204 protein-coding genes, 6 tRNA genes, 1 other RNA gene and 10 pseudogenes (2 of these 221 cut by a window edge) are annotated in these 230,686 nt (G+C 34.1%); 80 read left to right on the top strand and 141 right to left on the bottom strand.

What is annotated here, in order from left to right; all coding sequences use genetic code 11:
* From KGI96_RS03210 to KGI96_RS03190, 5 genes are all read right to left on the bottom strand, one after another.
* Window positions 1-316 carry the start of a DNA alkylation repair protein gene (locus tag KGI96_RS03210; RefSeq protein ID WP_211598978.1) on the bottom strand. 344 nt of this gene lie to the left of the window's left edge, so the window shows 316 of its 660 coding nt (coding positions 1-316); the start codon lies at window positions 314-316; its stop codon lies off the left edge, out of view.
* A 90-nt stretch (window positions 317-406) separates the two neighbouring features.
* On the bottom strand, window positions 407-1,738 hold the full coding sequence (gene mukF / locus KGI96_RS03205) for a chromosome partition protein MukF (protein ID WP_211598976.1): 1,332 nt from the start codon (window positions 1,736-1,738) through the stop codon (window positions 407-409).
* Between the two features lie 126 nt (window positions 1,739-1,864).
* Window positions 1,865-2,971: an ISAs1 family transposase gene (locus KGI96_RS03200; RefSeq protein ID WP_213156547.1), complete on the bottom strand. Its 1,107-nt coding sequence runs from the start codon at window positions 2,969-2,971 to the stop codon at window positions 1,865-1,867.
* A gap of 266 nt (window positions 2,972-3,237) precedes the next feature.
* Entirely contained in the window at window positions 3,238-3,636 is a 399-nt protein-coding gene (locus KGI96_RS03195) for a ClpXP protease specificity-enhancing factor (protein WP_211597531.1), read from the bottom strand.
* The gene (locus KGI96_RS03190) at window positions 3,636-4,277 is read right to left on the bottom strand and encodes a glutathione S-transferase N-terminal domain-containing protein (protein WP_211597530.1); all 642 of its coding nucleotides are present in this window, start codon (window positions 4,275-4,277) and stop codon (window positions 3,636-3,638) included. Before KGI96_RS03190 ends, KGI96_RS03195 begins: the two co-directional genes overlap by 1 nt.
* A gap of 640 nt (window positions 4,278-4,917) precedes the next feature.
* Between KGI96_RS03190 and KGI96_RS03185 the strand changes: the two genes are divergently transcribed.
* The 3 genes from KGI96_RS03185 to KGI96_RS03175 are packed head-to-tail and all read left to right on the top strand — an operon-like array spanning window position 4,918 to window position 6,765.
* Window positions 4,918-5,592: an energy-coupling factor ABC transporter ATP-binding protein gene (locus KGI96_RS03185; RefSeq protein WP_211597529.1), complete on the top strand. Its 675-nt coding sequence runs from the start codon at window positions 4,918-4,920 to the stop codon at window positions 5,590-5,592.
* Entirely contained in the window at window positions 5,589-6,185 is a 597-nt protein-coding gene (locus tag KGI96_RS03180) for an energy-coupling factor transporter transmembrane component T family protein (protein ID WP_211597528.1), read from the top strand. Before KGI96_RS03185 ends, KGI96_RS03180 begins: the two co-directional genes overlap by 4 nt.
* A gap of 34 nt (window positions 6,186-6,219) precedes the next feature.
* Window positions 6,220-6,765, top strand: coding sequence for a biotin transporter BioY (locus KGI96_RS03175; RefSeq protein ID WP_211597527.1), 546 nt, complete (start codon window positions 6,220-6,222; stop codon window positions 6,763-6,765).
* A 64-nt stretch (window positions 6,766-6,829) separates the two neighbouring features.
* Here the strand turns inward: KGI96_RS03175 and galU are convergent, their stop codons facing one another.
* The 4 genes from galU to KGI96_RS03155 all read right to left on the bottom strand — a co-directional run bounded on the left by galU (window position 6,830) and on the right by KGI96_RS03155 (window position 11,256).
* Window positions 6,830-7,717: a UTP--glucose-1-phosphate uridylyltransferase GalU gene (gene galU / locus KGI96_RS03170; RefSeq protein WP_211597526.1), complete on the bottom strand. Its 888-nt coding sequence runs from the start codon at window positions 7,715-7,717 to the stop codon at window positions 6,830-6,832.
* 63 nt (window positions 7,718-7,780) lie between these two features.
* Window positions 7,781-7,975, bottom strand: coding sequence for a carbon storage regulator CsrA (gene csrA / locus KGI96_RS03165; RefSeq protein ID WP_211597525.1), 195 nt, complete (start codon window positions 7,973-7,975; stop codon window positions 7,781-7,783).
* Window positions 7,976-8,024: 49 nt separating this feature from the next.
* Window positions 8,025-10,655 (bottom strand): alanine--tRNA ligase, encoded by a 2,631-nt coding sequence (alaS, locus tag KGI96_RS03160; protein ID WP_211597524.1) that lies wholly within the window; start codon window positions 10,653-10,655, stop codon window positions 8,025-8,027.
* Window positions 10,656-10,830: 175 nt separating this feature from the next.
* Window positions 10,831-11,256 carry a universal stress protein gene (locus KGI96_RS03155; RefSeq protein WP_211597523.1) on the bottom strand — a complete coding sequence of 142 codons (426 nt, stop codon included), beginning with the start codon at window positions 11,254-11,256 and terminating at the stop codon, window positions 10,831-10,833.
* Window positions 11,257-11,475: 219 nt separating this feature from the next.
* Here KGI96_RS03155 and KGI96_RS03150 point away from each other — a divergent pair, with 219 nt between their 5' ends.
* The gene (locus KGI96_RS03150) at window positions 11,476-12,144 is read left to right on the top strand and encodes a winged helix-turn-helix domain-containing protein (RefSeq protein ID WP_211597522.1); all 669 of its coding nucleotides are present in this window, start codon (window positions 11,476-11,478) and stop codon (window positions 12,142-12,144) included.
* Between the two features lie 18 nt (window positions 12,145-12,162).
* Here the strand turns inward: KGI96_RS03150 and trmJ are convergent, their stop codons facing one another.
* From trmJ to KGI96_RS03125, 5 genes and pseudogenes are all read right to left on the bottom strand, one after another.
* Complete coding sequence (trmJ, locus tag KGI96_RS03145; protein ID WP_211597521.1) at window positions 12,163-12,885, bottom strand: tRNA (cytosine(32)/uridine(32)-2'-O)-methyltransferase TrmJ; 723 nt, start codon at window positions 12,883-12,885, stop codon at window positions 12,163-12,165.
* 72 nt (window positions 12,886-12,957) lie between these two features.
* The gene (locus KGI96_RS03140) at window positions 12,958-13,467 is read right to left on the bottom strand and encodes a sigma-E factor negative regulatory protein (RefSeq protein ID WP_211597520.1); all 510 of its coding nucleotides are present in this window, start codon (window positions 13,465-13,467) and stop codon (window positions 12,958-12,960) included.
* Window positions 13,468-13,488: 21 nt separating this feature from the next.
* Window positions 13,489-14,061: an RNA polymerase sigma factor RpoE gene (gene rpoE / locus KGI96_RS03135; RefSeq protein ID WP_211597519.1), complete on the bottom strand. Its 573-nt coding sequence runs from the start codon at window positions 14,059-14,061 to the stop codon at window positions 13,489-13,491.
* A 617-nt stretch (window positions 14,062-14,678) separates the two neighbouring features.
* The gene (gene fadD, locus KGI96_RS03130; RefSeq protein ID WP_211597518.1) at window positions 14,679-16,361 is read right to left on the bottom strand and encodes a long-chain-fatty-acid--CoA ligase FadD; all 1,683 of its coding nucleotides are present in this window, start codon (window positions 16,359-16,361) and stop codon (window positions 14,679-14,681) included.
* 76 nt (window positions 16,362-16,437) lie between these two features.
* Window positions 16,438-17,507: pseudogene (locus tag KGI96_RS03125) on the bottom strand (lytic murein transglycosylase).
* Window positions 17,508-17,738: 231 nt separating this feature from the next.
* On the opposite strand from KGI96_RS03125, the gene KGI96_RS03120 reads away from it, so the two are divergent.
* Window positions 17,739-17,924 (top strand): hypothetical protein, encoded by a 186-nt coding sequence (locus tag KGI96_RS03120; RefSeq protein ID WP_211597516.1) that lies wholly within the window; start codon window positions 17,739-17,741, stop codon window positions 17,922-17,924.
* A 66-nt stretch (window positions 17,925-17,990) separates the two neighbouring features.
* Here the strand turns inward: KGI96_RS03120 and KGI96_RS03115 are convergent, their stop codons facing one another.
* Window positions 17,991-18,884, bottom strand: coding sequence for a transcriptional regulator GcvA (locus tag KGI96_RS03115; RefSeq protein ID WP_211597515.1), 894 nt, complete (start codon window positions 18,882-18,884; stop codon window positions 17,991-17,993).
* A gap of 397 nt (window positions 18,885-19,281) precedes the next feature.
* On the opposite strand from KGI96_RS03115, the gene KGI96_RS03110 reads away from it, so the two are divergent.
* Complete coding sequence (locus tag KGI96_RS03110; RefSeq protein WP_249111406.1) at window positions 19,282-20,298, top strand: branched-chain amino acid aminotransferase; 1,017 nt, start codon at window positions 19,282-19,284, stop codon at window positions 20,296-20,298.
* A gap of 205 nt (window positions 20,299-20,503) precedes the next feature.
* Here the strand turns inward: KGI96_RS03110 and KGI96_RS03105 are convergent, their stop codons facing one another.
* The 5 genes from KGI96_RS03105 to KGI96_RS03085 all read right to left on the bottom strand — a co-directional run bounded on the left by KGI96_RS03105 (window position 20,504) and on the right by KGI96_RS03085 (window position 26,122).
* Window positions 20,504-21,343, bottom strand: coding sequence for an undecaprenyl-diphosphate phosphatase (locus KGI96_RS03105; protein WP_211597514.1), 840 nt, complete (start codon window positions 21,341-21,343; stop codon window positions 20,504-20,506).
* A gap of 72 nt (window positions 21,344-21,415) precedes the next feature.
* Window positions 21,416-22,234: a pyridoxal phosphatase gene (locus KGI96_RS03100; RefSeq protein WP_211597513.1), complete on the bottom strand. Its 819-nt coding sequence runs from the start codon at window positions 22,232-22,234 to the stop codon at window positions 21,416-21,418.
* Between the two features lie 19 nt (window positions 22,235-22,253).
* Complete coding sequence (gene recJ, locus KGI96_RS03095) at window positions 22,254-23,972, bottom strand: single-stranded-DNA-specific exonuclease RecJ (RefSeq protein ID WP_211597512.1); 1,719 nt, start codon at window positions 23,970-23,972, stop codon at window positions 22,254-22,256.
* 81 nt (window positions 23,973-24,053) lie between these two features.
* On the bottom strand, window positions 24,054-24,737 hold the full coding sequence (gene dsbC / locus KGI96_RS03090; protein WP_211597511.1) for a bifunctional protein-disulfide isomerase/oxidoreductase DsbC: 684 nt from the start codon (window positions 24,735-24,737) through the stop codon (window positions 24,054-24,056).
* A 17-nt stretch (window positions 24,738-24,754) separates the two neighbouring features.
* A complete protein-coding gene (locus tag KGI96_RS03085) occupies window positions 24,755-26,122 on the bottom strand; it encodes a peptidoglycan DD-metalloendopeptidase family protein (RefSeq protein WP_213156546.1) in 1,368 nt (455 codons plus the stop codon).
* A gap of 179 nt (window positions 26,123-26,301) precedes the next feature.
* Between KGI96_RS03085 and znuC the strand changes: the two genes are divergently transcribed.
* The 5 genes and pseudogenes from znuC to pepD all read left to right on the top strand — a co-directional run bounded on the left by znuC (window position 26,302) and on the right by pepD (window position 30,739).
* A complete protein-coding gene (gene znuC, locus KGI96_RS03080) occupies window positions 26,302-27,063 on the top strand; it encodes a zinc ABC transporter ATP-binding protein ZnuC (RefSeq protein ID WP_211597509.1) in 762 nt (253 codons plus the stop codon).
* Window positions 27,064-27,072: 9 nt separating this feature from the next.
* Window positions 27,073-27,855 carry a zinc ABC transporter permease subunit ZnuB gene (gene znuB / locus KGI96_RS03075; protein ID WP_211597508.1) on the top strand — a complete coding sequence of 261 codons (783 nt, stop codon included), beginning with the start codon at window positions 27,073-27,075 and terminating at the stop codon, window positions 27,853-27,855.
* Between the two features lie 32 nt (window positions 27,856-27,887).
* Window positions 27,888-28,655: a tRNA cyclic N6-threonylcarbamoyladenosine(37) synthase TcdA gene (gene tcdA / locus KGI96_RS03070; protein WP_213156545.1), complete on the top strand. Its 768-nt coding sequence runs from the start codon at window positions 27,888-27,890 to the stop codon at window positions 28,653-28,655.
* Window positions 28,656-28,722: 67 nt separating this feature from the next.
* Window positions 28,723-29,367 (top strand): adenylate kinase, encoded by a 645-nt coding sequence (gene adk, locus KGI96_RS03065; RefSeq protein ID WP_211597506.1) that lies wholly within the window; start codon window positions 28,723-28,725, stop codon window positions 29,365-29,367.
* Between the two features lie 80 nt (window positions 29,368-29,447).
* Window positions 29,448-30,739: pseudogene (gene pepD, locus KGI96_RS03060) on the top strand (beta-Ala-His dipeptidase).
* Window positions 30,740-30,803: 64 nt separating this feature from the next.
* On the opposite strand, the gene KGI96_RS03055 reads toward pepD, so the two are convergent.
* Window positions 30,804-32,486, bottom strand: a complete 1,683-nt coding sequence (locus KGI96_RS03055) for a ribonucleoside-diphosphate reductase subunit alpha (RefSeq protein WP_211597505.1) — start codon at window positions 32,484-32,486, stop codon at window positions 30,804-30,806.
* Window positions 32,473-33,450 (bottom strand): ribonucleotide-diphosphate reductase subunit beta, encoded by a 978-nt coding sequence (locus KGI96_RS03050; RefSeq protein WP_211597504.1) that lies wholly within the window; start codon window positions 33,448-33,450, stop codon window positions 32,473-32,475. The genes KGI96_RS03055 and KGI96_RS03050 overlap by 14 nt, the downstream gene beginning before the upstream one ends.
* A 127-nt stretch (window positions 33,451-33,577) precedes the next feature.
* Between KGI96_RS03050 and rnhB the strand changes: the two genes are divergently transcribed.
* Window positions 33,578-34,177, top strand: a complete 600-nt coding sequence (gene rnhB / locus KGI96_RS03045) for a ribonuclease HII (RefSeq protein WP_211597503.1) — start codon at window positions 33,578-33,580, stop codon at window positions 34,175-34,177.
* 68 nt (window positions 34,178-34,245) lie between these two features.
* On the opposite strand, the gene aroA is transcribed toward rnhB, so the two are convergent.
* A complete protein-coding gene (gene aroA, locus KGI96_RS03040) occupies window positions 34,246-35,538 on the bottom strand; it encodes a 3-phosphoshikimate 1-carboxyvinyltransferase (RefSeq protein ID WP_211597502.1) in 1,293 nt (430 codons plus the stop codon).
* A 314-nt stretch (window positions 35,539-35,852) separates the two neighbouring features.
* On the opposite strand from aroA, the gene KGI96_RS03035 reads away from it, so the two are divergent.
* Genes KGI96_RS03035 through KGI96_RS03025 form a run of 3 tightly spaced genes read left to right on the top strand, consistent with a single transcriptional unit; the run spans window position 35,853 to window position 39,990 of the window.
* The gene (locus tag KGI96_RS03035) at window positions 35,853-37,628 is read left to right on the top strand and encodes an ABC transporter ATP-binding protein (protein WP_211597501.1); all 1,776 of its coding nucleotides are present in this window, start codon (window positions 35,853-35,855) and stop codon (window positions 37,626-37,628) included.
* Window positions 37,625-39,349: an ABC transporter ATP-binding protein gene (locus tag KGI96_RS03030; protein ID WP_211597500.1), complete on the top strand. Its 1,725-nt coding sequence runs from the start codon at window positions 37,625-37,627 to the stop codon at window positions 39,347-39,349. The genes KGI96_RS03035 and KGI96_RS03030 overlap by 4 nt, the downstream gene beginning before the upstream one ends.
* A gap of 14 nt (window positions 39,350-39,363) precedes the next feature.
* On the top strand, window positions 39,364-39,990 hold the full coding sequence (locus KGI96_RS03025; RefSeq protein WP_211597499.1) for a class I SAM-dependent methyltransferase: 627 nt from the start codon (window positions 39,364-39,366) through the stop codon (window positions 39,988-39,990).
* Window positions 39,991-40,155: 165 nt separating this feature from the next.
* Here KGI96_RS03025 and tsaB read toward each other — a convergent pair whose 3' ends face one another.
* The 11 genes from tsaB to pdxR all read right to left on the bottom strand — a co-directional run bounded on the left by tsaB (window position 40,156) and on the right by pdxR (window position 51,825).
* Entirely contained in the window at window positions 40,156-40,854 is a 699-nt protein-coding gene (gene tsaB, locus KGI96_RS03020; protein WP_211597498.1) for a tRNA (adenosine(37)-N6)-threonylcarbamoyltransferase complex dimerization subunit type 1 TsaB, read from the bottom strand.
* A 19-nt stretch (window positions 40,855-40,873) separates the two neighbouring features.
* Window positions 40,874-41,947 carry a 3-deoxy-7-phosphoheptulonate synthase AroG gene (aroG, locus tag KGI96_RS03015; RefSeq protein ID WP_211597497.1) on the bottom strand — a complete coding sequence of 358 codons (1,074 nt, stop codon included), beginning with the start codon at window positions 41,945-41,947 and terminating at the stop codon, window positions 40,874-40,876.
* 14 nt (window positions 41,948-41,961) lie between these two features.
* Window positions 41,962-42,900: a tRNA pseudouridine(55) synthase TruB gene (gene truB, locus KGI96_RS03010; protein WP_211597496.1), complete on the bottom strand. Its 939-nt coding sequence runs from the start codon at window positions 42,898-42,900 to the stop codon at window positions 41,962-41,964.
* Between the two features lie 2 nt (window positions 42,901-42,902).
* Window positions 42,903-43,286, bottom strand: coding sequence for a 30S ribosome-binding factor RbfA (rbfA, locus tag KGI96_RS03005; protein ID WP_211597495.1), 384 nt, complete (start codon window positions 43,284-43,286; stop codon window positions 42,903-42,905).
* Window positions 43,287-43,420: 134 nt separating this feature from the next.
* Window positions 43,421-45,934: a translation initiation factor IF-2 gene (infB, locus tag KGI96_RS03000; RefSeq protein WP_211597494.1), complete on the bottom strand. Its 2,514-nt coding sequence runs from the start codon at window positions 45,932-45,934 to the stop codon at window positions 43,421-43,423.
* A gap of 20 nt (window positions 45,935-45,954) precedes the next feature.
* On the bottom strand, window positions 45,955-47,436 hold the full coding sequence (gene nusA, locus KGI96_RS02995; RefSeq protein WP_211597493.1) for a transcription termination factor NusA: 1,482 nt from the start codon (window positions 47,434-47,436) through the stop codon (window positions 45,955-45,957).
* Window positions 47,437-47,448: 12 nt separating this feature from the next.
* Window positions 47,449-47,910 (bottom strand): ribosome maturation factor RimP, encoded by a 462-nt coding sequence (rimP, locus tag KGI96_RS02990; protein ID WP_211597492.1) that lies wholly within the window; start codon window positions 47,908-47,910, stop codon window positions 47,449-47,451.
* A 200-nt stretch (window positions 47,911-48,110) separates the two neighbouring features.
* A tRNA-Met gene (locus tag KGI96_RS02985) sits at window positions 48,111-48,187 on the bottom strand.
* A gap of 84 nt (window positions 48,188-48,271) precedes the next feature.
* Entirely contained in the window at window positions 48,272-49,111 is an 840-nt protein-coding gene (locus KGI96_RS02980) for a putative RNA methyltransferase (protein ID WP_211597491.1), read from the bottom strand.
* Between the two features lie 150 nt (window positions 49,112-49,261).
* On the bottom strand, window positions 49,262-50,074 hold the full coding sequence (gene dapB / locus KGI96_RS02975) for a 4-hydroxy-tetrahydrodipicolinate reductase (RefSeq protein ID WP_211597490.1): 813 nt from the start codon (window positions 50,072-50,074) through the stop codon (window positions 49,262-49,264).
* 332 nt (window positions 50,075-50,406) lie between these two features.
* Window positions 50,407-51,825, bottom strand: coding sequence for a MocR-like pyridoxine biosynthesis transcription factor PdxR (gene pdxR / locus KGI96_RS02970; protein WP_211597489.1), 1,419 nt, complete (start codon window positions 51,823-51,825; stop codon window positions 50,407-50,409).
* A 127-nt stretch (window positions 51,826-51,952) separates the two neighbouring features.
* Between pdxR and pdxS the strand changes: the two genes are divergently transcribed.
* Complete coding sequence (gene pdxS, locus KGI96_RS02965; RefSeq protein ID WP_211597488.1) at window positions 51,953-52,843, top strand: pyridoxal 5'-phosphate synthase lyase subunit PdxS; 891 nt, start codon at window positions 51,953-51,955, stop codon at window positions 52,841-52,843.
* Between the two features lie 16 nt (window positions 52,844-52,859).
* The gene (pdxT, locus tag KGI96_RS02960) at window positions 52,860-53,435 is read left to right on the top strand and encodes a pyridoxal 5'-phosphate synthase glutaminase subunit PdxT (protein WP_211597487.1); all 576 of its coding nucleotides are present in this window, start codon (window positions 52,860-52,862) and stop codon (window positions 53,433-53,435) included.
* A 34-nt stretch (window positions 53,436-53,469) separates the two neighbouring features.
* Here the strand turns inward: pdxT and KGI96_RS02955 are convergent, their stop codons facing one another.
* Window positions 53,470-54,357 (bottom strand): LysR family transcriptional regulator, encoded by an 888-nt coding sequence (locus tag KGI96_RS02955; RefSeq protein ID WP_211597486.1) that lies wholly within the window; start codon window positions 54,355-54,357, stop codon window positions 53,470-53,472.
* A 94-nt stretch (window positions 54,358-54,451) separates the two neighbouring features.
* Here KGI96_RS02955 and KGI96_RS02950 point away from each other — a divergent pair, with 94 nt between their 5' ends.
* The gene (locus tag KGI96_RS02950) at window positions 54,452-54,676 is read left to right on the top strand and encodes a DUF2798 domain-containing protein (protein WP_211597485.1); all 225 of its coding nucleotides are present in this window, start codon (window positions 54,452-54,454) and stop codon (window positions 54,674-54,676) included.
* A gap of 184 nt (window positions 54,677-54,860) precedes the next feature.
* Here KGI96_RS02950 and KGI96_RS02945 read toward each other — a convergent pair whose 3' ends face one another.
* The 3 genes from KGI96_RS02945 to yciH all read right to left on the bottom strand — a co-directional run bounded on the left by KGI96_RS02945 (window position 54,861) and on the right by yciH (window position 58,513).
* Window positions 54,861-57,554, bottom strand: a complete 2,694-nt coding sequence (locus tag KGI96_RS02945) for a DNA translocase FtsK (protein ID WP_211597484.1) — start codon at window positions 57,552-57,554, stop codon at window positions 54,861-54,863.
* A 104-nt stretch (window positions 57,555-57,658) separates the two neighbouring features.
* The gene (hpt, locus tag KGI96_RS02940) at window positions 57,659-58,198 is read right to left on the bottom strand and encodes a hypoxanthine phosphoribosyltransferase (RefSeq protein ID WP_211597483.1); all 540 of its coding nucleotides are present in this window, start codon (window positions 58,196-58,198) and stop codon (window positions 57,659-57,661) included.
* 3 nt (window positions 58,199-58,201) lie between these two features.
* A complete protein-coding gene (gene yciH / locus KGI96_RS02935; RefSeq protein ID WP_211597482.1) occupies window positions 58,202-58,513 on the bottom strand; it encodes a stress response translation initiation inhibitor YciH in 312 nt (103 codons plus the stop codon).
* A gap of 245 nt (window positions 58,514-58,758) precedes the next feature.
* Here yciH and KGI96_RS02930 point away from each other — a divergent pair, with 245 nt between their 5' ends.
* Both KGI96_RS02930 and cuyB read left to right on the top strand, forming a co-directional pair.
* Window positions 58,759-60,048, top strand: a complete 1,290-nt coding sequence (locus KGI96_RS02930) for a dicarboxylate/amino acid:cation symporter (protein WP_213156544.1) — start codon at window positions 58,759-58,761, stop codon at window positions 60,046-60,048.
* Window positions 60,036-60,746: a cysteate racemase gene (gene cuyB, locus KGI96_RS02925; protein WP_211597480.1), complete on the top strand. Its 711-nt coding sequence runs from the start codon at window positions 60,036-60,038 to the stop codon at window positions 60,744-60,746. The genes KGI96_RS02930 and cuyB overlap by 13 nt, the downstream gene beginning before the upstream one ends.
* 31 nt (window positions 60,747-60,777) lie before the next feature.
* Here the strand turns inward: cuyB and lapB are convergent, their stop codons facing one another.
* The 13 genes from lapB to KGI96_RS02860 form a co-directional block, all read right to left on the bottom strand.
* The gene (gene lapB / locus KGI96_RS02920; RefSeq protein WP_211597479.1) at window positions 60,778-61,962 is read right to left on the bottom strand and encodes a lipopolysaccharide assembly protein LapB; all 1,185 of its coding nucleotides are present in this window, start codon (window positions 61,960-61,962) and stop codon (window positions 60,778-60,780) included.
* Between the two features lie 7 nt (window positions 61,963-61,969).
* On the bottom strand, window positions 61,970-62,251 hold the full coding sequence (locus KGI96_RS02915; protein ID WP_211597478.1) for a LapA family protein: 282 nt from the start codon (window positions 62,249-62,251) through the stop codon (window positions 61,970-61,972).
* Between the two features lie 43 nt (window positions 62,252-62,294).
* A complete protein-coding gene (locus KGI96_RS02910; RefSeq protein ID WP_211597477.1) occupies window positions 62,295-62,576 on the bottom strand; it encodes an integration host factor subunit beta in 282 nt (93 codons plus the stop codon).
* A 62-nt stretch (window positions 62,577-62,638) separates the two neighbouring features.
* On the bottom strand, window positions 62,639-64,309 hold the full coding sequence (gene rpsA, locus KGI96_RS02905; RefSeq protein ID WP_211597476.1) for a 30S ribosomal protein S1: 1,671 nt from the start codon (window positions 64,307-64,309) through the stop codon (window positions 62,639-62,641).
* Window positions 64,310-64,436: 127 nt separating this feature from the next.
* The gene (gene cmk / locus KGI96_RS02900; protein ID WP_211597475.1) at window positions 64,437-65,111 is read right to left on the bottom strand and encodes a (d)CMP kinase; all 675 of its coding nucleotides are present in this window, start codon (window positions 65,109-65,111) and stop codon (window positions 64,437-64,439) included.
* A 44-nt stretch (window positions 65,112-65,155) separates the two neighbouring features.
* A complete protein-coding gene (degS, locus tag KGI96_RS02895) occupies window positions 65,156-66,190 on the bottom strand; it encodes an outer membrane-stress sensor serine endopeptidase DegS (RefSeq protein ID WP_211597474.1) in 1,035 nt (344 codons plus the stop codon).
* A gap of 59 nt (window positions 66,191-66,249) precedes the next feature.
* Window positions 66,250-67,002, bottom strand: a complete 753-nt coding sequence (gene mtgA / locus KGI96_RS02890) for a monofunctional biosynthetic peptidoglycan transglycosylase (RefSeq protein WP_211597534.1) — start codon at window positions 67,000-67,002, stop codon at window positions 66,250-66,252.
* Complete coding sequence (gene trpR / locus KGI96_RS02885; RefSeq protein ID WP_211597473.1) at window positions 66,992-67,300, bottom strand: trp operon repressor; 309 nt, start codon at window positions 67,298-67,300, stop codon at window positions 66,992-66,994. The genes mtgA and trpR overlap by 11 nt, the downstream gene beginning before the upstream one ends.
* 75 nt (window positions 67,301-67,375) lie before the next feature.
* Window positions 67,376-68,002, bottom strand: coding sequence for an outer membrane lipoprotein periplasmic chaperone LolA (lolA, locus tag KGI96_RS02880; RefSeq protein ID WP_211597472.1), 627 nt, complete (start codon window positions 68,000-68,002; stop codon window positions 67,376-67,378).
* A gap of 69 nt (window positions 68,003-68,071) precedes the next feature.
* Window positions 68,072-69,100, bottom strand: a complete 1,029-nt coding sequence (locus KGI96_RS02875) for an oligopeptide/dipeptide ABC transporter ATP-binding protein (RefSeq protein ID WP_211597471.1) — start codon at window positions 69,098-69,100, stop codon at window positions 68,072-68,074.
* A 19-nt stretch (window positions 69,101-69,119) separates the two neighbouring features.
* On the bottom strand, window positions 69,120-70,007 hold the full coding sequence (locus tag KGI96_RS02870; protein WP_211597470.1) for an ABC transporter permease subunit: 888 nt from the start codon (window positions 70,005-70,007) through the stop codon (window positions 69,120-69,122).
* The gene (locus tag KGI96_RS02865) at window positions 69,997-70,959 is read right to left on the bottom strand and encodes an ABC transporter permease (RefSeq protein ID WP_211597469.1); all 963 of its coding nucleotides are present in this window, start codon (window positions 70,957-70,959) and stop codon (window positions 69,997-69,999) included. The genes KGI96_RS02870 and KGI96_RS02865 overlap by 11 nt, the downstream gene beginning before the upstream one ends.
* 8 nt (window positions 70,960-70,967) lie before the next feature.
* Complete coding sequence (locus KGI96_RS02860; protein ID WP_213156543.1) at window positions 70,968-72,593, bottom strand: ABC transporter substrate-binding protein; 1,626 nt, start codon at window positions 72,591-72,593, stop codon at window positions 70,968-70,970.
* A 234-nt stretch (window positions 72,594-72,827) separates the two neighbouring features.
* Here KGI96_RS02860 and lysC point away from each other — a divergent pair, with 234 nt between their 5' ends.
* The gene (gene lysC / locus KGI96_RS02855) at window positions 72,828-74,171 is read left to right on the top strand and encodes a lysine-sensitive aspartokinase 3 (RefSeq protein ID WP_211597467.1); all 1,344 of its coding nucleotides are present in this window, start codon (window positions 72,828-72,830) and stop codon (window positions 74,169-74,171) included.
* Here lysC and KGI96_RS02850 read toward each other — a convergent pair.
* The 9 genes from KGI96_RS02850 to KGI96_RS02810 all read right to left on the bottom strand — a co-directional run bounded on the left by KGI96_RS02850 (window position 74,168) and on the right by KGI96_RS02810 (window position 83,029).
* Complete coding sequence (locus KGI96_RS02850) at window positions 74,168-74,599, bottom strand: SoxR reducing system RseC family protein (protein ID WP_211597466.1); 432 nt, start codon at window positions 74,597-74,599, stop codon at window positions 74,168-74,170. The two genes, lysC and KGI96_RS02850, sit on opposite strands and share 4 nt — an antisense overlap.
* A 180-nt stretch (window positions 74,600-74,779) precedes the next feature.
* The gene (locus KGI96_RS02845; protein WP_211597465.1) at window positions 74,780-75,208 is read right to left on the bottom strand and encodes a C40 family peptidase; all 429 of its coding nucleotides are present in this window, start codon (window positions 75,206-75,208) and stop codon (window positions 74,780-74,782) included.
* A 71-nt stretch (window positions 75,209-75,279) separates the two neighbouring features.
* The gene (locus tag KGI96_RS02840; protein ID WP_211597464.1) at window positions 75,280-75,570 is read right to left on the bottom strand and encodes an integration host factor subunit alpha; all 291 of its coding nucleotides are present in this window, start codon (window positions 75,568-75,570) and stop codon (window positions 75,280-75,282) included.
* A gap of 18 nt (window positions 75,571-75,588) precedes the next feature.
* Window positions 75,589-77,976 (bottom strand): phenylalanine--tRNA ligase subunit beta, encoded by a 2,388-nt coding sequence (pheT, locus tag KGI96_RS02835; protein WP_211597463.1) that lies wholly within the window; start codon window positions 77,974-77,976, stop codon window positions 75,589-75,591.
* Window positions 77,977-77,996: 20 nt separating this feature from the next.
* Entirely contained in the window at window positions 77,997-78,986 is a 990-nt protein-coding gene (gene pheS, locus KGI96_RS02830; protein WP_211597462.1) for a phenylalanine--tRNA ligase subunit alpha, read from the bottom strand.
* A 134-nt stretch (window positions 78,987-79,120) separates the two neighbouring features.
* A tRNA-Val gene (locus tag KGI96_RS02825) sits at window positions 79,121-79,197 on the bottom strand.
* Between the two features lie 193 nt (window positions 79,198-79,390).
* On the bottom strand, window positions 79,391-80,476 hold the full coding sequence (locus tag KGI96_RS02820) for a serine protease (RefSeq protein ID WP_211597461.1): 1,086 nt from the start codon (window positions 80,474-80,476) through the stop codon (window positions 79,391-79,393).
* Between the two features lies 1 nt (window position 80,477).
* Window positions 80,478-81,683, bottom strand: coding sequence for a type III secretion system chaperone family protein (locus KGI96_RS02815; RefSeq protein ID WP_211597460.1), 1,206 nt, complete (start codon window positions 81,681-81,683; stop codon window positions 80,478-80,480).
* A gap of 110 nt (window positions 81,684-81,793) precedes the next feature.
* Window positions 81,794-83,029 (bottom strand): saccharopine dehydrogenase family protein, encoded by a 1,236-nt coding sequence (locus KGI96_RS02810; RefSeq protein WP_211597459.1) that lies wholly within the window; start codon window positions 83,027-83,029, stop codon window positions 81,794-81,796.
* A gap of 262 nt (window positions 83,030-83,291) precedes the next feature.
* Between KGI96_RS02810 and KGI96_RS02805 the strand changes: the two genes are divergently transcribed.
* The 7 genes from KGI96_RS02805 (at window position 83,292) to KGI96_RS02775 (ending at window position 89,613) form a co-directional block, all read left to right on the top strand.
* Window positions 83,292-84,767, top strand: coding sequence for an efflux RND transporter permease subunit (locus tag KGI96_RS02805; protein ID WP_213156542.1), 1,476 nt, complete (start codon window positions 83,292-83,294; stop codon window positions 84,765-84,767).
* The gene (locus tag KGI96_RS02800) at window positions 84,754-85,848 is read left to right on the top strand and encodes an MMPL family transporter (protein WP_211597457.1); all 1,095 of its coding nucleotides are present in this window, start codon (window positions 84,754-84,756) and stop codon (window positions 85,846-85,848) included. The genes KGI96_RS02805 and KGI96_RS02800 overlap by 14 nt, the downstream gene beginning before the upstream one ends.
* Window positions 85,849-85,858: 10 nt before the next feature.
* Window positions 85,859-86,653: an outer membrane lipoprotein-sorting protein gene (locus tag KGI96_RS02795; RefSeq protein WP_211597456.1), complete on the top strand. Its 795-nt coding sequence runs from the start codon at window positions 85,859-85,861 to the stop codon at window positions 86,651-86,653.
* Window positions 86,654-86,655: 2 nt separating this feature from the next.
* Complete coding sequence (locus KGI96_RS02790) at window positions 86,656-87,975, top strand: DUF1302 family protein (RefSeq protein ID WP_211597455.1); 1,320 nt, start codon at window positions 86,656-86,658, stop codon at window positions 87,973-87,975.
* A gap of 9 nt (window positions 87,976-87,984) precedes the next feature.
* Window positions 87,985-88,173 (top strand): YgaP family membrane protein, encoded by a 189-nt coding sequence (locus tag KGI96_RS02785; protein ID WP_211597454.1) that lies wholly within the window; start codon window positions 87,985-87,987, stop codon window positions 88,171-88,173.
* Window positions 88,174-88,257: 84 nt separating this feature from the next.
* Window positions 88,258-88,566 (top strand): DsrE family protein, encoded by a 309-nt coding sequence (locus KGI96_RS02780; RefSeq protein ID WP_211597453.1) that lies wholly within the window; start codon window positions 88,258-88,260, stop codon window positions 88,564-88,566.
* An 81-nt stretch (window positions 88,567-88,647) separates the two neighbouring features.
* Complete coding sequence (locus KGI96_RS02775; RefSeq protein ID WP_211597452.1) at window positions 88,648-89,613, top strand: arsenic resistance protein; 966 nt, start codon at window positions 88,648-88,650, stop codon at window positions 89,611-89,613.
* Between the two features lie 85 nt (window positions 89,614-89,698).
* On the opposite strand, the gene KGI96_RS02770 is transcribed toward KGI96_RS02775, so the two are convergent.
* Both KGI96_RS02770 and paeA read right to left on the bottom strand, forming a co-directional pair.
* The gene (locus KGI96_RS02770) at window positions 89,699-90,589 is read right to left on the bottom strand and encodes a DMT family transporter (protein WP_211597451.1); all 891 of its coding nucleotides are present in this window, start codon (window positions 90,587-90,589) and stop codon (window positions 89,699-89,701) included.
* A gap of 19 nt (window positions 90,590-90,608) precedes the next feature.
* Window positions 90,609-91,901, bottom strand: coding sequence for a polyamine export protein PaeA (paeA, locus tag KGI96_RS02765; RefSeq protein WP_211597450.1), 1,293 nt, complete (start codon window positions 91,899-91,901; stop codon window positions 90,609-90,611).
* A 365-nt stretch (window positions 91,902-92,266) separates the two neighbouring features.
* Between paeA and speFL the strand changes: the two genes are divergently transcribed.
* The 4 genes from speFL (at window position 92,267) to ybeY (ending at window position 96,879) form a co-directional block, all read left to right on the top strand.
* Window positions 92,267-92,428 (top strand): leader peptide SpeFL, encoded by a 162-nt coding sequence (gene speFL / locus KGI96_RS11200; protein WP_267873279.1) that lies wholly within the window; start codon window positions 92,267-92,269, stop codon window positions 92,426-92,428.
* 236 nt (window positions 92,429-92,664) lie between these two features.
* The gene (gene speF, locus KGI96_RS02755; protein WP_211597449.1) at window positions 92,665-94,824 is read left to right on the top strand and encodes an ornithine decarboxylase SpeF; all 2,160 of its coding nucleotides are present in this window, start codon (window positions 92,665-92,667) and stop codon (window positions 94,822-94,824) included.
* Between the two features lie 63 nt (window positions 94,825-94,887).
* Window positions 94,888-96,201: a putrescine-ornithine antiporter gene (gene potE, locus KGI96_RS02750; RefSeq protein WP_211597448.1), complete on the top strand. Its 1,314-nt coding sequence runs from the start codon at window positions 94,888-94,890 to the stop codon at window positions 96,199-96,201.
* A 195-nt stretch (window positions 96,202-96,396) separates the two neighbouring features.
* Window positions 96,397-96,879, top strand: coding sequence for an rRNA maturation RNase YbeY (gene ybeY, locus KGI96_RS02745; RefSeq protein WP_211597447.1), 483 nt, complete (start codon window positions 96,397-96,399; stop codon window positions 96,877-96,879).
* 9 nt (window positions 96,880-96,888) lie between these two features.
* Here the strand turns inward: ybeY and ppx are convergent, their stop codons facing one another.
* Window positions 96,889-98,391, bottom strand: coding sequence for an exopolyphosphatase (gene ppx / locus KGI96_RS02740; RefSeq protein ID WP_211597446.1), 1,503 nt, complete (start codon window positions 98,389-98,391; stop codon window positions 96,889-96,891).
* 117 nt (window positions 98,392-98,508) lie between these two features.
* Between ppx and KGI96_RS02735 the strand changes: the two genes are divergently transcribed.
* Window positions 98,509-99,480 carry an asparaginase gene (locus tag KGI96_RS02735; protein ID WP_211597445.1) on the top strand — a complete coding sequence of 324 codons (972 nt, stop codon included), beginning with the start codon at window positions 98,509-98,511 and terminating at the stop codon, window positions 99,478-99,480.
* A gap of 79 nt (window positions 99,481-99,559) precedes the next feature.
* Here the strand turns inward: KGI96_RS02735 and KGI96_RS02730 are convergent, their stop codons facing one another.
* Window positions 99,560-101,032 carry an FAD-binding protein gene (locus KGI96_RS02730; protein WP_211597444.1) on the bottom strand — a complete coding sequence of 491 codons (1,473 nt, stop codon included), beginning with the start codon at window positions 101,030-101,032 and terminating at the stop codon, window positions 99,560-99,562.
* Window positions 101,033-101,204: 172 nt separating this feature from the next.
* Window positions 101,205-102,044, bottom strand: coding sequence for a DUF817 domain-containing protein (locus KGI96_RS02725; RefSeq protein ID WP_211597443.1), 840 nt, complete (start codon window positions 102,042-102,044; stop codon window positions 101,205-101,207).
* A 231-nt stretch (window positions 102,045-102,275) separates the two neighbouring features.
* Between KGI96_RS02725 and KGI96_RS02720 the strand changes: the two genes are divergently transcribed.
* Both KGI96_RS02720 and KGI96_RS02715 read left to right on the top strand, forming a co-directional pair.
* Window positions 102,276-103,043, top strand: coding sequence for an FNR family transcription factor (locus KGI96_RS02720; RefSeq protein ID WP_213156541.1), 768 nt, complete (start codon window positions 102,276-102,278; stop codon window positions 103,041-103,043).
* A 56-nt stretch (window positions 103,044-103,099) separates the two neighbouring features.
* Window positions 103,100-103,471, top strand: coding sequence for a YacL family protein (locus KGI96_RS02715; RefSeq protein ID WP_211597441.1), 372 nt, complete (start codon window positions 103,100-103,102; stop codon window positions 103,469-103,471).
* Between the two features lie 71 nt (window positions 103,472-103,542).
* Here KGI96_RS02715 and KGI96_RS11235 read toward each other — a convergent pair.
* The 25 genes and pseudogenes from KGI96_RS11235 to KGI96_RS02590 form a co-directional block, all read right to left on the bottom strand.
* Window positions 103,543-103,737, bottom strand: a pseudogene (locus KGI96_RS11235) (Txe/YoeB family addiction module toxin); the annotation flags it as partial.
* Between the two features lie 82 nt (window positions 103,738-103,819).
* A complete protein-coding gene (locus KGI96_RS02705) occupies window positions 103,820-104,050 on the bottom strand; it encodes a hypothetical protein (RefSeq protein WP_211597439.1) in 231 nt (76 codons plus the stop codon).
* Window positions 104,051-104,114: 64 nt separating this feature from the next.
* Window positions 104,115-105,143: a DUF1176 domain-containing protein gene (locus KGI96_RS02700; RefSeq protein WP_211597438.1), complete on the bottom strand. Its 1,029-nt coding sequence runs from the start codon at window positions 105,141-105,143 to the stop codon at window positions 104,115-104,117.
* 134 nt (window positions 105,144-105,277) lie between these two features.
* A pseudogene (gene ccmI / locus KGI96_RS02695) lies at window positions 105,278-106,156 on the bottom strand (c-type cytochrome biogenesis protein CcmI).
* Window positions 106,157-106,158: 2 nt separating this feature from the next.
* Window positions 106,159-106,626: a cytochrome c-type biogenesis protein gene (locus KGI96_RS02690; protein WP_211597437.1), complete on the bottom strand. Its 468-nt coding sequence runs from the start codon at window positions 106,624-106,626 to the stop codon at window positions 106,159-106,161.
* Window positions 106,626-107,168 (bottom strand): DsbE family thiol:disulfide interchange protein, encoded by a 543-nt coding sequence (locus tag KGI96_RS02685; RefSeq protein WP_211597436.1) that lies wholly within the window; start codon window positions 107,166-107,168, stop codon window positions 106,626-106,628. Before KGI96_RS02685 ends, KGI96_RS02690 begins: the two co-directional genes overlap by 1 nt.
* A 6-nt stretch (window positions 107,169-107,174) precedes the next feature.
* On the bottom strand, window positions 107,175-109,124 hold the full coding sequence (locus KGI96_RS02680) for a heme lyase CcmF/NrfE family subunit (RefSeq protein WP_211597435.1): 1,950 nt from the start codon (window positions 109,122-109,124) through the stop codon (window positions 107,175-107,177).
* Entirely contained in the window at window positions 109,124-109,645 is a 522-nt protein-coding gene (ccmE, locus tag KGI96_RS02675) for a cytochrome c maturation protein CcmE (protein WP_211597434.1), read from the bottom strand. The genes KGI96_RS02680 and ccmE overlap by 1 nt, the downstream gene beginning before the upstream one ends.
* A complete protein-coding gene (gene ccmD / locus KGI96_RS02670; RefSeq protein ID WP_211597433.1) occupies window positions 109,642-109,839 on the bottom strand; it encodes a heme exporter protein CcmD in 198 nt (65 codons plus the stop codon). Before ccmD ends, ccmE begins: the two co-directional genes overlap by 4 nt.
* Before the next feature lie 104 nt (window positions 109,840-109,943).
* Window positions 109,944-110,675, bottom strand: coding sequence for a heme ABC transporter permease (locus KGI96_RS02665; protein ID WP_211597432.1), 732 nt, complete (start codon window positions 110,673-110,675; stop codon window positions 109,944-109,946).
* A gap of 14 nt (window positions 110,676-110,689) precedes the next feature.
* Window positions 110,690-111,355: a heme exporter protein CcmB gene (ccmB, locus tag KGI96_RS02660; protein WP_211597532.1), complete on the bottom strand. Its 666-nt coding sequence runs from the start codon at window positions 111,353-111,355 to the stop codon at window positions 110,690-110,692.
* On the bottom strand, window positions 111,345-112,001 hold the full coding sequence (gene ccmA, locus KGI96_RS02655; RefSeq protein ID WP_211597431.1) for a cytochrome c biogenesis heme-transporting ATPase CcmA: 657 nt from the start codon (window positions 111,999-112,001) through the stop codon (window positions 111,345-111,347). The genes ccmB and ccmA overlap by 11 nt, the downstream gene beginning before the upstream one ends.
* Before the next feature lie 107 nt (window positions 112,002-112,108).
* Window positions 112,109-112,330: a twin-arginine translocase TatA/TatE family subunit gene (gene tatA / locus KGI96_RS02650; RefSeq protein WP_090922727.1), complete on the bottom strand. Its 222-nt coding sequence runs from the start codon at window positions 112,328-112,330 to the stop codon at window positions 112,109-112,111.
* 94 nt (window positions 112,331-112,424) lie between these two features.
* Complete coding sequence (gene torD, locus KGI96_RS02645; protein WP_211597430.1) at window positions 112,425-113,012, bottom strand: molecular chaperone TorD; 588 nt, start codon at window positions 113,010-113,012, stop codon at window positions 112,425-112,427.
* Between the two features lie 3 nt (window positions 113,013-113,015).
* Window positions 113,016-115,496, bottom strand: coding sequence for a trimethylamine-N-oxide reductase TorA (torA, locus tag KGI96_RS02640; RefSeq protein WP_213156540.1), 2,481 nt, complete (start codon window positions 115,494-115,496; stop codon window positions 113,016-113,018).
* Between the two features lie 11 nt (window positions 115,497-115,507).
* Complete coding sequence (gene torC / locus KGI96_RS02635; protein ID WP_211597428.1) at window positions 115,508-116,656, bottom strand: pentaheme c-type cytochrome TorC; 1,149 nt, start codon at window positions 116,654-116,656, stop codon at window positions 115,508-115,510.
* Between the two features lie 254 nt (window positions 116,657-116,910).
* Complete coding sequence (locus tag KGI96_RS02630) at window positions 116,911-117,954, bottom strand: HesA/MoeB/ThiF family protein (protein ID WP_211597427.1); 1,044 nt, start codon at window positions 117,952-117,954, stop codon at window positions 116,911-116,913.
* Between the two features lie 3 nt (window positions 117,955-117,957).
* Complete coding sequence (locus KGI96_RS02625) at window positions 117,958-118,383, bottom strand: molybdenum cofactor biosynthesis protein MoaE (RefSeq protein WP_211597426.1); 426 nt, start codon at window positions 118,381-118,383, stop codon at window positions 117,958-117,960.
* Window positions 118,384-118,385: 2 nt separating this feature from the next.
* Entirely contained in the window at window positions 118,386-118,643 is a 258-nt protein-coding gene (locus KGI96_RS02620) for a MoaD/ThiS family protein (protein WP_211597425.1), read from the bottom strand.
* Complete coding sequence (gene moaC / locus KGI96_RS02615; protein WP_211597424.1) at window positions 118,627-119,103, bottom strand: cyclic pyranopterin monophosphate synthase MoaC; 477 nt, start codon at window positions 119,101-119,103, stop codon at window positions 118,627-118,629. Before moaC ends, KGI96_RS02620 begins: the two co-directional genes overlap by 17 nt.
* A gap of 4 nt (window positions 119,104-119,107) precedes the next feature.
* Window positions 119,108-119,740 (bottom strand): molybdenum cofactor guanylyltransferase, encoded by a 633-nt coding sequence (mobA, locus tag KGI96_RS02610; protein WP_211597423.1) that lies wholly within the window; start codon window positions 119,738-119,740, stop codon window positions 119,108-119,110.
* An 18-nt stretch (window positions 119,741-119,758) separates the two neighbouring features.
* Complete coding sequence (gene moaB / locus KGI96_RS02605) at window positions 119,759-120,277, bottom strand: molybdenum cofactor biosynthesis protein B (protein WP_213156539.1); 519 nt, start codon at window positions 120,275-120,277, stop codon at window positions 119,759-119,761.
* A gap of 4 nt (window positions 120,278-120,281) precedes the next feature.
* Window positions 120,282-121,289 carry a GTP 3',8-cyclase MoaA gene (moaA, locus tag KGI96_RS02600; RefSeq protein WP_211597422.1) on the bottom strand — a complete coding sequence of 336 codons (1,008 nt, stop codon included), beginning with the start codon at window positions 121,287-121,289 and terminating at the stop codon, window positions 120,282-120,284.
* Between the two features lie 8 nt (window positions 121,290-121,297).
* Window positions 121,298-122,530, bottom strand: a complete 1,233-nt coding sequence (gene moeA, locus KGI96_RS02595; RefSeq protein ID WP_211597421.1) for a molybdopterin molybdotransferase MoeA — start codon at window positions 122,528-122,530, stop codon at window positions 121,298-121,300.
* A gap of 488 nt (window positions 122,531-123,018) precedes the next feature.
* The gene (locus tag KGI96_RS02590; RefSeq protein WP_211597420.1) at window positions 123,019-124,038 is read right to left on the bottom strand and encodes a Fe(3+) ABC transporter substrate-binding protein; all 1,020 of its coding nucleotides are present in this window, start codon (window positions 124,036-124,038) and stop codon (window positions 123,019-123,021) included.
* Between the two features lie 187 nt (window positions 124,039-124,225).
* On the opposite strand from KGI96_RS02590, the gene menC reads away from it, so the two are divergent.
* Window positions 124,226-125,206, top strand: coding sequence for an o-succinylbenzoate synthase (gene menC, locus KGI96_RS02585; RefSeq protein WP_211597419.1), 981 nt, complete (start codon window positions 124,226-124,228; stop codon window positions 125,204-125,206).
* A 20-nt stretch (window positions 125,207-125,226) separates the two neighbouring features.
* Here menC and KGI96_RS02580 read toward each other — a convergent pair whose 3' ends face one another.
* A complete protein-coding gene (locus KGI96_RS02580; RefSeq protein WP_211597418.1) occupies window positions 125,227-125,826 on the bottom strand; it encodes an aminotransferase class IV family protein in 600 nt (199 codons plus the stop codon).
* Window positions 125,804-126,774 (bottom strand): annotated as a pseudogene (locus tag KGI96_RS02575) (aminodeoxychorismate synthase component I). The gene KGI96_RS02580 and the pseudogene KGI96_RS02575 overlap by 23 nt, the downstream one beginning before the upstream one ends.
* 174 nt (window positions 126,775-126,948) lie before the next feature.
* Between KGI96_RS02575 and KGI96_RS02570 the strand changes: the two are divergent.
* From KGI96_RS02570 to KGI96_RS02505, 14 genes are all read left to right on the top strand, one after another.
* The gene (locus KGI96_RS02570; RefSeq protein WP_211597416.1) at window positions 126,949-128,886 is read left to right on the top strand and encodes an ABC transporter ATP-binding protein; all 1,938 of its coding nucleotides are present in this window, start codon (window positions 126,949-126,951) and stop codon (window positions 128,884-128,886) included.
* A 349-nt stretch (window positions 128,887-129,235) separates the two neighbouring features.
* A complete protein-coding gene (locus KGI96_RS02565; protein ID WP_213156538.1) occupies window positions 129,236-130,342 on the top strand; it encodes an ISAs1 family transposase in 1,107 nt (368 codons plus the stop codon).
* Window positions 130,343-130,468: 126 nt separating this feature from the next.
* The gene (hldE, locus tag KGI96_RS02560) at window positions 130,469-131,893 is read left to right on the top strand and encodes a bifunctional D-glycero-beta-D-manno-heptose-7-phosphate kinase/D-glycero-beta-D-manno-heptose 1-phosphate adenylyltransferase HldE (RefSeq protein ID WP_211598773.1); all 1,425 of its coding nucleotides are present in this window, start codon (window positions 130,469-130,471) and stop codon (window positions 131,891-131,893) included.
* A 66-nt stretch (window positions 131,894-131,959) separates the two neighbouring features.
* Entirely contained in the window at window positions 131,960-132,889 is a 930-nt protein-coding gene (locus KGI96_RS02555) for a peptidylprolyl isomerase (RefSeq protein ID WP_211598859.1), read from the top strand.
* A 183-nt stretch (window positions 132,890-133,072) separates the two neighbouring features.
* On the top strand, window positions 133,073-134,185 hold the full coding sequence (gene recA / locus KGI96_RS02550; protein WP_211598775.1) for a recombinase RecA: 1,113 nt from the start codon (window positions 133,073-133,075) through the stop codon (window positions 134,183-134,185).
* A 65-nt stretch (window positions 134,186-134,250) separates the two neighbouring features.
* Window positions 134,251-134,694 carry a recombination regulator RecX gene (recX, locus tag KGI96_RS02545; RefSeq protein ID WP_211598777.1) on the top strand — a complete coding sequence of 148 codons (444 nt, stop codon included), beginning with the start codon at window positions 134,251-134,253 and terminating at the stop codon, window positions 134,692-134,694.
* Window positions 134,687-134,992 (top strand): N(4)-acetylcytidine aminohydrolase, encoded by a 306-nt coding sequence (yqfB, locus tag KGI96_RS02540; RefSeq protein WP_211598779.1) that lies wholly within the window; start codon window positions 134,687-134,689, stop codon window positions 134,990-134,992. Before recX ends, yqfB begins: the two co-directional genes overlap by 8 nt.
* Window positions 134,993-135,003: 11 nt before the next feature.
* Window positions 135,004-135,531, top strand: a complete 528-nt coding sequence (locus tag KGI96_RS02535) for a DNA topoisomerase family protein (protein WP_211598781.1) — start codon at window positions 135,004-135,006, stop codon at window positions 135,529-135,531.
* Window positions 135,531-136,085 (top strand): L-threonylcarbamoyladenylate synthase type 1 TsaC, encoded by a 555-nt coding sequence (tsaC, locus tag KGI96_RS02530; RefSeq protein WP_211598783.1) that lies wholly within the window; start codon window positions 135,531-135,533, stop codon window positions 136,083-136,085. The genes KGI96_RS02535 and tsaC overlap by 1 nt, the downstream gene beginning before the upstream one ends.
* Before the next feature lie 3 nt (window positions 136,086-136,088).
* Window positions 136,089-136,907 carry a shikimate dehydrogenase gene (gene aroE, locus KGI96_RS02525; RefSeq protein ID WP_211598786.1) on the top strand — a complete coding sequence of 273 codons (819 nt, stop codon included), beginning with the start codon at window positions 136,089-136,091 and terminating at the stop codon, window positions 136,905-136,907.
* 164 nt (window positions 136,908-137,071) lie between these two features.
* Window positions 137,072-137,148, top strand: a tRNA-Met gene (locus tag KGI96_RS02520).
* An 18-nt stretch (window positions 137,149-137,166) separates the two neighbouring features.
* Window positions 137,167-137,251 (top strand) — tRNA-Leu (locus tag KGI96_RS02515).
* A gap of 28 nt (window positions 137,252-137,279) precedes the next feature.
* Window positions 137,280-137,354: transfer RNA gene (locus KGI96_RS02510), tRNA-Gln, on the top strand.
* 56 nt (window positions 137,355-137,410) lie between these two features.
* Window positions 137,411-137,485: transfer RNA gene (locus tag KGI96_RS02505), tRNA-Gln, on the top strand.
* Window positions 137,486-137,664: 179 nt separating this feature from the next.
* Here the strand turns inward: KGI96_RS02505 and parC are convergent.
* From parC to asd, 3 genes are all read right to left on the bottom strand, one after another.
* Window positions 137,665-139,914 (bottom strand): DNA topoisomerase IV subunit A, encoded by a 2,250-nt coding sequence (parC, locus tag KGI96_RS02500; RefSeq protein ID WP_211598788.1) that lies wholly within the window; start codon window positions 139,912-139,914, stop codon window positions 137,665-137,667.
* Between the two features lie 396 nt (window positions 139,915-140,310).
* Window positions 140,311-142,293 (bottom strand): exoribonuclease II, encoded by a 1,983-nt coding sequence (locus tag KGI96_RS02495; RefSeq protein ID WP_211598790.1) that lies wholly within the window; start codon window positions 142,291-142,293, stop codon window positions 140,311-140,313.
* 261 nt (window positions 142,294-142,554) lie between these two features.
* On the bottom strand, window positions 142,555-143,664 hold the full coding sequence (gene asd, locus KGI96_RS02490) for an aspartate-semialdehyde dehydrogenase (protein WP_211598792.1): 1,110 nt from the start codon (window positions 143,662-143,664) through the stop codon (window positions 142,555-142,557).
* Between the two features lie 192 nt (window positions 143,665-143,856).
* On the opposite strand from asd, the gene alr reads away from it, so the two are divergent.
* The 8 genes from alr to rluA all read left to right on the top strand — a co-directional run bounded on the left by alr (window position 143,857) and on the right by rluA (window position 154,721).
* Window positions 143,857-144,945 (top strand): alanine racemase, encoded by a 1,089-nt coding sequence (gene alr, locus KGI96_RS02485; RefSeq protein ID WP_211598794.1) that lies wholly within the window; start codon window positions 143,857-143,859, stop codon window positions 144,943-144,945.
* On the top strand, window positions 144,945-145,655 hold the full coding sequence (recO, locus tag KGI96_RS02480; RefSeq protein WP_211598796.1) for a DNA repair protein RecO: 711 nt from the start codon (window positions 144,945-144,947) through the stop codon (window positions 145,653-145,655). The genes alr and recO overlap by 1 nt, the downstream gene beginning before the upstream one ends.
* A gap of 87 nt (window positions 145,656-145,742) precedes the next feature.
* Complete coding sequence (gene ileS / locus KGI96_RS02475) at window positions 145,743-148,550, top strand: isoleucine--tRNA ligase (protein ID WP_211598798.1); 2,808 nt, start codon at window positions 145,743-145,745, stop codon at window positions 148,548-148,550.
* Window positions 148,551-148,663: 113 nt separating this feature from the next.
* Window positions 148,664-150,031 (top strand): CDP-diacylglycerol--serine O-phosphatidyltransferase, encoded by a 1,368-nt coding sequence (gene pssA / locus KGI96_RS02470; RefSeq protein ID WP_211598800.1) that lies wholly within the window; start codon window positions 148,664-148,666, stop codon window positions 150,029-150,031.
* A 33-nt stretch (window positions 150,032-150,064) separates the two neighbouring features.
* On the top strand, window positions 150,065-150,325 hold the full coding sequence (locus KGI96_RS02465; RefSeq protein WP_211598802.1) for a YfhL family 4Fe-4S dicluster ferredoxin: 261 nt from the start codon (window positions 150,065-150,067) through the stop codon (window positions 150,323-150,325).
* A 19-nt stretch (window positions 150,326-150,344) separates the two neighbouring features.
* Window positions 150,345-151,052, top strand: a complete 708-nt coding sequence (locus KGI96_RS02460; protein WP_211598804.1) for a ribonuclease T2 family protein — start codon at window positions 150,345-150,347, stop codon at window positions 151,050-151,052.
* Window positions 151,053-151,152: 100 nt separating this feature from the next.
* Entirely contained in the window at window positions 151,153-154,047 is a 2,895-nt protein-coding gene (gene rapA / locus KGI96_RS02455) for an RNA polymerase-associated protein RapA (RefSeq protein ID WP_211598809.1), read from the top strand.
* A gap of 8 nt (window positions 154,048-154,055) precedes the next feature.
* Window positions 154,056-154,721, top strand: a complete 666-nt coding sequence (gene rluA / locus KGI96_RS02450) for a bifunctional tRNA pseudouridine(32) synthase/23S rRNA pseudouridine(746) synthase RluA (RefSeq protein WP_211598811.1) — start codon at window positions 154,056-154,058, stop codon at window positions 154,719-154,721.
* Window positions 154,722-154,798: 77 nt separating this feature from the next.
* Here rluA and era read toward each other — a convergent pair whose 3' ends face one another.
* From era to lepB, 3 genes are read right to left on the bottom strand one after another with little or no spacing between them, the layout of a single operon-like run.
* Window positions 154,799-155,707, bottom strand: a complete 909-nt coding sequence (era, locus tag KGI96_RS02445; RefSeq protein WP_211598814.1) for a GTPase Era — start codon at window positions 155,705-155,707, stop codon at window positions 154,799-154,801.
* A 20-nt stretch (window positions 155,708-155,727) separates the two neighbouring features.
* A complete protein-coding gene (gene rnc, locus KGI96_RS02440; RefSeq protein WP_211598816.1) occupies window positions 155,728-156,408 on the bottom strand; it encodes a ribonuclease III in 681 nt (226 codons plus the stop codon).
* A 29-nt stretch (window positions 156,409-156,437) separates the two neighbouring features.
* Window positions 156,438-157,406, bottom strand: a complete 969-nt coding sequence (gene lepB / locus KGI96_RS02435) for a signal peptidase I (protein WP_211598817.1) — start codon at window positions 157,404-157,406, stop codon at window positions 156,438-156,440.
* A gap of 319 nt (window positions 157,407-157,725) precedes the next feature.
* On the opposite strand from lepB, the gene KGI96_RS02430 reads away from it, so the two are divergent.
* Complete coding sequence (locus KGI96_RS02430; protein ID WP_211598819.1) at window positions 157,726-158,382, top strand: SPOR domain-containing protein; 657 nt, start codon at window positions 157,726-157,728, stop codon at window positions 158,380-158,382.
* A 59-nt stretch (window positions 158,383-158,441) separates the two neighbouring features.
* Here the strand turns inward: KGI96_RS02430 and nagB are convergent, their stop codons facing one another.
* From nagB to aspS, 3 genes are all read right to left on the bottom strand, one after another.
* A complete protein-coding gene (gene nagB, locus KGI96_RS02425; RefSeq protein WP_211598821.1) occupies window positions 158,442-159,236 on the bottom strand; it encodes a glucosamine-6-phosphate deaminase in 795 nt (264 codons plus the stop codon).
* Between the two features lie 20 nt (window positions 159,237-159,256).
* Complete coding sequence (locus KGI96_RS02420) at window positions 159,257-160,126, bottom strand: MurR/RpiR family transcriptional regulator (protein ID WP_211598823.1); 870 nt, start codon at window positions 160,124-160,126, stop codon at window positions 159,257-159,259.
* Between the two features lie 214 nt (window positions 160,127-160,340).
* Window positions 160,341-162,110 (bottom strand): aspartate--tRNA ligase, encoded by a 1,770-nt coding sequence (gene aspS, locus KGI96_RS02415; protein WP_211598825.1) that lies wholly within the window; start codon window positions 162,108-162,110, stop codon window positions 160,341-160,343.
* A 462-nt stretch (window positions 162,111-162,572) separates the two neighbouring features.
* Between aspS and KGI96_RS02410 the strand changes: the two genes are divergently transcribed.
* Window positions 162,573-163,076 carry a hypothetical protein gene (locus tag KGI96_RS02410; RefSeq protein ID WP_211598826.1) on the top strand — a complete coding sequence of 168 codons (504 nt, stop codon included), beginning with the start codon at window positions 162,573-162,575 and terminating at the stop codon, window positions 163,074-163,076.
* 157 nt (window positions 163,077-163,233) lie between these two features.
* On the opposite strand, the gene KGI96_RS02405 is transcribed toward KGI96_RS02410, so the two are convergent.
* Together KGI96_RS02405 and KGI96_RS02400 are read right to left on the bottom strand one after the other, a co-directional pair.
* Window positions 163,234-165,078 carry a TRAP transporter large permease subunit gene (locus tag KGI96_RS02405; RefSeq protein ID WP_211598828.1) on the bottom strand — a complete coding sequence of 615 codons (1,845 nt, stop codon included), beginning with the start codon at window positions 165,076-165,078 and terminating at the stop codon, window positions 163,234-163,236.
* Between the two features lie 84 nt (window positions 165,079-165,162).
* Window positions 165,163-166,149 (bottom strand): sialic acid TRAP transporter substrate-binding protein SiaP, encoded by a 987-nt coding sequence (locus KGI96_RS02400; protein WP_213156537.1) that lies wholly within the window; start codon window positions 166,147-166,149, stop codon window positions 165,163-165,165.
* 215 nt (window positions 166,150-166,364) lie between these two features.
* On the opposite strand from KGI96_RS02400, the gene KGI96_RS02395 reads away from it, so the two are divergent.
* From KGI96_RS02395 to nanA, 3 genes are read left to right on the top strand one after another with little or no spacing between them, the layout of a single operon-like run.
* The gene (locus KGI96_RS02395) at window positions 166,365-167,054 is read left to right on the top strand and encodes an N-acetylmannosamine-6-phosphate 2-epimerase (protein ID WP_211598832.1); all 690 of its coding nucleotides are present in this window, start codon (window positions 166,365-166,367) and stop codon (window positions 167,052-167,054) included.
* Window positions 167,055-167,080: 26 nt separating this feature from the next.
* Complete coding sequence (locus KGI96_RS02390; protein ID WP_211598834.1) at window positions 167,081-167,962, top strand: N-acetylmannosamine kinase; 882 nt, start codon at window positions 167,081-167,083, stop codon at window positions 167,960-167,962.
* Window positions 167,963-167,977: 15 nt separating this feature from the next.
* Window positions 167,978-168,856 carry an N-acetylneuraminate lyase gene (nanA, locus tag KGI96_RS02385; protein ID WP_211598836.1) on the top strand — a complete coding sequence of 293 codons (879 nt, stop codon included), beginning with the start codon at window positions 167,978-167,980 and terminating at the stop codon, window positions 168,854-168,856.
* Between the two features lie 159 nt (window positions 168,857-169,015).
* Here nanA and pyrH read toward each other — a convergent pair whose 3' ends face one another.
* The 3 genes from pyrH to rpsB all read right to left on the bottom strand — a co-directional run bounded on the left by pyrH (window position 169,016) and on the right by rpsB (window position 171,655).
* Window positions 169,016-169,729 carry a UMP kinase gene (pyrH, locus tag KGI96_RS02380; protein WP_211598845.1) on the bottom strand — a complete coding sequence of 238 codons (714 nt, stop codon included), beginning with the start codon at window positions 169,727-169,729 and terminating at the stop codon, window positions 169,016-169,018.
* A gap of 231 nt (window positions 169,730-169,960) precedes the next feature.
* Window positions 169,961-170,809 carry a translation elongation factor Ts gene (gene tsf, locus KGI96_RS02375; protein WP_211598847.1) on the bottom strand — a complete coding sequence of 283 codons (849 nt, stop codon included), beginning with the start codon at window positions 170,807-170,809 and terminating at the stop codon, window positions 169,961-169,963.
* A gap of 108 nt (window positions 170,810-170,917) precedes the next feature.
* Window positions 170,918-171,655 carry a 30S ribosomal protein S2 gene (gene rpsB / locus KGI96_RS02370; RefSeq protein ID WP_211598849.1) on the bottom strand — a complete coding sequence of 246 codons (738 nt, stop codon included), beginning with the start codon at window positions 171,653-171,655 and terminating at the stop codon, window positions 170,918-170,920.
* A 387-nt stretch (window positions 171,656-172,042) separates the two neighbouring features.
* On the opposite strand from rpsB, the pseudogene rep reads away from it, so the two are divergent.
* The 3 genes and pseudogenes from rep to glnE all read left to right on the top strand — a co-directional run bounded on the left by rep (window position 172,043) and on the right by glnE (window position 178,283).
* A pseudogene (gene rep / locus KGI96_RS02365) lies at window positions 172,043-174,060 on the top strand (DNA helicase Rep).
* Window positions 174,061-174,274: 214 nt separating this feature from the next.
* Window positions 174,275-175,360 (top strand): tRNA preQ1(34) S-adenosylmethionine ribosyltransferase-isomerase QueA, encoded by a 1,086-nt coding sequence (gene queA, locus KGI96_RS02360; RefSeq protein WP_211598853.1) that lies wholly within the window; start codon window positions 174,275-174,277, stop codon window positions 175,358-175,360.
* 25 nt (window positions 175,361-175,385) lie between these two features.
* Complete coding sequence (gene glnE, locus KGI96_RS02355) at window positions 175,386-178,283, top strand: bifunctional [glutamate--ammonia ligase]-adenylyl-L-tyrosine phosphorylase/[glutamate--ammonia-ligase] adenylyltransferase (RefSeq protein ID WP_211598855.1); 2,898 nt, start codon at window positions 175,386-175,388, stop codon at window positions 178,281-178,283.
* Between the two features lie 57 nt (window positions 178,284-178,340).
* On the opposite strand, the gene cspE (KGI96_RS02350) is transcribed toward glnE, so the two are convergent.
* The 3 genes from cspE (KGI96_RS02350) to cspE (KGI96_RS02340) all read right to left on the bottom strand — a co-directional run bounded on the left by cspE (KGI96_RS02350) (window position 178,341) and on the right by cspE (KGI96_RS02340) (window position 180,313).
* Window positions 178,341-178,550 (bottom strand): transcription antiterminator/RNA stability regulator CspE, encoded by a 210-nt coding sequence (gene cspE / locus KGI96_RS02350; protein ID WP_211598857.1) that lies wholly within the window; start codon window positions 178,548-178,550, stop codon window positions 178,341-178,343.
* Window positions 178,551-178,815: 265 nt separating this feature from the next.
* A complete protein-coding gene (locus tag KGI96_RS02345; RefSeq protein WP_213156513.1) occupies window positions 178,816-179,922 on the bottom strand; it encodes an ISAs1 family transposase in 1,107 nt (368 codons plus the stop codon).
* Window positions 179,923-180,103: 181 nt separating this feature from the next.
* On the bottom strand, window positions 180,104-180,313 hold the full coding sequence (cspE, locus tag KGI96_RS02340; RefSeq protein ID WP_211599326.1) for a transcription antiterminator/RNA stability regulator CspE: 210 nt from the start codon (window positions 180,311-180,313) through the stop codon (window positions 180,104-180,106).
* Window positions 180,314-180,750: 437 nt separating this feature from the next.
* Here cspE (KGI96_RS02340) and KGI96_RS02335 point away from each other — a divergent pair, with 437 nt between their 5' ends.
* From KGI96_RS02335 to KGI96_RS02295, 10 genes and pseudogenes are all read left to right on the top strand, one after another.
* Window positions 180,751-181,329, top strand: coding sequence for a 5-formyltetrahydrofolate cyclo-ligase (locus KGI96_RS02335; protein WP_211599327.1), 579 nt, complete (start codon window positions 180,751-180,753; stop codon window positions 181,327-181,329).
* Window positions 181,330-181,421: 92 nt separating this feature from the next.
* Complete coding sequence (gene guaB / locus KGI96_RS02330) at window positions 181,422-182,885, top strand: IMP dehydrogenase (protein WP_211599328.1); 1,464 nt, start codon at window positions 181,422-181,424, stop codon at window positions 182,883-182,885.
* 110 nt (window positions 182,886-182,995) lie between these two features.
* Window positions 182,996-183,274 carry a type II toxin-antitoxin system Phd/YefM family antitoxin gene (locus tag KGI96_RS02325; RefSeq protein ID WP_211599329.1) on the top strand — a complete coding sequence of 93 codons (279 nt, stop codon included), beginning with the start codon at window positions 182,996-182,998 and terminating at the stop codon, window positions 183,272-183,274.
* Window positions 183,274-183,690 carry a type II toxin-antitoxin system VapC family toxin gene (locus KGI96_RS02320; RefSeq protein ID WP_211599330.1) on the top strand — a complete coding sequence of 139 codons (417 nt, stop codon included), beginning with the start codon at window positions 183,274-183,276 and terminating at the stop codon, window positions 183,688-183,690. The genes KGI96_RS02325 and KGI96_RS02320 overlap by 1 nt, the downstream gene beginning before the upstream one ends.
* Window positions 183,691-183,780: 90 nt before the next feature.
* The gene (locus KGI96_RS02315) at window positions 183,781-184,572 is read left to right on the top strand and encodes a DNA methyltransferase (RefSeq protein ID WP_211599331.1); all 792 of its coding nucleotides are present in this window, start codon (window positions 183,781-183,783) and stop codon (window positions 184,570-184,572) included.
* A 175-nt stretch (window positions 184,573-184,747) separates the two neighbouring features.
* On the top strand, window positions 184,748-184,996 hold the full coding sequence (locus KGI96_RS02310) for a hypothetical protein (RefSeq protein WP_213156536.1): 249 nt from the start codon (window positions 184,748-184,750) through the stop codon (window positions 184,994-184,996).
* Between the two features lie 464 nt (window positions 184,997-185,460).
* Window positions 185,461-185,826, top strand: a complete 366-nt coding sequence (locus tag KGI96_RS11195; protein WP_267873277.1) for a DNA adenine methylase — start codon at window positions 185,461-185,463, stop codon at window positions 185,824-185,826.
* Window positions 185,827-185,959: 133 nt separating this feature from the next.
* Window positions 185,960-186,253 (top strand): annotated as a pseudogene (locus KGI96_RS11185) (DNA adenine methylase); the annotation flags it as partial.
* Window positions 186,254-186,463: 210 nt separating this feature from the next.
* Window positions 186,464-188,035, top strand: a complete 1,572-nt coding sequence (gene guaA / locus KGI96_RS02300; protein WP_211599334.1) for a glutamine-hydrolyzing GMP synthase — start codon at window positions 186,464-186,466, stop codon at window positions 188,033-188,035.
* Between the two features lie 117 nt (window positions 188,036-188,152).
* Entirely contained in the window at window positions 188,153-189,751 is a 1,599-nt protein-coding gene (locus KGI96_RS02295) for an ABC transporter substrate-binding protein (RefSeq protein WP_213156535.1), read from the top strand.
* Between the two features lie 228 nt (window positions 189,752-189,979).
* On the opposite strand, the gene KGI96_RS02290 is transcribed toward KGI96_RS02295, so the two are convergent.
* The 6 genes and pseudogenes from KGI96_RS02290 to KGI96_RS02270 form a co-directional block, all read right to left on the bottom strand.
* Window positions 189,980-190,744, bottom strand: coding sequence for an ABC transporter permease (locus KGI96_RS02290; RefSeq protein ID WP_211599336.1), 765 nt, complete (start codon window positions 190,742-190,744; stop codon window positions 189,980-189,982).
* Between the two features lies 1 nt (window position 190,745).
* On the bottom strand, window positions 190,746-191,645 hold the full coding sequence (locus KGI96_RS02285) for an ABC transporter ATP-binding protein (protein WP_211599337.1): 900 nt from the start codon (window positions 191,643-191,645) through the stop codon (window positions 190,746-190,748).
* 41 nt (window positions 191,646-191,686) lie between these two features.
* Window positions 191,687-193,765, bottom strand: a complete 2,079-nt coding sequence (gene dnaX, locus KGI96_RS02280) for a DNA polymerase III subunit gamma/tau (RefSeq protein WP_211599338.1) — start codon at window positions 193,763-193,765, stop codon at window positions 191,687-191,689.
* Window positions 193,766-193,810: 45 nt separating this feature from the next.
* Window positions 193,811-194,353: an adenine phosphoribosyltransferase gene (apt, locus tag KGI96_RS02275; RefSeq protein WP_211599339.1), complete on the bottom strand. Its 543-nt coding sequence runs from the start codon at window positions 194,351-194,353 to the stop codon at window positions 193,811-193,813.
* Window positions 194,354-194,566: 213 nt separating this feature from the next.
* Window positions 194,567-194,761 (bottom strand): annotated as a pseudogene (locus tag KGI96_RS11105) (helix-turn-helix domain-containing protein); the annotation flags it as partial.
* A gap of 69 nt (window positions 194,762-194,830) precedes the next feature.
* Complete coding sequence (locus tag KGI96_RS02270; RefSeq protein ID WP_211599340.1) at window positions 194,831-195,391, bottom strand: UPF0149 family protein; 561 nt, start codon at window positions 195,389-195,391, stop codon at window positions 194,831-194,833.
* Between the two features lie 63 nt (window positions 195,392-195,454).
* Here KGI96_RS02270 and KGI96_RS02265 point away from each other — a divergent pair, with 63 nt between their 5' ends.
* Together KGI96_RS02265 and ssrS are read left to right on the top strand one after the other, a co-directional pair.
* Window positions 195,455-195,787: a cell division protein ZapA gene (locus KGI96_RS02265; RefSeq protein ID WP_211599341.1), complete on the top strand. Its 333-nt coding sequence runs from the start codon at window positions 195,455-195,457 to the stop codon at window positions 195,785-195,787.
* A 48-nt stretch (window positions 195,788-195,835) separates the two neighbouring features.
* Window positions 195,836-196,016, top strand: a non-coding RNA gene (ssrS, locus tag KGI96_RS02260) — 6S RNA.
* A gap of 235 nt (window positions 196,017-196,251) precedes the next feature.
* Here the strand turns inward: ssrS and serS are convergent.
* The 8 genes and pseudogenes from serS to KGI96_RS02220 all read right to left on the bottom strand — a co-directional run bounded on the left by serS (window position 196,252) and on the right by KGI96_RS02220 (window position 205,731).
* Window positions 196,252-197,556 (bottom strand): serine--tRNA ligase, encoded by a 1,305-nt coding sequence (gene serS, locus KGI96_RS02255; protein ID WP_211599342.1) that lies wholly within the window; start codon window positions 197,554-197,556, stop codon window positions 196,252-196,254.
* Between the two features lie 46 nt (window positions 197,557-197,602).
* A complete protein-coding gene (gene smpB, locus KGI96_RS02250) occupies window positions 197,603-198,082 on the bottom strand; it encodes an SsrA-binding protein SmpB (RefSeq protein WP_211599343.1) in 480 nt (159 codons plus the stop codon).
* Window positions 198,083-198,464: 382 nt separating this feature from the next.
* A complete protein-coding gene (locus KGI96_RS02245) occupies window positions 198,465-199,028 on the bottom strand; it encodes an anthranilate synthase component II (RefSeq protein WP_211599344.1) in 564 nt (187 codons plus the stop codon).
* A 3-nt stretch (window positions 199,029-199,031) separates the two neighbouring features.
* Entirely contained in the window at window positions 199,032-200,459 is a 1,428-nt protein-coding gene (locus tag KGI96_RS02240; RefSeq protein WP_211599345.1) for a DNA recombination protein RmuC, read from the bottom strand.
* 92 nt (window positions 200,460-200,551) lie between these two features.
* Window positions 200,552-201,250 (bottom strand): annotated as a pseudogene (locus KGI96_RS02235) (ribonuclease E/G); the annotation flags it as partial.
* 325 nt (window positions 201,251-201,575) lie between these two features.
* Complete coding sequence (locus KGI96_RS02230; RefSeq protein ID WP_213156534.1) at window positions 201,576-203,366, bottom strand: CAP domain-containing protein; 1,791 nt, start codon at window positions 203,364-203,366, stop codon at window positions 201,576-201,578.
* A gap of 171 nt (window positions 203,367-203,537) precedes the next feature.
* Window positions 203,538-204,236 (bottom strand): annotated as a pseudogene (locus KGI96_RS02225) (ribonuclease E/G); the annotation flags it as partial.
* A gap of 325 nt (window positions 204,237-204,561) precedes the next feature.
* A complete protein-coding gene (locus KGI96_RS02220; protein WP_229577211.1) occupies window positions 204,562-205,731 on the bottom strand; it encodes a CAP domain-containing protein in 1,170 nt (389 codons plus the stop codon).
* A 13-nt stretch (window positions 205,732-205,744) separates the two neighbouring features.
* Between KGI96_RS02220 and KGI96_RS11100 the strand changes: the two genes are divergently transcribed.
* Window positions 205,745-206,275 (top strand): hypothetical protein, encoded by a 531-nt coding sequence (locus KGI96_RS11100; RefSeq protein ID WP_229577209.1) that lies wholly within the window; start codon window positions 205,745-205,747, stop codon window positions 206,273-206,275.
* A 159-nt stretch (window positions 206,276-206,434) separates the two neighbouring features.
* On the opposite strand, the gene rng is transcribed toward KGI96_RS11100, so the two are convergent.
* Complete coding sequence (gene rng, locus KGI96_RS02215) at window positions 206,435-207,913, bottom strand: ribonuclease G (RefSeq protein ID WP_213156532.1); 1,479 nt, start codon at window positions 207,911-207,913, stop codon at window positions 206,435-206,437.
* A gap of 172 nt (window positions 207,914-208,085) precedes the next feature.
* Here rng and ycaO point away from each other — a divergent pair, with 172 nt between their 5' ends.
* The gene (gene ycaO, locus KGI96_RS02210) at window positions 208,086-209,849 is read left to right on the top strand and encodes a 30S ribosomal protein S12 methylthiotransferase accessory factor YcaO (protein ID WP_213156531.1); all 1,764 of its coding nucleotides are present in this window, start codon (window positions 208,086-208,088) and stop codon (window positions 209,847-209,849) included.
* Window positions 209,850-210,007: 158 nt separating this feature from the next.
* Here the strand turns inward: ycaO and gnd are convergent, their stop codons facing one another.
* From gnd to hflD, 17 genes are all read right to left on the bottom strand, one after another.
* On the bottom strand, window positions 210,008-211,456 hold the full coding sequence (gene gnd, locus KGI96_RS02205) for a decarboxylating NADP(+)-dependent phosphogluconate dehydrogenase (protein WP_211598452.1): 1,449 nt from the start codon (window positions 211,454-211,456) through the stop codon (window positions 210,008-210,010).
* Window positions 211,457-211,579: 123 nt separating this feature from the next.
* A complete protein-coding gene (locus KGI96_RS02200; protein ID WP_213156530.1) occupies window positions 211,580-212,047 on the bottom strand; it encodes a hypothetical protein in 468 nt (155 codons plus the stop codon).
* A 323-nt stretch (window positions 212,048-212,370) separates the two neighbouring features.
* The gene (locus KGI96_RS02195) at window positions 212,371-213,105 is read right to left on the bottom strand and encodes a hypothetical protein (protein WP_211598456.1); all 735 of its coding nucleotides are present in this window, start codon (window positions 213,103-213,105) and stop codon (window positions 212,371-212,373) included.
* A gap of 55 nt (window positions 213,106-213,160) precedes the next feature.
* Window positions 213,161-213,868, bottom strand: a complete 708-nt coding sequence (locus KGI96_RS02190) for a hypothetical protein (protein WP_211598458.1) — start codon at window positions 213,866-213,868, stop codon at window positions 213,161-213,163.
* 125 nt (window positions 213,869-213,993) lie between these two features.
* Window positions 213,994-214,695 (bottom strand): 6-phosphogluconolactonase, encoded by a 702-nt coding sequence (gene pgl, locus KGI96_RS02185; RefSeq protein ID WP_211598460.1) that lies wholly within the window; start codon window positions 214,693-214,695, stop codon window positions 213,994-213,996.
* Between the two features lie 5 nt (window positions 214,696-214,700).
* The gene (zwf, locus tag KGI96_RS02180) at window positions 214,701-216,185 is read right to left on the bottom strand and encodes a glucose-6-phosphate dehydrogenase (protein WP_211598462.1); all 1,485 of its coding nucleotides are present in this window, start codon (window positions 216,183-216,185) and stop codon (window positions 214,701-214,703) included.
* A gap of 66 nt (window positions 216,186-216,251) precedes the next feature.
* Window positions 216,252-217,049, bottom strand: coding sequence for a 3'(2'),5'-bisphosphate nucleotidase CysQ (cysQ, locus tag KGI96_RS02175; protein WP_211598464.1), 798 nt, complete (start codon window positions 217,047-217,049; stop codon window positions 216,252-216,254).
* 65 nt (window positions 217,050-217,114) lie between these two features.
* The gene (locus tag KGI96_RS02170; RefSeq protein ID WP_211598466.1) at window positions 217,115-218,047 is read right to left on the bottom strand and encodes a GTP-binding protein; all 933 of its coding nucleotides are present in this window, start codon (window positions 218,045-218,047) and stop codon (window positions 217,115-217,117) included.
* Window positions 218,048-218,335: 288 nt separating this feature from the next.
* Entirely contained in the window at window positions 218,336-219,388 is a 1,053-nt protein-coding gene (locus tag KGI96_RS02165) for an NAD(P)-dependent alcohol dehydrogenase (protein ID WP_211598468.1), read from the bottom strand.
* 135 nt (window positions 219,389-219,523) lie between these two features.
* Window positions 219,524-220,885, bottom strand: a complete 1,362-nt coding sequence (gene argH / locus KGI96_RS02160) for an argininosuccinate lyase (protein ID WP_211598470.1) — start codon at window positions 220,883-220,885, stop codon at window positions 219,524-219,526.
* A gap of 149 nt (window positions 220,886-221,034) precedes the next feature.
* A complete protein-coding gene (locus KGI96_RS02155) occupies window positions 221,035-221,367 on the bottom strand; it encodes a DUF1904 domain-containing protein (RefSeq protein ID WP_211598472.1) in 333 nt (110 codons plus the stop codon).
* A gap of 72 nt (window positions 221,368-221,439) precedes the next feature.
* Complete coding sequence (locus KGI96_RS02150; protein ID WP_211598474.1) at window positions 221,440-222,408, bottom strand: putative transporter; 969 nt, start codon at window positions 222,406-222,408, stop codon at window positions 221,440-221,442.
* A gap of 30 nt (window positions 222,409-222,438) precedes the next feature.
* Window positions 222,439-225,237, bottom strand: a complete 2,799-nt coding sequence (locus KGI96_RS02145; protein WP_229577206.1) for a M16 family metallopeptidase — start codon at window positions 225,235-225,237, stop codon at window positions 222,439-222,441.
* Window positions 225,238-225,295: 58 nt separating this feature from the next.
* Complete coding sequence (locus tag KGI96_RS02140) at window positions 225,296-227,659, bottom strand: TonB-dependent receptor plug domain-containing protein (protein WP_229577204.1); 2,364 nt, start codon at window positions 227,657-227,659, stop codon at window positions 225,296-225,298.
* Between the two features lie 216 nt (window positions 227,660-227,875).
* A complete protein-coding gene (locus KGI96_RS02135) occupies window positions 227,876-228,685 on the bottom strand; it encodes a hypothetical protein (protein WP_211598478.1) in 810 nt (269 codons plus the stop codon).
* A 197-nt stretch (window positions 228,686-228,882) separates the two neighbouring features.
* Window positions 228,883-230,253 (bottom strand): adenylosuccinate lyase, encoded by a 1,371-nt coding sequence (purB, locus tag KGI96_RS02130; RefSeq protein WP_211598480.1) that lies wholly within the window; start codon window positions 230,251-230,253, stop codon window positions 228,883-228,885.
* Window positions 230,254-230,272: 19 nt separating this feature from the next.
* On the bottom strand, window positions 230,273-230,686 hold the 3' portion of the coding sequence (hflD, locus tag KGI96_RS02125) for a high frequency lysogenization protein HflD (RefSeq protein WP_211598482.1). It continues 222 nt past the right edge of the window; only the last 414 of its 636 coding nucleotides appear in the window; the start codon falls outside the window, past its right edge; the stop codon is at window positions 230,273-230,275.

Genomic DNA, 230,686 nt, shown 5'->3' with positions numbered 1-230,686 from the left:
ACTGCTTCTGCTTAACATAATTAAAAAGTTTAGGAATATCATCATAAGTTAAGTATTTTTGCATTGTAATTAGATAATCCATAACTAAATACTGAAATTCTCTATATTCATCTTGGTAACACTTATCTAAAAATAACCAATCTATCCTTGCATTTTTCTTTTCTATTTCCAAAAAATCTTTACAAAGTTTCTTTCTTTTAGGGGTATGTATTCCATAGAAACAAAACTGATTTCGCATATACTTTGCTTCTTGAATAGCTTTCTCTACATTTTGATTTTCTTCAAAAATTTTTTTAATTTTTAAATAGTTAGTCATTTTTGTCCTACCATTGCTACTAATTGATGAATGTACATAAACTATATATGCTAATACTACTTCTACACTACGAATTACTAAGCATAAATATCACTTATACTCATCAATCATATTAGCTTGCACTTCTGCACCTTGATTATTGATGGTTTGCCATTGTGGATAGACTGCTTGTCTGTCTTCGCTTGCCATACCTAATTTAACCGCTTGATCCACAATAATTCGAGCCACATCAAAATGGCGACTTTCAGGGTATTTAGCAAGTTGATCTCGTAAAATTTCACTTAAATCTAACCGCTTACCTTGCTCTCGATAAGGCATTAAGTGAGCTTGCATTAGTTCAATAATTTGCTCTTGTACGTCAGACAGCGATTCATATTCTAGTTCTGTTGGTAATTCGCCTACGGCGTCCGCTTCATTAAAGGCGAGTTCATCATCACGTAGATCGAGCATTGATTCTGCTTTGGAAAAATATAACATCCACGGATCGTCAAAATAGCCTTGAATAGATTTGCGTAAACGTTGCCCAAACACACGGTTTTTATCCATATCAATCGCTGTTCGGATAAACTTATGTACGTGGCGATCGTAACCGATCCAAAGATCGATAGATTGCTGTCCCCAACTGATAATGCGGTCTAATTTATTTTGTAAATTGACAATTAAGCTATCAACAAAGTCTAAATCATTTCGCCCGATTAAACAGCTTTGAATACGCAATAATTGAGATTGTAATTTATCCCCTGCGGCATTGAGCGTATCTTGTAATTCTCGTAAGCTGACCGATGTTTCATCTAATAATTGCTCACAACTTGAAATTGCCTCGTGCCAATTTTGACTTAATAATTGTGCGATACGATCACGGATGTGTTGCTGGTTTTCGTCCATTACACGCTGTGAGAGATCGATGCTATCAAAAATTTCAGCAACAGAATATTTTAAAGGTGCAAAAACCTGTGTTCGCCAAAAACGTTCATCACCATTTTCTTCTGCTGCATTTGAAGCTCGCTCTATTTCATCCGCAACAATAGAAAGCTGGATAGAAAGACGTAAGGTTGAAAATTCTCTTTGACGCACATAATAATCTGCCACACCTACACCTAATGGCGTTAAACGATAAATAGATAATCCTTCGGTAAAATCACTGCTAAAACGATTTAAAAAGCGTTGTTTAACCAAATCATTGATCGCATTATTGGCGCGTTGAGTAAGCGTATTCTCTGCTTGTTCAAAACTATTAGAAACATAGCGAAATAAATCAACCAAATCACTTTCAAGCATTTCACCGTCTAATGATTGCTCATTATTATAAATAGAAATCGCCAAAAGAAAGGCTAATCGTTCTGTTGATAACGAAAGTGAAAATTCACGTGATTTTGTCCAATCAATCAGTTCTGGAAGTGTTTGTGCCAATTCATTTTGCATAGGGATTTTCATTATTTTGTATATTATAAAAAATGACTGTTATTGTACAATAACACAAACCAAAAAGGGAACTTTTTTCAGATAACTTAAGAAGAAGTCAGGGCAACCGCGTACTTTGTCTATAAATTAATCACACACACCAAAAATAAGCTCAGACCTCATTTCATCAGACCAGCCAGCTGATTTCAGCTTGCTTTTCATACTATTTTTAGCTGGATGTAGTCGTGCTAAATTAAGCCCTAAACGCCTAATTATTGCCATATTTTCAACGCCATCCCCCAAATAAATCGTACTATCATCTTCTTTAAAAACAACATCAAGTACCCAATGCGCTTTATTTTCAACTTCCCAATGACCCCTAATATATTTCGCAAAGTCTTCGCAAGGAACATCTAAGCTACTTATATAAAATACTTTTTCTTCACTTTTCTTGCCATTGTCTTCTCTTATCCTATGAACTTGAATAAGGCTTTTAATTCCTGTCCAACCTTGAGATTCCAAAAGCCAATCACTTATTGGTAATTTTGAATAATACCGTTGATCTATTCGACTTCTTTCACAGTTAACTTCTTGAAATTTATCTATTTTTATTGATTTTTCTCGCACTACTTTATGAAAATAACTTTCTATTTCATTTCTAAATTTCTTATGATTATTTTTCAATGGCATCACATAATCGCTCTTCTTTTCTATGATTTTCTTCGCTATTTTCTTTTGCGTATTCATCGCATCTACCGTAATGACGGCTTGATTTAGCTCTAAAATATCTATCATTTCTAGAATGCTTTCATTCTCATTTTTCTTACCTTTGGACTTATTTTGAGCTAAAATTAATCCTCTTGAACAGCTCCAAGCCGTAATACTATGTAGGGCATTATGAGGCTCTAAATGTGAACTGTTTTTTAATGTTTTACCATCTATTGCAATACACTCTTTGCCTTGTGATTTTCGTATCTCATTGATAAAATTAATAAAAATATAATTTAATTTCTCAGGATTTATCCGTCTTACAATACGAGCAATCGTATCATCAACAGGAATACCATTTTCAAAATCTCGGTATTTTCGTAACCATTTTATATTCAATTTACCAAACTGATGAATTTCACTCCATCCTTCTGCACCTGATATTACCGCACTTACGAAAAGAAAAATAACATCTAAGAAGTCATGTTTTCTGTTTATATCTTTGCGAGGGTCTTCCAAATCTTTAAAAGCTGATAATATATTCATTTTTACACCTATTTGTTATTGAATAATAGGTGCTATTAGATCATATTTTTAAGAAAAGTGCGATCTTGCCCTGAAGAAGAAGTAACTCTGAGTTTTGTTATTGTTCAATTTATACATTAGGTATGTCTTGAAGTATTTTGTACTTTGGCATTTTTTTATTCTTTATACTGAGAACAACTGAGGTGTAAAAATATAAACACAAATTACAAGCGGTTAGATTATGAGTATTTTTTGCAAATTTTTCATCAAATCTACCCGCTTGTTTATTACTTCACTAATTTCAATTTTGAGTTTCTTTTGGCTTTTATCTCAGTTTGAGAAGTTTGGCGGTTGGTGTAGTTTTCTTCATTATAATACTCCTCTTCTTGGAACATTATTCCCTCACTGGTTTCCTGTGCATATAACGCAATAATTGCCCCTAAAGGAATATAAAGATCTCTTAACATTCCGTTAAAACGAGCACTAAAACTTACCGCTTCATCATCAATGGTATATTGACCAATAGAGCGAGGAGAAAGGTTTAAAATAATTCGACCTTCTGTAATAAACTCTTGTGGCACATCAACATCAGAGTATTCTGTATTAACCAATAAATAGGGGGTATTATCACTATCAAGAATCCAATTATAATAAGCATTATAAAGATAAGGGCGTAGTGGTTTCATTATTCTTTCTCGTCCATTAAAGATTTTGGTGGTTTGCCACCGATAGATTGAATAAAGCTTTTACGTTGAAAAATACGCGTCATATAGCTTTTTATTGCCTTACTCCCTGCACCCGTAAATTCGACACCTAAATTATGCATACGCCATAAAAGAGGAGCGATATAGCAGTCTAATAGGGTGAAATCATCATTTAAAAAATAAGGTTTTGCAGCAAAAATACTTCCCAGTGCTAAAAACTCTTCTCGCAGTTGGCTTAATGCTTTTTTTGCTTCATCAGATTCTGGATTTTCATTCACAATATCAATTAACGCATACCAATCATTTTGAATTCGATGAATAGTTAAACGTGTTTCTGCTCGTGCAACTGGATAAACTGACATTAATGGAGGATGAGGAAAACGTTCATCAAGGTATTCCATAATAATACGAGAATTAAAAAGCACTAAATCACGATCAACTAGAGTTGGAAGATTGCCACGAGGGTTTAATTCCAATAAGTCTTCAGAAATAGTGTTAGGCTCGATATCTTCGATTTCATAAGGTACGCCCTTTTCTGCTAGTGTGATACGAACTTGATGGCTATAGATATCATTTTTATTAGAAAAAAGCGTCATTATTGAACGTTTATTTATATTCGTCATTGATTACTCCTGAAACAATCTTAAATTATAGAAAATATAACGACAATTATATCACAGATTAGATCTAAGTTTCACTTGAAAAAAATTAACCAATTAAAATAGTAAGTTTATTTACCTTATTCTCGAGAACCACAATCTATTACTTCATTGTTTTATCCATTTTTCCTTGTTCTCCAATCTTCTGTTTTAAAATAGCTGAAAATTGTTGTTTTCCTTTTCTGAAAATTTATTTACATATCAGTATTGAGTATAATCTTGCTCTGATTACTGCCGTATGCTATTTTTCCTCTTTAATTTTTTTTACACAAAGAGAACTTATCTTGAAAATAAATTATTTCGCTACAACTTCTAATGGTAAAATAAAAAAGAATAAATAAAGAAAATTTTATTAAAAAAGAGAAGAGACTTGTCAAATTATCAACCTCAAGTGAATAGTGAGTCTATTATTGTTGAAACTTATAAAACATATGGGTAATGCAACAAGTTATAGTGATAATATTACTCGTTTTACGTCTTTAAGTACAAGATCATCTTTAGGTATTTCTGGTATAACTATAAAAAACAATATGGTTCTGGTTTAGACAACATTATCACTTTCGCAAAAATGGAACCATAGAATAATTCACAATAGGACGATAATATGATTAACATAAGAAATGTTTCACATCATTTTGGCACAAGACAAATACTAAAAAATATTAATTTAACAATTAATGAAAAAAAAGTCGCCATTATTGGAGGAAATGGTTCAGGAAAGAGTACATTTGCACGCTTATTAAACGGCCTTTTAATCCCCAATAAAGGCGAAGTTATTATTGATGGCTTAAATACACAGAAAGACAGTAAAACAATACGAAAAAAAGTAGGATTTGTTTTTCAAAATCCTGATAATCAAATTGTATTTCCTATTGTTGAAGAAGATCTTGCTTTTGGAATGAAAAATCTAGGTTTATCTGCTGACATTATTAAAACAAGGATTGATACCGTATTATCTCGTCATAATTTACTGGATTTTAAAACGCATCCCACTCATTTACTTAGTGGTGGACAAAAACAACTCATTGCTATTTTAGGTGTACTGGTTATGCAACCTGAATACATTGTTTTTGATGAACCGACAACTTTATTAGATCTGAGAAATAAAAAAATAATTTCCGATTTAATCAATAAACTTGAACAAAATGTTATTGTTATATCACACGATTTAGATCTATTAAATAATTTTGAACGTATTATTGTATTTAACGATGGTCAAATTATTTGTGATGATATTCCTGCCATTGCTTTAAAAAAATATAGAGAAATAATGCGATGAGTTTATCATTATATGTTGCAAAGCAATCTTGTATACATAACACACCAATACAAATTAAATTTCTTTGCTTAATCATTTTAAGCACGATGTTATTCGTATATCCCTATTTGCCGTTTTCATTAATATCACTTCTTATAGTTTGTTTATTATTTCTACTAGCAAAATTTACAATAGGCACAATATTTTATCAAATAAAACCTATATTACCCTTTTTAATTATTTTATTTTTGTGTCAGTTATACATTTCTAGTTTCATTATGGGACTCAATGTAGTAATAAGATTATCAACTATCTTACTTTTAGCATCATTATTAACACTCACCACAAAGTCTAGTATAATTATTGAAGCTATAGAAAAACATCTATATTGGCTTAAATATATAAATATTAATCCTAAGAAAGTAGGATTGGCAATTTCTCTTACTTTACGCTTTATTCCTATGTTATCTGATATTACAAAAGAGGTAAAAGAAGCTCAAAGCGTAAGAGGATTAGAAACGAATATTTTTGCTATTGCTATACCTGTTATCATTCGTACACTTAAAATGGCTGATGAAATTTCTGCTGCCATTGATGCACGAGCGTTTGATTAAAATAATTAGAATTCATTAAATAAGGAAATATTTTATGTTTACCAAAGATATTGTTTACATTTCTCTCTTCGCCTCACTGACGGCTACACTTGGGTTATTTCCTACAATTTCACTCCCTTTTATTAGTGTACCAATCACTATACAATCCATTGCTTGTATGCTTGCTGGAGCCATTGCTGGTTCTAAAAGAGGTGCATTGGCAATGTTATTATTTATCGTTCTAGTAATGATCGGTCTACCACTATTATCTGGTGGACGTGGGGGATTTGGAATTTTACTTGGTCCAACAGGAGGATTTCTAATCGGATGGATAGCTGGGGCTTATCTAATAGGTCTTCTCTACGAAAAAGTACTCAAAAGGGGTTTTCTTTATGAATTTCTTTTTATCGCTTTAGGTGGTATTGTTATTGTTTATGGGTTTGGTATTCCTTGGTTATCTATCGCAACTGAAATGACAATAAAACAAGCTACCATCGGAAGCCTTGCTTTTATTCCAGGGGATATTGCCAAAGTCGTATTAGCACTGTACATAGTTAAAATGATTAGAAAAGGTTATCCAGATTTTATTCTCACAAAATAACCTCACTTATGTATATCCCTACTTTCCGTTTTCCACGGAAAATAGGGATCAGTGACACAATAACTTATAAAGAATTATTGAGAGAGTTTAAATATTTCTTAAAACCTTCCCCTAATTCAGGATGATTAAGTGTATATTCCACAAAGGCCTCGGCATAACCCTGTTTATTTCCACAATCAAAGGTTTTACCGCTCATTCTAAATGCTTCTACGGTTTCTTGTTTAATAAGCATATCAATTGCATCGGTTAATTGAATTTCATCACCAACACCAATTGGGGTTTTTTCCAATAATTCCCAAATCGTATTCGAAAATACATATCGTCCGACGACAGCTAGATTAGAAGGTGCCTCTTCAATTTTTGGTTTTTCAACTATATTAACAATTTTAGTGCTTTTACCAGTATCTAAAGCAGTACCTCCACAATCGGCAATACCATAACTACTCACTTCTTCTTGAGATACTGGTGAAACCATTATTTGACTATTTCCTGTTTTTTTAAAACGAGAAATCATTGCGGCTAAATTTTCTTTGGTTTGATCGGCAGAAAAATCAGCCAACAGAACATCAGGAAGTACTACTGCAAAAGGTTCATCACCAACAACAGCTCTACCACACAATACCGCATGTCCTAACCCTTTAGCGTGCCCTTGTCTTACGTGCATTAATGTTACATCTTTTGGTACAATAGAACGTACTTCATCAAGAAGCTGTCGCTTAACTCGTTTTTCTAACATTGTTTCGAGCTCAAACGAAGTATCAAAGTGATTCTCTATCGCATTTTTAGAAGAATGAGTCACTAATACTATTTCTTTGATACCCGCTGCTACACATTCATTCACAATATACTGAATTAATGGCTTATCTGCAATTGTCAGCATTTCTTTTGGAATTGCTTTTGTTGCAGGCAACATTCTTGTACCTAACCCCGCTACAGGAATAATAACTTTCATATAATCCTCATTTATGTAAAACTAAAATCACTATCAAAAATTTCAGTTTTGGTTATATTTTAATTATTCTTCTTTTGGTAATTCTTCTTTTAATGGTTCACCATTAATTTGCTTATATACCTCTTCTCTATGAACAGACACCTCTTTTGGGGCATTAATTCCTAATTTTACCTGAGTTCCTCGAATACTAAGTACCGTAACTTCAACATTGTCACCAATAAGTAAACTTTCCCCCGATTTACGAGTAAGAATAAGCATAACTTTCTCCTTTTTAAATAAATTTGTAATAATTTTCAAACAGAAGTTATTATAATCTTGTTTGAATCCATTCTCTTGCTGTTGCAAGTGCTAAATTGATATTTTCAGGTTGAGAACCGCCCGCCATTGCCATATCTGGACGACCACCTCCTTTACCACCAACTTGTTGAGCCATTTCATTGACCAACTGCCCTGCATTAATTTTTGCTGTAGTATCTTTAGAAATACCCACAACTAAATTAACCTTTTCTCCCGTTGCTGATACAAACACGATAACAGCTGAACCTAACTGATTTTTTAAATCATCAACCATTGTTCTTAATGCTTTTGTTTCAACACCGTCTAACTGTTGAATAATGACATTCACACCATTAATAATTTCAGCTTGTTTAGCTAAGTTTGCACCAGCCTGTGAAGCCATTTTATCTTTTATTTGTTGTAACTCTTTTTCAGTACGTTTCGCTTTATCTTGCAGTTGTTGAATTTTTTCAAGTAATGAGTTGCTATCTGCTTTTAATAATTCTGCACTTTGTTGTATCACTTTTTGTTGACGTTGCAACCATTCAATTGCTTTTTCACCTGTTACCGCTTCAACTCGACGTATTCCAGATGCAATTGCCCCTTCTGAAATCAGTTTAAATAAACCAATTTCACCCGTTTGAGATACGTGTGTTCCACCACACAATTCAACTGAAAATTCTGTCATTTTTACAACACGAACTCGATCGCCATATTTTTCACCAAATAATGCCATTGCACCTTGCTTTTTAGCAGATTCGATATCCATAATTTCCGTTGTTACTGGTGAATTTCTACGAATTTCACGGTTTACAATTTGTTCAATTTCTTCTAATTGAGCTTTAGTAATTGCTTCAGGTTGAGAAAAATCAAAACGTAACATATCATCTGAAACTAATGAACCTTTTTGTATGACGTGATGACCTAAAACTTGACGTAATGCACCGTGCATTAAGTGGGTCGCACTATGGTTTAATGTTGCAGCGTGACGTCGTAACTCATTTATTTGAGCTTGAACCGTATCCCCCACTGTAAGAGAACCCGCTTCTAGTTGTCCAATATGTCCAAATACATCACCATATTTTTGAGTATCATTGACCACAAAATTGCAAATTTCTGTTGAAATGTAACCGCTATCACCAATTTGACCACCAGACTCACCATAGAATGGTGTGCGATCTAACACTACAACAGCATTTTCACCAGATTGAATACAATTCACACTTTTACCATTACAGAATAATGCAACCACTTTAGTATCTTTAAGTGCTGTTTTGGTATATCCCTCAAACACTGTTGAACCATCAACCTTAATGACGCTATTATAATCCATTCCAAAACTACTACTTGCTTTGGCTCGTTCTCGTTGGGCTTGCATTTCCTTATCAAAACCTATTTCATCAACAGTAATTTCACGATCACGACATACATCAGCTGTAAGATCTAATGGGAAACCATAAGTATCATACAATTTGAAGGCAACTTCACCTGATAAAACCTTATTTTCTACTTTTGATAACGCCTCTTCCAATAAGCTTAAACCACGTTCTAAAGTACGAGCAAATTGCTCTTCTTCTGCTTTTAATGTTTTTTCAATATGCGTTTGTTTTTCTGTTAATAAATCGCCCGCTTTACCCATTACTTTTGCAAGAGTTGGTACTAATTTATAAAAAAAGCTCTCTTTTGCTCCTAATAAATTACCGTGTCTTACTGCTCGCCGAATAATACGACGTAATACATAACCACGCCCTTCATTTGAAGGCACTACACCATCCGCAATTAAGTAAGCACAAGAACGAATGTGATCAGCGACCACTCGTAATGATTTATTATCTAAATCTGTTACATTTAATAATCTCGCCACTTCTTTAATTAAAGTTTGGAAAATATCAATTTCATAGTTAGAATTCACGTGTTGCAATACTGCACTAATACGTTCTAATCCCATTCCTGTATCAACAGAGGGTTTTGGTAATTTTTCCATTGTTCCGTCAGCCTGACGATTAAATTGCATAAATACCAAATTCCAAATTTCAATATAACGATCGCCATCTTCTTCTGGGCTTCCCGGTGGACCTCCCCAAATATGATCGCCGTGATCATAGAAAATTTCAGAACAAGGTCCACAAGGTCCTGTGTCTCCCATTTGCCAGAAGTTGTCTGAGTTATAAGGTTGGTCTTCACTTTTATCGCCAATTCGGATAATACGTTCAGCAGGCACACCTATTTCATCACGCCAAATATTAAATGCCTCATCGTCAGTTTTATAAACCGTTACCCATAATTTTTCTTTTGGTAAGCCTAACCACTCTGGCGATGTTAAATATTCCCACGCATAATGAATCGCATCTTGTTTAAAATAATCCCCAAAACTAAAATTACCCAACATTTCAAAGAAAGTATGATGACGAGCGGTATAACCTACATTTTCTAAATCATTATGTTTTCCACCTGCTCGCACACAACGTTGTGATGTAGTTGCCCTTGTATAATTACGTTTATCTAAACCTAAAAATACATCTTTAAATTGGTTCATTCCCGCATTGGTAAATAACAGTGTTGGATCATTATCTGGCACCAGTGAACTACTGTTGATAATTGAATGTCCTTTGCTGTTAAAAAAATCTAAAAAAGATTGTCTTATTTGTGATGTTGTTTTCATAGGTAAATACTCTAATACTATTACATATATTTAAAGGTGACTATTCTGACATAAATTTATTATTTTATAAAATGCTATTTCTTAAATATAGTCGATGACCCCTTACTTTATAAAAAAATAGACCACCAGTAATTTAATACAAGCAGTCTATTTTATAAACTCAATCCATTGGATACTAATTGTCTTTAAGTGGTACTACCAACATATCAACGGAGATAGAGTTCATCGCTTGACGTGTTGAAGAGACTAGCTTACTCCAAAAATCCTGATGATGCCCTGTGATAAGTAAATCTACTTTATATTCATCGATAGCATCTTGTAAAACTTGGGTAAAATCTCCTGTCCCACTTAAACGTTCAGTAACAGGATAATCTATTTTTTCAGAGAACTCGCTTAATACTTGAAGTGTTTCCTCTGTTACATTATCCTGAACTGATGTCATATTGATATCAATCAATCCAGTATAAAGATCAGAAAAATTAACATCAACATGAATTATTGATAATTTTGCATTACACGCTTTTGCAAAATCTGCCCCTTTGCGTAATAAAACAAGACTTTCATCAGAAAGATCAACGGCAACTAAAATATGGTTATACATAATAAACTCCTCGATGTTGATGACCAATTTACTAGAAGTATACTAACATTATCTAAAATAAAAAAACTTGTTGAAGATCACATTTTTTAAAATTAAACTAATAATACTGTCTTAATTATCAATAATTTTTTCATAATTTATAATTTTTATCGTAAAAATATTAGTATAATGAAATAAACTTTATTACATTTAATGACTAACAATTGGAATACCATAAATATGCTAAAAATACTTTTAGTGAATGAAGATAGAAAATCTATACAATCACTGATAGAAATACCCTTATCTTCCGATTTTTCTTTAGACATTTCCTGTCGTCAAAATGTGTTAAGTAAAATAGCAGAATATCACTACAATCTCATTTTATTAGATACAAAAAATAACCTTGAGATCCTAAAACAAATTCGCCAACAATATCATATTCCTATAATGATATTAACTGAATATAATGAAGAAATTGAACGAATTGAGGCATTTGAGTTAGGTGCTGATGATTATCTAGTAAAACCTTTTAGCCATCGTGAATTTAGTGCAAGAATAAATGCTGTTCTACGCAGAGCCTACAATACAATCATAATAAACAATAAAAAATTACAATTTTGTGGCGTTGAATTGAACATCAATAGTCAACAAGCTTTATATAATGATAAAGATTTACACTTAACTAATACTGAATTTAACTTATTTAAAATATTAGTGGATAGCCCAGGAAAAATTTTTTCTCGTGAAACTTTGAGTGTTAAAGTACTAGATAAAGCACTTAATCCTTATGATCGTGCTATTGATATGCATATCTCTAATTTACGAAAAAAACTGCCAAAAAGAGAAGATAACCTACCTTGGTTTAAAACCTTACGAGGTAAAGGTTATTTTTTAATTAAAGAATAAAGCGACAACGCCATTATTTTAGTTTTTTTCTATTGCACTTAGCATACCTCTTAAAATATTCAATTCTGTTTTTTCTAAGTGAGCACGCTGATATAAGCGACGAAGTTTGGGCATCATTGCATCATTTTTAATAAAACCTAAATTTTTATATACTTTTTCAGTATGCTGAAAAAAGTGTTCAAGTGCTTGTGCTGTTGGATATTCTACAAGCGGTAAGTTATGATCTACTTTTTGCAAATTTTCTATTTCAAGATATGCATTTCTAATTTCATAACTAATCAACTGTACTGCCATTGCTAAATTTAAAGAGCTGTATTCTGGATTAGTTGGCACATTTAAATGATAGTGGCATTTCAACAACTCATCGTTGGTTAAACCGACTCGCTCTCGTCCAAAAACCATTGCAACTTTCCCCTGTTGAGCCTGCTCTACAATCAATTTTCCTCCTTTTCTTGGAGCAATTAACGTTGATTGTAAATGACGCAATCTTGCACTACTCCCCACGACTAATTGACAATCTGCAATTGCCTCATCAAAAGTATCAAAAATTTGAGTCTGAGCTAAAACATCCTTTGCGCCAGCTGATAATGCAATAGCTTGATCGTCAATAGATTGTAAAGGATTAACCAAACGCAATTGTGAAAGTCCCATTGTTTTCATTGCTCGTGCAGCAGAACCAATATTTCCACTATGTGATGTTTCAACTAAAACAATCTGAATTTTCTCTAAAATATGTTTCATTTTTACTCACTTTTTAATTAAAAAAACCACCTTATAAAAATAAGGTGGTCTAAAATTATCACTATTTTATCTCTATGGATATTGCTGTTGCTCTTGTTTTTCTTTCAGTAACTGCTGCTCTTCTACTTTTTTCTTTTCATCTTCAATCTTTCGAATTTCGTCGTGAAGATTTAAACTCACTTGTTGTATACTATTTGTAAAAGGTAATGTTTGTAAAATAGGTTGATCTTGAACAAATTCATTTTCATTTGAATTGTTCATCACATTTACGCCTAACACAGCCACAAAACAGACTGAGGCAGCAATACCTACTTGCATAAATGGCATCACCCAACGTTTTACTTTTAATCCCATACGTTGAGTTTTCGGTTGTAAATCCATCTCTTCATTTTCAATCAATGCTTCCATTTTTTCTGAAAAATCACGACCTAAAAGTAGATCTTCCCCACGCATCACACTACGTACAGTATGGTAATGTTGCCATTTCTGTTGTAAATCTGTTGATGAACATAACGCTTCAGTAAAATTACCTTCTACCCATTCACCATCTATATAAGCAGAAAGATCTTTATTCTGTTGCATATTTAACTCCAATTACTTAATTTATTGTATTAGCGGTTGAATTTTAGCATCAATAGCTTCCCTTGCTCTAAAAATACGAGAACGAACCGTTCCCACAGGGCATTGCATTACTTCTGCTATTTCTTCATAACTTAATCCTTCAAGCTCACGCAATGTAATTGCACTTTTAAGCTCATCGGGTAAATTTTCTATCGTTTCAAAGACAACTCTTTTTAACTCTTCAGATAAAACCATACTCTCAGGAGTATCGATTTCTCTTAAATAAGTACCACTGTCATAACTTTCAGCATCTTCTGCTAAAATATCTTCTCTTGGAGGTCTACGACCTAAAGCCGTTAAATGATTCTTAGCTGTATTTACCGCAATACGATAAAGCCAAGTATAAAACGCACTTTCTCCACGAAAAGAACTCAAGGCACGATAAGCCTTAATAAAAGATTCTTGTACAATATCAGGAATATCATCTTGTGCCACATAACGAGTGAGTAATCCAGCAACCCGGTTTTGGTAACGAATAACCAGCAAATTAAATGCTTTTTTATTACCCTCTTGTGCAAGCTCAACCAGTTCCTGATCCGTTTTTTGTTCACTCATTGAGTTTGATTCTCCTAAAACTCTCCATTTATTGCTTACTGTACACCCTGTTAGTGTATTAAAGCCTCAAAAAGTTCAACATATTTTTAATTAAATTTAAGCGGTATGATTGTACCATTTTTTTTGCAAAAAAAATGCAAATATCATTGTAAGGTTATTATATAGTAAATTAAACTAGTACTATGGTTTTATAATACAAGGGAGCATTAGTAAACGTAGTTTATGTATATGCTCCCAAATGCACGGGATAACATATTTTACAAATTATTTATTTCATTTGACCGCTCTCTTTTAGACTTTATAGTGTTTTAGATTATTTTATCTCGAGCAACGGGGGGGGATCTAACGTTTGCTAATGCCACCTCTACGATCCAAATAACTATTATGTAAATAGTCCAGCACTGATTTCAATTCAATTTAATTTAATTTAATTTAGTATAAATAGAAATCTTCGCATTGTATGGAATTTCCAAACTAAAAAAGAAACCCTGATACCAATGTTAGTATCAGGGGAGGTCTTACTTAAGGATTATGAAAAACTCTACACTTTAATCTATCAGCATATTGTTACTTACTATGACTAGGCATTTTTCAATAAGTTCATAAAAAAAGTAATTTTATTGATTTAATTTTGCAATTTCTTCATCTCTCAACACACGACGAAGGATTTTACCTATATTAGTTTTAGGCAATTCATCTCTAAATTCTACATCTCGTGGAATTTTATACCCTGTTAAATGCTGACGACAATGCTTTTTAAGTTCATCACGAGTTAAACTTTCTTCTTTTTTAGTCACATAAACTTTAATGCTTTCACCAGAACGCTCATTTGGAATACCCACAGCGACCACTTCATTGACCTTGGGATGTAATGCTATTACATCTTCAATTTCATTTGGATAAACATTAAAACCTGAAACAATAATCATATCTTTTTTACGATCCACAATACGCAAATTGAGATCTTCTCCCATTTCTACAATATCCCCTGTTGCAACCCAACCATCTTTAATGGATTGTGCAGTATCTTCAGGTCTATTCCAATAGCCTTTCATTACTTGAGGACCTTTAACCCACAACTCCCCTCGTTGACCTAAAGAAACATCATTACCTTCATCATCAACAATTCGGATATCTGTATTTGGCATTGGAATACCAATTGAGCCAGAGTATTCTGTTGAATCAATTCTTGTTGCAGAAATAAGAGGAGAACATTCTGTCATCCCATAACCTTCAATAATATGACACCCTGTTGTTTCGTGCCAACGTTGTGCAACTGAACGCTGAACTGCTGCACCGCCGCCCACAGACATTTTTAATTTAGAGAAATCAATTTCTTTGAAGTCTTCATTATTTAATAACGCATTAAACAATGTATTTACTCCTGTCAGAGCAACAAAAGGGTATTTTTTGATATCTTTCACAAAGGCAGGAATATCACGAGGATTAGTAATCAATAAACCTGCTAAACCTAATTCAATAAAAAGTAAACAGTTAATGGTTAATGCAAAAATATGATACATCGGCAATGCAATAACACCTACATTGCCTGATCCCGTTCCTAACAAAGGCTCCCCTACCCATTTTGCTTGCATCACATTTGCAATCACATTTTGATGCGTTAACATTGCCCCTTTAGCGACACCGGTTGTCCCTCCAGTATATTGTAAAAAGGCTAAATCTTCTTTATCAATTATTGGTTTAATATATTGTCGGTATTTACCAATATTTAAGGCTTCTCTAAAAGTCACTGCGTGAGGAAGTTTATATTTTGGTACTAATTTTTTAACATATTTCACCACAAAATTAACGAGATTACGTTTACCGAAAGAAAGCTGATCTCCCATTCTAGTTAAAATCACGTGCTGAATAGGGGTATTAAATACCACTTTTTCTAAAGTTGCCGCAAAATTTGAAACAATCACTATTGCTTTTGCACCGCTATCATTAAGCTGGTGTTCCAATTCTCTTGGTGTATAAAGCGGATTAACATTCACCACCACCAAACCTGCTCTTAACGCACCAAACAACGCAATTGGGTATTGCAATAAATTTGGCATCATCAATGCAATACGATCCCCTTTCTCCAATCGTAATTCATTTTGTAAATAAGCAGCAAAAGCTCGACTACGCTCTTCCAACTTACGAAAAGTTAATACTTTCCCCATATTAATATAAGCAGGAATATCTGGATGCCTTCTTATAGCATTTTCAAACATCTCCAATAAAGATTCATACTTATCCACATCAACTGTCTTTTCTGCAGTTGGCGGATAATTTTTGAACCAAATCTTACCCATTATTATGTTCCTCTATTTTTATATTTATTTTCTCTAAAACAATTGAGTATTCTACAATATTTAAACAATATATTCATTAATAAACTTCAGCAGCAATCTTTTCTGCAAATTGACCAATACTTACGGCAAAATAATTTGAATTATTCCAGCGTTTTAATACTCGATAATTATTAGAAACTAAAAAGGCTCTCCCCACTTCTTTATTTGGGAGAACTAGCCACAAATCCGTATCAGATAACTGATCTAATTTTATTAAATTCATATCATCTAACTTAATAATATTTATCCCTAAATCTACCCATTGCGATAATTTTTTTGCCTTCTTTTTTTGAACACCTGATAATGCTAAGTCTATAGGTAGACTAAGTTCTACTTCAATCCCCCAAGGTAAAGTATTGTCCCACCCCATACTTGAAATATAAGACGCAATCGAAGCAAATACATCATAAGGTTCACTCCAAATATCTTTCTGACCATCATTGTTACCATCTACTGCATAATGTAAATAAGTTGTAGGCATAAATTGAGATTGTCCCATTGCTCCAGCCCACGACCCTTTCATTTTCAATCGTGAAATTGTTTTATTTTCAAGAATTTTCATCGCATTAATAAACTCTTGTGTAAATAACTTTTCTCTTCGTCCATCAAATGACAATGTGGCTAATACGGAAAGAACATCATAATTACCTTGATAATAACCAAAGCTACTTTCCATCCTCCACAATGCCATCAAATACTCTTTTGGTACATTATATTTCTTACTCGCTTTTGTTAATTGAGGTTGATATTCCCACCATAAATCAACGGCTTTATTAACCTTTTTTTGAGTTAATACTCTTTTTAAATAATGGGTTATACCGTCAGGATTAGGACGAGGAGGCAAAGTAGAGTGTGGTTTTTTAGAAGATTGTCGCTGATCTAATTCAACCGCTTTATCTATATAAAAAATATCATTCTGTTTTGCAAGAAATTGAGAAGAAATACCCGCTTGTTTTGCTTTATTTTTAAAAAATTAACATAATCATCAAAATTATCTAATGTTCGAGCTTTATTATATGTTTTAAGTTGATATTCTGAACTATTTGCACAACTTGTTGAAATACCCGCTATTAGTAACAATCCAACGAATAATCGTAATTTTTTCATAAAATTTACCTAAAATAAGAAAATAGTTTTGATTTTGTCAAATTTTAGCAATGTTGTCTAGTTTACTTGGCAGGACAATATACTTTTAACTATTGATTTAAAAAATTAATAGTACCTCTTTCCTCTACAAGCGGAGAAGGGAATTTTTGTATAGGCATAGCAATTCACAATAGGATTAAGCAAATGCCTTAGAAAGAAGGGTTATGGAATCAAGAAAAAATTTATTTGTTCGTGGCAAATTGGTTTTTTAGTAAAATAGCATTATGTGAACAATTTGGTATTAGTCGTTCAACAGATAATAAACACCGTTGTTATTTCCCGACAGTGATGGATAACTTCAGCCGTTATATGTTGCTTTGCCAAACTCCAGTCACAAGCCAATTTATTTATTTTGAATTAATTTTTGATTATATTTAAAAATAGGACTCAAAGATAACCTTGAACCCTACTTTTAGAACTTACACAATTTGTAGATAGTGTCAATTATTCAATATTTTCTTCTTCCATTTCTTTCTTGATCCATTCAACAAAGTAATGAATTTTTTCTACTTTCGCCATTTGAGGTGGATAAACCACATAAAATGCTTTGTCATCGTAAAGATCAGTAGGAAATAATTCTACTAAATGCCCTTCATCAATTTCGTGATGAGCCAATATTCTGTTGGTAATAGCAATCCCTTGTTGATGCATTGCTGCTTGCAATACCATAAATGAATGGCTAAATACTGACCCTGATTCCGCATCTAATCCATCTAAATTCAAATGCTCTTTCATTTTTTTCCATTTGTTATGGGTGTTGGAATGCAATAAGGGTTTGCCAATTAAATCTTCTGGTGTTTGAATATTATGTTCTTTAATAAAAAGATCTGTCGCCAAAATAATAATTCGTGCTTCTGCAAGGCGAACCGATTCAAGGTTTTCCCAATGACCGAGTCCATAATAAATTGCTACATCGATTTCTTTACCTAATTTACCTTCATCTTGATCAACGCCTTTTATTCTTACCTCAATATCAGGGTGTTTTTGATGGAAATCATTTAAACGAGGAACCAGCCAATGAATACCAAAAGTTTGAGGAACACTAATAGTTAATACTTGACGAGTTCTTGTTTTTTTGGCTCGATCAGTAGCAACAATGACCCTGTCTAGAAGCGGTTGGATATCTTCAAAATATTGCAAACCCACTTCTGTTAATTCCAACATTCGATTATGACGATAAAAAAGCGGTGTTCCAAGAAACTCTTCAAGTAACTTAATTTGATGACTCACTGCGGCTTGAGTAACAAATAATTCTTCAGCAGCCTTTGTAAAATTCAGATGCTTTGCTGCAGAAACAAATGTTTTTAACGCATTTAAAGGAGGTAGTTTTCTATTCATTATTTTTTCTTATTTTAGAGATAAAAAAATCTCGTTTGTTTTATATATCTAATACACTTAGAATGAGATCATACGTGCTTGGGTATTCATTTTTTATCTAAGTACGATGTTGTGTTTGCATATTAGCTTAGACCTCTAAGCTAGAGTAACAGTAAGTTACTCATTTCACTTCCTGTAATTTTAAACCTTATTTGGTTTAAGTTTCCGTCCATTACTACTCGTAATTGGGCGGTTTTTTTTTACGCCATTCTATACCAAAAATAATTATTCTAATAGTGTTAATTAAGTGTTCTATCACTTTTTATACTAAAAATAGTCATTTTATTTCTTGTCAATCCATTCTCTATAATGATATAAATAATACGGTCTATTATAAAAATAAAAGGAACACAACATTATGACAAATATTGATTGGAAAAATTTAGGTTTTTCGTATATAAAAACAGATTATCGTTTTATTGCTCATTGGAAAGAGGGTAAATGGGATGGAGGCAAACTAACACAAGATGAAACCCTTCATATTAGCGAATCCTCCACCGCCCTGCACTACGGTCAACAGTGTTTTGAAGGCTTAAAAGCCTATCGTTGTAAAGATGGTTCAATTAATCTTTTCCGCCCTGATGAAAATGCAAAACGTATGCAACGCAGTTGTGAGCGTTTATTAATGCCTACTATTCCAACAGAAATGTTTATTCAAGCCTGTAAAGACGTGGTGAAAGCTAATGAAAAATGGTTGGCTCCTTATGGTTCTGGTGCAACTTTATATTTACGTCCATTTATGATTGGTGTCGGTGAAAATATAGGAGTGAAAACTGCTCCTGAATTTATTTTTTCTATTTTTTGTTGCCCTGTTGGTAGCTATTTCAAAGGCGGATTAACCCCTTCTAATTTTTTAGTATTACCTGAATACGATCGTGCCGCTCCTTATGGTACAGGAGCAGCTAAAGTTGGTGGAAATTATGCTGCAAGTTTAATACCTGGTAAAATTGCACAAGAACGAAATTTTAGTGATTGTATTTATCTTGATCCGACTACTCACACTAAAATTGAAGAAGTTGGAGCTGCAAACTTTTTTGGTATTACAAAAAACAATCAGTTTATTACCCCAAAATCGCCCTCTATTTTACCCAGTATTACAAAATACTCCCTGCTTTATTTAGCACAAGAACGTTTGGGTATGGAAGCAATTGAAGGTGATGTTTATATTGATAAACTTGATGATTTTATTGAAGCAGGTGCTTGTGGAACGGCTGCGGTGATCTCTCCGATAGGGGGTATTCAATACGGCAATCACTTTCATATTTTCCACTCAGAAACGGAAGTAGGTGAAATAACCAAGCGTTTATATAATGAACTAACTGGTATTCAATTTGGTGATATTGATGCACCTGAAGGTTGGATTGTGAAAGTATAGTCTACGAAAAGGTCAAGCTCCCTCGGAGTATTTATGCTGATTACAATCTAATTATACGCATAACTACCCATCGATATATAAATATTGGGGAGCAATTTATATCTACGTGAGAAATTAAATTTGTAAATTTTTGATTTGATCTACCCGCTATACTTATGCCTAATAATATTTTGTGAGAATTTTATATCAAATAGCGGGGGATCAATTAACCCTGGATATTATAACCACTCCAACTTGCTATCAATACAATCACTCCTGTAATAATACGTAGCCACGCAAAAATAGTAAAATCTCGACGACTTACCCAAGCCACCAACCAGCGAATACAAAGCAATGCAACAATAAAAGAAATCAGCGTACCTAAACCTAATACCATCATATCTTCAGAAAATTGCAATAGATCTTTGTGTTTCAGTAAATCTAATAAACCTGCACCAATTAAAACAGGAATACCTAAGAAAAAAGAAAATTCAGCTGCCGCTTTACGAGAAACACCAAGCCATAACGCCCCAATAATGGTTGAGCCTGAGCGAGATGTTCCTGGAATTAAAGCTAAACACTGGAATAATCCAATTTTTAATGCCGTTTTAATATCTACTTCTTCTGCTTCTGTGGCGATAATTTGTTTCGGTAATTTTTCTACATAAAAAATCAACAAACCGCCAATAATTAGCATTACCGCCACTACAATAGGGTGAAATAGATAAGCTTTAATTTGATCCGCAAAGGTAAAGCCGACAATCATTACTGGGATAGTTGCCACAATTAAGCTAAAGCCTAATTGACGTGGATTACTTAATCCCTCGGCTTTACCAGTAATCAAACCAATAAAAGCGTGCCATAAACGTCCCCAGTAATCATAAATTACGGCTAAAATTGCACCTAGCTGAATAACTACAATAAAAAGATCCGATTTTTCTACTGTCCAAAAATCCATTAAATCAGCCGATAAGATCAAATACCCCGTACTTGAAATAGGCAGAAATTCTGTAATTCCCTCAACAATTCCCATTATTAAGGTTTTGATTATTAATAAAAAATCCATAATTCCTCTATTTTTTATAATAAATTTCCGCTCCCTTAGCCTGTCGAAGGGTAAGGAAATTTTGCAGTTACTTTATAAATTAAACAACCGACCTAACTCAGCCGCAATACTATCTTCATTATTTGAACCAATGGTTTTATCGGCTTTATCTTGAACCTCTTGTTCACAACCTCCCATTGCAATACCTAAGCCTGCAAACTCAAGCATACTGATATCATTAAAGTTATCCCCAAATGCCACCACTTTTTGTGGTTCAATACCTTCAATCTTTAATAATTCTTTTAAACAATTTCCTTTGGTATTTCCTTGATGAGTAATATCGACACGATCCGCCCAAGACCATTCAGGACTAACTTGATCAAGCGGTAACTTATTCACAAAATTTTGCATTTTTTGGAGATCAGGATCACTGATTAATACTTTCCAAACAGTCACACCTTGATCAATCAGATCTTGATATTTTTCAACTTGATGTACATCTGGACGAACACTTTCATCACAAGAGTTTACCCATTTTAAAAAACGTTCAAAATGTGGATTAAGTGCTTCATAGGTCATTGCATCACGAAAATAAACTGAAACGTGAATACCTTCAGCTTGTGCAGAATTAATCAAATCGGACGCTAATTTAGGAGGTAATGGATTGGATACCAATACTTTATCTTGATGAAAATCATAAAGATAAGTTCCATTACAGCAAATGACTGGTGTATCTAAATCCAATTCCGCATAATAAGGACGAACTGCCGTATGATGACGTCCTGTTACAATATAGACTTTAATTCCTTTTTCACGTATTTTTTGAATGGCTTGTTTACTGGATTCTAAAATAGTCGCATTACTACTTAATAGCGTACCATCTAAATCAAACGCAACTGCTTGATATAACATATTTTTTCCTTTTTAAAAATTAAACAAAAATTTCTCTGACCAGTAGCTGTAAACTGGTATTCCCTCTAAATTCATTAATATCTAAACTATATACTAACCGAGCCGTTTTAATCGACAAATCTGGAAACAGGGTTAAATCTGCATTAAATAAAATCGCATCAAATAATTGATTATGAATTTCTACCATCATTTTAAGGTGCTTACTGCCCACTAAACGTTGTTGAATAATTTTAAATTCACCTTCAAAAAGTGGTTCAGGAAAAGTTTGTCCCCAAGGTCCACTTTCTTGAATTAAACGTGCTGTTTCTAAATTAAATTCATTCTGTTGTAACTCACCATCGGTATAAATAATATTTTGTAACTGTTCCGCACTGACTGTTTGGTTAATGATTTCATCAAAGACTTTTTGAAAATGCACAAAATTATCTTGATGAATAGTTAATCCCGCCGCCATTGCGTGACCGCCAAATTTCAGAATAAGATCAGGGTGTTTTTGATCAATAAGCTCCAATAGATCACGCATATGTAAACCAGAAATCGAACGTGCCGATCCTTTAATAAATTCACTCTCCTCACTTTCTTGTGCAAAGGCGATGACAGGGCGATTAAACTGATCTTTGATACGAGAAGCTAAAATACCAATCACACCTTGATGCCAATCAGGTTGATAAAGCACAATACCGTATGCTTTTAAATTTTGCATTAAATTAGGCAGTTTTGCACAAATTGAAAGAGCTTCCGTTTTCATATCTTGCTCAAATTCTTTACGTGTTTGATTTAAACTATCCAATTCAAACGCAATTTGACGTGCTTTGCTCATATCATCACAAATCAATAATTCCACACCTAACGCCATATTTTCTAAACGCCCTGCAGCATTTAAACGAGGGGCAATCGAAAATCCTAAATCACTGGCTTTTAACTGGTTAATATTTCGTTTTGCAATTTCAACTAAGGCTTTTATTCCTACTCGGCAATAACCAGAACGAATACGATTAATGCCTTGATGCACTAAAATTCGATTATTGTGATCTAAAGGCACAACATCAGCTACCGTCCCTAATGCAACTAAATCTAACAACCCAGCTAAATTGGGTTCTTGATCTTTAAATAAATTTTGTTCACGCATACGACTACGCAACGCTAACATTACATAAAAAATAACGCCCACACCCGCCAATGATTTAGAAGGAAAGCTACAGTCAACTAAATTTGGATTGATAATCACATCAGCACAAGGCAATTCATCTGGAGGTAAATGGTGATCAGTAATCAGCACTTGAATATGATGTTGTTTTAATAGAGCAACCCCTTCCACTGAAGAAATACCGTTATCTACTGTAATAACAACTTCTGCGCCCCTATCTATTACCATTTGAGCGACACTGCTACTCAATCCATAACCTTGTGAAAAACGATCAGGGATCAAATAATCAACATCTAAAAAGCCAAGCTGCTTTAATGCTAATAATGTTAATGCTGTACTAGTTGCTCCATCGGCATCAAAATCGCCCACAATAATAATTTTTTTCTGTTGATGATAAATTTCAATCAATAGATCGAGCATTTTTTCAATATTGGCAAATTGCATTGGAGAATGTAGATTTTTTAACCCATATTCTAATTGTTGAGGTAAGCTAATACCTCGAGCTTGATAAAGACGATTAAGTAATGGATTATCAGATAGTTTTTCTGTTGTAAGAGGAAAGCGTTGTTGTATGATTTTATTTAATGACATAATTTCTTATTTAAAAGTAAGCGGTACGATCTTATAAAAAATTTGCAAATTTTTAATTAAATCATACCGCTTTAAAAGGGATTATTCTTGTAACATTTTGAGTAATTCTTTTGGTGCGACATAACCTGCTATGACTTCACCTTTAGACGTAATCATATTTGGTGTTCCTCTAATGCCAAACTTCACACCTAAATCATATTGCTTGTTAATCATTTTAGGTGTGGCTAATGTTTGAGGTAATTTTCCATTTTTTGCTTGAGTTAACGCATAATTTTTATCTTTTGCTGCCCAAATCGCTTCCATTTGACGAGCGGTTTGGCTTTTTAACCCAGCACGAGGAAATGCTAGATAACGAATAGTTATACCTAAATCATTATATTCCTGCATTTCTGAATGAAGTAATCGACAGTAACCACAACTGATATCTGTAAATACAGAAACCACATATTTTTCATTTTTAGCGGGAAAAATGATCATTTCATCTTTTAAGTTTTCCAGTTCTGGCATTAATGGTTTATAGGTAATATCTGTTACCTTATCATTCTTAAACTCCAAAATAGAACCCTGAATAATAAAACGTCCATCATTACTAATTTGTATCACCCCTTGTTCTGAAATAACAGATTTAAAATTGGGTAATGCAGAATCACTAATTTGAATATTTTTAGCACCCATTTCTTCTAACTGTGTTTGTAATTTTGTATTATTAGCAAACACATTACTAATAATAAATAACCCTAAACAAGCAAGCAAACTTTTTTTCATTTTTTATCCTTAAAATTCTATTTTAATTTCTTTATGATACTTTTAGCTTTTGCTAAAAATATTTTTCGTTCTTTATTTGACATTGTGGAGTTAGCGTTAACTCCCGGTAATCTGACTGTCATAGGGTTTACTGCTCTGCCATTAATATGAAATTCATAATGTAAATGAGGACCTGTTGAACGCCCTGTGTTTCCAGAATAACCAATACGTTGTCCTTTCTTCACTCGCTGCCCTCTTTTCACCAATTGACGACTTAAGTGCATATAAACTGTTGCGTATTTTTTATTATGTTGAATTTTGATATATTTACCTGCTCCTTGACGCTGATAAGCTACTGTTGTCACAATACCATCAGCAGGGGCAATAACTAACGTTCCTGTTTTAACACCAAAATCTACGCCTTTGTGAGGTCTGATCCTACGAGTAATTGGATGACGACGATATGGGTTGAATTTTGAGGTTATGCGAGGTTTAAAACGTAACGGATAACGAGAAAATTTAGTTCTATGTTGTGCTGCACCATTTTCTCCATAATAACGTCCATTAGTCGCTTTGATTGCATAATAATCTTCTTTTCCTCGAGTCAGACGAAAACCTTCAATATCACCTATCGTAATACGCTTATTATCAACATATTCACAATTTGCCAAAACAACAAACTCATCCCCTTTTCGAAGTCTTTTTAATGATAATTGTGGTTTTAAACCCGTTGCTATTTGACTAATTTGACGTAATGATATTCCTATTTTTTGTAAGCTTACACTTAAATTCCCCTCAATTTCGCCTTTTAATAACTCTTTTTTCCACACACCTTTCTTCAATATTTCTTTGTATGAATAATCACCATTTTTTTCTCGATCAAAAATATGTTCCTCTTTCTCAGAAACAAACCAGCTTAGATGTTTTAATTGATTATTCTCAACCACTAAATAAATCTGTTGTTTTGATTTCAAATGAGAAAGTTTAGGATATTTTTTAATTAAATCTTTTGAAATACTTTGGTCTAAACCAAATTGTTCAAAAACATCATTTAATGTCTCATTTACTTTAAGTGTATAATCAAACTCCTCAGGATAAGAATTATTTTCTAAAGGACTATTTACACCTTCCGTTACAACGTCTTTTCCAACCAAATCCTCTGATATAGGGATTGTTGCTTTTACTAATTCATCAGAAATATCTATAACTTGATCAATCAAACTTTCATTAACAAAAATATCATCACTACTAATAATAGCTTGTTCTTGTATGACTATATCTTGATCTTGCTTTTTAAATGCAAAAAAAATACTCAACGATAATAAAAAAAACACAGCAAAAAAAATCATCCAACGTTTCCGTTGTTTTCTCTTTTTACGCTCTGCTGCTAAAATTATATATTTCAAGTTATTTACCTACTTTTACCGACTCTATCTACTTACTTTATTATGAAAAAATACAGGTGCGAATTATACACATTTATTTACAATTATTTTAGTCTTTTAATCATTAATTGTTGCGACTTTTATCAAAATCCGTTAATTTTATCACGTTTCTAAAAACCATAAGAAAATTATTGCAAAAAATGACTAAAATCACACCGCTTATTTCATTAAAAAATATTAATGTTTATTTTAATGCTCAGCATATATTACAAAATATTCATTTAGATATTTATCCGAATACCATTACCACTATCGTTGGTCCAAATGGTGGAGGAAAATCAACTTTATTGAAAGTATTATTAAAATTGCTTTCACCAAACTCAGGTGAAGTTATTCACGTAAAGGGGTTAAAAATTGGTTATGTACCACAAAAACTGCATATTGAAAATTCAATGCCAATCAGTGTTGAACGATTTCTAGCGTTAAAACCCCAGTGTACAAAAGTAATGATTCAAGAAGTTTTAACTCTATTTTCTATTAATCACCTTGCTAAAAATAGTTTACAAAAACTGTCTGGTGGCGAAATGCAACGTGTGTTGTTAGCTCGTGCAATGTTAAATAAACCCCAACTCTTAGTGCTTGATGAACCTATGCAAGGCGTTGATATAACAGGACAAGCCGAACTTTATCAATTACTCAATAAAATGCGTTCAATGTTAAACTGTGCCATTTTAATGGTTTCTCACGATCTTAACATCGTAATGGCAAATACTGATGAAGTACTCTGTATTAATCATCATATTTGTTGTTCTGGAACACCTGAAAAAATTACCAACGACCCCAAATTTATTGATTTTTTTGGGGATCAATTTGCGAAAAATATTGCGGTTTACTCACATCATCACAACCATCATCACGATCTGCACGGCGATGTTTGTACTGATTGTCATTGTAAAAATTAAGGTCTATTTATGTTTGAAATTCTACTTCCTGCTTGGCTTGCTGGCATACTACTTTCCTTTATTACTGCTCCTTTAGGATCCTTTGTAGTATGGCGAAAAATGGCTTATTTTGGTGATACTCTCTCTCACTCTGCTCTACTCGGTGTTGCTTTAGGCATTTTTTTAGAAATTGACCCTTACATTGCGGTTATTATAATGACAGTTATTCTTGCACTACTCTTAGTTTGGCTTGAACATCGAACTAATTTTGCGATAGATACTATGCTGGGCATCATCGCTCATAGTAGCCTCTCTTTAGGGGTTATCACAATTAGTTTACTGGATAATGTACGAGTAGATTTAATGGGGTATCTATTTGGTGATCTACTCGCCATCGATTTTTATGACCTCAAAATTATTGTTATTGGCGTTCTTTTTATTGCTCTATTATTGATATTATTTTGGAAAAAATTACTCTCAATAACAATTAACCCTGAGCTTGCTCAAATTGAAGGATTAAAAGTAGCACAACTCCGTTTACTACTAATGCTTTTAACTGCTTTAACAATTGCATTAAGTATGAAATTTGTCGGTGCATTAATTATTACTTCGTTGCTTATTATCCCTTCTGCAACAGCAAGAAGATTTGCAAAAAGTCCTGAACAAATGACCGCTTATGCGATACTTTTTAGTATTTTATCTGTCTCTGGTGGTTTATTATTCTCTGCCTTTAAAGATACACCAGCAGGTCCATCTGTTGTTATTTGTGCTGCTTGTTTATTTGGTTTATCTTTATGGAAAAAAGATGCTTAATGATTATTTAAAAATTTGAGAATATAGCTACTATGACTAGAATAGACAACTACAATCAACGTTTTGGCGGTATTGGTCGTCTTTATACGCCACAAGGATTAGAAAAATTACGTCAATCGCATATTTGTGTGATTGGCATTGGTGGCGTGGGTTCGTGGGCGGTGGAAGCCTTTGCTCGTTCAGGGATTGGCAATATTACCTTGATTGATATGGACGATATTTGTGTTACTAATATCAATCGCCAAATTCACGCACTTTCTGGGCAAATAGGCAACCTAAAAACCGAGGCAATGCAAGAGCGTATCAAACTGATTAACCCTGAATGCGAAGTACAAATTATTGATGATTTTCTAACCAAAGATAATTTGAGCGATTATTTAATGCGTGGTTATGATTATGTGATTGATGCAATCGATAGCGTGCAAACCAAAGCGGCGTTGATTGCTTATTGCAAACGCAATAAAATTAAGCTTATCACTACGGGCGGAGCAGGTGGTCAGACTGATCCAACTCAAATTCAAATTACCGATTTAAGCAAAACAATCCAAGATCCCCTTGCGTCCAAAGTACGGAATATTTTGCGTAAAGAGTATAATTTCAGCACCAATCCAAAACGCAAATTTGGGATTGATTGCGTGTTTTCAACTCAGCCGTTGATTTTCCCCAAAATGGGCGAGGGTTGTGAAGTGTCAGCAACAATGAATTGTGCCAATGGTTTTGGAGCGACAACGGTGGTGACTGCCACTTTTGGATTTTTTGCGGTAAGTCGTGTAATTGATAAACTTTTAAAGCAGATTTAATGGCGATTTAATGTTAAAATTAACGCCATATTGAGAATTCATTATTTTTATTAACAAAGAGGATTTTATGAAAATTATTTTATTAGGTGCACCGGGTGCAGGAAAAGGAACACAAGCACAATTTATTATGAATAAATTTGGTATCCCACAAATCTCAACAGGGGATATGTTCCGTGCAGCAATCAAAGCAGGCACTGAATTAGGTAAACAAGCAAAAGCGTTAATGGACGAAGGTAAATTAGTACCTGATGAATTAACCGTTGCATTAGTGCGTGATCGTATCGCACAACCAGATTGTGAAAAAGGTTTCCTGTTAGACGGTTTTCCACGCACAATCCCACAAGCGGACGCATTAAAAGAGTCAGGCGTAGCGATTGATTTCGTTTTAGAATTTGACGTGGCTGATGAAGTGATCGTTGAGCGTATGAGCGGTCGTCGTGTACACCAACCTTCTGGACGTACTTATCACGTGGTTTACAATCCACCAAAAGTAGAAGGTAAAGATGACGTAACAGGCGAAGATTTAATTATCCGCCAAGACGATAAACCTGAAACCGTATTAGATCGTTTAGCGATTTATCACAAACAAACTAAACCATTAGTGGAATACTATGATAAAGAAGCACAAGCAGGCAACACAAAATACTTCAAGCTAGATGGTACCAAGAAAGTGGAAGAAGTCAGTGCTGAATTGGATAAGATTTTAGGTTAAAGTTAGACTTTAACTGAAAATATTAAAAAATAAGCGGTAGTATTTAGCATAAATTTTACAAAAATAAGAGGTTAATTATTATGTCAGAAATATCTAGTCTTTCTCCTTCATTACTTTGGAAATGGTTTGATAAAGTTTGTGAAATTCCACATCCATCTTACCACGAAGAACAATTAGCTCACTTTATTGTAGATTGGGCAAAATCTCAATCACTCTTTGCTAATGGGTTACTGCAAAAAATACCACGCTTGGTGCTGATAATGGTATTGGTTTAGCCTCTTGTTTAGCCGTATTAGAAAGTAATGATATCGCTCACCCTGATTTAGAAGTATTGCTCACAATGACGGAAGAAACAGGTATGGCAGGAGCGGTGGATTTACGCCCGAATTGGTTACAAGGTGATATTTTAATTAATACTGATACTGAAGATAATGGTGAAATTTATGTCGGTTGTGCAGGAGGAGAAGACGCTAGTTTTGATATCCCGGTGCAACACGAAGACAATAAATTTGATACAGCAATACAAATATCTCTTAAAGGGCTACGAGGCGGTCACTCTGGATGTGATATTCATACCACCAGAGGAAATGCCATTAAATTAATGGTACGTTTCTTAGAAGCACTTAAGCAACAAGTTGAATTTCAACTTATTGATATTCAAGGAGGAAGTGTTCGTAATGCCATTCCTCGTGAAGCGGTGACTTCCATTGCATTTTTTGCAAAAAATAATGACAATGTGACCGCTTTCATTAAGCAATTTGAAGCGAAGTTACAACAAGAATTAGCTATTGCTGAACCTAATTTAGTGTTCTTAGTTGAAGAAATTCAACCTGCTCAACAAATCTTTACTCAAAAAAGCACAACTACCGTCATCAATACATTAAATATTCTGCCTAATGGAATTATTCGTAATAGCGATGTGGTTGAAGGTGTGGTAGAAACCTCATTGAGTACAGGGGTACTAAAAACGGAAAATAATCAAGTTTCTGCTATTATTTTAGTGCGTTCATTAGTTGAAGAAGGTAAGATTGAAGTTCAAGGAAAATTAAGAGCTTTAGCGGAATTGGTCGGTGCAAGCGTGACATTTTCTGGTAGCTATCCGGGTTGGAATCCTGATCCTAATTCAAAAATCACTCCTATTACAAAGCAGGTTTATGATAAATTATTAGGTTATGAATCTAAAATTAAGGTGATCCACGCAGGGCTTGAATGTGGTTTATTGAAAAAAGCCTATCCAAATATTGATATGGTTTCAATTGGTCCAACAATCCGTAATGCTCATTCACCAGATGAAAAAGCCCATATTCCTGCTGTTCAAATTTATTGGGATTTATTAATTGAGTTGTTGAAAAATATTCCAACAGCCGCTTAATCGTTGATATTAATATTTAGAGACAGTTTAATGTTCAACTGTCTCTAAATATTCCAAGATTTACTTACCCCTCACAACTGCTACAACTTAGCAAGTTACGATTAAACACCTGTGCCGCACTCATACTATATTGATAATAAATAGATTTTACCCCTAATTCTTCCGCCGTTAAATAAAGTTGGTTCAAATCTCTTGCGGGCGTATTTGGATGTACCATTAGGTTAATGCTCTGCCCTTGATCAATATAATTTTGACGCTGTGCCGCTTGCTGAATAACACTTAATTGGCTAATTTCCGAGAAAGTTTTAAAGACGTCTTTTTCGTATTCCGATAGTTCTGTTAAATGTTGCACCGATCCATCATTCACTAAAATACTTTCCCATACTTTTTCATTGTCTAAACCTTTTTCTTTGAGTAATTTTTCTAAGAATGGATTTTTATACACCATTTTTATTTTTGCTAAATCTTTGACATAGTAATTCGATTTAAACGGCTCAACAGACGGCGATACGCTACCTAAAATAAAGCTACTAGATTTCGTCGGTGCAATACTCATCAAGGTGGTATTACGGCGACCATAACCTTGTAAAATTTCAGGCTCGCCAAAAAGTGTCGCTAATTCTTGGGAGGCTTTTAAGGTTTTTTGTTGTAGCGTTTTAAAAATCTCATTATTTTTTTGCATTGCTTCAAAACTATCAAAAGCAATATGATTTGCTTGTAAATAACTATGCCACCCCAAAACACCTAAGCCTAACGCTCGATGACGTTTCGCAAAACGATTTGCTTTATCTAAAAAAGGAACAGTTGCACTTTTTTCAATAAATTCACTCATTACTGCGTCTAAGAAATAGGTCAGCACTTCTGGTGCGTCAGTCTCTTTCCATTCATCAAAATAGAGCAAATTCATTGATGATAAACAACACACGAAACTTTCTTGCGTGTTTGACGGCAACATAATCTCAGTACACAAATTAGAGGCGTGGATATTCATATTTTTATCTTTATAAACATCTGGTCGCCCTGCATTCGCATTGTCTTTAAAGAAAAGATAAGGAATACCCGTTTCTGTTTTGCGTTGTAAAATTTTTGCCCATTTCTGACGTTTATAAGGGTCGCCTGCTTTCATTGATTCAAGCCACTCGTGTCCCACACATACACCATAATACATTAACTGAATCGGATTGCCTTCGGTGTGAATATCCAACCATTCCTCAATATCGGCGTGTTCAATATCAATATAACCAGCAAACTGCCCTTTTCGAGAAGTGCCTTGTGAAATCACATCAATAGTGGTGTCGAATAATTTGCTAAAATTAAATGAGCCATCAGATTTACCATTGTGACTAATATTGCTACCACGTGGACGAATATCGCCAAAGTAAGCGGATGTTCCACCACCTATTTTGCTCATCATTCCCACTTCTGCAACGGTGGACATAATATCAGCGATAGAATCCCCGATATAGCTCCCAAAACAAGAAATCGGTAGTCCTCGATCTAAACCAAAATTAGACCAAATTGGAGATGAAAGCGAGAAATAACCACGTGCCATATAATGATAAAATTTATCGGCAAAGCCTTTAATATTTAGCTTTTGTTCTGCGTGATCAGCAATATAACGAATACGCTCTAAAGCGGTTGTGCCTTCAAGCAAGTAACCACGTTGTAAAAATAAACGGCTGTCTTCATTTAACCAGTCAAAATCTGGTCGCTCTGTGTTTGAATAAGGGGTATTAGAATAAGTCATCGGCGGTAATCTGCTTCATTTTTTTGCTGTAATCGGTACTACGTTTGTTAAAGAAATCGGTCTCTTTGCCAGATAAAATTTCAATATCAAACCACTGGGTTTCTTTTAATAACTCTTCATCCACTTGATAAGGGGCTTCAAGCCCTAAGGTTGAAAGTGAATGGTTATAACGGTTCATTATGTAATTTTCGACGGTTTTAAAATCAATAAAATCAAGATCGCCCTCTTCAAAAATCCACGCAAGAATACTGCGTTCTGCCTCTAAGGCTTGATTCGCTAAGCCTTTTAATTCTGCATAAAAATCATCACTAAATAATTCACTGTGTTCATCGCGTAAAATTTCATAAAGTGCGATCCCAAAACGTCCGTGAATTTCTTCTTCTTTTGATGTGGCTTCAACCGCATTGGAAATTCCTTTAAATAAATTTTTATGTTTATTAAATGACATAATCACTAAAAACTGTCCAAATAAAGAAATATGCTCAACAAAAAGAGAAAATAGCACCAAAGAGAGTACAAACTGCTCTTTACCCACCTCTTTTTCTCGCATAAATTCTTCCATATAATTGATGCGATCCATAAGCGGTTGGATTTCTGTAATATTTGCAAACATATCATTCAAACCTAATTTTTCAAGCAAGAAAGAATAAGCATCTTTGTGGCGAACTTCACTTTCTGCAAAAGTCCCACCCACATCATCAATTTCAGGTTTTGGAAAATAACGATATAAATCGCCCCAGAAACGTTTTACATTCACTTCAATTTGAGAAATGGCTAACATTGAACGGGTTAAAACACTACGTTCTTTTTGATTGATAACGGTTTTATAATCTTGAATATCACTTGAAAAATTAAATTCCGTATGCAACCAGTAAGAATGGCGAATAGCATCTTTAAATTCGAGTAATTCAGGGTATTCATAAGGTTTAATTTGAATACGTTTTTCAAAAAGGTTTCTTGACATAATTCCCCAATATTTTATTAAAATTAATGGTACAATATACAATAAAAATAGCATTAATGCTAATAATTACTATTAATATTACAGCAGTTAATTATCAACTTTCTGTTTTCTAATGAGAAAATAATAAATGCAAGAAAATACCTTTATTTATCCAAAAGCACATCTAATTGCAGGTGTTGATGAAGTAGGACGAGGACCTTTAGTTGGTGCCGTAGTTACTGCTGCAGTTATACTTGATCCGAACAACCCAATCAAAGGATTAAATGATTCTAAAAAGCTGTCTGAAAAACGCCGAGAAGAATTAGCAAAAGAAATTAAACAAAAAGCATTATGCTGGTCTTTAGGACGTGCAGAACCAGAAGAAATTGATCAAATCAATATTTTAAATGCCACAATGTTAGCAATGCAAAGAGCCGTACAAGGGCTTATTTTACAACCTGACTTTGTACTCGTTGATGGTAATCGTACGCCTAATTTTGCAATGCCCTCCGAAGCAATTATCAAAGGAGATGGCTTGGTTGCTGAAATTAGTGCAGCCTCTATTTTAGCAAAAGTCACCCGTGATAACGAAATGAGAGAATTGGATAAACAGTTTCCTGAATATGGTTTTGCCAAACACAAAGGTTACCCAACTAAACTCCATTTTGAAAAACTAGCAGAATTTGGAGTAACACCTTTTCATCGCAAAAGTTTTGCTCCGATAATGAAACTTTTGCGACAAAGTTAATCTAACAGGATACGCTAGAAAATAGGTAACTGTCAGATAAAATCTAAGCGAGCACATTCTCAAAAAACCTAATAACAAAGCTTCTTAAACTCCTCAAAAAAACTCGGAAAAGTTTTTGCCGTGCAGTCAGGATCTAAAATGGTTACAGGTGTATTTGATAATGCAATTAATGAAAAACACATTGCTATTCTATGATCATTATAAGTTTCAATTTCAGCGTGTTTAAATTGATTCAAAGGTAACGGTTGAATACGGATAAAGTCTTCGCGCTCTTCTACTTCTGCTCCTACTTTACGTAATTCTGTTGCCATTGCGGTTAAGCGGTCGGTTTCCTTAACTCGCCAATTATAAATATTACGAATAACGGTTTCCCCTTTAGCAAAAAGAGCGGTGGTTGCAATGGTCATCGCAGCATCAGGAATATGGTTCATATCCATATCAATGCCCTTTAACTCCCCTCTTTCTACTTCCACAAAATCACTTCCCCACGTGACTTTTGCTTCCATTTTTTCTAAAACATCAACAAACAAGCGGTCACCTTGAATGGAATTTTTGCAAATCCCAGTGACTTTAACTTTACCTTTAATGGCTGCTGCCGCTAAAAAATAAGAGGCTGAGGAGGCATCGCCCTCAACTAAATATTGATTTGGTGAAACATAGTGCTGATTGCCTTTAATATGGAATGTTTGATAATTATTATTTTGTACCGCTACACCAAAATCTTTCATCATTGCGAGGGTAATATCAATATAAGGTTTAGAAACTAAATCACCGATAATCTCAATCTCTAAATAGCCCTCAACAAGAGGTGAAACCATTAAAAGAGCGGTTAAAAACTGACTGGAAATCGAACCGTCAATCTTAACTTTTCCACCTTGCAAACCACTATTTTGAATTACAATCGGTGGATAACCATCATTTTCTAGATATTCAATTTTTGCCCCAATTTGACGTAATGCATCCACTAAATGAAGAATAGGACGCTCTTTCATACGAGGTTCACCTGTTAGCACGACTTCAGCATCTTTATTACCTTTTAGACATAGTGCAGCAGCTAATGGACGCATTGCCGTTCCTGCATTTCCCAAAAATAGCGATAACCCATTTTGTATATCAAATGCTCCACCCACACCGTGAATTTCACATACTGTTTTATCATCAGAAAGCTGATATTTTACGCCTAACTCTTTTAGTGCATTCAGCATATATCGAGTATCATCGCTATCCAACAGATTGGTAATTTTAGTTGTTCCAGTGGCTAATGCAGATAATAGCAATGCACGATTAGATAGGCTTTTAGAGCCAAGTAAATTAATTTCTCCGTCTATTTTGGAGATTGGGGAAAGGGTTAGTTTTTTCATTTTTCTCTACATTATTTAATATTGTAGAGACGTAGCATGCTACGTCTCTATGCCATTTACATTTATTTCTCATTAATCTAATTTTCAGGATTATCTAAAATAGGTTCTGTTATTTGATCAAAGGATTTTTCATTTCTAATGATATGTTTATGAAATCAATATTACCACAAAAATTCTAGCTTTAAAAAACTTGTTAGGTATTGCAAATAAGAATAAATATCATTATAATATCAATAACAAACTATTCCTATATTTATCACTGAAAAAATTCAATCATTTTAAATAAAATTCCCTGTCACAGGTATGGAGTTTTTATGAAAACAAAACCACATTTACTTAAAAGATTAACACCTTATATGGGTGAGAAAAAATATTTACTCGCTACATCTTTGGTATTATCTGCAATTTCCGCAACACTAGGTTTATTACCTTTTGTTTTTCTTTGGTTAATTGCCAAAGAATTATTTGCTACACAACCTGATCTCAGTAACGTAGGCTGGTATGCAGGGGGAACATTGGGATCTGCCCTGTTGGCGATGTTACTCTATTTTTTAGCCTTAACTTCTTCACATCTTGCAGCTTTTCGTACAGAAGTCGGTATGCGAAAAATAGGTATGCAACGCATTATGAATATGCCTTTAGGCTTTTTTGATCATAATCAAAGCGGTAAAATACGTAAAATTATTGATGACAACGCCAGTCAAACTCATACTTTTTTAGCACATCAATTACCCGATTTATCTGCAACTATTATCGCTCCTCTGCTTATGTTGTTACTAATGCTTGTAATTGATTGGCAATTGGGACTAGTTTCATTAATCCCAATTGCCTTAGGATTTATCTCAATGAGTTTTATGATGAGTAAAAGTGGAGAAGAATTTCGTCAAAAATATATGGATCACCTTGAAGAAATGAGCAGTGAATCTGTTGAATATGTACGTGGTATTCCAATAGTAAAAACATTTGGACAAAGTGTCTATGCCTTTACTCGTTTTGTAGATAGTATTACTCGCTATAAAGAAACGGTTTATACTTACACCCTTTTATTTCAAAAACAAATGGCATTTTATACTGTCATTATGCAATCTGCTGCATTTTTTCTTGTACCATTTACGCTATTTTTTATCAGCAATGACAACCTTGGACAAACACTGAGTAATATCATTTTTTACCTACTTATTGCACCTAATTTTACTTTGTTATTTATGCGTAGTATGCAGTTTCAGCATTTTACTAGTGTAACAAAACAATGCCTTGATCACTTTGATACTATTTTAGACTATCCTGAGATGATATTTGTCCCTGAAAGCGAAATGCCAAAAACGTTTGATGTAGAATTTAAAAATGTAGTGTTTGCCTATGATGGTAGCGATCGTAACGCAGTAGATGGTATCAGTTTTACCATTAATGCAGGTGAAACTGTTGCACTTATTGGTACATCAGGTGGAGGGAAAACCACCATTGCACGTTTATTAGCACGTTTTTGGGATGTAAAATCAGGAGAGATATTGATTGGTGGACAAAATATTAAGACCTTATCTCGCCAAACATTAATGAATTGTATTGCTTTTGTATTTCAAAATACGAAATTATTTAAACTATCTCTAAGGGATAATATTACCTATGGCAAAACAAATACGAGTGAAAGTGAAATTGATCGAGCCATTGATTTATCTCAAAGTCGTGAAATTATTGATAATCTACCAGAAGGATTAGAGACTCAGGTTGGAAAAAAAGGCACTTATTTATCAGGTGGTGAACAACAACGTATCGCTTTAGCAAGAGCAATTTTAAAAGATGCACCCATTGTACTTTTAGATGAAGCCACTGCCTTTGCTGATCCTGAAAATGAACATCTTATTCAACAGGCTTTACAAGAACTCAGTAAAGGAAAAACCACATTAATGATTGCACACCGTTTAACGACTGTGCAACAGGCAGATAAAATTTTAGTGATTGATAATGGTAAAATTGTACAAAGTGGTACACATTCACAGCTTCTTACTGAAGGTGGATTATATCAACAAATGTGGAATGAATATCAACAAGCAATAGATTGGAAACTTGACAATGTAGGAGGTGCAAAATGATTAAGTTTTTCCAGAACCATTTTGCCCTTAGTGAAACAGGTGCAAAAGACTTACGTACCGCTATTTTCTGGCGTACCTTATTAAATTTAAGTATGATGTTACCTGTCGTCCTTACATTTACTTTTTTACAAGATTATTTAGGGCTACTCAAATCAGAAACGCTACCATCATACGGCATCTTATTTTATCTTATTTTTGCATTATGTGCTTTTTTAGTAATGTACAGTTTAGCTTATATTGATTACGAAAAGTGTTATACCAAAATATACAATGAAAGTGCTGACCGTCGTATTAAATTAGCCGAAACCCTACGCCAACTACCTATGGCATTTTTTGGTAAAAAAGATACCGCCGATTTAAGCTCTCTAATTATGGAAGATGCCACCCAAATAGAAATGCTGTTTTCTCACGCTGTACCTCAGATTTTTGCCGCAGCCATCAGTATGAGCGTAATGGGCTTATCAATGTTCTTTTACGATTGGCGAATGAGTTTGGCAATATTTTGGGTCGTCCCTGTCGGTTTTTTGGTATTTTATTTATCTAAACAAAAAATGCAACGCAATCACGATGTTATCTATGCTCAACGACTGCTAATAAGTGAACAAATCCAAAATGGTATGGATATGGTGCAAGAGATTAAATCTTATAACCAAGAAACCCACTATTTAGACACTCTCAATCAAACCCTAGATGAATATGAGAATAAATTGATTAATCTTGAATTGCTCGGAGGTGCTTTATTAAATATCTCTTACTCTATGCTAAAACTTGGATTACCGAGTGTCATTATCATTGGTGCGTGGCTATTTTCTCAAGATACTATCAGTCTATTCACCTATTTAGTTTTTTTAATTCTTGTTGGACGTATCTATGACCCATTTATAGATGTAATGAACCATTTTGCATTGTTACTGTATCTTAATGTTCGTATTAAGCGTATGAAAGAAATGGACGCAATGCCAAGACAAACAGGGAATAAAACATTTAATCCAACTCATTTTGATATTGAATTTAAGGCTGTTAATTTTAGCTATCAAACAGGAATGAAAACTTTACAAGATGTTAGTTTTGTCGCAAAACAAGGAGAAGTCACTGCTCTGATTGGTCCTTCAGGTGGAGGTAAAAGTACTGTTGCCAAACTTGCAGCTCGCTTTTGGGATATAGATAGTGGTGAGATCCTACTGGGTGGTCAAAATATCAGTGAGATTGAACCAGAAGTATTGCTTGCTCATTTTGCTATCGTATTTCAAGATGTTGCACTATTTAATAGTACTATAATGGAAAATATTCGTCTTGGTCGCAAAGATGCAACAGATGAAGAAGTGAAAGAGGCAGCTCGTATTGCACAATGTGTTGAATTTATTGAACGTTTACCACAAGGCTATGACACCCTTATCGGTGAAAATGGTGAAAAATTGTCAGGAGGTGAACGTCAGCGTATATCTATTGCACGTGCATTACTAAAAGATGCGCCTGTTATTTTACTGGATGAAGCCACCGCTAGTCTTGACGCTAGAAATGAAAGCAAAATTCAACAAGCTATTAGTGCGTTAATAAAAAACAAAACGGTACTTATTATTGCTCACCGTATGCGTACTGTTGTTAATGCCGATAAAATTGTGACAATTAAAGCAGGGCAAGTAGTTGAAACGGGTACACCTGAAATCTTAAAAACACAAAATGGCGTATTTTCAATGATGTTAAAAGCACAAAATAATTAAATACAGAGGTAAAAATGGAAAAAGATTGGTCTCCAATAGCAAAAAAATTTGATAAGTTTCAACACTATATTGCAGGTGAAGAAACAATCTCTCAAATTATAGCAAAACTTTCACAGCTAAAAGAATTAGGAAATGTCGTAGAATTTGGTTGTGGCACTGGTCATTGCACCAAAGTGTTAGCCACTAACTGTAACACAATTTTAGCCACTGATATTTCAGAACAAATGATTGAAATTGCTAAAACAAACTTAATTGAATTTGACAATATAAGTGTACAACAAACTAATTGTTACTCAACAAACCTTGCTGAAAATAGCTACGATACGGTATTTATGGCAAATTTAATTCACATTGTTAGCCAACCTGAAAAAGCCCTAGCCGAAGCGTATCGTTTATTAAAACCAAATGGAAAATTGATTATAGTTTCATACACCACAGATGGTATGACCTATATTAATATTCTCAAAATGATCTATCGCTCTTTAAAAGTATTTGGCAAACCACCACAAGGAGGAACAAGGTTTGGCTTAAATACACTTATAGATTTTGTGAATACTCATCAATTCAGTGTTGAAGAAGCTAAACTACTAGGTGATAAACAAAGTAAAGCAATGTTTGTAATAGCTAAAAAATCATCTTAATTATCTATAATAAAACCCCAAAAGTTATATTAAACTTTTGGGGTTCGTAAAATTACTCACTTCTTAATATTTATACTGTACACCTAACAATAGTTAATTTAGCTACAAAATATAGCGGTTACATTAAATCCAAAATTTGCAAATTAGACATAAAGTTAATTTACTCTACTGTTTATTAGGCAACTTCTTCCAAGTTACTTCATTCCTTAAATAAATTGGTTCAATATCTAACGCACTTTGCGTATTTCCTTTTACTAATTCAATTTGAGCTAAAGGCAACATAAACTCAGCCTGTGGCAGAGTTATATCTGTTTCAGTTACCTCTAAATTACTTTCTTTAAACTGAGAATAAGCATTCCAGCCAGTACCCACTACCACACAATTTTGTATTTTACTTTGTTGAATTTGCTCAATGGCTTTTTCAGGAGTACAAACTTGTTCTTGAATTACCTCTTTCCAACCGTTTTCTGTTTTTGTTAGTTGAGAGAAATAAACTTCGTTCATTCTTGCATCAATCAAGCAAATCACATTTTCAACATTTAGCTGTTGATAAGCTTGTTGTGCCATTGTTGTGAGGTTTGAGATTGGGATTACGGGTAAATTTACGCCAAAAGCTAAACCTTGAGCAACACTGACACCAACTCGTACACCAGTGAAACTACCTGGTCCACGTCCAAACGCAAGGGCATCAACTTTAGATAATTGAATATTGGCATTGTTTAATAGTTCATCAACCATAGGTAAAATGCGTTGTGTATGACTACGAGGGCTTAATTCATTAAAAGTGGTAATTTTCTCTTTATGCAACAAAGCCACAGAACAGGATTCTGTGGCAGTATCTATCACTAAAATTGTTTTCGACATTTTTTGACCTATTCTAAATTTATTTTGCTCTATTTTTACGGCGTATTGCAACGGCGTCTGCAAGTTGGAATAAGATTTTTTCACTGTCTTCCCAATTAATACAGGCATCAGTGACACTTTGTCCATAAGTAAGTGCTTTGCCATCAATTAAATCTTGACGCCCCTCGACTAAATGACTTTCAATCATTACACCTGAAATCAAATCAGAACCTTGTGCTATTTGATTTGCAATATCATCACTGACGACTAATTGACGTTTAAATTGTTTTTGACTATTGGCGTGGCTAAAATCTACCATTACGTGAGGTCTAAAATTTGCTTTTTTAAGTTCATCACACGCATTTTTAATCGATTGTTCATCATAATTTGTACCATTACTTCCCCCACGTAAAATAATATGACAATCAGGGTTTCCTGCGGTCGATACAATGGCAGAATGCCCAAATTTGGTAACGGATAAAAAATGATGAGGTGCTTTTGCTGATGCAATGGCATCTAAAGCGACTTGTACTGAACCATTGGTTGCATTTTTAAAACCCACAGCACAAGATAATCCTGACGCTAATTCACGGTGAACCTGTGATTCTGTGGTTCTTGCACCAATTGCTCCCCAGCTCATAAAATCGGCTAGATATTGCGGCGTAATCATATCTAAAAACTCTCCAGCGGTTGGTACTGTCATATCATTAATATCAGAAAGTACTTTACGAGCAATACGCAATCCATCATTTAAGGAGTAAGTTTCATTTAAATAAGGATCATTAATTAATCCTTTCCAACCCACTGTGGTACGAGGTTTTTCAAAATAGACTCGCATTACTAATTCTAAATGTTGGTTAATCCGTGGATTGGCTCTCATTTCTTTGATTTTTTCTGCATAATCTAATGCCAGTTGATGATGATGGATAGAACAAGGACCAATTACAACCAATAAACGATCATCATTACCTTGTATAATATTATGGATCGTATTACGTGTTTTTTCTACTGTATCTGCTGCAATATTACTTGCTGGTAAGCTTTCCAATAATGCAACTGGTGGCAATAATTGTTCAATATTTTTTATTCTAATATCATCATTTCTATACATCATTATGCTATCTTTCCTTATTCTTTTATATTGTGATTAATATTAACCATTCTATTTGGTCTAAGAACATTATTCTTATCTATTTCTGCTATACCTAAAAAGTAATGATTATCTGAAAATAAACGAACTTGCCCATAAATTTGCTGATCGTTCATCAATTTTAAGCGTTGTCCAAATCCAATTGCTTTAGTTTGTTCTGCATCTAAATCAATTTTTGGCAACCCCGCCACTGCACTGTCTACAGGTAATAAATGTTGATCTAAAAGAGTTAAATCATCTTGCTCGCTAAGTTGTTGTAATTCTTCCCAAGTTATCATTTTATCTTGTGGATAATTAGCAACGGCAATGCGTCGTAATACGGTTACGTGAGCACCACAACCTAACACTTCACCTAAATCATCAACCAAAGTACGAATATAAGTCCCTTTTGAACAATGCACTTCCAAAGTTAAATAAGGGGCTTCATAGCTGATAAATTTAAGCTCAAAAATGGTAATCGGGCGAGCTTCACGCTCAACGGTAATTCCCGCTCTGGCATATTCATACAATGGCTTACCGTTATGTTTCAACGCTGAAAACATCGTTGGCACTTGTAAAATATCGCCTCTAAATTGTGTTAAAGCATCAATAATCTGTGATTGTTCAACATTTATCCCACGAGTTTGCACAACCTCACCCTCAGCATCAGAACTATCCGTTCTTTCACCTAACTTTGCCGTGACAACGTACCGCTTATTAGAGTCTAATAAAAACTGTGAAAACTTGGTTGCTTCGCCTAAACAAATTGGTAACATTCCTGTGGCTAATGGGTCTAATGCCCCTGTATGCCCTGCTTTATTTGCTTTAAATAGACGTTTTACTTTTTGTAAAATATCATTAGAGCTCATTCCCTGAGGCTTATCTAATAGAAAAACACCGTGAATATCCCTGCCCTTTTTAGTTGGTCTTCTACCCACGATTATTCCTCTGTTGTGCTTTTTTGCTTATCTTTACGAATAACATCACTCACAAGGTTAGACATACGCATACCTTCAACCAACGATTGATCATAGAAGAAACGAAGCTCTGGAACAATACGTAAACGCATTGCTTTCGCAACGAGATTACGAATATAGCCTGATGCTTGATTTAAACCTTCTAAGCCACGCTCAACTACACTATCATCTTCATCAAATAAGAAAGTAACAAATATTTTTGCATAAGCAAGATCTCGACTAATTTCAACATCTGAAACAGTTACCATTCCAACTCGAGGATCTTTCACTTCTCGTTGTAAAATAATTGCCACTTCTTTTTGTAATTCCTGTGCAACTCGGTCTGATCGTGTAAACTCTTTCGCCATTTTTTATATCCTTTTGTTAGCAAACAAGCGGTAAGATCTTATAAAAAATTTGCAAATTTTTTGATAAATCTAACCGCTTATATATTGTTAAAATATATCATAGACAAGGCGTGCCTTGTCTCTACACATATTTTTTAGATTGAACGTTGAATTTCAATAATTTCAAAGACTTCGATTTGGTCGCCAACTTTAACATCATTGTAGTTTTTCACGCCCATACCACATTCCATATTACTACGAACTTCTGCAACATCATCTTTAAAACGACGTAATGAATCTAATTCACCTTCAAAGATAACAATATTATCACGTAATACACGAATTGGATTGTTACGTTTTACAATACCTTCGGTTACCATACAACCTGCGATCGCACCAAATTTAGGGTGACGGAATACATCACGCACTTCAGCTAAACCGATAATTTCTTGTTTAAACTCAGGTGCAAGCATACCGCTCATCGCCGCTTTAATTTCATTTAATAATTCATAAATAATTGAATAATAACGTAAATCTAAGTTTTCTGTTTCAATTACACGACGAGCAGATGCATCAGCACGTACGTTAAATCCTAAGATAATTGCATTTGACGCCGCTGCAAGGGTTGCGTCTGTTTCTGTGATACCACCAACACCAGAACCAACAACTTTTACTTTCACTTCTTCCGTTGAAAGTTCAACTAATGCTTGACTAATGGCTTCAACTGAACCTTGAACATCGGCTTTAACAATAACGTTTAACTCCGCTACATCACCTTCGGTCATATTAGTAAACATATTTTCAAGTTTTGCTTTTTGTTGGCGAGCAAGTTTCACATCACGGAATTTACCCTGACGGTATAGAGCCACTTCACGTGCTTTTTTCTCATCACGTACAACGGTTGCTTCATCCCCTGCTGCAGGAACGCCTGAAAGACCTAATACCGCAACTGGGATTGAAGGACCTGCAGATTCAATGGTTTTACCATTTTCATCACGCATTGCTCGCACACGACCGTATTCAAAGCCACAAAGTATGATATCACCTTTGTTTAAAGTACCTGATTGAACAAGGATTGTTGCTACTGGACCACGACCTTTATCTAAGTAAGATTCAATGACCACTCCGCTTGCCATACCTTCTTTAACTGCCGTTAATTCAAGTACTTCTGATTGTAATAAAATAGCATCTAATAATGCATCAACGCCCGTACCTTGTTTTGCTGATACGTGCACAAATTGAATGTCACCACCAAATTTTTCAGAAACAACTTCATATTGTAATAATTCTTGCTCAACACGGTCAGGATTTGCTTCTGGTTTATCTACTTTGTTTACTGCAACAACTAAAGGAACTTCTGCCGCTCTTGCGTGCTGAATTGCCTCAATTGTTTGTGGCATTACACCATCATCTGCAGCAACAACAAGGATAACGATATCCGTTGATTTAGCGCCACGTGCACGCATTGAAGTAAAGGCGGCGTGTCCCGGTGTATCCAAGAAAGTAACCATTTTACCGTCATCAGTTTCAACGTGATAAGCACCGATATGCTGTGTAATACCGCCAGCTTCGCCATCAGCAACTTTTGCTTTACGAATATAATCAAGTAATGAAGTTTTACCGTGATCTACGTGTCCCATAATGGTTACTACTGGTGCTCGATTTACTTTTTCAAGATTTAAATCACGATCACTCATTAACGCTTCTTCAAGTTCGTTCTCTTTACGAAGCACAACTTTATGCCCCATTTCTTCTGCAACAAGTTGAGCTGTTTCTTGGTCAATTACTTGGTTAATGGTTGCCATAGCCCCCATTTTCATCATCGTTTTAATGACTTCGGTTGCTTTGATTGCCATTTTATTTGCAAGCTCTGCAACAGTGACGGTTTCGCCAATAACCACATCACGAGTAACCGGTGCTGCAGGTTTAGTAAAGCTTTGTTGAATAGACGAATTGCCTTTTTTCACATTACGCTTACCTTTACCCAGTTTTAAATTACCTTTTTGACCACGACTTTGATTACGGCGATTTTCTTCTCGTTCATTCTTTTTAGAATCTTCATTAATGACTTTCTTCGTTTTTTTACGCCCTTTACTTTCACTTTTACGCTCTGAATCAAATTCAGCTTCACGAGCATAATCTGAAGTAAAACGAGCATCTTCAAATTCTTCTATTTTTTCTGTTTTGACTTCATCTTGAGTCATTTCGGCTAAACGACGAGCTTCCTCCGCTGCTTTTTTTGCAGCTTCTTCTGCTTTTTTAAGAGCAAGTTCTTCTTGTTTACGACGAAATTCCTCTTCTTCTTTTGATTTTGTCGTTTTTTTATCCTCTGCTTTTACCGATTTTTTAGTCTTTTTAGGCGTAGCGTCTGCGTTTACTTTTGCTTCTTTATCTGCTTTTTCTTTCTTCGCTTTAGCTTTTTCTTCCGCTTTCAATTTCGCTTCTTTTTCAGCTTTTAATTTTGCTTCTTTTTCGGCTTGTTCTTTAGCTTTCGCTTCTTCTAACTCTTTCTGTTTTGCAGCTTTCACTGCTTCTACATCAATTTTACGAGATTTACGTACTTCAACTTGGACTTTTTTGGCTTTTCCACCCGTAGTTGTCGCACTTACTGTCGTTTTAGTACGACGTTGTAAACTTAATTTTTTAGGTGCTTTTTTTTCTTCTGTCATTTTAATTCTCCTTACAGTGATTAACTAAACCAGCAAATTTCACGTGCTGCCATAATTAACTCGCCTGCTTTTTCTGATGATAATTCTTCAATATCAGCTAAATCATCAGTACCCTGCTCAGCTAATTCTTCTAATGTAACAATGCCTTTTTCAGCTAGCTTAAATGCGATATGACGCTCCATACCTTCAAGATTTAATAATTTATCTTCAATATGTGCATCTTCTAACATTTTTTCTTCAAGCATTACTTGTTTAGTAATAGCTGTTTTTGCTCGCTCTTGCAACTCTTCAACCAAATCTTCATCTTCAAGCCCCTCAATTGTTGTCACTTCGTCAATAGGTACATAAGCAATTTCTTCTAGTGATGAAAAACCTTCATCAATAAGAAGTTGTGCGAAGTCATCATCAATCTCAAGTGCTTCCATAAATAGATGAAGAATTTTATCATCTTCTGCTTGATGTTTTTTATCAAGATCTTTTATGGTCATCACATTTAAAGTCCAACCGGTTAATTGTGTGGCTAAACGTACGTTTTGACCATTACGACCAATTGCTTGTGCAAGTGCTGTTTCTTCTACTGCAATATCCATTGTGTGTGTATCTTCATCAACAACAATAGATGCAACATCAGCAGGAGCCATCGCATTAATCGCAAACTGTGCTGGATTGTCATCCCAAAGTACGATATCTACGCGTTCACCACCTAATTCGTTACTAATCGCTTGAACTCTTGCACCACGCATACCTACACAAGCACCGACAGGATCAATGCGTTTATCATTACTCTTCACTGCGATTTTTGCACGAGATGCAGGATCACGAGCAGCACCTTTAATTTCAATTAATTCTTCACCAATTTCTGGTACTTCTAGTCTGAATAACTCTTCAAGCATTACAGGTTTTGAACGAGTAACAAATAATTGAGGTCCTTTTGAATCTGGCTTAATTTCATAAAGAACACCACGTACTCTATCTCCTGGGCGAAGATTTTCACGAGGTAACATATCTTCTCGCACAATAACCGCTTCAGCTTGATAACCTAAATCTAAAATAATTTGCTCACGGTTTACTTTTTTAACTGTACCATTAATAATTTCACCTAATTGTGAACGGAACTGTTCAATCACTTTATTGCGTTCAGCTTCACGAATTTTAGTTGTAATTACCTGACGTGCGGTTTGCATTGTAATACGATCAAATGGAATTGAATCAATTTCATCTTCCATCACATCACCTACCTGAATAGTTGGATCATCATATTGAGCTGCTTCAATACTCATTTCACGAGTTGTATTATGTACTTCTGTAACCACAGTCCAACGTCGAAATGTTTGAAAATCACCTGTTTTACGATTAATCACTACTCGGACATCAACATCTAATTCTTTTTTCTTTCTTGTTGAAATTGCCAATGCCATTTCTAAGGCTTCAAAAATTGCTTCTTTTGGTAGCAATTTTTCGTTAGAGACAGCTTCTGCTGCCAATAAAATCTCTTTACTCATTTTAAATACCTTTTAAAAATTAAAAATTGGAACTAAATTTGCTTTCTGAATGTTGCCAAATGCAAAGTTTTGCATTTCATTCTCAACCTTTAATGTGACTAAATCATTCTCAACACTAACTAACTCGCCCTGCCATTTACGACGATCAAACATTGGAATACGTAGATGTATAATTACATCTCGTCCAATAAAACGTTGATAATGCTCTGGAGTAAATAGTGGACGATCCAAACCAGGAGAGGAAACCTCTAGATTATACTTATCACTAATTGGATCTTCAACATCAAAAATAGCACTTACTTGACGGCTCACACTACTACAATCTTCTACAGTTACGCCGTCTTCTTTATCAATATAAATACGAACAGTTAAAAAATGTCCTGCTCTCTGTGTTTCAATGCCTACTAACTCAAATCCCATTGCTTCAATAGAAGTTTGCGTTAGTTCTTGTAGCTTTTGCTCTAATGTAGCCAAAGATACCTCCTAATAATTAAATATAAAAAAAGAGCTATATAAGCTCCTTCTTAGAAAAATAGTCAAATATTTATTATGACCTTGTTTAATTCCTACAAAAAAGCCCCAACAAATTGTTTGGGACTTTTTAAAATATGTTTTTACCTTGTTCTAATAAAAACAAAGCCCATTTTCAAACAAGAAAATGAGCTTAAAAAAGCTGGTTGCGGGGGCTGGATTTGAACCAACGACCTTCGGGTTATGAGCCCGACGAGCTACCAAGCTGCTCCACCCCGCGTCTGATAGGGGATGATTATAGTCATTTTTTTTATTAATGCAAGTATTTTATAGATATTTTAAAAAATTTATTTTCTCTCATTTTCTAAGCATTGTGTTGATAAACTCGTAACTGAACATCAACATCAATCTCCAACTCATCAAGTTGTTGAACAGCGACTTTTCCTTCATAAGTTGCTCGATACAAATGAGGCGTCATTATCATTAACTGTGAAAGCTGAGTTTTATTTAGTAAGGTATGATAGGTTGTATAATCTTTTTCTATACAACGAAACAAAGACTCATTTAATAATGGTTTTTCACGAAAAGGTTTAATCATCGGATAGATCACTTTTCTTAAAGATAACAAGTGTTTTTCTCCTGCATCAAGAGTAACTATATAGCCATTTGGCTTTAGCACTCGAGCAAATTCTTCTGCCACCTCAAAACCAAATGCACTAACTAGGATATCCACACTATTATCCGCTAATGGAATATGCGCATTACTCGCTGTAAGCCATTTGGCTGGAAATTTTGCCGACTTAGCTGCTTTTTGAACAGCAAATTTAGAAATATCCCAACCAATAAATTGACCGCCATTATCATAAAAATAGTCTAAAGAAGGAAAACAAAGTCGTTGCACCTGACGTAAGTAATACCCTTCACCACAACCTGCATCAGCAATAACTTTGGGTTGCCCTTGTGTCAATTTCATCACTGTCTTTGCCAATAGTTCAGCGATAGGCGAATAAGCCCCACTTTCTAAAAAACTATGACGCTCATTCACCATTTCACGACTATCACCTGGTGATTTACTGCGTTTTTGATTGACTAATAATAAGTTCAGATCCCCTGCTTTTCCTTGATCAAAGCAATGATTATTCTCACAACGATATGATTTTTCAGATAGGTTTAATTCAGTCTTACAATGGGGACAGATCAGCATAAAATTCTCATTAGTATAAATTTACATATTCGCTATTATCCTATAATTTAGAATAACTCGCTAATTTTTATTGTTATATTTTAAATTGGGAAAAATTATGTTTGAACAAAAATAAATCACATATAAATTTTTCCTCTTATTTCTATTTCTTTATAGTTGATCTAACCCCAATACATCCGTCATATCAAATAATCCCTTTTCTTTTGTGGTAAGCCATTTGGCTGCTCGTACAGCACCATTAGCAAAAGTCATACGGCTAGAGGCTTTGTGAGAAATTTCTACTCGCTCCCCTTCATCTGCAAACCAAACACTATGCTCACCCACAACATCACCTGCACGAATGGTCGCAAAACCAATTTCATCACGTTTACGCTCCCCGGTAATCCCTTCACGAGCAAAAACACCGTGCGTTTTTAAATCACGATCTAAGACTTTAGCAATATGTTCACCCATTGACAGAGCCGTGCCTGATGGAGCATCAACTTTATGGCGATGATGGGCTTCAATCACTTCAATATCACAATAATCCCCCATCACTTTGGCTGCTTTTTCCAGTAGTTTAAACACTAAATTCACCCCTACGCTATAATTTGAGGCAAATACAATTGGAATATTTTTAGCCGCATTTTCAATGGCTTGCTTACCTTTATCATCAAATCCAGTGGTACCGATCACCATTTTTTTATTATTAGCAACACAAAATGCAATATGCTCTAATGTTCCCTCAGGACGAGTAAAATCAATTAATAAATCAAAATTATCCACTTGAGATTTAAGATCATCAGAAACAGCAATACCTAAAGTTCCAATTCCTGCTAACTCACCAGCGTCAGCACCAACCAGTGATGAACCTTTACGTTCAAATGCCACACTAAGCACGACGTTGTCACTATTGTTAATTGCACAAATCAGCTGACGCCCCATTCTTCCGCCAGCGCCTACTATTGCTATTCTTAATGTCATCATTTTTTCCTTAATAAATTTTGTAAATTTTTAAATAAATGTTACCGCTTATACTAATAATATTTTCCTTATTTGGCACTATTGGAAATGTAATTTATTCGCATATTTTGAGATGTATTTGTATATTCTACCAAAAAAATCATCACATTGAATTGGCGAGGCTTTTTTATCAGAATAAGTTAAATAAATACTTAAAGATAATGCAGATAAAATTAATATACTAGTGCTATTTTACAAATATTCATAAATATCATACCGCTTGGTTATTCTATCATAGTGTTATTAAATGATTTATACCCCATATTTTTATACCCAATTAAGTTATCACCATTTTATATCCCCCAACTACTTAATAACTTTTTTATTCCTCTTTCTAATTCTTCTTCACTTAAATCCCCAAAACCTAAAACAAACAATTGTTTATTTTGCCAATCTATTGGATAAATTTTAATTTTATCCTGCTCAGCTAACGCTACCAATTGTTTTGATGATCGAGTGTCTTTTATTAATTCGATTAATAAATAAAACCCTGAACTTTCTCCGTAATAACGTATTGTGTCGTGATATAGCGTTAAAATACGACAAAGTTGTTCCATTTTATTACGATAACGCTTTCGCATTCGATTAATGTGCTGTTCAAAAAATCCTTGCTGTATAAAAAGTGATACAATTTGTTGATCAAAACGTGAAACAGAACAATTAAAACTCTGTTTAATTGGCTGATAATCACTTAATAAGGATTTTGGTAACACCATAAAACTAATACGAATAGCGGGCATTAATAATTTAGATAATGACCCAAAATAAATCACTTTATCTGCTCGATCTAAACTTTGTAAGGAAGGAATAGGCTTTCCTTGATAACGAAATTCGCCATCGTAGTCATCTTCAATTAAATAACGACTTGGCTCAGCTTTCACCCATTCTAGTAGTTGTTGTCGCTGCTCAATATTTAGTACGCCACCAAAAGGGTATTGGTGTGAAGGGGTAATATAAGCAACATCAATCTTTTTTTGTAAAAAACTCGCTACATCTAACCGCTTACTTTGAGGCTCTAAAGGAAGTTTAATCCAATATTTTTGATAAAGTTTGAAAATATTCTCTACTACTCGATAACCAAAAGTTTCAATACCATAAATTAAAGTCTGAGAATGTTTTTTTTCAAATAAGATCATTAAAATTTGTAATAACTGCTCAACTCCTGAGGTTAAAACAATTTGCTCTGCTTCACACTGCACACCACGAGCCGTATTTAAATAATTGGCTAACTGCTCTCTTAAAATCTGATCTCCTTGAGGATCGTTTAAATGCAATAAATCGCTGTGATTTTTATTTAAGATCTTTTTATTTAGTTTTTTCCATTTTTCGAAAGGAAAATGACGGCTATCAATACGATTAGGATTAAAATCAAAACAATATTTTTTGCTTTTAGGCGGTATGATATTAATCATTTTTTGCAAATTTTTATTTGGATCTGACCGCTTACTTAATAATGTATCCCCTGCCTGCACATTCACAAAAAAACCAACCTTTGGCACACTTTCAATATACCCTTCAGCCATCAACTGTGAATAGGCGGTTTCAATGGTATTTTGACTAATCTGTAAATGTTGTGACAAACGGCGTTTTGAGGGTAATTTATCCCCTTTTTGTAAACGTTGTTCGTGAATGGCGTATTTAATTTGTTCAATTAATTGAATATAAAGAGGCTCAGTACTTGATTTATTTATAGTATAGGCAATAAGTTGCATAATTTTTATCCTCAAAATGCAATCTGACCTTATAAGTATATTTAAATCTGACACTTTTAACAAGTTCAATATTAACTAAAAATGATACGACATTTTTTGTTATCACTTAAAATAAGAGGAAATTAAAATGACAAACAGTATTATTGGTACAGACTTAGTAAAACGTGGGATGGCACAAATGCAAAAAGGTGGCGTAATTATGGACGTTGTCAATGCAGAACAGGCTCGCATTGCTGAACAAGCAGGTGCAGTGGCAGTAATGGCGTTAGAGCGTGTTCCTTCTGATATTCGTCAAGCCGGTGGTGTGGCTCGTATGGCTAACCCTAAAATTGTGAAAGAGGTGATGGCTGCAGTCTCTATCCCTGTGATGGCAAAAGCACGTATTGGTCATATTACAGAGGCTCGTATATTAGAGTCTATGGGCGTTGATTATATTGATGAAAGTGAAGTTTTAACGCCTGCTGATGAAGAATTTCATTTATTAAAAAGCAAATTCACCGTTCCATTTGTCTGTGGTTGTCGTGATTTAGGGGAAGCATTACGCCGTATTGGTGAAGGGGCTGCAATGTTACGTACTAAAGGTGAACCGGGTACTGGAAATATTGTTGAGGCGGTTCGTCATATGCGTAAAGTTAATGCTCAAGTACGTAAAGTGGTTTCTATGACTACCGATGAGTTAATGACAGAAGCAAAATTATTAGGTGCACCTTTTGAATTATTATTACAAATCAAAGAGTTAGGTAAATTACCTGTAGTGAACTTTGCTGCTGGTGGTGTCGCAACCCCTGCAGATGCTGCGTTGATGATGGAATTAGGTGCAGATGGTGTATTTGTCGGTTCAGGTATTTTCAAATCAGAAAGCCCTGAAAAATTTGCTAAAGCGATTGTTCAAGCCACCACACATTATCAAGATTTTGATTTAATTGCTCGTTTATCAGAAGATTTAGGTGAAGCAATGAAAGGGATCGAGATTTCAAAACTTAGCCTTGAAGAGAGAATGCAAGAGCGTGGTTGGTAATACCTAAGAGGATAAAATGACAGATACACAATTAAAAATTGGAGTATTAGCATTACAAGGTGCAGTGACTGAGCATATTGCCCAAGTTGAGTCACTGGGTGCGATCGGTGTAGCAGTAAAACGTATCGAACAGCTTGATGATCTTGATGGAATTATTTTACCGGGTGGCGAAAGTACTGCAATAGGTAAGTTAATGCGTCACTATGGATTTATCGAGGCTTTGCAAAATTTTGCTAAAAAGCGACCGCTATTTGGCACTTGTGCAGGTATGATTTTACTTGCTAAAAATATTGTAGGTGGTGAACCTTCACACCTCAATTTGATGGATATCACGGTGCAACGTAACGCATTTGGTCGTCAAGTCGATAGCTTTCAAACGGAGCTGGATATTAAAGGAATAAAAGAACCTATTCCTGCGGTCTTTATTCGAGCTCCTTATATTGCTAGTGTGGATAGTTCAGAGGTAGAAGTCCTTGCAACAGTAAATGAACAACCTGTTTTAGCCAAACAAGGTAACCTACTCGCTTGCTCTTTTCACCCTGAATTGACCACTAACACCGCTATCTTAAAACTCTTTTTAGCAATGATTTAAAAATTAATTAGAGTAAATCCAAGAGGCGAAGTTATCATTCGCCTCTATAAGATTCAAAAAAAGCTACCAATTCTTCCACCAAAACCTTTACTCGCTTTGGTAACTGCTTTTGTTCATTCCAAAGTACATAAATAGTGCGTTCTGGTATCTGCCAAGTAGGTAATAGTTTAATCAATTCCCCTTTTTTTAGTTCAGTTTGACACAAAATTTCCGGCACATAACTCAACCCTAGATTTTGCTTTACTAAATCAATACACAAACTAACTTCATTTACTTGTAAACGAGCTTTTGGAATAGTTAAATGAACCCTTTCATCGGTTTTTTCATTGGTCAAAACAATATTTGATAACGGTTGAGCCACCAGCCAATGGTGATGTTGTAGATCTAAAGGGTGATGTATTGGAGTATTATTTTGTAAATATTCCTTTGTTGCAACAATACAAGTCGGTGTTGTTGCCAAACGTTTTTGAATTAAATTTGCATTATTCTGCTTCCCTGTTCTTAATGCTAAATCAGCACCTTGTTCAAGTAAATTATCATTACAATTATTCAGCTGTAATATTAAATCAATGTCAGGATATTTAATTAAAAAATCATACCAAAAATTTGCCATAAAAAGTGATAAGTTTATTGGTGCTAATACTCGCACTGTACCACTAGCTTGAGTGGTATGTTGATGAATATCTTGTATATTTTGTTCAAGCATAGCCAAAATAGGCTGACATTTTTCAAAATAAGTCTCACCTTCTTGAGTGAGTTTAATTCCTCTAGAGCTACGATGTAGTAACTTACAATCAAGACTAGCTTCTAACCGTTGTAATCGTCTAGTTAGTGTTGAAGTAGGAATATTCATTTGAGTAGCAGCTTTTTGAAAACTACCTGATTTAACAATAGTGACAAATAAAGAAAGATTATTTAGCATTGCAAAAATGGAATTTAAGTTTTAAATTTTAGCTATTCTATCCTTTTTGCAACCTTGTTACAATACCACAATATTAACTTACAGGAGTAAAACAATGAATCTTAAATTCCGTTTATTTAATAGTGCAGTAATGTCTTTTTTATTATCTATGCTAATGACACTTTGGGTAACTTGGATAAATCTTGGTTTTGTTGATGATTTCTTATCACGTTGGCTAAAAGCGTGGGGACTCGCTTTCCCTGCGGCATTTATTTGTGTTTTGATTTTAGTGCAACCTGTTATGAAGTTTAGTAAAAAAATATTTGGTATAACAGAATAAAAAAACCGTTAGCAAAAACTAACGGCTTGATAATGTTTTGGAGTATTAAAACAATTCATTATTAGAACATTCTTGAGATTATATAAATTATTTTTAGGGAAAAAGTAAATTTCACCTATTGATTTTTTTAAAATCAATAGGTAAAAACTCCTATTTTAAATAATATCAATTGAATAACAGCATTTTATTGAGCTAACATTTCTCTTTTTCCTCTATTATCTGGCGTAGAAAGAATACCCTGCTCTTGCAATTGATCTAATATTCTTGCCGCTCTTGGAAATCCGATTGAAAATCTACGCTGAACGCCACTAGCAGAAGTCACACCTGAATCAATAACAAAAGCAACGACCTCATCAAATAGTGGATCCAACTCGCCACCCTCTCCAGAATTTCCTGATTGCTCATCGCTACTGGTTGATTCAACAATAGCATTAATATAGTTAGGCGTTCCTCTTGCTCGCCAATCATCGGTGATTCTTTCGACATCTTTATCTGTCATAAATGCGCCATGAACACGAATGATATCAGGGGTTCCCGCTGCGGAGTAAAGCATATCACCACGTCCCAATAAACTCTCTGCACCACCTTTATCTAGGATAGTTCTTGAATCGATTTGACTGGCGACTGTAAAGGCTATTCTACTTGGTACATTTGATTTTATTAATCCTGTAATAACATCTGCAGAAGGGCGTTGTGTCGCTAAAATTAGATGTATTCCAGCTGCTCGTGCTTTTTGTCCAATACGGATGATATATTCTTCAACTTGCTTTCCTTGTGTCATAATAAGATCTGAGAATTCATCTATAATAACAACAATATAACTTAATTTTTCTAAAGCGGGAGGAAGTTGATCCATAGAATCGCCAGGCTTCCATGTTGGATCAGGTATAGGAAATTTCATTGCTTCCGCTTGTTCTATCTTATCATTATATCCTTCTATATTACGGACACTAAGATGTTTTAACAGTAGGTAACGTCGCTCCATTTCATCGACTACCCAACGCAATGAGTTTACTGCTTTTTTCATATCTGTGACTACAGGTGTCAATAGATGAGGAATGTTGTCATAAATACTCAATTCGACCACTTTTGGATCAATCATAATAAAACGAACTTGTTCAGGTGTCAGTTTATAAAGTAAGCTCAAAATCATTGTATTTACCCCAACCGATTTACCTCCACCTGTTTGTCCTGCAACCAATAAGTGTGGCATTTTCGCCATATCTACCACAACAGCTTGACCGCTAATATCTTTACCAAGAGCCATTGGTAATTTCGCCTCAGATTGACAAAATTGAGGGCTTTCAAAAATATCTCTTAACCAAACTGTTTCACGATATGAATTTGGTGTTTCAATACCCATATAAGGTTTACCTGGCACAACATCTGTAATCCGAATAGCTTTAAACATTAATGCTCTAGCCAAATCGCTACCTATATTGATTACTTTTGAGGATTTCACACCTGGTGCTAATTGAATTTCATAACGAGTGACAACAGGACCAATTAAAACATCTTCAACTGTCGCTTTTATTCCAAAATCTGCCAATGCGTTTTCAATTCTAGTAGAAATTTCATAAATTTCTCGCTCTGTTATTTTTTGCTTTTCAACAGGCGGTTTATCCATTAAACGAATAGTAGGCAAGGGGGTGGTGGGTTTTGGTATTTTAGTATGTTGCTGTAATAACGGATGAACTAAAGTATTACCATATCCTTTTGGGTATTGTGGTTTATTTTCTTTTACCTTAACCGTTTTTTCTTCTACAGCGACTTGCTGTTTTTCAATAGATGGCGTATTTTTTATTGGTTCTTCTATATCATCATTTTGTATTTCTAATGTAGCTTCTGTCTCTGTATTTTCAATATCAAGATGTACTTGTGGCAAAATATCTTTAATAACTTCTTCTTCAAACCCAACCTTTGGATCATTCTGTTGAGGTACTCTATCTGCAATAGCATTATCTATAATTTGTTGTTTTATATTTACTTTAGGAATATCATCTACTTTTAGATTAACAGGAGTAGTTGTCGACTTAAAATCAAAATAGTCATCATCTTCTTGTTGTTGTATGACTTTTTCTACCTGTTCTACTTGCTCTTCATCATCTGCTTTATTTAACCCTATAATATTAGGTGTTGGGCGTGCAAATTGTGTGACATCCGTTAATTGATTTGTAATAAATTCGTCTTTCTCATTCTCTTTTTCAACCATATTATCATCTATTATCACATCTTCAGTTTTTAGTGATTTTTCTGAATTTTTTGCAAATTCTTGATCTAAAGTAACCGCTTGTGTTTCGTCTTCAACAACAGTTAACCAACGATAAAAATGGATCGCTAATGATGTAAGTACGTTTCCTAAACAAAAATAAAAACCAACTACAATAAATAAAATAGACACAAACAAAGCACCTACTTCACTGATTTGTGATGAAATAGTTTGCTTAAATATACCACCGATAAATCCACCAGAGATATAATAACCAAAATGAACAAATAATATATTCAATAGACCTGATAAACCTACAATAAATAATATAAAGCTCATCAATTTTAAAAATAAATACAACCAGCCAAATTTAGATTCTACGCCAAATAGAAGCCAATATAATGGTGCTAAAACTAAAGTAAATAAAACAATAATGGAAACCTGTCCAAAACTTGAAAACAATAAATCAATACTCCAAGCCCCAATAACACCTGCTTTATTTAAGACTTCTGTAGTGATATTAGTTGAAACTGACCAGCTATTATCTAATGGGCTATAGCTTAACAGAGCAACCATAAGATAAAGCCCCAATCCTCCAACCACAATTAATAAAAATTGGATTAATCTATCTTTTCCTTTCACATTCTCAATCACTTCAATTTCCTGCATCAGTAAATCACTTTATTTTCAAGGTTAAAACATTATGCAACTAACAGACCGCTTATTATCATAACAACAAGCGGTCTCTTTTTAGTACTTTTTTGCAAAATACTCTATTTATCCATTACTACTTTACCAATATAATCTAGATGGCGATGCTGTTGAGCATAATCAATACCATAGCCAACCACAAATTCATCGGGTATTTCAAATCCAACCCAATCAACGTCAACATTTACTTCTCGACGAGAAGGTTTATCCAATAATGTACAAATTTTTACGGAATGCGGTGAACGTAGCAATAACATTTTTTTTATTTTATCAAGAGTAAAGCCTGTATCAATAATATCTTCTACAATCAATACATCTTTACTATTTATTTCACCATCAAGATCTTTTAAAATTTTCACATCTCGATTAGACTCCATACTAGAACCATAGCTTGATGCTGTCATAAAATCGACCTCAACAGGCAAATCTAATAAACGAACTAAATCTGACATAAACATAAAAGAACCACGTAATAATCCAATAACCACTAATTTATTACATTGATTTTGTTGATAATATTCATTGATTTGCTGTGCTAAATCTCTAATTCTATTATCTATTTGTGATGTTGATAACAACGTCTCAATATGATATTTTTTCATTTATTAACCACCTGAAAGTTTTACTTTAAAATTTTTTTGCTCTAAAAACTGTTTGATAATGTCTCTTTTATCACCCTGAATTTCAATTGTCCCATTTTTTATAGAACCACCAGAACCACAACGTTTTTTTAACTCTTTTGCTAAATGCGTTAAGGCTTTATCTTCAAGATCTAAACCACTAATTACACAAACGCCTTTCCCTTTTCGTCCTGAGGTTTGTCGCTGAATACGAACAACACCGTCACCCTTCGGGGATTGCACCTGTTCTTTTTGAGGTTTAATTCGCCCTAATTCTGTCGAATATACTAATGTCATCTACCATTCCTAATGAAATAATGTTTAATTACAAAACGTATTTATAAGAACTACAACCCCCTGTATTCTAAAGCAAGAATAGTCTTCAAACAAGAAGCTTATGATTACCATAAGAAAATTACCTTGTGATCAAGATAAATACCCCTTATAATTTAACCATTATAATTATTAATTTATGAAATAAAATTAATTTATGAAATAAAATTAATTTATCTATTCTTAATAAGCAACAGGAGTAAATCTAAATGCAAAAAAAATCAATATTTTCGTGGTACTTTAATAGTAATCTACTTGTTAGAATACTATGTGGTTTAATTCTTGGTGGAATTGTTGGGATTTTATTTAGTGATAATAAAGATATTATCCCTTACATTTCTCCTTTTGGTGATGTATTTATTCGTCTATTAAAGATGATTGTACTTCCTGTTATTGTTGCAAGCTTAGTAGTAGGTGCAGCCAGTATTGAACCTTCTCGATTAGGTAAAATTGGGATTAAAATTTTAGCTTTTTATATTTTAACGTCATTTTTTGCTATTATCTTAGGACTCTTTTTTGGGCAGATTTTTTCACCGGGAGAAGGGTTAAATCTTGTTGGTTCTGCAGATGCTGTCGCAAAAACAACTACGGCTCCAACCCTAGTTGAAGTTTTTACTAATATGATCCCTAAAAATCCATTTGGTGCAATTTCAAATGGTAAAGTATTACCAACCATTATTTTCTGCCTATTCTTTGGTTTATCTTTAGCACATTGTCGTGAAAGCGAACAACAAAATATTAAAAAATCTGCAGAAGTTGTTTATAACTTTTTTGAAGGTGTAAATGAAATCATCTTTAAAGTGGTTGCTTGGATTATGCAGTATGCTCCAATTGGTGTTTTTGCTCTAATATTTACTGTATTCGCAAAAAATGGCAGTGCTGCATTTGGTCCTCTATTAGATGTGACAGGTACCGTTTATGCTGCCCTAATTACTCAAGGTCTTGTTGTTTATGGTGTATTAGCTGTATTGTTTAAACTTAATCCTTTCAAATTCTTTAAACGTATTATTCCGCCAATGGTTACTGCGTTTGTAACACGTAGTTCTGGTGGAACACTTGCCGTTTCAATGGAAACCGCTGAACATCAAATGGGTATTCATCGTAATGTTTATGGCTTCACTCTTCCTATTGGGGCAACCATAAATATGGATGGAACAACTATTTATTTAGGTGTTTGTGCAATGTTTATTGCTAACGCTGTTGGTATTCCTTTAGACTTCTCTGCTCAAGCAACTATTATTATAACCGCTGTATTAGCTTCTATAGGAACTGCTGGCGTTCCAGGTGCTGGTGCAATTATGCTTATTATGGTTTTAGAAAGCGTTGGTTTAAAAATAGAAGAAGGCTCTGCTGTAGCGGCTGCTTATGCAATGATTTTTGGTATTGATGCCCTTCTAGATATGGGACGTACATCAATGAATGTTGTAGGTGATATGCTTGGTACAACAGTCGTGGCTAAAAGTGAAAATGAAATGGATATGTCTAAATGGGAAGACTAACCACACCTAAAAGATTAGGTATTATGGGTGGAATGGGGCCAATGGCAACTGTAGATTTATATAGTAAAATTACGGCATTGACCCCTGCCAATTGTGATCAAGAGCATATTCCAATTGTAATTGACAGTTTCCCTCAAATCGAAGATCGTACAGCTTACATTTTAAATAAAAATGAAAGCCCTTTAGGTAAAATGATCGAATCAGCTACTCGCCTTGAAAAGGCGGGGGCTGAGGCTCTTTTAATCGCTTGTAATACCGCTCATTATTTTGCCGAACCAATTCAACAAAAAATTGACATTCCAATTATCAGTATTATTGATGCTGTTGTAGAAAAACTAAAAGATCATAATACTACGGCAGAACAAAAACTAAAGAAGATAGCTATATTAGCAACAAATGGTACGATAAAAAGTAAGCTATATCAGACGAAATTGGAATTGAGTGGGTTTGAGGTAATCAATATTAGTCAACCACAACAAGATACATTAATGGATTGTATCTATTTAGGAGCAAAAGCTGGTAAGGTTGAAAACTATCAGAACGATTTTCAGAAGCTTATTGATAATATAGAGGCAGATGCTTATGTTGCTGCTTGCACTGAAATTCCTTTATTTATCCCTAATTTAAAAGGTGAACACTATATGATTGATGCAACCCTTGAATTAGCAAAAAAAGCGATCAAATTTGCTTTATCCTAGTGCCGTTATTTACTTATATTTGAAATCATTATTAAATGATATTATCTAAACTTTGTACTGGCTTCATTGTTTCCCAATTACGGCAGGAAGGACAAAGCCAATGTAATAATGCGCCTTGATAACCACAGTTTATACAAAGATACTTATGTCGTTGCTGAATGCTATCTCCAACCATTTTATATAATAATATTAAGCTCTCTCGACCACTCCCTTCTGCCTCATCAATTTGATATTTAATAAAACGATGAAAGGTCACCATATTTGGGTAAAGTTTAATTTGCTCGTGCAATTTAGCTTTCGCAGACTCTTTCCCATCTTTCTTTTCTATACATTCAGTAAGTGCAATATCAATTGCACTATTATGTTTTTGTTGATTTGCTTTGAGTAAAAATCGTTCAAACTTTTCTGGCATATTTAAAGATAAATAGCAGTGTTTTATTTTAGTTAATACTTCACTAATATAATCTGCATCTTGTATTAATATGTACTCAAAATATTGTAACGCCTTTTCATAATTTTGTCTTGAAACATAATAATCCCCCAACAAAATAGAAGCTCTAGTACAATTTTGATTAATTTCTAACGCTTTGTTTAAACCATTGACGAATGGTTTCTCTTGTTTTTGAAGAATGTGGGCATATTCACAATAATAATGTGAAAGTGGAATTCGATCTGCTTTAGGGTTGAGTTTGATTAATTTTTTACCAACATTAATTCCCTTTTCCCATTCCTGAGTACGTTGATAAATATTCATTAATTGGGTTAACGAATGGATTGCAAACTCTGGTTCATCGATTAATTTGATATAATGACTTTCAGCTCTATCATAAAAACCTGCTTTCATAAAATCTTTGGCAAGTTGCTGTTTAACTAAAAGCTTTTGTTCTACTGAATAATTTAAATTATTATCAAGTTTCTGGTGTGTAATTAATGCTCGATCAACTTCCCCTCTAGAACGAAATAAATTTCCCAAGGTTAACTCTGCTTCAAATTGAGATTCAGAATTAATTTGTTCATCACTCTGTTCTTCCAGCATAGATAGGAAAAGATCAACCGCTTTTTCCTGTTGATTTGATAACAGAAAATTCAATCCTGTCATATAATCACGAGAAAATTTATTATTCTGTAAATCTAGTGTTTTTTTTACACTTCGTTGTCCCATATACCAACCATATAATGCTGCAATTGGTAACAATAGGAACAATAACTCAAGCATTATTTACTTAACCTTTCGATAAAGTCAATTCATCAATTTGTTTAGTTTGACGTTTTACTCTGTGATTTAGAGCAATATTTTTTACTCTTAATTTAAGATAAAAGAACCCAGTGATTAGCCAACCTAAAATTAAACCAAAACCAAACAGAATGGCAACTAAACTAGATAAACGTAACTCATTTTTTGCCAAAATATAATTAAATGAGATAATTTGATCATTATTTGCACCAATAGTAACGGCGACTAACACGATGGCAAAAACAATAACTAAGCCTATAATGTATTTCATTTTTTTCTCCTACTTATTTTATTTAAGTGTTATGGCAATCTTATTAACTAAAATCAACGCGTTCTTTAAGATCTTTTCCTGCTTTAAAATGTGGCACATATTTTGCATTTAACTTTACAGATTCTCCGGTTTTAGGATTTCTACCTACTCGTGGTTGACGATAATGTAAAGAAAAACTGCCAAATCCTCTTACTTCAACACGCTGTCTTTGTTCCAAAGATTCACTCATCTGCTCTAGAATTAATTTAACACTTTGCTCCACACACTTCACTTGAAGTTGAGGTAATTTATAGCTTAATATTTCAATAAGCTCTGATTTAGTCATAATTTATCTCCTCACAAGGAATAACGGATACATACAATTATGTATCCGTTTATATGAATTAATTATTCACTTTTTGCTGCGGCAAATGCTTCTGCAAACGCATTAGGAACTTCAACAGTTTCTTGTTTGTTTACTTTTGCTAATGCTGCTGATTCTTCAGCTTCATTTTTAGCACGAACAGAAAGATTAATAATACGAGCTTTACGATCAACACCTGTAAATTTAGCTTCAAGTTCATCACCAACACTAATTACTGTTGTGATGTCTTCCACTTTTTCATTTGTTGCTTCTGCTGCACGAATATAGGCTTCAACACCACCTGCTAATTCAACTTTAACACCTTTTACATCAACCTCAACCACAGTACCTTTAACGATAGCACCACGCTTGTTAGTATCAAGGAAGTTTGTAAACGGATCAGATTCTAGCTGTTTAATACCTAAAGAGATACGTTCTTTAATTGCATCTACTTGTAATACAACGGCTTCAACTTCATCACCTTTCTTGTAGTTACGAACCGCTTCTTCACCTGAAACATTCCAAGAAATATCAGATAAATGAACAAGTCCATCAATACCACCTTCAAGACCGATAAAGATACCGAAATCTGTGATAGATTTGATTTTTCCTGAAACTTTATCATTTTTAGCGTGAGTTTCAGCAAAATGATCCCAAGGATTAGCTTTACATTGTTTTAAACCTAATGAAATACGACGACGTTCTTCATCAACTTCAAGTACCATTACTTCAACAGTATCGCCAACGCTTACGACTTTAGAAGGGTGGATGTTTTTGTTTGTCCAATCCATTTCTGAAACGTGAACTAAACCTTCAACACCATCTAAAATTTCAACGAAACAGCCATAATCAGTTAAGTTAGTTACTTTACCTGTTAATCTGCTGTTTACTGGGTGATTTTCAGCAATAGCAACCCAAGGATCTTGACCTAATTGTTTTAAGCCTAAAGATACACGAGTACGCTCTTTCTCAAATTTTAATACTTTAACAGTAACTTCATCACCAACGTTTACTACTTCACTTGGATGTTTAACACGTTTCCATGCCATATCTGTGATATGTAATAAACCATCAACTCCACCTAAGTCAACGAATGCACCGTAATCAGTTAAGTTTTTGATAGTACCTTTAACTTCAGCACCTTCTTCTAAGCTTGCTAATACCGCTTCACGGTCAGCACTGCTTACAGATTCAAGTACAGCACGACGAGATACAACAACGTTATTACGTTTTTGATCGAGTTTAATTACTTTTAATTCTAATTCTTGACCTTCAAGGTTAATGTCACGTACTGGACGAACATCAACTAATGAACCAGGTAAGAATGCACGAACACCGTCTAGCTCAACAGTGAAACCACCTTTAACTTTACCGTTAACTAAGCCAGTCACAGATTCTTGTGCTTCAAAAGCTTTTTCTAATGCAGTCCATGCTTCATTGCGTTTAGCATCGCCACGAGAAACGATAGTCTCACCGTTGCCATCTTCTACCGCTTTAAGTACTACATCAACTTCATCACCAACTTGAACTTCTAATTCACCTTGAGCGTTAATAAATTCTTCAGCAGGGACGGCAGATTCTGATTTTAAACCAGCATCTACTAAAATAAAGCCTTTTTGGATAGCAACAACTGTTCCTTTTACCACATCACCTAATTTAGGTTCTGTTCCAGCTTGTAGTGATTCTTCAAATAATTGAGCGAAAGATTGAGTCATAATAAAATCTTCTTAAATAAAACATCCATTTTGCATCCTGCTTAATGGGGTTAATAACAAAAGTTCGACAATCCATTGTCAAACGAATAAAGTTTAAATCAAATCTATATATTTTATAGAAAAGACATTATATTTTAACTGCTTTTTGAATATAATCCAATGCTTGTTTAATAACTTCTTCAATAGATAAATTTGTAGAGTCTAATAATAAGGCATCAGTAGCAGGAACAAGAGGAGCAACCGCTCTATTGCGATCACGATCATCTCGTTCTTTAATTTCAGCTAAAATTTTGTCAAAATTAGCATTAAATCCTTTACTTTGCAACTGATTAACACGTCTTTTTGCACGTTCTTCGGCACTCGCATCTAAAAATAGCTTCACTTGTGCATTGGGAAAAACTACTGTTCCCATATCTCGTCCATCGGCAATTAAGCCTTTTTCAGTACTAAAATCACGCTGACGTTGTAATAATGCTTGACGAACTTTTGGATATGCAGCTACTTTTGACGCATTTTGACCCGCTTCTGCACTACGAATTTGATCACCCACATCTTCTCCATTTAAAATAACAACAACTTCTCCATTGCGAGGTATAAATTGAATATCTAATCCCGTAGCTAATTCAGCCAGTATATATTCATTATCAAACATAATATTTTTTTTCACTGCAGCCAACGCTAATATACGATACACTGCACCAGAATCTAATAAATCAAACTTTAATTGATTAGCCAGTGCATAACAAAGCGTACCTTTACCTGCTCCACTTGGTCCATCAACAGTAATTACTATATTTTTCATCATTTATCCTAATTTTGTAAATTTTTATCGAAATGTAACCGCTATTAAGATTCTGGAAACTCACCAATAGTGACCTGTAATAATTTTTCTTTTCCTTGTCTTAATACTAATACATCAACTTTGGTTCCTGGTTTTATTTCAGCAATTTCTTCCATCATTTGACGGGGAAATTCTGCTTCAATGTGACCAATACGTAAAATTATATCATTTGGCTCAACCCCACCTCTTGCGGCGGGACCATTTTCAAATACCGATGTTACAACAACACCCCGTTCTGCAACACCAAGTTGTTTTGCGGAGTAAAATAATTCTGTCCCTACACCAAAATAGCCTCGAATTACACGTCCATCACGAATAATTTTTGTCATTATTTTGTTGGCTAAAGTAATAGGAATAGCAAAATTTAATCCTTCTGCTATATCAATAGTATTTTTACCTAAACTTAGTGTATTAATACCTATCAACTCTCCTGCTGTATTAATTAATGCTCCTCCTGAATTTCCTTTATTAATTGACGCATCAATTTGAATAAAATTCTGTCTTCGTCCTTCTGATAACGCATTTCGCTCAATACCACTAATAATACCTTGCGTAATACTTTGTCCTAAATTAAAAGGATTACCAATAGCTAAAACAACATCACCAACACGAATAGGTCGTTTAGCATTTTGAGGAATAAATGGGAGATTTTTCGCTTCAATCTTAAGTACAGCAAGATCCGTTAAAGCATCAGAACCAACTAATTTGGCACTAAATACTTCGCGAGATTGTAATGCTACTAAAATTTGATCGGCATCTTCTATAACATGCTTATTGGTTAAAATATATCCTGATGCAGTCATTATTACACCAGATCCTAAATTACTTATTTGTAATCCATTATTTCCAGAAGCAAGATCAAAAGATTGATTATACACATTCACCACTGCTGGTGCGGCTATCTTGACGGCATTGTGATAACTCACAATAGAGGAAGCTTTATTTAAAGCTAATTGATTATTAACGTAAGGCGCTACAAATACAATTAAAGCGGCACAAAAGAGACCAAATCCTATTGCTTGTAATATTTTCTTTATCATCTTTTTTCTCTTAATATATTTCCGAAAGTATTATAACCTTTATATTTAATATCATATAGTTATTTTAACTGATTTAAATACTCTGTTGCACCTAAATTACGAATTTGTTTTATAATCCAGCGTTGTTTTTTACGCATTATTTTCCCTGGTTTATTTACTTTAAATATATGCGGATTGGGTAATGATGCGGCAAGTAATGTTGCTTCCTTTATATTTAATTGATTAGCGTGCTTCTTAAAAAAACGTAATGATGCAGCTTCTACGCCAAAAATACCGTTACCAAACTCTGCAATATTTAAATACACTTCTAAAATTCTTCTTTTATCCCATATTGCTTCAACCCCAAAAGTTAAAGGGATTTCCATCGCTTTTCTAATCCAAGAACGATCAGACCACAGAAATAAATTTTTAACCATTTGTTGGGATATTGTTGAAGCTCCTCGTATTTTTTGAGATTGTTGATTATGATTTAATGCTGATTGAATAGCATTAAAATCAATCCCATAATGCTCTTTAAACCGCTGATCTTCTGAAGCAATGGCTGCCATTTGCATTTGCCAAGCAATATTCTCAAGATTGACCCACTGATACTGAATATTATATGTTTTATTATCCCATAACGAAGTTACTTTTTTCTCAATCATATAAGCAGAATAAGGCACTGGAACAATGGAAAAAAATATTATTAATGTAAGAAAGAATACGCTAAATCGGCTAATCAAAAACCATAACGCACCTTTTATTGAACGAACGTTGATCGGAAGAAAAAAACGCAATAATGCACACAATATTTTTTCAATTTTACCGACTATCATTAAGTTTTTTATTTATCCATTCTAACATTTCTGGCTCAATTGTTTTTAACATATTTGAGCCTCTGGTGACTGTTGCAATGCTTGTATTTAATATTTGTTGTATTTCACGTTGAGATCTATCTTGATCGAGCAAAAGGCGTACTATTTGTACGCGTAATCCTAACGAACTTCGCTCATCTGCAGTAAGTAACATTGAGAGTAACTCTTCTGCTTTATTTTCTAAAGCAGCTTGTTCTAATAGTGAAATAAATTGTTGCCATTCCTTTTTATCTCGTGGATTTTGAAGCGATTTCATACTATTACCTATCATTATTGATAGCGGTAAGATATTGCAAAAAATTTACAACATCTTACCGCTAAAAAATACTTACTATTTTGTGCGTTGATCATCAACTTCCACGCCCTTTGGCACTTTAAATTTAAATTGATCCGCTTTAATATTATTGGTCGAAATATTTTTTAACATATAAAGATTACTTTGACCATTTTTTTCAATAGTACTAAATCCTTTTAATAATCCATAAGGATCAATTCTGATATCAAACTGCTGGATCGTACTCTTTTTAGATTTCGGTTTTAATACAAATGTATCTGAATTTTGTTTAATATCATATTGTTTCCAATTATTTGGGTCATTACTCGTTAACAAAATAAAAGGTGTATTATTGATAACATCTTCTATTCTATTTACTGTCACTTGAGCAACAAAAGGATCATAAAACCAGAGATTTTTGCCATCTGAAATAATTCTGTTTTCTTGAGGTTTCATTGTATCCATTCTAAATAAATTTGGCTGTTTAATTTGAAGTTTTCCACTCCCTTCTTGTACAACTTTCCCTTTCATTGAACGTACAATTTGAGTAAATTCAGCACTATATTGTGAAGATAAGCTTAATCGTTTTTGTAACTCTAATACTGCTGGTGTATTTGCCCAAGTATTTATAGCAATAAAACTAAATAGTACAGTAATGGCTATTTTAATTAATTTTTTATTCAATTTTTTATTCCTTTTTGATCTATCAGATACTTTTTTGAACCTTTAGCAAGACAATAGTTCAAAATGACTTTAACTTTCAAGTAGTATCGGAGTTTTATCTGTTGTTTTCAAACGATTATATCCTGAGTAATTTAATGGATAATAACACGCAAACTCTCGTTGCTTCACTCGATATAAAGGTGGTTTAGTAATACATTTCTTTTGAGCAAAAGGACAACGTCGTCCTAAACGACATCCTTTATAAATATGGCTTAATGTTGGAGTTGCACCACTTAGTGTTTTTAATTTCTCTTTAAATGGTCTTGGTAAAGAAAAATCAGGTACACTATAAAGCAATGCTGAAGTATAGGGATGATAAGGATTTTCCATTATTTTATCTTTACTTCCAATTTCAATATTTTGCCCACAATATAATATATTAAACGAATCCACCCACTTATGTATGCCTAAAATATCATTACTTGCTAATAAAATAGAGGTACCTAAATTCTTATTCATACTAGATAATAAGCGGTAAATTTGCAGTTCTGTTGTCGCTTCCATCATATTAGTAGGTTCATCTGCAACCAATAATCTTGGTTTATTCGCAATCGCCATTGCGATCATTACTTTTTGTGCTTCACCATTGGTTAATTCAATTGGATAGCTTTCCATTATATCTCGATGATCTTTAATTCCTACTCGATGTAATAATTCAATGGTTTTTTTCTTTTTCCAACCGAACCATTTCCACCATTTTCCATTAAAACGAATACTTTGAATAAGTTGTTTACCAATCGTTTTACTTGGATCTAAACTTGCATGAGGATTTTGTAAAATCATCGAAATATCATCTTTAATCAATTTACGACGTTGATAGGCTGAAAGTTTAAGCAATTCAATATTATCAAATCGAAATCGGTCCGCTTTTACTATCCAATTTTCTTTCTCCATTCCGCAAATAACTTTGACAATCAAACTTTTTCCAGAGCCTGATTCTCCAACTAATCCACAAATTTCACCTTTATCTAAAGTAAGATTGATATTATCGATCATTCTTACTCGTCCATTTTCGGTGTCAATATCAATAGTTAAATGACGAATGTCTAATAATGCCATAATATATCCAATTTACACTCTAATAACGATGCATTTCTAGTACACGAATAATACTATTACTTAACATTCTTACAATTAAAATCACCATAACAATAGTAATTCCCGGTAAAAAAACTGTCCAAGGTGCAATATAAATCAATTCCATAGAATCTCTAATCATCGCCCCCCATTCTGCGGTTGGATATTGTGCCCCTAATGAAATAAAGCTTAATGCACTAATATCTAAAATTGCTAAAACAAAAATATGTGATAACTCTTTTATCGCAACAGGCGTTAAATTAGGTAACACCACTTGTTTCACTAAATCCCATCGTGTTGCACCATCTAAATATAAAGTTACCACATACTCTTTTTTTAATTCTTTTTGCGTAACAAGATAAATTTTATGAATAAATTGTGGCAACATTGCTAAAAAAATCGCTATCATTGCATTGACTAAACTTGCTTCCAATAAAATAGCGATGATAATTGCAATAAGTAATGTTGGCGTAACCAAAAACGTATCAAATAAATGGTGTAATATCACAAAATAAGAGTGTGTTTTTGTTCCTGCTAATACACCCAAAATGCCACCAACAATAGCAATAGCGAGGGTAATAACCAATGCAGCCCCTGCGGTATAATAAAAACCGTATAGAATACGACTAAAAATATCACGACCGAGATCATCTGTACCAAAAAAGTGTTGAATTTGCCCAATCTCACTCCAAGATGGTGGCATTAATTCTAAACCAACAAACTGCTGTTGAGCTGAATAAGGTGCAATAATATAACCAAAAAATATTAAAAATAATAAAAGTGCAAAAAAATACACACTGATCAGTGCAACAATATCTTTTCGCAAAATTTTTAAAAATTGCAAAATATAAGCAGATTCTCTAAATTGTTCTACATTTTTATTTAACATACCAATCTTTTTTATTCGAAGGATCTAATAGCGTTGTGATAAAACTTGCTAATACATCCACTGTTAATATAAATAACCCAATAACAATAATACCTGCAGATATGGCATTATAGTCTTGCACTGATACTGCATTAATTAACCAATACCCAATTCCTCCCCAACTTACAACATTCTCAACTAACATTGCAAAGGCAAAAATTAAAATAATATTACGTGCAATTGCTGGAATAATCGGAGGTAGTACATTACAAACGATATGCATTCGCCATATTTTAAACCCCGACCATCCTTTTGTTCTCGCAACTTTAACATAATCTTTCTTCATTACATATATTGCTTGTTCTTGAGTCATTCTCATTACTTCTAACATCGCAGGAATAACCAAAATCAATGTAGGTAAAGCTAAATGACGTAATAAACTCTGCGCTATTTTTAATTTATAAGGTACATCAACTAAAAATATATCTACCAGCTTAAAATTGGTCACAACTGGAATTTCATAAATTGGATTAAGCTCCCCCACTGCTGCAATTTCCCACTGATTTATAGAAGAATAATAAAGTAAGATAATTGCTAACCAAAAAACAGGAAAAGCTAAACTTAATGAACCCAAAATAGATAGACTTTTACCCACAAGATTGTTTGAATTATAAGCAGACAAAAATCCCAGTGGAATACCTATAAGTAACGATAATAGAGTCACAGAAAAGCATAACGAAAGTGTTGCTGGGAACACTCTTAATATTTGATTAAATAACGGTTCACCTGAATTATAACTTATATCCAGATCTCCTCTTAACAAAGAAACAATATAATAAAAATAAGACTTTATACCGCCATCGTAAATCAGTAAGTTAAGCGGATCTTTTAATAAAATGGAGTAACTCATTATAGAAAGAATAAAAACTGTTACTGTAATCCAAAATAATTTACGAATAAAAATGAATAACATATCAAACTCTATTTATTTACTGGAGATATTAATTTGATTTTAGATAAATCTACTTTACCAAATGGACTGATCTGTACACTTCTTACTTTATCACTTACGACCAATAAACGGTTAGCATTAAGTAATGGTAATATAGGTAATTCCTCTCTTAATATTTTCTCAATTTTTTTATACAACTTTATACGTTCATCATTATCTTCACTTATTCTAGCTTGATTGAGTAAATATTCAAACTCATCATTACACCAATTCGCTAAATTTGTAACCGAAAATTGAGAACGGCAACCTAAAATAGCAGATAAAAAATTATCAGGATCGTAATTGTTTGCAAGCCAGCCTGTTAAAATCATATCATAGTCAGCTTCTCTTTTTGCCAATTGTTGTACTAAAAGAGTTCTACTTACCTGACGTACTTTTAACTTAATACCTATTTTCTCTAAATCATATTTTATCAACTCGGCCATTTTTAAAGAATGAAAATTATAAACATGTCTTTCATCAAGTACCCAAAGCACAAGCTCTAAATACTCTCTTATTTTTTCTTTATTATTTTTAGGGAAGTACGGATAGTGATCTGCATTTCTATTAGGAAAAAGAGCCGTTGGTAATACATTATCTGCTACCTCTGCTAAACCATAAAATAACTGTTTTCCTAATCTTTCACGATTAATAGAATGTACAATTTCTCGACGCAGTTTAATATCATTCATTTTCATACTTTGATTATTAAACGCTAAAAATGATAAATTAGCCCCAAAAATATTCACTAAATACCCTTTAGGCAAAGAAGAAAGTTGGCTTGGTTCAGGAAAAGCAGAAATATCACATTCTTGATTTAAAAACTTTGCCATTTGTCCAGTACTACTTGTAGAAAAATCAATAATGATATTTTCAATATTCGCTTTTTTACCCCAATAGCTCTCATTTCTTTGTAAACGAACATAATCATTGTGTACATAACTTTGTAATTTATATGCCCCTGTACCCACAGGGAGTTGATCTAGCTGTGCTAAATTATCATCAGAACTCAATTGTAATGCATATTCTTTAGATAAAATAACTGTATATTGACTCGCAAGATGAGCCAATAAAGAAGCATCTGGTTCAGCTAATCTAATTTTTACACTATATTTAGAAGGTGCACTTAAACTGACAATCTTACTTTTTAAATTAATACTTTCAAAATAAGGGAAATGGGTACGGCGTGCTTGTCTTTGAAAAAGATAATTATTATAACTTTTATCGCTATATTTAACTTGATCCAACTCTTCTAATTCAGGTAAGTCATCAACATTTCCCATCACTCTATTTAAAGAAAAAAGTACATCATCCGCATTAAAGTTACGTGTTGGATTAAACCAATCAGTAGTATGAAATTTAACATTTTTTCTTAAATAAAAAGTAATTTCTAAACCATCATCACTTACTTTATAACTTTTAGCTAATGCAGGTTTTAAACTATTAGTAGCAGGATCAAATTCAAGCAATTTATCATAAATTTGTTCAGTCACCACATTCATATTGGTGCCCACATCTGCCTTTTGAGGATCAAAAGAAAATCCAGATGCATTTGTACAATAAACTAAACTTTTTACAAGTAATTCTTGTGGTATTCGAGGGACGGAATAAGCCATCTGATTAATACAAAAATTGCAAAAAATAAAAATAATCTTACTGCTTGTTTTTTAACTATCATTATATTTTCACTAATCCTATATTTAATGGTGAAATCATACTATTAAAATGATAAAATGAAAACTTAACTTTACTACTTTCTATAATAAAAATTTATTATTTGACATAATTTATATACAAGATTGCATCTATATATTTTATGTGGGGTTTTTAATACGGGAACTAAAACTATTATGCCACATCTCTCTGTTGCCAAATTTGGCGGAACCAGTGTTGCAAATTTTAAGGCAATGTCTGCCTGTGCTAACATCATTACTTCAGATAAAAATACTCGCGTTATCGTACTTTCTGCCTCTGCAGGAATTACCGACTATCTCGTTGAACTTGCAAATGGTTGTAAGGAAGATCGTCTAAAAACTATTTTAAATAATATACGCGATATTCAATTTAGTATCATCAATCAATTACAATGTCCAAATAAAATTTTAGATAAAATTGAACTACTATTAGAGCATATATCAAATCTTGCAGAATCAGCAACATTAGTAACTTCTCGTATATTAAGTGATGAATTGATTAGCCACGGAGAAATGTTATCTAGCACCATTTTCACACAATTACTGAAAGAAAAAAATATTGATGCCATTTGGGTTGATATTCGTGATATTGTTGCTACAAATGACAACTATGGAAAAGCACTACCTAATAATAAAAAAACACAACAACAAGCGAATGAAATTCTAAAACCTTTACTTGATAGTGGAAAAGTTATTGTTACACAAGGTTTTATTGGGCGAGATGATAATGGAAAAACCACTACGCTAGGACGTGGTGGAAGTGATTATTCCGCAGCATTATTAGCAGAAGTATTAAATGCGAATGATGTATTAATTTGGACAGATGTTTCTGGTATCTATACGATGGATCCAAGGGTTGTACCTAATGCGAAACGTATCGAAACTATTAGCTTTAATGAAGCGGCTGAAATGGCAACATTTGGAGCAAAAGTACTCCATCCTGCAACGCTATTACCCGCTGTTCGTAGCAATATTCCTGTTTTTGTAGGATCAAGTAAAAATCCTGAACAAGGTGGAACTTGGATAACTTCAAATCCACAACCTCGTCCAATATTCAGAGCCATTGCTTTACGCGGTGATCAAACATTGGTGACTTTATCTAGTCTGGGAATGATCCATACCAAAGGTTTTTTAGCCAATATTTTTAGCATATTAGCTAAACATCAACTTTCTATTGATGTGGTAACGACCTCTGAAATTAGCATCGCATTAACACTAGATAAAATAGGTTCCACTACCTCCTTATCTCCACAAATTATTGAAGAGTTAAGTATTTCTTGCAATGTACAAATCGAACCTAACCTTGCTCTTGTTACTATTATTGGTAATAACCTTCATACAGAAAAAGGACTCGCAAAACAACTGTTTGGAGCATTAGAAAAGGATAATATACGTTTAATTAGTTATGGTGCAAGTAGCAACAATATCTGTATTTTAGTCAATAATGAAGAAGTAGATAAAATTGTTAGAGGATTACATTGCTCATTGTTTGAATGCTAATTTACTTTCCCTAAAAATATAATTTGGGGGTTAAAATGTTTCTTTTGAGAAAGCTGCCATTTTATTCCTCCAAAACTCAGCAATGTTGCCGTAATAGTTAATAATGCAACAATAAGCTCATTTGCAAAAAGTTGTGAAAATCCTACCGCTGATACAATTAATACTGTTAATGGGATACAATACAACCACATAACGCTGACTAATAGAGAACTTTCTTTCAAACCTACATTGATAATATCACCCTGTTTTAGTTCTTCAAATACTTCGAGATCTAATAAAGAAACGACTTTACTTCCTGTCAATTCAGATAGTGATTGTGTACCACAACCCTGTTTTGCATCGCAACTGCCACAGCCACTCTTAGTATAACATTCAACCTTTGCTATACCATTGTGATAACTTAGTACTTTGCCTTGTTCAATAAGCATAAAAAATAGTCCTAAAAATAAAAAAAGCCCCTAAAACAAGGGGCACTCGGAAAGCAAATTATGAAAAGGTTGTTGGGCACAACACTTATTTTTATATAGCCACTAAGTTAAAACAATTTAATGATTTTTTCAAACAATAACTATATAAAATGTTTAATTTTGTGATCTACTTCATATTTTTTACTGTAAACGTCGGGCTTGCCAGTATACTCTTTTATAATAAGGCGAATTTAAATTTGAATATATCACGCCTTTTTTAGACGATGCATGTAAAAAATGCCCATTTTTTACATAAATACCGACGTGATTTCCAAAAGGTCCTCGTCCTGTCTTAAAAAAAACCAAATCCCCCGCTTGCAAATATTTTTTAGGAACATAAGCCCCCGTTTTTGCTTGTAATTTGGTCGTTCTTGGTAAATGAATACCAAAAGAATTTTTAAAAATAGCAGTAGTAAGTCCTGAACAATCCACTCCCTGAGGAGTATTTCCCCCTAAACGATAAGGTGTCCCTTTCCAAATACGATGCTGTTTAACAAGCTTATTGACTATATAAATTTCATTTGAAAAGCTGGGGTCTGCTGAACAGCTAACTAAACACAAACTTAACATTATTAATATAATAAGTTTATAAAAACTTAGTAATCGTATATAAGTTATTCTATAAAAATAATGCACCGTTTTTACTTGTTAGCCTCTTCAATTCGATCTTTAAGCTTTTGACTTGGTTTAAAGGTAACCACTCTTCGAGCAGAAACTGCTACAGGCTCTCTCGTTCTTGGGTTTCTACCTGGTCTTGCTTCCTTTTCACGTACTCTGAAATTACCAAATCCTGATAATTTCACTTCATCTCCCTTTTCAAGAGCAATTCGAATTTCTTCAAAAAACTGTTCAACAAACTCTCTTGCTGTTTTTTTATCTAATTCAAGTTGTTTAATAATATGTTCTATCATTTCAATTTTAGTTAATGTCATAATTTAAGCTCCTCAAACTTAATCTCTCAAATATGCACCAAAACATTGTTCAAGTTCACTCAACACTGCTTTAATTACAGCATTGATCTCTTCTTCTTCAAGGGTTTTTGAAGTATCTTGAACCGTTAGACTAATTGCTAAGCTCTTCTTATCGCTACCAATATTTTCACCTTGATAAACATCAAAAAGATTTACTGCAATTAGTTTTTCTCCACCTGCTTTTTGGCAAGTAGATAAAATATCTGCCACGGCAACATTACAATCAACCACAATCGCAATATCACGTTTATTTGCTGGGAATTTAGAAATGTCTTTTGCCTGTGTGACTGCTCGCTCATCAATCGCTGACCATAAAATTTCAAATACTACTGCTGTAACTGAAATATCTAATTTTTGTGCAACTTTTGGGTGTACTGTACCGATAAAGCCCACTTCTTTTTCATCAATTAAGATCGCTGCCGATTGACCTGGATGTAATGCGTCATAAGTTTTAGCCACAAAACGTACTGATTTCGCTTTATTTGTTAAAGAAAGTACGCGCTCTAAATCGCCTTTTAAATCAAAGAAATCAACATTATCCGATTTGCCCGTCCAGTGTTCATTGTGTTTCGCGCCCACAATAACCGCTGCCAACATTTGCTCTTGGCGAATACCCATTTCTGCATTTTCATCAGGTACAAAACGCAAGCCTGTTTCAAATAAACGTACTCGGCTTTGCTGACGTTTTTGGTTATAAACAACCGCCTCTAACAAACCACTTAACAAGGATAAACGCATTGCTGACATATCCGCTGAAATTGGGTTAGGCAACACTATTGCTTCTTGATTTGGGTGCAATAACGCCTGTGTTTTTGGATTGACAAAGCTATAAGTGATCGCTTCTTGGTAATCGCTGTCCACTAATGCCATTTTGACACGCATTAAATCTAAATTCGCTTCACGGTGCTCATTCATATTTAAATGAGCTAATGGAGCATTGTTTGGAATGCTGTTGTAACCGTAAATACGTGCCACTTCCTCAATTAAATCTTCTTCAATTTCGATATCAAAACGCCAGCTACAAGCGGTCACTTTCCATTCATTATTTGCAAAAATTGGCGATAAACCTAAACGAGTTAAAATATCAGTGACGGTTTCATCAGCAATATGATGACCTAATAATGCGTCTAATTTTTCACGACGTAAAGTCACCTGATTTGCTTTTGGTAAATGCTCATCACTTTTCGCTTCCACAATTTCACCTGCTTCACCACCACAAATGTCTAATAATAATGCGGTTGCACGTTCCATTGCATTGCGTGTATTTTCAAAATCCACACCACGCTCAAAACGGTGTGAAGAATCGGTATGTAAACCATATTGTCTTGCACGCCCTGCGATCGCTAATGGTGCAAAGAATGCTGCCTCTAAAATAATATCTGTTGTTGTATCACTTACGCCACTCTCTTTACCACCGAAGATCCCCGCCATTGCAAGCGGTTGATTTTGATCGCAAATTAGCAAGGTATTTTCTTTTAATGTAACTTCATTACCGTCTAATAACACTAACTTTTCATTTGCTTTTGCTAAACGTACTTGAATTGGTGCGTTCACTTTTGCCATATCAAAAGCGTGCATTGGCTGACCTAATTCAAGTAATACGAAGTTTGTGACATCAACCACAGGATCAATTGAACGCATACCACAACGGCGTAATTTCTCCTGTAACCAAAGTGGCGATTGTGCGTTTACGTTCACATTTTTAACCACACGAGATAAATAACGTGGGCAAGCTTCTGGATTATGAATTTCTACGGCAACTTTATCTGAAATAGTCGCTGAAACAGGTTCAAATATTGGTGCAATCATTTCTAATTGATTTGCAACCGCCACTTCACGAGCGATCCCTGAAATGCTTAAACAATCCGCACGGTTTGGCGTTAAGCTGATTTCAACAATGCTATCTTCTAAATCTAAATATTCACGGAAATCTTTACCTATAGGTGCGTCTGCTGGCAATTCAATAATACCATCTTGCTCAACTTTAATACCTAATTCAGTGAATGAACAAAGCATTCCCTCAGACGGTTCACCACGTAATTTGGTTTTCTTAATTTTAAAATTACCTGGTAAAACTGCACCATCAACGGCACAGGCCACTTTTAAACCTAAACGGCAGTTTGGTGCACCACAAACGATGTCTAATAAACGCTCGCCACCGACATTTACTTTGGTTACACGTAATTTATCTGCATTTGGGTGCTGACCGCATTCAACCACTTCGCCTACAACAACACCTGAAAAGGTATCTGCAACTGCTTCAACGCCGTCCACTTCCAAGCCAAGCATTGTGATTTGATCGCATAATTGTTCCGTTGTAATCGCTGGATTTACCCACTCACGCAACCAAGATTCATTAAATTTCATTATTCTTTCCTCATCCTGTCTTATTTATAGTCAAATTGTTTTAAAAAACGTAAGTCATTCTCAAAGAATGCACGTAAATCGGTCACGTTATAACGCAACATTGCTAAACGCTCAACCCCCATACCCACAGCAAAGCCTGAGTATTCATTCGGATCGATACCTACATTTTTCAACACATTAGGATGAACCATTCCACAACCTAACACTTCTAACCATTTACCATTTTTACCCATAACATCCACTTCTGCCGAAGGCTCTGTGAATGGGAAGAAAGAGGGACGAAAACGCACTTCTAAATCTTCTTCAAAGAAGGCACGCAAGAAACTATGTAATAAGCCTTTTAATTCAGTAAAATTCGCTTTTTTATCCACAAATAATAATTCAATTTGATGGAACATTGGCGTATGCGTTTGATCGTAATCGTTACGATACACACGACCTGGTGCAATAATACGAATTGGTGGCTGAGTTTGTTCCATTGAGCGAATTTGCACACCTGATGTTTGCGTTCTTAATAAGCGTTGTGCATCAAACCAAAATGTATCGTGATCGGCTCGTGCTGGGTGGTGTTTAGGAATATTTAATGCATCAAAATTATAATAATCTGATTCAATTTCAGGGCCATTTTCCACAGAAAAACCTAAATCCGCAAAGAATTTAGTTACACGATCAATCGTGATAGAAACAGGGTGCAAACCTCCAAGTTCTGTTTTACGACCCGGTAAGCTTACATCAATACTTTCACTCAATAATTTTGCATTTAATGCTTCGGTTTCTAATGTTTCTTTTTTCGTATTCAATGCCGTCTGTGCTTGTTGCTTCGCTTCATTGATTTTTTGCCCTACTTTTGGACGTTCTTCTGGCGACACATCACGTAATCCTTGCATTAACGACGTAAAATGCCCTTTCTTACCAAAATACTCGACTCTAATACTTTCAAGACTTGTAACATCTTGTGCAGATCCAACCGCTTGTAACGCTTGTTCTACAATTTTTTCTAGGTTTTGCATCCCTACCCTCTTAATTTGCTTTTAAAATATTAAAATAACATAAATGCTTGAAATGATAATACTTTTAACGCATAAAGTAAATGTAAAATAGGCAAAGAAAAGATGATAAAGATAACAAAGGAGATTTTATAGAATGGTGCGACCAAGTGAACTCGAATCACCGACCCCCACCATGTCAAGGTGGTGCTCTAACCAACTGAGCTATGGTCGCATTAAGAATTGTTTTAAAACGCGTACAATTCTAACATAAAAATGAAATAATGCAATTTTTTATAAAAACTTTTTTAATACTTATTATAATTTACCGTCACACTATCTTTGACTGGGATTAAGTGGCTAAATATAATCATATTTTCGGGTATATTTTATCTACGTATGAATTCTTGGCTTATCTTCTTTAAATATTACATCAATGTATTCATATTTTTGCTTTCAATAGCAAAATTACAATTAAACTTCGTATGAAAAAAATCATCTAGCTCATCTACTTTTAAGATAAAATCTTTTAAATTATTCTGAATATTTTCTTTTTGTGAACTAAACATATCCGATAAATGAATTCGATATGATAAATATATTTTATTGTCTTTTATTCCTAAATAAAAAGGAGAAACTTGATTTGTATTTATAAAATACAATAAATCTTTAAGATTAGATTTAGGTAATTCATTAAGTGGAGATGTCGCAATAAGATAATCACTATTACTATCAAATATTCTGATTAAAGCTCGTCCTTGATAAAAGGACCAATAATCCCGCCCCTCTCTACATAAAACAGGATTGATATCTAACAATTTCAAACTCTCTTCAATAAAAATAGCCAAACTCGACAAGTCAGACTTTTCAAATGCTGATTTTTTAATTTCGTTACCACAGCTATCACAAAAACTTATTTTTTGTGAAATATAATTATCACAAGAATGACATTTTACTTTATAAATATCATAATCAACTTGATAATCTTCAAGCTCTTTAATGAGATCAATATGACGAATTCCAAACCCTACATTATCCGCATTCGTAAATTTAGACGCTGTTACGGCTAATAACACGCCATCCTCATTTACCATAGCACCACCAGAATTACCGGGGTTTACTGCTGCATCTGTTTGTAAAATATATCTATTTGAAATAAGTTGTTTTGGGTTTGAAACAATCCCTTCTGTAATCGTAAACGGCATTCCAAAAGGAAAACTACAAATATATATCTTTTGTGTTGTTTGGACTTCAATATGTTTATCTAAAATAATACAACTTTTTTCATCTTTTAACTCAGAAGCATAAACAAAAGCAATATCTAGTTCAGGATTAGCCATCACGACTTTACCCAAATATTTATCTTGTGTTGACGTTTCTACTGCAACTTCTATACAGCCTTCAATTACGTGAAAATTTGTGATAATAAAATCATACCCCTGTATTTTAAAACCACTTCCTACACCATCTGCTGTAATTATTTTAAAAACTGATTTTTCTATATTCTTTAGCATATTATCTTCCTATCAGCGGTATTAAAATTTGAGTAATAAAATAAAGAAGAGCGATTATTTGAAGATAACCCCAAATACTCATTTTTTTATATTGCTTACCTTTTACTAACTCATTGTATAAGTTGTATAACGTTATAGATGCATCTTCAAAGTCGGTATTTCTTTTAATTTGATTTAATCCCTTATAAATCATCTCTCTGGTTTTATCATCAATATTATATTCATAAATAATTTTTAAAAGTCGCTCATAAATATCATAAGTTAAAGCAAAATATCGCCCTTCTTTTTTAGATTTTTCAAATCGTTCTTTATTTCTTTCTAGCTCTTCTTTTAGGGTTTCTTGGTTAATATTCTTTAATCTTGTATAGAAAATATGTTGATAATACATACTTTCTAAAAATTCCTGAGTCCTTTTTTCTTTTAACTCTTTAATAAACGCCATTCCTTGATCTACTTTAAATTCAATATGATTATCAGAATACATTAAACTGGTAATATCAAGTAAATCTGATCTTAAAACACCATTGAGATAAGGCATATTTTCAAATTTCAACAAGGTAATTGTTACAATATCCCAGTGATATTCTGATAGGCGTTCTTTTTCAAAAAATGCCATACATTTATCATAATCATCTAATATTTTTTTAATCGATGTGAATACTTTATCTTTCTCACTTGTTGTTAAATCTCTTTTACTCGGATTGACAAAATAATCAACTTTATAATTTTCTTTTAACTTTGGAGCATAGTAATCCCCTTGATAACAAATTTCTCTTATTACCGTTAATATTTTAGAAGATTCGCAAAGTTCTAATGGGCAAGAATAAGAAAAATAAAGTAAATCATCTTCTAAAATAAGTTGAGGCAACATCAAAGAACTAAAATTTAATTCACTAATTTTTCTTAATAACGCAATCACATTTGTTTGCTCTGTTATTCTCAGAAATGGGGCTTTAACCTTAAATTCATTGTTATTTACTTTTATATTCAGCAACATACAAGAATGTTTAATTTCTATATCAATATCTTTATTATTCAGTCTTAATGTACCAGCTACATTATTGTTAATAAATTTTAAAAGATGATATATTACCGCCTTATATTCCTTTTGCTCATAAGCTTCGGTTGCTTCTGAGTATTCCGAATAAAGAAGTTCACATTCTCTATAACCATAATCCTTTAAAGGATTTTCAAACCTTGGAAACATATCACCTCTGAATAGTTAAATATATTAATTGAAAATATAGCATAATTTTTGTAAATTTATATAAAAAAATAACCGCTTATAGCGGTTATTTTTACTTTATTTTTTGCAAATTAAAACACTAATTCACGATCCCCATTTTCATCTTTAATACGATTTGGCAAACCAATTTTATTTAATAAATTTATATAAGGTTTAGGATCAAGTTGTTCTACATTACGCATTTCCAAACAATCCCACTCTCCTGTAGCAACTAACAGTGCTGCTGCCACAGCTGGAACGCCTGCAGTATAAGAGATACCTTGACTGCCCACTTCTTCATAGGCTTCTTTATGGCTTGCTGTATTATAAATAAAGATTTCTTTATCTTTACCGTCTTTTTTACCTTTAATCAGATCGCCAATGCAAGTATGACCCGTATAATTTTCAGCTAAAGTTGGTGGATCAGGTAATACTGCTTTAACGACTTTCAATGGAACGACTTCCACGCCTTCGGCTGTTTTAACTGGTTTTTCAGACAATAAACCTAAATTTTTTAATACATTAAATACGTTAATATAATGATCGCCAAATCCCATCCAGAAACGAATATTAGGTACCCCCAAATGTTTTGCTAATGAATGCACTTCTTCGTGTCCCGTTAAGTAAGAATTTTGTACGCCTACAACAGGTAAATCATCAGTACGTTTTACTTCAAACATTTGGTTTGTTTGCCATTGACTATTTTGCCAAGAATAAACTACTCCCGTAAATTCTCTAAAATTCACTTCAGGATCAAAGTTAGTCGCAAAATATTTTCCGTGATTACCTGCATTAATATCAATAATATCAATACTTTCTACACTATCAAACTCTGTCACCCCATAAGCTGCATAAGCATTTACGACACCGGGATCAAAACCTGCACCTAAAATAGCAGTAATTTTGTTTTCTTTACAACGTTCTAAACGTTTCCATTCATAATGAGCATACCAAGGTGGTGTTGGGCAAACTTTATCTTGATCTTCTGCAACCGCAGTATCAATATACGCCACACCTGTTTGAATACAGGCTTCTAAAATAGGCATATTTTGAAAAGATTGAGCAACATTAATCACAATTTGCGACTGTGTTTTTTCAATAAGGGCTTTAGTTTGTTCAATGTCAAAGGCATCTAAGGTGTAGCATTGAATTGTGTCAGGAAGTTTAAAACTCTTTTTTTCCTCAACACTCTTAGCAATTTTTTGACATTTTGATAAGGTTCGAGAGGCAATAACAATGTTACCTAAAATATCATTATGTTGAGCACATTTATGTGCCACAACTTGAGCAACCCCACCCGCACCAATAATTAACACATTTTTCTTCATTATAGCATTTTCCTCCGAAGTACCTTAGCGTAGCAAAACCTAAGATATAAGGCTTAAAGTAAAACTTGATACATATTGAAAACCTAAAAAGTCAATATCAAGTCATTTCAGTAAAAAACAAGTTGCGGATTATAACAGAATTTACTTTTAAGCGGTGACATCTTCATTACTTTTTGCAAATTTTTATAAAGATCATACCGCTTGACTTTTATTTTTACATCAATAAAATATGATATTATATTTAAATGAACTGGAGTTTTTGATGAAGAAAAGAATTTTGCAATTTTCAATTAATCACCCTAAAAAGGTATTTTGGATTACAGGATTAATTACGTTATTGTCATTGTTAATGATGTTTCGTATTAATGTTGACACCGATCCTGAAAATATGCTTCCTCATTCTCACCCTGCACGTATTTTACACGATGAAGTAAAACAACGTTTTGGTTTGGCAGATATGCTAGTTGTTGGTGTGGTTAATGATAAGGACAGTAATGGTATTTACAATCCTGACAGTTTAAGTAACCTTAAAAAACTCTCTGATGCAGTAATGACATTAGATGGTGTTGTCGTGGAAGATGTAATGAGTTTACCTGTTAGTGACAATATCTCTCAAATTCAAAAAGAAGGCGCAAAGGCGATTTCTTTCCACTACCTAATGGAAACGCCACCGAGCGAACAAGCTCAAGCCGATCAAATTCGTCAATGGGTCGATAGATTGCCTATGCTACAAAATACCTTAGTTTCTGGTGACAACAAAGCAGCAGGGCTATTTATTCCTATTACCTCTAAAGATAAAAGTTATCAACTTTATAATCAAATTCAAGATATTGTGGCTGGTTTTGATAAAAAAGGCGATGAATTTTATATCACAGGCTTACCTGTTGCAGAAGATACCTTTGGGGTAGAAATGTTTTTGCAAATGGCAATTTCTGCACCTGCTGCTGCAGCATTAATTTTTGTGCTAATGCTATTTTTCTTCCGCTCCCCTGCTCTGGTTGCTGCTCCAATGATTTTGGCAATGGCAACAGTGATTATCACAATGGGATTAATGATTGGAATGGGCTTTTCAGTACATATTATGTCATCGATGATTCCAATATTTTTAATGCCAATTGCCGTGGTGGACTCCATTCACGTGTTATCTGATTTTAGTGATAATTATCGAGCAGGAAAAGACAAAAAAGTACTTGCCGAAGAATGTGTAACGGATCTATTCCGTCCAATGCTATTTACTTCATTAACATCATTAATTGGTTTTTTATCTCTAAATACAGCAGATATTCCGCCAGTACGTGTGTTTGGTAGCTTTGTTGGATTTGGGATTATTCTTGCCTTTATTTTAACAATGACATTAATTCCTGCGTATATGGTCAGTTTATCGGATAAAACCCTAGATAAAATGGCAACTCGATTACACAGTCACGATGATGATCAATCATTAACTGCTAGAGTATTACGCCAAATGCCACAAGCGGTAATGCGTAATAGTAAATTGATTTTATCACTAATGGTTGCTGTGATGATCGTAAGTGGTTGGGGAATTAGTAAAACCGTGATCAATGATAATCCAATGAATTGGTTTAATCAATCACACCCTATTCGTCAAGCAGATAAAGTGTTGAATACGCATTTTGCAGGAACCTACGAGGCTTATATTAGCTTTAGTAATACACAAAAAAATGATGAGAATATCAGTACATTAACTAAACCTATCTTAAAAAATGCACCTGGATAGTGTTAAACAAAAATGGCAAAATTTGATCCAAAAGCAACCGCTTAACTGGTCAAAGATTGAAGACAGTTTAATTGAATATCAATTTAGTGCTGATGATGTTGAAGAACCTTTTTGGACTCAACTTCAAAGTGTTGTAGCAAAAGTAAATCAATCACAACAAGTCTTCTTACAACCTGAAAACTTGGCTTATTTAGAAAAAGTTCAAGGGGCATTACAGCAATCTGGTTTAGTAGGAAAAAGTACTGCATTACCTGACTTATTAAAAGTCGTAAATCGTGAGTTACGTGGTGGTGAAGATAAAGATTTTGTATTACCAACCTCTGCTGATGCGAATGCTCAAGCTATTATGACATACCAAAGCTCACATCGTCCAAATTCAGTTTGGCATATGGTCACGCCTGATTATCAATCAGCCGTTATATGGTTACAACTTAAATCGGGTGATAACCAAGATATGAGTAAAGTTGTTGATTATATGAATAACTGGTTTGCCAAAAACCCTACACCGAAAGGATTAGAAATGCAGTGGAGTGGACTAACCTATATCAATGTGGTTTGGCAAGATGCAATGGTAAATGGAATGCTAATTAGTTTAATTTCATCCTTTGTAATGGCAATGCTAATGGTAATGTTCTTATTCCGCTCTGTTGTGTGGGGTGTGATTGCGATGATCCCATTATCTACCACGATTATGCTGATTTACGGCATTATTGGTTGGGTCGGTAAAAATTATGATATGCCTGTTGCGGTATTATCTGCATTAACACTTGGGCTATCTGTGGATTTTGCAATTCACTTTATTGAACGCAGTCGTTTACACGAAGTAAATAAATTAAAACTTGATTGGAAACAAGGCATTATTGATGTCTTTGAAGAACCAAGCCGTGCCATTGCTCGTAATGCAATCGTAATTGCACTTGGATTTACCCCATTATTGATTGCACCATTAGTACCTTATCAAACGGTGGGATTTTTTATGGCAGCAATTATGGCAATTTCTTGTTTAGCAACCTTAGTGATTATTCCAGCCTTGGTCTATGCACTACAAAATAAACTATTTAAACGTGACTTAACGTATTAAGGAGAAACCAATGAAAACAAATATGGTAAAAAAGACAGCATTAGTAATAACTGGATTAACAATGAGCTTATCAACTTGGGCAATTTCAGCAAACGAAATTATTCATAAATCAAATTTAGCTGCAGTTTATCCCGCTAATGATGGAAAAACAGAAGCAAGAATGATGATTGTGGATAATCAAGGACGTAAGCAAATGCGTCAATTTTATATCCTGCGTAGAAATGTCACCAAAGGTGGCGATCAAAAATATTTTGTGGTGTTTACTAAGCCATCAGATGTCGCAAGAACGACTTTCTTAGTAGATAAACACCCAGGTAAAGAGGATGATCGTTGGTTATATTTACCTGCTTTAGATTTAGTCAAACGTATTGCAGCTGGAGATAAACGCACCAGTTTTGTAGGTTCAACTTTCTTTTATGAAGATATTTCAGGGCGTGATGTAAATGCAGATAGTTACAGCATTGAAAAAGAAACAGATAAACAATGGATTTTAAAAGCAGTACCAAAATCCCGTACAGGTGTGGAATTTAACTATTTTACCGTCGCTATTGATAAAGATACTTATCTTCCTCGTGAAGCAAAATATTATGATAACAGTGGTAAATTATATCGTCGTATTACAGGTTCAAATATCAAAAATATGGATGGTTTCCCAACTTTAACTCAAATTAAAGCGGAAAATCTGAATGATAAAAGTTATAGCATTACACAAATGCGAAATGTGAAATATAACGTGAATTTACCAAACAGTGTATTTACCGAAGGTGCTTTACGTATGCCACCTAATCAATGGTTAAGGAAGTAACAATGAAAAAAACATATTGGGCATTATTATTAAGTAGTCTGCTCTCTGTTTCTTCAACAGTAATCGCTCAAGATGTCGGTGGTTTAAATACCACTGACATTGAGAAAGAATTAGAAGAATGGAATGATGACGACACTTCAAAAAGTAATTGGAATATGGGGGCTTTTATTGAAGCGGATTATGGTGTATTTACACATAATCATACTGCAAACAATCGAGATAAAAGTCTGGCTGAAATACGCAGTGAAATTTTCGCCAATCGTTACTTTGGTTCGCATTTTTTATCTGCGAAATTAGATCTTATTGCTGATGATATTGACGATCATAGTTTACAAGCAGATCTTAAAGAATTATTTGTTGATTTTAAATTAAATGACAAAATGAGTGTACGCTTAGGACAACAAGTATTAACTTGGGGAACAGGCGATTACATTTTTATTAATGACTTATTTAGTAAAGATTGGCAATCAATGCTTTCAGGTAGAGATGATAGTTATCTAAAAAAATCTGATCCTGCTGTGAAATTTAATTGGTTTAATGATTTTGCAAATATTAATTTAGCGTGGATACCCGTATTCAATGGCGATGAATATATTAGTGGAGAACGTTTTTCTTATTACAATCCTATGTTAGGAAAGGTCACGAATCAAAGAGTAAAAACAGAAAATCCGAAAAATACTTTATCTAATAGTGCATTAGCATTAAGGCTTTCTAAACGTTTTAATGGTGTTGAGTATGCGTTATATGGCTATCACGGATTATACTCGCAACCCACCGCCTTTAATCCTATTACTGGAAAAAACAAATTTCCTAAAATCAATGCCTTTGGAGCAAGTGTTAGAGGTTCTGTAATGGGCGGTATTGCAAATGCTGAAATCTCGCATTGGAACTTTTTAGAGGAAAAAACGGGAGATAATCCTTTTATTCCCAATGACCAAATTAATTTTTTAGTTGGTTATGAACACGAATTAGTGCAAAATGTCACATTAAGTGGACAATATTTAGTACAAAAAATGCAAAATTATGAAAAAGCGAAACAGAGTGCTTTTAATCCTGATTTGCTTATTGATAAATGGCATCAAACGTTAACATTGCGTTTGAATTGGCAAGCAATGCAACAAAAACTCAATATGTCACTCTTTGCCTTTTATTCGCCTGACGAAAAAGATTTCTATATTAAACCTAAGATCAGTTATCGCCAAAATGATCATTGGTTTTATGAAATAGGGGCAAATCTTTTTGGTGGTAAAAATAAACATACCCAATGGGGACAGTTTAAAGAGAATTCTAATATCTATACACGTTTAAAATATAACTTTTAGGAGAAAAAAATGAAAGTAAATGATATGTTACACATTATCGCAGGTAGCTTTATTATGCTAAGTGTTGCCTTGGGCTATTATGTTAATCCTTGGTGGTTCGCATTCACTTTTTTTGTTGGAGCGAACCTATTTCAATCAGGATTTACAAAATGGTGCTTAATGGCAGATATTCTGCGTAAACTAGGATTAAAAGATTAATTTAAAAAGGAGAAAAAAATGACTAAATGTTAAGATTATGTTGGGACTATTTTTGAAAATGAAACCAACCCGAATAAACCCACTGTGGCTTTTACACTGGCAAATAAAGTATTAGAAAAAGGCTATTCTGCAACCATTCTTTTAATGGTTGATGCGGTAAGTCTCGCTATTCCAGGAAAGGTTGATAATATTGATATCGGTGCCCCTTTTAGTGGATTGAAAACATTGCAGGAAAGTTTTATTCAAAACGGTGGAAAAATCTTAGTTTGTAAGGCTTGTATGGTTCATAACAATATCATTCCAGAACAAATCGATCCTCGTTTTGGTATTATTGATGGTGATGAAGTTGCTGATCTTATTATGAATGCTAAAGGTTCATTACAAATTAGCTAATGAAAAGTTTAGATTAACATTATTTTAATGCCACTGTCTAAGTGGCATTTTATGTTTTAACTAAGGATTGTAATTTTTATTATGTGGAAAATATTAGCAGTTATTCAAAAAAATTTAGTTTGGGCAATTCCAATCGTAATGATTTTGGGAATTAGCAGTGGGTCTATTTTTGATATGCGTTTTTTAAAAATCACCATTGTCCCATTAACTTTTTTAATGGTTTATCCAATGATGATTAACTTAAAACTTGAAGCAGTTTTATCACCTAAAGGATTAAAAGCACAGATTGTGGCACAATTTTTAAATTTTGCCGTTATCCCTTTTATTGCCTTCTTTTTAGGAAAACTATTCTTTCCTGAACAACCTTTAATTCGATTAGGCATTTTATTTGTTGCCCTACTCCCTACCAGTGGAATGACCATTTCTTGGACAGGGTTTGCCAAAGGTAATATCAATGCAGCAATCCAAATGACCGTATTTGGACTTATTTTAGGCTCTATTGCAACACCTTTATATGCCAAATGGTTAATGGGAAAAAGTATTGAAATTCCTGTACAACAAGTGTTTACGTCCATTATGTTTGTGGTTTTCTTACCTATGTTTATGGGACTGGTTACTCGTAAATATTTAGTAAAAAAATTTGGTCAAGAACACTATCAAAAAAATATTAAACCCAAAGTTCCGATGTTTTCAACATTAGGGGTATTAGGTATTGTATTTGTGGCAATGGCACTAAAAGCCAAATCCATAACCGCAGAGCCTACTGTACTTATCAGTTATTTAACGCCTATCATTATTTTATATGTTATTAATTTCGCGTTAAGTACCATTGTGGCTAAGGTGTTTTTTAATCGAGAAGATGCCATTGCCGTCGTTTATGGCACAGTAATGCGAAATTTATCGATCGCACTGGCTATTGCAATGACCGTATTTGGAGAATCAGGTGCAGAAATTTCTATTGTTATCGCAATGGCATATATCATTCAAGTACAAGCTGCGGCGTGGTATGTAAAATTGAGTGATAGAATATTTGGACAGAAAGTCTAAAACTTCAAATTATAGCGGTTACATTATTCAAACTTTTTGCAATTTTTTGTCTAAATGTACCCGCTTATAATTAAGGTTCACTTAGCTAATTTTTTGTTTTTAATACAATAACACTACCCAAAATTACCACCGCAGCCCCAATCACTTGATAAATATTAATTGTTTCTCCAAGTATAAAATAACTTGTTATCGCAGTAGAAATAGGAACGGTAAGACGAATAACATTAAAAATCACAACGCCTTGTGTAGACATTATATAAAAAGACATAAACATTCCGACCAATATGCCATAAATCCCTGCACAACTTAACCCAATCAGTAGCGACCATTCAACCGTTTGTAGTTGTGTGATTTTTTGGGTCTGAATTGCTATAAGTAAATAAATAAGCCCTGCGATACTGGCTGTTGAAGCACTGATTACCACACTGTGTAATTGTTTAGAAATGGTTTTAACAAAGATATTCTGAATGGATTGAATAAAAATAGAAATGCCAAGAAACAAACTTCCCATTAAAAAGTTCTGTTCTATATTTGGTTGTTTTGCAAAAAAGATAAAAATAAAAGAGCCTAAAAAAGTGATTATTGCCCCTAAATAGAAACGTTTTTGTTTACAGCGAGTTCGCTCATCTTCAAAAAAAAGTGCTGCCATTAAAATAGCTAAAGGCATTGCTAAAATACCAAAAAGGCTTCCTGTTACCGCAGAGGTTTGTTGTAATCCATTAATAAAAAAATACATATTCCCAACCATAAAAATACCCAAAATGAGTAATTTTATGATTAAGGTAGGATCACTTATGATTTTTCTTATTTCGGTTCTAAATTTAAATAGAATAATAAAAGTAAGGACTAAGCCTCCTGATAAAAATCGTACTGCATTATTATTGATCGTATCAAAATGGAGGCTCATAAACCGCATAATGGGAAAAATAAATCCCATTAAGCTAACATATAAAATTGGAATAAAATGATTATTCATTCAATGTATCCTATCGTAATTAATCCTCTTTTTTAATTGAAACAAGCAACTGATCAACTTTAAAATTATCGGTATCCATAATTTCAAATTTATAGTTATCCCACAATACAAAATCTGTTTTTTTCGGAATTTTACGTAACATATACATCATAAATCCGCCAATAGTTTCATAATTTTCAGTATCTGGAAAATATTCAATATCTAATGCCCTCATTACATCCTCTAATGGAGTTTCGCCATCAATCAGCCAAGATTTTTCATCACGTTGAATAATTTGTTCCTCTTCATTGGAAACAAGCTCTCCCATTACAATACTCATTACATCATTAAGCGTAACAATCCCCACAACTATTGCATATTCATTCACAACAACAGCAAAATCTTCACCAGACAGTTTAAACTGCTCCAGAACTTCATATAATGATAAAGTATCAGGAATAAATAATACATTTCGTAATACTCGTTGATCTGTTAATTTAACAGATTGCTCTTGTAAATATAAGGTTAATAAATGATGACTCTCTACATAGCCTAAAATTTTATCAATTCCTCTATCATTACAAACTAATAACTTGGAATGTGAATTTGCTTTAATGGTTGCTAACACTTCTTCTCGACCAAAAGAACGATTTAAAAAGATAATATTTTCACGTGTAGTCATTGCTGAAGTGACAGTACGTTCTTGCATATCCAAAATATTTTCAATTAAATGATGTTCTTGATCTTTCAATAACCCTGCTTTTGCACTCGCATCAACAACAGCAAAAAGATCTTCAGATGTCATATTATCGTCACGAATAGTAGATATTTTAAATAAACGAAAGATACTATTTGCCATATAATCGAACAACCATACTACTGGTTTAAAGATGATAATGAAAAATACTACTATTCTAACCGTGAAAAGTGCAACTTTTTCAGGATAAATAATTGCAACACGTTTAGGAATTAGATCAGCAAATAATACAAAAACAAAAGTTACTATAACAAAAGATAACCAAGAGCTAATATTTTCAACACCACTAATATGATAATATGACTTAAATACCTTATATAAATATGGACTAATCGCACTTTCACCAATGATACCTGCTAAAATTGCTATCATATTTAAACAAATTTGTACAACCGTAATAAATTGTCCTGAACGTTCTTGCAATTTTAATATTTGTAACGCTTTTTTATTTCCATTATCCGCAAGTTTTTGTAGTTTTAGCTTCCTTGCTGCTGCCAACGCAATTTCTGATGATGACACTATTGCACTAATTAAAATTAATGTAATTAAAATTAGAATAGCTTCAAATAAATTCATTATTTTTCACTCCTAAATAAAATCTTTTTAATATTTTGAGATCCCTATTTTAGCAAATTTTCAATTGAGGTGGTAATTTTAGATCACTCCCGTGCATAACTAAATAAAAATATTTCGTTATGCACGGGAGTGATGATTTATATTAATAACACTCTAGGTTGTTATTTTTTTGTTATAAAAAAATTATTGTTAACATTTTATTATCAATAAACAAGGAGAATTTGTGATCTAAATCACAAATTTTCTTTTCTTTTCTTTTCTTTTCTTTTCTTTTCTTTTCTTTTCTTTTCTTTAACAGCATAATCCCTCCGGAATTAAAAGAAAACTTTATTTTTTATACCTGAATCAAATAATTGAGGTGTATTATGTTAATAGACTACAAATTAGAATATTGCCCTGATAAAGGAAGAAGTATAATGGCTCATATTCGAAGAACTCGGCATATTATGATGCCAGCATATCGTTCTTGTTTCTCATATTATTGTTTTCAATCATCGTATATCACACATCTGAATCTCTTATGTTGATTTATCTATTTTTAGATAAATTAGCTGTTTTCTGTCTCTATTATTCTAAATATCACATTAAGAATAATTAGATCTTTATATCAACTAAATTCTTTACTGACCGTGTACGGCTCGTTTTTATTCTTACGAATAAATTTGTTGTCAGCTGAATACTGTTGGTTGGAGTATCTCGTCTTTAAAAAAAGATGAGATGATTTTTATACTTTAAAATTTGAAATAAAATTAAGGAGTTAATGATGTTATCTTTAAAAATTGCATATAGTCCATCAATTCAACCTTACTTTAATACTAAGAGAGAATTGATCTTAATTGAAAGAACTGATTTCACTGATATTGGTGCCATTGTATTAAGTACTGATGATATTGAACAGTTTATTGATCGTATTCAAGCAACTGAATTTAATATACCTGTCTTTGCTGTAATTGAAGCAGGAAAAATATTAAATCCCAAGTATTTTGATAAAGTTTACCATATTCAAGATTTGAATAACTACGATATCAATTTATACAGTCGCCAAATTGAAACTGCGGCTCACTTATATGAAGAAAAAATGCTTCCGCCATTCTTCAAAATGTTAAGTGAGTATGTTGAAATGGGGAACTCTGCATTTGACTGCCCAGGACATCAAGGCGGACAATATTTTAGAAAACACCCTGCTGGTCGTTTCTTATATGATTTTTATGGCGAAAATATTTTCCGTTCCGATATTTGTAATGCGGACGTTAAACTCGGCGATTTATTAATTCACGAAGGTGCAGCTTGTGATGCCCAAGTTCACGCTGCTCAAATGTTTAACGCAGATAAAACCTATTTCGTGTTAAACGGCACATCTTCGGCAAATAAAGTAGTTACAAATGCTCTACTCTCTCCAGGCGATTTAGTGTTATTTGATAGAAATAACCATAAATCTATTCATCACGGTGCATTAGTTCAAGCAGGAGCAACACCTATTTATTTAGAAACTGCCCGTAATCCATTTGGTTTTATTGGTGGAATTGATAGCCACTGCTTTGAGGAAGACTACTTAAAATCCTTAGTTAAAGAAGTAGCACCTGAAAAACTAGAACAAGCTCGTCCGTTCCGCCTAGCGGTTATTCAATTAGGCACTTATGACGGTACAATTTATAACGCACGTCAGGTCGTGGATAAAATTGGGCATCTTTGTGATTATATTTTATTTGACTCTGCTTGGGTGGGTTATGAACAATTTATTCCAATGATGAAAGACTGCTCGCCTTTACTATTAGAATTAAATGAAAATGATCCAGGTATTATCGTTACCCAATCTGTTCATAAACAACAAGCTGGTTTCTCACAAGCCTCACAAATCCATAAAAAAGATAAACACATTAAAGGTCAAACTCGCTATTGTAATCATAAACGATTCAATAATGCCTTTATGTTACATGCATCAACTAGCCCATTCTATCCTTTATTTGCAACGTTAGATGTGAACGCAAAAATTCAAGGAAGTCCTGCTGGTCGTAAACTATGGTTAGATTGCGTAAAAACAGGTATTGAAGCACGTAAATTAATCTTAAATTCTTGTGAATTGATTAAACCATTTATTCCACCTTATGTTAAAGGTAAAAGATGGCAAGATTATAATACCGATGAAATTGCCCAAGATCTTGAATTTTTCAAATTCCACGCTAACGACTCGTGGCATAAATTCGAAGGTTATACCGAAAATCAATACTTCGTTGATCCTTGCAAATTTATGCTAACCACACCTGGAATTGATATTGAAACTGGAGAATATGAAGAATTTGGTATTCCAGCCACAATTCTTGCGAACTATTTGCGAGAAAATGGCATTATTCCAGAAAAATGCGACTTGAACTCCATACTATTTTTGTTAACGCCTGCTGAAACTTTAACAAAAATGCAGACCTTAGTCGCCCAAATCGCACTGTTTGAGAAGCATATCAAACAAAACTCATTATTGAAAGAGGTATTACCAACTGTTTATGCAAATAATTGCGAACGATATAAAGGTTACACAATCCGCCAACTTTGCCAAGAGATGCACAATCTCTACGTCGAAAGAAATGTGAAAACCTTACAACGTAATTTATTCCGCAAAGCAACGTTACCTCAATATGTAATGAATCCAAAAGATGCCAATATTGAGCTGATCCGTAACAATGTTGAGCTTGTTCCATTAACTGAAATTGTTGGTCGTGTCGCTGTTGAAGGAGCATTACCTTATCCTCCAGGTGTAATTTGTGTTGTACCGGGTGAGCAATGGAATGAAACAGCTCAACAATATTTCCTTGCGTTAGAAGACGGGATCAATAAATTGCCTGGATTTGCACCTGAAATTCAAGGTGTTTATCTACAAAAAGATCCTGATGGTCGCACTCGTGCCTATGGCTACGTTTTAACCAAATAATATATTTAAATCTAATGGAAAGGTGGGAAATCTGCCTTTCCATAAAACTAAGAGGAAAAAATTATGGCTACAAATAATAATAAAATTGGCGTAGTTCAGCTTACTATTATCACAATGGTAAATATGATGGGTTCAGGAATCATTATGCTTCCAACCAAACTCGCAGAAATAGGCACTATCTCTATCGTTTCTTGGCTCGTAACAGCCGTTGGCTCAACAGCTCTCGCTTATGCGTTTGCTCAATGTGGAATGTTTAGCAAGAAATCAGGTGGAATGGGTGGATATGCTGAATATTCTTTCGGTAAAGCGGGTAATTTTATGGCAAACTACACCTATGGTGTATCACTTGTCATTGCAAATACCGCAATCGCAATTTCTGCGGTGGGTTACGGCTCTGAACTTTTTGGAGTTACACTATCGCCAATCTCTATTGCAATATGGACAACCATTACACTTTGGTTAGCAACATCGCTTAACTTTGGTGGTGCAAGAATCACAGGAAATATTAGCTCATTTACAATTTGGGGCGTAATTATCCCTGTTGTTGGGATCTGTATTATTGGTTGGAAATGGTTCGATCCAGATCTTTATATTAGTTCTTGGAATCCTCATAATGTACCAACTTTTGAAGCCATCGGTGTTTCAATCTCTATGACATTATGGGCATTCTTAGGATTAGAATCTGCTTGTGCAAACACTGATGTTGTAGAAAATCCTGAAAAAAATGTTCCCATTGCCGTATTAGGTGGAACGTTAGGAGCCGCGGTTATTTATATTGTCTCAACAAACGTCATTGCAGGTATCGTACCGAACTTAGATCTCGCAAAATCAACCGCTCCGTTTGGTTTGGCTTTTGCTCATATGTTTGATGAAAATATGGGTAAGATTGTTATGGGACTAATGGTAATGTCTTGCTTCGGTTCACTATTGGGCTGGCAATTCACTATCGCACAAGTATTTAAAAGTTCAGCTGAAGAAGGCTATTTTCCAGCATTCTTTAAAAAAGTTACTAGTAAAAATGCACCAATTGTGGGTATGGTCACCATTACAGCAATTCAAAGTTGCTTAACATTGATGACAATTAGTCCATCACTAAATAAACAATTTAATGTTTTGGTTGATTTAGCGGTTGTTACTAATATTATTCCTTACTTATTATCAATGGCAGCATTGATGGTCTTGCAAAAAGTGGAAAGAGTACCAGAGAATAAGGCAAAAATAACAACATTTGTTGCATTTATTGGTTCCTTATATAGTTTATATGCTTTATATGCAGCAGGCGAACAACCTATGTTATATGGTTCAATTGCTACATTTATTGGTTGGACATTATATGGTTTCGTATCTTATAAATTTGATATGAAAACTGAAAAATAAAAAGAGCATTACATTCCTTTTTTAAGGAAGAAAAATAATTCAAGCGGTAAGATTACTTTCACTTTTTGCAAAAAAATGCGAAAATCCTACCGCTTGATTTTGCTATAACACAAATAAACTATAACTGTGAATACAGAGCATGCCCTGTATCTACGTTAAATAAAACGAACCATATCATCACTTAAACTAAAAATAATGAATACACCAATTATTGATTTACAAATTGTAACCGAAGATCAGTCTGATCTGCCCTCTTTAGAGAAATTTACTTATTGGGTGCAACAAGCTCTTATTTTGGAAGCTCAAACAGAAGATTTTGCGGATACAGAAATCACCATTCGTCTTGTTGATGAAACGGAAAGCCATCACTTAAATTTAACGTATCGAGGTAAGGATAAATCCACCAATGTGCTGTCATTTCCTTTTGAAATGCCAGAAGGGATTGAATTGCCTTTGCTTGGAGATTTGGTGATTTGTCGTCAAGTTGTAGAAAGAGAGGCGAAAGAACAACAGATTGCGTTAGAGTCTCACTGGGCACATTTAACAGTTCACGGCACTTTGCATTTGCTTGGCTACGATCATATTGTAGATGCCGAATCCGAAGAAATGGAAAGCCTCGAAGCTAACATTATGCAATCAATGGGATTTGCTGATCCCTACCTTTGTGAAAAGGCATAATCTTAAATTTTATGCAAATTCTAACTTAAATCCTACCGCTTGTAGCTCTTTTTGTTCAGCTCTTAAATCTGCCGTAACAAGCAGGTTTTGAGCGAGGTAATCTGGCTCAAATTCCAAATACCAATCATTTTCTTTGATATTTAATTTAATGTATTGAGGTATCACGCTTGCTTGACGAGAGCGACTTAACAAGGTTGCTAAGCGGAATATACGCAATAAGGTAATAATATTACGCTTTTTGTAACGATAGCTACTATGAATATAATTCAGCTTAATATCTTGAATATGGTAACGAACGAGGGTTGCAAGTAATTGCTGTTGCTCATAATCAAAACCAGGTAAATTAATATGACTTAGAATATAACTAGAATGATGATTAAATTTGTTATGATTAATGGTGATGCCTACTTCGTGTAGCTGGCTCGCCCATTTCAATATATCTAAGAATTCTGTTCTTAAAAAATGTTTTTCCCAAAAAGGCACTTGATTAAAGAGTTGTATCGCACACTCTTCTACTCTTAAGGCTTGCTGTAAATCAATATTAAATTGTAAAGCTAATGAATCTGCAGTACGTTGTCGAATATCAGAAACTTGAGCGTATTCATCTAAACTGTACATTATCCCTTCTCGTACTGCACCATCCGAATATCGCATTGATTCAATTTGAAAAGTATTAAATAGGGCTTTTAAAATTGCTAATCCAGGTACAAAAACATCGGCACGTTCTTTAAGTAATCCTTTTAGTTGAATATCATTTAATGAAGTAAAAGTGAGGCATTTTTCAATCAAATGCTGTAATCGTTCTTGAGTAATAAACCCATCTTTATAGCCATTTGCTCTTAATACACAACTCACCGTTTTAATTGTTCCTGATGAGCCTAAAACGTGTTTCCAACCTAAAGTACGATAATCCGTTTCTAAATCTTCAATTTTTTCAATAGCAAGCTGATAAGCCTGTTCAAAACACTCTGAATTTAACTCCCCTTGAGGGAAAAAACGTTGTGCAAAACTGACACACCCCATATGACGGCTTTCTGCTCGAATAGGTAAGAAATTATCTCCAATACACATTTCCGTTGAGCCACCACCAATATCAATAATCAGTTTTCTGCCTGTTTCTGGCTGAGTATGACTTGCACCTAAATAAATTAACGTCGCTTCTTCTTGCCCTGAAATAATATTAATAGGATAAGGAAAAACGGTTGCTGCTCGACGTAAAAATTCGGTATTATTTACCGCTCGACGTAAAGTATAAGTCCCAATCACCTTTACATTTTGAGGATCAAAGCCTTGTAAACGGTCAGCAAATAATGCTAAACATTCGACTCCTCGTTGAATGGCTTCATCACTTAATATACGCTCTTCATTTAACCCCTCTGCTAAGCGTACTTGTCGCTTAATACGAGAAAGAATTTGAATTGAACCATTGACTACTCTGGCAATAATCATATGAAAACTATTTGAGCCAAGATCGATTGCGGCAAATTCACGAGGCGTTGATGTTGATTGCATATTTTTGTCCCTTTTTCTGTCATTCCGTTATATTCTAATACAATAAGCGGTAAGATTCTTCAAAAAATTTACAAATACCTTATAATGCCCATTTTAATCAACCTTAATAAAAAGAATATGGTCAATAAACTATTAATATTACATACGGGTGGCACAATTTCAATGAGTGAAGATGAAGAAGGACGTGTTATTCCTTCTCAAAATAATCCATTAATAAATTCACTAAACAAGTTACATATTTCAACTAAAATTGAGCAAGAGGCTATTTTTAACGTCCCTTCGCCGCATATTGATTTAACCCATTGGATTTATTTAAAAAATAGAATTGAACGAGCGATTTTTGAAGAGGGTTATACGGGCATTGTGATTACGCACGGTACAGATACCCTTGAAGAAACCGCTTATTTTCTTGAATTAAGTATTGATACCGATATTCCTATTACCATTACGGGGGCAATGCGTTCAAGTAACGAGTTAGGTTCTGATGGCTTAGTGAATTTACAAAATGCTATTTTAGTGGCATTAAATCCTGAAAGTGTAGGACGTGGCGTTTTAGTGGTGATGAATGATGAAATTCACAATGCCAAATTTGTCACTAAAACACATACCACCAATGTAGCAACCTTTCAAACCCCAACTTTTGGACCTTGTGGATTAATTGCCAAAGATAAAGTGTTATATTTTCAACGTTTAACTCACTATGAACATTTTCCTTTTGAACATTTAGAAAAAACCAATGTAGCATTGATCAAAGCGTATGCAGGAATGAACAGTGAATTATTGAAATATTTGGCAAACAATGAATGCGATGGTGTGGTTATTGAGGCATTAGGTGCAGGAAATTTACCTCCCACTTGTTTGGCAGGCGTTTCTGCCCTATTAAATGCCAACATCCCCGTTGTACTGGTTTCTAGAGCCTTTAATGGCGTCACGCAGGATGTTTATGACTATCTTGGTGGAGGCTGTAGATTAAAACAAGAAGGGGTGATCTTTACGACTGGTTTAAGCGGTCAAAAAGCAAGAATTAAATTATTAATTTTACTTAATCAACAATTAAATCAGCCTCTTGGTGATTATTTCTATTTATGAAGTAATAATGCGGTATGATTTTATAAAAAATTTGCAAATTTTTGTTTACATCATACCGCTTCTTTCCTTTCTTATTTATTTATTTATAATGCTGATAAAACTTATTATTAAATAATTCCTCTGGATCATACTTCAATTTTAATTTGAAAAAGCGTTGACCTTGAGGATAAATTTTATTAAACAAAGGTTTATCAATATGCAATCGATAAGGTAAATAATAGGTACCTTCCATTTCAAGGGCAATGTTAACTAACGCTTTGGTTAATTTTTGCATTTCTAATTCATCTTCTTGAGATTTCTTTTGATTAAATAAAAATACAAAACCAAACACATTTTCCCTTGCGTAATTTAAGTAGCTGTCATTATCTTGATAAACATTACGTATCGTAATATTCAGTAAATCAATCTGTTGGTTAGGTAAAACTGTTTTAAGGGCATTAATGTATTTTGTCACATTGCGTTCGGGTATAAAATATTCGTGTAAAATATCCGTTGAATGATTGTCTTTATTTTCAATTAATTTTACATCGTCATTTAATAAATCATTACGAGAAAAAACGTGATTTTCTGTAATTTCATTCATTCCTTTTTCCAAATCCCAGCGTAATCGCTTACCATATTCACTGTTTACACTACTTCTAAATACAAGGCGTTTCGCTTCTGTACTTTTGGCACTTCCCTGCTCTAAAGGTAACGGTTTTTGATCCACCTGTTCAAAATAATTCAAGGTTGCCTCTTCTAAAAACGCTTTATTAGAAATACGTAATCGCCCAAAAGCGAGTTTTACTTTAGGATTATCTGAAACAAACTTTTTATATTCTTTAACATAATTTTCAGGTTTTAAACGCAGTGATTTAAACTGTAACGCCTCGTTATCCACTACTTTAAGTTTTACATCAAGAATAATCCCAAATAGACCATATCCACCAATTACTAAACTAAATAATTCAGGATTTTCAGTGCGACTACAATTTAAGATATTTCCATTATGATCCATCAAGGTAAATGAAATCACACTGGAAGAAACAGGAGGAGAGTCTTTTTGCCAACCGTGACCGTTCACGCTAATAGAACCGCCAATTGAAAAAGAGCTAAACGCCTGCATTACCGCAATGGATTTATCAAATTGATCTAAATAATTCAACGCCTCTTCCCACAATGCCCCAGAACCAATAGTTAAAATATTATTCGTGGTGTCTAATTGCATTTGATTATAAGGACGCATATTTAGCACAATACCATCAGGATACATCGTATGCCCACCCATACTATGCTTGGCACCTGCCATTGAAATAGCTTTGTGGTTTGTTTTCGCATACTTAAGAATATCTTTTAGCTGGCTAATTATCGCCTCTTTGGACTGTGCCACATCAATGATTTGATCAACCTTTGTGAGATTTAATTCACTGGCATCATTGGTATAGCCTTTAGGAATTTCAACCTTGCTATTATCTTCATTTAAATAAGTTTTAATTAAATGAAAAGCGGGAATAGAAATAAAAATAATTAATAACGCAGTTAATACATAGAAGAGAGATTTTTTGTTTATCATTTTAGAAAAAAGTTAAATTATATGTAGATGGATTATAGGGGGTAAATCCCAATTTTGCACTTAATAATTTGCGGATTTTGATGTTAGGTGTAGTGCTGAAATTTTTGAACTTCTACTACTCATACACCTAATCCATTGTGTACAATTCACTTATTATTATATTTTTTAACTTTTAAATTCCTTTAATGGTTTTTTTAATATGTTTTAAATTAGCGACAATAGTAAAAGTCATAATAACCAGTAATGCCCACGCTCCCCATTTACCGAGATGTACCATAGACCAATGATTTAATTGATTTGGATAACGCCATATTCCTGCAAATGTTCCTATATTTTCAGCCAGCCAAATAAAAAATCCAATTAATCCAAAAGAGACTAACAACGGTATACTTCGCTGTTTATCATAAGACGTAAAATATACTTTTGTTTGAGCATATAACCCTAATACAAAACAGGCTAAATACCAACGATAATCACCGATATAATGATGAGTGAAAAAGTTAATATAAATACAGACTGAAGCTAACGTCGCTAACCAGTATGGAGGATAATTTATTACTTTAAGATCAAATAGACGCCACGCTTGAATAATATAACTTCCGACTGCTGCATACATAAAGCCACTAAAAAGGGGGACTCCAAATAATTTGGTATATCCAAAATCAGGATACGCCCAAGATTGGACACTACTTGATGTTTTAAAGACTTCTAAGGCAAAACCGACAATATGAAATATAGTAATCGCTTTTAATTCATCAAATGTTTCCAGTTTAAAAAATAGCATTAATGCTTGTAAACTAATCGCAAAAATCAGCAACAGATCATAACGAGGAATACCCAGTAATCCAGCTCTTGGAATGATAAATATTGCAATAAAAAATAATCCAGCAAATAGACACGCTCTTAACTCTTTTAAACAAAAAAAGCATAATTCGACAAAAAAGCGTTTTATTCCTGTTAACGCTTTGATTTTGTGTGGCATCATTAACCAATGATCAATTTGATTAAGCATTTTTATATCCTAATGAGGGTAATAAGTACGATAAATAAAAGCCCCTACCAGAATAACCAATATTATAATAATTTGAATTAATCTTTTCTTTGTTAATTTTTCTGCTGGCATTTTATTCTCCTAAAATAATATTTCATTAAATTAATAAAAATCATACTTTCATTATACCCTAAAATAGTGTTAAAATTTGTCCTAAATCAAATTTTTAGTATTTAGGGAAAGCTTAATTTTATGAAAATTATATCAGAATCGAAAATATCTAAACATAAATGTAGCTCGATCCACTGTCAAAATTGTAATATTAGTCAGTTATGTTTACCTTTTACCCTTAACGATCACGAATTAAATCAACTAGATAATATTATTGAGCGAAAAAAACCTATCCAAAAATCTCAAATTATCTTTAAATCAGGCGACCCCTTACAATCACTCTATGCTATTCGTTCAGGTACAATTAAAAATTACACATTAAGCGAAAATGGTGAAGAGCAAATTACCGCTTTTCATCTTCCTGGTGATTTAATTGGTTTCGATGCTATCAATACAATGACTCATATCGGCTTTGCCCAAGCACTTGAAACCTCAATGATTTGTGAAATCCCCTTTGATATTTTAGATGATCTTTCAAGTAAAATGCCAAAAATTCGACATCAAATTATGCGTTTAATGAGTAATGAAATAAGAAATGATCAAGAGATGATTTTATTACTTTCTAGAATGAATGCAGAAGAAAAATTAGCCGCTTTTTTATACAATCTGTCTCAGCGTTACTTTGCTCTAGGCTTCTCTGCACGTGAATTTCGTTTAACAATGACTCGAGGTGACATTGGTAATTATCTTGGCTTGACTATTGAAACCATTAGCCGTTTACTTAGTCGTTTTCAAAAATCTGGAATGATTTCGGTTCAGGGAAAATATATTACTATTAATGAGATGGAACAATTAACTGAAATGGCTGGTTCTACTAAACCTCAAATCCCTATTGTTCAAACTGCATAATAAAATTTGTAAAAAATAACAACAATCATACCGCTTAAAAATATGAGGAATAAAAAATGGATTATCAATTTACTCGAATGGCGTATAACATTGTCGCAAAATGTTCAATGGAATATGAGGCTTTTGCTTCTTGGCTAAATAATGAACTTGAAGAAGCCCATCTTCCCATTATTTTAGATAAAATTACTCAATGTAAAGCAACTTATCCAAGCCCTTTTGAATGGCATTTAATTGGAAAAGAATACAGTCTTTATATTAATGATGATGAAGTAATGGCGAAAGCAAACAGTTTAATGCTTGATAATTATTCTGATGATATTGAAGAGGATTTTCAACTTTATACCCAAGAAAGCATTGCCGTATGCGGGATTGATGATTTTGAAAAGTTTATACTAGATTATCAATCTTTTTTAAATACTTTTCATTAATAAATAGAGAACAAGCGGTATCTTTATTTTTTAAATTTGCAAAAAACTCAAAATAAGTGACCGCTATCCTCTCAATTATCATAATGTCCATAGGCACTGATTAGAATAACAATCACTTTATCATCTCTAATTTCATAAACTAAACGGTGCTCTTTATCAATTCTTCGTGAATAAATTTCACGTTCACTATAATGTTTTAAACGCTCAACCTGTCCTGTACCAGTTCTAGGGTGAATTGTAATTTCCTCTAAAAAATGTTGAATTTTTTGAGCAGTTTTTTATTACCATATTTTTTATGCTTTTTTAGATCTTTCTCTGCCTCAGGTGTAACTATAATTGTATAAGTCATTAACCAAATAATTCCTTTTTATATTCTCCACTCAGCTCTCGACACTGTTCCAAAGGCGTGTTTAATCCTCTGTCAATTTTTGCATAAAAGGCTTCTTTGCTCATTTTGGTCTCACTTTCAGATAGCTTCTTCTCTGCTCGTTCAACGCCAATATTCATTGCTTCTAGCACCCGTACCGCCATTTGATATTGCTCTTCAGAAATATTGTCTTTTAAATATATTGCTTGCATATTTTCCCCTTTTATTACTTATAAGCTAAAAATAATTATACTCAGCTTAATTATTGAGTACAACTTATTTCAATCGTTTAATTTCACTCACATAACTCGGTAAATCCCAAGCACCTCCAGGAAAACCACGACACATTCCAGTGTAGGAATCTTGACTTAAAACAAACTTTTTACCACTCCAAGCGTATTCAGTTGTATACCAACAATCCCCTATTCCACGCCCTTTCCAATGACCTGAAATAATGCCATTCTCATAACCATTCCCCTCACCTACACTCGCTTGTACTTCATTCAATTGCTTATCAACTACCACATAATAATCAGAATAATTATAAGCTGCCATCATACAAGGTATTTGTAATAATGACTTTTTATCATTTAAATCATAAGCCCAAATATCGGTATTTTTCTCAACAAAATCACAAGGTATCGTATTTAATTGTTTTTTAAGGTTGCTTTTTAACAATCCAAAAGTTAAGTGTTTTTTAGCTTTTGGCATCACAGGAATAGTAATAATTGGCTTGGCTTTTGGTTGTAAAACTGCTTCTTTACTTTTGCCTTTTTTAATTAATGCTGATGGCTTTCCTATTCGTTTCTGATACTCATCCATTTTTAACAATACCGCCGTTGCCCCTTTATCGGAAAGGGTAAAGGTATCTTTTTTTGTTCCAAATTTAATGACACTTACCTTTTTCAACGCATTTAATAATGCTTGAGTTTGCTTTTTATTCAACTTACCAGTACAGGCTTTCGATAGGCGAATATGACCTTGTCCTTTACGATTTATACCAAAATAGACCTCGCGAGGACAAGTATTACGTCCATCATACGCAATTGTACTAAATTGTATCTCTGCACTTATTTTTTGCTTATTTCCTGCTTTTCGAGTCAACATAACAGAAACAAGATATTCATATTCACTTTCAGGGTTATACCCTGCGGCTCGACAAGTCCCTGTATTATCACAAGCTAATTCCCAATCTTTATGTTGAAAATTTGGCATTTCTTTAGTGGTTTCATCACTCAATTCATTTGCCATTGTGGTTGGTGAAAAGAAGCATAATAAAACTAAGAGGCTTTGTATTATTTTCATTTGAGATCCTTTTTAAAGGTGTTGCATTAAGCACGAGGGAAAGTTGAGGTTTCTCCATTATAAGAAAGCGGTACGATCTTTGCAAATTTTTGCAAAAATCATACCGCTATATTTTTGGAATTATTCTTTATTTATTACTTTTGTTGTTGCTCTAATTTTTCTTTTGCGATTAAAATACTTTTTTCAATAATACTTACTTTGGGATCATCCTTTGGAAGTAAACGCAACATCATTATCCAGGTTGTCATTGCTCTTTCATAATTCTCTTTTTCAAAATACTGAAAAGCTAATAAACTCAATGCTTCTAGATTGGTATGTTCTACTCTTAATATTTCTTTTAATAATTGCATACCTTTTACATTCTCCATTTTATCCTGAGAAAACAGTAAAAAACGTACATAAGAAAGTTTATATTTTACATTCTCAGGCTCAAATTTATGGGCTTGTGCAAAGCTATCAAAAGCGAGTTGCCCTTTTTCCTGCACCATTGCAATCTGCCCTAGTTTCCACCAATTTTGTGCATTTTCAGGCTCTTTTTGTAATTTTAAACGTAATGCAATGGTTAATTGTTGTAGTTCACTTTTATCCAGTGGTTTAGTTTCGTCTTTTAACCTTTCATAAAAGTAAGGCAATTTTTGATAGGTCATTTCAAGCATTGCTTATTGTTGCCACGATCCAACTTGTATATAACTTAAGGTTGCTAAAATAAGTAAAGTTAAAAAACCTGAAATACCCCAAATTTTCCCAAAACTTTTTTTATCTTCAGGAGCTTCTTCCTGCTCTGGAATATCTTGTAACAAGGCTTGTTGCAATTCAGTTTTAATTTGCTTGCTATTATCTAACAACCCCTGCTCTTCATCATCATTTAACTCTCGTAACCGATTGAAATAAAAAGCTTTGTTAAGTTTATTACGATTAATACCTTTATCTTTAGCGGTATCCCAAAATAATGGATAGAAAGCAATCAATCCTATAATTGCAGTAATGACAATAGCGATTATCCAAAAACTCATTTTTATTCCTTTTCTTTAAGTAATGTAGCTAAACGTTGTTGCTCGGAAGCGGTCAGATTTTCATTACTTTTTGCAATTTTTTGTGTTTTCTTTTTTCTTGAATGATGGCTGAAAATAAAAAATAGCCCAAATAAAATTAATAGTACTGGTGCAATCCATAAGATTGCTGTTGCCGTTGTAACAGGCGGATCGTAAGTCACAAAATGACCGTAGCGTTCCACCATATAATCAATAATATCTTGTTTTTGTTTACCTTCTTGTAATAACTCAAAAACCTTTGCTCGCATATCTACGGCGATAGTTGCATTAGAATCTGCAATATTATTGTTTTGACATTGTGGACAACGTAATTCCTGTGTTAAGGTGTGATAATCCTCTTCTTGCTGTGGTGAGGAAAAATCTAACGCATCAATAGCCGCAACAGCTGAAAGGCTAAAACAAAAAAGAAGTAAATAGACTATTTTTTTCATTATTTTTCACTTAATTTATTATAAATAGGTTGTAATTTTTGTTGCCAAACTTTTGAATTGATATCTCCAGTATGACGATAATGAATAATCCCCTTACCATCTACAATAAAGGTTTCAGGTGCACCATAAACCCCTAAATCTAATCCAAAAGAGCCCTTTTCATCGATAATCACCGTTTGATAAGGATTGCCTAATTTTTTAAGCCATTGTCGTGCTTTTTTAGGATCATCTTTATAGTCCACGCCAATAATATTAATCCCCTGCTTAGCTAATTGATTTAAATATTGATGTTCTGCATAACACGTTGGACACCACGTCGCCCACACATTCACTAACAAAGGCTTACCTTGTTTAAAAAGTTCATTTCTGTGTATTTTGTCGTCAAAGAGATCGTTTAATTCTTTAGCTGGTAATGGTTTACCAATTAAGGCACTTTCTAATGCCCTAGGATCATCACCTTGAGCATTGTGTTGTAATTGTACAAAAAATGCGATCACTAAAACCAAAAAAAGGATCAGTGGAATATAACGTTTTTTATTCATAATAATTTACTTCTCTTTTAACAATGTTGAAAAACGATAACGGCGATCAAAAATACACAGCAAACCGCCAAGTACCATAAATATACCCCCAAACCAAATCCAACGGATAAATGGTTTGTAGTATAAACGTAATGCCCACGCACCATCTGAAAGTTGTTCACCTAAAGCTACATATAAATCACGGCTAAATCCCCAATCAATGGCTGCTTCAGTCATCGACATTTTGCTGACCGTATAAAAACGTTTTTCTGCAAATAATGTGGTTTCAAATTGCCCATTTTTGGTAATATCAATTTGAGCCTTACCGCCGATATAGTTTGCCCCGTTTGCCTCTGAGATACCTTGTAATTTGAAATCATAATCAGCGACTTTGACACTTTCTCCAACATTCATTCGTACATCACGTTCAACACTGTAATTTTGGCTAAATGCGATGCCCCATACTGTCATTGCGACCCCTAAATGAGCCAATATCATTCCCCAATGAGAACGAGATAATTTGGTTATTCCCACTAAGAAACTGTGTCTATGGGTGGATCGTTGATGTAGTCCATAAAGACTAAATAGCACGATAAATACAGATATCATTGATCCTAATACTGACGTTGCGGTAATTTTACTTTGTAGTACAAGCGGTAACATAAAACCTAAAATTAGCATAATAATTAAGCTGATAATAAAAGGTTTACGAATAGCACAAAACTTATCTCGTCGCCATTTTATTAAAGGACCCACACCTAGTAATAGGGCAAAAGGAATCATAATATAGAGGAACATTTGGTTAAAGAAAGGTGCACCAACCGAAATAGTACCTAATCCTAATTGCTTATGCACTAAGGGCAACAATGTCCCTAAAAAAACTACTGTTAATGCAGTCATTAAGAAAATATTATTTAAAAATAGGGCTGTTTCTCGTGAATAATGTTCTGCATTATGACGAGAGCGAATTTGATTTCCTTTGTAAGCGTATAATCCAAAAGATCCTCCTACAACGACAATTAAATAAGCTAAAATATATAAACCACGTGTAGGATCAGAGGCAAAACTATGCACAGAAACTAAGATACCTGAACGCACTAAAAAGGTACCTAATAAACAGAGTGAAAAAGCTAAAATAGCTAATAATACTGTCCACGCTTTAAATGAACCTCGTTTTTCAGTCACAGCAAGGGAATGTAATAAGCCTGTCCCAGCCAACCAAGGCATTAGCGAGGCATTTTCAACAGGATCCCAGAACCACCAACCGCCCCAGCCAAGTTCGTAATATGCCCACCAAGAACCTAATACAATTCCTAAGGTAAGAAAGATCCACGCCGCCATTGTCCAAGGTCTTGACCATCTCGCCCACGCGGTATCAAGTCGTCCTGTCATCAATGAAGCAATCGCAAATGCAAACGCCACAGAAAAACCGACATAACCCATATAAAGTAATGGAGGATGAAAAATGAGTCCTATATCTTGTAATAAAGGGTTAAGTTCTCGCCCTTCTACTGGAAAGTCAGGGAAAGTTCGATCAAAAGGATTAGAGGTAAATAACACAAAGATTAAAAATCCAATCGCCACAATACCTAAAATACCTAATACACGAGCGACCGCTTCTTGTGGCAACGGTTTGCTAAAAAAGGCAACCGCTGCACTCCAAAGAGAAAGCAACCAAATCCATAATAAAAGTGACCCTTCGTGAGATCCCCACACTGCCGATAAACGGTATTCCAAAGGTAAATTTGTATTGGAATTGTTTACGATATATTGCACTGAGAAATCATTGGTTGCAAATAAATAAAATAATGCAAAAAAAGAAAGAGTTAAACTTAAAAATAAGCTGTATGCCATTGGACGAGCCAACGCCATTAACTGAGCATTGCCTTTTTCAGCACCCCAAAGTGGAAAAATAGCTAAGAGCAATGAAATAGCTAAACTAAGAGATAAAGTATAGTTACCTAATTCAGCAATCATTAATTACCTTCTTTCAATTGTTGACGATCTTTTTCACTTTCACGCGTTAAATTAGACACACCCATAGGTTTATGAATTTTTTTCATTTGGTCATTTAATTCAGGTGGTACATAGTTTTCATCGTGTTTTGCTAATACTTCTGTTGCTTCTAACACTGTTGGTGCAACAAGCACCCCTTGAGCAACTATCCCCTGCCCTTCACGGAATAAATCAGGCAAAATACCATCATATTTAACCGTCATTGAAGGTCCGATATCATTCAGTTCAAAGGTAACTTTTAAGCTTTTATTATCACGTTCAACAGAACCAACCACAACCATTCCACCCACACGGATACGTTGTCCTACTTTAGGTTTAGTTGGAGTATCAAATTCATCAAGTTTGCCATAAATTACTTCTGATGGCGTGTAAAAGAAATCAATATTTTGGCGTAGTGCATAGAGCATCAAAGTAGATGCAATAGTCACGCCCACTAATACAAAAATAATAATTGTTAGTCTGGATTTACGTCTAGGATTCATAAATTTCCTCTCATATTTTGCTGACGTTGTTTACGCTCTTGCTCTCGTTTAATTTCTTTAAATAGTGCTTTCTTACTGCTAATGCTTTGCAAACCTAAAACTAAAATTGCGACAAAAGAAATCCCATAAGCGATCCAGACATAAAAACCGTAGCCTCCCATATTAAAAAAATCACTCCAAGATTGAAAAAACATTGTTGTTCTGTTCTCCATATTTTTATATTCGTAGACAGGGCACGCCCTGTCTCTACAAATATAAATTATAAAAAATGTGTAAATTTTTAATTAAATATAACCGCTTATTTTACTAAATCCTGCACCCAAGCACGATTTTTCTCACTTCTCACTAACTCTACTCGGTAACGTACTAAGGTAAACCAAATATAGAGCATCATAAAACCAAAAATACATAAAATTAATGGTATTAGCATTGGGGTAGCGATGGATGGTTTTTCAAATTTTGTAATACTTGCCCCTTGATGTAGGGTATTCCACCACTCTACTGAAAAATGGATAATAGGTAAATTGATTACCCCAACAATATTCAAAATACCCGCTGCTTTTGCCCCTACTCTTTCATTTTGAAAGGCTGAATAAAGTGCGATTACACCAATATAAAGAAAAAATAAAATAAGTTCGGCGGTTAAACGTGCATCCCACACCCACCAAGTACCCCACATTGGTTTGCCCCAAATAGCTCCTTTAACCAGTGCAATAAATGTAAAAGTTGCACCAATCGGTGCCATTGCAATCATTGCAATATGGGCTTGTTTAATTTGCCAAACTAATGCCACAACAGCCGCAATTGCCATTGAACCATAAACAGCCATAGACCAAATTGCACTTGGAACGTGAATATACATAATTCTAAAACTATTCCCTTGTTGGTAATCTGCTGGAGCGAAAGCCAACCCCCATACAATTCCAACGCCTAATAATGCAATACTTAGTACTGCAAATAATGGAATAAATTTTCCACACAAATAATACTGAGTTTCTGATTTAGCATAAGGGTGTAACCATTTCCACATTCTTTGTTATCCTTTTATTGATCTAAACTAATTCTTAATGCAGTGGCAATTGCAAAAGGTGATAAAGTGATTGCTACTGCTAAAAATGCCCCTAAAATAGCCAGTTGACCGTGATAAGGTAATTGTAAATTTGCTGCATCTAATACTGAGGCGGAAAAAATTAATACTGGAATAAAAAGAGGAAGGACTAATAAACTTAATAAAACCCCTCCTTTTCTTAGCCCAACGGTTAATGCTACGCCTATTGCACCAATGCAACTTAAAATCGGTGTGCCAAGTAATAATGTAAGTACCAATGCCCACCAAACTTGAATTTCCAAAGAGAGTAATAATGCCGCAATAGGGGATAATAAAATCAAGGGTAAACCTGTTAATAGCCAATGAGCAATCACTTTTGCTAAAACAATCATCGGCAAAGGTTGAGAAAGTAACATTATTTGTTCTAATGAACCATCTATAAAGTCATCACGGAATAAGCGTTCAAAAGAGAGCAACGCTGAAAGCAACGCCGCCACCCACACAATGCCCGCAGCTATTTTTGAAAGCAATACGGGATCCGATCCCACAGCGAGTGGAAACAAAGTTAAAACAATCAGAAAAAACCACAACGGATTTAAAATTTCTGCTTGCTTTCGCATTGCAATTTGTAATTCTCTTTTAATAATTTGACTAAATATCATCATAATTATCCTGATATTTATACTCTTTTAATTGAAGTATTTTCAATTTTTCACTTGGAATTGCTTGATGACTGGTTAAAATTACAATTCCCCCCTTTTGAGTATGTTGCTCAAATAATTGGGTTAAAACCTGAACACCTTGTTTATCAATCGCATTAAAAGGTTCATCTAAAATCCACAAAGGTGCATTAGATAACCATAATCGTGCTAAAGCAATACGTTTTTGTTGCCCTGCTGAAAGCTGGCTTGCAATAATGTCTTCACGCCCAAACAGACCAACCTTTTGCAAAACGTCCCACAAAATATCGTCGCCTTGCTTACAATCTGTCACTTTTTGATAAAATTGTAAATTTTCCCAAGCGGTTAATTCTTGTTTAATTCCTGCAAGATGTCCTAAATAAAGTAAATTATGGTGATACTCTTCTCGATTTTTATGAATTTTGCAATTATTCCAAAAGATCTCACCGCTTAAAGGTTGAGCTAATCCAACTAAAATACGTAACAAGCTGGTTTTTCCAATACCATTATGCCCTTCAACTTGCACAAAATCACCTGCATTCCAGCAAAAATCTAAATGACTGAATAGTCGTTTATTTCCTCTCTGGCAACAAAGTTGCACAACTTTTAATTGATTATTGTTTGACATAATATATTGATTAATCTTTATTTTTTATAAAATACTAATAACAAGAAACCCTGTGAAAATAAATTTATCACAGGATCTTAAAAATAACCTTTATTTATAAGAGAATTTTATTTTTTCTCTTGCTTTACTGTATCTTGTTTAACTTCATCTACAATTTTTTCAAATTCTGCATCTTTAGCTTCGATTTCTTGTCCTTCATCTTTCATTGCCTTTTTGAAATCTTTCATTGCTCCACCAAGATCAGAACCCATATTTCTTAATTTTTTTGTTCCAAAAAGTAATATAACGACAACAACAATTGCTAATAACTGCCAAGGACTAATTCCCATTTTCATCTCCTAAAAATAATACTCTAAATAGAATAAAATGTGGTTGAATGTTTTTTATCCAACCACACTTCGTTATAAATTTAACGCTACCTTATTAACTGAATATCGCAACAAGTACCGCTACAATATTTTGGTAAAACATTGTTTTGGTTTTAACTTTTTGTACTTTTTCATTAAATGGAATTAACCATATTAATAAATAATTTTGTATAAAATCTTGCTGTTTTTCAGAATCAGATTCTGTCACTAATTTATTCAAGATTTCTAAATAAACACCAATATGATCGCTGGGTTCTTTACTTTCTTGATTAAATTGCAATCCAAATTGTGTTAACAATGAATCCATATAGTTAAGGTTCGTTGCTAAATCCTCTTCTTCTAAATAAGCAGAAGCATACGGCAATGCACTACTTTCTCCATCAAGTAAGAAAAGTTGCGTAAAATCAGCGGCTAGCTCTAACTGACCATAAGGCATTTCATTGATTTGAGTTATATCAGATTTAATCTGTTGAACCTGTGATGACAATCCTTGTTCAGATAACAGCTCAGATAATAACTCAAATAATGGCTCAAACGTACCTTGCTGATATTGTTTAAGCTGCTCTTCTGTAAGCTCGTGGCTTAGCAAACTGCCAAACCACGTGCAAAGAAATGCCTTTTCTTCTTTTTCTAAGTTAATCATATTTTATGATAACTTAACTTCTGTTGGACCAGTAAAGCCATTTGGTGTTGGTGCATCGCCTTGATATTTTTCAACATTCACAATACAAGTATTTGCTGATACTGCTTGAGCAAGCTCAGATGTACCAATATCTAATGTCATTGTATTTGGTGAACCATAGGTATCAATAGCACCGTCTTCTGCACCTAATGGTGAGAACCAAGCCCCTTCTTGTAAGCGTAACACACCACTTGGGAAATTATCAGATAGATGAGCCCCAACAATCGCTTGACCACGATCATTAAATACACGAACTAAATCACCGTGAGCAATACCTAATTTTTTCGCATCTTCTGGGTTCATAAATAATGGTTCACGACCTTGAATTGTATAGGTTTCACGTAACTCTTTTGATTGACACATTTGTGAGTGTAAACGTTTATCTGGGTGAGCTGATTGTAACCAGAATGGGTATTTATCTGATTTAGGACCACCGTGAGAACGCTCTTCTTTTTCAAACCACATTGGATGTCCTTTACAGTTATTATACCCATACTCAGCTATTTTATTGCTGAAAATTTCAATAAAGCCTGATGGTGTACCTAGTGCGTGTAATTCTGGATCTTCAATGAAGTCAGCGTGACGTACCCAAGGTTTACCTTCTGGGAATAACACATAACCTTTTTTCCAGAACTCTGCAAATGGTGGCATTTCAAATTTGCCATTATTCTCTTTACGACAATCTTCGTAAAGTGACTCAACCCATTGCATTTCATTCATACCACGCGTATATTCTTTCTCTTTACCAAAACGTTTACAAAGATCTTTAAAGATCTCAAAGTCTGAACGAGACTCATATAAAGGCTCAACTAATTTTTCCATTTTAATCACACCACGTGCACTGTATGAACCGTAACCATCAATATCGTTACGTTCAAATGGTGTACAAGCTGGTAATACGATATCCGCAAAACGACAAGTTGCAGTCCAAGCATAATCAACAGAAATAACGGTTTCTAATTTTTTGAACGCTTCTTTCATTTTGTTATGTTGTGATTGACGATGCCACTGGTTACAACCAGAGAAGATAACCATTTTATATGGTGCATAAACCACTTTTTTACCGTTATAGTTAATGGTTTCGCCGGCGTGAAGAATCGAATCTGTTGCTCTTGCCACAGGAATAACCGCACTATAACCTTTATAATCTTTGTTATCGTAAACAGGCTTTTGACCTTCATCAATATTAAGTGGGAATGCACCTGGCATTGCCGCACCTGAGCTTGAAACACCTACGGAACTATAATGGTGAGCATAACTAATACCACCACCTGGTAAACCAATTTGTCCTAACATTGATGCTAAAACAGCCGCCATCCAATATGGTTGTTCACCGTGTTGTTGACGTTGAATTGCCCAACCAAAGATAAACTGTGTACGTTTACCCACTAATGAGCGAGTAAATTCACGGATTTTATCTGCTGGAATACCACAGATTTTTTCTGCCCATTCTGGTGTTTTTGCAACTTTATCTTCTGTTTCACCCATTAAGTATGGAACAAAATCTTCAAAACCTACGGTATAAGTATCAATAAAGTCTTCATTGTATAATTTTTCAGTATAAAGCACATACGCCATTGCCAACATCATCGCAACGTCTGTTTGTGGGTTGATATACTGATGTTCACAACCTAAGAAATTCTGTGTTTTTGTTTTAACAGGGTCAACAGAAATGACATTTACGCCTTTTGCCGCAACTTTCTGTTTTAATTGTTCTAAATAAGCATAAGCTTCGTGAGTTTCACAGTTCCAACCAACTTGTAAGTTTTTAACAGGATCGCTTGACCAGAAAATAATATTTTCACTTTCTTTTAAGATTACATCCCAAGATGTTCCTTGTGAGTAAACTTCGGTTGAACCTAAAACATAAGGAAGAATAACTTGTCCCGCCCCAGTAGAATAATCTCCCGCAGAAGTGACACTATGTCCAAACATACCCACAGCACGGTTCATATGGTTACCACAACTGTGGAATTGACCTGTTGAACGCCAACCTACGTTTGCAGTGTGTAATGCCCAAGGACCATAATTTTTTTGAACACGATCTAATTCTTGATAGAAATAATCTAACGCTTCGTCCCAAGACACACGTACAAAACGATTATCTCCACGGTTTTCAACACCTACTAATTTTTCAGGATTTTTACGGTTTTTAAGCCAATCTAAACGTACCATAGGATAGCGAACACGGGCTTCACTATAAATTAATCCTTTGATCCCTTTAAGCATTTCTGTTGGGTTTTTATCATACTCAAATGCTTTAACTGCACTTACTTTACCATTTTCAACTTTGGCACGAAATGCACCCCAGTGTGAACCGCTTAATTTCCACTCTGACGACTCCGTATTTGCAAATGCATTTCTTGAAACAAGAAAGCTTGGCATTGAAAGAGTTGCAGCCATTGCCGAAGCACTGGTTAAAAACTGACGACGAGATTGTTGCATAATGTTTCTCCTTATTTATTCGGATGTTTTTCAAAATCTGATGAGTGCATTTGTAAATAACGCAATACTTGTTTACCAGTTGTTTCATCTATACTAGTAAAGCCAACCATTCCATTAAATAAACCAATCCAAGTATTTGCATCAAAATGTGCAACATCTGGTTGCTTATGACAAGTACTACATTGTGTTTTATACACACCTTCTGCTTTCGCCCAAAGGCTATCAATGTTCTCTATTAACTGTGATTTTACAACCCATGCTTGCAATTTAATTTTTTGCCATTTTAAACGAGTAACAGAATCTTTAACTTTTTCAAGTACTTCATATTGTTTAGGTTTAGTTTTCATAAACTTCTTAGTTAATACCGCATCGGTAATATTTTTACCCATTTCGTGATAACCAATACGACCAAAACCTTTCGCCTTACGCCACACGGTAAACTCAACTAAGTCCGCTTTATCTGCTGATTTAATAAATGTCACAGGTACGGCCGTTTCTAAATAGCCAATTTCCTGTTGCATATTTTCATCAGTGAATAATTTAGCACTCTCTTTCGTGAAATAAGTTGTTCCTGCTGTTAAATCACTTACCGCTTCAACTTCTTTTGGTTTTGGCAAATGATGTGAAATACCTTTATGGCAATCAATACAGCTTTGATCTTTCTCTGCTGCTGGTTTCATTGCATTTCTTGCAGCTTCTGACATTTTATCAAATTTCATTCTATCATAGCGATGACAGTTTTTGCATTCCTGTGAACCATTGGCTGACATTCTTGCCCACTCTCTTTCTGCCATTTCTAAACGATGTTTTTCGAAAGCACCTTCTTCATCATATTTACCAACCATTTCTGCATAAACTTCTCTTAATGCTTTGATCTTACGAATATATTTATCAATCATATTATGAGGTAAATGACAATCCGAACAAGATGCTGTTACACCAAACTTATTTGACCAATGTGATTTTTCTTTTAATTCTGCTAATGGTTGTTCCATCGAATGGCAGCTCACACAAAACTCTTCCGTGCTTGTTTTATCCATTACCGTATTAAATACCCCCCAAGCAATAATACCTGTGATAGCACCGACTACCAATAAAACACCTAGCCCTAATTTAGACGGTTTAAAGAAAAAATTCTTTAACCAATGAAATACTTTCATTGAACACTCCAACTTAAAAATAAAAAATAGATTTACTAGTAAAAACTAGTAATAAAATAAAATAAAATAAATTATGTTAATTTGGTATTATACATTCTGAAAATGTAAAGATATAGTTACAAAATGTAATAAAAGTTGTTTAAAATCAAACAATCTTTGTTTAATAATAAAGTATCGCTTCTATTATAAGTGGTTACATTTTGAATAAAATTTGCAAATTTTATGGAAAATATTACCGCTTACTCTTACAAACTTTACCAATCTTCTTGATAAGTAAATGTCTGACTAAATCCACTATATTGCAAATATTTCACAAGACTTTTACTCCTTGTACCATTGCTACAAATAAAAATATAAGATTTAGATTTTGATAGAAAATCACTCGGATTATCTAATAATTGATCTGGCGTAAAATGGGCTGTCGCATATTTACAAGGTCTTGTATTCATTTCATTTTCACGACGAATATCAATAATTTCATACCCCTGTTCCAACGCTTGATCTAATTCCCCTTGAAAAACTAAATTTGCTGTATAGCGATTCACAACTATTTTATCATTCTGCGAATGGCAACAATCCTGATCAAAAGGAATAGCGATCTTGTTTAAACTCAACGAATAAAAATCAAAATGATAAAGTGTACTTTCTGCCACAGGATAAAATCCTGAAAGTAGCTTAATCGCTTCTAAGGCTTGCAAACAACCCATCGTACCAGGAACTGGTCCTAATACGCCAAGAATATCGCAACTTCCGGTTACTTCTACACTTTCTGGCCACATACAACGGAAACAGCTAAATGGCTGATCTTTTTGAGGGATCATCGTGAAAAGTTGCCCTGTCATTGCTGAGGCATTTGCAAAAATAACGGGGATTTGGCGTAAAATCGCGACATCATTTAACATATAGCTAAAAGACAACATATCTGTACAATCCAACACCACTTCATATTGTGAGATTAAACGTAATAATGTTTGCACATCTAATGAAGAACCGATGGCTTTTACATCTAACTGCGGATTACGAGCCAACAAATATTGCTTAACCGTTTCGGCTTTATTATTACCTAAATCACTTTGGGTAAACAACGTTTGACGGTGCAAATTGCTTGGTTCGATATTATCATAATCAACAATCGTAATATGCCTAATACCTGACATTGCTAAATAACTGACTGCCGTTGTTGCTAGCCCACCTGCACCGATGACCAATACTCGACTGTTATTTAACTGCTGTTGTTTCTCTGCTGTCATTCCTTTTACAAGTAACTGGCGAGAAACATCAAGGGTTGAATGTTGCATAAACTAAGGTCGGCTCTCAATATTTGAAACCCACTCGTGCGTTTCTTTGTCTAAATAAAACTCTTTTTTCCAGATCGGCACATCGGCTTTCAAGGTGTTAATAATATACTGACAAGCTTCAAAGGTTGCCCCACGATGTTTGGCACTCACGCCAACCCACACCGCTAAATCGCCAATCGCTAATTTACCCACACGATGAATACAAATGGCTTCTTCAATATCAAATAGCTCTTTTGCCTTGGCAACAATTTTCTCGCCTGTGGCAACGGCTAATTCTTCATACGCACTGTATTCCAATCCACGCACTTGATTGTCGTTATTATGATTTCTTACCCAACCTTCAAAACTACAATAACCGCCACATTCATCTAAACGTAGTGCTTTTTTATAGCTTTCAATATCAAATTCTTCTGATTTAATTAAAAACATTGTTAGCCCCCTGCTACTGGTGGAATAAACGCTACGATATCATTTGGCATAATTACCGTATCCCAAGGGGTAAACTGATGATTCACGCTCACTCGCACTTGTTTTTGAGATAATTCAACACCTAGCTCTGCACAAATATTACTAAATAATATTTCAGCAGTTAGATTGCCACTTAACGAACGTATTTCTTCTGATTTATTCGCTTTTTCTTGAAAAACCGCAAAATATAAAATTTTAAAGGTATTATTTGATACAGACATCTTTTTTGCCCCCTGTTTTTTCTAATAAGCGAATGTCTTCAATAATCATATTGTGTGTCAATGCTTTACACATATCATAAACCGTTAAAGCTGAAACGCTCGCTGCGGTTAAGGCTTCCATTTCAATCCCTGTTTTATGGGTGACTTCCGCAGAGGTATAAATGGTTAAAACTGGCTCTGTTTCTGAATATTCAAAAGAGACTTTACATTTTTCCAAAGGTAATGGGTGGCAAAGCGGAATTAAATTTGAGGTCTGTTTTGCCCCCATAATCCCCGCAATTCGTGCGATCCCCTCAACTGATCCTTTTGGGGTTTGACGATCATTTTCCAAAATAATTTGATAAATATCTTGTGGAAAACGGATCTTCGCCATTGCTTTGGCTGTGCGGTGTGTGGCAACTTTATTGCTCACACCCACCATATTTGCATTTCCATTATTATCTAAATGGGTAAAATTCATTTTTTTAACCTATGTTTTTTCTATATCGAGCGTACTGTTGCTTTGCGTTCTCAAACTGCTCTGGCGTATTAAAATTACAACATAAACTCACAGAATCTGGTAATTCAATTTCTTTCATCTTAAATTGATCACAAAACGGCATTACTCGACGATTGCCTTCTAACAAATAGTCTTTTAAATCCTTCGCTAAGGATGTGTGATATAACCCTACCAACGGTAATAATTTGTGATTTTTTAATAAAATAGTTTTTGTTTGTGTATCTTGATTTGCATTGATTTCATCAATCGCTTGCTGAAATAAATCAATAATTTCTGACGGCAATAACAACGCGTCACAACTATATACCCACAACCACTGCTGATTTGCTAAATAGCTCTGCTCTAACACAGGTTGAATGGCAGATAATGCCCCTGATTTATTCAGCAATAAATCAGGGGATAGCGTAATGTGGTGCGTTGCAATTTCTGAATAAGTATAATCATCAGCACATACAAAAGTGGCTAAGCCTAATTGACGAGCGTCTTGCACCAATCTTGAAAGCAAGGTTTCGCCTTCAAAAAGTAACTGTGCTTTATTCTGCCCCATTCGGCGACTGTTGCCACCTGCTAAGATAGCAATATGTGCTAATTTATTCATTGTTACTCTTTAAGACAATTATTTGATAAATCTAACGTGTGGCACAAAGTTGCAAGGTTTTGTTCTTGCATCTAATTGATTTTCTAAAATATCGCCCCACGCTGTTTTACACGCCCCCGTTGAACCCGGAATAGCAAAAATCAAGGTACGATTTGCCACACCTGCTACGGCACGTGATTGAATCGTTGATAATTGAACAGTATTTTGTGAACATTGACGGAATACTTCGCCAAAGCCATAAACGGTTTTATCAAATAAAATGCTTACGGCTTCTGGGGTAATATCTTTATCGTAAAAACCTGTTCCACCTGTGATAATCACAACTTGGCATTCTTTATCCGCAATCCATTGACTTACGATTGCACGAATATCATAAAGATGATCGGTACACAATTTACGTTCATATAAATTATGCCCTGCTTTAAGTAATGATTCTTGCAAGTAATCGCCTGACGTATCTTCCGCAAAAGTACGGGTATCCGATACGGTTAAAATGGCAATATTTAATGGTTCAAATTGTTTTCCACCATCGTGCATTTTCTTATCCTCCAATCATAGATAAATTTGTAATTAAGCCAGAATTGTTTTCATGTAAATGGTGCATTTCTGGTTTTTGTGGCATTAAATTTTGTAAATAATTGATCAAATCTGACCGCTTACCATCCGCCAAATAAGGACGAATATTAAACGCAAAGCTGTCAAACAAGCATAAATGCAAGTTCCCCATTGCGGTTACTCTTAAACGGTTACAATTTTTACAAAAATCTTTGCTATAAGGTGCGATCACGCCCATTCTTCCCATATAGTCAGGGTGGGCATATTCTACGGCAGGACCTGCGTCTTTACCTCGTGGTAACGCCGTCCAACCTTCTCTTTCTAAAATTTTTACAATGCGACTCGCACTTAAATGCGAATTTTCAAACAATAAATTATTTTCTGCGGTTTGCATTAACTCAATAAAACGAAAACTGATCGGTTTATCCTTAATAAATGCCAACACACTGTGCAGTTGCTGAACGCCACTTTCTTTAAGTAACACCGCATTGAGTTTAATCGGTAACGGCTTATAATCCATTATTAGATCAATGGCTCTTAAAATTGATCCCAAAGAACGTCGCCCCGTGATCTGTTCAAAGGTATCTTCATCTAAACTGTCCACACTAATATTGATCTGATTAAGCCCTGAATCGATCCATTTTTTATAATGTTGCTCTAACTTCCAACCATTTGTTGTCAACGCCACTTTTTCAATATGCTCTGGTCGCTGACACACTTGGATAATCTCGTTAATATCTTTTCTTAACGTTGGCTCGCCACCTGTTAAACGGATCTTCTTTGTGCCTAAATCCGCAAAAGTTGAAACCAAGTTATCAATTTCAGACACTGTTAATTCATTTTGTGACTTCTTTCCTTGATAACCATCGGGCAAGCAATAATTACATTTAAAATTACATAAATCGGTTACTGACAAGCGTAAATAACTTAATCTCCGCTGAAATAAATCAGTTAAAGGGGCTGATTTATTATCAGTCTCGGTAAGATTTCTCATTTACACCTCTACAAAAATTTGCCGTTTAAAGGAAAAATCTCAACATATTCCTCTTTTTCAAACTCAGCCTTTTCTGCTGGCAAATAGACAAACGCATTCGCTTGGCTTAACTGATAAATACGGTGTGAATCTTGTGAGAATTGCGTGTAAACCACCCAATCATTATTTGCATCTTTCTCAACAAAACCACGTTGTAATTCAGTACGACCTGAACGGCGTTTAATTTCATTACCTAATTTTGCTTTTACGCTTAATTTCGGTAAGGTAACACCAAAATATTGATAAATCGCAGGAAGTAAAAATAGGGTTGCACTGATTGTGGTTGAAAGCGGATTACCCGGTAAACCAAAATAACGAGCCTTGCCTAAATGACCAAATACAAAAGGTTTACCCGGTTTTAAAGCAACTTTATATTGTACGATATTACCCAGTTTGCTCACGCAATCTTTTAAGAAATCATAATCCCCAACAGACACACCACCAGAGGTTACCACGATATCATTTTCGCTCGCTGCTTTTTCTAAAATACGGCTGATTTCATCAGGATTGTCTTTGATAATGCCGTAATCATTGATGATCACAGGGAAAGATTGCAATAATGCTTTTACAGTTGGACGGTTTGAATCGTAGATTTGCCCTTTTTGTAATACTTCACCCGCTTCACGCAACTCATCGCCCGTTGAGAAAACAGCGACTTTTAACGGCTTATAAACATTGACTGAACCACAGCCCACACTTGCTAATAAAGGAATATCGGTAACAGAAATACAATGCCCTGCTTTTAATACCGCTAACCCCTTAGACACTTCCTCGCCTTCACGACGAATATTATTGCCCAAAGGTTGCGTTTTCATTAGCTTAATTGTGATTTTATTCTCTGTTTCTTCACGCTGAACATTCTCTTGCATTACAACACAATCGGTATTTTCAGGAATAACCGCCCCCGTCATAATACGTACACATTCGCCAGAACCTAACACGCCCTCAAAAGGTTTTCCTGCGATAGATTCCCCAATACACACAAACTCGCAATTTTCTTGAAAATTATGACGGCTTGAATGCAACGCATAACCATCCATTGCGGATACTGATGACGTTGGAATATTGATACTAGAGATAATATCATCACTTAATACTCTACCAATCGCATTAAGTAATTCAACCTTTTCAGTTTGTGTGTTTTTAGGGATACTTGTTATATCCTCTATAATAATGCGACGTAGCTCTTCAACGTGAATCATATTTATTTATCCATATTTAAGATTAAAAATTTGTCTTATTATTGGTCAATAAAACTTTATTTAATGCTTTTCTATACTAATTAGTAAACAAAAAGGAAATAATTATAGCAAATTAGAACAAAATATGTAAGCTCATTGCTAAGGATGTTGAATTAACAATCTATGTTGGTAAATTAGTCAATGTCGCCGTTCTACTTACTTATACGAAAAACCGATAAATTTTGAATTCTATATGAAACCATAAGTAGAATTTGGTTATAATGATCAATTGATTAAACAAAAATGACTCACTGGTTATAAAAAAATGAACTCAAAATTGAAAGAGGTTATTTAAATAATATAATACGATGATTTGTTCTTGAAAAGATAATTTATTTAAAAAATAGTTGCGTTACATCACCAAAAAACCTCGTCATAAAATGACGAGGTTTAATAAAAGTTATTTGGAAATAGGATTTAGAGACTGTCTCTCACAGTATAATAAAAAACTATTTTTCAATATCAAATTGTACTTCATCCACTAGTTGAAGAGCTTGTTTATAATGCTCTGCAATTTTTTCTAATTGAAGTTTATCAGCGGTGAACTCACCCCAACTTGCCACTAATTTAGAACGTTTAACACCATTTTTCACAGGGAATTCGTGGTTTAATTCAGCATACAATTTTTGTGCAGTATTTTTAGATAAATACTCCATTAATTTAATTGCATTTTCTTTATTTGGTGCATATTTGCTCAATGCCATACCACTAATATTTAAGTGAGTACCATATTTTCCTGTAGGGAAATTGATAATGGCTTTTTCCGCTTGTGCTTTTTGTTTTTCATCTGTAAGCATTTTACCGAAATAGTAGCTATTTGCGATGGCATAATCACATTCACCTGCTGCGATCCCTTTGATTTGAGCTCGGTCATTACCTTGTGGTTTACGAGCAAGATTTGCTTTTAAGCCTTTCAAGAAACCACGAGTAACATCAACGCCATAATGCTCAATTAAAGAGGCAAAGAGTGATACATTATAAGCATTTTTACCAGAACGGATACAAATTTTACCTTTATATTCAGGTTTTGCTAAATCAATATAATCAAAGCCAGCAGGTAATTTTCCTACACGATCTTTTGAAGTATAAATTGCTCTTGCACGAGTGGTTAATGCAAACCAATCACCATCTGAATCACGGAATTGATATGGAATATTTTTTTCTAGAACTTTAGATTTAACTTTTTGTGCAAAACCAGAGTCTACTAATTCCATTACACGAGAAATATCTACTGTCAATAACACATCTGCAGGGCTAAGATCTTTTTCTTCTTGAATACGCTTAATTAAACCTTTACCAGAGAAAAGCACGTTTACTTTAATTCCAGTGTCTTTTTCAAACTGTTTAAGCATTGGGTTAATTAAGTGAGGCTGACGATATGAATAAACATTCACTTCATTTTTTGCAAACGCAGAAGTAGATAAAACGATTGGTAGTGCTAAAGCACAAGTTGATAAAATTTTTTTCATCATAGTTTCCTTTATTTTTTGGACAAAAAAGAGAATAAAACCTATTATTTTTTATATAGGAATTGAGCAAATAATAGTTCTTAAACCCAATAATGTCAATGAGAATTATTATTGATAATTTTTTAGACGATTTTATAGGATATATCATTTATAATAATTAAAACTTAAAAAAGATAACCAATATTCAATGCAATTTAAACTTTATCGCTACTATTTACCCATTACAACAGAGCTTATATTAAGAGGTCAAACACTTAATATACGGCAGGGATTGATTGTGCAATTAACAAAAAAAGGAAAAGTAGGTATAGGTGAAATTGCACCTTTGCCTTCTTTTAGTGTAGAAACACTACCGCAAGCAGAAAAGCAAGTTAGAGAAGTTTTGAAGCGGTTACATTATAATCAAAATTTGCAGTTAGAGAAATGCTTCCCTAGTGTTTCCTTTGGATTAAGTTGTGCATTTGCAGAGTTAAATAATGAGCTAAGTACAGAAAAAATAAAGACACAAACCGCTCCCTTATTTAAAGGAAATAAAACAGAATTTATCACTCAGCTTGCTCAGATGGAAACCAAAATAGCGAAAGTAAAAATTGCTATTCAGCCACCAGAACAAGAAGCAGAGGCAATTAATCAACTTCTTGCAGAAATACCAAATTTAACTCTACGCTTAGATGCAAACCGTAAATGGGATTGGCTACAAGCGGTCACATTTGGTAAAAAATTTGCAAAATGTCACCGCTCAAGATTGGAATTTATTGAAGAACCCTGCCAAACAGCAACACTTTCACAACAATTTGCGGAGAAATTTCAACTCCCTATTGCGTGGGATGAAACTTCACGAGAACCTGATTTTTTTGTAAAAAAACAACCTAATGTAACCGCTATAATTATTAAACCGACCTTAACAGGTTCACTTGAGAAATGTAAAAAACTGATTGAACAAACACATCAACAAGGTTTGCAGGCAGTGATTAGTTCAAGTATTGAATCTAGTCTTGGGCTTTCTCAATTGGCTCATTTTTCCTCTCAATATACGCCAAATTCTATTGCAGGTTTAGATACGTTGAACTTAATGCAACAGCAACTTGTAAGATCCTTTGGAAGTTCTATATTACCTTTAGTCGATCTCAATAGTGAATTTGTTGAAGAGTTAGTTATTGCTATATAAAAATACTATATAAAAAAGATTTAAATTTTAATACAGTCTATGGTCATCGTATTATTTTCATCAAATGGATTAAGTGCATTGATCATCATAATTTTTTCAAATTCAGCTATTTTTTCAACTGGAATATCAATAAGTTGTACTTTTTGTTGATCAACTAAATAACTTAGTTGCGTTCCTTTTAATAAATAATGATTTGAGCTATACCATTGATTTTGTTTTAGAAAAATCAAATTTCCAATAGTGCAATCCGTCACAAAGCCGTTATTGATAATAATCACTTCATCACTATTTTGTCTTTTTAAATTGTCTAATTTTTCACGATTAGCATATTTAAATTGATAATCTAAATTTTGTGTGTAAACACATTGAAAAGAGTGAATTTTTTTAGGTGTATAGCAAGAAAATCGGCAATTAAAATCTGTCATATTATAATCAATTCGACAACGTACTTGCCCTTGTTGAAACTTATTAGGAATTGTAAATTCTGAAAAAAATCTCACCGCTTGTTTGCTGTTAAAATAATATTTTATTGCATAATCAACACGTTGCTGATGATATTTAAGATTTTTGATCTTTCCATCTACAATGGAAAGTGTTTCAAATAGAGGGAATTGGCACATAAACTTTCTCTAAAATTTCATTATATTCATCATCAATATTGCTTTGTGAGGTAATCCCTCCGCCACTTCGAAATATTAATTTTGTACCTTGTTTTTCTATATAGCGAATGGCGACGGCACTGTCTAAATACTCACCATCAAAATAACCAAAAACGCCAGTATAATAGCCTCTAGATTGTTTTTCTGCCTGTTGAATAATCTGAACCGTTTTTTCTTTTGGTGCGCCACTAACTGAACCCGCAGGTAATAATTTTGCTAGAATTGTTCCAATTTCATTTTGCCAATTAGTTGATAATTCCCCACAAATTTCAGAACTGGTTTGATAAATTGCACCTTTGTAAGTGTTTAATTTTTCAAGGTAACGGTATTTTGTAACTTCAATATTTTTTGCCACAATGGATAAATCATTACGGATTAAATCCACAATAGTATTATGCTCTGCAATCTCTTTTTTACAATTTAGCAAAGTATGTTTTGCATTTGGGAGATTGGCATTAATAGTGCCTTTCATCGGGTAAGAGTAAATTTTATTATTCTCAATGCGGACAAAGGTTTCTGGTGAAAAACAGACAAACTGTTCTTTAAGTAACAATTTATATTTTGCTTTTGCAGAAAAAAATAGTTCTTCTAAATTATAATTTGTATTAATTTGTGTAGGATAGGTTAAATTAAGTAAATAGCTGTTACCTGCTTGAATATGATTTTTAACCAATTCAAACCCTTTTTTATACTTTGCATATTCCATCGGAATAAATGAAAATTCAAAAGGTTTAGTAATGATTGGTTTCTTATTTAGGTTATTTTGCAAAAAAACTCAAACATCATACCGCTTGTATCCGACTCTTTAATAGGTACTATTAATGGTTTTTGTTGTTCAAAATCAATAATAAACAAAAAAGGAACTTTTTGTTTACCAAGTTGATTTGCTATTTGAATAAAATTTTGCATTGGATTATTTAAAGAAATATTTGCTATATAGAGTAATTTATTGACTTAAATCATACCTCAAGTTATCAGTGATGACTAAATAATTTTTCAATAAATACATTCAAACATTAATAATTATGATTAGATCTGTTAAAATCACTCTAATTATTTTTTCAATTATGCCTTAAGGAAAATATGGCTTTATTAAATCTCTCTAATGCGTGCTTAGGTTTTGGTGATCAACCTTTATTAGATCACAGTGAATTACATATTGAACCAAACGAACGAGTATGTTTGGTTGGAAGAAATGGTGCGGGTAAATCCACCTTAATGAAAGTACTTGCGGGTGAAATAAAACTGGATGATGGCTCATTAATCGTTGAAAAAGGGATTGTTATTGCGAGGTTGGAACAAGATCCACCACGCCATATCCAAGATACGGTTTTTGACTATGTCGCAGAAGGTGTGGCTCATTTGGCGGATTTATTAAAAGAATATCATCATATTCTCACTCAAATGCAAACAGATTATTCTGACCAGCTGATGAATGAATTATCGCAAATACAAGCAAAATTAGAGCATAGCGATGGTTGGCGATTTGAAAATAAAATTCAAGATACCTTAAAAATCTTAGAACTAAATCCTGATATGCGTTTGTGTGAGCTTTCGGGTGGTTGGGTGCGTCGTGCTGCTTTAGCTCGTGCATTAGTTGCAGATCCAGATATTTTATTATTAGACGAACCAACCAACCATTTGGATATTGAAGCGATTGCATGGTTAGAAAATCTATTATTAGACTTTAAAGGAAGTATTATTTTTATTTCCCACGACCGTAGTTTTATTCGTAAAATGGCAACACGAATTGTGGATCTGGATCGTGGTAAATTGATCTCTTATTCTGGAAATTATGATACTTATCTTGAAACCAAAGAAGAAGATCTTCGAATTGAAGCCCTTCAAAATGATCTATTTGATAAAAAACTCGCTCAAGAAGAAGTTTGGATCCGTCAAGGGATTAAAGCAAGACGTACTCGTAATGAAGGACGTGTTAGAGCATTAAAATCATTACGTCAAGAAAGACAACAACGTCGAGAAGTACAAGGTAATGTAAAAGTCACCGTTGATAATCGTATCCGTTCAGGAAAAATTGTCTTTGAAATGGAAAATGTGAATTATAGTGTTGAAAACAAACTTTTATTAAAAGATTTCAGCACCGTTATTCAGCGTGGTGACAAGATTGCCCTAGTGGGTGCAAATGGTTGTGGTAAAACCACTTTTATCAAATTATTACTTGATCAACTCCAACCAACATCTGGTACGGTACATTGTGGCACTAAATTAGACGTCGCTTATTTTGACCAACACCGTGCTGAATTAGACTTAGAAAAAACCGTAATGGATAATGTCGCAGACGGTAAACAAGATGTGGAAGTGAATGGTGTAAAACGCCATATTTTAGGCTATTTGCAAGACTTCCTATTCCCACCACAACGTGCCAGAACACCAGTTAAAGCATTATCAGGGGGCGAGAAAAACCGTCTATTATTAGCAAAATTATTATTAAAACCCAATAATTTACTGATTTTGGATGAGCCTACCAATGACCTTGATGTAGAAACCTTGGAGCTTTTGGAAGAAATGCTGACTAATTATCAAGGCACACTGATTATCGTGAGCCACGATCGTCAATTTATTGATAACACCGCAACGGAGTGCTATTTCTTTGAAGGTAATGGCGTGGTAAATAAATATGTGGGTGGTTATTTTGATGCAAAACAGCAACAAGATAATGTATTTGCAACCTATGAAAAATCGCAAAAAACAGTTAAGAAGACACCGCTTACGACAGAGTCAAAAGAAGTAAAACAAGCGGTCACATCCACACCAAAAAATGTAAAAAAAGTAAAACTTTCTTACAAAGAAAATTTAGAACTTGAAGGTTTACCACAAAAAATGGAACAGCTTGAAGCCGAGATTGAAACCTTACAACAAGAAGTAAACTCAGCTGAATTTTTTGTAAAAGAAGCAAGCTATACTAATGCTCAGTTACAAAAATTAGCCGACAAAGAGCAAGAGCTAGAACAAGCTTTTGAGCGTTGGGAAGAGTTGGAAAAAATGAGGAATGGCGTTTAAATAACCGATGTAACGACAGGGTAAATGCCCTGTCGAAATAATAAATATAATAAAAACATACCTTTTTCCTATGATTACGATACGATACGATACGATACGATACGATACGATACGAATATAATTATGACTAGGATAGATAAATACAATCAACACTTTGATGGTATTGCTTGCTTTATACACGACAAGACAAAAAATTGCTTGCTTTATACACGACAAGACAAAAATAAGCTTAGTTGATATTGAGTGATATTTGACAATGATTTTTTACAGATTTTACAGGGCAAGATCGCACTTTTCTTAAAAATATGATCTAATAGCACCTATTATTCAATAACAAATAGGTGTAAAAATGAATATATTATCAGCTTTTAAAGATTTGGAAGACCCTCGCAAAGATATAAACAAAAAACATGACTTCTTAGATGTTATTTTTCTTGTCGTAAGTGCGGTAATATCAGGTGCAGAAGGATGGAGTGAAATTCATCAGTTTGGTAAATTGAATATAAAATGGTTACGAAAATACCGAGATTTTGAAAATGGTATTCCTGTTGATGATACGATTGCTCGTATTGTAAGACGGATAAATCCTGAGAAATTAAATTATATTTTTATTAATTTTATCAATGAGATACGAAAATCACAAGGTAAAGAGTGTATTGCAATAGATGGTAAAACATTAAAAAACAGTTCACATTTAGAGCCTCATAATGCCCTACATAGTATTACGGCTTGGAGCTGTTCAAGAGGATTAATTTTAGCTCAAAATAAGTCCAAAGGTAAGAAAAATGAGAATGAAAGCATTCTAGAAATGATAGATATTTTAGAGCTAAATCAAGCCGTCATTACGGTAGATTCGATGAATACGCAAAAGAAAATAGCGAAGAAAATCATAGAAAAGAAGAGCGATTATGTGATGCCATTGAAAAATAATCATAAGAAATTTAGAAATGAAATAGAAAGTTATTTTCATAAAGTAGTGCGAGAAAAATCAATAAAAATAGATGAGTTTCAAGAGGTTAACTGTGAAAGAAGTCGAATAGATCAACGGTATTATTCAAAATTACCAATAAGTGATTGGCTTTTGGAATCTCAAGGTTGGACAGGAATTAAAAGCCTTATTCAAGTTCATAGGATAAGAGAAGACAAAGGCAAGAAAAGTGAAGAAAAAGTATTTTATATCAGTAGCTTAGATGTTCCTTGCGAAGACTTTGCGAAATATATTAGGGGTCATTGGGAAGTTGAAAATAAAGCGCATTGGGTGCTTGATGTTGTTTTTAAAGAAGATGATAGTACGATTTATTTGGGGGATGGCGTTGAAAATATGGCAATAATTAGGCGTTTAGGGCTTAATTTAGCACGACTACATCCAGCTAAAAATAGTATGAAAAGCAAGCTGAAATCAGCTGGCTGGTCTGATGAAATGAGGTCTGAGCTTATTTTTGGTGTGTGTGATTAATTTATAGACAAAGTACGCGGTTGCCCTGACAGATTTTAAGAAACATCTTACCGCTTATTTCCACAATATAATTTAATATGATAAAATCCAAAAACCATTTTAGTTTAAAAATAGATAGTTATTATTATGATGCAATATTCTTCTCAGTTTAAAAATGCTAAGGTCTTAGTGCTTGGTGATGTAATGTTAGATCGCTATTGGTTTGGTGCAACAAATCGTATTTCTCCTGAAGCGCCTGTTCCAGTGGTCAAAGTTCAAGATATTGAAGAACGCGCAGGTGGTGCAGCGAATGTGGCAATGAATATTGCAGCATTAAATGTTCCTGTTACTTTGCACGGTTTAATTGGTCAAGATGATGCTGGAAATGCTTTAGATAAATTATTAAATGCACATCATATTCAAAACAATTGTGTTGCTTTGGCAACGCACCCAACCATTACAAAACTAAGAGTACTTTCTCGCCATCAGCAATTGCTTCGTTTAGATTTTGAAGAAAATTTTTATCATACAGCAAGCCAATCTTTATTAGAAAAATTAACCAATGAAGTTGCTCAATATGGGGCATTGGTTTTATCTGATTATGGCAAAGGGACTTTAGATGCCGTGCAAGATATGATAAAAATTGCTCGTAAAGTGAATGTACCTGTATTAATAGATCCAAAAGGCACTGATTTTGAGCGTTATCGTGGTGCCACTCTTTTAACCCCTAATATGACTGAATTTGAAGCCGTTGTTGGTAGTTGTAAAAACGATAATGATATCATTGAAAAAGGCTTAAAATTAATGACTGATTATGACTTCTCTGCTCTATTGGTCACACGTTCTGAAAAAGGAATGACATTGTTACGTCCTAATCAAGAAGCTTACCATTTACCTACTTTAGCAAAAGAAGTTTTTGATGTAACAGGTGCTGGCGATACGGTAATTAGTGTGTTAGCAACCGCATTAGCTGATGGTCGTGGTTATGAAGAAGCTTGCTATCTTGCAAATGCCGCAGCAGGGGTTGTTGTGGGTAAATTAGGAACTTCAACATTAACACCAACGGAGCTTGAAAATGCCATTCATCAACGTGCCGAAACAGGATTTGGTATTGTCTCTGAAGAAGAATTAAAAGTTGTAATGAAAAAATCAAAACAATCAGGTGAAAAAGTTGTAATGACAAATGGTTGTTTTGATATTATCCATCCTGGACACGTGTCTTATTTAGAAAACGCAAGAAAACTGGGGGATCGTTTGATTGTTGCAGTAAACAGTGATAATTCAGTTAAACGTTTAAAAGGGGAAACTCGCCCTATTAATGATTTAAATTCAAGAATGACGGTTTTAGCAGGACTTTCTTCTGTCGACTGGGTCGTTGCCTTTGAAGAAGATACCCCTCAACGTCTTATTAGTGAAATATTACCAGATCTATTAGTTAAAGGAGGCGATTACTGCCCTGAAGATATTGCAGGTGCTAAAGAGGTATGGAACAACGGTGGCGATGTAAAAGTGCTTAACTTTGAAAATGGTTGTTCAACATCTAATATCATTAAAAAAATTCAAACATCTTAAAAATGAATGAACTTTTTTGCTCTCTATTACTCAAACAACCTATACTATACAATTAAAGGAATTATGATGAAATTTAACTTTATAAAATCATCTTTTATTACATTTATCGCATTAATAACAATAAGCCAATTCACTATTGCAAAAGAACGTGTCGTTGCATTAGTCGATGGCAATATGATTATGGAAAGCCAAGTTAAACATAACTTAAACAAACACACTAACTATAAAAAAGCCCTTGAAAAAACCATTGATGATTATCTTATTCAAAAAGCTATTCAAGATGCAAATATTAGAATTGATTATTCTCAAGTTTATAAAGTGATTGAAAATATTGCAGCTCAAAATGGCATCACTTATGGTCAACTTCTTGATGCCTTGGATTATCAAGGTATTACATTAGATCAATATGCACAACAAATAGCAGAACAGATGAAAATGGATCAAGTGCGTCAAATTTCTATTGGTAAATCAATTCAAGTAGATCCTAAAGAAGTTCAGGCATTAGGCAAAAAGATGCTTGCAGAAGATCGAGCAAAAGGAAAAGTAAAAAAAGCAACAACAAAGCAATACCGCGTTAGCCACATTTTAATTAAAACAAATCCAATTTTAAATGATAGACAGGCAAAACAAAAATTAACTCAAATTGTTGCAGATATTAAAGCAGGCAATATCACCTTTGAGAAAGCAGCTGAAAAAAACTCTCTTGATTATATTTCCGCTGCAGATGGTGGTGATTTAGGTTGGAATTTCCCTGAAGCTTACGATCCTCGTTTTGCAAAACACATTACTTCAACAAAGGTCGGTGTCATTTCTGCGCCATTCCAATCTAAATTTGGTTGGCATATATTAAAAGTTACAGATATTCGTCAAAAAAATACCACTGAAAATGCTTATTTACAAAAAGCATATAAAAAACTGGTTGATCAACAAGCTAGACGAGTATCGAAAGACTGGGTAAAAGCATTACGAAAAAATGCTCAAATTGAATATAAGTAGTTTAATTTTTTAAATACTCTTCCTCCCTCACCGATTAAAAAGTGAGGGATTTTTTATATAAGAACCGTGTTAAATTTAAATTTTTCGATAAAGATCGTAAAAATAAAAAAAACTATTGCACTGTATATCCAAACAGTATATTATTCTCTTCAATAAATTAGATTACATTAACAAGGATCAATTATGGCAGAGAAAAAACCATCAAAAAATACTAAAGTTCAAGTTAACAAAACATCAGAAGATAAAAGTAAAGCACTTGAAGCTGCACTTGCTCAAATTGAAAAACAATTTGGAAAAGGTGCAGTAATGCGTTTAGGAGAAAATAAAAAGTTAGATATTGAAGCAATCTCAACAGGTTCATTAGGACTTGATATCGCTTTAGGTATTGGCGGCTTACCAATGGGGCGTGTTGTTGAAATTTATGGTCCCGAATCTTCTGGTAAAACAACGCTTACCCTTTCTGCTATTGCACAAGCACAAAAATTAGGAAAAACTTGTGCTTTTATTGATGCAGAACACGCATTAGATCCTGTATATGCAACGAAACTAGGTGTAGATACTAAAGAATTATTAATTTCACAACCTGATCACGGAGAACAAGCATTAGATATTTGTGATGCTTTAGTTCGCTCAGGAGCTGTTGATGTAATTGTTGTCGATTCTGTTGCTGCTCTAACACCAAAAGCTGAAATTGAAGGTGATATGGGTGACTCTCATATGGGATTACAAGCACGTTTAATGTCTCAAGCATTACGTAAACTAACTGGAAATATCAAGAATGCTAACTGTCTTGTTATCTTTATTAACCAAATTCGTATGAAAATTGGTGTAATGTTTGGCAATCCTGAAACAACAACAGGGGGTAACGCACTTAAATTCTATGCTTCAGTTCGTTTAGATATCCGTCGTTCTACGCCAATCAAAAATGGTGATGAAATCATCGGGAATGAAACAAAAGTAAAAGTAGTTAAAAATAAAGTAGCCCCACCATTCCGTGAAGCGTTCTTTGATATTATGTATGGCGAAGGTATCTCAAAAACAGGCGAATTATTAACGCTTGCTGTAAACCACAAAATGATCAATAAAGCAGGGGCTTGGTTCTCTTATGAAGGAGAAAAAATTGGTCAAGGAAAAGCAAATGCCATTAAATGGTTAACGGAAAACCCTGAAATAACGGATAAAATTGAAGCAAATATTCGTGATTTGCTAATGAATAAAAAAGAAGCAGATTTTATTGAAGAAATAAAATTAGAAAAAATAAAAGAAGAAATAGAAGCCTCTGAAGAAGAATTTTAATTTTATCCTCTCTTTCCCTCACTCAATTTTTATGAGGGAAAGAGCCATCTACCTTAAAGTAATTTATGTCAAAATACACAGCTATTCAATACATTGTTTATCTTCTTTCTCGTCGTGATTATAGCGAACAAGAATTACGTCTCAAAATGAGACAAAAATCCTATTCTGAGAATGAAATAGAACAAGCGATATTTGAAGCTCAAACCCATCATTGGCAAAGTGATCAACGTTTTTGTGAAAGTTATATTCGTTATCGCTCTTCAGCTGGTTTTGGTGCTAAAAAAATTCAACAAGAACTTCAACTTAAAGGCGTTAACAGTGAAATTATTATACAAAAACTTGCCGAAAGTGAAATTGATTGGTATAACTTAGCAAAGAATGTATTTAATAAGAAAAAACCATTACATTGGGATTTAAAAGCAAAACAAAAAATGTGGCGTTTTATGTTAGGACGTGGCTTTGATATTGAATATTTTAATGACTTAATCAATGGAGATTACAATGAATAAAATTACTTTTTTTAGCCGATTTGAACAAGATATCCTAAGTGGTAAGAAAACCATTACTATTCGAGACAAATCAGAATCTTATTTTGAACCAGATCAAATATTAGATGTTTTTACCAACGAAACAGATCGTTTTTTTGCAAAAATTCAAGTTATTTCAGTAACCCCTGTTTTATTTGAACAATTGAATGAAGAACACGCTATTCAAGAAAATATGACATTAGAGCAACTAAAATCAGTTATTCACGATATTTATCCAAACGATAATCAATTTTTTGTTATCAAATATAAATTACTCTAACTTAAATTAAGATGAGCCTTTTTGAACCTAAAAAACAGACCGAACTTTGTCCTCAATGCAATGCTCCTTTACACATAAAAAAAGGCAAGCAAGGATTATTCTTAGGTTGCTCTACTTACCCTAACTGTGATTATTTAAAACCATTACATCAAAGCAATCATATTATTAAAACACTAGAAGAACTTTGTCCTGAATGTAATCACCCTTTACAGTTAAAACAGGGTTATTATGGTATTTTTATTGGGTGTAGTCACTACCCGACTTGTCATTTTACTGTTCACGAAGAACCTCAAGAAATTGAATTTGATTGCCCTGAATGTAAAAAAGAAAAATTAGTTGCCCGACAAGGACGATCAGGTAAAACTTTTTATGGCTGTTCTGGTTTTCCTCAATGTAAATTCACATTACCTAGCAAACCGATATTAAAACAATGTCCACAATGCGGTGGTGAATTAGTCATAGAAAAAAAACAGCGGGGACATATAATGTACCTTTGTGCAAAAACAAATTGCCAGTACTTATTTAACAAGGAAGATTAATGTACTCTTTTGAACAAATTATTGAACAATTTAACCAAAATAAGGTAATTGCCTACCCTACAGAAGCCGTTTTTGGCTTAGGTTGTAATCCAAACAGTGAACAGGCTGTTAGAGCATTACTAAAATTAAAAAATCGTCCGGAAGAAAAAGGATTAATTTTACTTGCCTCTGATCCTAAATTTTTAGTGCCTTATATTGACGAAACAAAACTCACCAAGATTGAATGGCAACGTTTTTATCATATAGATGAACAACCCATTACTTGGATAATGCCTGCGAAATCAAGTGTTCCACACTATTTAACAGGCAAATTTGATACTATAGCGGTAAGATTATGCAAACTTTTTGCAATTTCAGAACTTTGCAATGCAACTCAAAGTGCAATTACTTCAACCAGTGCCAATTTATCAGAAATGCCTCCTTGCCGAACAATTAATGAAGTACAACAACAATTTGGTAAACAATTTCCCATTTTAAATGCACCAACAGGAGGGAAAACGAATCCTTCTGAAATTCGAGATATTTTTACGCAATATATTTTTAGACGAGGATAAATAATGAACCAATATGCTGTTTGGGGAAATCCTATTGAACATAGCCTATCACCTAGAATTCATCAACTTTTTGCGGAACAAACCAATAAAAAAATTTCATACACGGCTATCTCTACAAATAAAGAGGAATTTAAAGCACAAATTTTTAATTTTCTAAAAAAACAAAGGACAAAAGGAGCAAATATTACTGCTCCATTTAAAGAACTTGCGATGGAAGTGGCAGAAGAACATAGTATTCCTTGCCTCATTGCAGGTTCTTGCAATACCTTAGCGATTTTGAATAAAGGCATTTTGGTTGCAGATAATACTGATGGCATTGGATTAGTTACCGATCTCACTCGACTAGATTGGTTACAACCCAATCAGAAAATCCTTATTTTAGGAGCTGGAGGTGCAACAAAAGGTGTGCTATATCCTCTTCTAACAGCAAAACAAAACATCACAATTTATAATAGAACCAGTGAGAAAGCGGTGACATTATCTCAAAAATTTGCAAAATATGGTGAAATTAATAGTACGACTTTTGATGAATTAAATAATCAATCTTTTGATCTTATCATCAATGCCACATCCGCAGGACTAACAGGACAGCATATAAATATCCCCGAAACCCTTTTTAAAAATACTAACGTTTATGATATGCAATATGCTTCAAATATGAATACGCCTTTTTTAAATTATGCAAAACAAAATGGTGCAAATTGTTGTCAAGATGGTTTAGGAATGTTAGTTGCTCAAGCTGCTTATTCATTTTATAAATGGGAAAAAGTAATGCCTCAAATAGAGCCTGTTTTAAAGCAATTAAGAACTGAAATAAAGTGAACAATTTTATTACAATGGTGGATTTAAAAACAAACTGTTGATTTTACATTCAAACAATAAAAAAATAGCCTTTTTTAATAAAAAAGTATTTGACGAGTTCTATCAAAATCAGCATAATACACCCCGCAAAGCCGATATGGTAATGTGATTTAAAAATAAAAAATGGCTATGTAGCTCAGCTGGTTAGAGCACAACACTCATAATGTTGGGGTCACAAGTTCGAATCTCGTCATAGCCACCATTTTTTTATTTTCAAGTTGCGGAAGTGGCGAAATTGGTAGACGCACCAGATTTAGGTTCTGGCGCCGCGAGGTGTGTGGGTTCAAGTCCCTCCTTCCGCACCATTTTTTCGGTTTGTGTTTTTAAGATTATTGGGGTATCGCCAAGCGGTAAGGCACTGGGTTTTGATCTCAGCATACCTAGGTTCGAATCCTAGTACCCCAGCCATCTTAATTTTAGTAAAAGATTTAAGTAAAGCTAACTTTGGTTAGTTTTTTTCATTTTGGGGTATCGCCAAGCGGTAAGGCACTGGGTTTTGATCTCAGCATACCTAGGTTCGAATCCTAGTACCCCAGCCATTTTATTTCTAAGTTATCCAGCCTTTTATACTCAAATAATTTGTAAATTCTTATAAGAATCTAACCGCTTAATTTACTCTTTTCGACAATTACTTAAGCAAATAAAAAAGCGTGCTGCTTTTAACAACACACTTTTTTCTAACCAAATAATTAAATCAATATCGTTACACTACTACATATTATTCATCCACAATCTCAACGGCTACATCAGCACTCAAGCCTCTTACAAGCTGAGAGCCTTTTCTTGCACGCTCTCCTCGATAAGTATCAATATCTGCAGGTTTTAACTTAATCTTACGTTTACCAGATAAAAATACTAAGGTGCTAGTTGCTTTAATTAATAATACACGTGCTAATAACTCACTACGCTCTTTCGCTGCTTTTGCAGAAATATTGATAATTTTATTTCCTTTACCTTTTGAAAGCGTTGGTAGATCACTTAATGGGAATACCAGCATTCGCCCTACACTGCTCATTGCCACTATCGATAATTCTTCTTCATTTTCAATTAGTTGAGGTGATAACATTTTTGCATTTTCTGATAAGGAAATCACCGCTTTACCTGCTTTATTACGAGACACTAAGTCCTCAAACTTACAAATAAAACCATAACCAGAATCTGATGTCATCAATACTTTTGTTTCGGGGCCAGCCATTAATACTTGCTCAATAACCGCACCATCTGGCAAGGTAATCTTTCCTGTAATCGGTTCACCTTGAGAACGTGCTGATGGCAGTGACAAAGGATCAACGGCATAAGAACGTCCAGTGCTATCAATAAAGACAACAGGTTGATTACTCTTACCATAAGCGTGAGATAGATAACCATCTCCTGCTTTATAGTTTAAACCCTGTACATCAATATCGTGTCCTTTTGCACAACGCACCCAACCTCGCTCTGATAAAATCACCGTCACAGGTTCAGTTGGTACTAAATCACTTTCTGAAATCGCTTTTGCTTCTTCACGTACCACAATAGGACTACGGCGAGGACTTGCAAAAGTTTTCGCATCTGCTTGAATTTCTTTTTTAATCAAAGTGCTTAAACGTCGCTCTGATCCCAAAATTAGCTGTAAATGATCTCGCTCTTCTTCTAGTTTTGATTTTTCAGATTGTAACTCGTGCTCTTCCAATTTTGCTAAATTACGTAAACGTAAATTTAAAATTGCTTCTGCTTGAATATCCGTTAAGTTAAAGCATTTCATTAACTCTACTTTCGGTTCATCTTCATTACGAATAATGGCTATCACTTCATCAATGTTCAAATAAGCAACTAACAAACCGTCTAAAATATGCAATCGTTTTAAGATTTTATCCAAACGATAATTTAAACGGCGAGTAACCGTAGTTCGACGGAATGCTAACCACTCAGTTAAAATCGTATCTAAACTTTTAACCGCGGGTTTACCGTCTAAACCAATCATATTCATATTCACACGATAGCTTTTTTCCAAATCTGTGGTCGCAAATAGATGCCCCATTAAACCGTCAAAATCAACACGATTTGATCTTGGTACGATCACAAGACGAATTGGATTTTGGTGATCAGATTCATCACGAATATCATCAACCATTGGCAATTTCTTATTTCGCATTTGATTGGCGATCTGCTCAATAATTTTTGAAGGCGAAGCTTGATGAGGAATACCAGTAATCACAATCTCACCGTCCTCTTTTTCCCATACTGCTCGCATTTTTATTGAACCACGTCCTTGCTCATATATTTTTTTGATGTCAGCTTTAGGTGTAATAATTTCTGCTTTTGTTGGATAATCAGGACCTTGCACCACCGTCAATAAATCCTCAAGGGTTGATTTCGGACTATCCAATAACATCACACAGGCTTCTGCTAATTCATTAATATTATGAGGCGGAATATCCGTTGCCATACCGACCGCTATCCCCGTCGTACCATTTAATAAAATATGTGGCAAACGAGCAGGTAAATATTTTGGTTCATCTAAGGTACCGTCAAAATTTGGTTGATAATCAACGGTTCCCTGTCCTAATTCACCTAATAATAGTTCTGAAATTTTAGATAATTTCGATTCCGTATAACGCATTGCAGCAAAAGATTTTGGATCATCTGGAGCTCCCCAGTTTCCTTGTCCATCAACCAATGGATAACGATAAGAAAAAGGCTGTGCCATTAATACCATTGCTTCATAACAGGCACTATCACCGTGTGGGTGGAATTTACCTAACACATCCCCAACTGTTCTCGCTGATTTTTTATATTTTGCAGATGCATTTAGCCCTAATTCAGACATCGCATATATAATACGACGTTGCACAGGTTTTAGACCGTCACCAATAAAAGGTAAGGCACGATCCATAATTACATACATTGAATAATTTAAATACGCCTCTTCAGTAAAGCGTTTAATTGGCATTTGCTCAATGCCTTCGTAGTTAATTTCTGTTGTCATTTTATTTTTCTGTAAATTTAAAGTGAAATTTTGTGGCTAAGTATAGCAATTTTTTAATGTAAATTCTGTTTATATAGTGACAACTTATTTAAATCATCACCCCTGAACAACTCATAAAAATCCCCATCCGATAAAATAATAGTACTTCAGGATCTTCTGCTTTTAATGTGAGGTATTTGTTCCATCAGGTGTATGAATGTCTAAATTTGTCATTGTGAGAATTCATTTATAATTAAACCTATTTAATTCAATAGGTTAATATTTTTTATTTTGTAAATTATGTGAAAAATTAGACCGTTATGATAGCATATAAGGCAGGGCATACCCTGCCTCTACGATCGTAGGTTAAATTTGCAAATTTTTATTAGAATGTAACCGCTCATTTTTATAAATCATTTATTCCACAATATTCCCAATAATACTTCTTGTTTCCATACGAACTTGAGTTAATTTGACTTTAACTCTTTGCCCAACTTGATAGGCTTTTTCATCTTTGATATAAAGAGCTAGCTCTTCTTGTCGGAAGTTCATTTCATCTTTATTTGGATGCAATGTGGAGTTTGGCACAAAAATCATTGCACCGTTTTCAATCACTTTAACACGTAATCCACCACGAGAAACGTCACTGATTTCTGCCTCAAATTCTATATTTTTCTCTACCATTGGTTCAAGGTAACGGGCATATAGCCAATCTGAAATATCTCGCTCTACCATTCGGTTTTGTTTACGGGCTTCTTGTAAACGAGCCAAAATATCTTCTTCTACAGGTTGTGTTGGCTGCTTTGCAAGGGTTTGTTTGATTAAACGATGATTTACCATATCGCCATATTTTCTGATTGGTGATGTCCAAGTCGCATAATGGGTAATCCCTAAACCAAAATGTGGTGCAGCTTGATTTTTAAATTCTGCAAAAGTCAGATAACGACGTAAACGTAATTCTAAAAAGCTCTCATCGTGTTGGTCAATATCACGACGCATTTCACAATAACCTTCAAGCGTCGCTAAACGCTCAACACTATAACGTGCTTCTAATTCTTCACTGTTTTCAGGCGTACCTAAGGTGGCGATTAAAAACTCTTTGGCAAGTTTGTAATTTTTAGGATCAAAACCTAAATGGGTGTTGAAAATCCCTGTTTTTGCATTTTTTTCTAAATATTTACCCGCTTCAATATTGGCGATAATCATCGCTTCTTCAATCATTTGATTCGCAATGCGACGAGGTTCAAGATGAATATCGACTACATCTCCCTGCTCATTTAATTCAAAAGCATAATCGCCTTGCTCTTTGAAAATTAACGCATTCTTCTCACGCCATTGCATTCTTGCTTGGGTAAATTGGTGTAACCAGTCAATTTGTTGTTTTACAATCTCGTTTTCAGGTTGCCACGCATTTTCTTGCTGTTCTAAATAATCAGATACGTTGTCATAAGCCAATTTAGCTTTTGATTTCACCCACGCAAGGGTAAAGACGGTTTCTGCTGTAACATTCCCTTGCAAATCAGTAATAATTTCGCCTACTAATGCAGGACGTTTTTCATCCGCAACCAATGAACATAAATCATCAGAAAGTTCACGAGGTAGCATTGGAATATTAAAACCCGGTAAATAATTGGTAAAACAACGTTGACGAGCTTCTTTTTCAAGGCTTGAATTTTGTGGGATATAAGCAGTTGGATCGGCAATCGCCACCATTAAACGCCATCCTGTTTGGGTGTTATTTTCAAGGATTGGCTCAATACACAACGCATCGTCCATATCTTTGGTTGTTCCTGAATCAATAGTGGTAAAATTTAAATCCGTTAAATCTTTACGTTCAATTTCATCTTGCAACTCATAACTTTCTAACCCTTTTACTGCTTCACGGGGTTGTTCGTGACGAATAAGACTCACCCACCAAGGTGCATAATGATCTTCTGCTTCGCAAATAAATTGGGTGACTTGAGCAAATAAAAAACGATCATCTCGTAAAGGATGTGTTTTTAATTCTGCAACAACCCAGTCATTTTCCTGTAATTTTTGCGTTACCTTGTTATTGTTTACATTAGCAGAAATTAGCGGTTTCACATTTGGATGATCAACTGCAAGTTGTAAACGCCCCTCTCGATTAAATTTAACCCTTGCCACAAAACGTGTCAGCATAGGCTCAATCAATTCTTCAACATCAACGCGTTCTTTGTCGCCATCAACTACAACAGAGGCTTTTACTTTATCGCCGTGCATTACTTTTTTCATTTCTTGGGGTGGGATAAAGTAACTTTTTTTATCGCATTCTAAAAAACCATAGCTTTTATCAGTGGCTTTTACAAAACCTTCAACGAAAGTTTTATTAGAGTGCATTTGTTGTTTAAGTTGTGCTAACAGAGGGTTATCTTGGAACATAAGTTTCCTTTAAATATAATAATATAACGAAAAGACAAGGCATGCCTTGTCTCTACAAATGGTAAAATTGATGTTTATAAAAACTCAACTATCTTAATTGATCTAATTCTATCACTATTAGAATAAAAAATATATTTCTCTATTTTTCACCGTTTTTACTCGAATAAAAAAACACCTCAATAAAAACTCAATATTGAGGTGTGATTAAATTTGCAAATTTTAAATAAAATGTTACCGCTTAAACATCATCATTTACTCTTTTTAAACCAACTGCATCAATACTCTACGCACAGGCTCTGCGGCACCCCATAATAATTGGTCACCGACTGTGAAAGCAGATAAATACTCCCCGCCCATATTTAATTTACGTAAACGTCCTACAGGGATACTTAAAGTTCCTGTTACTTTAGCTGGGGTAAGTTCTTTTAAGGTTGCTTCTTTTTCATTTGGAATGACTTTTACCCATTCATTGTGGCTTGCTAAAATTTCTTCAATTTCAGCTAATGGCAAATCTTTTTTCATTTTGATGGTAAAAGCCTGACTATGACAACGCAATGCACCAATTCGCACACATAAGCCATCAATCGCAATTGGATCATCACTTAACCCTAGAATTTTATTGGTTTCGACATAGCCTTTCCACTCTTCTTTAGTTTGACCATTATCTAACAAAGCATCGATCCACGGAATTAAACTGCCACCTAAAGGAGCACCAAAGTTCTCAGTAGGGAAACTATCTTGTTGCATTCTTGCGGTTACTTTACGTTCAATATCTAAAATAGCACTGGCTGGATTATCTAATTCATCTGAAACGACATTTTTTAATTCGCCCATTTGAGTTAGTAATTCACGCATATTTTTAGCCCCTGCACCACTCGCCGCTTGATAAGTTGCTACAGAGACCCATTCCACTAAATCTTTTTCAAATAAGCCACCTAATGCCATCAACATTAAACTTACGGTACAATTTCCGCCCACAAAGGTTTTCACCCCTTTGTTAAGTCCTTCATCGATCACTTTTTGATTGACAGGATCAAGAACAATAATTGCTTCCTCTTTCATTCGCAATGTTGAAGCCGCATCAATCCAATAGCCATTCCAACCTGTTGCACGTAATTTAGGATAAACTTCTGAAGTGTAATCCCCACCTTGACAAGTGACAACAATATCTAATTTTTTTAATTCTTCAATATCAAAAGCATTTTTTAATTGACCAGCTTGTTTACCACCAAATTCTGGAGCGGATTGCCCCGCTTGTGATGTCGTGAAATAAATAGGATTAAAACGAGCAAAATCTTGCTCTTGTTCCATTCTATCCATTAACACAGATCCAACCATTCCACGCCAACCAACTAAACCCACATTTTGCATTTGTTATACTCCTTAAATTTTTTATTGTGTTTGCAACTTTCGATTGTATAAGATTTTTGATTAAAAACAATACTCTTATGTTATTTACAATAAAAATTGTATTTAGTTTGGTTTGTATTTCTATAAAATTTTATTTTGAAGTATAATTCTTTACCTAACCCAAATTCTAAAAATACACAAATGGAATGATAAATGAAATCCGCAATACTCACGCTTAATACAACAGCATTGCATAATAATATAAAACGTATCAAAAGCTTAGCACCAAACAGTAAGCTTTGTTCCGTCATTAAAGCGAATGGTTATGGTCAAACTATTCCTCATTTAATTAACACTTTAAAAAATAAAGTTGATGCTTTTGCTGTCGCACGTATTTCTGAGGCAATGACTATTCGTCAACTTGATTATCAAGGTACGGTTTTATTATTAGAAGGATTTTTTAATGAAAGAGAATTACAACAAGTTGTTAAAAAAAATTTAGATACAGTAGTTCATAATTTTGAACAAATTGAGATGATTGAAAATTTGCAAAAAGTAAATAAAATCATACCGCTTCCTATTAATGTTTGGATAAAAATTGATACAGGAATGCACCGTTTAGGTTTTCAACCTGAAGATGTCGATAACGCCTTTCAACGTTTAGAGAAATGTGAATTTGTAGGTCAAATTCGTTTTATTTCTCATTTCAGTTGTGCTGATGAGCCTGAAAATGATTATTCTAAAAAACAAATTTGTTGTTTTGAAAAAGCCACTGAGGGTTATACCAATGAACGCAGTATGGCAGCATCAGGGGGAATTTTATATTGGTCACAATCCCATTATGATTGGATCCGAGCTGGAATTATTCAACAGGGGATTTCACCTAACTATACCCCTATTAAAGAACTCGGTTTTCAACCAACAATGACCCTTTCCTCGACACTGATTGCGGTGAGAAAACACCGTGCGGGTGAACCAGTAGGTTATGGTAATTATTGGGTCAGTGAAAAAGATACAAAACTTGGTGTTGTCGCCATTGGCTATGGAGATGGTTACCCTCGCAATGCACCTTATGGAACACCAGTTTGGGTGAATGGTCGTAAAGTACCTATTGTGGGGCGAGTTTCAATGGATATGCTTACCGTAGATTTAGGCATTGATAGTACCGACAAAATGGGAGATAAAGTTATTTTATGGGGCGAAGAATTACCCATTGAAGAAGTTGCAAAAGCGATTGGTGTGATTAATTATGAATTGGTGACTCAAATTACCCCACGAGTAGATATTGAGTATAAAGAATAATGAGTGTTGAAAATTGGCAACGCGGGTTTGTATTACATCGCAGAGAATATAGCGAAAGTAGTTTACTGGTCGATTTTTTTACTGAGCATAGTGGACGTATTACATTATTAGCCAAAGGTGCAAGACGAGTACGTTCACCATTAAAATCCGTATTACAACCTTTCACCCCTTTATTATTGCGTTGGAGTGGCAAAGGGGAACTGAAAACATTAACCAAAGCAGAACCCGCCTCATTAAGTTTACCAATGCAAACAATGGCTTTATATAGTGGCTTTTATGTTAATGAAATTTTGGTAAAAACCTTAGAAAATCATACCGCTTACCCTGAATTATTTCAGCATTATTTAAACTGTATTACTCAGCTAGCAGTACAACCTCAACAAATTGAAGCGACTTTACGCACTTTTGAATTTCAACTCTTAAAAGCGTTAGGATATGAAGTCAGTTTTAGTCATTGTGCTGCAACGGGTAAACCTATAGAACCAACGATGAGCTATCAATTTCAAGAAAAAAAAGGCTTTATTGCCTCATTATTACAAAATAATCAAAGTTATCTAGGCAAAGATTTATTAGCATTTAATCAACTTGATTTTAGTGAGCAATCCACTCGACAAGCTGCAAAATATTTCACTCGAACCACACTAAAAGCCTTTTTAGGATCAAGTCCTCTTAAAAGCAGAGAGTTGTTTCAACAAATCATCAAAAAATAGTGCAAAATATAGATTTTTATTCCATTCTTCTTTACAATGGTTAGATCAATTTTCACTTTTTAAATTTTATATCTACAGGAAAACACAATGACTGATTATAAAAATACATTAAATTTGCCTGAAACAGGCTTTCCAATGCGTGGCAACCTTGCTAAGCGTGAACCTGAAATGTTAAAAAACTGGTATGACAAAGGTTTATATCAAAAAATTCGCGAGTCAGCGAAAGGTAAAAAGAGCTTTATTTTGCACGATGGTCCTCCTTATGCGAACGGTAATATTCATATCGGACACGCCGTAAATAAAATTTTAAAAGATATGATTATTAAATCAAAAACCGCATTAGGTTTTGATTCGCCTTATATTCCAGGTTGGGATTGTCACGGCTTACCGATTGAATTAAAGGTAGAAGGTATTGTAGGTAAACCAAATCAGAAACTTTCTGCTGCAGAGTTTCGTAAAGAATGTCGTAAATATGCAACTGAACAAATTGAAGGTCAGAAAAAAGATTTTATTCGTTTAGGTGTATTAGGGGATTGGGATAATCCTTATCTAACAATGAATTTTGACACCGAAGCAAATATTATTCGTGCATTCGGAAAAATGGTGGCAAATGGTCACTTATACAAAGGTTCAAAACCGGTTCACTGGTGTTTAGATTGTGGTTCATCATTAGCAGAAGCAGAAGTTGAATATGAAGATAAAACATCACCATCAATCTATGTACGTTTCAGTGCGGTAAACGAGCAAGAAATCGAACAGAAATTTAATGCGAAGGGCGAAGGTAAAATTTCAGCCGTTATCTGGACAACTACCCCTTGGACAATGCCATCTAACCGTGCGATTGCATTAAGTGCAGAGTTAGAATATCAATTAGTACAATTCGGCGATGAGCGTGTAATTTTAGCGGCTGAATTAGTTGAAGAAGTAGCAAAAGAAGTGGGCGTTGAAGACTATCAAGTCTTAGGTTCAGCGAAAGGTAAAGAGTTAGAATTATTACGTTTTAACCACCCATTCTATGCATTTGATGTACCATTTATTTTAGGCGATCACGTTACTACTGACGGCGGTACAGGTTTAGTACATACCGCACCAGATCACGGTCAAGACGACTATGTGATTGCACGTCAATATAATATTGAAATGGCTGGCTTAGTGGGTAACGATGGTAAATTTACATCAAGTACAGAATTTTTTGCAGGCTTAGGCGTATTTGAATCAAACGGTGCGGTGTTACAAAAATTAGATGAAACTGGCTCGTTGATGAAAATGAAAAAAATTCGTCATAGCTATCCACATTGTTGGAGACACAAAACACCGATTATCTTCCGTGCGACACCACAATGGTTCGTGGGAATGGAAACACAGGGCTTGCGTAAATTAGCTTTAGGCGAAATCAAAAATGTACGTTGGATTCCAGATTGGGGTCAAGCTCGTATTGAGAAAATGGTTGAAAACCGTCCTGACTGGTGTATCTCTCGTCAGCGTACTTGGGGCGTGCCTGTTACTTTATTTATTCACAATGAAACCGAAGAATTACATCCACGCACTGTTGAATTAATTGAAGAAGTAGCGAAACGTGTTGAAAAAGATGGAATTCAAGCGTGGTGGGATTTAGATCCGAAAGAATTACTTGGCGAAGATGATGCTCAAAATTACCGTGCAGTAAAAGATACCTTAGATGTATGGTTTGACTCAGGATCAACTTATGCGTCTGTGGTACAAAATCGTGCTGAATTTAATGGTAACGACATCGATCTTTACTTAGAAGGTTCAGATCAACATCGTGGTTGGTTTATGTCATCACTAATGCTTTCTTGCTCAACAGACAATAAAGCACCATACAAACAAGTCTTAACCCACGGTTTCACAGTGGACGGTCAAGGACGTAAAATGTCTAAATCGATCGGAAATATCGTAACGCCACAAGAAGTAATGGATAAATTTGGTGGTGATATTTTACGTTTATGGGTAGCTTCAACAGACTACACAGGCGAAATGACAGTTTCTGATGAAATCTTAAAACGTTCAGCGGATGCTTATCGTCGTATTCGTAACACTTCACGTTTCTTATTAGCAAACTTAAACGGCTTTGATCCCAAAACAGATTGTGTGAAACCAGAAGAGATGATTAGTCTTGACCGCTGGGCGGTAAGCTGTGCATTAGAGGCACAAAAAGAGATTATTGAAGCGTATGATAATTATCAATTCCACACCGTTGTACAACGTTTAATGCGTTTCTGTTCAATTGAAATGGGATCGTTCTACTTAGATATTATCAAAGACCGTCAATATACTACAAAAGCGGACAGTGTTGCTCGTCGTAGTTGTCAAACAGCGTTATGGCATATTTCAGAAGCCTTAGTGCGTTGGATTGCACCAATTCTTTCATTCACAGCAGACGAAATTTGGAATTGCTTACCTGAAATGGATCGTGCGGAATTTGTGTTTACCGAAGAATTCTACACTGGTTTATTTGGTTTAGATGAGGCGGATCAGTTGGATAATGCTTACTGGCAACAGCTTTTAGCCGTACGAACAGAAGTGAACCGAGTATTAGAACAAGCTCGTAATGATAAAGTGATTGGTGGTGCATTAGAAGCCAAAGTGACCCTTTATGTAAATAAAGAGCTTCAAGAGTCATTGGAAAAACTACGCAATGAGTTACGTTTTGTGTTAATTACATCACAAGTAATTTTGAAACCTCTTGCTGAAGCTGATGTCCAAGTCGGTGAATTAGATGGCTTAGCCGTGAAAGTGGAACGTGCCGAAGGTGAAAAATGTCCACGTTGCTGGCATTTTTCAACAGATATCGGCTCACACGCAGAACACGGTGCAATCTGTGGTCGTTGTGTAGAAAACGTAGCGGGTGCAGGCGAACAACGTCATTTTGCGTAATGATGATCTGTAGAGACAGGGCATACCCTGTCTTTATCTATTTTTAACTTTATTACAAGCGGTCACATTTGAGAAAAATTTTGCAAATCTATCATTATTTACGGGAGAGAAAAATGCTAACAGCGTTAAAAATAAAGAAAGCAAAATCTCACTTAGAAAAATTAAAATATATACCAACAGAAGCTGAAAATATTGAGTTTCTTTTGGATACTGTTTTGTTTAAAAAGCATATTTTATCCCTTATTCAACAGGCTAAATCTCGTATTTATATCACTTCTTTATATTGGGAAAAAGATGAAGCAGGTCAAGAGATTTTAGATGCACTTTATCAAGCAAAATTAGCACGCCCTGAATTAGATATCAAAGTACTGGTTGATTGGCACCGTGCTCAACGAGGACGAATAGGTGAAAAAGAAGCAGGAAGTAATGCTGACTGGTATTATGAAATGCACCAGAAATATGCCAATGATAAACAAAATGAAATTCCTTTTTATGGTGTACCTATAAATAGTAGAGAGCTTTTTGGTGTATTGCATTTAAAAGGTTTAGTCTTTGATGATACCCTGCTTTATAGTGGTGCAAGCATTAATAATGTTTATTTACATCAATTAGATAAATATCGTTGCGATCGTTATCACCAAATTAAAAATCAAGCCTTAACCGATTCAATTGTTCATTTTACTAATGAACATATTTTAAGCCAAGAAGCCGTAAATCGTTTAGATGTATTAGAACGAAAAAAAACTACAGAAATTCGCCCTCAAATAAAAGCATTTCGTAAATATTTAAGTCATCAGCAGTACCAACTTTCAAAACCTTATCAAGAAGAAGGATTAGGCTTATCTTTACTATTAGGATTAAAACGTAAAAAAAATCAATTAAATAAAACCATTGAAGCTCTATTTTTTTTAACAGAACAAAAATTAACAATTTGTACTCCTTATTTTAATTTCCCAATTACTATTAGAAATCGTATTGCGTGGTTATTAAAAGCAGGTAAACAGATTGAGATTGTAGTGGGAGACAAAACAGCCAATGATTTTTATACTAAGCCTGAAGAGAAATTCACTCTAGCTTCTGCATTACCTTATCTTTATGAAAAGAACTTACGTGCTTTTTGTAAGCGTCATCAACGCTACATTGATAATGGGCAATTAATTATTCGTTTATGGAAAAATGAGGAAAATACTTATCACCTTAAAGGCGTGTGGATTGATCATCAATATATTTTATTAACAGGAAATAATTTAAACCCAAGAGCTTGGCGATTAGATGCCGAAAATGCGGTATTAATTTCAGATCCAAAAGAGGAATTAAAACCAAAAGCCGTTCAAGAATTGACAAAAATTCGAGAACATACACAAATTTTAAAACATTATACAGATTTGGAAATAGTGCAAGATTACCCTAAAGATGTACGTAAAGTTTTAAAACGATTTGGTCGTATTAAATTAGATAAAGTAATTAAAATGCTACTTTAAGCGGTCACATCAAATCAAAAATTTACAAATTTTATGGCATTATTGATAACAACAAAATGTACTAACTGTGATATGTGCGAGCCTGAATGTCCCAATCAGGCAATCTCAATGGGCGATGAAATTTATGTTATTGATCCTGCACTCTGTACAGAGTGTGTCGGTCATTATGAAATACCCACCTGTCAAAAGGTTTGTCCTATTTCAAATTGCATAAAAAAAGATCCCGATAATGAAGAAACACAAGAGCAATTATGGGAACGCTTTGTGATGATTCATCATTTTAATGAAATTTAACTCGGCGTAAGGAAATAAAATGAATAAGAAAAAATTAGTAACAAGTGTCGTTTCTCTTGTGATTGGAGCAGGGATTATGTTATTTTCAAGTAAAGAAACTGTGTCAGCAAAATCTCAACACAATAATCAAACAAAAACCGCCCAATATTCAAGTCAACATTTGGATTACGATACAGATATGCACCGAGATAAATATGGGCAGAATAAAGTATCTGTTGATTATTATATGCTAGCTCTTTCTTGGTCACCTGGTTTTTGTGAATATAAGAAAAAATCAACACAGGGAAATCTACCAAGAAGTTTACAATATCAATGTGCGAACCCTCATAAATTTGGTTGGGTTATTCACGGATTATGGCCTCAAAATCGTTCAGCTCGTCAAATTGATCAGCATCCTCGTTTCTGTCAAGGAGATTTACCGCCAGTTGATGAGCGTATTATTGAAAAATATATGCGAGAAGCACCTGGAAAACCTTTATTGCAAGGCGAATGGGAAAAACACGGTGCTTGTGCATTTAAACAACCACAAGATTACTTCAATATGCAAAGAGCATTGTATAACGATTTAAAATTACCTAATAAAAAATTAAATCGTAAAGCCTTATTCCGTTGGATGCGTGATAATAATCCCAAATTAAGAAATGTCTATTTAGGTGCATCTCGTAATGAACTTTATATTTGCTACAATAAAAAATGGCAACCAATAAACTGCCCTAAGCATCATTAAATATATTGTAATCACCTATCTTTAGGATGGGCATTTTTACAGAAACTAAAAACATAAGAATAATAGATCAATTTATTATCAATATAGGTAAATAGAAGATATGAGTTTTGTAATTGGACAACGCTGGATCAGTGAAAGCGAAAGTAGTCTAGGACTAGGAATTATAACAGCAATAGATAATCGCACAGTGACGGTGATGTTCCCTGCTGCTGATGAACAGCGAGTATATGCGATTGACGTTGCACCTTTAACTCGTGTGACTTTTAAAAAAGGCGATACAGTAACCAGCGAAGAAGGTTGGACGTTAGAAATTACCGATTTAATGGTAAATCAAGATGTTGTGATCTATTTTGGGATCCGTAGCGACACCAACGAAGAAACCGTGTTAGCAGAAATGCGATTAGATCATAAGATCAGTTTTAGTCGTCCACAAGATCGTCTGTTTGCTGCTCAAATTGATCGTAGTGATCGTTTTGCATTACGCTATCGTTCGTTACAACATCAACAAGCTCAATATCTATCGCCACTGCGTGGAATGCGTGGTATTCGTGCCAGTTTAATTCCGCACCAATTACATATCGCCAAAGAAGTGGGTAAACGCCTTGCACCACGCGTACTTTTAGCCGATGAAGTGGGGTTAGGTAAAACCATTGAAGCGGGAATGATTTTACAACAACAGCTTTTTTCAAGCCGTGTAAACCGTGTTTTAGTGTTAGTCCCTGAAAGTTTACAACATCAATGGCTGGTGGAAATGCTACGTCGTTTTAACTTGAAGTTTTCCCTGTTTGATGAAGAACGTTGTAGCGACTTTTTTGATGAAGAAATGGGCGTTGAGCTTAATCCTTTTGAAAGTGAATCCTTAGTGATTGCCTCAATTGACTGGTTAGAAAAATCTCCAAAACGCTCACGAGAAGTACTTGAAGCTGAGTGGGATATTTTGATTGTTGACGAAGCCCACCATTTAGAATGGAATGAAGAAAAACCAAGCGTAGCATATCAATTCGTTGAACAGCTTTCTGCACAGGTTCCATCGGTATTATTACTTACTGCCACCCCTGAACAATTAGGGCAAGAGAGCCATTTTGCACGCTTAAAATTACTGGATAGCGATCGTTTTTACGATTACCAAGCCTTCGTACAGGAGCAAGCACAATATCAACCTGTGGCAAGTGCGGTTAATACCTTATTGAACGACCAACCATTAAGTACGCAAGAGCAAAACAGTATCAGCGATTTATTGCCAGAAGAAGACGTTGAGCCAATGTTCCGTATTATCAATGCCAAAGATTGCGATGAAGAACAGCAAACCGCAGTTCGCCAAGAGTTAATCAAAGAACTTATCGACCGTCACGGCACAAGTCGAGTGTTATTCCGTAATACACGAGCTGGCATAAAAGGCTTCCCACATCGTGTGTTCAACCAAATTACGGTGGCAATGCCAGAGATTTATCAACACATCGTTGATGATTTAATCGAGCCAAGCCTTGAAGAATTACTTTACCCTGAAAATATCTTGCTCAATGATGATCCAGAAGCTAAATGGGGCGAACTTGACACTCGTATCGAATGGTTAATTTCATTCTTGCAACAACACCGTGATGAAAAAATCTTTGTGATTTGTAAACACGCCAATACAGCGATTGAGCTTGAACAAATCCTCCGAGAAAAAGAAGCAATCCGTTGTGCAGTATTCCACGAGAGAATGTCGATTGTGGAACGTGATCGTGCGTCGGCTTACTTTGCTCAGCAAGAAGAAGGGGCGAATGTCTTAATCAGTTCAAGTATCGGTTCTGAAGGGCGTAACTTCCAATTTGCACACCATTTAGTACTGTTTAATTTACCAGATAACCCTGATTTATTAGAGCAAAGTATCGGACGTTTAGATCGTATCGGACAGCGTTGTGATATTCAAATTTTCGTGCCTTGTTTTGAAAATTCTGCCCAAGCACGCTTAACCCAGTGGTATCACGAAGGATTAAATGCCTTTGAAGAAACTTGCCCAATGGGAAGTGCCATTTTTGCAGAATTTAAACAAAATCTGACCGCTTATTTACAAAATCCAACCCAAGATGGCTTTGAAGATTTATTAAATCAAACCAAACAACGTCAGCAACAGCTTAAATTAGAGCTAGAAACAGGACGTGATCGCCTATTAGAAATCAATTCAAACGGCGGCGATGAAGCACAACAACTCGCCCTTGATATTGCCGCAGAAGATAACTCGCCAGAGCTTGTGAGCTTTATTTTACACCTGTTTGATATTATCGGTTTAGAGCAAGAAGATTTAGGCGAGCAAAGTATCGTTATCAAACCAACAGGGCATATGGTTGTGCCTGATTTCCCAGGATTATCAGAAGAAGGGAATACCGTTACCTTTAACCGTGATCTTGCCTTAATGCGAGAAGAAATTGAGTTCTTAACGTGGGATCACCCAATGGTGCGTAATGGTATCGATTTAATTACCTCAGGGGACATCGGTAAAACCGCCATTTCTCTGCTTGTGAATAAACACTTACCTGCTGGCACACTGTTGCTAGAAGCGATTTATGTGGTTGAAACCCAAGCACCAAAATCCTTGCAATTAACCCGTTTCTTACCGCCAACGCCTGTGCGTATTTTAGTGGATAAAAACGGCAAAAATATGGCAGAGCAAGTGTCGTTCTTTGGGCTTGAAAAACAGTTAAAACCATTGAAAAAACAGATGGCAAATAAAATTGTGAAAATGGCACGCAACGACATTGAAAACTTAATCAAATTAAGTGAACAGGCGATCGTCAGCCAAGCACAATCATTGATTGACGAGGCGAAACACAATGCCGATCAAACCCTAACCGCTGAATTGCACCGTTTAACCTCACTTCAAGCAGTTAATAAAAATATCCGTGCCGATGAAGTGCAAGCGTTAGAGCAAATCAGAGAACAATCTCTGGCTGAATTAGAACAAGCAAACTGGCGTTTAGACAGCCTGCGTGTGATTGTTAGCAATCAAGGGTAAGACGAAGAATGGCATTGATCGAATACAATCCCCCGCTCGAACCTTATTTAGAAGAAGTGTACCGTGATGATTACATCACGGTTATCAAAAAACCAAGCGGACTGCTTTCTGTTCCAGGGGCAAGACCGGAATATCAAGACAGTGCAATGTTCCGAGTGTTGCAAAAATACAAATTCGCCCAGCCAGTACACCGTTTAGATATGGCAACAAGCGGGCTAATTTTATTCGCATTAAGCAAAAATGCAGAAAAAGAACTTAAACGCCAATTCCGAGACCGAGAACCTGAAAAACATTACCAAGCATTACTTTGGGGAAAATTTGGAGAAGTCGGCGAGACAGGGACGATCAGCTATCCGCTGATCTGTGACTGGGAAAATCGCCCACGCCAAAAAATTTGCTACGAACGTGGCAAACAAGCGGTCACATTTTATGAAGTTCTTGCACATTACCCAAATAACACCACAAGGGTTAAACTTACCCCACACACAGGGCGATCACACCAATTGCGATTGCACGCTCTCGCACTCGGACACCCAATTATCGGCGATAAATTTTACGCTAATCCCTTAGCCAAAAGCCTCTCCCCAAGATTGTGCCTCCACGCCCAAATGCTGACGATTACCCACCCAGTCAAAGGGGAAAGAATGCAATTTGAGAGCGACGTGCCGTTTTAGAATTTGTACCGTAACGTCAAGCCACGCCTTGACGAATAAATACATAATAATTAAATTGAACAGGGCATACCCTATTCCTACTGTTCGATGTAACCTAAACTGCGTAATGCTCGTTCATCATCTGCCCAGCCTGCTTTCACTTTAACCCAAAGTTCTAAATAGACTTTAGCATCGAATAAACGTTCCATATCGTGACGAGCTTCTGTACCCACTGTTTTAATTCGGCTTCCACCATTTCCGATGACCATTTTTTTCTGACCATCACGTTCCACTAAAATTAAACCGTTGATTTCATAAATACCACGTTCATTAATATTAAATTTTTCAATTTCCACAGTCACTGAATAAGGTAATTCTTCACCTAAAAAACGCATTAATTTTTCACGGATAATTTCTGATGCCATAAAACGTTGTGAGCGGTCTGTGACGTATTCTTCTGGAAAATGATGAATACCCTCACGTAATGATTTTCTAACAATACTTTTTAACGCATTAACATTTTTTCCACGTTCTGCTGAAATAGGTAAAATGTCCTTAAAATCAAATTTTTGAGAAAGTTCTGTAATATGAGGAAGTAAAATTTCTTTATCTTTAATATTATCTACTTTATTTATCGCCAATACCACTGGAGCTTTCGTCGCACGAAGTTTATTTAATACCATTTCATCATCATCATTCCATTTTGTGCCTTCAACCACGAAAATGACTAAATCCACATCACTAATTGCACTACTTGCGGCTTTGTTCATTAAACGGTTAATAGCACGTTTCTCTTCAATATGAAGCCCTGGTGTATCAACATAAACAGCTTGATACTGTTCTTCTGTATGAATACCTAAAATACGATGACGAGTCGTTTGTGCCTTACGAGAGGTAATAGAGACTTTTTGCCCTAAAATCTTGTTTAAAAGAGTGGATTTACCTACATTTGGTCGTCCCACAATAGCAATAAATCCACAATATGTTTTTGTTTGAGTTTCTGTCATTTTATTTCTTCTATAAATAATTATTTTTTTAATTTTAGCATTTCAATTACTTGATCTGCTGCATTTTGTTCCGCTTTACGGCGACTTGTTCCAGTACCAATAAATTCTTGATCTAAATTTTGAATTTTACAGAGCACTTTAAACGTTTGATTATGTGCCTGCCCTTTAATATCAAAAACTTCATAACTTGGTAGTGATAATTTTCTACCTTGTAAATATTCTTGTAAACGTGTTTTTGGATCTTTTTGTGCATCTCCTGGTGAAATTTCATCGAGTAATGCACTGTACCAATCCCATACTCGTTCAACAACTTTATCCATATTCTTTTCAGAATCAAGAAAAATGGCAGCAATAATCGCCTCCACACAGTCTGATAAAATAGAGTCTCGACGAGCCCCCCCACTTTTCAACTCACCTGATCCTAATTTTAGGTATTCCCCTAAATTAAACTTACGGGCAATAATGGCTAAGGTTTTTTCACGCACCAGTGTTGCTCGCATTCGGCTCAATTCTCCTTCTTGAGATTGAGGGAATTTATTATATAACGCATAGCCAATCGCAAAATTTAAAATTGAATCACCTAAAAATTCTAAGCGTTCATTATTTTTAGCACCTGCACTTCTATGTGTTAGAGCTTGTTTCAAATTATCAATATTTTCAAATTGATAACCTAACTGCTTTTGTAATTGTTCTAATTTCATTTTACCTTTATGTCTTCCTATAATAAGGGTTATTTAATTTTAGTGAAAAATCTGTTCCATCTTAATCCCGTTGGATATTTATCTTGTTTTTTGTCTAAACTTAGCCAAATAAATACCGCTTTACCCACTATATTTTTTTCTGGTACAAAACCCCAAAAGCGACTATCTTGACTATTATCACGATTGTCTCCCATCACAAAATAATGCCCTTGTGGTACTTTCCATTCACCATCTGCCATCCCCTCTTGTTTAAAATAATAAGGTTCATAATTAAATGCTTGTGGGTTATTTAAAATTTGATGAGTTATGTCTCCCTGCTCTGTTCTTTCAATTTGCATAGTGCCATAATAAAAGAACTCAGGATTTGGTGTTCCGCCACTATATTTAAATACGTGTTTTTCTTCCCCTAACTTTTTATCGTGAATAACAGTTAATTGACGAGTCAAAGCATCAAACTTAACGGTGTCCCCACCTACTCCTACAACACGTTTAATATAATCAACATTTGGTTGTGGTGGTGCTTTAAATACAATGATATCCCCACGCTCAGGATGTCCTGTTTCAATTAAAGTATTTTGCCAAATTGGATCTTTAATACCATAAGCAAATTTTTCAACTAAAAGAAAATCGCCTACCCGCAAAGTTGGTTCCATTGAACCAGACGGAATTTGAAAAGGCTCAAAAATAAAAGAACGGAAAATAGTGACTATAGTTAAAACACCAAATAATGAGGCTAAAAATTCGCCTATCATTGATTTTGGTAAAATTGCCTGCTTTTGTTCTTCCGTTAAAGTTGTCCCTAATCGAGTTTCTTCTTGTGTAATTCTAGCTTGACGGCGAGGGGATAAAATAAATTTGTAATAGCACCAAAAAGCACCACAAATCACCACTAACCCAACAAGTATAATTGATATTGTATTAGGAAGTTGCAACGCATCTAACCCTAACCAAACTCCATATAAAACAACAAGAAAAACAATGAGAAAAAGGTTTTCCATTAAAAATAATCTCCTAAAATTTCAAGTGACGGCGATTTTGTAAAAAATAAATAAAATCTTACCGCTATAACCGAACTATTGTACGTTATTTTTGACCTTAGAGAAACATTAGCGTTCATTTTATATTGTGCTAATCTAAAAATAAGTATTATATAAATAACAAAATATCCTCTAATCTTCTCTATCAAATAGATATTATACTACGCTCTTTTCTGCAAATTTTTTATTTAATGTCACCGCCTACCCTACTCATTTCTAGCCAATTTGTTTTTTTTAACGTAAAATAATGAATATTTTCAATTTTCAATAGGTTTTCTCTGTGAAAAAACGTGATTATATTCGCCCTCAAAAAAAAGCAGCTAATAATACAAAAAGTGTTATTGCTTCAGTTGTTGTAATTCTACTTTTTGCAATCGCATTACTTTGGTTTTTAAAAGAAAAATCACCAATACAGTCTGTTACCCCTATAATATCTCAAAAATCAGAGAATATTCCATCATTGCCGAGTTATCCTGAAAAAAGTTATAGCTATATTAAAGAGTTACAAACTCACGAAATTTCAATTGATGATAGCGAAGCAGCATTAACTGAACAAGCTAAATTAAGTGAGGCTCAGCAAACTCTTTTAAAAGAGAGACAATTACTGGAAAGAGAAAAGGTTGAAGAAAAAGAGGTTACTGAACAAGCTCAGCAAACTCAAAAATTAGACAACCTCATTTTAGAAAAGTCTCAGTTAAACACAAAGAAAAAAAATAAAATAGTGAAACAATTTGGTATTCAGTGTGGTGCTTTTAAAAATAAAGCTCAAGCAGAGAATATGTATGCAAGACTTACTATGGCTGGCTTTGAACCTCAAATTACAACCAACGCTGGTTGGAATCGTGTAATTGTAGGACCTTTAGGTAATCGTGATGCGGCAAATAAAGCAATGAAAAAAGCGGGAAAAGTAGCAGATTGTTTGGTTATCGGAATGTAATATTATAGACTCATACATAAACCCCATAATTTGTATTAAATTATGGGGTTTAATCTTATTTATTGTGCAACATTCTCTTCAAGTTGTTTAAAATATTTCACCGTTTTTACTTTAAGCTCCTGCGTTGCTGGTTCATCACATACCACGACAGCTCTTCTATGCAACTGTAAGCTACTTACCGTCCATAAATGATTAATTGGTCCTTCAACACAAGCCTGTAGAGCTAAGGCTTTATTATAACCTGTTACAAGTAATAGAACCTCTTCAGCATCCAGCAAGGTATTTACCCCTATTGTTAATGCAAATTTAGGTACTTTGTTAATATCATCATCAAAAAAACGAGAATTCGCAATAAGGGTGTCTTCCGTTAATGTTTTAATTCGAGTATAGGATGAAAGTGAAGATGCAGGTTCATTAAAAGCAATATGACCATCAACCCCAACGCCTCCCATAAAGAGATGAATTTTACCATAAGAACGAATTTTTTCTTCGTACTCTTGGCATTCTTTATCAACATCCTGTGCCATTCCATCTAGAATATGGACATTGTCAGGATTAATATCAATATGCTTGAAGAAGTTTTCAAACATAAAGTAGTGGTAACTTTGAGGATGCTCTTTTGGTAATCCCACATATTCATCCATATTAAAAGTCACCACATTTTTGAAACTCACTTTACCCGCTTGATAATATTCAATCAGTTTATTATAAGTTTTTAACGGTGTACCTCCCGTTGGTAAACCTAATACAAATGGTTTTTCGGCTGTTGGATTAAATTGATTAATGCGATCAACAATATATTTTGCAGACCACTCGCTCACTTCTTCACTGGTTGTTAAGGGTATTAATCTCATAATTTTTCCTTTTTAGTAATTTATTTTATTTTAGTACGTTGTTTTAAAATAACATCTAACGTTTTTTGCTTATTTTTCGTGGCGTTTTTCTCATCTTCTTTCACAATTAACATATAGAGTAAATCTAATACAAATAATTGTGCAATTTTAGTCCGAAGAGAATCACCTTGCAACTTCCCCTGTTTATTTCCGTTAATCAATACTAAATCTGAAACTTTAGTAATTGGAGAACGTAAATTATGCGTAAGAGCAACCGTTTTTGCACCATTTTCCTTAGCTATAGTAAGGGCTTGTACAATTTCTTGCGAAAATCCAGAGTGACTAATACCAATAACCACATCTGTGTCATTCATTAATGCTGCTTGCATATACATAAAATGATTATTTGTAATAGCATCAACGAGAAGACCAATTCGCATAAATTTAGTTTTTGCGTCTTCTGCACTTAATCCTGAAGTCCCCACACCAAACAAAAAAATTCGTTTTGCTCTCTGTAATATTTTTACTACTCTCTCTAGTTCTTCAAAGTCTAAAAGATTAATTGTCTCTTCCGTCACTCGGTTAATATTATTTTGTAACTTCTTTGAAATTTCAAAATAAGAATCTTTTGCACAAACATCTTCTTCAAAGATGATATTTTTTTCTTTAATCTTTGTTGCTAATTCAATAGCCAAAGCTAACTTAAAATCAGTAAATCCTTTAAAACCTAAAGTTCGACAAAAACGAATAAAAGTAGCCTCGCCAATATTCAAAATATCAGCAATTTCAGATAACGAACATTGTGCTAGCTGCTCTGGTGTATGTAGTAAAGTATCCGCTATACGTTTTTCTGTTTTTGTTAAACTGTTATATAGCGAACTAATAATATCCAAAATATTACTGCTAACCATTGATTTTTCTCTACAATTTTATACGAATGACGATTAAGATTAAATAATTTTTGAAGTGTTATTTATTTTATGGATAGTTGAAGTGGAGTCAATTAATCAAAAATAGAAGTGTGATCTAGATCACTTTTATTTGCAAAAAATAACTAAAATGTTACCGCTTAAAATACTCTTGTAAAGGCATAATACTATGCCTCTACAAATTCCAAAGATAAAACTACTCTTCTTTAGCTTTAACACGCACACCCAATTCCGCCAACGCTTGCGGATTTGCAAAGCTTGGCGCTTCGGTCATCAAGCAAGATGCTGTGGTTGTTTTAGGGAATGCGATGACATCACGAATATTTTCTGTGCCTGTCAGTAGCATTGTTAAACGGTCTAAACCAAAGGCTAAACCTGCGTGTGGTGGTGTACCATATTTTAATGCTTCAAGTAAGAAACCAAATTTTTCTTTTTGATCTTGCTCTGAAAGCCCTAAAAGATTAAACACGGCTTGTTGCATTTCAGGTCTGAAAATACGCACTGAACCGCCGCCCACTTCGTAACCGTTGATAACCATATCGTACGCATTTGCTACCGCACCTTTTGGATCTTTCATCAATTCTTCTGCGGTTAAATCACGTGGCGAAGTGAATGGGTGGTGCATTGCTGACCAGTTGCCTTCATCATCTTTTTCAAACATTGGGAAGTCAATCACCCAAAGTGGTTTCCATTCGTCTAATTTGGTTAATTCTAAATCACGTCCCACTTTTAAGCGTAATGCCCCCATTGCATCGGTCACGATATTTGCTTTATCTGCACCGAAGAAAATGATATCGCCATTTTGTGCATTGGTTCTTTCAAGTAAGCCTTTAACGACTTCTTCATTTAAGAATTTAGCCACAGGGCTTTGTAAACCTTCAAGACCCGCGTCAACATCATTGACTTTTGCCCACGCTAAGCCTTTTGCACCATAAATGCCGACAAATTTGGTGTAATCATCAATGTTTTTACGGGTTAAACTTGCACCATTTGGCACACGAAGTACGGCTACTCGTCCGTCTTCATCATTGGCAGGACCGCTAAACACTTTAAAATCAACATCTTTCACTAAGTCTGCTACGTCCACTAATTCTAATGGGTTACGTAAATCTGGTTTATCTGAACCATAACGACGCATTGCTTCTTCAAAGGTCATAATAGGGAATTCACCTAAATCGACATTTAAGCGATCTTGCCATAAACCACGGATCATTTTTTCCATTACTGCACGTACTTCTTCGGCAGTCATAAAGCTGGTTTCCACATCGATTTGGGTAAATTCAGGTTGACGATCCGCTCGTAAATCTTCATCACGGAAACATTTTACGATTTGGTAATAACGGTCAAAACCAGACATCATTAACAACTGTTTGAAAAGCTGTGGCGATTGTGGAAGGGCGTAGAATTTACCGTTATGCACACGGCTTGGTACTAAATAATCTCTCGCACCTTCAGGGGTTGCTTTAGTTAGCATTGGGGTTTCAATATCTAAGAAACCGTTATCGTCCATAAAACGACGTACGAAGCTGGTAATTTTAGCACGTGCTTTGAAACGCTCAGCGATTTCAGGACGACGTAAATCTAAATAACGGAATTTTAAACGCTGTTCTTCACTGTTGTTTTGGTTGAAATCTAACGGTAAATTAGCTGCATTGTTATAGACTTCTAACTCTTTGACTAAAACTTCGATTTCGCCTGTTGCCATTTCTTTATTGATTTGGCTTTCATCACGAGCAATCACATCGCCTTGAATTTTCACACAAGCTTCGTTACGTAAACTTGATGCTTGCTTGAAAAGTGCTTCATTTTCTTTATCAAAAAATACTTGCACAATGCCTTCACGGTCACGAATTTGTACAAAAATAAATTGCCCTAAGTTGCGTACACGATGTACCCAACCACTTAAAGTTACACTTTGCCCAACGTGGCTGGCGTTTAATTGCCCACAATAATGAGAACGCATCATAAAAATTATTCCTTTTAAATTAAAAATTAAGTCAGATAACTAAGTTATATAGTTATTATTATAACGGAAAAGCGGTAAGATTTAAGGGAAAATTTGCAAATTTATAGGGATTTTAATGAATTTTTTATTTTAACTAGAATTAGTTATACTGCCATTTTGTAAAAAAGTCTGTTTTTATAAAAAACCAACGATTTAAATTGTAGCGACAAAGCATCCTTTGTCGAATAAATACATCGTTTTGTAGTTTATTAAAATTTTTTTCATCAATGTATGCATTAACGCTACATTTTGGGAATATTTTAAATATATAGCTAAAGTAAATCTTATGTCATAATATTTTGCTTGTAAATCAATCAAATAATAATTTTACCTGTATATAAATAGGAATAAAATAGCCCTATAAAAATATCCATTTTTTTAGTAAAATTATTTTATATCCTATTTGTTCATACGGAGGTTTTTATGAATATTAAAAAATTAATCGTTCCTACGATCGCAGCATTAACTATCGGTTATCTAAGTTACTATTACAGTAATTATTATAAACAAGATAAAGTTTCAGATATAGAAAATAAAATTATTGGGCAATGGGATTGTAATCTGCATATTGGAGCAAAAAATGGCAATATAAAATTTCAATATAACTTCAGAGAAGATCATTCTTTTTCAAATATCATCTCTCTTGATCTATTTGGTAACCCAAATAAATATTATTCCATTAAGGTAACAGGTCATTTTCAAGCTGAAAAAGAAAATTTACGCTTAAATGAAGAAGCTTGTGAGGTTGTAAATCGTAGTACAGATACACAATATACTCCATCTAATATAGAAGAAAAATTATCAGACTGTGAAAACAATACTTCATCAGATAATGCAAGTGTATTTCCTGTGCTTTCTCTCAATGATACTGAAATGTCATTAAAAGCTACCCCAAAAGGAAGGTGGATTTGTGAGAAGATAAAATAAACTTTATGACTCAAATGTAGATACTATTAAGAAAACAAGCGGTAACATTTCAATAAAAATTGACAAATTGCAAAATTTTATAAAAATCTCACCGCTTAAATAAAAAAATGGTGACCGATTTAATCGATCACCATTATTGATTTTGTTACTCGGAAAATTACGGCATTATCAAATTAGGAATAAAGGTAATAATTTGAGGGAAGATCGTAATCAACACAAGGGTAATAAATATTGGAATAATAAATGGAATTACCCCTTTAGTTACCGTTGATACCGTCATATTTCCGACTCGAGCCACCACAAACAATGCCATTCCCATTGGTGGTGTTAAGATACCAATCATCATATTTAATGTCGTCAAAACTCCGAAGAAGACAAGATCGATTCCAAAATGAATCGCAATTGGAATAAGCATTGGTAACACTAAAAATTGCAGTGCTAATGCATCAATAAACATTCCTAAAAATAGTAATAGCAAGTTTATCATTACTAATACACCAAGTTGAGAATCCGCTACCGCAACAAAAATTTCTGCAATTCTCATCGCTACTTGTTCACGTGCAATCATATCGCCAAAGAAAGTAACGGTCATTACCATCAGTACAGTTACCCCTGTGATTGCAATAGTTTCAATACAACCATCAAAAAGAATTTTTAAGGTTAACTCTTTATAAACAAAGAACCCAATAATCATTGAATATAAGGCTGCAATTACTGCTGCTTCTGTTGGTGTAAAGTAACCTGAGAAAATACCGCCAATAATGATAATTGGGGTTAAAATTGCCCAAATAGCACTTTTAAACGCTTCCCAACGCTCTTTCTGACTAGCTTTAGGTGTTGGTTTATAACCACGCTTTTTAGACACAAAGTAGTTCATTATCATCAAAGCGATAGTAATCAATACGCCTGGTACAAAACCTGCAACGAAAAGTTTTGCAATAGATTCATTGGCAATTACTCCATAAATGATCATTGCAATAGAAGGTGGTACAAGAGGACCGATAATACAAGATGCTGCAGTGATCCCACCACAAATATCATCATCATAACCCGCATCTCGCATTGCTTTAATTTCAAGTTGCCCTAAGCCTCCTGCATCTGCAAGTGCTGACCCAGACATTCCTGAAAAAATTAAACTTGCTCCAATATTTACGTGCCCCATACCACCAATATGATGACCTAACATTGCTTTGGCAAAATGGAATATTCTTTCTGTAATTCCCCCTGTATTCATTAATACACCAGTAAGAATAAAGAAAGGCACGGATAATAAAGTAAAACTGTTCAAGCTATCAATCAGTTTTGGTGCAGCATCTAAAACAATTTCCCAACGTGTAAGAGAAAAATAAACCACACTTGAGATAAAGAGAGACCAACCTACTGGCACACCTAAGAACATTATGATTAACCAAAAGATCAGTGCAACATAAACGGCATCTTCACCAAAATCAACATATTGTTGAAAATCTAAAAATGAGAAAATATCAGGTGTTACTACAATAAGAGAAAGTACCAATACACTGATAAGAATAAAAAAGGTACCTGAAATATAAGAAATATTATGTTTAACATTTTGATATTGAATTTCAATAAATCGGATAAGTACTAAAATAGATAAAAATGGCAATGGAGCATAAAGCCATTTTTCGCTAATCCCTAAATCATCTAAGGTAAAAAACGCATCATTAAAGACATAAAATCCAAATTTAATAAATAGAATTAAACAAACCCAAATAATGAATTGAGTACAGGTATAAGTAATTTTACGTACCCTTTCAGACATAAAGTTAGTAATAAAATCAATAAAAATATGCTGTTGTTTTTTTACACCTATACTAATTCCAAGCAAAGAAGCATAAGTAAAAATTAAACGAGATAACTCTTCTGTTCCCACAATTGGCACATTAAAAAGACGAGAAATGATTTGTACCAATAAAATACCAAAAATTACAAGTAATAAGAATGCTCCCGTATATTCTTCTAATTTTTTTATTAAGTTCATAATATCTCCGAGATAAAATCATAAATAAAAGCAATCCCCATCGAAGTGAAGATTGCTTATAAATGCATCGTTAAAATTTTTAAATTATTTTAATTTAAGAATTTCTTCAATCGCTTTTTTACCTTCTTCACCTTGTGCTTTGATATACTCATCATAGAATGGTTTCATCGCATTTTGGAAAGGTTTAGTATCTGGATAAATAACTTTAATACCTTTAGCTTTAAATGATTCTACAAGTTTTTGCTCATCACCTTGGAATAACTCAGTGTGATATTTAGCCGCTTTAACTGCAGCGTCTTTCACAACTTTTTGTAAATCTGCTGGTAATTTATGCATTGTTTTACTACTTGCAAGATACAATTGGTCATTTAAAATGTGATTAGTCATTGCTAAATAAGGTTGAACCTCATAGAATTTTTTCGCATCAATTAATGATAATGGGTTTTCTTGAGCATCCACTGCATTAGTTTGTAATGCTAAGTAAACTTCAGAGAAAGCCATTGAAACTACGCTTGCACCAGTATATTTACCATAGGCTTTATTTGCTGGAGCACCTGGTACACGAAGTTTTAACCCTTTCATATCTTCAATAGAATTAATTGCTCGGTTTGAAGTTGTTTGACGAGTTCCATTATAACCATCTGCCAACACTGTAATTCCAAGTTTTTTGTTAATTTTTTTCAATAAATCTTGACCAAATTCAGTCTCAAAAACAGCTTTTTTAGAAGTTTCAAAATCTTTGAAAAGGTAAGGAAGTGCAAATACTTGTGCCTCTTCAAATCCTGGGAAAGAAGCGAAACGACCAGATTCAGCAAAAGTGAAATCTAAGCGACCTTTTGAAAGTGATTTCATCATTTTCAAGTCATTACCAAGAACACCATCTGCTAGTAATTTAACTTCAATTTTTCCTTTTGAATTTTTTGCGACTTCATCTGCAAATAATTTTGCTGCTTTATATTCATTAGAATTTGTACCTGCTTGCATACCAAATTGCAGATCATAATCTGCAGCAAATGCAGTACCAACCAAACCAGCACATAATGCAACTAATAATGATTTTTTAAATTTCATTTGTATTTCTCCTTATGGGTTAATGACAGTGCTATTCTATAAACAAAAAATTCATTTTTAAACACAAAAATGAATTTTTATTTCAAAATTGAGAGGTTCATCACAAAATAAAAAATAGATTAGTCGAAATTATAAAAATTCACTACCTTTTTTAAAAGAATTTTATATATAATATGAAGTAATTATTTTTTAGAATAGAAAATTATGGAGTTATAATGTCAAAATTAATAGATAACCCTGTTTTAGCCCAAATCAAATATGGATTAATCGCTTCTTGCCAACCCGTTGATGATGGTCCAATGGATTCACCAGAAATTGTTGCCGCAATGGCTCAAGCCTCAGTAATTGGTGGAGCAAAAGGAATTCGTATTGAAGGCGTTGAAAATCTTAAAGCTGTACGTAAAGTGGTTGATGTGCCAATTATTGGAATTATAAAAAGAGATTTGCCTGATAGCCCTGTGCGAATCACCCCTTTCTTAGAAGATATTGAAGAACTCGCAAAAGCGGGGGCAGATATTATCGCTGTTGATGGTACAAATCGTCCACGTCCAGTCACCATTGAGCAAGCTATCAAAAAAATCAAAGAAGTGGGCTGTTTAGCAATGGCGGATTGCTCCAATCTTGAAGAAGGCTTGCATTGTCAGCAACTAGGTTTTGATATTGTGGGCAGTACGATGTCTGGCTACACAGGGGGCGAAATTCCAAAAGAACCTGATTATCAACTTGTTAAAGATCTCAATGCGGCAGGTTGCTTTGTGATGGGTGAAGGACGTTATAATACCCCTGAATTAGCAAGAAGTGCCATCGAAGCAGGGGCGCATTGTGTCACAGTAGGTTCAGCGTTAACCAGACTAGAACATATTGTAAGTTGGTTTGCTGATGAAATTAAATTAGCAAATAAATAATTTATAACAAAATATAAGGATAGTTTATGCGTTGTCTTGCGATAGATATTGGTGGCACAAAAATTGCCTCGGCACTGGTTGAAAATAATGAAATTAGTCAGCGTCAGCAAGTGGCGACACCAACGAAAAATGTTAGTGTAGATATGCAAAAGACCTTAGCCTCTATTGTAGATAGTTACAGAAATCAATTTGATTTTGTGGCGGTTGCCTCAACTGGTATTATCAATAAAGGTATTTTAACAGCACTAAATCCAAAAAATTTAGGGGGATTAGATCAATTCCCACTGAAAAACGCCATTGCAAATCATACAGACAAACCTGTTTTACTATTAAATGATGTGCAAGCAGCTGCTTATGCGGAGTTTCAAAATGAACGTGAAAACGACATTCAAAATTTTGCGTTTATTACCGTATCCACTGGTGTTGGAGGCGGAATTATTTTAGATAAAACCCTGCTCACTGAACCAAATGGAATTGCTGGACATATCGGACACTCACTTGCTGATCCGAATGGCGAAATCTGTGGCTGTGGACGACAAGGCTGTGTGGAGTCTGTGGCATCAGGGCGTGCAATACAAGCTGCAACAGCAAATTGGGAAACACCTTGCTTGCCAAAACAAGTTTTTGAATTATTTAGACAAAATGAACCAAAAGCAACACAAATTATTCATCGCAGTGCAAAAGCGATCGCTAATTTAGTGGCGGATTTGGTTATCAGTTTAGATATACAAAAAATCGTTATCGGAGGAAGTGTTGGGCTGGCAGAAGGCTATCTTCCTTTGGTTAAGAACTATATCAATCAAATGCCAAACATTTATTGTTGCGAGATTGAACCCGCTTACTATCAAGGTGATGCAGGGTTAATCGGTGCTGCAAAATGGGGCGAAAATAAATTACAAAATCACTAATATTTGGAGAAAAAAATGAAAAACTTAAAAGGGTTATTTTCAGCATTACTTGTATCATTTAACGAAGATGGCACAGTAAATGAAAAAGGTTTACGTGAAATTATTCGCCACAACATTGACACAATGAAAGTGGACGGCTTATATGTAGGTGGTAGCACAGGGGAAAACTTTATGCTCTCAACCGCAGAGAAAAAAGAAATTTTCCGCATTGCTAAAGACGAAGCAAAAGATGAGATTGCATTGATTGCACAAGTTGGTAGCGTAAACTTAAAAGAAGCGGTGGAATTAGGTAAATATGCCACTGAATTAGGTTACGACAGCTTATCAGCCGTAACACCTTTCTATTACAAATTTAGCTTCCCAGAAATTAAACATTACTACGACACCATCATCGCTGAAACAGGCAACAATATGATTGTTTACTCAATCCCATTCTTAACAGGGGTAAATATTGGTGTTGAGCAATTTGGTGAGCTTTATAAAAATCCTAAAATTCTTGGTGTGAAATTCACAGCAGGCGATTTCTATCTATTAGAACGCTTGAAAAAAGCTTATCCAAACCACTTAATCTGGGCTGGCTTTGATGAAATGATGTTACCAGCGGTTTCACTTGGTGTGGATGGTGCGATTGGTAGTACCTTTAACGTAAATGGTATCCGTGCAAGACAAATTATGGAATTAACTCGTGCAGGAAAACTGGACGAAGCCTTAGCCGTTCAACACACCACAAATGATTTAATCGAAGGTATCTTAGCGAATGGATTATATTTAACCATTAAAGAAATCTTAAAGTTACAAGGTGTGGATGCTGGTTTCTGCCGTGAACCAATGACATCAACTGCAACACCAGAACAAGTTGCCAAAGCAAAAGAATTAAAAGAAAAATTCTTATAAATTATAAACTTAAGCGGTACGATTTTAATCACAATTTGCAAATTTTTATCAAAATCGTACCGCTTAAAAATGACGAGACTATAAAAATAACTGTGTATCTGCTTTAATATAAAAAAATTAAGGTGAATACACAGTTATTTTTATAGTCTCTATTGATACTTAAGAAATTGTTGTTCCTTCTTCTGTACTTAACACTACTTTTTTCAATGCTCCAGCCTTACCCATATTAAATACACGAATTGGTATTTTATGATCACGAGCTAACGTAAAAGCAGCTAAATCCATTACTTTTAATTCTTTATCAATCACTTCTGCGTAAGTTAATGTATTAAACAGTATTGCATTAGGATTTTTTTCAGGATCACAATCATACACACCATCAACTTTAGTGGCTTTTAGCACTACATCCGCTTCAATTTCGATACCACGCAAACAAGCGGCTGAATCAGTGGTAAAAAATGGATTACCTGTACCTGCTGAGAAAATCACGACTCGTCCCTCACGCAACATTTTAATGGCATCTGACCAATTATAATTATCACAAATACCCGTTAAATCAAAGGCAGACATCAATTTTGCATTTACATCTTCACGGTGTAATGCATCACGCATTGCTAAACCATTCATCACCGTTGCAAGCATACCCATATGATCGCCGACTACACGGTTCATTCCTGCTTGAGCCAATTTCGCTCCACGAAATAGATTTCCACCACCAAGAACAATTCCAACTTCAACACCCATTGCAACGAGTTCTTTCACTTCACTTGCCATTCTATCTAAAACGGAAGGATCAATACCAAAACCTTCTTCACCTTGTAGGGCTTCACCACTTAGTTTTAATAAAATTCTTTTATAAATTGGTTTGCTCATACTTACCTCTTAATTTATATCATTTAACAAAACGAAATATTTTATATGTAGAAATAGACAGGGCATGCCCTGTCTCTACAATACATAAAAATGTTATAACAAGCGGTATGATTTTTTCAAAAATTTGCAAATTCTTACTCTAATCTTACCGCTTATCATAAAATTCTACTTTTATATCCAAATCTTATAACCAAACAAAAGGCGAACATTTTGTTCGCCTTGTTTAAGCTATTATGCTTTAGACATTGCAGCAACTTCTGCTGCGAAGTCTGTTTCTTGTTTCTCGATACCTTCACCCACTTCAAAACGGATAAAGCCAGAAACATCCGCACCTTTCTCTTTTAATAAATCGCCGACTGATTTAGAAGGATCCATAACAAAAGGTTGTCCTGTTAATGACACTTCACCAGTGAATTTCTTCATACGACCTTCAACCATTTTCTCAGCAATTTGCTGTGGTTTACCCGATTGCATTGCGATATCAATTTGAATTTGACGCTCTTTTTCAACAACTGCTGCTGGAACATCTTCAGGTTTAACAAAGTCTGGACGACTTGCTGCAACGTGCATAGCGATGTGTTTAACTAACTCATCATCTGCATTTTTAGCGGCAACGATAACACCAATTTTTGCACCGTGTAAGTATGAACCTAAAACATCACCTTCGATGGTAGCAACACGACGAATATTCATATTTTCGCCAATTTTAGCCACTAATGCTGCACGTTGATCTTCAAATTTTGCTTTTAACACTTCAACATCAGATACTTTGTTTGCAACTGCATAGTCAGCAATTTCATTTGCTAAGCTTAAGAAACCTGCATCTTTTGCAACAAAGTCTGTTTCACAGTTCATTTCAAGTGAAAGACCAAAAGTACCATCAATGCGGTTGATAATTACACCTTCAGCTGCAACACGACCTGCTTTTTTAGCCGCTTTTGCTTGACCAGATTTACGCATATTGTCAATTGCTAATTCAATGTCGCCATCTGCTTCAACTAATGCTTTTTTACACTCCATCATACCTGCGCCAGTACGATCACGAAGTTCTTTTACTAATGATGCTGTAATTTGAGCCATTTTTTACTCCTCGATTATAAATAAGTTAAAATAAAGCAGGGATATCCCCGCTTCACTAATGTTTTAAAGACTAACCTATCAATTAAGTTAGTCTTAGCTAACGATGAATTACTCTGCTACTGGAGCTTCTGCTTCAGCGGTGAAAGTTTCTTCACTTACTTTTTCTTGACCACGACCTTCTTTAACTGCTTCTGCTGCTGCAGTTAAATAAAGTTGGATCGCACGAGTTGCATCATCATTTCCAGGAATAATGTAATCAACACCATCAGGATCTGCATTCGTATCAACAATTGCAAATACAGGAATACCAAGATTGTTGGCTTCTTTTACTGCGATGTGTTCATAATCTGCACCGATAACAAAAATTGCATCTGGAAGACCAGCCATATTTTTAATACCGCCTAAGCTTAATTCTAATTTTTCAAGCTCACGAGTACGCATTAACGCTTCTTTTTTAGTGATTTTGTCAAAAGTACCATCTTGAGTTTGAGCTTCTAGCTCTTTTAAGCGTTTGATTGATTGACGAACTGTTTTCCAGTTAGTAAGCATACCACCTAACCAACGGTGATTTACATAGAACTGTTGGCAATCTAGTGCTGCTGCTTTAACTGCTTCACCTGCTGCACGTTTAGTTCCTACAAAAAGAACTTTACCGTTATTATGAGAAATACGAATTAATTCGTTTAACGCTTCATTAAACATTGGTGCTGTTTTTTCAAGGTTAACGATATGAACGCCATTACGTGCTCCAAAGATGAATGGTTTCATTTTTGGGTTCCAGTAACGAGTTTGGTGACCGAAGTGAACGCCAGCTTTTAGCATATCTAGCATAGAAACTTGTGCCATAAGATTTTTTCCTTTAAATTGTTTGCCCTATTTTTAATATTACATAGAGCGGGGTTTAGCCTCCACATATTCTAATAATTTGACCGAAAAAGTGACGTATCACCTTGTTCAGCACCCCAATTATTAACTAAAAATATGTGTGTGATTTCGAATTAAAATTAAATTGTTTTGTTTGTTTTTTGAACGAAAGTTTTTCGCACACAAAAAACTCCGTATTTATACCAAAATTTAGGATAAATTGCTAGTGTTTTTTCGTATATTAATTAAATTGTATTTACTGATTTTTATGCTAGAATTTTTTATATTCTTATTATTACATCATAATTATGGAGACAGGGCTATAGAACAGGGCATGCCCTGTCTCTACGGTATTCAATACTTATCACTATGAAACTAAATACACAACAACAACAAGCCGTAGAATATACTCAAGGGGCGTGCTTGGTGCTTGCAGGGGCAGGATCAGGTAAAACAAGGGTAATTATCAATAAAATTGCTCACTTAATCAGCTATTGTGATTATTATCCAAAGCATATTGCTGCAGTTACTTTTACGAATAAAGCCGCTCGTGAAATGCGTGAGCGTGTAGCACATTCAATCGGTAAAGAAAAATCCAAAGGGCTGACGATTTCTACTTTTCATACCTTAGGATTTGATATTATCAAACGTGAATATAAATCTCTCGGTTTTAAATCTGGGATGACGCTGTTTGATGATCACGATCAAATTGCATTACTTAAACATTTATTACCTGAAAATGTCACCGAAGATAAAGATTTGCTGAAACAGTTAATCAGCCAAATTTCAAATTGGAAAAATAGCCTGTTGTTACCAGAGCAAGTGATTGCACAGACAAGTGATGATCGCTCTCGGGTATTTAGTTATTTTTATCAGCAATATCAAAACCAACTGCGAGCTTATAATGCCCTTGATTTTGATGATTTGATAATGCTTCCAACCCTGCTTTTTCAACAAAATGAAGAGGCAAAACAACGTTGGCAACAGCGTATTCAATATTTATTAGTGGATGAATATCAGGATACCAACACCAGCCAGTATGAACTGATAAAATTATTAGTAGGTGAGCGAGCCAATTTTACCGTTGTGGGCGATGACGATCAGTCGATCTACTCGTGGCGTGGGGCGAAACCTGAAAATATGCAACGTTTAAAAGCAGATTTTCCGAATTTAAACGTGATTAAATTAGAGCAAAATTACCGTTCCAGTCAGCGAATTTTACACTGTGCCAATATTTTGATTGATAATAATCCGCACGTTTTTCAAAAACGTCTTTTTTCACAACTTGCTCAGGGCGAAAAGTTAAATGTAATCGAAGCAAAAGATGAAGAACACGAGGCAGAACGCATTGTTGGCGAGTTGATCGCACACCGTTTTTCTCGTAAAAAAAATACAAAGAATATGCGATTTTATATCGAGGCAATCATCAATCACGTTTGCTTGAAAAAATGCTGATGCAAAACCGTATTCCCTATAAAATTTCAGGGGGAACCTCATTTTTCTCACGTGTTGAAATCAAGGATATGATGGCGTATTTGCGTTTGTTGGTAAATCAAGATGATGACGCGGCATTTTTACGTATTGTAAATACACCACGCCGAGAAATTGGTGCAACAACCTTAGAGAAGCTGGGTAATTTAGCCAATGAAAAACAAGTCAGCTTATTTGAGGCGATTTTTGATTTTGATTTGATCCAACGAATTACACCAAAACCTTATCAAGCCTTACAAGATTTTGGACGTTGGATCGTGGAATTATCGGATCAAGCGGTTAGATCTGATCCTCTTTTTGCAATAAAGGATATGCTGGCTAAAATTCAGTATGAAGCCTATCTATATGAACACGCCAATAATCCAAAGGCGGCAGAAATGCAAAGTCGTAATGTAGAAACCTTGTTTGAGTGGGTGGAAGGAATGTTGGCAGGCGATGAAATCAACGAACCAATGAATCTTGCCCAAGTCGTCACTCGCCTAACCTTACGAGATATGTTAGAGCGTAGCGAAGATGATGACGAAAGCGATCAAGTGCAGCTAATGACGTTACACGCCTCAAAAGGCTTGGAATTTCCACATATTTTTTTAGTCGGAATGGAAGAGGGGTTACTCCCCCACCAAACCAGTATGGACGAAAATAACATTGAAGAAGAACGTCGTTTAGCGTATGTTGGCATTACACGAGCCCAACAGACTTTGACGTTTTCATTGTGTAAAACACGCCGTCAATATGGCGAAATCATTAAGCCGGAACCCAGCCGTTTTTTAATGGAATTACCCCAAGATGATTTGCAATGGGAACGAGATAAGCCACCGATCACTGAGCAACAAAAACAGCAAAAGGTTTCGGATAATGTAGCGAGATTAAGGGCTATGTTGCAGGGGAATAAGTAAATGTAAGTGGTATCACAAAAAAAGAATAAAATAGATCTTTTGGGATTTTTTAACTATTAATGTTAAAAAATCAATAGTTAGAATAGTTAAAAATGAGCTATTGTCCTGAATATAAAATTAAATGCCTTCTTTCTCTCATAGTCAAAGTACAGCAAATACGTTAAAATGAGGAAGTATTTTATACTTTTTCATAACACTAAATAAAGGAAATAACGTGTTACTTTCGGATTTTCATTTTGATTTACCTAACGAGTTAATTGCTCGTTATCCAACTAAACAACGTACAGCAAGTCGTTTACTTTATGTTAATGGCAAAACAGGTCAATGTTCAGACCAACAATTTATCAATATTTTAGATCATATTGACGAAGGTGATTTACTTATATTCAATAATACTCGTGTTATCCCTGCTCGTTTATATGGTAAAAAATTAAGTGGTGGCAAACTTGAAGTTTTGGTAGAACGAGTGCTTGATGAACATCGTTGCTTAGCACATATTCGTTGCTCAAAATCACCCAAAGAAGGTTCAACCATTATTTTAGGGGAAGATAAACTAGGAGAAGGAAATGGCTTTAATGCCACAATGGTTGCTCGTCACAACATCTTATTTGAACTTAGATTTGAAGAGGAACAGCCTTTATTTGAATTATTAGATCGTGCAGGTCATATGCCATTACCTCCTTATATTGATCGCCCCGATGAAGAAACCGATCAAGAGCGTTACCAAACCGTATATAGTAAGGAGCTAGGTGCTGTAGCAGCACCTACAGCTGGGCTTCATTTTGATGATGAATTATTAACAAAATTAACACAAAAAGGGGTTCAAACTGCTTTCGTTACTTTACACGTGGGAGCGGGTACTTTCCAACCTGTTCGTGTAGAAAATATTGAAGACCATAAAATGCACGCAGAATATGCGGAAGTAAGCCAAGAAGTTGTAGATAAAATTTTGACTACTAAAGCGAATGGAAAACGAGTTATTGCAGTAGGTACAACCTCTGTTCGATCTATTGAAAGTGCTGCACAACACGCTGAAAAATCGAATCAATTAATTGAACCCTTTTTCTCAGACACCTCTATTTTTATTTATCCTGGAAAAACATTCCGAGTAATTGATGCGTTATTGACTAATTTTCATTTGCCAGAATCTACTTTAATTATGCTAGTGTCTGCGTTTGCTGGATATTCAAACTGTATGAAAGCCTATCAACACGCAGTGGCGAAGCAATATCGTTTCTTTAGTTATGGCGATGCGATGTTTATCGATAAAAATCCCAATGCGATAAATGATGTACCATAATATGATATAAAACAAGGGAATTACTATGCTTATTAAACTTAATAATCAATTTAAACAACAACTTAATCAATTATTCCAACAGCATAGTATTCCTGAAAATTTGCAAAATTCTGAAAAAATCACACCGCTTATAACCAGTATTGCAATGTCTGATTTTGTTTTTAAACAGCTTCAAAAACAACCTGATTTATTACAACATTGGTTGCAGCACCTCCCTATTCTTAAAGTTCAAAACGACTATCACAGCGAACTAACTCAACGCCTTACAACCATTACCGATGAAGCCCTTTTTCATAAAGAATTACGTTTGTTCCGTAATCAAGAAATGGCAAATTTAAGCTTTTTACAGTCAAATAAACTCGCTTCTGTAGAGCAAGTCTTTATTGCTTTATCTGAATTAGCAGAATGCTTAATTTTAAATGCTAGAAATTGGTTATTTACACGTTTATGTGAAGAAATCGGTACACCTAAAAATTCACTGGGAGAAACCCAAGAACTGATTATTTTAGGAATGGGAAAATTAGGCGGAGGTGAGCTTAATTTTTCTTCGGATATTGACTTGATTTTTTGCTATCCCGATCAAGGTCAGACGGAGGGAGGGCATAAATCACTTACCAATTATCAGTTTTTTACTCGTTTAGGACAGCGTTTAATCCAAGCCTTAGATCAAATTACCATAGACGGTTTTGTATATCGTACCGATATGCGATTACGTCCTTTTGGTGAAAGTGGGGCGTTAGTATTCAGCTTTGACGCACTGGAAGATTATTATCAAGAACAAGGGCGAGATTGGGAACGTTATGCGATGATCAAAGCAAAAATTCTAGGTGAAGATCCAAAGAACCCTTATCATCGCTATCTTGCTCAACTGCTTCTTCCTTTTGTGTATCGCCGATATTTAGATTTTAGTGCCATTCAATCACTACGAGAGATGAAACAAAAAATCAGCCGTGAAGTGATTCGCCGTAACCTAACAGATAATATCAAACTTGGTGCAGGCGGAATTCGTGAGATTGAATTTATTGTGCAAACTTTTCAAATGATACGTGGAGGGCGTAATAAAACTTTGCGTTCTCGCAGTTTGTTACAAAATCTGTGTGAATTTAAACAGCAGCAGGTTCTTAACCAAGAGCAAATCACACAACTTTATCACGCCTATATTTTTTTTCGTCAAATAGAAAATGTATTGCAAGCTATTGATGATAAACAGACTCAAACATTACCGAGTAATGAGACGGATCGTTTACGTCTAATTTTAGCTTGTCAGCATTTTATACAAGGCGAACAGCAGATTGATTATCCAATTGCTGACTGGCAAAGTTTTATGATGGTTCTAAATCAGCACCAAGCAAATGTTAGAGCTATTTTCAATCAAATTATTGGTGAAGAATCACAGGAAATGGAACAAGAAGATGATCCTAATTTAGCCTTTTGGAAAGATCTTTTACACTACCCTATCCCTGAAAAAGAGCTTGATAGCCTTGTTCATCATTATTCCGTTAAAGCTGATGATATTCCTGAAATTTTGCAATATTTAAACAATACTCTTCAAGAATGGCGAAAAAAACCGATTGGGGTGCGTGGCAGAAATGTGTTAAATAAACTAATGCCAAGAGTAATGGACGATATTTTTCAGCAAAGCGAATATTTAGTATTACTCCCTAGATTGCTTAATATTATTGACAAAATCACACTTCGTACCACCTATTTAGAATTATTATTAGAAAATAAACACATTTTACCTCGCCTAATTCTACTCTGTGGTAAATCGGTAATGGTTGCAGAGCAAATTGCTCGCCACCCAATATTATTAGATGAGTTTATTTTAAAAGAAAAAATTGGCTGTTTAAATACCAAACTAGCCTATCAACAAGCCTTATCTGAATATCTACTGCGTATTCCAGAAGATGATGAGGAGCAAATTATTGATGCGTTACGCCAATTTAAACAAACTCAAATTTTAAATATTGCCACCGCCGATATTCTAGGGGAATTACCTGTGATGAAAATTAGCGATCAACTGACTTACTTGGCAGAAACAATTGTTTATTCAGTAGTTAATATCGCTTGGAAATTGCTCACGAAACGCTTTGGCTATCCAAATCATCTCACAGAAAATCAATGTGATTTTACCGTGATCGCTTACGGGAAATTAGGAGGTATTGAGCTAGGCTATAATTCTGATTTAGATTTAGTCTTTCTGCATCAAGCTCCGATAAATGGGATAACGGTTAATGGGAAAAGATCTATTTCCAGCCAGCAGTTCTATTTAAAATTAGCTCAAAAAATTAACTCTATTTTCAGTTTAAACACCACTTCTGGTATTTTATACGAAATTGATATGCGATTACGTCCATCTGGCGAGTCTGGATTACTTGTCAGCTCTTTCGAGGCTTATGATAACTATCAACACAATGAAGCTTGGACTTGGGAAAATCAAGCATTAGTACGCAGCCGTTGTGTTTATGGTACGGAGAAAAATGATCAGAAATTTGAGAAAATTCGTCAAAATGTTCTAAAAAAAGCAAGGGTAAGCGGTCACTTAAAACAAGAAATTTGCAATATGCGAGCAAAAATGTATCAACATTTAGCCTCTCATTCAACGGAACAATTTCATTTAAAACAAGATCAAGGTGGAATTACAGATATTGAATTTATTGCCCAATATTTAGTTTTAAATTATGCCAACCAATATCCCAAAATGGCTGTGTGGTCGGATAATGTTCGTATTTTTGATACTGCAATGGAATGTGATATTTTAACGACAGAGCAAGGGGAAAGGCTTAAAGAATGCTACACCACTTTGCGAAATCAAATTCATCATCTTAATTTACAAGGGAAAAATAGTCTTGTTAACGAAAATCAGTTTAGATTAGAGAGAGAATTTGTGATTGGAATTTGGAATAAATTATTTAAAGCATAACCATAAAAAAAGCCCCTTATTAAAAGGGGCTTCTTAAGAAATCTATTTAGTAGCTAATTAGACTAATTTTACATCAATTGCAGATGGTCCACGTTGGCTATCTTGAACGCTGAATTCTACATTATCATTTTCATTTAATGATTTATAGTTATCACCAAGAATTCCAGAGAAATGTACGAATACATCTTTTCCACCATTAGATGGAGTGATGAAACCAAACCCTTTATCAGAGTTAAACCATTTTACGATACCAGTTAATTTAGACATATGTCTTCCTTATTTTTAAAATTTATTTGAATGCTTGAAAATTCAAGCGGCAAAACTAATCACTTTATAAATGGAGATGGATATTAAAAGGACTATCAAGAAATAAAGTAAAAACTTTGAAATGATGAGGAAGAACTATAATAACTAACTTTTTTAAACTGCTCTTAGCTAGGTTTTTATTAGAACATACTTATAAAATAAAAGCAACTACTTCTAATATTTATTTTTGTATTTCTTCAGGGCAACCGCGTACTTTGTCTATAAATTAATCACACACACCAAAAATAAGCTCAGACCTCATTTCATCAGACCAGCCAGCTGATTTCAGCTTGCTTTTTATACTATTTTTAGTTGGATGTAGTCGTGCTAAATTAAGCCCTAAACGCCTAATTATTGCCATATTTTCAACGCCATCCCCCAAATAAATCGTACTATCATCTTCTTTAAAAACAACATCAAGTACCCAATGCGCTTTATTTTCAACTTCCCAATGACCCCTAATATATTTCGCAAAGTCTTCGCAAGGAACATCTAAGCTACTGATATAAAATACTTTTTCTTCACTTTTCTTGCCATTGTCTTCTCTTATCCTATGAACTTGAATAAGGCTTTTAATTCCTGTCCAACCTTGAGATTCCAAAAGCCAATCACTTATTGGTAATTTTGAATAATACCGTTGATCTATTCGACTTCTTTCACAGTTAACTTCTTGAAATTTATCTATTTTTATTGATTTTTCTCGCACTACTTTATGAAAATAACTTTCTATTTCATTTCTAAATTTCTTATGATTATTTTTCAATGGCATCACATAATCGCTCTTCTTTTCTATGATTTTATTCGCTATTTTCTTTTGCGTATTCATCGCATCTACCGTAATGACGGCTTGATTTAGCTCTAAAATATCTATCATTTCTAGAATGCTTTCATTCTCATTTTTCTTACCTTTGGACTTATTTTGAGCTAAAATTAATCCTCTTGAACAGCTCCAAGCCGTAATACTATGTAGGGCATTATGAGGCTCTAAATGTGAACTGTTTTTTAATGTTTTACCATCTATTGCAATACACTCTTTGCCTTGTGATTTTCGTATCTCATTGATAAAATTAATAAAAATATAATTTAATTTCTCAGGATTTATCCGTCTTACAATACGAGCAATCGTATCATCAACAGGAATACCATTTTCAAAATCTCGGTATTTTCGTAACCATTTTATATTCAATTTACCAAACTGATGAATTTCACTCCATCCTTCTGCACCTGATATTACCGCACTTACGACAAGAAAAATAACATCTAAGAAGTCATGTTTTTTGTTTATATCTTTGCGAGGGTCTTCCAAATCTTTAAAAGCTGATAATATATTCATTTTTACACCTATTTGTTATTGAATAATAAGTGCTATTAGATCATCTTTTTAAGAAAAGTGCGATCTTGCCCTGTGTATTTCTTAAAAATATTAGCTCTCAGTTACATAATAGATAATTTTTCAATCATAAAAAAAGCCCCTTATTAAAAGGGGCTTCTTAAGAAATCTATTTAGTAGCTAATTAGACTAATTTTACATCAATTGCAGATGGTCCACGTTGGCTATCTTGAACGCTGAATTCTACATTATCATTTTCATTTAATGATTTATAGTTATCACCAAGGATACCAGAGAAATGTACGAATACATCTTTTCCACCATTAGATGGAGTGATGAAACCAAAACCTTTCTCAGAGTTAAACCATTTTACGATACCAGTTAATTTAGACATATGTCTTCCTTATTTTTTAAAATTTATTTGAATGCTTGAAAATTCAAGCGGTAAAACTAATCACTTTATAAATGGAGATGGATATTAAAAGGACTATCAAGAAATAAAGTAAAAACTTTGAAATGATGAGGAAGAACTATAATAACTAACTTTTTTTAAACTGCTCTTAGCTAGGTTTTTATTAAAACACACTAATAAAATTAAAGCAAGCAACTTTTAATATTTAATTTATAGTTACTCTTATAGAAAAAACTCGTTTCATTCAACATTAGGTCTAAAAGTAAAAAATGAGAATAAAAGTATCTTAGAAATAATTGATTTATATACAAAGCATATATCTAGCCCAAGTATAGCGGTTACATTTCTTTTAAAATTTGCAATTTTATCTCTTTTTGTTATATTCAAAATAATCTAAATTTATAAATAACAATAAGGTTATGGATAATAATCATATCACTAATCAACGCCAACGATTACGCCAAGAAATGAAAACTAAACGGCTTGAATTATCACAACAGCAACAAAATCAAGCTGCACAAAATATTATTCAGCCAGCACTTAGTTTGATTGAAAAACATTCTGCCACTAGATTGGCGTTTTATCTCCCTTTTAATGGTGAAATTTCTCCATTACCGCTCATTGATAAACTAACAAAACAAGGGAAAAAAATTTACCTGCCTGTTTTACACCCATTTTCAAAAGGTCATTTATTATTTATTGAATATAATAAAAATTGCAAAAAATCATTAAAATCTAATCGCTTTGGTATTCTAGAACCTCAGTTAGATGTCAGAAAAGTGTTACCATTAAATAAATTAGACATTATTTTTACGCCTTTAGTCGCTTGTGATAAACAAGGTAACCGTTTAGGAATTGGGGGTGGATTTTATGATCGTACTCTTGCCCTGAATTCTGAAACATTAATTAGTGTAGGATTAGCTCATCGATTTCAGCAATTAAACCAATTACCTGTTGAACACTGGGATATGCCATTAGATTATATTATTTTAGGTTAGTGTTATAATTATCTTTTCAATAACAATAATTATCTGTATAATTCTCTCGCAATCTTTCCAACTCATTTTTTATCTAAATAAGGAATTTTGCAATGTTACGAATTAAACAAGAAGCATTAACTTTTGACGATGTCCTTCTCGTTCCTGCTCATTCTAAGGTATTACCAAATACCGCTAATCTATCCACCCAACTCACCAAAAATATTCGTTTAAATATCCCAATGCTTTCAGCCGCAATGGATACGGTAACCGAAACAAGATTAGCTATTTCTCTTGCTCAGGAAGGCGGAATTGGGTTTATTCATAAAAATATGTCGATTGAACGCCAAGCAGATAGAGTCAGTAAAGTGAAAAAATTTGAAAGTGGCGTTGTCTCTGATCCTGTTACTGTAACCCCTGATTTACCATTAAGAGAATTATCTAAACTTGTGACTAAAAATGGCTTTGCCAGTTTCCCTGTTGTAAATGAAAATGGGCTTTTAGAAGGCATTATAACGGGAAGAGATACTCGCTTTGTTGATGATATGAATACCTGTGTTTCAGCACTAATGACACCAAAAGAAAAACTTGTTACCGTGAAAGAAGGGGCAACAACCCAAGAGATTTTCCATTTGATGCATACCCATAGAGTCGAAAAAGTACTGATTGTTGATGATAATTTTAAATTAAAAGGTTTATTTACATTAAAAGATTTCCAAAAAACCGCTGAAAAACCAAATGCGTGTAAAGATGAATTTGGGCGTTTGCGTGTTGGTGCGGCTGTTGGAGCTGGCGAAGGTAATGAAGAACGTATTGAAGCCTTAGTTAAAGCGGGGGTTGATGTACTTTTAATCGACAGCAGTCACGGTCATTCCGAAGGCGTATTACAACGTGTACGTGAAACCCGTGCAAAATACCCAAATTTACCAATCGTTGCAGGTAATGTTGCAACCGCAAGCGGTGCGATTGCCTTAGCAGATGCAGGTGCAAGTGCGGTGAAAGTAGGGATTGGTCCGGGGTCAATTTGTACCACTCGTATCGTAACGGGTGTAGGTGTGCCACAAATTACCGCTATTTCAGAAGCCGCAGAAGCCTTAAAAGATCGTGGAATCCCCGTGATTGCCGACGGTGGTATCCGTTTCTCAGGCGATATCGCAAAAGCAATCGCAGCGGGGGCATCTTGTGTAATGGTGGGTTCAATGTTTGCTGGAACAGAAGAAGCGCCGGGAGAAATCGAATTATATCAAGGACGCTCATTCAAATCTTATCGTGGAATGGGATCCCTTGGAGCAATGTCAAAAGGCTCATCGGATCGCTATTTCCAATCTGATAATGCAGCGGATAAATTAGTACCAGAAGGGATCGAAGGACGTATTCCTTACAAGGGTTATTTGAAAGAAATTATCCACCAACAAATGGGCGGTTTACGTTCTTGTATGGGTTTAACTGGGTGTGCCACTATTGAAGAATTACGCACCAAAGCTGAATTTGTAAGAATTAGTGGAGCGGGTATGAAAGAAAGCCACGTCCACGATGTGAGCATTACCAAAGAAGCACCGAATTACCGAATGGGCTAGTATTTTTAGAAAAGTAAGCGGTCACATTTTGTATTAAATTTGCAAAATGATTGTTTAACAAACTTATTGTTGCTACAATATTGAAAATTGTAGCAACAAAAGAGGTTTTTATGTTTATTACAAGTCGAGAGTTTAATCAAAATTTAGCAAAAGCAAAACAGCTCGCAGCAAATGAACCTGTTATTATTACTAATCGTGGTAATCCTGAATTTGTGCTAATGCGTTATGATGATTATCAAGTTCAAAAACAGGAAAAAAAACAGAGTGCTTATGAATGGCTTTGTTCACAAGATGATTACGATGTGGCAGATATTGAACTTGATATTCCACCACGCAGTAAAACTAATCGCCCTATTCCATTTGTAGATTATGGTTTAGAGGATGAATAATGTTTTTACTTGATACTAACCTTATTTCTGAAATCCGAAAAATCAAACAAGGAAAAGCAAATCCAAATGTTGTAGATTGGTTTAAATCGGCTTCTATTGAAGATTTTTATACTAATCCCACTTTTTTAATGGAAATACAACGTGGAATTTTAAGAAAAAAGTATAAAGATCCAAAACAATTTACGGCATTAACAAATTGGTATCAAAACAATGTACTAAAAATGTTTGAGAAACGCATTTTAAACATTACCCCAAATACCGCTGAAATTTGTGCAAAATTGCATATTCCTGATCTTTCACCTGAAAATAATGCTTGGATTGTGGCAAGTGCGATTGAACACAATTTAATTTTAGTGACACGTAACACCAAAGATTTTGAAGGATTAGGTATAAAATTATTTAATCCATTTTTGTGATCTTAATCGTAAAAATAACTATCAAAAAATAACCTATATATTAAGTATGATAAAGTGTAAATTAACTTTTTGAAAATATAGTGTTAGAAAATGAAATTTAATGATGTAGAATTAGGAAACTGGAAAGATTGCGATATTAATACTGATAGCTTATGGCTTATCTCCGAAAGAGATAAACATGGTAAACATTCTAATCATTATCACGGTAATTTTATTCCACAAATTCCTTATCAACTTATCAAAAGATATACAAAGAAAAATGAAACTGTTTTAGATCTCTTTTTAGGTAGTGGAACAACATTATTTGAATGCGAAAACCTTGATAGAAATTTGATTGGCTTTGATATTAACAATAATGCTATTGATTCTGTCAAACACAAAATGGTTGATGTTAATAATATTAAATTTGATATTCAAAATAGTGATGTCTCCAGTGATAATTTTGATATTAAAATGATGCAATCATTAGATAAACTACAAATTAATAATGTTCAGTTTTTAATAATGCACCCGCCATATTTAGACATTGTAAAATTTACTGACAAAAAAGAAGATTTATCGCACATAGCTAATTTACCTCAGTTTATTCAGAAATTTCAGTTAGTTGTTATTAATGGATTAAAATATTTAGAGAAAAATCGCTATTTTGCAGTTGTTATTGGTGATGTTTATAAACAAGGCGAAATAAAACCACTACCTTTTTATATTATGGATATGATTAAAAGAAACTTTAAGGTAAAATTAAAGGGAATTGTTATAAAGAACGTAGAAGGTAATCGTGGTAAATTAGGGCAAAATAGTATTTGGCGTTACCGTGCTTTAAGTAGTGACTATTTTATTTTTAAACACGAGTATATTTTGATTTTCAAAAAGGAGTTTTAATGAATTTAAAAAATAATTTTTCAACAGATACTGCAAAAAAATTTTTGGTAATAAGGATAATGCGATATCATTTTTATTAGCTCTACAAAATGAAAAAAAGTTTGATTTACCAGTTAAAATTATCTCAAGAGGTAAAAATAAGGGTCAAATAGTTTTAGATTTAAATACTAATGAATTGTGGACAAGTCTTGTTAAAAATTGGGACTTTGAAAATGGTGAAAAAATTATTAGAAATTTATTTAAAGAATCCTCAAAATATAAAAGTGGAAAAAACTCTTATAAAGTAATGCAAATTTTGCTTGAAGAATGGCAAAAATTACAATTAGGTAATATTTCTTGGCCATTTTCACAAGGGGATTTTGATGGATTTGTACAAAGAGTAAATTCTGAAAATATTTTTGGAATTGAAAAAGATGAAAAGTAAAACAGGCAGCAGTGAAATACCGAAGAATTAAAGAAATTAATACAGTAAGAAATGATTTTATTGAAACTTTAATTTTTGAAAAAATACAAATATTCTTCCTACATTAAATCATCGGCGAGGAGTTGATTTTTTTATTAATGGGATTTCTTTTGATCAGAAAGTAGCAAAAAGCCCAACAAATGAGTTTAAAAAAGATATGGTGCTAATTGGAAAAAAGAGGCAATCAAACACCCTGAAAAAGTCGCAGAATATCTTTATAAATATCAAGATGAGGGTAGATTTGGTGCTGATAGTAGATTATTGGTAGTATATTTGGATGAATATATTTCTATTGATAAAATTGCTGAAACTATTCAAAAAACTGATCTAGAAAATCCTTTGGAAATTACTTTTCAATATAATCATAAAACACAAGGAATAAAGACATATAAAGTTAATTGCTTTATTATTTTATTATACAACTAATGAACTACATTGGCTCAAAACAAAAATTATCAGATTTTATTAAAACAACCATTTGTAACGTTGTTGGAAATGACTTGTCTCAAAAAATATTTTGCGATTTATTTGCTGGAACTGGCATTGTTGGCCGTAATTTCAAAAAAGAAGTTAAGCAAGTTATAGCTAATGATTTTGAATATTATAGCTTTGTTCTTAATAAGAACTATATTGAAAACCATTTACCTATTAAGGATCAAGAAAAATTAATCAATCAACTAAACAGCTTGCCTCTTGTAGAAGACGGTTTTATTTATCAAAATTATTGTTTCGGTAGCGGTAGTGAAAGACTCTATTTTTCAGATTTTAATGGCAAAAAATTGATACTATAAGATCTAAAATAAATGAATGGAAAAATTTAGGTAAAATTAATAATAATCAATATTATTTTTTATTAGCAAGTTTATTAGAAAGTGCTGATAAAGTTGCAAATACAGCTTCTGTTTACGGTGCTTTTTAAAGCAATTGAAGAAATCTGCACAGAAAGAATTGGTCTTACATCCAGCCAGCTTTGATATAAATAATAATGAACATATTGTTTTTAATAAAAATAGTAATGAACTTATTAAAGAAATTGAAGGAGATATTTTATATTTAGATCCGCCATATAATACAAGGCAATATGGTGCGAATTATCATTTATTAAATACTATCGCAAAATATAATAAATTTGAACCTAAAGGCAAAACAGGACTTCCTGAGTATCAAAAATCAAAATATTGTAGTAAAAATACCGTATTAGCTGAATTTGAAGATCTAATCAAAAATGCAAATTTTGAATATATATTTTTAAGCTATAATAATGAAGGCTTAATGTCCCCTATGGATATACAAAATATTATGTCTAAATATGGAAAATATAGTTTAGAAGTTATTGATTATCAAAGATTTAAAGCAGACAGTAATCGATATAATAAAACAGATACAACACAAGAGTTTTTACATATTTTAAAAAGAAAAGAGAACAAAATGAACAACATACACAACCATAAAATTTTAATTTTAGATTTCGGATCACAATATACCCAACTTATCGCTCGTCGTGTGCGTGAAATTGGGGTTTATTGTGAGCTTTGGGCTTGGGACGTTACCGAAGAGCAAATTCGTGAATTTAATCCAACAGGGATTATTCTGTCTGGTGGACCTGAAAGTACCACAGAGCAAGGTAGCCCAAGAGCCCCTGAATATGTATTTAATGCAGGCGTGCCAGTACTTGGTATCTGCTACGGAATGCAAACAATGGCAATGCAACTTGGTGGCTTAACCGAAGGATCAGATCATCGTGAGTTTGGTTACGCACAGGTTGAATTAAAAGGACAAGATCAATTATTTGCAAAATTAAATGATGATCTTACCGCTTCAAATCCCCTGCTTGATGTATGGATGAGTCACGGCGATAAAGTGACTCAATTACCACAAGGTTTCCAAGTAACAGGCTTAACCCCAACTTGCCCGATTGCGTCAATGTCAGATGAAAACCGTCAATTTTACGGCGTACAATTCCACCCAGAAGTCACCCATACCAAACAAGGTTTAGGCTTATTAACTAATTTTGTGGTTAATATTTGTGGCTGTGAAACTAAATGGACAGCAGAAAATATCATCGAAGACGCTATTGCTCGCATTAAAGCACAAGTGGGCGATGATGAAGTCATTTTAGGCTTATCTGGTGGTGTCGATTCATCGGTAGTCGCATTATTGCTACACCGTGCTATCGGCAAAAAATTACACTGCGTTTTTGTCGATAACGGATTATTACGTTTAAATGAAGCGGAGCAAGTAATGGAAATGTTTGGTGATAAATTCGGATTAAACATAACCAAAGTTGATGCGGAACAACGCTTTTTAGATCGCCTTGCAGGTGTTGATGAGCCAGAAGCAAAACGCAAAATTATCGGTAATGTATTCGTGGAAGTGTTTGATGAAGAATCTCACAAACACGACAACGTAAAATGGTTAGCACAAGGTACGATTTATCCTGATGTGATCGAATCTGCAGCAAGTAAAACGGGCAAAGCCCACGTGATCAAATCTCACCACAATGTTGGCGGATTACCTGATTATATGAAACTTGGATTAGTCGAGCCGTTGCGTGAACTCTTTAAAGACGAAGTGCGTAAAATCGGTTTAGCCTTAGGTTTACCTGCACAAATGTTAAACCGCCATCCATTCCCTGGACCGGGTTTAGGCGTGCGTGTTTTAGGCGAAGTGAAAAAAGAATATTGTGATTTACTCCGTAAAGCAGACGCTATTTTTATCGAAGAATTACACAATGCCGATTGGTACTACAAAGTCAGCCAAGCCTTTACGGTATTTTTACCTGTAAAATCTGTTGGTGTAATGGGTGATGGACGTAAATACGACTGGGTTGTTTCACTACGTGCTGTTGAAACTATCGACTTTATGACCGCACACTGGACACATTTACCTTATGACTTATTAGGTAAAATTTCAAATCGTATTATCAATGAAGTCGAAGGCATTTCTCGTGTCGTTTATGATGTGAGTGGCAAGCCGCCAGCGACGATTGAGTGGGAATAAAATTATTCTAAACAATGTGTTTTTATAACTTTTTAACATAAGATAGAACTTTTTATTATTTATAAAATATAGATTGAACAGGTATCCTCAGCTTATCTTTACACTTTGGGAGATTTTATGAAACTAAGTACCAAATTTTCTTTAATGGCAACAGTATTGTTATTTACTGGTGTAGCTCAAGCCTCTGGTAAAACTTTTTATTATTGTACAGATAAAGCACCAAAAGGCTTTAGCCCTATTTTACTAATAGATGGCAAAACCTATAATGCAACATCACAGCAGGTTTATAATCGTTTAGTTGAGTTTAAACGTGGAACAACAGATATTGAGCCTGTATTAGCTGAAAGCTGGGATATTAGCGATGATGGTTTAACTTATACTTTTCATTTACGTCAAGGGGTTAAATTTCATTCTAGTAAAATATTTACCCCAAGCCGTGATTTTAATGCTGATGATGTAATTTTTTCATTTCAACGTATGTTAGATGACAAACATCCATTCCATAATGTTTCAAATGGTATTTATCCTTATTTCAAAGGAATGGGATTTCCTAAGTTAATTAAATCTCTCAAAAAAGTAGATGATCATACTATCAAGTTTGTATTAAGCAAACCAGATTCAACGTTTTTATCTAGTTTAGGTATGGATTTTACCTCAATTCATTCGGCTGAATATGCTGATAAAATGATGAAAGAAGGAAAACCAGAAACTATTGATAAACTTCCTATTGGAACAGGTCCTTTTATTTTTGCTGGATATAAAAAAGATCAAAAAATTCGTTATTTTGCCAATAAAGAATATTGGAAAGGAAAAGCTGATTTTGATCGTTTAATTTTTGACATTATCCCTGATGCTACAACTCGTTATGCAAAATTAATTAAAGGCGAATGTGATCTTATTGAGTTTCCAAATCAAAATGATATTCCAGCAATGGATAAAAATCCAAAAATTAATTTATTAAGATATAAGGGTATGAATGTCTCTTATATTGCGTTTAATAATGAAAGACCTATTTTTGATAATGTAAAAGTACGTGAAGCATTAAATTATGCAGTGGATAGAAAAGCCATTATTGATATTGTCTATAAAGGCTTTGGTGTTCAAGCTAAAAATCCATTAGCACCAACTGTTTGGGGCTATAATGATGATATTCAGCCTTACACTCAAGATATTGCAAAAGCAAAACAATTGCTTAAAGACGCTGGTTATCCAGATGGTTTTACAATGAAAGTGTTAATGAATGATCATAAAAAAGGAGCTTCATTACCTGAACCAAGTAAATTAGCAACGCTCATTAAATCTGACTGGGAAAAAATCGGTGTTAAAGTTGAGCTAGTCAATGAAGTCCTTGATTATAGAAAACATGCTAGACAAGGTAATTTTGATGCGATTATTGCTGGTTGGTCTGGTGATAATGGTGATCCTGATAACTTCTTATCACCATTGTTAGGTTGTGAAAATATTGGCATCAATAATTATGGTCGTTTCTGTAATAAAGAATTTGATGCGTTACTCACCAAAGCAAAAGGTTTATCAAATAAAGAAGAACGAGCAAAACTATATAAACAAGCTCAAGTGATTGTTAGACAACAAATGCCTTGGGTAACAGTTGCGCATTCCATTATTGCAGTTCCAACAAGTACACGAGTAATGGATTATAAAACTAGTCCATTTGGCTATGTTTATTTATATGGAACAAAATTAAAAGATAAATAATTCTTTATAAAAAAGAAAAAGCATAGATTATTTCTATGCTTTTTTCTTTTTAATGTAATGTTTTATCGCTATTTTTTGATAATTGCGTATAAAGTAAAATCCTTATATATTTTGCAAAGATACCAATAGTAAAATAATATTATTAATCAAAAATCAGTTAGTTTCTTATTCCAATTTGTAAAAAAATCAAACAATCTTACCGCTTAAAATATAACTCTATGAATTACCTTAAGTTCTTAATCCAACACCTTTATCCAGTAAACGATAAACAATGCTATATAACACTGCTATAAAAATCGCTAAAATTGAAAAAGTATAGTAAATCGAAACATCACTAATTCCTAAAAAACCATAACGAAAACCATTAACCATATACATAATTGGGTTGAATTTTGATACACCTTGCCAGAAATCAGAGAGTAATGAAATAGAATAAAATACGCCGCCTAAATAAATTAGAGGCGTTAAAATAAAGGTAGGGATAAGGTTGATTTCATCAAAACTTTTGGCATAAATCGCATTAATTAACCCTGCTAAAGCAAACATTATGATGGTCATTAGCATAATCGCAATAATCACTAACCACGAGTAAATATCATAAGAAACAAAACACAATGCAACAGTAGTGACAAGAATACCAACAATCCCTGCTCTCACAATACTTCCTGCCACATAACCACCAATAATAGTATGAGTGGAAAGAGGAGAAACCAATAATTCTTCAATATGTTTGGAATATTTACTTAAAAAGAATGACGAGGCTGCATTGCCATAAGCAGAGGTAATGGCAGACATCATTATTAAACCCGGTGCAATAAATTGAACATAATTTACTCCATCCATATCACCAATACGTGTACCGATCAACTTACCAAAAATAAAGAAATAAAGTGTGGTAGTAATCATTGGTGGAATTAGTGTTTGTCGCCAAATTCGAAATATTCGTTTTGTTTCTTTGCGGACTAATGTATAAAAACCTGTTAAATTTTGCATTTTATTCTGCCATATCAATAAATAATGTTTCAAGACGGTTTGCTTTATTTCGCATACTCACAACTTCTACATTTTGTTCATTAAGCTGTTGAAATAATTGATTTAAACCCTGTGTTCTCGTTACTTCTACTTCAATAGTATTGTCATCTACCCATTGAAAAGGATAATTTGGTAGTTCAAGGGAGCATTTTTTATTCAAATCAAGTAAAAATAGTTCACTTTTTAATTTAGTTAATAGTGCTTTCATTGAGGTATTTTCTACAATTTCACCATTTTGCATAATACCAATATTACGACATAAACTTTCTGCTTCTTCAAAATAGTGAGTAGTTAAAATAATAGTGGTGCCTTGTTGATTAAGTTCTTTTAAAAACTCCCACAGTGAACGACGTAATTCAATATCTACCCCTGCAGTGGGCTCATCTAAAATAAGTAATCTAGGATTGTGCATTAAGGCACGTGCGATCATTATTCGGCGTTTCATTCCGCCAGAAAGGGCATAAGAAAGCGTGTGACGTTTCTCCCATAGTTCTAATTTTTTTAACCAGTACTCTGCTCGTTTTATTGCATCTTTACGTGGTACACCATAAAACCCTGCTTGATTAACTAAAATATCTTCTACTTTTTCAAAAGTATTGAAATTAAACTCTTGTGGTACCAAACCAATTTGTTGTTTTAATTTCTGTTTTTGAGTATCTAAATCATAACCAAATACTTTCACGGTACCACTGGTTTTATTGACCAATGAGCTGATAATTCCAATAGTCGTTGATTTCCCTGCTCCGTTATGTCCTAACAAAGCATAAAAATCTCCCTGTTCTACAGTTAAATCAATACCCTGAACCGCTTTTACACCTGAGGCATATTGTTTGACAAGTTTTTTAATTTCTAATGCGTACATTTTTTCTTTTCAGTAATAAGTAAATGGGAAACCAGTTAGCATTAAGCTACTGGTCGAATGGTCGATTCATCAATTTCTGCATTAAATGTACGGCTTAATAAATTAAGTTTAGGATCATTTATTAATGTACTTTTTGCTTCATTGGTTAATTGCTCAAAGATTTCTCGCTTAATTTCTAAGGCTGTTTGGTGTTTCTGACTTTCAGGAATAGTTTCAGCAACGGTTAATGAATAACTAAGATCTTGTTCTTTCAATGCCTCAATTAATGCTTGATGAATTTCTGGTTTATCTAAATGAGCCATTGCAGGAGTTAATACCAATTGCAGTTCATTCTCTTTTTGGTCAGCGATATAGCAATTTAACGCCATTAAACGCGATAAACCAGAAACTCTTGAATTGTAAATAATTTGACACCAACGATCTCTTTCACAAGAAAGTTGCGTGATTTTTTCGGTTAATTCAGGGGTTCGCTGTTGTAAGATCGCTTGTTTAATATCTGAAGGCTTAGCTGTTTCAATCTCATTACCTAATTCAGGATCGAGCCACTGCCAGCGATAATGTTCATCATCTTCCTGTCTCTCACCTTGTTTTTCTACAATTTCAGCCGTTGAATTGGCTTGTGTTAAACTGGCTAAACGTTGTTGTAAATCTGATGAGCTTTGCGTTTTTTTCTTTTCTGTAATAGCAGGCTTTACTTCAACCTTTTTTTTTTCTGTTTCGTTTAATTTTGCTTTACGATTTTTAAGTTGTTCACGTGCTTGTAATGCAGCTAAAGCAGGTGATAAAGAGTTTTTTTCTACCTTTTTCTCATCAACAAGCTCTACCATAGCGGTAACTTGTTGATCAGAATTTGCAAATTGTTGTGAAGATGTAACCGCTTGTTTTGGTACGTTTTCTACGGCGGCTATCTGAGGTTGTGATGTAATTGATGATGCCGCTACATTCAAACGTGCTTTTAATTTATCAATATTCGTTTGCGAGATGACTTCTTGCTGAGGTTGATTATTTTGCTGAATAGTTGCAACTGAAATAACTTCATTTTCTATGCGTTTTGGGTGAAATGCTAAAGCTCGTAACATTGTCATTTCAACGCCTTCTCTCGGTTCACTGGCAAAAGGAAGCTCTTTTTTTCCCATTAATATTAATTGATAGAAAAATTGTATATCTTCAGGAGAAAGCTGTTTAGCTAAAAAATGTAAAGGAGAATCCTCCACAGAGGTATTAGGTAACAGTTGTAAGATGGCAATTTTATGTAACGTTTCTGCAACAGCACTTAATAGCGATTGCCAATCCACTCCTCTATGTGCCACATCATCAATGACTGCCATTAATTTTTCACCATCCGCAAGTGCGAGAGCTTGTACTAATTCTAATGGCTGGTTATCATCTAATAGCCCTAACATTTGTTGCACAATAGGAAGAGTAATATTGGCATTACTTACCGCAATGGCTTGATCTGTTAAACTCAAGGCATCACGGATACTCCCCCGTGCTGATTTAGCTAATTTCTCTAATGCTAATTCTTCAAAAGGAATATTTTCTTGATTAAGAATAAAAGCAAGATGATCACTAATCTGATGTTGCTCTAAAGCACGCAAATGAAATTGCATACAACGAGAAAGAATAGTAATCGGTAATTTTTGAGGATCTGTTGTAGCCAATAAAAATTTTACATACTCAGGTGGTTCCTCTAAGGTTTTAAGTAAAGCATTAAAACTATGACGAGAAAGCATATGCACTTCATCAATTAAATAGACCTTAAAACGTCCCACCGTTGGTTTATATTGGACATTATCCAATACTTCCCTAGTATCTTCCACTTTAGTACGAGAGGCTGCATCAATCTCAATTAAATCAATAAAACGCGCCTCTTCAATGGCTTTGCAATTTTCACATTCACTACAAGGTGTCGCACTAATGCCTTTCTCACAATTTAAGCCTTTCGCTAACAAACGTGCAATAGAGGTTTTACCCACACCACGAGTGCCAGAAAAAAGATAAGCGTGATGTAATCTCTCTTCTCGCAATCCATTTTCCAGAGCCATTAAAACGTGTTTCTGCCCTACAACATCTTGAAATCGTTGTGGTCGCCATTTACGAGCTAAAACTTGATAAGACATTTTTTACCTTAAAAGACTGACTTTAATATACAAAAAAAATAAAAATTAATGTCCGTCAAAATCGATGATTGTCATTGATTTTACGTCTATTTTTTTAAGACGTTCCGCCCCTTGTAAAGCAGGTAAACCAATCACAAAAGCAGCATACTCTACTCTTCCACCTAAGCGATTAATGAGTTTTACTGTTGCTTCAACAGTTCCTCCCGTTGCCAATAAATCATCAATAACCAAAACATTATCGTTTTCTTTTATCGAATCAGTATGAATTTCTAAAGTATCTTGACCATATTCCAATTCATAAGATTGAGAAATTACTTCACGTGGTAATTTATTTGGCTTACGCACTAAAAAAAAAGGCAATTCCAATGCTAATGCCACAGGTGCCCCAAAAATAAAACCACGAGATTCAGTTCCCACAACTTTAGTAATCCCTTTATCTTTAAATTGCTCAACCATAATATCCACTGCTGCTTGAAATGCGGCAGGAACTTCTAAAAGTGATGTGATATCACGAAAAACAATCCCTTCCTTTGGGTAATTTGGGATAGATTTAATCGATGATTTAATTAGTTCTAATTTCTGGTTCATAATTCAACCTAATATTTAATTATACAAAACCTACTAAATCTATCAAAAATGAGTAAAATTACAAGGAAAATAATTAATTTATCTCAACAAATCCGATAACAAAATTATAATTGAATAGAAATTAATCAAATATTATAATAAAAAGAACGGCATCACATTTTTACTTGTGAATCAGTAAAAAAAATTCCTCCAATAGCAACTTTTTTTATAAGTTTTTAAGATTGGTGATTCTTCTATTTTATTAATTAGGGTATCAATACCACTGGTTTGAGTGAGATATTGATAACGATAAAAAGTATCTCTTAAGATACTCATTATCTTACAAGCTTTAAAAATATTGCCTAATTATTCAGCTAAATTTAATAAACCAACTTTATGCTTGATGATTTGATTGTTAGTATAGTACATAAGAGTTACCTCTTAGTGTTTTTGATTTAAGTTTTAACACCCTTATCAAAACAAGTAACTTTATTTTTTTCAAGGAGTATTATTGTCAGATCTTGTCTGAACTAATACAAATGAAGAAAAGTGATTATACAAAAATAGTGTTACGCTGTGCAGATAATCTAATATCTCTTCTGCCGCTTCTACTGACTCTATTGGATCATCCTCTTTACAATAACTTAATTTTGATATTTCACTAAGATCATTAAGTACTTCATTTATTTCTTTCACTTCTTTTTGAATATAAGGTTGTGCCAATCCAAGACCTAACATAAAATTGCTAGTCCATTCCCCAATGCCATCAACGAGAATTGGAATTTCTTTTTTATCTTGTGGTAACCACAAAGAAAATAAAACGTCTTCTTTCTTAAAAGCTATTATTAATTGTGTATAAAGAGTTGTTAATTTTGTTGATGTATTTGGTGATAAATCATTACCATCATTAATAAATTGCTGAAAAAAAACTTTCCAAGAATCATCTTTAATCCCTCCAGCAATCAATCCTCCTAAAAAACCATGTAATTCAGCTACAGTATAGTCAACTTGTAATTCACTGAGTAATTTTTTAATTCTATTTACTTGTATTGTCGTCATAGTCTTTTTTATTCTCCCAAAGGGTGGCATAATACCAAAAATTTTTGAATTACGTGAGGTTTTATGCAAAATAATAATATTGAAATTCAGATATTAGGGCAATTAATCAAACTCTATTGTCCAGATGAACAACAAGAGGAATTGCTTGAATCTGCACTGTTATTAGAAGGACGTGTAGCAAAATTAAAAGATCAATCAAAAATTATTCAACTTGAAAAAGTGTTAATTATTATTGCATTAAATTTGCAATTTGAATTAACACAAGAGAAAAATAAAAATAGAGAAACTCAAAATACCTTAGTGTCTTGTCTTAAAAAGTTGGATTTATCATTAGAAAAATTAAAAATTCCAACGGAATCTTCTTTTAATATTCAACAAAAAACTAAAAATGAATGATTTCCTCAAATAAAGACTAGAAAAATAACGCAAATTCCAGTAATATTCCCTTGCCTGAGGTGTGCGTGAACTAGTAATGTCCCTGAGCCGATATCTAAAACTCTTTGAGTCACGTTTTTACTGTTGGTGTGCAGGCTCGTTTATTCGAGAAGCCTAAAAACAGTCATACAGACTCCCTTGAACCGAATGGTTCAAGGACTTACTCTAGTCACGGCACTTCGGGTTTTTTCTTACTTCATAGTAAAAAATAATTGATTTAATATACAAAAAAACACATCTATAAATGACCATACAAAAATATATTTTGCATATCTACTAAAAGTTCATTTTCATAAAAATAAAAAAGAGTTGATAATTATTAATAAAATAATAAAATAATAAAAACCAACTCATTTGTCTGTTATGTATAAAACGCTAAGATATAATCTTGGAAAAAGCGTTAGTACAATGCTCAATCACAACGATTAACCGATAACTTCCACACCACCCATATATGGACATAAAACCTCAGGAACAGTAATTGAACCATCTTGGTTTTGGTAGTTTTCTAAAATAGCCACTAAGGTACGACCTACCGCTAAGCCTGAACCATTTAAAGTATGTACTAAACGAGGTTTTTTATCACCTTTCATACGGAAACGAGCCTGCATACGACGCGCTTGGAAATCCCACATATTTGAACAAGATGAAATTTCACGATAAGTATTTTGAGCCGGTAGCCAAACTTCTAAATCATAGGTTTTTGCTGAACCAAAGCCCATATCACCCGTACAAAGTAACACTTTACGATAAGGTAAGCCTAAAAGTTGTAATACTTTTTCTGCGTGTCCTGTTAATTCTTCTAAGGCATCCATTGATTTTTCAGGTTCAACGATTTGTACTAATTCCACTTTATCAAATTGGTGCATACGAATTAAACCACGTGTATCACGTCCATAAGAACCTGCTTCTGCTCTAAAACAAGGTGTATGAGCTGTCATTCGAAGAGGTAAGGTTTCGCCTTCTACGATCTCGCCACGCACTAAGTTGGTTACTGGCACTTCCGCCGTTGGAATTAACGCATAAGATTTTTGTACTTCATTTGGATCTTGTCCTTCAAGTGGACGAGTATGGAATAAATCTTCACCGAATTTTGGTAATTGCCCTGTACCATAAAGGGTGTCGTGGTTCACTAAATAAGGCACATAGGTTTCTAAATAACCGTGTTGTTCTGTATGTAAATCTAACATAAATTGAGTAATCGCACGGTGTAATTTAGCGATTTGTCCTTTCATCACCACAAAACGACTACCTGTTAATTTTGCCCCAGCTGAGAAATCTAACCCTAATAAATCTTCGCCTAAAGTAACGTGATCTTTCACATCAAAATCAAATGAACGTGGCTCGCCCCAACGAGAAACTTCTAAATTATCATTTTCATCTTTACCTAATGGCACTTCTTCGGCAGGTAAATTTGGTACGCTTAATAAAATGTCATTGATTTGTGCTTGAACTTTTTCTAATTCTGCTTTTGTATTATCTAACTCTGATCCCATTGAATCCACTTCTGCCAATAATACGGTAATATCTTCGCCTTTTGCTTTTGCCATACCAATATTTTTTGAACGTGCGTTACGTTCCGCTTGTAATGTTTCTGTCTTAATTTGTAACGCTTTACGTTGTTCTTCTAAACTTGCTACAAGTCCTACATCTAAATCAAAATTACGTTTTGTTTTAAGTGTTTGTGCCACTTCTTCTAATTGATTACGTAATAAATTTTGGTCAATCATATTAATTTCCTTCCTTTTTTATTTAATTTTAAACTGAATTTGAAAATTATCGTGCCGCATTTTTCATAATACGGCTTTTTGCAACTTGCCATTCACGATCTTTAACGTCAGCTCGTTTATCGTAAAGTTTTTTACCTTTTGCTAAACCAATTTTTATTTTTGCCCACGCTCCTTTCCAATAAAGTGCCGTTGCAACAATAGTATAGCCTTCACGGTTTAATTTACCAAAAAGCGAGTCTAATTGACGACGACTTAATAACAGTTTGCGAGTACGAGTTGGATCGCATACCACGTGGCTTGATGCAACGCTCAATGGCGTAAAATTTGCCCCAAATAAAAAAGCCTCGCCATCTTTAAAAATCACATAGCTATCACCGATATTCGCTTTACCCGCTCGTAAAGATTTCACTTCCCAGCCCTGTAATTCTAACCCTGCTTCTACTTCATCATCAATAAAATATTCGTGTCTCGCTCGCTTATTTTGAGCAATCGTATTATCTGCTGATTTTTTCTTTGCTTTCGCCATAGTTTTTAAGTTTCTACGTTAAGTTAATAAGTTATAAATTTGTTATTTTTAAAATACCTTATCATTCTACCTGAATCAAGTTTAGAATAAAATCATAAGCGGTCACATCTTTATAAAAATTTACAAATTTTTTGAGACAAAAATGAAATTTATACTGGTATTACTCAATCTTTTATTTAATTTTCTTTAATACCTATTTCTTCACAATCTAATGGTTCAATATAAATAGCGGGTAAATCAAATCAAAAATTTACAAATTTAATTCCTGATGTAAGGACAAACAGGGTATGCCCTGTCTCTAAAATATATTTATACATCAATGGGTTATATGATGAATTGATAAAATATAGCGGTGACATCCAGTTAAAAATTTACAATTACCCTAAACATCCAGCCAATTCTGTAATATTTTCCTTCCAAATTCAGTCATAAAAGATTCAGGGTGAAACTGTACCCCATAAATAGGTAGATTTTGATGTTGTACTGCCATTACAATATTTTCATCACAAATAGCGGTTACTTCAAGCGGTGAGTTATTAAGTGAATTTTGCAAAACTGCCCAAGAGTGGTATAAACCGACATTAAATGTTGCTGGAAGATTTTTAAAAATAGGGCTTTTATTGATATAACGTAATTGGCTTTTCTGACCGTGTCTTACTCTATTTAAATTATATAGCTGTCCACCAAAAAACTCACACAACACTTGATGTCCTAAGCAAACCCCCAAAATAGATTTTGTTTGTGAATAACGTTGCAATATTTCAAATAATATTGGGTAGGCACTCGGTACATCGGGTCCTGGAGAGATTAAAATATGACTATATTTTTCAATCTTATCTAGTTCTAAGTTTTCTACAGAGACAACCTCTACTTGCACCTTAATTTTGCGGAATAAATCCACTAAATTAAAGGTAAAGGAGTCGTGATTATCTATAATAAGTATCATCTACTACTGCTCTATTTTATCTTTTTGCTGTTCAACCAATAATTCTAAACGAGTAGTATCAAAATCATTGGTTAATGGCTCTATTTGTGGTGGTTTACTTTGAATTGCTTTTGCGGAAAGACTTTGAAAACGCTCGACTTTTCCTACTAATCCACGCTGTCCAACAACAGATGTCACTGTATCATTATAGTGTTTATTCACTGTGGTTAATGTTTTTCCTAAGCTGTTTAAACGCTCTGCAATTACACAGACTTGATTATAAATATCCCCTGCTTTTTCACTGATTTCACGAGCTTCTGTATTGCCTCGTTCAATTCGCCATAAATTTGCCACAGTACGTAAAATTGGCATTAATGTCGTATGAGAAACTAAAATGACATTGCGTTCATAACCATAATTAAACAATTGAGGATCGTGTTTCATTGCTTCAATGTAAGCAGGTTCAATGGGAACAAACATCAACACAAAATCAGGGCTGGTGATACCTAATAACTGACTATAATTTTTCTTAGAAAGTCCATCAATATGGGTACGTAACGATTTGCAATGTTCATTTAACGCTTGAGAAATTGCAAAATGTTCATCTGATCGTACCGCTTGATCATAAGCCACTAACGATACTTTGCTATCTAAAACAAGGTGTTTATTGTCTGGTAATTTAACCACAAAATCTGGTGCAAAACGTTTTCCTTCATCATTACGATAACTCTCTTGTTCAAGGTAATGATGATCTTTTAATAATCCTGCAGACTGTAATGCACTTTCAAGCTGAATTTCACCCCAATTCCCCACTACTTTATTATTACCTTTTAATGCAGTTGTTAAATTCTGCGCTTCTTGTGACATTGAAAGACCAATATCCAATATTCGTTTAATTTCAGATTCTAAATTCGCATTCCCTTTTACAGACTCACTATGCACTTCATTAACACGTTTCTGAAACTGATCGATCTGCTCTTTAAAAGGTTTTAACAACAAATTCATTGAAGATTGATTATTTTCACTAAAGGATTTTGTTTTTTCATCTAGAATCTTTTGAGCAAGATGTTGAAACTCCGTATTTAACTGCTGTTTTACTTCTACAAAATTACGTTGCTGCTCTTCAAAATTTGCCTGTTTTTCATATAACGTGGTACGCAACTGAGCGAGTTCCAATTGAGTTTGATTTAATTGAGAAGACAAAGATTGATTTTGTTGCTGTATATCTAAAAAAGAAGTATTTCGCTCTTTCAGTTGTTCAAGCGTCATTTCTAGTTTAGTATTTTTCTCAATCGCCCACTGCTCTAGTTTTGTTTTCTCCTCTGTTAAAAGAGTATATTTACGAGAAACCTCTGCTAACTGCTGTTGAAGATAATACCGATTGAAAAAAAGTAATCCTGCAATCAAAATAACAATAGCTAAAACACCGTATAACCCATAAAATGTATCCATATTCAAACTCTTATCCTTTAGTAAAGTAAATGGTGGGATTATACCAATAACCCCACCACTGCAACATAAAATTTTTCTTTTACTTATACTTTTTACATTACAATCGCATCAAACTGTTCTTGACTATAAAAAGGTTCTATTCTTATTTCTATTCTTTTCTCAATAAAAACCTCTAATTGTGCTAATAAAGCGTGAGATTCTTCATTGATAAGATAATCAGCCACATTTTTTGAAGCATAAACCACAAAACGTTCAGCTGAGAAAAGATGATGCACTCATACAATTTCTCGCTGAATTTCATAACATACCGTTTCAACCGTTTTTTGTACACCTTTTCCCTTACAAGCAGGGCAATCTTCACACAAAATATGCTCTAAACTTTCTCGGATGCGTTTGCGGGTCATTTCAACTAAACCAAGCTGAGTAAAACCATTCACATTTGTTTTTACTCGATCCTTACTCAATGCTTCCTCTAAAGATTGTAATACTCGCTGTTGATGTTCTTCATCTTGCATATCAATAAAATCAATAATAATACCGCCAAGATTACGTAACTGTAGCTGATGTGCAATGGCTTTAGTTGCTTCAATATTAGTATTAAATACTGTCTGTTCAAGGTTTCAATGTCCAACAAAAGCCCCTGTATTAATATCAATAGTTGTCATTGCTTCTGTTTGGTCAATGATTAAATAACCACCAGACTTTAAATCAACTCTCTTTTCTAATCCCTTTTGAATATATTCTTCTACACCATAAGCGTCAAAGAGAGTCTGAGTTGCACCACTATATAGTACCTTTCTATTATTTTACGCCATAACTGTTTTAGAAATATCGCATCTTGTTGCAAATTCTCTTCTGACACACCTTCAGCAACGTGTAAAAAGGTGCCTTTTTCTAGGGGGTGCTGATCTTTTGAACCTAAAAAATAAGCAACGTAAAAATCTGTTATAATAAATTCGCCAAAATCAACTAAACGGAGAATTACGTTGCCTAGAATAATTTTAACAGATTTATAAGGTGCTGTAAGTGGTAAGATTTTTTTAATCTTATAAAAAAATTAGGCTAAAGAATCCCCTCGCCTAATTTTTCATTAATATTATTTAATAATTTGTATATTTACTGTTTTTTTGCTCCAAAAGCACCTCTATATCGCCCAAGATCCGTAACATCACGATCAAACTGTCCACCAATTTCCTCACCATTTGGACCATAAAAATGGGCATGAATATGGTTACCTTGAGTATCTTCTTTAACAAAACGATGCTTTTGACTATCCCACTGCATATTTTCACTAAAGTTTAAACCTCTTCCTTGTGGTGTATTTGGAGAAAAGAAAGCAACATCGTCACCTTGATAATTAAAACGTGTATTACTAAAGACTATATGCATATTCTTATCAGCAATATCTGCAGTTACATCTGAATAATAATGTTTATGTTGGCTAACACTTCCTAATGCAACACCTTTATAAGTTGCTCTCAAAATTGAGATATCATTAGGAGTGGTTGCTTTACCAATATTAACATATTGAACAGGGAACTGATTACCATCAACAATCTCCCCAAAAGTTTGATATTCAAAACCAGTAGCTTTAGGATCTTGGACAATAGCATCAAAACCATCATAACTAAATTTTAAACTTTTGCTATATGCAGGGTGTCGTAACTGACCTCTCTTATAAGCAATACTTGCATTACTAGCAACCTCTTCTCCCCCTTGAATATCCAATTTATTTTCCTCAAGAAGAACAATATTGTTACCCAAAATATTAATCACATCAGGTTCTTTTGGCTTGCGATTTTCATCAAAAGTATAAGGGCTTTCTGCATTACCACCACCAAAAGTTTGTGTCCAATAATATGTATATCCCTGAGGATCAGAAGCTTTAGGTACACGTACTAAACCAATTCCAATTCTACTAAAATTGCCACTAATCATACTTCTATAGTGTCCCGGACTATTCTTCCAACCTAGTGATACATCCTCTGCATTATCTTGTCCTACGGCAATATTCTCACCAACTGCTCCGTAAGTTATAATAATTTCAGAAGATGAATCCGTTCCATTAGGTCTTGTATGCCCATATTGTTTTACTAACTCTTGAGAACGCATTTGTGCATAAGCTGCTAATTTTTCGTCCCATTCTAAAGGTGGTTTACCAACAGCTTGACGATATTCATTTGTTTTTTTCAATACCTTTAACACTTGTGCTTTATCATAAGCAGATAAACTTGCTACTTTTTTTGTTTGACTACTATGCCAAATATTACTTGCTACCATGCTTGGAGAGGTAATGATTTTACTATTATTAATAGCAGTAAAATGATCTGTACCGCCTCCTGAGTTACCATTATTTCCTGAATTACCTGAAGTTCCTGAATTACCTGAAGCTCCTGAATTTCCCGAATTTCCTGAATTACCCGAATTTCCTGAATTTCCTGAATTTCCTGAATTTCCTGAATTTCCTGAATTTCCTGAATTTTCTGAATTTCCTGAATTTCCTGAATTTTCTGAATTTTCTGAATTTTCTGAATTTCCTGAATTTTCTGAATTACCCGAATTTACTGAATTTTCTGAATTTTCTGAATTTTCTGAATTTTCTGAATTTTCTGAAGTTCCTGAAGTTCCTGAATTTCCTGAAGTTCCTGAATTTCCTGAAGTTCCTGAAGTTCCTGAATTTCCTGAAGTTCCTGAATTTCCTGAAGTTCCTGAATTTCCTGAAGTTCCTGAAGTTCCTGAATTTCCTGAAGTGCCTGAAGTTCCTGAATTTCCTGAAGTTCCAGTATCTGGGACTACAGAAGAAGATGTGTCTGTTGGACTATTATTTGAACCTGAACCACAAGCAGTAACAAGTAATGTGAGTACAGATAAAAACAGAGTGTTATAACGAAATAGTTTGGTTTCCATACCAATCTCCATAAACGATGAATATTAAAAATAACCTTAGAATAAGTACTTTCTCATAACAAATATATCACAAAATCACAAATAAAATCACAAAATAAAAAATAAAACTACAAATAAAATCACAAATAAAACTTTGTTGCTTAATTAAACAGAAATATCGCTATACCCAAATTACATCACTATCACATCAAACTGTTCTTGACTATAAAAAGGTTCTATTCTTATTTCTATTCTTTTCTCAATAAAAACCTCTAATTGTGCTAATAAAGCGTGAGATTCTTCATTGATAAGATAATCAGCTACATCCTTTGAAGCATAGACGACAAAACGCTCAACATTAAACAAGTGGTGTACACGAACAATTTCTCTCTGAATTTCATAACATACCGTTTCAACGGTTTTTTGTACACCTTTTCCCTTACAAGCAGGACAATCTTCACACAAAATATGCTCTAAACTTTCTCGAGTTCGCTTACGAGTCATTTCTACTAAACCCAGCTGAGTAAAACCATTCACATTCGTTTTTACTCGATCCTTGCTCAAGGCTTCCTCTAAAGATTGTAATACTCGCTGTTGATGTTCTTCATCTTGCATATCAATAAAATCAATAATAATACCGCCAAGATTACGTAACTGTAGCTGATGTGCAATGGCTTTAGTTGCTTCAATATTAGTATTAAATACGGTTTGTTCAAGGTTTCAATGTCCAACAAAAGCCCCTGTATTAATATCAATAGTTGTCATTGCTTCCGTTTGGTCAATGATTAAATAACCACCAGACTTTAAATCAACTCTCTTTTCTAATCCCTTTTGAATATATTCTTCTACACCATAAGCGTCAAAGAGAGTCTGAGTTGCACCACTATATAGTACCTTTCTATTATTTTACGCCATAACTGTTTTAGAAATATCGCATCTTGTTGCAAATTCTCTTCTGACACACCTTCAGCAACGTGTAAAAAGGTGCCTTTTTCTAGGGCGTGCTGATCTTTTGAACCTAAAAAATAAGCAACGTAAAAATCTGTTATAATAAATTCGCCAAAATCAACTAAACGGAGAATTACATTGCCTAGAATAATTTTAACAGATTTATAAGGTGCTGTAAGTGGTAAGATTTTTTTAATCTTATAAAAAAATTAGGCTACAGAATCCTCTAGCCTAATTTTTCATTAATATTATTTAATAATTTGTATATTTACTGTTTTTTTGCTCCAAAAGCACCTCTATATCGCCCAAGATCCGTAACATCACGATCAAACTGTCCACCAATTTCCTCACCATTTGGACCATAAAAATGGGCATGAATATGGTTACCTTGAGTATCTTCTTTAACAAAACGATGCTTTTGACTATCCCACTGCATATTTTCACTAAAGTTTAAACCTCTTCCTTGTGGTGTATTTGGAGAAAAGAAAGCAACATCATCACCTTGATCATTAAAACGTGTATTACTAAAGACTATATGCATATTCTTATCAGCAATATCTGCAGTTACATCTGAATAATAATGTTTATGTTGTTTAACACTTCCTAATGCAACGCCTTTATAAGTTGCTCTCACAATTGAAATATCATCAGGAGTGGTTGCTTTACCAATATTAATATATTGAACAGGGAACTGATTACCATCAACAATCTCCCCAAAAGTTTGATATTCAAAACCAGTAGCTTTAGGATCTTGGACAATAGCATCAAAACCATCATAACTAAATTTTAAACTTTTGCTATATGCAGGGTGTCGTAACTGACCTCTCTTATAAGCAATACTTGCATTACTAGCAACCTCTTCTCCCCCTTGAATATCCAATTTATTTTCCTCAAGAAGAACAATATTGTTACCCAAAATATTAATCACATCAGGTTCTTTTGGCTTGCGATTTTCATCAAAAGTATAAGGGCTTTTTGCATTACCACCACCAAAAGTTTGTGTCCAATAATATGTATATCCCTGAGGATCAGAAGCATTAGGTACACGTACTAAACCAATTCCAATTCTACTAAAATTGCCACTAATCATATTTCTATAGTGTCCCGGACTATTCTTCCAACCCAGCGATACTTCCTCTGCATTACCTTGTCCTGCGGCAATATTCTCACCAATTGCTCCATAAGTCATAATAATCTCAGAAGACCAATCTTTGCCATCAGGTCTTTTGTGTGGAGGATTATATTTTTCTGCTATTTCTTGAGAACGCATTTGTGCATAAGCTGCTAATTTTTCGTCCCATTCTAAAGGTGGTTTACCAACAGCTTGACGATATTCATTTGTTTTTTTCAATACCTTTAACACTTGTGCTTTATCATAAGCAGATAAACTTGCTACTTTTTTTGTTTGACTACTATGCCAAATATTACTTGCTACCATACTTGGAGAGGTAATGACTTTACTATTATTAATAGCAGTAAAATTATCTGTACCACCTCCTGAGTTACCATTATTTCCTGAATTTCCTGAAGTTCCTGAAGTTCCCGAATTTCCTGAAGTTCCTGAATTTCCTGAATTTCCTGAATTTCCTGAAGTTCCCGAATTTCCTGAAGTTCCTGAAGTTCCTGAAGTTCCTGAATTTCCTGAATTTCCTGAATTTCCTGAATTTCCTGAATTTCCTGAATTTCCTGAAGTTCCTGAAGTTCCTGAATTTCCTGAAGTTCCTGAATTTCCTGAATTTCCTGAAGTTCCTGAAGTTCCTGAATTTCCTGAATTTCCTGAAGTGCCTGAAGTTCCTGAATTTCCTGAAGTTCCTGAATTTCCTGAATTTCCTGAATTTCCTGAAGTGCCTGAAGTTCCTGAATTTCCTGAAGTTCCAGTATCTGGGACTACAGAAGAAGATGTGTCTGTTGGACTATTATTTGAACCGGAACCACAAGCAGTAACAAGTAATGTGAGTACAGATAAAAACAGAGTGTTATAACGAAATAGTTTGGTTTTCATACCAACCTCCATAAACGATGAATATTAAAAACAACCTTAGAATAAGTACTTTCTCATAACAAATATATTACAAAATCATAAATAAAATTACAAATAAAACTTTGTTGCTTAATTAAACAGAAATATCGCTATACCCAAATTACATCACTATCACATCAAATTGTTCTTGGGTATAGTAAGGCTCGAGCTTAACTTCAACTTTTTTATCTGTAAAAACCTCTAATTGTGCTAATAAAGCGTGAGATTCTTCATTTATAAGATAATCAGCCACATCTTTTGAAGCATACACGACAAAACGCTCAACATTAAACAAGTGGTGTACACGAACAATTTCTCGTTGAATTTCATAACAAACCGTTTCAACGGTTTTTTGTACACCTTTTCCCTTACAAGCAGGACAATCTTCACACAAAATATGCTCTAAACTTTCTCGAGTTCGCTTACGAGTCATTTCTACTAAACCCAACTGAGTAAAACCATTGACACTCGTTTTTACTCGATCTTTGCTCAAGGCTTCCTCTAAAGATTGTAATACTCGCTGTTGATGTTCTTCATCTTGCATATCAATAAAATCAATAATAATAATACCGCCAAGATTACGTAACTGTAGCTGATGTGCAATGGCTTTAGTTGCTTCAATATTAGTATTAAATACGGTTTGTTCAAGGTTTCGATGTCCAACAAAAGCCCCTGTATTAATATCAATAGTTGTCATTGCTTCCGTTTGGTCAATGATTAAATAACCACCAGACTTTAAATCAACTCTCTTTTCTAATCCCTTTTGAATATATTCTTCTACACCATAAGCGTCAAAGAGAGTCTGAGTTGCACCACTATATAGTACGACATTATGTGCTAATTCAGGCATAAACTCCGTTAAAAATTCTTTTACTTGTTCATAAGTCATTTTAGAATCAATAATAACAGAACTAATTTGTGTTCCTACAAAATCTCTTAGTACTCGTTGAGCTAAAGCGACCTCACCATAGATCATTGATTTTACTTTGTATTTTGATTTTCTTTCTATTATTTTACGCCATAACCGTTTTAGAAATATCGCATCTTGTTGCAAACTCTCTTCTGACACACCTTCAGCAGCCGTACGAACAATAAAACCACCAATTTCATCACAATAAGGCTCAACCAGTGCTTTCAAACGCTCTTTTTCTGATTCACTCTCAATTCTCTGCGAAACCCCTACGTGGCTATTTTCAGGCATAAAAACTAAATAACGAGATGGCAAGGTAATATCGGTAGTTAATCTCGCCCCTTTTGTACCAATAGGATCCTTAACCACTTGAACAATAATATTCTGCCCTTCTCGCACTAATTCACTAATATCTTTAACAATAAATTGTTTCTTTTCACTTTCATCAATACATTCCGTATGAGAAACAATATCAGAAGCGTGTAAAAAAGCGGCTTTTTCTAATCCAATATCTACAAAAGCAGACTGCATACCGGGTAATACTCGGGTAATTTTACCCTTATAAATATTCCCAACAATTCCCCGCTTTGACTCTCGTTCAATATGAACTTCTTTTAAAACACCATTTTCAACTAATGTTACACGAGTTTCACTTGGTGTTACATTGACTAATAATTCTGCACCATTCATTGTTCTATTCTTATTTAAAAAACTAATCTTCTAATTTTAACACTAAATCTCATTATAGAGAGTAAAATTTACTTTGTATCTCACAATAAATTTGCTAATCTGCGATCCGTTTCACATAATTTTAATATATTGTAGATGTAATACCCAACTTCTACTAATAGGACAACAATCAATGACAACTCAAACCTTTATTTTAGGTAAAGACAAAGCGTTAGAAGACAGTATTAATACTTTTCAACATAAATTAACTCAACTTGGCTTTGATATCGAAGAAGTCTCTTGGCTCAATCCCGTACCTAATGTGTGGTCGGTGCATATTCGTGATAAACATTGCCCACAATGTTTTACCAATGGCAAAGGGGCAACTAAAAAAGCGGCATTAGCCTCTGCACTAGGGGAATTTTTTGAACGTCTTTCAACTAACTATTTTTGGGCGGATTTTTATTTAGGTCAGCAACTTGCAAACAGCGATTTTGTGCATTATCCCAATGAAAAATGGTTTGCAATTGAAAATGAACAGCAACTACCAAGCGGTCTGTTAGATCCTTATTTATGCAATTATTTTGATCCTGATAATGAACTCACACCAGATCTATTAATTGATCTACAATCTGGTAATGAAAAGCGTGGTATTGTCGCACTGCCTTATACTCGTCTTGATGATAATGAAACCATTTATATCCCACAAAGTATTGTTGGCAATTTATTTGTATCTAATGGAATGTCAGCAGGTAATACGAAATTTGAGGCTCGTGTACAAGGGCTTTCAGAAGTTTTTGAACGCTATGTTAAACATAAAATTATTACCGAAGCCATCAGCTTGCCTGAAATTCCTCAAACTATTATAGATAGCTATCCTAATATCAAGGCATCAATCTCAAAATTGGAAGACGAGGGATTTCCAATCCTTTGTTTTGATGCTTCATTAGGTGGGCAATTCCCTGTCATTTGTGTGATTTTATTAAATCCACACAATGGTACTTGCTTTGCCTCGTTTGGTGGACATCCTAATTTTGAAGTCGCTTTTGAACGTACGGTAACCGAATTATTGCAAGGCAGAAGTTTAAAAGATTTAGATGTTTTCACTCCGCCCTCTTTTGATAATGATGATGTGGCAGAACATAGCAATATTGAAACGCATTTTATCGATTCAAGCGGTCTGATTTCGTGGGATTTATTCAAAAAAGATCCTGATTTTGATTTCCATCATTGGGATTTTTCAGGCTCAACCCAACAAGAGTTTGATAACCTAATGGCAATATTCAACCACCTTGAACAACCTGTTTATATTATGGATTATGAGCATTTAGGAGTTTATGCGTGCCGAATTTTAGCCCCGAGTATGTCTAATATTTACCCTGCTGATGATTTAATTTATACCAATAATAATATGGGAATGCAGTGGCGTGAGATCTTATTAGATCTACCCAATTTTCATCATAACAAAGCCACTTATCAAGAATTACTAGAGCAACTTGACGAACAAGGTATTGATGATTTCACCCGTGTAAGAGAGTTTTTAGGCATAGCCGCAAATAAAGGTTCAGCACTACAAACCCTACGTATTGGTGAACTAAAATCAATGCTCAACCTCGCCATTGGCAACTTAGAAGAAGCCTTAGACTGGGCAAACTGGACAGTAGATATGAACGCAACAGTATTCACTCCAGAAAGAAACAATTACTATCGTTGTTTAATTCAATCTATTGAACTCTTCTTAGATAAAGAGCGAGATCCTAAACAATATCAAACTATCTTTGAAAAAATGTATGGAAAAGAGACGGTGGAATTTGTTTGGAATGCTATTGCTGGTGGTAATCCATTCTATCAATGGACAGCTTCTGATGAAAATTTAACAGGTTTAACCTCTCATAAAAAATTACTTGAAGCGTATTTTAAAGTGCAAAAAGCGAAACTAAATCCTATTCAAAACTAATTATTCAACCACAATTAAGCGGTAAGATATTGATCAAAATTTGCAGAAAATGATCAATATCATACCGCTTGTATTACTTTAAACCGACTTTAATTATTTATAAAAAAGCGAGCAAATTTATTCTCTGCTCGCTATATTTAGTTTATTAAAATGAAATACTACACATCATAAGTGGTTGAAGCCACATCTCCGCCACGACCTGTCCAGTTAGTATGGAAAAATTCGCCACGAGCTTTGTCGATACGCTCATAAGTATGAGCCCCAAAGTAGTCACGTTGAGCTTGTAACAAGTTTGCTGGTAAACGTGCCGAAGTGTAACCATCTAAGAAGGTAATCGCAGATGTCATACAAGGCATAGGGATACCTGTTTCGATAGATTTCGCCACCACTTTACGCCAGTCTGCTTGGCTGTTTTCTAAAATATCTTTGAAATATTTATCAGAGCCTAAGAAGATTAAATCAGGATTTGCTTCATAAGCGTCACGGATATTACCTAAGAATGCACTGCGAATAATACACCCTTCACGCCATAATAATGCGGTGTTACCGTAATTGATATTCCAACCAAATTCTTCTGACGCTTGACGAATCAACATAAAGCCTTGTGCGTAAGAGATGATTTTTGACGCTAATAATGCTTTACGAACCGCTTCAATCCACTGTGCTTTGTCGCCTTCCACTTTACCAACAGTTTTGTTGAATAATTTTGATGCTTCAACACGTTGCTCTTTGAATGAAGACACACAACGAGCAAATACAGATTCAGTGATTAAAGTTAAAGGAATACCAAAGTCTAATGCGTTGATACCTGTCCATTTCCCTGTTCCTTTTTGACCCGCAGTATCAAGAATTTTATCTACTAAACGGCTACCATCTTCATCTTTATAACCTAAGATTTCTGCTGTAATATCAATTAAATAGCTGTCTAATTCTGTTTTTCGCCATTCATTGAACGTCGCTTCTAATTCATCATCCGATAAACCTACACCTTCTTTTAAGAATTGATACGCTTCACAGATTAACTGCATATCGCCATATTCAATACCGTTATGAACCATTTTCACAAAGTGACCAGCACCGTCTTGACCAACCCAGTCACAACAAGGTTCGCCTTCTGGCGTTTTGGCTGAAATAGCTTGTAAAACAGGTTTTACAAATGGCCAAGCTTCTTCGTGACCACCTGGCATAATTGAAGGTCCAAATCTTGCCCCTTCTTCGCCACCTGAAACACCAGTTCCGATAAAACGAATGCCTTTTTCACGAAGTGCTACTACACGACGGTTTGTATCAGGATAATTTGAGTTACCACCATCAATGATAATATCACCTTCATCTAAGTATGGTACTAAGCTATCGATAAATTTATCAACCACTTCGCCCGCACGCACCATTAACATAATGCGGCGTGGTTTTTCTAATTTATCCGCCAAATCTTGCAGAGAATACGCACCAATAATATTGGTGCCTTTCGCTTCATTGTTTAAGAAATCATCAACTTTTGAAGTAGTACGGTTATACGCCACCACTTTAAAACCGTGATCATTCATATTTAAAATTAGGTTTTGTCCCATTACGGCTAAGCCAATAACACCGATATCGCCTTTCATTTTTGCTCCTCGTTTTGTTTTTTAATTTAAAATCTTTCTATCGTAAAAACATAGTTTACTATGCTTACATACAAATTTTTATATAAATGATGATATTAAAAATCTTATATAAAACTTTTTACCCTAATTATTTCCACAATTATCTGTTGCCATTTCACAACCTGTAACCACCCTAATAATATTCTGCTTTGGATAATATGCTAACCCTCTATAAGAATTCTGACCATAAGAAGAAGCAAATAATCTTGAAATATTATTAGATGCCAACTTACCTACATCAATATATTTCATACTTCCCTTGACTAATATATCAGGATCTTCATAAAAATATTTCCACTTCATATCTTTGACATATTTAAAAGGTGGTAATAGCCAAGATGTTTCAATATTATTTCCAATAGCCGCATAACCAATACAGCTTTCTCCAAATATCCAATTTGGAAATTTCTTTTCAACTTCTCCTAACTTGATCTCTTTTAAAGTTGTAGTCAACAAATTTTCTAACACAATATTTTCTGGTACTCTAAAGAAATCAACATAACAAGCAAAATACTCATCATCTAAATGAGGTTCTTTAAAACGGTAACTCAATAATGGCTCTATTTTATTATTTTCATTATTCTTTAACAGTGCAACAATTTTAGAATGCTCGTTATGAAAATACTCAAAAGTCTCTATTGCTCCCCAATATTTCGAAAGAAACCCATAGCTAATCAATCCTATGATAAAAATAATAGGTAAAAAGCAAATACTTAAAATAACAGCAGAACATATGGCAAAATATTGCTAAATAATTTTTTTAAATCTTCTGGCACTATTCTGCTTCCTTTAATATTTTTTTAATAAAATAATTTAAAATTTAATGCAATTTTTATAGTAATCTAACTACTTATATTTTTCCAATTTTAATTAAATCAACAACTCCCACTATGGCATCCTGTTATAACTTTAATAATATGCTGTTTTGGATATAAAACCACTCCCCTAAAAGGTGGGTCTTGTAATGATATAAAAACCCTTGAAATATCTTCTGAAGGTAAATTTACTAAATTAATATTTTCAGTACTTCCTTTTATCAATAAACTGAAATCAGGATAATTTCCCCTCCAATTTGGTTTTGGTACTTTTGCATAAGTAAATGGCAAAGGTAACCATGCTTTATCATTAATTCTAAGGCTTCCATGTTGTTCTAGCAATCGATAATGATCTGCACAATCAGAATGATAAGTCTTATATTTTTTATAATTTATCGTACCCTTTATTTCTGTTAAACTTTTCCAATTCAAATCGTTAAATACAATATCTTGAGGTACTTTAAAAAATGTTGAATAACAATAAAAATGATAACTTCGACTTCGTTGAAAGCGATATTTTAATAATGGCTGTATGTATCCTTCTGAGTGCTCTTTTAATGAAGAAGATAAAAAGGAATAATGTTCTAAATCATACTTTGTAAATTTACTGCTTACATCCCAATATTTATTAATATTATGGGCTATTTCACGTGATAAAAGTACAGTAATATCTACAAGTGCAAACGGCACTACCCCGAACATTATAAGAAAAAGTAAAAAAAACAACCCTAAAATTTTCATTCCATGGCAACACCCTTCTCTAAATGTTCCTTCCTTAACTATTTCTTCTTTCATTGCACTTTAACTCTCTTTAAACGAATTCGATCATTTACCTTTCTTTATATCAAATTTAATAATCCCTACAATTATTACTATCACAGCTTGTTACAACTTTAATAATATGTTGCTTTGGGTATAACACTAAGGCTCTATAAAAATTATTACCGAAAGAATATGCTAGAATTTTTGAAATATTCTCTGTACTTAGTGTTACCTTATTCACATTCTCAGTATTTCCCTTTATCAGCAAATTAGGATCTTCATACGAAGTATGTTCTATCTTTGCATAACTAAATGGATATGGCAGCCAAATTGAATTATCAATTTTATAATTACCGTGCCCTGCAACATATTTATGATAATCAATACAAGAATGTGACCACTCCCAATTAGGAAATTTAGTATCAATATCATCTAACTTAATATCAACAGCATTATTCAAACTTAAATTTTCAAGTGAAGTTTCCTTAGGTATTTGAAAATAATCTACATAACAATAATAAAGCTTTCTATCAGGATAAACGCCTATTTCTTTAAATCGATAATTTAATAATGGTAATATTTCATTACTCTTTATAAATGAAGAAACAACTTGATAATGCTCATTATGAAAATCATTAAACTGACTAACTACCGAGCAATATCTATAAAAATCAAAAATCCAAGGTAAACCAATAATCAACGTAGCGATTAAAATGAAAACGCCTAAAAAATATTTGAAAATATCAAAAATAAGCTCTGTTAGTATGTAAAAAAATCTTATTAAAAATTGTTTCATTTATATCATTTATATCATTTATATCATTTATATCATTTATATCATTTATATCATTTATATCATTTATATCATTTACAAAATGTTACACCAATAATAGGCAAGGCATGCCTTGCCTCTACGATTATTTAACCCAACAACTCCCCAGCCTCCTTATCCAAATACCACTCGGTATTTCCATTGCTCGCTTTAATTCTAGCCGCTGGATAATTTTGTGCTTTTGGATCATCTGCAAAAATTTGTTTAATGATAACCGCTTTACTCTGTCCTGTTACAAGATAAGTGACTCGTTTTGCTTTTTCAATCAATTTTGCTGTTTTTGAAATGCGTAATTGTTTTGTTTCAGGGTGTTCTGCAATTATTACTAAACGCTCATCATCAAAATCAGTTTGATTTGGGAATAATGAAGCCGTATGTCCGTCTGTTCCCATTCCTAAAATAATCCAATCAAATTCTTGGTTTGGTACGCAATCTGTGATTTCTTGTTCAAAGCGGATTAACTCTGCTTGAACTTCTTGTTCCCCTTGAATACGGTGAATATTTTCAGTAGGAATATCAATATGATCAAATAACAACGCTTGCACTTCGCCATAATTACTTTCAGGATCAGTTGGTTCAACCATTCGCTCATCACCCCACCAAAAATGTAAATTTTTCCAATTTATTTCGGTGTTATAAGGCGGTTGAGCGAGTATTTTAAACAATAATTTTGGCGTACTTCCACCTGAAAGCGAGATATGAACAGGCTCGCCTTGTTCACTGTATGCTTTAAATTCTTGTGCGATCTTTTCTACCGCTTGCTGGGCTGAATCAAAAATAATTTTATTCATTACTGTTATACCTTTTTCTTCATTTTACCTGATGGACGACGCCATACTTTGCCTTCTTTGGCAATTAAACGATCCGCTTCTTTTGGTCCCCAAGTACCTGCTTCGTAATCGTAAACTCGTCCTCCTGCTTTTTTATAAGCTAAGATTGGCTCAACGAATTTCCAACATGCGTGAACAGCATCAGTACGAGCAAATAAGGTCGCATCACCTTTCATTGCATCTAACAGTAAACGTTCATAAGCGGTTAAAAGGTTTGGTGAGGCTAAGTCGGCATATCTGAAATCCATTGAAACTTCTTTTGACTCAAACCCTGAACCTGGTTTTTTCAAGCCAAAACGCATAGACACACCTTCATCTGGTTGAATGCGGATAATCAATTTATTATCAGGGGCATTTTGACTAAATACTGGATGAGGGGTTGTTTTAAAGTGAATGACCACTTCTGTTACACGTGCTGGTAACATTTTTCCTGAACGCACATAAAAAGGCACTCCTGCCCAACGCCAGTTATCAATTTCACAGCGTAATGCCATATAGGTTTCTGTATTTGAATCTGCAGGAACACCTTTTTCTTCCAAGTAGCCTTTTACTTGCTTGCCGTTAATTTCTGCTCGAGTATATTGCCCTAAAACTAAATTATGCTTCACGGCTTCTTCACTTAATGGGTGTAAACAGTGTAAAACTTTTGCGACTTCATCACGCATTGAATTTGCGTTAATAATTGCTGGAGGTTCCATTGCAACCATTGCTAATACTTGTAATAAATGGTTTTGGAACATATCTCGCATTGCACCTGAACCATCATAATAGCCACCACGATCACCCACGCCAATAGTTTCTGCCCCTGTAATTTCAATATAATCAATAAAATTTCTGTTCCAAAGAGGTTCAAATAAGCCATTTGAGAAACGTAATACTAATAGATTTTGGACGGTTTCTTTGCCTAAATAGTGATCGATACGATAAATTTGATGTTCTTCAAAATAATGATGAATTTGAATATCTAACTCTTTTGCAGTATGGATATCATAACCAAAAGGCTTTTCAACAATTAAACGTTTCCAACCATTCTGTTCGCTATTTAAACCGTGAGCAGCGAGACATTCGGGAATAATGCCATATAAACTTGGCGGAGTTGAAAGATAATAAAGGGTATTTCCTTCCGTTTGATAACGCTGATGAAGATCATCCAAACGAGGAATAAGTTTGGCATAATCTACTACATCAGAAGTATTAACCGATTGATAATAAAGATGTTTGCAAAAATTATCTAACATCTCACCGCTTGTATGCCCTGCTTCAATTAACGCGCCATACATTTTTTCTCGAAATGTTTCATCACAAAAGTCACTACGTGCTACCCCTAAAACAGAAAAGTTTTCTGTTAACTGCCCGACTTTATATAAATCATAAAGTGCTGGTATCAATTTACGGTAGGTTAAATCTCCTGATGCACCAAAGATTACAATACAATTATTATCTGCTTTCATTATTTACCTCGACTATGTTTATTTTCAGCTACTATGACATACTTTTATAAAAATGATTAGTTGATATTAACTATTAAACTGATACATTTTTTGCCAATTTATTTTTTTATTTCCTACCATTAAAAAAGGAGGATTAATAAGGGTTTCCCGTTGATTATAGGTTAAAGGTTCAAAATTAAGATTATAAATTTCACCGCCAACTTCAGAAAGGATAACCTCTGCCGCTGCGGTGTCCCATTCCCCTGTTTTACCAAAACTTATATAACAATCTGCTTTTCCTTCTGCAACCAATCCTGCTTTTAAACTGCTAGAACCACAGCGTAAAAATTCAAAAGTATGTTGAATGCTATTTTTTATTTTGGTGTGTTTTCCACTTCCTACAGCAATAATTAAGCGGTCAGATCTTTCCAACTTTTTGCAATTTTTTTCTAAACGATGAGCTTCACCTTTTTCAATTAAAAAAGCCCCTTGATTTTCCATTGCATAATAAGTTTTATCCAAAATAGGGGCGTGAATAATCCCTAAAACAGGTTTATTGTGACGCACTAATGCTATCATTATCGAAAAATGGTCTGTTCTATCAATAAATTGTTGTGTGCCATCAAGGGGATCGACTATCCAATATTCATTCCATTTTTCACGTTCAGAAAGGGGATATTGACAATTTTCTTCAGATAAGATGGGAATATTTGGGGTAAGTTTGGATAATTCTTCAATTAAAAATTTACTAAGGAATAGATCGGCTTCAGTCACGGGGCTACTATCTGGCTTTATCGTTATTTCCACAGATTTTGTATAAAACTCTGCTAAATGACGACCAGCTTGATACACAATATCTAAAAGAGATTGGTTCAATTGCTGCATTATCTACTCCTTCTTTAGTATAAATTTGGGGAATAGTGTGATTGTAAACTATTTTTTGCAAAAAATTAACTTATAAATAACTGCTGAATAACATCTCTATTTAATTGCTGACCTATTACCACAATACGTTCATCTGGCATTGATTCACAACCAGTAATGGTATATTGACTTTCCACTATATCAAATTTCATCCAAACATCTGCAATTTCAGCATAGCCGTTTACTCGTGCAATTTTTCCACATAGCCCTGTGGTAAGCCAAAATAATCTATCTGCAAGTTGGTCAATATTCTGAATATTATGAGACGAGAAACTGATATTTTCCAATGGATCGACTTTTGCATCTTCTTGACGAAAAAAACGATAATTTACTTTATTCTCTTTTTGTTGAATTTCAATACCTTTTTCTAATAGTGAAAGCCAGTTTTCTTTATTCCAAGTACTATAATGTGAATCAAAAAATTCCACATTATTTGTAAATTTTAATGAAGATCTTACCGCTTCAAAATCACTTTTTGAAAAAGTTTCTGATTTACTGACAACGACCGTGCCTGCTGTATTAAGCTGATCTTGAAAATACTCAGGAAAATGTTGTTTACTCTCTTGATAGTGACGACCATCGACAATGGTAATCGGGGCAACAAGAGAAATATCCTCATAGACAATACGATTAAGCTGTTCAAGAATTTTACTTGGCATTGCCACACCACTTGGCTCAATCAATAAATAATCTGGGTTAAGGGTGTTTGCAATAGTGAGAACCGAATAACTAAAATCTAAATTTAACGAGCAACAGATACAGCCTTCGGTTAATTCCCAAACTTTCATATCTACGTCTTTATTTTGGCTTTGCTCTTGTTTTAGCAGTTCACCATCTAACCCGAGTTCACCAAATTCATTTTCTAAAATCACGAACTGACGACCAGTTTGTTTGACCATATCTTTAATGAAAGAGGTTTTACCTGCACCTAAAAATCCTGAAATAACGAGTATTTTCATTTAATTGACCTAAGAGTATCTTTAAATAGAATCGTAGGGGAGCATTAGCAAACTTGTTTGCGTATATGCTCCCGAATACATTGGATAAAATTATTTTATTTGGATCTTATCCTTTTTAATTTTATTGTATTTTGAGCAGATTTGATATCAAGCAACGGGCGGATATACGCAAACAAGTTTGCTAATGCCGCCCCTACTTATTTTTACAAATAAAAAAGCACGGTTGCTCTCATTACATTCACAACCGTACTCTTATATAAGAATAATGGCTTATAAGTTGCTATTAAACTATAAAACAACCACAGGTTTAATTAAATCTGCTGGTTTATCTTTCATTAATAGCAATGCTTCTTCAACGTGTTCAAAGCCTTTGAATTTATGGGTTAATAATGGTTTAACATCTAATTTACCACATTCAATTAAGCTGGCTAATTTTTCAAGACGTAAACGTCCCCCTGGCATTAAACCTCCATTGATTTGTTTATGACCCATACCTACACCCCAAGTTTCACGTGGAATATTAATGCTTGCACCACGACCTAAGTAGTTTACGTTACCGATTTTACCACCCGGTTTTAACACATTGATAATTGGTGCAAAAGTATCAACTGTACCACCAGCAATAATAGCTTTATCGACACCTTTACCATTCGTCATTTTCATTACTTGCTCATCAATTGGCTCGTGATAACCGATAAAATCAGTTGCACCATAACCTTTTGCAGCTTTTCTACAATTTTCACGAGTACCTACACAAATAATACGTGAAGCACCTCTTAATGCAGCTCCTGCTACAGCCATTAGACCAACTGGTCCAATACCTACAACTAATACTACATCACCAAACTGAACATCAGCAAGTTCAACACCGTGAAAACCTGTTGGCACCATATCTGATAACATACACGCTTCTTCTGGAGGAATTGAATCGGGTAAGTGAGCAAGGTTAGCATCTGCGTGGTTTACGTGGAATAATTCACCAAATACGCCATCTTTAAAGTTTGAGAATTTCCATCCTGAAAGCATTCCACCAGAGTGCATAGGGAAACCACCTTGTGCTTCCACCGTTCCCCAATCTGGCGTAATTGCAGCAACCATTACACGATCACCCGGTTTGAAATCTTTAACTAACTCACCAACTTCCTCTACCACACCACAGGCTTCGTGACCGAGAATCATATTCTCTCTTTCACCAATAGCACCTTCCCATACGGTATGGATATCTGAGCTACAAGGCGACACTGCCAAAGGGCGAACGATTGCATCCATAGGACCACATTTTGGTGCCTCTTTCTCAATCCAACCAGTTTCACCAATTTTTAACATTGCAAAACCTTTCATTTTAGTTCTCCTATAAAGTTAATATTAAAAATAATTACTAATACGAATTATACTCTTTTGGAAAACCAAATCACGTTTTTTTTTACTCCATTTGGCGTAAAAATTTGGTTAAAAATGTTAATAATTTTTACTTTTTTAAATCGCTTTTTCAATAGCTTCTGCAATACGTTGAGAATTAACACCACCTTTCGCACAGCGTTTTTCTAAACAAGACTCAATAGAAAGAATGGGATAGACATCATCAGCAATCACGGTATGAAATTGTTGAAATTCATCAAGGGTTAATTCCTCTAATGCTTTTGCATTTTTTATAGCATAAACCACCGCTTCCCCAACAATATGGTGAGCCTCACGGAAAGGAATACCTTTGGCGACTAGATAATCCGCTAATTCTGTGGCATTGGCATAGCCTTGTTTTGCTGCTTCTAATGTTCGTTCAGTATTAATTTTAATATCGTCTAACACTAAAGCTGCCATATCTAAACAAGCAAGCCACGTATCAACAGTATCAAAAATACCCTCTTTATCTTCCTGCATATCTTTATTATAAGCAAGAGGCAACCCTTTAATTGTTGTTAACAACCCTGTTAATGCTCCAATAACTCGCCCTGTTTTACCACGAATAAGCTCGCAAGCATCAGGATTTTTCTTTTGTGGCATAAGTGAAGAGCCTGAAGTAACTCGATCGGCTAATTCAATAAAGTTGGCTTCACCGCTGTTAAAAATAATTAAATCTTCTGAAAAACGTGAAAGGTGTACCATACTAATAGAGGCAACAGCAAGTAATTCTAAAATATGATCACGATCCGATACACTGTCTAAACTATTATTTGTTGCACTTGCAAAGCCTAAATCCTGTGCCAATTTTTCACGATCAATCGGATACGCAGTCCCCGCCAATGCTCCACAACCTAACGGGCAAGTATTCATTCTATTATAAGCATCTTCTAAACGAGAATAATCACGTGCCAACATTTCATAATAGGCTAAACACCAATGAGCAAAAGTCACAGGCTGGGCACGTTGTAAATGGGTATAACCCGGCATTACTGCATTTTGATGATTTTTTGCAGTTGTGACTAATTTTTGTTGTAAACTACGAATGCTATGTTGCAATAATTTAACTTGAGCTTTGCACCATAATTTAATATCTAACGCCACTTGGTCATTACGGCTTCGTCCTGTATGCAATTTTTTACCCAAATCACCTAATTTTTCAATCAGTTTTGACTCTACCCAACTATGAATATCTTCATTATCATCTTGTAAAATCACCTTCAAATTTGGTGCTAATTCAGTGTGTAATTCTTGTAGTGCTTGAATTAATTTCTGTTCTTCCTCTTTGGTAATAATGCCCACTGATGCAATCGCCTTTGCCCAACCAATCGAGCCTTCAATATCTTGCAACCCTAAACGATAATCAAAACACAAAGAATCGTTAAAAAGTTTAAACCGTTGATCTGCTGATTCACTAAAACGTCCACCCCAAAGTGCCATAATTTTTCCTTTATTTTTTATTAAATTAATTTAAAAGCAAATTTTCATATAGTTGCTTTTCTTTTTAGTCAATTACAATATTACATTATTTTTTTATCAAATAAAGTAGTAAAATCTTAACAAGATCATACCGCCTACAAGTTTAGTATTTACCCAAAAAACTCACCATTTTCACAATAATTATCTCCTGTTAGAGGGAAGAAAATTATAGTGCAGTCTTTGTTATTGTTAATACGTTTAATCAATTTAGTCAGAAAATCAGCCGTCTGCTTTTTCACTTCTTCGCCTCGATCAAACCAATAAAGCTCAATAAAGGTAAAGCCTTCAACGATTTTTCCATCAAAAATATACTCGGTTGGATAATGCTCTAAGGTAAACCAATCACGATCGCAACCAATGATTTCCGTTAAACCATCAATGATTTCTTTGCTGTTTTCAACAATTAAATTTTTCTCAATTCCACGAATTTTTAAATGTGGCATCGTTTTGCTCCTTTGGGATTTTATAAAATAGTTCCGTCATTATATTTCAAATTTGCCTATTTCTTAATACATTTAGTGAATATTTTCTTCAAAGGCTTTTAAACGTTTTCTGATCGACATTAACTCAACGACCGATCCCCACGAATAAACAAAGAATTGGAATGAACCTTCCACTTGATTAAATGCACGAGTAATTTGTTTAAATACACCTAATGTAATCACACCCGCTACAATAGTAGGAGCAAGCACGATGTAAGGTACCATTACATCAAACTGAATATACGACCATTTCGCCATATCAAAATAAAAATAATTCCAATATAGTTTAAAATAGTTCTTACGCACATCTTTATATAAATTTTTAACGGTAACAGGATCAGCTCGATTAGGATCGTCTTCGCCATAAACCAATTCTTTACGATAAGCAGCTTCCACTTTTTGATTATTAAACTCTAAACCCGGTAATTTAATACCGACTAACGCAAGCAATAGCGTTCCGCCCAGAGAAAATAAAATTGCCACATAAATCAAACCGTGACTGACTTCACCAATTAGAGGGTAAGTTGTGATTTTTTTGCTTAATTCCCAAAGTAATGGAAGAAAAGCAAACAGTGTCATTAAAGAGTTGATAAAACTAATGCCGAGTGATTCAACAATTTTAGCAAAACGCATCGTATCTTCTTGAATACGCTGTGAAGCCCCTTCAATATGGCGTAATTTATCCCAATGAGACATATAATAATCATTCATTGCAGTACGCCAACGGAATACGTAATGTCTGGTAATAAATTCTACTACCACAGAAAAAATAATATAAATACCAGCAATTTTAATGTAGGAAAATATTTCGAGCATTACATCAGATAATGGCACTGAATTGGGTTTAGTTAGCACATCTTGAATAGTATCAAAAAACTCGCCATACCATTCATTTATCAATACTTGAACGCTAACTTGATACCAACTTGCCGCCAATAAAAAAATACTTCCTAAAACAGACCAAGGTAAATATTTTTTGTCTAGAAAAAAGGATTTAAACATTATAAAAATCTCATATAAAAAATAAAAATACTAATGGGTTAAGATAGTGTTAAACCGCACTGAGTTTTTAAGCACTTTCGTTGCTAATTGCTCTAACTTTTGTTGAGTAACAATGTGTTCAAGCCTTGTTACTCGATACAATAAATTTGGACTATTTGTGACTAAATAACTTTCTTCAATCATATTTAGTACCATTAGCAATGAATTATATTCATTCTTTAAGCTGTTTCTTTTTTCAGCAAGTTTTTTGAAAAATAATTCTCGATCAATGCCATTGTTAAGAAAATCATCTAATATTTTATGGCTCATTTGCTTTAATTCATTTACTCTTGATGGTGCACAACTAAAACTGATTTTGCCTTCAATTTGCGATGAATAAGGGGCTTGCGAGAACCAACTTGTGACAGAATAAACCCCAGAAGCTTTTTCCCTTAAATTTAAACGCAACTCTTCTTGCAACATATCGCCCAAAATATCCAATAAATACTCATTTTCAGGGTTATAGCGGTTGTTCGTCGTTAAATAAATATCCACTTCTGCTCTCGGCTCATTTAAACCTTTTAATATAAAATCCTTGCTTGGACTATTGATAAGTAAAGGTTTAAGCGGACGATTTATTTTAACCATCGGTACAGTGGCTAAATATTTCTTCGCTAATTTTTCAACGGTTTTTTGATCGATATCGCCTACGATAAAATAGGTAAAATCTGTTTTATTCAAAATATACTTTTGATAAAGTTTTGATAAAACATCTGATTTCAAGCTATTAAAATGAGACGGTTTTTTAGTATAAACCGTTTCTCGGTTTGGATAGCGTAATTTTGACACTTGATAAGCAAATTCACTTTCTTTATCTTGGTCTGCAAAATAGCTTTGCATATCATATTGATATTTTTTTAAAACCACCTTAGAGATTGGGCTTGCTTGCAATCTAAATCGAAATAATTTTAAAATATTTTCTAAATTATCGCTTTTGGAAATGCTGGTAAAACCTTGTTTTGCTTCATCAATCACCGTCATAAATGCAATCGGATTATTACCAAATTGTTTAGTTAAATAATCTTGTGAAAATTTTCCAATGCCAGTGTCATCAACCATTGTCGTAGCTGCTTTTAATAACTGATAATCCTTTTCTGGTACAGAACGTAATCCGCCAGTGGTAATCGCACTAAAATGAACTTTTTGTGGATTTTTATCACTATAATAATAAACCAGCTTGCTGCCATTTTCTAACTGATACTCGGTTATATCCATATCATTCCAATGATTAAGCATACTGATATTGCCTTGTGTTAAAGCCAATTTCTGCTCTTTAAATGAAATAATATGTGCTTTTTGGGGGTTACTATTCCAGTGTGATTGAGATTGTCCTAACGCCTTTTCCCATAAAGCCTCAACTTCTTTTACATCAAAATTAAACGACATTTTTTTAAAGGGTTGTGTAACCAGTAATAATTTAGCTTTTAATTTTACCCACTGTTGAATAACTTGATTGACTTCATTCAACGTTATTTCATTTAATAACTTTTTGTTTAATTGGTATTTATATTGCTGAGATAAATTCACTTGATCAGTTGCTGCTGAAATCAATAAATCATCAGCGAGATTTAAACTATTAATTTCAATCCCTTTTTCCGTTTCATTTAACTTTTTAATACGTTTTACTTCACTATCAAATTCAGCTTGCTCAAAGCCATTTTGATTTATTTCCGCAATAAAATTAAATAAGATTGAAGCGGTTGTTAAATAATCATTTTTTGCAATTTTATTATTTTTTAATTGAAGGTTAAAAACCCATTCCAATGTTTCTCGACCTAAATAATTTTGATATAAATTTGCCGATTCAATTTGGTTTTTATTGGTTTTTTCCCATTTTTGTAAACGAAGGTTAGTTAAACGTATCGCTATTTGTTGCAATAATTCCTGTTTATATTCCGCAACAGTATCTTGATTTCTTAACTCTTTAAAAAGACCAAATTCAATACTTGGTGTGTTCATTTGTTTTTCAGACACTGTCGCTACACGCCATTTTTCAATCACGGGAACTCGATAATCTATTTTTGGCAACGACGTTTTAGCCGTTGTTTTTTCTTTTAGCTTTTGCTTAATTAAATTGACCACTTGGGCTGGATCAATATCGCCTACAATGATTAAGGACATATTATCAGGGCGATACCATTTTTTATAAAAATCATAAACTCGCTGTTGAGAAATATGTCTAATGATGTTCACATCTCCAATTGGATCTCTTTTAACATAACGAGAATGTGCCATTTCGACTAAACTTTTTTTATTCCCTAAACGCAACATTGGGCTTAATCTTGCTCGCCATTCTTCTAACACAACGCCACGCTCTGCATCTAAATCTTCTGGCAAAATAGTCAAATTATGTATCCATTCATTCACAACATCTAAGGCAAGATCGAGATTTTTTTCATTATTTTTCGCTAAATTGAGCGTATAAACCGTATTTTCAAAATCAGTGAACGCATTGATATCTCTGGCAAATTTCATTCCCAGTTTTTCTAAAATATCAATAATCTGATTTTTAGGGAATTTCTTAGAGCCATTAAATGCTAAATGCTCAACTAAATGAGCAACCCCTTTTTGATCATCATCTTCATTTAATGATCCTGCATTGACCACCAACCGAAGGTAAACTTTATCTTTGGGCAAGGTATTTTTTAACACATAATAACGCAGACCATTTTCTAATGTCCCTTTTGTAACTTTCTCATTAAAAGACAATTTCTCAGCGGGGTTAAAATGAGAAACCCCACAGCTATTTAATAAAAAAATAGCACATATAAATAATATTTTTTTCATCATTATCACTAACTAAAAAAGGGCAATAATTTGCCCTATATAATTGATATTTAAAGGTTAATTAAAATTCATAGCCTAATTCAAGCCAGAATTCACGACCAGCAGTATAGAAACCATTATTAATGCCTCTGCTTGTCATTCCTTTTCTCGTTTTATTTAAAACATTAAGTACGTCAAATTTTACATAAGGGCTATGTTTACCAAATTTAGGTGACCAACGAACACTGGTATCCCATTGAACATGAGTACCATAATCAAAGCTTGTGTAAACATCATCAACATTTGTTTCATTCACACCTTTAATTGGTGCCTTAATATAAAGTTTATTTCTCCAATCGATACTATAATCAGGGATAGTCATATCCAAACCGAAACGAACCGTCCAATTTTCACGATTATTATTGATTTTACGTCTCATATCACCATAAGACATTGATTTACCATCAAGTATTACTGGTTTATTTAAGTCTGTTTGAGCATAATCAAGGGCATCAACATCTAACCAATCAATACCAAGTGAAGTATTCCAATAAGTTTTTCCTAACTTCCAAGCATCTAAATTAGAAATTTGTAAAGTATAAACATTAACACCATAATCATCACCTTTTACATAGCAACGATCTGATCCATCAACACAATTTTTTGATAATACAATACGATCTTTATTTTTTCTATGAATAAAACCTGCATTAAACATCACATTTTTATATTGTTGATTAAAGCCTAAACTCAGCTCATCAGAATAAGGTGTTTTAAATGATTTGGTATCACTATAGCGATTAGGTGAAACATTATCTAGCTTAAAAATACCCTGTGCTAACTTCATTGCTGCAAAGCTACGCCCATAATAGCGGTTTAAACCTAAGCTCATTGAGGTTGTTTCAAGTGGTGACCAATTTGCAACAAAACGTGGCGCAATATTGGTATTTTTTAAGAAATCATCACGCTCAATACGGATACCTGGTCTAAAATCAAAATTACCTACTTTAATTAAATCTTCAGCATAAAGTGATAAGTTTTGATATTTCGTTTTTACTGTTCCTTTGAAAACGTTATTAGATCCCATATCCATTTCAAATGGACCGAATCCAAAGTCCATTATCATTTTCATAGATGCAGAAGCATCTTGTTTACGATTATATTTATAATGTGTAGATTGATATAAACCACCTACTGAAATGGAGTGAGAAACATTACCCAAATCAAAAGGATTCACCGCATATTCCATTGAATAATGAAGGTTATTTTGAGTTAATTTACTATTTCCCATTCCCCCTTTAGATATTTCATATCCATCATAAATTGTTTGATCTAAATGTGTTGCACTCGATTCACGTTTATCACTAAAATAATCATAAGCAAGTGTCGAAGTTAAAACACCTTTATTAAATCCATGAACCCAAGCAAACGTAGCACCATAGGCTTTATGATAGTCATCAACATCACTATTAAAAATATCTGCAAGATATTTACTCTCTTTATAATTAGAATATCTTAATCCTAATTCAAAACGATCATTATCTGATAACCTATAATTAAAATTAGTTAACAAATTATCTGAACGACGAGTATTATTTTCATTACCGTATGAAATATTTCCTGTCTTTTTATCTACAGACATTATTTTTGCTTGTTGAATATTAGCAGTTCTTCGGCTCACACCAAATACAACACCTAAATTATCAGTTAAAGATTTTTCAGCAGAAAGACTAAAAAAGTTTTTATCATACTTTGGTTGGAATTCAGCAACAAATCCTACTGGTGTTGCTTTTGAAAATCTATCTGCTAAATCACTATCTACATCAAATTTAGCCCATTGTGAGCGCGAAGTACGATAACGTAGTTTTACTCGATCTTTACCATCATAATATTTTGTTTTAGCAACAACAGCCCCACCAGAAAAACCACCCAAACTAGCAGAAACATTACTGTCGTGAACAACTATAGAAGATAATAAATTTGCATCAAAAAAATAAGCTTGAGGATTACTAATATTTGGATATTGAGCCATTGAACCATCAAAAATTTGTTCACCCGCTTTTCCCAAATCATTATTAATATTTACATTATCAACATAATAACTAGTTTGAGATTCCTCAGCACCATTGATAGAAATTTCAGCTGGTTTGATTTCACCACGCATTAAACTTGTTTCATCACTATTTTCAAAACGAATATGTGAATTAGATTTTAAATAATCAGAGATATTCCCATTTGAAACGGGTGTTTTTGCAATCTCTTTACTGGTAATTTTTTGGGTTGAAGAAAGTCCTGTATTTTGTTGTCCGTAAACCACCACTTCTGACAGTTTATTTTCTACTAATTGTTGATTGTTGATTGTTGATTGTTCCACATTATCTGCATACACAGGTAATGCAACAGCCACCGTACTTGTTAAAATAATTGATTTATGAAGTTTTTTCACATTAGCCCCTTTGTTTAAAAATAATAACGATTTGTATTTTAAACAAAAAGCATAAAAAAGTCTATGATTAATAATCATCCAGTTTCAACTGTAATGCTTTAATATAGTAAGAGTTTTATTGGAAGATTTAATGTATAAGCGGTGGGATTTTCTTTATTTTTTACAATTTTTGTAAATTTTTATAAAAATATAACCGCCTGGTTGAGTTGTTTTGAGTTATAGTCTACTAGGTAATGGAGTTAGGTATTCGCCTTTAATGAAAAGGCAAGGGTGTTGCTTTCCTTTCATATTTAATTTTATTTCGTCAACAGGAATATATGCAGGACAAAAAACTTTTGTTTCTCCTAAATTCCAAGCAAAATAGCCGTAAAGAGCATTAGAATATTTATATTGACTACTTTCCAAAAAACAAAGATTGTACTTACGATTATCACAATAATCCCATTTTCTAAATTTATTTTTTAGAGCATGAAAGCTTTCTTCATCAATATAAAGCCCTTTACCTTTATTTAATCTAAAAATTTTATTTTCAATAAAACGTTTATCCAATAAATACCAATTCGCTTCCTTAGAATATTCATAAAAGTTTATTTTTTTTGCTGTAAAATTGGGTAATTTCGCAACAAACAGAAATATAAAAGCACTACTTATACATAATACAACTTGTATATTAAACATCTGATCTTTATTGCCTGTATTATAAAAATAACTAAATGGAATAACCAATGAGACCAGATACAAACATGAAAAAATAACTAAAAAACAAGGTTGCGATGTTAAATTTATATTAAAAAATATTAAGATTATACTAATGAAGCAAACGACTAAATAATAAAGTATAGTAAAACACTGCTCTGCTTTCCCTTTGGCTTCCTTTAACAAATAAGAGAGCACAATAGGTAGACCAAAAGAAAAAATTAAGAAAATAACAAATACTATAATTATTGATACTATGCTTTGATTAGCTAAGATATCAGGAAAAATAGATAATGCTGATATACTATCTAAATAATTTCTAACAACCATTGCACCAAAAATATAAGAGCTTATTGTAACTAAAAAAATAAAAATAGTACTATAACTTGAAAAAAACTATGTCTATATTTTTGAGCTTCTTTCTCTTTATTTATTCGTTCTTTATTAGAAAAAAGATTTTTCAAATATCTATAATTATTCATTTTAAACCTCACAAAAAAGTCCATTCAATGGACTTTCTTAAAACCTTAACCCAACTCCTCAACCAACTCCACCGCATAACCAATATAATTCGCTGGTGTCATTTGTTTCAAGCGTTCAATTTCAGCCTGTGGAAGCGGTAGCGTTTCAACGAAATTTTGCATAATTTCTTTGGTTACTCGCTTGCCTCGTGTGAGTTCTTTTAATTTTTCATAAGGTTTTTCAATACCGTAGCGACGCATTACGGTTTGAATCGGTTCAGCTAATACTTCCCAGTTTTGATCGAGATCTTCAAGTAAACGTTCTTCGTTTACTTCTAATTTACTGATCCCTTTTAAAGTTGAGCTGTATGCAATCAACGAATAGCCCACACCTACACCTAGATTACGCAATACCGTAGAATCCGTTAAATCACGCTGCCAGCGAGAAATTGGTAATTTCTGAGCAAGGTGGCTCATTAATGCATTGGCTAAACCTAAGTTTCCTTCGGAATTTTCAAAGTCGATCGGGTTTACTTTATGTGGCATTGTACTTGAACCGATTTCGCCCGCAATAGTGCGTTGTTTGAAATAATTTAAGGCGATATAACCCCATAAATCACGGTCAAAATCAATTAAAATGGTGTTAAAACGTGCGATACAATCAAAATATTCCGCAATATAATCGTGTGGTTCAATTTGAGTTGAGTACGGATTCCATTCAATGCCTAATGATGTCACAAATTCTTGGCTGAATTTATGCCAGTCAATCTCAGGATAAGCCGATAAGTGAGCATTATAATTCCCTACTGCACCGTTGATTTTTCCTAGCACTTCAATTTGTTGCAACTGTTTAAATTGACGTTTTAAGCGATAAGCTGTATTCGCCATTTCCTTACCCATTGTCGATGGAGTCGCTGGCTGTCCGTGTGTGCGACATAGCATTGGAATATGCTGATAACGATTTGCTAGCTCAACAATCGCATTAGTTACCGCTTTCCATTGTGGCAATAACACCTCTTCACGTGCCGTTTTCAACATCAATGCGTGAGAAAGGTTATTGATGTCTTCCGACGTACAAGCAAAGTGCCAAAACTCACTAATTTTAGCCAACTCAGGCAACCCCTCACTTTTCTCTTTTAAGAAATATTCTACGGCTTTAACATCGTGATTGGTAACTCGCTCAATCTCTTTAATTCGCTGAGCGTCTTGTAATGAAAAATTCATAATAATTTGATTTAAGTAATCGTTTGCTTCTTGTGACAATGTAGAAACTTCTTTGATTTCAGTATTTTCAGCGAGTTTTTGTAACCAGCGAACCTCTACCATTACACGAAATCTAATTAATCCAAATTCACTAAAAATTGGACGTAAATCTGCGACTTTGTCTTGATAGCGACCATCAATAGGCGACACAGCAGTAAGGCTATTAAGTTCCATAAAATATTCTCCGATAAAATTATAAGGTTTGATAAAAAGATTGCATTTGGTTTAAGATTTTTTTACGGGCAAACAAAAATTGCCAACGTTTTCCGCCAACTTGTTGCCATAATACGCCCGCTCGCACGCCAGCAAGCAAGGTTGCTCGAATACGATTTTGAACATCTGTTCGAGAAAGGTGTTGTTGCGAACCTGTTACTTGAATTTGTGTACCCAATGGGCTAATAACTTCTCTATAAATACTCGCTAAATTCGCAATAATTTGCTCATTTAGTATATCATTTTCACAAATCAATAACTGACGCTCAACTTGTTGTAAGCGTTGTACCAGTTCAGTTTTTGCCACAGGATTTTCTAGTAATTTTTTACTCAATGCAAGTATTCCAATCCAATAACGACTCACTTCAGTATCTAAATTACCTTTACCGCCACC

The organism is Phocoenobacter atlanticus subsp. cyclopteri, from assembly GCF_018343795.1.
GTDB lineage: Bacteria > Pseudomonadota > Gammaproteobacteria > Enterobacterales > Pasteurellaceae > Phocoenobacter > Phocoenobacter atlanticus.
The sequence above is the reverse complement of the archived record's forward strand: the minus strand, read 5'-3'. Positions and strand labels throughout refer to the sequence as shown.

Excerpts from the sequence above, each read along its gene's own strand:
- KGI96_RS02720 (WP_213156541.1), top strand. The coding sequence starts at position 102,276 with ATGAAAATTATATCAGAATCGAAAATATCTAAACATAAATGTAGCTCG.
- KGI96_RS02785 (WP_211597454.1), top strand. The coding sequence starts at position 87,985 with ATGAAAGTAAATGATATGTTACACATTATCGCAGGTAGCTTTATTATG.
- KGI96_RS02705 (WP_211597439.1), bottom strand. The coding sequence starts at position 104,050 with ATGCAAGCAATATATTTAAAAGACAATATTTCTGAAGAGCAATATCAA.
- KGI96_RS03185 (WP_211597529.1), top strand. The coding sequence starts at position 4,918 with ATGATTAACATAAGAAATGTTTCACATCATTTTGGCACAAGACAAATA.
- dapB (WP_211597490.1), bottom strand. The coding sequence starts at position 50,074 with ATGACATTAAGAATAGCAATAGTAGGCGCTGGCGGAAGAATGGGGCGT.
- KGI96_RS02680 (WP_211597435.1), bottom strand. The coding sequence starts at position 109,124 with ATGATTGCTGAATTAGGTAACTATACTTTATCTCTTAGTTTAGCTATT.
- KGI96_RS02875 (WP_211597471.1), bottom strand. The coding sequence starts at position 69,100 with ATGGCATTATTAGACATTCGTCATTTAACTATTGATATTGACACCGAA.
- KGI96_RS02295 (WP_213156535.1), top strand. The coding sequence starts at position 188,153 with ATGAAACTAAGTACCAAATTTTCTTTAATGGCAACAGTATTGTTATTT.
- smpB (WP_211599343.1), bottom strand. The coding sequence starts at position 198,082 with ATGGCGAAAGCAAAGAAAAAATCAGCAGATAATACGATTGCTCAAAAT.
- ccmE (WP_211597434.1), bottom strand. The coding sequence starts at position 109,645 with ATGAATCCTAGACGTAAATCCAGACTAACAATTATTATTTTTGTATTA.
- KGI96_RS02735 (WP_211597445.1), top strand. The coding sequence starts at position 98,509 with ATGGTCAATAAACTATTAATATTACATACGGGTGGCACAATTTCAATG.
- KGI96_RS02290 (WP_211599336.1), bottom strand. The coding sequence starts at position 190,744 with ATGCAAAATTTAACAGGTTTTTATACATTAGTCCGCAAAGAAACAAAA.
- KGI96_RS02465 (WP_211598802.1), top strand. The coding sequence starts at position 150,065 with ATGGCATTATTGATAACAACAAAATGTACTAACTGTGATATGTGCGAG.
- KGI96_RS02315 (WP_211599331.1), top strand. The coding sequence starts at position 183,781 with ATGAAATTTAATGATGTAGAATTAGGAAACTGGAAAGATTGCGATATT.
- KGI96_RS02195 (WP_211598456.1), bottom strand. The coding sequence starts at position 213,105 with ATGAAAGAAGAAATAGTTAAGGAAGGAACATTTAGAGAAGGGTGTTGC.
- KGI96_RS02285 (WP_211599337.1), bottom strand. The coding sequence starts at position 191,645 with ATGTACGCATTAGAAATTAAAAAACTTGTCAAACAATATGCCTCAGGT.
- tcdA (WP_213156545.1), top strand. The coding sequence starts at position 27,888 with ATGACTAGAATAGACAACTACAATCAACGTTTTGGCGGTATTGGTCGT.
- cspE (WP_211598857.1), bottom strand. The coding sequence starts at position 178,550 with ATGTCTAAATTAACTGGTATCGTAAAATGGTTTAACTCTGATAAAGGG.
- KGI96_RS02770 (WP_211597451.1), bottom strand. The coding sequence starts at position 90,589 with ATGAATAATCATTTTATTCCAATTTTATATGTTAGCTTAATGGGATTT.
- KGI96_RS03195 (WP_211597531.1), bottom strand. The coding sequence starts at position 3,636 with ATGAAACCACTACGCCCTTATCTTTATAATGCTTATTATAATTGGATT.
- speFL (WP_267873279.1), top strand. The coding sequence starts at position 92,267 with ATGTTAATAGACTACAAATTAGAATATTGCCCTGATAAAGGAAGAAGT.
- KGI96_RS02240 (WP_211599345.1), bottom strand. The coding sequence starts at position 200,459 with ATGGATACATTTTATGGGTTATACGGTGTTTTAGCTATTGTTATTTTG.
- lepB (WP_211598817.1), bottom strand. The coding sequence starts at position 157,406 with ATGGAAAACCTTTTTCTCATTGTTTTTCTTGTTGTTTTATATGGAGTT.
- KGI96_RS02700 (WP_211597438.1), bottom strand. The coding sequence starts at position 105,143 with ATGAAAATAATACAAAGCCTCTTAGTTTTATTATGCTTCTTTTCACCA.
- adk (WP_211597506.1), top strand. The coding sequence starts at position 28,723 with ATGAAAATTATTTTATTAGGTGCACCGGGTGCAGGAAAAGGAACACAA.
- asd (WP_211598792.1), bottom strand. The coding sequence starts at position 143,664 with ATGCAAAATGTGGGTTTAGTTGGTTGGCGTGGAATGGTTGGATCTGTG.
- KGI96_RS03035 (WP_211597501.1), top strand. The coding sequence starts at position 35,853 with ATGAAAACAAAACCACATTTACTTAAAAGATTAACACCTTATATGGGT.
- KGI96_RS02590 (WP_211597420.1), bottom strand. The coding sequence starts at position 124,038 with ATGAAAAAAATTTTATCAACTTGTGCTTTAGCACTACCAATCGTTTTA.
- KGI96_RS02325 (WP_211599329.1), top strand. The coding sequence starts at position 182,996 with ATGTTTATTACAAGTCGAGAGTTTAATCAAAATTTAGCAAAAGCAAAA.
- dsbC (WP_211597511.1), bottom strand. The coding sequence starts at position 24,737 with ATGAAAAAAAGTTTGCTTGCTTGTTTAGGGTTATTTATTATTAGTAAT.
- KGI96_RS02790 (WP_211597455.1), top strand. The coding sequence starts at position 86,656 with ATGAAAAAAACATATTGGGCATTATTATTAAGTAGTCTGCTCTCTGTT.
- rpsA (WP_211597476.1), bottom strand. The coding sequence starts at position 64,309 with ATGACTCAATCTTTCGCTCAATTATTTGAAGAATCACTACAAGCTGGA.
- infB (WP_211597494.1), bottom strand. The coding sequence starts at position 45,934 with ATGACAGAAGAAAAAAAAGCACCTAAAAAATTAAGTTTACAACGTCGT.
- KGI96_RS02265 (WP_211599341.1), top strand. The coding sequence starts at position 195,455 with ATGCAAAATAATAATATTGAAATTCAGATATTAGGGCAATTAATCAAA.
- znuB (WP_211597508.1), top strand. The coding sequence starts at position 27,073 with ATGTTTGAAATTCTACTTCCTGCTTGGCTTGCTGGCATACTACTTTCC.
- KGI96_RS02630 (WP_211597427.1), bottom strand. The coding sequence starts at position 117,954 with ATGCAACATTCAACCCTTGATGTTTCTCGCCAGTTACTTGTAAAAGGA.
- KGI96_RS02400 (WP_213156537.1), bottom strand. The coding sequence starts at position 166,149 with ATGAAATTTAAAAAATCATTATTAGTTGCATTATGTGCTGGTTTGGTT.
- KGI96_RS02800 (WP_211597457.1), top strand. The coding sequence starts at position 84,754 with ATGCACCTGGATAGTGTTAAACAAAAATGGCAAAATTTGATCCAAAAG.
- KGI96_RS02170 (WP_211598466.1), bottom strand. The coding sequence starts at position 218,047 with ATGAAAATACTCGTTATTTCAGGATTTTTAGGTGCAGGTAAAACCTCT.
- KGI96_RS02230 (WP_213156534.1), bottom strand. The coding sequence starts at position 203,366 with ATGGAAACCAAACTATTTCGTTATAACACTCTGTTTTTATCTGTACTC.
- dnaX (WP_211599338.1), bottom strand. The coding sequence starts at position 193,765 with ATGTCTTATCAAGTTTTAGCTCGTAAATGGCGACCACAACGATTTCAA.
- KGI96_RS02685 (WP_211597436.1), bottom strand. The coding sequence starts at position 107,168 with ATGAATAAAAAACGTTATATTCCACTGATCCTTTTTTTGGTTTTAGTG.
- KGI96_RS02420 (WP_211598823.1), bottom strand. The coding sequence starts at position 160,126 with ATGGTTAGCAGTAATATTTTGGATATTATTAGTTCGCTATATAACAGT.
- torC (WP_211597428.1), bottom strand. The coding sequence starts at position 116,656 with ATGAAAGTATTTCATTGGTTAAAGAATTTTTTCTTTAAACCGTCTAAA.
- ycaO (WP_213156531.1), top strand. The coding sequence starts at position 208,086 with ATGACAACTCAAACCTTTATTTTAGGTAAAGACAAAGCGTTAGAAGAC.
- KGI96_RS02845 (WP_211597465.1), bottom strand. The coding sequence starts at position 75,208 with ATGTTAAGTTTGTGTTTAGTTAGCTGTTCAGCAGACCCCAGCTTTTCA.
- pgl (WP_211598460.1), bottom strand. The coding sequence starts at position 214,695 with ATGAATAAAATTATTTTTGATTCAGCCCAGCAAGCGGTAGAAAAGATC.
- KGI96_RS02270 (WP_211599340.1), bottom strand. The coding sequence starts at position 195,391 with ATGACGACAATACAAGTAAATAGAATTAAAAAATTACTCAGTGAATTA.
- nusA (WP_211597493.1), bottom strand. The coding sequence starts at position 47,436 with ATGAGTAAAGAGATTTTATTGGCAGCAGAAGCTGTCTCTAACGAAAAA.
- tsf (WP_211598847.1), bottom strand. The coding sequence starts at position 170,809 with ATGGCTCAAATTACAGCATCATTAGTAAAAGAACTTCGTGATCGTACT.
- moaA (WP_211597422.1), bottom strand. The coding sequence starts at position 121,289 with ATGAGAAATCTTACCGAGACTGATAATAAATCAGCCCCTTTAACTGAT.
- rapA (WP_211598809.1), top strand. The coding sequence starts at position 151,153 with ATGAGTTTTGTAATTGGACAACGCTGGATCAGTGAAAGCGAAAGTAGT.
- aroA (WP_211597502.1), bottom strand. The coding sequence starts at position 35,538 with ATGAAAAAACTAACCCTTTCCCCAATCTCCAAAATAGACGGAGAAATT.
- KGI96_RS02815 (WP_211597460.1), bottom strand. The coding sequence starts at position 81,683 with ATGTTTCCAAGGTTTGAAAATCCTTTAAAGGATTATGGTTATAGAGAA.
- KGI96_RS02795 (WP_211597456.1), top strand. The coding sequence starts at position 85,859 with ATGAAAACAAATATGGTAAAAAAGACAGCATTAGTAATAACTGGATTA.
- pheS (WP_211597462.1), bottom strand. The coding sequence starts at position 78,986 with ATGCAAAACCTAGAAAAAATTGTAGAACAAGCGTTACAAGCGGTTGGA.
- KGI96_RS11195 (WP_267873277.1), top strand. The coding sequence starts at position 185,461 with ATGAACTACATTGGCTCAAAACAAAAATTATCAGATTTTATTAAAACA.
- yciH (WP_211597482.1), bottom strand. The coding sequence starts at position 58,513 with ATGACATTAGTATATTCGACAGAATTAGGGCGAATTAAACCTCAAAAA.
- KGI96_RS02220 (WP_229577211.1), bottom strand. The coding sequence starts at position 205,731 with ATGGTAGCAAGTAATATTTGGCATAGTAGTCAAACAAAAAAAGTAGCA.
- pdxR (WP_211597489.1), bottom strand. The coding sequence starts at position 51,825 with ATGCAACTTATTGCCTATACTATAAATAAATCAAGTACTGAGCCTCTT.
- rbfA (WP_211597495.1), bottom strand. The coding sequence starts at position 43,286 with ATGGCGAAAGAGTTTACACGATCAGACCGAGTTGCACAGGAATTACAA.
- moeA (WP_211597421.1), bottom strand. The coding sequence starts at position 122,530 with ATGATTCACGTTGAAGAGCTACGTCGCATTATTATAGAGGATATAACA.
- fadD (WP_211597518.1), bottom strand. The coding sequence starts at position 16,361 with ATGGGTAAGATTTGGTTCAAAAATTATCCGCCAACTGCAGAAAAGACA.
- KGI96_RS02820 (WP_211597461.1), bottom strand. The coding sequence starts at position 80,476 with ATGCTAAAGAATATAGAAAAATCAGTTTTTAAAATAATTACAGCAGAT.
- KGI96_RS03050 (WP_211597504.1), bottom strand. The coding sequence starts at position 33,450 with ATGTCAAGAAACCTTTTTGAAAAACGTATTCAAATTAAACCTTATGAA.
- pdxS (WP_211597488.1), top strand. The coding sequence starts at position 51,953 with ATGACAAACAGTATTATTGGTACAGACTTAGTAAAACGTGGGATGGCA.
- cspE (WP_211599326.1), bottom strand. The coding sequence starts at position 180,313 with ATGTCTAAATTAACTGGTATCGTAAAATGGTTTAACTCTGAGAAAGGT.
- KGI96_RS02410 (WP_211598826.1), top strand. The coding sequence starts at position 162,573 with ATGAATATTAAAAAATTAATCGTTCCTACGATCGCAGCATTAACTATC.
- galU (WP_211597526.1), bottom strand. The coding sequence starts at position 7,717 with ATGAAAGTTATTATTCCTGTAGCGGGGTTAGGTACAAGAATGTTGCCT.
- aroE (WP_211598786.1), top strand. The coding sequence starts at position 136,089 with ATGAACCAATATGCTGTTTGGGGAAATCCTATTGAACATAGCCTATCA.
- KGI96_RS02850 (WP_211597466.1), bottom strand. The coding sequence starts at position 74,599 with ATGCTTATTGAACAAGGCAAAGTACTAAGTTATCACAATGGTATAGCA.
- KGI96_RS02690 (WP_211597437.1), bottom strand. The coding sequence starts at position 106,626 with ATGAAAAAAATAGTCTATTTACTTCTTTTTTGTTTTAGCCTTTCAGCT.
- KGI96_RS02865 (WP_211597469.1), bottom strand. The coding sequence starts at position 70,959 with ATGTTATTCATTTTTATTCGTAAATTATTTTGGATTACAGTAACAGTT.
- rpoE (WP_211597519.1), bottom strand. The coding sequence starts at position 14,061 with ATGAGTGAACAAAAAACGGATCAGGAACTGGTTGAGCTTGCACAAGAG.
- tsaB (WP_211597498.1), bottom strand. The coding sequence starts at position 40,854 with ATGTCGAAAACAATTTTAGTGATAGATACTGCCACAGAATCCTGTTCT.
- KGI96_RS02135 (WP_211598478.1), bottom strand. The coding sequence starts at position 228,685 with ATGGTTGTTAGAAATTATTTAGATAGTATATCAGCATTATCTATTTTT.
- cysQ (WP_211598464.1), bottom strand. The coding sequence starts at position 217,049 with ATGCAGCAATTGAACCAATCTCTTTTAGATATTGTGTATCAAGCTGGT.
- ileS (WP_211598798.1), top strand. The coding sequence starts at position 145,743 with ATGACTGATTATAAAAATACATTAAATTTGCCTGAAACAGGCTTTCCA.
- nanA (WP_211598836.1), top strand. The coding sequence starts at position 167,978 with ATGAAAAACTTAAAAGGGTTATTTTCAGCATTACTTGTATCATTTAAC.
- KGI96_RS02535 (WP_211598781.1), top strand. The coding sequence starts at position 135,004 with ATGAGCCTTTTTGAACCTAAAAAACAGACCGAACTTTGTCCTCAATGC.
- KGI96_RS02150 (WP_211598474.1), bottom strand. The coding sequence starts at position 222,408 with ATGTTTAAATCCTTTTTTCTAGACAAAAAATATTTACCTTGGTCTGTT.
- argH (WP_211598470.1), bottom strand. The coding sequence starts at position 220,885 with ATGGCACTTTGGGGTGGACGTTTTAGTGAATCAGCAGATCAACGGTTT.
- KGI96_RS02980 (WP_211597491.1), bottom strand. The coding sequence starts at position 49,111 with ATGCTGATCTGTCCCCATTGTAAGACTGAATTAAACCTATCTGAAAAA.
- KGI96_RS02805 (WP_213156542.1), top strand. The coding sequence starts at position 83,292 with ATGAAGAAAAGAATTTTGCAATTTTCAATTAATCACCCTAAAAAGGTA.
- KGI96_RS02495 (WP_211598790.1), bottom strand. The coding sequence starts at position 142,293 with ATGTTCCAAGATAACCCTCTGTTAGCACAACTTAAACAACAAATGCAC.
- rng (WP_213156532.1), bottom strand. The coding sequence starts at position 207,913 with ATGAATGGTGCAGAATTATTAGTCAATGTAACACCAAGTGAAACTCGT.
- alaS (WP_211597524.1), bottom strand. The coding sequence starts at position 10,655 with ATGAAAACAACATCACAAATAAGACAATCTTTTTTAGATTTTTTTAAC.
- pssA (WP_211598800.1), top strand. The coding sequence starts at position 148,664 with ATGCTAACAGCGTTAAAAATAAAGAAAGCAAAATCTCACTTAGAAAAA.
- apt (WP_211599339.1), bottom strand. The coding sequence starts at position 194,353 with ATGAACCAGAAATTAGAACTAATTAAATCATCGATTAAATCTATCCCA.
- KGI96_RS02950 (WP_211597485.1), top strand. The coding sequence starts at position 54,452 with ATGAATCTTAAATTCCGTTTATTTAATAGTGCAGTAATGTCTTTTTTA.
- cmk (WP_211597475.1), bottom strand. The coding sequence starts at position 65,111 with ATGAAAAATATAGTAATTACTGTTGATGGACCAAGTGGAGCAGGTAAA.
- znuC (WP_211597509.1), top strand. The coding sequence starts at position 26,302 with ATGACTAAAATCACACCGCTTATTTCATTAAAAAATATTAATGTTTAT.
- KGI96_RS03100 (WP_211597513.1), bottom strand. The coding sequence starts at position 22,234 with ATGTTATATCAAGCAGTTGCGTTTGATTTAGATGGTACGCTATTAAGT.
- KGI96_RS03200 (WP_213156547.1), bottom strand. The coding sequence starts at position 2,971 with ATGAATATATTATCAGCTTTTAAAGATTTGGAAGACCCTCGCAAAGAT.
- mukF (WP_211598976.1), bottom strand. The coding sequence starts at position 1,738 with ATGCAAAATGAATTGGCACAAACACTTCCAGAACTGATTGATTGGACA.
- KGI96_RS02395 (WP_211598832.1), top strand. The coding sequence starts at position 166,365 with ATGTCAAAATTAATAGATAACCCTGTTTTAGCCCAAATCAAATATGGA.
- KGI96_RS02620 (WP_211597425.1), bottom strand. The coding sequence starts at position 118,643 with ATGTCTGTATCAAATAATACCTTTAAAATTTTATATTTTGCGGTTTTT.
- paeA (WP_211597450.1), bottom strand. The coding sequence starts at position 91,901 with ATGAATTTATTTGAAGCTATTCTAATTTTAATTACATTAATTTTAATT.
- KGI96_RS02870 (WP_211597470.1), bottom strand. The coding sequence starts at position 70,007 with ATGTTAAATAAAAATGTAGAACAATTTAGAGAATCTGCTTATATTTTG.
- moaB (WP_213156539.1), bottom strand. The coding sequence starts at position 120,277 with ATGCACGATGGTGGAAAACAATTTGAACCATTAAATATTGCCATTTTA.
- purB (WP_211598480.1), bottom strand. The coding sequence starts at position 230,253 with ATGGAACTTAATAGCCTTACTGCTGTGTCGCCTATTGATGGTCGCTAT.
- KGI96_RS03155 (WP_211597523.1), bottom strand. The coding sequence starts at position 11,256 with ATGTATAACCATATTTTAGTTGCCGTTGATCTTTCTGATGAAAGTCTT.
- rnc (WP_211598816.1), bottom strand. The coding sequence starts at position 156,408 with ATGAAATTAGAACAATTACAAAAGCAGTTAGGTTATCAATTTGAAAAT.
- lapB (WP_211597479.1), bottom strand. The coding sequence starts at position 61,962 with ATGCTTGAGTTATTGTTCCTATTGTTACCAATTGCAGCATTATATGGT.
- potE (WP_211597448.1), top strand. The coding sequence starts at position 94,888 with ATGGCTACAAATAATAATAAAATTGGCGTAGTTCAGCTTACTATTATC.
- menC (WP_211597419.1), top strand. The coding sequence starts at position 124,226 with ATGCAATTTAAACTTTATCGCTACTATTTACCCATTACAACAGAGCTT.
- KGI96_RS02725 (WP_211597443.1), bottom strand. The coding sequence starts at position 102,044 with ATGCTTAATCAAATTGATCATTGGTTAATGATGCCACACAAAATCAAA.
- KGI96_RS11100 (WP_229577209.1), top strand. The coding sequence starts at position 205,745 with ATGACTTTACTATTATTAATAGCAGTAAAATTATCTGTACCACCTCCT.
- yqfB (WP_211598779.1), top strand. The coding sequence starts at position 134,687 with ATGAATAAAATTACTTTTTTTAGCCGATTTGAACAAGATATCCTAAGT.
- torD (WP_211597430.1), bottom strand. The coding sequence starts at position 113,012 with ATGATTAACTTAGAAAAAGAAGAAAAGGCATTTCTTTGCACGTGGTTT.
- KGI96_RS02840 (WP_211597464.1), bottom strand. The coding sequence starts at position 75,570 with ATGACATTAACTAAAATTGAAATGATAGAACATATTATTAAACAACTT.
- KGI96_RS02730 (WP_211597444.1), bottom strand. The coding sequence starts at position 101,032 with ATGATAAACAAAAAATCTCTCTTCTATGTATTAACTGCGTTATTAATT.
- pheT (WP_211597463.1), bottom strand. The coding sequence starts at position 77,976 with ATGAAATTTAATGAATCTTGGTTGCGTGAGTGGGTAAATCCAGCGATT.
- KGI96_RS02555 (WP_211598859.1), top strand. The coding sequence starts at position 131,960 with ATGAAATTTAACTTTATAAAATCATCTTTTATTACATTTATCGCATTA.
- recA (WP_211598775.1), top strand. The coding sequence starts at position 133,073 with ATGGCAGAGAAAAAACCATCAAAAAATACTAAAGTTCAAGTTAACAAA.
- KGI96_RS02665 (WP_211597432.1), bottom strand. The coding sequence starts at position 110,675 with ATGTGGAAATGGTTACACCCTTATGCTAAATCAGAAACTCAGTATTAT.
- KGI96_RS02625 (WP_211597426.1), bottom strand. The coding sequence starts at position 118,383 with ATGTTTTTAATTAAATCAGAAGAATTTGATATTGAAAGCTATAAAAAA.
- aspS (WP_211598825.1), bottom strand. The coding sequence starts at position 162,110 with ATGATGCGTTCTCATTATTGTGGGCAATTAAACGCCAGCCACGTTGGG.
- guaB (WP_211599328.1), top strand. The coding sequence starts at position 181,422 with ATGTTACGAATTAAACAAGAAGCATTAACTTTTGACGATGTCCTTCTC.
- mobA (WP_211597423.1), bottom strand. The coding sequence starts at position 119,740 with ATGAATAAATTAGCACATATTGCTATCTTAGCAGGTGGCAACAGTCGC.
- recX (WP_211598777.1), top strand. The coding sequence starts at position 134,251 with ATGTCAAAATACACAGCTATTCAATACATTGTTTATCTTCTTTCTCGT.
- KGI96_RS03030 (WP_211597500.1), top strand. The coding sequence starts at position 37,625 with ATGATTAAGTTTTTCCAGAACCATTTTGCCCTTAGTGAAACAGGTGCA.
- csrA (WP_211597525.1), bottom strand. The coding sequence starts at position 7,975 with ATGCTTATTCTTACTCGTAAATCGGGGGAAAGTTTACTTATTGGTGAC.
- KGI96_RS02155 (WP_211598472.1), bottom strand. The coding sequence starts at position 221,367 with ATGCCACATTTAAAAATTCGTGGAATTGAGAAAAATTTAATTGTTGAA.
- rpsB (WP_211598849.1), bottom strand. The coding sequence starts at position 171,655 with ATGGCACAAGTTTCTATGCTAGATATGCTAAAAGCTGGCGTTCACTTC.
- KGI96_RS02390 (WP_211598834.1), top strand. The coding sequence starts at position 167,081 with ATGCGTTGTCTTGCGATAGATATTGGTGGCACAAAAATTGCCTCGGCA.
- KGI96_RS02945 (WP_211597484.1), bottom strand. The coding sequence starts at position 57,554 with ATGCAGGAAATTGAAGTGATTGAGAATGTGAAAGGAAAAGATAGATTA.
- KGI96_RS02810 (WP_211597459.1), bottom strand. The coding sequence starts at position 83,029 with ATGAAGAAAAATGTGTTAATTATTGGTGCGGGTGGGGTTGCTCAAGTT.
- trmJ (WP_211597521.1), bottom strand. The coding sequence starts at position 12,885 with ATGAAACATATTTTAGAGAAAATTCAGATTGTTTTAGTTGAAACATCA.
- aroG (WP_211597497.1), bottom strand. The coding sequence starts at position 41,947 with ATGATGTATAGAAATGATGATATTAGAATAAAAAATATTGAACAATTA.
- pdxT (WP_211597487.1), top strand. The coding sequence starts at position 52,860 with ATGACAGATACACAATTAAAAATTGGAGTATTAGCATTACAAGGTGCA.
- moaC (WP_211597424.1), bottom strand. The coding sequence starts at position 119,103 with ATGAATTTTACCCATTTAGATAATAATGGAAATGCAAATATGGTGGGT.
- gnd (WP_211598452.1), bottom strand. The coding sequence starts at position 211,456 with ATGAAAGGCGATATCGGTGTTATTGGCTTAGCCGTAATGGGACAAAAC.
- KGI96_RS02955 (WP_211597486.1), bottom strand. The coding sequence starts at position 54,357 with ATGCTAAATAATCTTTCTTTATTTGTCACTATTGTTAAATCAGGTAGT.
- KGI96_RS02460 (WP_211598804.1), top strand. The coding sequence starts at position 150,345 with ATGAATAAGAAAAAATTAGTAACAAGTGTCGTTTCTCTTGTGATTGGA.
- ybeY (WP_211597447.1), top strand. The coding sequence starts at position 96,397 with ATGAATACACCAATTATTGATTTACAAATTGTAACCGAAGATCAGTCT.
- KGI96_RS02245 (WP_211599344.1), bottom strand. The coding sequence starts at position 199,028 with ATGATACTTATTATAGATAATCACGACTCCTTTACCTTTAATTTAGTG.
- KGI96_RS03110 (WP_249111406.1), top strand. The coding sequence starts at position 19,282 with ATGACAAATATTGATTGGAAAAATTTAGGTTTTTCGTATATAAAAACA.
- speF (WP_211597449.1), top strand. The coding sequence starts at position 92,665 with ATGTTATCTTTAAAAATTGCATATAGTCCATCAATTCAACCTTACTTT.
- tatA (WP_090922727.1), bottom strand. The coding sequence starts at position 112,330 with ATGGGAATTAGTCCTTGGCAGTTATTAGCAATTGTTGTTGTCGTTATA.
- guaA (WP_211599334.1), top strand. The coding sequence starts at position 186,464 with ATGAACAACATACACAACCATAAAATTTTAATTTTAGATTTCGGATCA.
- hpt (WP_211597483.1), bottom strand. The coding sequence starts at position 58,198 with ATGAAAAAATATCATATTGAGACGTTGTTATCAACATCACAAATAGAT.
- nagB (WP_211598821.1), bottom strand. The coding sequence starts at position 159,236 with ATGAGATTAATACCCTTAACAACCAGTGAAGAAGTGAGCGAGTGGTCT.
- KGI96_RS02910 (WP_211597477.1), bottom strand. The coding sequence starts at position 62,576 with ATGACTAAATCAGAGCTTATTGAAATATTAAGCTATAAATTACCTCAA.
- KGI96_RS03180 (WP_211597528.1), top strand. The coding sequence starts at position 5,589 with ATGAGTTTATCATTATATGTTGCAAAGCAATCTTGTATACATAACACA.
- KGI96_RS02775 (WP_211597452.1), top strand. The coding sequence starts at position 88,648 with ATGTGGAAAATATTAGCAGTTATTCAAAAAAATTTAGTTTGGGCAATT.
- KGI96_RS02915 (WP_211597478.1), bottom strand. The coding sequence starts at position 62,251 with ATGAAATACATTATAGGCTTAGTTATTGTTTTTGCCATCGTGTTAGTC.
- degS (WP_211597474.1), bottom strand. The coding sequence starts at position 66,190 with ATGATAAAGAAAATATTACAAGCAATAGGATTTGGTCTCTTTTGTGCC.
- hldE (WP_211598773.1), top strand. The coding sequence starts at position 130,469 with ATGATGCAATATTCTTCTCAGTTTAAAAATGCTAAGGTCTTAGTGCTT.
- KGI96_RS02320 (WP_211599330.1), top strand. The coding sequence starts at position 183,274 with ATGTTTTTACTTGATACTAACCTTATTTCTGAAATCCGAAAAATCAAA.
- KGI96_RS02335 (WP_211599327.1), top strand. The coding sequence starts at position 180,751 with ATGGATAATAATCATATCACTAATCAACGCCAACGATTACGCCAAGAA.
- trpR (WP_211597473.1), bottom strand. The coding sequence starts at position 67,300 with ATGAAATCGCTTCAAAATCCACGAGATAAAAAGGAATGGCAACAATTT.
- recO (WP_211598796.1), top strand. The coding sequence starts at position 144,945 with ATGAGTGTTGAAAATTGGCAACGCGGGTTTGTATTACATCGCAGAGAA.
- KGI96_RS02165 (WP_211598468.1), bottom strand. The coding sequence starts at position 219,388 with ATGAAAGGTTTTGCAATGTTAAAAATTGGTGAAACTGGTTGGATTGAG.
- tsaC (WP_211598783.1), top strand. The coding sequence starts at position 135,531 with ATGTACTCTTTTGAACAAATTATTGAACAATTTAACCAAAATAAGGTA.
- glnE (WP_211598855.1), top strand. The coding sequence starts at position 175,386 with ATGCTTATTAAACTTAATAATCAATTTAAACAACAACTTAATCAATTA.
- cuyB (WP_211597480.1), top strand. The coding sequence starts at position 60,036 with ATGGGAAGACTAACCACACCTAAAAGATTAGGTATTATGGGTGGAATG.
- KGI96_RS02930 (WP_213156544.1), top strand. The coding sequence starts at position 58,759 with ATGCAAAAAAAATCAATATTTTCGTGGTACTTTAATAGTAATCTACTT.
- lysC (WP_211597467.1), top strand. The coding sequence starts at position 72,828 with ATGCCACATCTCTCTGTTGCCAAATTTGGCGGAACCAGTGTTGCAAAT.
- KGI96_RS02570 (WP_211597416.1), top strand. The coding sequence starts at position 126,949 with ATGGCTTTATTAAATCTCTCTAATGCGTGCTTAGGTTTTGGTGATCAA.
- parC (WP_211598788.1), bottom strand. The coding sequence starts at position 139,914 with ATGACAACAGAAATTAACTACGAAGGCATTGAGCAAATGCCAATTAAA.
- ccmB (WP_211597532.1), bottom strand. The coding sequence starts at position 111,355 with ATGATATTTAGTCAAATTATTAAAAGAGAATTACAAATTGCAATGCGA.
- KGI96_RS02405 (WP_211598828.1), bottom strand. The coding sequence starts at position 165,078 with ATGAACTTAATAAAAAAATTAGAAGAATATACGGGAGCATTCTTATTA.
- rluA (WP_211598811.1), top strand. The coding sequence starts at position 154,056 with ATGGCATTGATCGAATACAATCCCCCGCTCGAACCTTATTTAGAAGAA.
- ccmA (WP_211597431.1), bottom strand. The coding sequence starts at position 112,001 with ATGTCAAACAATAATCAATTAAAAGTTGTGCAACTTTGTTGCCAGAGA.
- KGI96_RS02580 (WP_211597418.1), bottom strand. The coding sequence starts at position 125,826 with ATGTGCCAATTCCCTCTATTTGAAACACTTTCCATTGTAGATGGAAAG.
- KGI96_RS02860 (WP_213156543.1), bottom strand. The coding sequence starts at position 72,593 with ATGGCTTATTCCGTCCCTCGAATACCACAAGAATTACTTGTAAAAAGT.
- KGI96_RS03140 (WP_211597520.1), bottom strand. The coding sequence starts at position 13,467 with ATGCAACAGAATAAAGATCTTTCTGCTTATATAGATGGTGAATGGGTA.
- KGI96_RS03115 (WP_211597515.1), bottom strand. The coding sequence starts at position 18,884 with ATGAATAGAAAACTACCTCCTTTAAATGCGTTAAAAACATTTGTTTCT.
- zwf (WP_211598462.1), bottom strand. The coding sequence starts at position 216,185 with ATGAAAGCAGATAATAATTGTATTGTAATCTTTGGTGCATCAGGAGAT.
- KGI96_RS02345 (WP_213156513.1), bottom strand. The coding sequence starts at position 179,922 with ATGAATATATTATCAGCTTTTAAAGATTTGGAAGACCCTCGCAAAGAT.
- rnhB (WP_211597503.1), top strand. The coding sequence starts at position 33,578 with ATGCAAGAAAATACCTTTATTTATCCAAAAGCACATCTAATTGCAGGT.
- KGI96_RS03105 (WP_211597514.1), bottom strand. The coding sequence starts at position 21,343 with ATGGATTTTTTATTAATAATCAAAACCTTAATAATGGGAATTGTTGAG.
- KGI96_RS03055 (WP_211597505.1), bottom strand. The coding sequence starts at position 32,486 with ATGACTTATTCTAATACCCCTTATTCAAACACAGAGCGACCAGATTTT.
- KGI96_RS03025 (WP_211597499.1), top strand. The coding sequence starts at position 39,364 with ATGGAAAAAGATTGGTCTCCAATAGCAAAAAAATTTGATAAGTTTCAA.
- ppx (WP_211597446.1), bottom strand. The coding sequence starts at position 98,391 with ATGCAATCAACATCAACGCCTCGTGAATTTGCCGCAATCGATCTTGGC.
- serS (WP_211599342.1), bottom strand. The coding sequence starts at position 197,556 with ATGATTGACCAAAATTTATTACGTAATCAATTAGAAGAAGTGGCACAA.
- alr (WP_211598794.1), top strand. The coding sequence starts at position 143,857 with ATGAAATCCGCAATACTCACGCTTAATACAACAGCATTGCATAATAAT.
- era (WP_211598814.1), bottom strand. The coding sequence starts at position 155,707 with ATGACAGAAACTCAAACAAAAACATATTGTGGATTTATTGCTATTGTG.
- KGI96_RS03175 (WP_211597527.1), top strand. The coding sequence starts at position 6,220 with ATGTTTACCAAAGATATTGTTTACATTTCTCTCTTCGCCTCACTGACG.
- torA (WP_213156540.1), bottom strand. The coding sequence starts at position 115,496 with ATGCAACAATCTCGTCGTCAGTTTTTAACCAGTGCTTCGGCAATGGCT.
- KGI96_RS03190 (WP_211597530.1), bottom strand. The coding sequence starts at position 4,277 with ATGACGAATATAAATAAACGTTCAATAATGACGCTTTTTTCTAATAAA.
- KGI96_RS02145 (WP_229577206.1), bottom strand. The coding sequence starts at position 225,237 with ATGATGAAAAAAATATTATTTATATGTGCTATTTTTTTATTAAATAGC.
- recJ (WP_211597512.1), bottom strand. The coding sequence starts at position 23,972 with ATGTCATTAAATAAAATCATACAACAACGCTTTCCTCTTACAACAGAA.
- KGI96_RS02715 (WP_211597441.1), top strand. The coding sequence starts at position 103,100 with ATGGATTATCAATTTACTCGAATGGCGTATAACATTGTCGCAAAATGT.
- KGI96_RS02190 (WP_211598458.1), bottom strand. The coding sequence starts at position 213,868 with ATGAAACAATTTTTAATAAGATTTTTTTACATACTAACAGAGCTTATT.
- pyrH (WP_211598845.1), bottom strand. The coding sequence starts at position 169,729 with ATGAGCAAACCAATTTATAAAAGAATTTTATTAAAACTAAGTGGTGAA.
- KGI96_RS03150 (WP_211597522.1), top strand. The coding sequence starts at position 11,476 with ATGCTAAAAATACTTTTAGTGAATGAAGATAGAAAATCTATACAATCA.
- KGI96_RS02565 (WP_213156538.1), top strand. The coding sequence starts at position 129,236 with ATGAATATATTATCAGCTTTTAAAGATTTGGAAGACCCTCGCAAAGAT.
- ccmD (WP_211597433.1), bottom strand. The coding sequence starts at position 109,839 with ATGTTTTTTCAATCTTGGAGTGATTTTTTTAATATGGGAGGCTACGGT.